Annotated in this window: 168 protein-coding genes and 6 pseudogenes (2 of these 174 only partly in view); 139 read left to right on the top strand and 35 right to left on the bottom strand. The window is 47.9% G+C overall.

Annotated features, from left to right (window positions below; translation table 11 throughout):
* From A3844_RS04245 to A3844_RS04230, 4 genes are all read left to right on the top strand, one after another.
* Positions 1-1,272, top strand: the 3' portion of a protein-coding gene (locus A3844_RS04245) for an alpha-L-fucosidase (protein ID WP_074103160.1). Its footprint begins 15 nt before the window's first position; the window shows 1,272 of its 1,287 coding nt (coding positions 16-1,287); its start codon lies off the left edge, out of view; the stop codon is at positions 1,270-1,272.
* Between the two features lie 103 nt (positions 1,273-1,375).
* On the top strand, positions 1,376-2,398 hold the full coding sequence (locus A3844_RS04240) for a carbohydrate-binding family 9-like protein (protein ID WP_074085611.1): 1,023 nt from the start codon (positions 1,376-1,378) through the stop codon (positions 2,396-2,398).
* 6 nt (positions 2,399-2,404) lie between these two features.
* Entirely contained in the window at positions 2,405-5,047 is a 2,643-nt protein-coding gene (locus tag A3844_RS04235) for a transglutaminase-like domain-containing protein (protein WP_074106713.1), read from the top strand.
* On the top strand, positions 5,044-6,087 hold the full coding sequence (locus A3844_RS04230) for a glycoside hydrolase family 18 protein (RefSeq protein ID WP_074085609.1): 1,044 nt from the start codon (positions 5,044-5,046) through the stop codon (positions 6,085-6,087). Before A3844_RS04235 ends, A3844_RS04230 begins: the two co-directional genes overlap by 4 nt.
* 710 nt (positions 6,088-6,797) lie before the next feature.
* Here the strand turns inward: A3844_RS04230 and A3844_RS04220 are convergent.
* On the bottom strand, positions 6,798-9,065 hold the full coding sequence (locus A3844_RS04220) for a helix-turn-helix domain-containing protein (RefSeq protein WP_074085607.1): 2,268 nt from the start codon (positions 9,063-9,065) through the stop codon (positions 6,798-6,800).
* Positions 9,066-9,287: 222 nt separating this feature from the next.
* Positions 9,288-10,020 (bottom strand): annotated as a pseudogene (locus A3844_RS33965) (IS110 family transposase); the annotation flags it as partial.
* Positions 10,021-10,072: 52 nt separating this feature from the next.
* On the opposite strand from A3844_RS33965, the gene A3844_RS04210 reads away from it, so the two are divergent.
* The 15 genes from A3844_RS04210 (at position 10,073) to A3844_RS04140 (ending at position 28,138) form a co-directional block, all read left to right on the top strand.
* On the top strand, positions 10,073-10,684 hold the full coding sequence (locus A3844_RS04210) for a DUF2239 family protein (protein WP_074106712.1): 612 nt from the start codon (positions 10,073-10,075) through the stop codon (positions 10,682-10,684).
* Positions 10,685-10,738: 54 nt separating this feature from the next.
* Positions 10,739-11,074 carry a hypothetical protein gene (locus A3844_RS04205; protein WP_074106711.1) on the top strand — a complete coding sequence of 112 codons (336 nt, stop codon included), beginning with the start codon at positions 10,739-10,741 and terminating at the stop codon, positions 11,072-11,074.
* Between the two features lie 17 nt (positions 11,075-11,091).
* Positions 11,092-11,982 carry an alpha/beta fold hydrolase gene (locus A3844_RS04200; protein WP_074106710.1) on the top strand — a complete coding sequence of 297 codons (891 nt, stop codon included), beginning with the start codon at positions 11,092-11,094 and terminating at the stop codon, positions 11,980-11,982.
* Positions 11,983-12,541: 559 nt separating this feature from the next.
* The gene (locus A3844_RS33345; protein ID WP_244169677.1) at positions 12,542-12,874 is read left to right on the top strand and encodes a DUF3502 domain-containing protein; all 333 of its coding nucleotides are present in this window, start codon (positions 12,542-12,544) and stop codon (positions 12,872-12,874) included.
* A 464-nt stretch (positions 12,875-13,338) separates the two neighbouring features.
* Positions 13,339-14,418 (top strand): LacI family DNA-binding transcriptional regulator, encoded by a 1,080-nt coding sequence (locus A3844_RS04190; RefSeq protein WP_074106708.1) that lies wholly within the window; start codon positions 13,339-13,341, stop codon positions 14,416-14,418.
* 442 nt (positions 14,419-14,860) lie between these two features.
* A complete protein-coding gene (locus tag A3844_RS04185) occupies positions 14,861-16,324 on the top strand; it encodes an L-fucose/L-arabinose isomerase family protein (protein ID WP_074106707.1) in 1,464 nt (487 codons plus the stop codon).
* Positions 16,325-16,370: 46 nt separating this feature from the next.
* Positions 16,371-17,222, top strand: coding sequence for a transketolase (locus tag A3844_RS04180; RefSeq protein WP_074103153.1), 852 nt, complete (start codon positions 16,371-16,373; stop codon positions 17,220-17,222).
* Positions 17,219-18,154 (top strand): transketolase family protein, encoded by a 936-nt coding sequence (locus tag A3844_RS04175; protein ID WP_074103152.1) that lies wholly within the window; start codon positions 17,219-17,221, stop codon positions 18,152-18,154. The genes A3844_RS04180 and A3844_RS04175 overlap by 4 nt, the downstream gene beginning before the upstream one ends.
* A 12-nt stretch (positions 18,155-18,166) precedes the next feature.
* Positions 18,167-19,714, top strand: a complete 1,548-nt coding sequence (gene glpK / locus A3844_RS04170; RefSeq protein WP_074106706.1) for a glycerol kinase GlpK — start codon at positions 18,167-18,169, stop codon at positions 19,712-19,714.
* A 247-nt stretch (positions 19,715-19,961) separates the two neighbouring features.
* Positions 19,962-21,704 carry a DUF5605 domain-containing protein gene (locus tag A3844_RS04165; protein ID WP_074106705.1) on the top strand — a complete coding sequence of 581 codons (1,743 nt, stop codon included), beginning with the start codon at positions 19,962-19,964 and terminating at the stop codon, positions 21,702-21,704.
* Between the two features lie 160 nt (positions 21,705-21,864).
* Positions 21,865-23,649: a cache domain-containing sensor histidine kinase gene (locus A3844_RS04160; RefSeq protein WP_074106704.1), complete on the top strand. Its 1,785-nt coding sequence runs from the start codon at positions 21,865-21,867 to the stop codon at positions 23,647-23,649.
* An 8-nt stretch (positions 23,650-23,657) separates the two neighbouring features.
* On the top strand, positions 23,658-24,851 hold the full coding sequence (locus A3844_RS04155; protein ID WP_074103148.1) for a response regulator: 1,194 nt from the start codon (positions 23,658-23,660) through the stop codon (positions 24,849-24,851).
* 194 nt (positions 24,852-25,045) lie between these two features.
* Complete coding sequence (locus A3844_RS04150) at positions 25,046-26,326, top strand: ABC transporter substrate-binding protein (protein ID WP_074106703.1); 1,281 nt, start codon at positions 25,046-25,048, stop codon at positions 26,324-26,326.
* A 78-nt stretch (positions 26,327-26,404) separates the two neighbouring features.
* A complete protein-coding gene (locus tag A3844_RS04145) occupies positions 26,405-27,280 on the top strand; it encodes a carbohydrate ABC transporter permease (protein WP_074106702.1) in 876 nt (291 codons plus the stop codon).
* Between the two features lie 27 nt (positions 27,281-27,307).
* Entirely contained in the window at positions 27,308-28,138 is an 831-nt protein-coding gene (locus tag A3844_RS04140; RefSeq protein WP_074106701.1) for a carbohydrate ABC transporter permease, read from the top strand.
* A 70-nt stretch (positions 28,139-28,208) separates the two neighbouring features.
* On the opposite strand, the gene A3844_RS04135 is transcribed toward A3844_RS04140, so the two are convergent.
* Positions 28,209-28,433, bottom strand: a complete 225-nt coding sequence (locus tag A3844_RS04135) for a ribbon-helix-helix domain-containing protein (RefSeq protein ID WP_074103144.1) — start codon at positions 28,431-28,433, stop codon at positions 28,209-28,211.
* A gap of 626 nt (positions 28,434-29,059) precedes the next feature.
* On the opposite strand from A3844_RS04135, the gene A3844_RS04125 reads away from it, so the two are divergent.
* The 17 genes and pseudogenes from A3844_RS04125 to A3844_RS04045 all read left to right on the top strand — a co-directional run bounded on the left by A3844_RS04125 (position 29,060) and on the right by A3844_RS04045 (position 44,783).
* Positions 29,060-29,755, top strand: coding sequence for a response regulator transcription factor (locus A3844_RS04125; protein WP_074103142.1), 696 nt, complete (start codon positions 29,060-29,062; stop codon positions 29,753-29,755).
* Positions 29,756-29,758: 3 nt separating this feature from the next.
* The gene (locus tag A3844_RS04120) at positions 29,759-31,018 is read left to right on the top strand and encodes a HAMP domain-containing sensor histidine kinase (protein WP_074106700.1); all 1,260 of its coding nucleotides are present in this window, start codon (positions 29,759-29,761) and stop codon (positions 31,016-31,018) included.
* Between the two features lie 87 nt (positions 31,019-31,105).
* The gene (locus A3844_RS04115; protein WP_074106699.1) at positions 31,106-31,792 is read left to right on the top strand and encodes an ABC transporter ATP-binding protein; all 687 of its coding nucleotides are present in this window, start codon (positions 31,106-31,108) and stop codon (positions 31,790-31,792) included.
* Positions 31,789-34,446: an ABC transporter permease gene (locus tag A3844_RS04110; RefSeq protein ID WP_074106698.1), complete on the top strand. Its 2,658-nt coding sequence runs from the start codon at positions 31,789-31,791 to the stop codon at positions 34,444-34,446. Before A3844_RS04115 ends, A3844_RS04110 begins: the two co-directional genes overlap by 4 nt.
* Before the next feature lie 112 nt (positions 34,447-34,558).
* A pseudogene (locus tag A3844_RS04105) lies at positions 34,559-34,738 on the top strand (IS110 family transposase); the annotation flags it as partial.
* 386 nt (positions 34,739-35,124) lie between these two features.
* The gene (locus A3844_RS04100) at positions 35,125-35,895 is read left to right on the top strand and encodes an SDR family NAD(P)-dependent oxidoreductase (protein ID WP_074100659.1); all 771 of its coding nucleotides are present in this window, start codon (positions 35,125-35,127) and stop codon (positions 35,893-35,895) included.
* A gap of 31 nt (positions 35,896-35,926) precedes the next feature.
* Positions 35,927-36,484, top strand: coding sequence for an OsmC family protein (locus tag A3844_RS04095; RefSeq protein WP_074106697.1), 558 nt, complete (start codon positions 35,927-35,929; stop codon positions 36,482-36,484).
* Positions 36,485-36,587: 103 nt separating this feature from the next.
* Positions 36,588-37,262 carry an SDR family NAD(P)-dependent oxidoreductase gene (locus tag A3844_RS04090; RefSeq protein WP_074106696.1) on the top strand — a complete coding sequence of 225 codons (675 nt, stop codon included), beginning with the start codon at positions 36,588-36,590 and terminating at the stop codon, positions 37,260-37,262.
* A 127-nt stretch (positions 37,263-37,389) separates the two neighbouring features.
* Complete coding sequence (trxA, locus tag A3844_RS04085) at positions 37,390-37,707, top strand: thioredoxin (protein WP_074100656.1); 318 nt, start codon at positions 37,390-37,392, stop codon at positions 37,705-37,707.
* A gap of 135 nt (positions 37,708-37,842) precedes the next feature.
* Positions 37,843-38,508, top strand: a complete 666-nt coding sequence (locus A3844_RS04080; protein WP_074106695.1) for an ArsR/SmtB family transcription factor — start codon at positions 37,843-37,845, stop codon at positions 38,506-38,508.
* Positions 38,509-38,589: 81 nt separating this feature from the next.
* The gene (locus A3844_RS33960) at positions 38,590-39,063 is read left to right on the top strand and encodes a rhodanese-like domain-containing protein (protein WP_074106694.1); all 474 of its coding nucleotides are present in this window, start codon (positions 38,590-38,592) and stop codon (positions 39,061-39,063) included.
* On the top strand, positions 39,008-39,334 hold the full coding sequence (locus A3844_RS04070; RefSeq protein WP_074106693.1) for a thioredoxin family protein: 327 nt from the start codon (positions 39,008-39,010) through the stop codon (positions 39,332-39,334). The genes A3844_RS33960 and A3844_RS04070 overlap by 56 nt, the downstream gene beginning before the upstream one ends.
* Before the next feature lie 55 nt (positions 39,335-39,389).
* Positions 39,390-40,493: a flavin monoamine oxidase family protein gene (locus A3844_RS04065; protein WP_074106692.1), complete on the top strand. Its 1,104-nt coding sequence runs from the start codon at positions 39,390-39,392 to the stop codon at positions 40,491-40,493.
* Positions 40,494-40,584: 91 nt separating this feature from the next.
* Positions 40,585-41,547 (top strand): zinc-binding dehydrogenase, encoded by a 963-nt coding sequence (locus A3844_RS04060; RefSeq protein WP_074100651.1) that lies wholly within the window; start codon positions 40,585-40,587, stop codon positions 41,545-41,547.
* A 159-nt stretch (positions 41,548-41,706) separates the two neighbouring features.
* Positions 41,707-43,149 carry an MFS transporter gene (locus A3844_RS04055; protein WP_074100650.1) on the top strand — a complete coding sequence of 481 codons (1,443 nt, stop codon included), beginning with the start codon at positions 41,707-41,709 and terminating at the stop codon, positions 43,147-43,149.
* 166 nt (positions 43,150-43,315) lie between these two features.
* On the top strand, positions 43,316-44,086 hold the full coding sequence (locus A3844_RS04050; protein ID WP_074101295.1) for an SDR family NAD(P)-dependent oxidoreductase: 771 nt from the start codon (positions 43,316-43,318) through the stop codon (positions 44,084-44,086).
* A gap of 109 nt (positions 44,087-44,195) precedes the next feature.
* Entirely contained in the window at positions 44,196-44,783 is a 588-nt protein-coding gene (locus A3844_RS04045) for a TetR/AcrR family transcriptional regulator (RefSeq protein WP_074106691.1), read from the top strand.
* 202 nt (positions 44,784-44,985) lie between these two features.
* On the opposite strand, the gene A3844_RS04040 is transcribed toward A3844_RS04045, so the two are convergent.
* A complete protein-coding gene (locus tag A3844_RS04040) occupies positions 44,986-45,654 on the bottom strand; it encodes an ArsR/SmtB family transcription factor (RefSeq protein ID WP_074106808.1) in 669 nt (222 codons plus the stop codon).
* 310 nt (positions 45,655-45,964) lie between these two features.
* On the opposite strand from A3844_RS04040, the gene A3844_RS04035 reads away from it, so the two are divergent.
* The 5 genes and pseudogenes from A3844_RS04035 to A3844_RS33340 all read left to right on the top strand — a co-directional run.
* Positions 45,965-46,252 carry a hypothetical protein gene (locus A3844_RS04035; RefSeq protein WP_074106690.1) on the top strand — a complete coding sequence of 96 codons (288 nt, stop codon included), beginning with the start codon at positions 45,965-45,967 and terminating at the stop codon, positions 46,250-46,252.
* 251 nt (positions 46,253-46,503) lie between these two features.
* Positions 46,504-47,445: a thioredoxin-disulfide reductase gene (gene trxB / locus A3844_RS04030; RefSeq protein ID WP_074106689.1), complete on the top strand. Its 942-nt coding sequence runs from the start codon at positions 46,504-46,506 to the stop codon at positions 47,443-47,445.
* 31 nt (positions 47,446-47,476) lie between these two features.
* On the top strand, positions 47,477-47,965 hold the full coding sequence (locus A3844_RS04025) for an OsmC family protein (protein ID WP_074106688.1): 489 nt from the start codon (positions 47,477-47,479) through the stop codon (positions 47,963-47,965).
* A 33-nt stretch (positions 47,966-47,998) separates the two neighbouring features.
* Positions 47,999-48,340, top strand: a complete 342-nt coding sequence (locus A3844_RS04020) for a thioredoxin family protein (RefSeq protein WP_074106687.1) — start codon at positions 47,999-48,001, stop codon at positions 48,338-48,340.
* Positions 48,341-48,919: 579 nt separating this feature from the next.
* Positions 48,920-49,309 (top strand): annotated as a pseudogene (locus A3844_RS33340) (MFS transporter); the annotation flags it as partial.
* Positions 49,310-49,463: 154 nt separating this feature from the next.
* On the opposite strand, the gene A3844_RS04015 reads toward A3844_RS33340, so the two are convergent.
* Positions 49,464-50,243 carry a PhzF family phenazine biosynthesis protein gene (locus A3844_RS04015; RefSeq protein WP_074106686.1) on the bottom strand — a complete coding sequence of 260 codons (780 nt, stop codon included), beginning with the start codon at positions 50,241-50,243 and terminating at the stop codon, positions 49,464-49,466.
* 92 nt (positions 50,244-50,335) lie between these two features.
* Between A3844_RS04015 and A3844_RS04010 the strand changes: the two genes are divergently transcribed.
* From A3844_RS04010 to A3844_RS03995, 4 genes are all read left to right on the top strand, one after another.
* A complete protein-coding gene (locus A3844_RS04010; RefSeq protein WP_244169674.1) occupies positions 50,336-51,739 on the top strand; it encodes an aminotransferase-like domain-containing protein in 1,404 nt (467 codons plus the stop codon).
* A gap of 112 nt (positions 51,740-51,851) precedes the next feature.
* The gene (locus A3844_RS04005) at positions 51,852-53,525 is read left to right on the top strand and encodes a spore germination protein (RefSeq protein WP_083606678.1); all 1,674 of its coding nucleotides are present in this window, start codon (positions 51,852-51,854) and stop codon (positions 53,523-53,525) included.
* A 23-nt stretch (positions 53,526-53,548) separates the two neighbouring features.
* Complete coding sequence (locus A3844_RS04000; protein ID WP_074102397.1) at positions 53,549-54,649, top strand: GerAB/ArcD/ProY family transporter; 1,101 nt, start codon at positions 53,549-53,551, stop codon at positions 54,647-54,649.
* On the top strand, positions 54,636-55,799 hold the full coding sequence (locus tag A3844_RS03995; protein WP_167374624.1) for a Ger(x)C family spore germination protein: 1,164 nt from the start codon (positions 54,636-54,638) through the stop codon (positions 55,797-55,799). Before A3844_RS04000 ends, A3844_RS03995 begins: the two co-directional genes overlap by 14 nt.
* 108 nt (positions 55,800-55,907) lie before the next feature.
* Here A3844_RS03995 and A3844_RS03990 read toward each other — a convergent pair whose 3' ends face one another.
* The 4 genes from A3844_RS03990 to A3844_RS03975 all read right to left on the bottom strand — a co-directional run bounded on the left by A3844_RS03990 (position 55,908) and on the right by A3844_RS03975 (position 61,256).
* Entirely contained in the window at positions 55,908-56,849 is a 942-nt protein-coding gene (locus A3844_RS03990; protein WP_083606677.1) for an alpha/beta hydrolase, read from the bottom strand.
* Positions 56,850-56,905: 56 nt separating this feature from the next.
* Positions 56,906-59,053, bottom strand: a complete 2,148-nt coding sequence (locus A3844_RS03985) for a serine hydrolase domain-containing protein (RefSeq protein ID WP_083606687.1) — start codon at positions 59,051-59,053, stop codon at positions 56,906-56,908.
* Positions 59,054-59,223: 170 nt separating this feature from the next.
* A complete protein-coding gene (locus tag A3844_RS03980) occupies positions 59,224-60,585 on the bottom strand; it encodes a sensor histidine kinase (protein ID WP_074102394.1) in 1,362 nt (453 codons plus the stop codon).
* Positions 60,582-61,256 (bottom strand): response regulator transcription factor, encoded by a 675-nt coding sequence (locus A3844_RS03975; RefSeq protein ID WP_074085744.1) that lies wholly within the window; start codon positions 61,254-61,256, stop codon positions 60,582-60,584. The genes A3844_RS03980 and A3844_RS03975 overlap by 4 nt, the downstream gene beginning before the upstream one ends.
* Before the next feature lie 446 nt (positions 61,257-61,702).
* Between A3844_RS03975 and A3844_RS03970 the strand changes: the two are divergent.
* A pseudogene (locus A3844_RS03970) lies at positions 61,703-61,930 on the top strand (transposase); the annotation flags it as partial.
* A gap of 323 nt (positions 61,931-62,253) precedes the next feature.
* On the opposite strand, the gene A3844_RS03965 reads toward A3844_RS03970, so the two are convergent.
* Entirely contained in the window at positions 62,254-63,156 is a 903-nt protein-coding gene (locus A3844_RS03965; protein ID WP_083606676.1) for an AraC family transcriptional regulator, read from the bottom strand.
* Positions 63,157-63,356: 200 nt separating this feature from the next.
* On the opposite strand from A3844_RS03965, the gene A3844_RS03960 reads away from it, so the two are divergent.
* The 36 genes from A3844_RS03960 to A3844_RS03770 all read left to right on the top strand — a co-directional run bounded on the left by A3844_RS03960 (position 63,357) and on the right by A3844_RS03770 (position 120,764).
* Positions 63,357-65,540 (top strand): alpha-galactosidase, encoded by a 2,184-nt coding sequence (locus tag A3844_RS03960; RefSeq protein ID WP_074085598.1) that lies wholly within the window; start codon positions 63,357-63,359, stop codon positions 65,538-65,540.
* A 113-nt stretch (positions 65,541-65,653) separates the two neighbouring features.
* Positions 65,654-67,438: a sensor histidine kinase gene (locus tag A3844_RS03955; protein WP_074085597.1), complete on the top strand. Its 1,785-nt coding sequence runs from the start codon at positions 65,654-65,656 to the stop codon at positions 67,436-67,438.
* Positions 67,431-68,978, top strand: a complete 1,548-nt coding sequence (locus tag A3844_RS03950) for a response regulator transcription factor (protein WP_074085596.1) — start codon at positions 67,431-67,433, stop codon at positions 68,976-68,978. Before A3844_RS03955 ends, A3844_RS03950 begins: the two co-directional genes overlap by 8 nt.
* A gap of 85 nt (positions 68,979-69,063) precedes the next feature.
* A complete protein-coding gene (locus A3844_RS03945) occupies positions 69,064-70,020 on the top strand; it encodes an ABC transporter permease (protein ID WP_074106681.1) in 957 nt (318 codons plus the stop codon).
* A gap of 14 nt (positions 70,021-70,034) precedes the next feature.
* Positions 70,035-70,973, top strand: coding sequence for a carbohydrate ABC transporter permease (locus A3844_RS03940; protein ID WP_074085594.1), 939 nt, complete (start codon positions 70,035-70,037; stop codon positions 70,971-70,973).
* An 82-nt stretch (positions 70,974-71,055) separates the two neighbouring features.
* The gene (locus A3844_RS03935; RefSeq protein WP_074102391.1) at positions 71,056-72,762 is read left to right on the top strand and encodes an ABC transporter substrate-binding protein; all 1,707 of its coding nucleotides are present in this window, start codon (positions 71,056-71,058) and stop codon (positions 72,760-72,762) included.
* Between the two features lie 183 nt (positions 72,763-72,945).
* Positions 72,946-75,396: a glycosyl hydrolase gene (locus A3844_RS03930; RefSeq protein WP_074106680.1), complete on the top strand. Its 2,451-nt coding sequence runs from the start codon at positions 72,946-72,948 to the stop codon at positions 75,394-75,396.
* 344 nt (positions 75,397-75,740) lie between these two features.
* Complete coding sequence (locus A3844_RS03925) at positions 75,741-76,709, top strand: LacI family DNA-binding transcriptional regulator (RefSeq protein ID WP_074102389.1); 969 nt, start codon at positions 75,741-75,743, stop codon at positions 76,707-76,709.
* A 142-nt stretch (positions 76,710-76,851) separates the two neighbouring features.
* On the top strand, positions 76,852-77,802 hold the full coding sequence (locus A3844_RS03920; RefSeq protein ID WP_371916009.1) for an ABC transporter permease: 951 nt from the start codon (positions 76,852-76,854) through the stop codon (positions 77,800-77,802).
* 13 nt (positions 77,803-77,815) lie between these two features.
* Positions 77,816-78,712, top strand: coding sequence for a carbohydrate ABC transporter permease (locus tag A3844_RS03915; protein ID WP_074085590.1), 897 nt, complete (start codon positions 77,816-77,818; stop codon positions 78,710-78,712).
* A 109-nt stretch (positions 78,713-78,821) separates the two neighbouring features.
* Entirely contained in the window at positions 78,822-80,447 is a 1,626-nt protein-coding gene (locus A3844_RS03910; RefSeq protein WP_074102387.1) for an ABC transporter substrate-binding protein, read from the top strand.
* Positions 80,448-80,471: 24 nt separating this feature from the next.
* On the top strand, positions 80,472-82,916 hold the full coding sequence (locus A3844_RS03905; protein WP_074106679.1) for a PfkB family carbohydrate kinase: 2,445 nt from the start codon (positions 80,472-80,474) through the stop codon (positions 82,914-82,916).
* Positions 82,917-82,936: 20 nt separating this feature from the next.
* Entirely contained in the window at positions 82,937-85,216 is a 2,280-nt protein-coding gene (locus A3844_RS03900) for a GH32 C-terminal domain-containing protein (protein WP_074106678.1), read from the top strand.
* 171 nt (positions 85,217-85,387) lie between these two features.
* Entirely contained in the window at positions 85,388-91,219 is a 5,832-nt protein-coding gene (locus A3844_RS33335) for an S-layer homology domain-containing protein (protein ID WP_083606674.1), read from the top strand.
* Positions 91,219-92,688 carry a glycoside hydrolase family 32 protein gene (locus A3844_RS03875; protein ID WP_074106677.1) on the top strand — a complete coding sequence of 490 codons (1,470 nt, stop codon included), beginning with the start codon at positions 91,219-91,221 and terminating at the stop codon, positions 92,686-92,688. Before A3844_RS33335 ends, A3844_RS03875 begins: the two co-directional genes overlap by 1 nt.
* Before the next feature lie 224 nt (positions 92,689-92,912).
* A complete protein-coding gene (locus A3844_RS03870; protein WP_074106676.1) occupies positions 92,913-93,902 on the top strand; it encodes a LacI family DNA-binding transcriptional regulator in 990 nt (329 codons plus the stop codon).
* Between the two features lie 119 nt (positions 93,903-94,021).
* Entirely contained in the window at positions 94,022-94,954 is a 933-nt protein-coding gene (locus tag A3844_RS03865; RefSeq protein WP_074106675.1) for an alpha/beta hydrolase, read from the top strand.
* A gap of 128 nt (positions 94,955-95,082) precedes the next feature.
* Positions 95,083-96,039: a carbohydrate kinase family protein gene (locus tag A3844_RS03860; protein ID WP_074106674.1), complete on the top strand. Its 957-nt coding sequence runs from the start codon at positions 95,083-95,085 to the stop codon at positions 96,037-96,039.
* A 10-nt stretch (positions 96,040-96,049) separates the two neighbouring features.
* Complete coding sequence (gene gtfA, locus A3844_RS03855; protein ID WP_074102381.1) at positions 96,050-97,519, top strand: sucrose phosphorylase; 1,470 nt, start codon at positions 96,050-96,052, stop codon at positions 97,517-97,519.
* A gap of 30 nt (positions 97,520-97,549) precedes the next feature.
* Positions 97,550-98,356, top strand: coding sequence for an alpha/beta hydrolase (locus A3844_RS03850; RefSeq protein ID WP_074106673.1), 807 nt, complete (start codon positions 97,550-97,552; stop codon positions 98,354-98,356).
* A 110-nt stretch (positions 98,357-98,466) separates the two neighbouring features.
* The gene (locus A3844_RS03845) at positions 98,467-100,170 is read left to right on the top strand and encodes a sensor histidine kinase (protein WP_074106672.1); all 1,704 of its coding nucleotides are present in this window, start codon (positions 98,467-98,469) and stop codon (positions 100,168-100,170) included.
* A 10-nt stretch (positions 100,171-100,180) separates the two neighbouring features.
* Complete coding sequence (locus A3844_RS03840; RefSeq protein WP_074085579.1) at positions 100,181-101,776, top strand: response regulator transcription factor; 1,596 nt, start codon at positions 100,181-100,183, stop codon at positions 101,774-101,776.
* Positions 101,777-101,917: 141 nt separating this feature from the next.
* On the top strand, positions 101,918-103,453 hold the full coding sequence (locus A3844_RS03835; protein ID WP_074106671.1) for an ABC transporter substrate-binding protein: 1,536 nt from the start codon (positions 101,918-101,920) through the stop codon (positions 103,451-103,453).
* A 73-nt stretch (positions 103,454-103,526) separates the two neighbouring features.
* Positions 103,527-104,450: an ABC transporter permease gene (locus A3844_RS03830; RefSeq protein WP_074085742.1), complete on the top strand. Its 924-nt coding sequence runs from the start codon at positions 103,527-103,529 to the stop codon at positions 104,448-104,450.
* Positions 104,451-104,462: 12 nt separating this feature from the next.
* Entirely contained in the window at positions 104,463-105,356 is an 894-nt protein-coding gene (locus A3844_RS03825) for a carbohydrate ABC transporter permease (RefSeq protein ID WP_074085577.1), read from the top strand.
* 27 nt (positions 105,357-105,383) lie between these two features.
* Positions 105,384-106,190, top strand: coding sequence for a Nif3-like dinuclear metal center hexameric protein (locus tag A3844_RS03820; protein WP_074106670.1), 807 nt, complete (start codon positions 105,384-105,386; stop codon positions 106,188-106,190).
* 390 nt (positions 106,191-106,580) lie between these two features.
* Positions 106,581-107,903: an ABC transporter substrate-binding protein gene (locus A3844_RS03815; RefSeq protein WP_074102375.1), complete on the top strand. Its 1,323-nt coding sequence runs from the start codon at positions 106,581-106,583 to the stop codon at positions 107,901-107,903.
* Between the two features lie 73 nt (positions 107,904-107,976).
* Entirely contained in the window at positions 107,977-110,049 is a 2,073-nt protein-coding gene (locus A3844_RS03810; protein ID WP_074106669.1) for an alpha-glucuronidase family glycosyl hydrolase, read from the top strand.
* Positions 110,050-110,196: 147 nt separating this feature from the next.
* On the top strand, positions 110,197-111,159 hold the full coding sequence (locus tag A3844_RS03805; RefSeq protein ID WP_074106668.1) for a carbohydrate ABC transporter permease: 963 nt from the start codon (positions 110,197-110,199) through the stop codon (positions 111,157-111,159).
* Positions 111,156-112,001: a carbohydrate ABC transporter permease gene (locus A3844_RS03800; RefSeq protein WP_074085572.1), complete on the top strand. Its 846-nt coding sequence runs from the start codon at positions 111,156-111,158 to the stop codon at positions 111,999-112,001. The genes A3844_RS03805 and A3844_RS03800 overlap by 4 nt, the downstream gene beginning before the upstream one ends.
* 102 nt (positions 112,002-112,103) lie before the next feature.
* Entirely contained in the window at positions 112,104-113,840 is a 1,737-nt protein-coding gene (locus tag A3844_RS03795) for a cache domain-containing sensor histidine kinase (RefSeq protein ID WP_074085571.1), read from the top strand.
* 70 nt (positions 113,841-113,910) lie between these two features.
* Complete coding sequence (locus tag A3844_RS03790) at positions 113,911-115,527, top strand: response regulator transcription factor (RefSeq protein ID WP_074106667.1); 1,617 nt, start codon at positions 113,911-113,913, stop codon at positions 115,525-115,527.
* A 223-nt stretch (positions 115,528-115,750) separates the two neighbouring features.
* Positions 115,751-116,437: a response regulator transcription factor gene (locus tag A3844_RS03785; protein WP_074085569.1), complete on the top strand. Its 687-nt coding sequence runs from the start codon at positions 115,751-115,753 to the stop codon at positions 116,435-116,437.
* Positions 116,424-117,413: a sensor histidine kinase gene (locus tag A3844_RS03780; RefSeq protein ID WP_074085568.1), complete on the top strand. Its 990-nt coding sequence runs from the start codon at positions 116,424-116,426 to the stop codon at positions 117,411-117,413. Before A3844_RS03785 ends, A3844_RS03780 begins: the two co-directional genes overlap by 14 nt.
* An 82-nt stretch (positions 117,414-117,495) precedes the next feature.
* Positions 117,496-118,179, top strand: a complete 684-nt coding sequence (locus A3844_RS03775; RefSeq protein ID WP_074085567.1) for an ABC transporter ATP-binding protein — start codon at positions 117,496-117,498, stop codon at positions 118,177-118,179.
* Positions 118,176-120,764, top strand: a complete 2,589-nt coding sequence (locus A3844_RS03770) for an ABC transporter permease (RefSeq protein WP_074106666.1) — start codon at positions 118,176-118,178, stop codon at positions 120,762-120,764. Before A3844_RS03775 ends, A3844_RS03770 begins: the two co-directional genes overlap by 4 nt.
* A gap of 38 nt (positions 120,765-120,802) precedes the next feature.
* On the opposite strand, the gene A3844_RS03765 is transcribed toward A3844_RS03770, so the two are convergent.
* Entirely contained in the window at positions 120,803-121,009 is a 207-nt protein-coding gene (locus A3844_RS03765; RefSeq protein WP_244169688.1) for a helix-turn-helix domain-containing protein, read from the bottom strand.
* Between A3844_RS03765 and A3844_RS32650 the strand changes: the two genes are divergently transcribed.
* The 6 genes from A3844_RS32650 (at position 120,962) to A3844_RS03740 (ending at position 127,397) form a co-directional block, all read left to right on the top strand.
* Positions 120,962-121,105, top strand: coding sequence for a hypothetical protein (locus tag A3844_RS32650; RefSeq protein WP_167374623.1), 144 nt, complete (start codon positions 120,962-120,964; stop codon positions 121,103-121,105). The two genes, A3844_RS03765 and A3844_RS32650, sit on opposite strands and share 48 nt — an antisense overlap.
* Before the next feature lie 139 nt (positions 121,106-121,244).
* Entirely contained in the window at positions 121,245-122,219 is a 975-nt protein-coding gene (locus A3844_RS03760; RefSeq protein ID WP_074085565.1) for an ABC transporter permease, read from the top strand.
* 17 nt (positions 122,220-122,236) lie between these two features.
* Positions 122,237-123,118: a carbohydrate ABC transporter permease gene (locus tag A3844_RS03755; RefSeq protein ID WP_074106664.1), complete on the top strand. Its 882-nt coding sequence runs from the start codon at positions 122,237-122,239 to the stop codon at positions 123,116-123,118.
* Positions 123,119-123,181: 63 nt separating this feature from the next.
* Positions 123,182-124,774, top strand: coding sequence for an extracellular solute-binding protein (locus A3844_RS03750; protein ID WP_074106663.1), 1,593 nt, complete (start codon positions 123,182-123,184; stop codon positions 124,772-124,774).
* 104 nt (positions 124,775-124,878) lie between these two features.
* Complete coding sequence (locus A3844_RS03745; protein ID WP_143191993.1) at positions 124,879-126,627, top strand: sensor histidine kinase; 1,749 nt, start codon at positions 124,879-124,881, stop codon at positions 126,625-126,627.
* Positions 126,624-127,397 (top strand): response regulator transcription factor, encoded by a 774-nt coding sequence (locus tag A3844_RS03740; protein ID WP_074085562.1) that lies wholly within the window; start codon positions 126,624-126,626, stop codon positions 127,395-127,397. Before A3844_RS03745 ends, A3844_RS03740 begins: the two co-directional genes overlap by 4 nt.
* 249 nt (positions 127,398-127,646) lie before the next feature.
* Here A3844_RS03740 and A3844_RS03735 read toward each other — a convergent pair whose 3' ends face one another.
* Entirely contained in the window at positions 127,647-128,792 is a 1,146-nt protein-coding gene (locus A3844_RS03735; RefSeq protein WP_074085561.1) for a family 8 glycosyl hydrolase, read from the bottom strand.
* A 244-nt stretch (positions 128,793-129,036) separates the two neighbouring features.
* On the opposite strand from A3844_RS03735, the gene A3844_RS03730 reads away from it, so the two are divergent.
* Positions 129,037-130,872: a family 43 glycosylhydrolase gene (locus A3844_RS03730; protein WP_074106662.1), complete on the top strand. Its 1,836-nt coding sequence runs from the start codon at positions 129,037-129,039 to the stop codon at positions 130,870-130,872.
* Positions 130,873-130,899: 27 nt separating this feature from the next.
* Positions 130,900-132,324 carry a family 43 glycosylhydrolase gene (locus tag A3844_RS03725; protein WP_074106805.1) on the top strand — a complete coding sequence of 475 codons (1,425 nt, stop codon included), beginning with the start codon at positions 130,900-130,902 and terminating at the stop codon, positions 132,322-132,324.
* A gap of 89 nt (positions 132,325-132,413) precedes the next feature.
* Here the strand turns inward: A3844_RS03725 and A3844_RS03720 are convergent, their stop codons facing one another.
* The gene (locus A3844_RS03720) at positions 132,414-133,307 is read right to left on the bottom strand and encodes an AraC family transcriptional regulator (protein ID WP_074106661.1); all 894 of its coding nucleotides are present in this window, start codon (positions 133,305-133,307) and stop codon (positions 132,414-132,416) included.
* Positions 133,308-133,426: 119 nt separating this feature from the next.
* On the opposite strand from A3844_RS03720, the gene A3844_RS03715 reads away from it, so the two are divergent.
* Positions 133,427-135,853 (top strand): glycoside hydrolase family 31 protein, encoded by a 2,427-nt coding sequence (locus A3844_RS03715; RefSeq protein WP_074106660.1) that lies wholly within the window; start codon positions 133,427-133,429, stop codon positions 135,851-135,853.
* A gap of 19 nt (positions 135,854-135,872) precedes the next feature.
* On the opposite strand, the gene A3844_RS03710 is transcribed toward A3844_RS03715, so the two are convergent.
* Complete coding sequence (locus A3844_RS03710; RefSeq protein WP_074085556.1) at positions 135,873-136,742, bottom strand: AraC family transcriptional regulator; 870 nt, start codon at positions 136,740-136,742, stop codon at positions 135,873-135,875.
* Between the two features lie 129 nt (positions 136,743-136,871).
* On the opposite strand from A3844_RS03710, the gene A3844_RS03705 reads away from it, so the two are divergent.
* From A3844_RS03705 to A3844_RS03645, 13 genes are all read left to right on the top strand, one after another.
* Entirely contained in the window at positions 136,872-137,705 is an 834-nt protein-coding gene (locus A3844_RS03705) for an amidohydrolase family protein (protein ID WP_074102362.1), read from the top strand.
* Positions 137,706-137,729: 24 nt separating this feature from the next.
* On the top strand, positions 137,730-138,689 hold the full coding sequence (locus A3844_RS03700) for an aldo/keto reductase (protein WP_074106659.1): 960 nt from the start codon (positions 137,730-137,732) through the stop codon (positions 138,687-138,689).
* Positions 138,689-139,708 carry a zinc-binding alcohol dehydrogenase family protein gene (locus A3844_RS03695; RefSeq protein WP_074106658.1) on the top strand — a complete coding sequence of 340 codons (1,020 nt, stop codon included), beginning with the start codon at positions 138,689-138,691 and terminating at the stop codon, positions 139,706-139,708. Before A3844_RS03700 ends, A3844_RS03695 begins: the two co-directional genes overlap by 1 nt.
* Before the next feature lie 56 nt (positions 139,709-139,764).
* Positions 139,765-142,011: a glycoside hydrolase family 95 protein gene (locus A3844_RS03690; RefSeq protein WP_074106657.1), complete on the top strand. Its 2,247-nt coding sequence runs from the start codon at positions 139,765-139,767 to the stop codon at positions 142,009-142,011.
* 329 nt (positions 142,012-142,340) lie between these two features.
* Positions 142,341-144,032 carry a type 2 periplasmic-binding domain-containing protein gene (locus A3844_RS03685; RefSeq protein ID WP_074106656.1) on the top strand — a complete coding sequence of 564 codons (1,692 nt, stop codon included), beginning with the start codon at positions 142,341-142,343 and terminating at the stop codon, positions 144,030-144,032.
* A 99-nt stretch (positions 144,033-144,131) separates the two neighbouring features.
* On the top strand, positions 144,132-145,118 hold the full coding sequence (locus A3844_RS03680) for an ABC transporter permease (RefSeq protein ID WP_074085550.1): 987 nt from the start codon (positions 144,132-144,134) through the stop codon (positions 145,116-145,118).
* Positions 145,119-145,132: 14 nt separating this feature from the next.
* Positions 145,133-146,044: a carbohydrate ABC transporter permease gene (locus A3844_RS03675; protein WP_074085549.1), complete on the top strand. Its 912-nt coding sequence runs from the start codon at positions 145,133-145,135 to the stop codon at positions 146,042-146,044.
* Positions 146,045-146,176: 132 nt separating this feature from the next.
* Complete coding sequence (locus A3844_RS03670; protein ID WP_074106655.1) at positions 146,177-147,703, top strand: response regulator transcription factor; 1,527 nt, start codon at positions 146,177-146,179, stop codon at positions 147,701-147,703.
* 27 nt (positions 147,704-147,730) lie between these two features.
* Complete coding sequence (locus A3844_RS03665) at positions 147,731-149,539, top strand: sensor histidine kinase (RefSeq protein WP_074085547.1); 1,809 nt, start codon at positions 147,731-147,733, stop codon at positions 149,537-149,539.
* On the top strand, positions 149,532-151,052 hold the full coding sequence (locus A3844_RS03660; protein ID WP_074106654.1) for a response regulator: 1,521 nt from the start codon (positions 149,532-149,534) through the stop codon (positions 151,050-151,052). Before A3844_RS03665 ends, A3844_RS03660 begins: the two co-directional genes overlap by 8 nt.
* Positions 151,053-151,147: 95 nt before the next feature.
* Positions 151,148-152,164: an endo-1,4-beta-xylanase gene (locus A3844_RS03655; protein ID WP_074106653.1), complete on the top strand. Its 1,017-nt coding sequence runs from the start codon at positions 151,148-151,150 to the stop codon at positions 152,162-152,164.
* Between the two features lie 46 nt (positions 152,165-152,210).
* On the top strand, positions 152,211-153,638 hold the full coding sequence (locus tag A3844_RS03650) for a glycoside hydrolase family 43 protein (protein ID WP_074106652.1): 1,428 nt from the start codon (positions 152,211-152,213) through the stop codon (positions 153,636-153,638).
* Positions 153,639-153,665: 27 nt separating this feature from the next.
* Positions 153,666-155,177 carry a glycoside hydrolase family 43 protein gene (locus A3844_RS03645; RefSeq protein WP_074106651.1) on the top strand — a complete coding sequence of 504 codons (1,512 nt, stop codon included), beginning with the start codon at positions 153,666-153,668 and terminating at the stop codon, positions 155,175-155,177.
* A gap of 28 nt (positions 155,178-155,205) precedes the next feature.
* Here the strand turns inward: A3844_RS03645 and A3844_RS03640 are convergent, their stop codons facing one another.
* The gene (locus tag A3844_RS03640; RefSeq protein WP_074106650.1) at positions 155,206-156,084 is read right to left on the bottom strand and encodes an AraC family transcriptional regulator; all 879 of its coding nucleotides are present in this window, start codon (positions 156,082-156,084) and stop codon (positions 155,206-155,208) included.
* Between the two features lie 129 nt (positions 156,085-156,213).
* Between A3844_RS03640 and A3844_RS03635 the strand changes: the two genes are divergently transcribed.
* Positions 156,214-158,196: a glycoside hydrolase family 31 protein gene (locus A3844_RS03635; protein WP_074106649.1), complete on the top strand. Its 1,983-nt coding sequence runs from the start codon at positions 156,214-156,216 to the stop codon at positions 158,194-158,196.
* 40 nt (positions 158,197-158,236) lie between these two features.
* Here the strand turns inward: A3844_RS03635 and A3844_RS03630 are convergent, their stop codons facing one another.
* Positions 158,237-159,028 (bottom strand): helix-turn-helix transcriptional regulator, encoded by a 792-nt coding sequence (locus A3844_RS03630; protein WP_074106648.1) that lies wholly within the window; start codon positions 159,026-159,028, stop codon positions 158,237-158,239.
* Positions 159,029-159,211: 183 nt separating this feature from the next.
* Here A3844_RS03630 and A3844_RS03625 point away from each other — a divergent pair, with 183 nt between their 5' ends.
* The 4 genes and pseudogenes from A3844_RS03625 to A3844_RS33955 form a co-directional block, all read left to right on the top strand.
* Positions 159,212-161,026, top strand: a complete 1,815-nt coding sequence (locus A3844_RS03625; protein ID WP_074106647.1) for a family 43 glycosylhydrolase — start codon at positions 159,212-159,214, stop codon at positions 161,024-161,026.
* 72 nt (positions 161,027-161,098) lie between these two features.
* Positions 161,099-162,631, top strand: a complete 1,533-nt coding sequence (locus A3844_RS03620) for a carboxylesterase/lipase family protein (RefSeq protein WP_074106646.1) — start codon at positions 161,099-161,101, stop codon at positions 162,629-162,631.
* Positions 162,632-162,648: 17 nt separating this feature from the next.
* On the top strand, positions 162,649-163,437 hold the full coding sequence (locus A3844_RS03615; RefSeq protein WP_083606671.1) for an alpha/beta hydrolase: 789 nt from the start codon (positions 162,649-162,651) through the stop codon (positions 163,435-163,437).
* A 441-nt stretch (positions 163,438-163,878) separates the two neighbouring features.
* A pseudogene (locus tag A3844_RS33955) lies at positions 163,879-164,435 on the top strand (transposase); the annotation flags it as partial.
* A 117-nt stretch (positions 164,436-164,552) separates the two neighbouring features.
* Here A3844_RS33955 and A3844_RS03605 read toward each other — a convergent pair.
* From A3844_RS03605 to A3844_RS03590, 4 genes are all read right to left on the bottom strand, one after another.
* Positions 164,553-166,343 carry a type 2 periplasmic-binding domain-containing protein gene (locus A3844_RS03605; protein WP_074106645.1) on the bottom strand — a complete coding sequence of 597 codons (1,791 nt, stop codon included), beginning with the start codon at positions 166,341-166,343 and terminating at the stop codon, positions 164,553-164,555.
* Positions 166,344-166,384: 41 nt separating this feature from the next.
* On the bottom strand, positions 166,385-167,347 hold the full coding sequence (locus A3844_RS03600) for a carbohydrate ABC transporter permease (protein WP_208619393.1): 963 nt from the start codon (positions 167,345-167,347) through the stop codon (positions 166,385-166,387).
* Positions 167,344-168,258, bottom strand: a complete 915-nt coding sequence (locus A3844_RS03595; RefSeq protein ID WP_074085534.1) for an ABC transporter permease subunit — start codon at positions 168,256-168,258, stop codon at positions 167,344-167,346. Before A3844_RS03595 ends, A3844_RS03600 begins: the two co-directional genes overlap by 4 nt.
* A gap of 391 nt (positions 168,259-168,649) precedes the next feature.
* The gene (locus A3844_RS03590) at positions 168,650-169,417 is read right to left on the bottom strand and encodes a helix-turn-helix transcriptional regulator (protein WP_074106803.1); all 768 of its coding nucleotides are present in this window, start codon (positions 169,415-169,417) and stop codon (positions 168,650-168,652) included.
* Positions 169,418-169,728: 311 nt separating this feature from the next.
* Here A3844_RS03590 and A3844_RS03585 point away from each other — a divergent pair, with 311 nt between their 5' ends.
* The 18 genes from A3844_RS03585 (at position 169,729) to A3844_RS03495 (ending at position 196,635) form a co-directional block, all read left to right on the top strand.
* Positions 169,729-171,120, top strand: coding sequence for an ABC transporter substrate-binding protein (locus A3844_RS03585; protein WP_074085533.1), 1,392 nt, complete (start codon positions 169,729-169,731; stop codon positions 171,118-171,120).
* Between the two features lie 101 nt (positions 171,121-171,221).
* Positions 171,222-174,116: an extracellular solute-binding protein gene (locus A3844_RS03580; protein ID WP_074106644.1), complete on the top strand. Its 2,895-nt coding sequence runs from the start codon at positions 171,222-171,224 to the stop codon at positions 174,114-174,116.
* A gap of 18 nt (positions 174,117-174,134) precedes the next feature.
* Positions 174,135-175,097, top strand: a complete 963-nt coding sequence (locus tag A3844_RS03575; RefSeq protein WP_074085531.1) for a carbohydrate ABC transporter permease — start codon at positions 174,135-174,137, stop codon at positions 175,095-175,097.
* Entirely contained in the window at positions 175,094-175,975 is an 882-nt protein-coding gene (locus A3844_RS03570; protein ID WP_074085530.1) for a carbohydrate ABC transporter permease, read from the top strand. Before A3844_RS03575 ends, A3844_RS03570 begins: the two co-directional genes overlap by 4 nt.
* Before the next feature lie 19 nt (positions 175,976-175,994).
* Positions 175,995-177,455, top strand: coding sequence for an NHL repeat-containing protein (locus A3844_RS03565; RefSeq protein WP_074106643.1), 1,461 nt, complete (start codon positions 175,995-175,997; stop codon positions 177,453-177,455).
* Complete coding sequence (locus A3844_RS32170; protein WP_074106642.1) at positions 177,452-178,078, top strand: YIP1 family protein; 627 nt, start codon at positions 177,452-177,454, stop codon at positions 178,076-178,078. Before A3844_RS03565 ends, A3844_RS32170 begins: the two co-directional genes overlap by 4 nt.
* A 14-nt stretch (positions 178,079-178,092) precedes the next feature.
* Complete coding sequence (locus A3844_RS03555; protein ID WP_074106641.1) at positions 178,093-180,648, top strand: DUF5696 domain-containing protein; 2,556 nt, start codon at positions 178,093-178,095, stop codon at positions 180,646-180,648.
* On the top strand, positions 180,645-181,550 hold the full coding sequence (locus A3844_RS03550; RefSeq protein WP_074085526.1) for a carbohydrate ABC transporter permease: 906 nt from the start codon (positions 180,645-180,647) through the stop codon (positions 181,548-181,550). Before A3844_RS03555 ends, A3844_RS03550 begins: the two co-directional genes overlap by 4 nt.
* Positions 181,551-181,566: 16 nt before the next feature.
* Positions 181,567-182,514 carry a carbohydrate ABC transporter permease gene (locus tag A3844_RS03545; RefSeq protein ID WP_074085525.1) on the top strand — a complete coding sequence of 316 codons (948 nt, stop codon included), beginning with the start codon at positions 181,567-181,569 and terminating at the stop codon, positions 182,512-182,514.
* Between the two features lie 16 nt (positions 182,515-182,530).
* Complete coding sequence (locus A3844_RS03540; protein ID WP_074106640.1) at positions 182,531-183,826, top strand: endo-1,4-beta-xylanase; 1,296 nt, start codon at positions 182,531-182,533, stop codon at positions 183,824-183,826.
* Between the two features lie 158 nt (positions 183,827-183,984).
* Positions 183,985-185,667 (top strand): extracellular solute-binding protein, encoded by a 1,683-nt coding sequence (locus A3844_RS03535; protein WP_074106802.1) that lies wholly within the window; start codon positions 183,985-183,987, stop codon positions 185,665-185,667.
* Positions 185,668-185,706: 39 nt separating this feature from the next.
* Positions 185,707-187,452 (top strand): sensor histidine kinase, encoded by a 1,746-nt coding sequence (locus tag A3844_RS03530; RefSeq protein ID WP_074085523.1) that lies wholly within the window; start codon positions 185,707-185,709, stop codon positions 187,450-187,452.
* Entirely contained in the window at positions 187,445-189,079 is a 1,635-nt protein-coding gene (locus tag A3844_RS03525; RefSeq protein ID WP_074085522.1) for a response regulator, read from the top strand. Before A3844_RS03530 ends, A3844_RS03525 begins: the two co-directional genes overlap by 8 nt.
* A 167-nt stretch (positions 189,080-189,246) precedes the next feature.
* Positions 189,247-190,953: an RICIN domain-containing protein gene (locus tag A3844_RS03520; protein WP_074106639.1), complete on the top strand. Its 1,707-nt coding sequence runs from the start codon at positions 189,247-189,249 to the stop codon at positions 190,951-190,953.
* Positions 190,954-191,280: 327 nt separating this feature from the next.
* Positions 191,281-192,270 carry a glycoside hydrolase family 43 protein gene (locus A3844_RS03515; RefSeq protein ID WP_074106638.1) on the top strand — a complete coding sequence of 330 codons (990 nt, stop codon included), beginning with the start codon at positions 191,281-191,283 and terminating at the stop codon, positions 192,268-192,270.
* 77 nt (positions 192,271-192,347) lie between these two features.
* Entirely contained in the window at positions 192,348-193,508 is a 1,161-nt protein-coding gene (locus A3844_RS03510; RefSeq protein WP_074085519.1) for a glycoside hydrolase family 27 protein, read from the top strand.
* A 246-nt stretch (positions 193,509-193,754) separates the two neighbouring features.
* Complete coding sequence (locus A3844_RS03500; RefSeq protein WP_074106636.1) at positions 193,755-195,326, top strand: glycoside hydrolase family 43 protein; 1,572 nt, start codon at positions 193,755-193,757, stop codon at positions 195,324-195,326.
* Positions 195,327-195,516: 190 nt separating this feature from the next.
* Positions 195,517-196,635 (top strand): GNAT family N-acetyltransferase, encoded by a 1,119-nt coding sequence (locus tag A3844_RS03495; protein ID WP_074106635.1) that lies wholly within the window; start codon positions 195,517-195,519, stop codon positions 196,633-196,635.
* A 112-nt stretch (positions 196,636-196,747) separates the two neighbouring features.
* Here A3844_RS03495 and A3844_RS03490 read toward each other — a convergent pair whose 3' ends face one another.
* Positions 196,748-197,605 carry an AraC family transcriptional regulator gene (locus A3844_RS03490; RefSeq protein ID WP_074106634.1) on the bottom strand — a complete coding sequence of 286 codons (858 nt, stop codon included), beginning with the start codon at positions 197,603-197,605 and terminating at the stop codon, positions 196,748-196,750.
* Between the two features lie 234 nt (positions 197,606-197,839).
* On the opposite strand from A3844_RS03490, the gene xynC reads away from it, so the two are divergent.
* Positions 197,840-199,531, top strand: a complete 1,692-nt coding sequence (gene xynC, locus A3844_RS03485) for a glucuronoarabinoxylan endo-1,4-beta-xylanase XynC (protein WP_074106633.1) — start codon at positions 197,840-197,842, stop codon at positions 199,529-199,531.
* Positions 199,532-199,710: 179 nt separating this feature from the next.
* Here the strand turns inward: xynC and A3844_RS03480 are convergent, their stop codons facing one another.
* From A3844_RS03480 to A3844_RS03455, 5 genes are all read right to left on the bottom strand, one after another.
* Positions 199,711-202,164 carry an MMPL family transporter gene (locus A3844_RS03480; RefSeq protein WP_074106632.1) on the bottom strand — a complete coding sequence of 818 codons (2,454 nt, stop codon included), beginning with the start codon at positions 202,162-202,164 and terminating at the stop codon, positions 199,711-199,713.
* A 28-nt stretch (positions 202,165-202,192) separates the two neighbouring features.
* Positions 202,193-202,810: a TetR/AcrR family transcriptional regulator gene (locus tag A3844_RS03475; protein ID WP_074106631.1), complete on the bottom strand. Its 618-nt coding sequence runs from the start codon at positions 202,808-202,810 to the stop codon at positions 202,193-202,195.
* Positions 202,811-203,071: 261 nt separating this feature from the next.
* Positions 203,072-203,743, bottom strand: coding sequence for a LutC/YkgG family protein (locus A3844_RS03465; RefSeq protein WP_074106629.1), 672 nt, complete (start codon positions 203,741-203,743; stop codon positions 203,072-203,074).
* Entirely contained in the window at positions 203,740-205,167 is a 1,428-nt protein-coding gene (locus A3844_RS03460) for a LutB/LldF family L-lactate oxidation iron-sulfur protein (RefSeq protein WP_074106628.1), read from the bottom strand. The genes A3844_RS03465 and A3844_RS03460 overlap by 4 nt, the downstream gene beginning before the upstream one ends.
* Positions 205,164-205,913 carry a (Fe-S)-binding protein gene (locus tag A3844_RS03455; RefSeq protein WP_074106627.1) on the bottom strand — a complete coding sequence of 250 codons (750 nt, stop codon included), beginning with the start codon at positions 205,911-205,913 and terminating at the stop codon, positions 205,164-205,166. Before A3844_RS03455 ends, A3844_RS03460 begins: the two co-directional genes overlap by 4 nt.
* A 166-nt stretch (positions 205,914-206,079) precedes the next feature.
* Between A3844_RS03455 and aldA the strand changes: the two genes are divergently transcribed.
* On the top strand, positions 206,080-207,525 hold the full coding sequence (gene aldA, locus A3844_RS03450; protein WP_279629236.1) for an aldehyde dehydrogenase: 1,446 nt from the start codon (positions 206,080-206,082) through the stop codon (positions 207,523-207,525).
* Positions 207,526-207,719: 194 nt separating this feature from the next.
* Here aldA and A3844_RS03445 read toward each other — a convergent pair whose 3' ends face one another.
* The 3 genes from A3844_RS03445 to A3844_RS03435 all read right to left on the bottom strand — a co-directional run bounded on the left by A3844_RS03445 (position 207,720) and on the right by A3844_RS03435 (position 210,962).
* Entirely contained in the window at positions 207,720-209,117 is a 1,398-nt protein-coding gene (locus A3844_RS03445; protein WP_083606670.1) for a helix-turn-helix domain-containing protein, read from the bottom strand.
* A 183-nt stretch (positions 209,118-209,300) separates the two neighbouring features.
* Complete coding sequence (locus A3844_RS03440) at positions 209,301-210,269, bottom strand: bile acid:sodium symporter family protein (RefSeq protein WP_074106626.1); 969 nt, start codon at positions 210,267-210,269, stop codon at positions 209,301-209,303.
* 33 nt (positions 210,270-210,302) lie between these two features.
* The gene (locus tag A3844_RS03435) at positions 210,303-210,962 is read right to left on the bottom strand and encodes a GntR family transcriptional regulator (RefSeq protein ID WP_074106625.1); all 660 of its coding nucleotides are present in this window, start codon (positions 210,960-210,962) and stop codon (positions 210,303-210,305) included.
* 187 nt (positions 210,963-211,149) lie between these two features.
* On the opposite strand from A3844_RS03435, the gene uxuA reads away from it, so the two are divergent.
* The 9 genes and pseudogenes from uxuA (at position 211,150) to A3844_RS03390 (ending at position 221,388) form a co-directional block, all read left to right on the top strand.
* Entirely contained in the window at positions 211,150-212,226 is a 1,077-nt protein-coding gene (gene uxuA, locus A3844_RS03430) for a mannonate dehydratase (RefSeq protein ID WP_074085506.1), read from the top strand.
* Positions 212,227-213,837 carry a mannitol dehydrogenase family protein gene (locus tag A3844_RS03425; protein WP_074106624.1) on the top strand — a complete coding sequence of 537 codons (1,611 nt, stop codon included), beginning with the start codon at positions 212,227-212,229 and terminating at the stop codon, positions 213,835-213,837.
* A gap of 18 nt (positions 213,838-213,855) precedes the next feature.
* Positions 213,856-215,268 carry a glucuronate isomerase gene (gene uxaC, locus A3844_RS03420; protein ID WP_074106623.1) on the top strand — a complete coding sequence of 471 codons (1,413 nt, stop codon included), beginning with the start codon at positions 213,856-213,858 and terminating at the stop codon, positions 215,266-215,268.
* Between the two features lie 144 nt (positions 215,269-215,412).
* Positions 215,413-215,580, top strand: a pseudogene (locus A3844_RS03415) (glycoside hydrolase family 32 protein); the annotation flags it as partial.
* 93 nt (positions 215,581-215,673) lie between these two features.
* Positions 215,674-216,642: an SIS domain-containing protein gene (locus A3844_RS03410; RefSeq protein ID WP_074085503.1), complete on the top strand. Its 969-nt coding sequence runs from the start codon at positions 215,674-215,676 to the stop codon at positions 216,640-216,642.
* 15 nt (positions 216,643-216,657) lie between these two features.
* On the top strand, positions 216,658-217,470 hold the full coding sequence (locus A3844_RS03405) for a fructoselysine 6-kinase (protein WP_074103225.1): 813 nt from the start codon (positions 216,658-216,660) through the stop codon (positions 217,468-217,470).
* 97 nt (positions 217,471-217,567) lie between these two features.
* Positions 217,568-218,281 (top strand): GntR family transcriptional regulator, encoded by a 714-nt coding sequence (locus A3844_RS03400; protein WP_074085501.1) that lies wholly within the window; start codon positions 217,568-217,570, stop codon positions 218,279-218,281.
* A gap of 90 nt (positions 218,282-218,371) precedes the next feature.
* Positions 218,372-219,955: an amidohydrolase gene (locus A3844_RS03395; RefSeq protein WP_074106622.1), complete on the top strand. Its 1,584-nt coding sequence runs from the start codon at positions 218,372-218,374 to the stop codon at positions 219,953-219,955.
* 2 nt (positions 219,956-219,957) lie between these two features.
* Positions 219,958-221,388, top strand: coding sequence for a YfcC family protein (locus A3844_RS03390; RefSeq protein WP_074085499.1), 1,431 nt, complete (start codon positions 219,958-219,960; stop codon positions 221,386-221,388).
* Positions 221,389-221,506: 118 nt separating this feature from the next.
* Here A3844_RS03390 and A3844_RS03385 read toward each other — a convergent pair whose 3' ends face one another.
* The 6 genes from A3844_RS03385 to A3844_RS03360 form a co-directional block, all read right to left on the bottom strand.
* Positions 221,507-223,258, bottom strand: a complete 1,752-nt coding sequence (locus tag A3844_RS03385; protein WP_074103223.1) for an ABC transporter substrate-binding protein — start codon at positions 223,256-223,258, stop codon at positions 221,507-221,509.
* 75 nt (positions 223,259-223,333) lie between these two features.
* Complete coding sequence (locus A3844_RS03380; protein WP_074103222.1) at positions 223,334-224,236, bottom strand: carbohydrate ABC transporter permease; 903 nt, start codon at positions 224,234-224,236, stop codon at positions 223,334-223,336.
* 9 nt (positions 224,237-224,245) lie between these two features.
* The gene (locus A3844_RS03375; protein WP_074085496.1) at positions 224,246-225,202 is read right to left on the bottom strand and encodes an ABC transporter permease; all 957 of its coding nucleotides are present in this window, start codon (positions 225,200-225,202) and stop codon (positions 224,246-224,248) included.
* Positions 225,203-225,326: 124 nt separating this feature from the next.
* Positions 225,327-226,886, bottom strand: coding sequence for a response regulator transcription factor (locus tag A3844_RS03370; protein ID WP_074106621.1), 1,560 nt, complete (start codon positions 226,884-226,886; stop codon positions 225,327-225,329).
* Positions 226,879-228,666, bottom strand: coding sequence for a sensor histidine kinase (locus A3844_RS03365; RefSeq protein ID WP_074103220.1), 1,788 nt, complete (start codon positions 228,664-228,666; stop codon positions 226,879-226,881). The genes A3844_RS03370 and A3844_RS03365 overlap by 8 nt, the downstream gene beginning before the upstream one ends.
* Positions 228,667-228,877: 211 nt before the next feature.
* Positions 228,878-230,299, bottom strand: a complete 1,422-nt coding sequence (locus A3844_RS03360; RefSeq protein WP_074106620.1) for a glycoside hydrolase family 1 protein — start codon at positions 230,297-230,299, stop codon at positions 228,878-228,880.
* 139 nt (positions 230,300-230,438) lie between these two features.
* Between A3844_RS03360 and A3844_RS03355 the strand changes: the two genes are divergently transcribed.
* Positions 230,439-230,686, top strand: the 5' end (the start) of a protein-coding gene (locus A3844_RS03355) for a LacI family DNA-binding transcriptional regulator (RefSeq protein ID WP_074106619.1). Its footprint extends 724 nt past the window's final position; only the first 248 of its 972 coding nucleotides appear in the window; the start codon lies at positions 230,439-230,441; the stop codon falls past the right edge of the window.

Genomic DNA, 230,686 nt, shown 5'->3' with positions numbered 1-230,686 from the left:
AAAGAAGCTAAACTCGGTATTTTTATTCACTATGGAATCTATGCAGTAAATGGAGTCTCGGAATCATGGTCTTTTTATAATGGGAGAATGTCTTACGAAGATTATATGAAGCAACTGGACGGATTCACGGCATCGAAGTTCGATGCCGACCAATGGGTTGAGTTGATCGAAAAGTCAGGTGCCAAATACGCGGTTCTTACGACGAAACACCATGACGGGGTCGCCTTGTGGGACACGCAATACAGTGACCTGAACGTTGTGAAAAAAACTCCAGCCCAGCAGGATCTTGTTCAAAAATATGCTGAAGCCGTGACAAAAAAAGGCATTCGTCTGGGCATGTATTATTCTCTGATCGACTGGTCGCACCCTGATTATCCAAGTGTATATGAAGACGGTAAAGTTCCTGAGGATTTGAGCAAAGTGAACAAATACTCAAGCCCTACAGACGGTATCCAGGATGAGGAGAAATGGAAGCGTTTTTTACAATTCAACAATAATCAGCTTAAGGAAATTTTAACGAACTATGGTAAGGTCGACCTGCTGTGGTTCGATGGAGATTGGGAACGAAGTGCCCAGCAATGGAACTTGCCCGAGTTCAAGCAATACCTTCAATCGTTCAACCCGGACATCATCATCAACTCCCGTCTGCAAGGACATGGGGATTACAAGACGCCGGAGCAAGGGATACCCATCACCCGGCCGGAGGGGCCATGGGAATTCTGCACGACGATCAACAGCTCTTGGGGATATGTGCCTACGGATAATCAGTACAAATCATTGAACCAGATCATCCGAATGTTCTGTGATTGCATCACTCTGGGGGGCAACATGCTGTTGGATATTGGGCCGATGGAGGACGGAACGATCGACAAGAGACAAGAAGATATTCTGCTGGGGCTTGGTGAATGGATTCGAACGCACGAAGAAGCTGTATTTGGAACAGATGAAGGGATTATGACCCGTTATTACTTAGGCGGCAGCACCATTTCAAAAGATAAAAAGACATTATACCTCTTTGTATATGACGATCCGAAAGAGAACCTATGTCTGAAGGGACTATGCAACCCTATCCAAAAAATCACCGTGCTTCATTCAGGAAAAGAGCTTACCCATGAAATTCACGGCGGGGTTCCCTGGTTCAACATTCCGGGAACAACGTGGATTCATATGACACCCCAAGATACACATGAGCAGGTTACGGTCTTGAAGCTGGAATTCAAAGAGGAGCTTGAAATGTATGGAGGATCCGGCGCTGTGGTTACACATAACTAAAATGCTTGAGTAGGTTGTCTAATTATTAAATGCATCAGATCTGGGATGAGATGAGTGCTCTCTATTTTAAGACATACACAATGAAACAATAGGAGGAGAAAAGATGAAGCTTAGCGGAGTACCAGAGCCGAATATTGAATTTGCTCCAAAGCATTATATTTGCAGGCGCGCTGCCGGGCCGCTCGTCCTGGATGGGCGCGTGGATAAACCATTCTGGGCAGCAGCTGATTGGACGGAGGATTTTGTCGATATCGAAGGGGATCTTCGTCCGCTGCCCGCGAAGCGGACCCGGGCCAAAATGCTGTGGGACGACGAATATTTCTATTTCGCAGCGGAACTAATGGAAGATCAGATCTGGGCGACGCTGACGGAGCGGGATTCGGTCATTTTTTATGATAATGATTTTGAGATATTTATTGATCCTGATGGGGATACACACCAATATTATGAGTTTGAGATCAATGCATTGAACACGGTATGGGACCTCTTCCTGGTGAAACCGTACCGCGACGGCGGACCCCCGGTCAACGGCTGGGATATTAACGGACTTCAGACCGCCGTGCATATTGACGGCGAGCTGAATCAGCCGGGCGCGGCGAATCGGAAATGGAGTGTTGAAGTGGCTATGCCGTGGACCAGCTTGCGTGAGTGCGCACCTGAAGGCCGTCCCCCGGTAAAAGGCGAGTTCTGGCGTGTTAATTTCTCCCGTGTAGAATGGCATATTGAGGTCAAAGACGGAGAATACCGCAAGGTGCTGAACCCGGACACAGGCAAGCCTTACCCTGAAGAGAATTGGGTCTGGTCTCCAATGGGCATTATCAATATGCACTATCCGGAGCTGTGGGGCTATGTCGTATTCGCAGACGAGGACGGCCCTGAATCGTTCCAGCTGCCACCCGATGAACGAATTAAGTGGGAGCTGCGCAAGCTGTACTACCGTGAACGCAATTTCTTCGAAACTTACGGTGAATTCACCTTAGATGAGAATATATTGATGAGAAACGAGCCGTGGAGCATCACACCGGCGATTGAGGCGACCCGCAGGCTGCTGCAGATTTCCGCACCGTCGTCGGACGGGAAGTCAAGCTACTGCATCAGGGAAGACGGAAAGTTATGGAAGGAGTGATTACCAATGACCCAACTGACGTCTGTGTTCTCATTGGATGAAGAAATGATGCAGCAGATTGAGCAGAAATATGATAAAAAAAGACAGATCGCCCAGCCTAGGGAACATGAGCTGTTCGATATCTTTCAGGAAGAATTGACCGAAGAAGAGACATGGGCGCTTAAGTACTTATTTGCGTATATGCCTCTGAATGATTTGGCTGATTATGAGGGTTCATTATTTCTAAGTCATGTGCGCCGAACGCTGGACATTCGCAATCAGGTTCCCTGGGGCAAGCGGGTTCCGGATCACCTGTTTCTGCATTACGTACTTCCGTACCGCGTAAATACCGAGAATATTGAGGATTCCCGCGGTATTCTGTATGACCAACTGGCGCCTCGAACGACGCAATTAAGCATGGCGGAAGCCATTTTGGAGACGAACTATTGGTGTCATGAAAAAGCGACATATATTGGAAGCGACATGCGGACGATCTCCCCGCTGACGATGATTCGCAATGCACGCGGCCGCTGCGGTGAAGAATCGACTCTGGCAGTTGCAGCACTGCGGAGCATTGGTATTCCTGCCCGCCAGGTCTACACGCCGCGCTGGGCTCATTCTGACGATAACCATGCCTGGGTGGAAGCCTGGGCTGACGGGCAGTGGTATTATATCGGCGCATGCGAGCCGGAAGCGCAGCTGAATCAGGGCTGGTTCAGTCCGCCAGCCCGGCGGGCAATGCTTATCAATACAAGGATTTTCGCCGATTACCCTGGGCCTGAGGACATCACACTGGCCGATGAGTGGTTCACGGAAATCAATCTGCTGGAGGGCTACGCGCGAACGCGGACCATCACCGTTCAAGTGAAGGATGAGCAGGATTGTCTGGTCAGCGGGGCCTATGTACATTTCCAATTATATAATATGGCTGAATTCTACCCGCTTGCTACACTGCCCACAGACGGAATGGGTGAGGCGTCATTCAAGACAGGGTTCGGTGATCTGATTATCCGCGTTGTAAAGGCAGGCCAGTGGGGAGAAAAGAGAGTCACGGTCTCGGATGGTGAAAACATCGAGATTGTGCTTGGACAGATATACCAGCCGGAAGGAACGGCAGACTTTGATATGATTCCTCCGCCGGAAAGGGAGGGTGATGTTTCGGAACCGGTCTCCCAGGAGAAGATGCAGCGGCATCAAGGCCGGCTCGAAGAAGGAACGATGATCCGTTCAAGCTATGAGGATACGTTTATGGATGAAATACAGGCATCAGAGTTGGCCCAAGCTGCCGGCCTCCCGCAGGACCGGGTATGGGATGTGCTGCGAAAGGCGCGCGGGAATAGCCGCGAGATTGCTGCCTTTCTGCGGGAGCGCTCTGCCGAATATGGAATATTGCCGCTGCGGCTGCTGGAGAGTCTGAATGAGAAGGACCAGATAGATACCGTATATTCTACGCTGGATGATCATTTGATAGGTGCTCTTGCACACCAAAGTAAACTTCCGGAAGAAGTATTTATTCAGTACGTTCTTTGTCCGCGCGTGATGTATGAAATGATTGCGCCCTATAAGCGTTTTTTTCAAACAGCGTTTACCGAAGCGGAATCCGAAAGGTTTAGAGCCGATCCTTCCGAACTTGTTCGCAGGATAGATGAGGGATGGGGCCTCTGGGAGGACCTGCCTAATTTGAAGGGCAAGGGAACGCCAGTAGGCACCTTCCAGATGAAGAAAGGGGACAGAGCATCCCTCGATATCCTCTTCGTGGCTATTTGCCGGAGCCTCGGTATTCCGGCGCGCCTGCATCCGAGTGAACATACACCGCAATATATGGCGGCAGGAAGCTGGGCAGATGCGGTATTCACGCCGGAATCTGTGCTGCCGGAGAAGAAGGGCACCGGAACGCTGCGATTCATTCAGGACAATGAAGCAGCAGCAGAAGCTCCGGCAGCCTCGTATTGGGAGAATTTTACGTTCGCGCGGTTGGAGAACGGTATTTATAAGACGCTGTTCTACCCGTATGGGAAATCGGATGTCTATGATGAACCTTTTGAAGTGGAGCAGGGCTCCTATCGAATGACTACGGGCATTCGTCTGAAGGATGGCAGTGTGCGGGTACGCTTTAATTATTTCAAGGTGCGTGCCGGGGAACAAATTGAAGTTCCGCTGACATTCCGGGAGGTGCCGCTGGACATTCCGGTCCTTGGCAAGTTTGACAGGGACAGAACATTCTCTTTGCCGGACGGAACTGGCAGGACTTTAGGAGAGTTGGTGGGCAAGAGAGGGGCCATAGTCACCTGGATAGAACCGGAACGGGAGCCTTCCAAGCATTTGATCCGCGAACTATGCGAGCTTACAGAGCCGCTTACTGAGCTTGGCGCCCCCGTTGTTCTTGTTGTCGGAGATGGTCACTGGACGTCTTCGTTCGATCCTTCCAGCTATACTAAGCTGCCGGAAGGCACCCTTTTTGTACGGGATACTGCCTATGACTCATTGCCGGACTTCATATCACAGCCTCCGGCGAGTGAGGCGGGCTTCCCGCATCTCTTCGTGCTGGACGGCCAGGACCAAATCCGGTATACGGCGTCAGGGTACAAAATAGGATCCGGCAAAGAGGCATTGCAGGTGCTCTCCGGGGTATGGCAACCATTGACGGATAGGGGGGAATCGAGTCGATGAAGGAGAAAGAGAAGTACATTGTAGCGGGTTATGTGCTTGATTCCAAGCTTTCGGAGATGACACAGGAAGACCTGAATAAACTGACTCATCTGAATGTGGCGTTTGGACATGTCCGGAACGATGAGATCCGCACGGATCATATGAAGCATATGGAGGTTTTGGATGAGATCAAACGCGATCATCCCGAGCTGAACCTGCTGTTGTCTGTCGGAGGATGGAGTGCAGGAGGGTTCTCGGAAGCTGCCGCTACGGAAGATGGAAGAAAACGAATGGCTAATTCCGCACTCCGTGTATTAACAGACTTTCCTTTCGACGGAATCGATCTGGATTGGGAATATCCTTGTTATGGAGAGGCCGGCATCCATTCAAGTCCTGAAGACAAGACGAATTTTACGCTGCTTCTGAAGACGATGCGGGAAGCACTGGATCGTAAAGAAGCACAGGATGCACGGCATTATTTGCTCACCATTGCTGCGGGAGCGGATCAGTATTACGTCGACGGTACCGAGATGGATCAGGTCCAGAATTATATCGATTTTGTTCAATTAATGACCTACGATATGCGTGGAGGATTTCAAGTTCTGACCGGACACCATACGAATTTATATACTCCCACCGGTGATTTATTCCGCATTAGTACAGATGCCTCCGTGCATATATTCGTCCAAGCAGGCGTGCCAAGGGACAAAATCGTGATTGGCGCAGCATTCTACTCCCGTATCTGGAATCAGGTTCCCGATCGTAATCACGGGCTTCTTCAAATGGCCGGAAGCACAGGCGGCTATGGGCCGGATTTCACGGCCCTTACCTCGGATTACATCAACAAAAACGGGTTTACCCGATATTGGGATGAGGAGGCTTGTGCGCCTTACCTTTTCAACGGTTCAAGCCTCATCTCTTATGATGATGAGGAGTCGCTGCGGCACAAATGCAAGTACGTGAAGAACAACAACCTGGCCGGCATGATGTTTTGGGAGTACAGTTGCGACAAGACACACCGGCTGCTGAATGCCATCCACTCAGGATTGAAGGCAGAGTAGAACTGCTAACTAAACAGAAAAATAAAAATACCAGCTAATTGTGTGTCATGTATACGGTTTTGGATACCCCTAAAGTTAGTTATACTGTTGAACACATAACGAATGAACCTCCATTAAATAGAAGTTTATGAAACTAAAGAGTGTAGGATTACCCTTTCTGAAGATAGCGTACACGTGATCGAGTAACTTGTTGGCGCAATCGATCAATGCTATTTTAGTGGGGCTTTCCTTCACTCTTTTTCTGTCGTAATACTCCCTGAGACGAGGGTTCAATTCTCCTCCTAATCCGCATGTTACCGCTTAAAATATCGACTGTCGTAGTTTTTTGGAGCCTAGTTTCGTGAACTTGTTCTGAGTGGCATGTGTGCCACCAGTTGTTTGGGAGGATGAAACTGCGATGCATCTCCAATGTCAGAAACTATGGCCTTGGCGAATCTTGATTCCGACCCCCTGGGATAGATTCCACTGAACTTCAGCCAGAGCCTCTTACTTTTCCAGAATTACTTTTTCGAGTGCTGCAAGTTGCTTTTGAAATTCCCAAACAGGAGTCAGCAGACTTCGAACCGCCATCTCCAGATACTTTTTAATGTACGTGTACATCTTTCTAAATGAGTTTGAAACCCTTACTTGATCTGCGTAAAGACATTACGATTTAGGTGGAATTATTCCTACCAAAGCTCTCGGTAGAATGGTGACTATCATAATGACCATCATAAGTCTGATAAGGTGCCCGTCTTCTCTTCTGGTATATGCAAACTACGGTACTGACCTGGGGTATACCCGGTCTCTTTCTTGAATTTACGAATGAAATTTGGTGTGTCGAGATAACCGACCTGGACAATAATGTCTTTAAGAGAATCATTCGTTGTAATCAGTTTGTGCATAACTTCATTCATTCTTTTTTGCCAAATATATTGGATAAAATTAATACCTACCTTTTCCTTAAAGGATCTGCTCAGGTGTGAAGGCGAGATACTGTATTCTTGAGAAATAGTTTCCAGGCTAAGTGTATGCTCCCTATAGTGACTGTCTATATATAATACAATTTGATCCATAAGTGTATGTTCTTCATTCTTTTGATCATGCTCAACCTGCGAACAAATCCGCGAAGCCAGGTTTACGAAAGCCTGCTTGAGTTCCTCCAGTGAATTGTAGGTGATCTTGGGCGGAACTTCATGCATCAGATTATGAATTCCAAGCTCAGAGGCAGTCTTTAGCATCGTATTCAGAATATCGTAAACGATGAAGCGCAGGAGTTGTGAAGAGAGCAGAGAAGTTGGCAGTTCGCTGATAGCAACCGAAATAGTTCTCTCTGCAACTTCAAAGCTTCCCTGCTTCAGGCTTTGGGAGAGTTTTAGTAGTACATGATTTGGGACCCAGAAATCTTGTTCAGATGTAGAGAACAGCTTCTCAAAGAACGTAATGCTTTCATGAGATGAAATGTTCGTCTCCAGAGCTGAACAAGCTTCAATATAGGATTGATTTAGAAGAGAAATGCTTGAATAACACGTTCCGACACCAATCACTGGATGGATATCGAACATTTCCAATAAATTATTACGAGTTGCTTCAACTATATGTCTAATGTGATCAAAATTCTGGAGCTTACCGTCCGAATCATAACCGATAATGAGTGCTAGCTGGTTTGGTTGAGGCAGTTCGACACTGTAGGCCCTTGCGGATAATTCAGGGAAGCTAACTTGTGTGAATAGATGGAATATAGCCTGACGATTCTGGCTTTCATCCTGTTTGTTGGAAAATTCATCGCATTCGATAATCACAACAAAATAATGAGAACTTTCAAATGTAAAATCAAAACTGCCTAGAAGATCAGAGGACACACCTTGAGTATTTCCATATTTCAGCAACATCATGAGAACATGATTGCGCGCATAGGGCTCTTGGAGATCCGCACGCACGCTGTGTTCCTGCAGCAATATGCGTATGCCTTCAAGCTCGTTACCGAATGGCCGTTTCGATCTAGATGTTGAATTTGCGAACTTTACCAGTTCGGATATTGGTACATACTGCATTCTGGCCAGCATAAGAGCAATAGCCCCACCAACGGCCACACTGATCAATAACAGCATGATTATAAAGCTGCGTACTTGCAGAACATTACTGAATATTTGAGCGCTGGGCATTAGGGTGACATAAGACCAGCCGTTTTCGGAGGACTTTACGGATATAATGGAGTGCGACTTTCCGTTTAATACCTCATTATGAATACCTGGTTCCAGAATAAATAAGGACTTCACCTCTTGCGTGGACAATGATCTTTCATTACCATTAGAGGTCAATATTTGGCCGTTATTATCAAAAATGTAGGTTAATCCGTGGTAACTGCCCAGCACAGAGTCAATCATCCTGTTGAGTTCAGATTCGGGTATGAAGTACATAATAGTCCCGTGAGGGTTAGGGTTGTTTGGTGTGATTGGAACAATGTAAGCCAGAATTGATTGTTGGAGAGATGGGGTTCGGTTGACTAGATCTGCTGGACGCATCGCCGGAAATTTAACTTTGTTCAAATCATGGAATAGTGTATTCTTGGTCCAATTGTGGAAGCTGTAGTTGCTTGCGAATACCTCCAAATTGGACATGCCCCGGGAAGAATAAATCCGGTCATCATTATAATAATATAGAAACAATTCTCCTATGATCGAACTGGTTGCTTTGTAATTGTTCAATGCACTGATTGCCTCTCTACTGAAATAGGGATCATGCACCCGATATGGTGTTAAGCGTTCGTCATAGGAAATTCGGGAAGCCATATCATTCAATTCCTTAATCCGTCCGTCAATAATCGTTTTGGCTTGGTTCAATTGATTGATGTGGGATAGTTCAATCTCTGATTGGAGGCTTCGGGTCGCATTCCGATAAATGAATGCGGTTACAATAATGAGCGGAACCACCAATATCAATAAGTAAGAAAAGATGTATCTTAGGAAAAGTTTAGATTTAAAGTAACTGCGATTCATTGTAGACTCCCCCTAATTTCATCAACGTTATTTACATTAATCATATCATACCAAAAACTCAGGACTTGCATAGTAGAAATACGGAAATTACAGAGACTGGTCCGTTGCCGTTTGTAGGGGGATAGGAACGTGCTAAATGAAAAGAGATTGTATAGGTAGGGGACTGGAGGGCTCTAACATCCGGATTGGTCATGACCATACACATCGTCATGAGATAGAGAAATTGATCAAGATCTTAAGATTAATCAAGTGGCTCGCATACATTGTTTGCTGAAATGGGTTTTGTTTTGCAGCATCGAGTAACCGTTGAACTCGTTCGTTAATCCACCTCTCTGATCGACCACGTTTTGAAGATAGGAGAGCACTGATTGTATTTTTAAGTGTCTCTTCACTGACCTGTAGAACAGAGGATGAAGTCGGAAACTCATGTAAGAACCGAAGGGATACTTTAGAATACATAGCCCCAAAAACACCTTTGTACGCCGGGAAAACCTGATCTAGAACGGCTTGGAATTGCAGTTTCGTCTGCACGCACATCTTAGAAAAGGATTCGTATTGTCGCGTTAGATAACGCATATTAAGCAGTTGCGCACCTCTTTTTTTGAATGGTTCGATCCTCCCTATAGTAAAGTTCACCCAGAAGATAGGCATCTGCAGCATCCGTTTTCACTTTGCGAAGATTGGTTTTTCGAAGCCGATTAAAAATGAGCGGATTGATAACGATGAATAAATAGTGATGCTCCTCAAGGAACTGAACAACGGGGCTTTGATAGTGCCCGGTTGCTTCCAGGATTATTGTAGGTCGACGTCCTGATGCTTGTTCGACGTCCTGAATGGTTTGAAGCAATATCTTGAGACCATCTCTTGTATGTTCAAAATGAAAGGTTCCTTTGTATGGTTTCCCTCGATCTAAGATAACGAACGAGAAAATATATTTTACCCGGGTAATATTGATTTTATATTTTTACCCGGGTATAATTAGTGAGGCAATCAGAGAGGAGGTCAGCATGAGTAATTCGCTAATGCCCTTTTACTGCACGGCATTTTTGGGTGTGGGAGTCGTCGCCAGTGGTTCGTTACAGCACGTTGTTACTACAGTGAAGAATGCTCTAGATGACAAAGAGCTCACACAGTTGCTTTTATTTGACGATTCCACGGGGAAGCCAATAGATGTTGATTTTCGTGGGAAGACAGATGATGTGCTTAAACGTTTAGGAGAACAGTTTGGTGACTCATCCAGTACAGAAGTGACTCACCAGACTACACGTCGGGTCGGTCGACCCAAGCTGGGTGTTGTATCCGGTGAGGTTACGTTATTGCCTCGACATTGGGAATGGCTCAAGAGTCAACCTGGAGGGGCGTCTGTAACATTACGAAAGCTCATTGATGAAGCTCGCCGTGCTGGAGAGCAACAGAGCACAATCCGAGAGTCACAAGAAGCAACATATAACTTTATGACAGCTATGGCCGGGGACTTCCATCAATACGAAGAAGCTCTACGGGCACTGTATGCTGGTGATTTGGATCGTTTTTACCACTTCATCGATGACTGGGCACCTGATATCAGAAACCATGTCAAGCGATTAGCCGCTAATGCATTCCCCGAAGAGAACTTATGACTGAAAGCATTTGAGGGCGTAAACAATTAACAATGAAATGCGAAAGGAGCCACTATGACTCGTGATGTTGCTGATTACACAGCCAATCCTGAACTAACACCAGAGGTCTCTATTAGCGGTGCCGAAGCTTTCAACCGCTATATTGAGTACACCCTCCCATATCTCCGTGAAAGCGGAGGCGAAATCGTGTTTCTTGGCGATGGCGGAGAGTTTCTTATCGGACCCGAAGAAGAGAAATGGAATCTTGTCATGCTGATCCGCCAGAGTAGCGCGCAGTTATTCCTAGCTTTCTCAAGTCATCAAGACTACCTGGCCGGTATCGGTCACCGGACTGCAGCGATCGAAGATTCACGCCTTCTGCCTATGGCAGGACTTCCGAAACCGAATTAATTGAGGAGAACATGACCATGAACATTCTAAAAGTTAACGGTGTTGAGTTGGCCTATGATAGTTTCGGTAACGAAAATGACGAGGCTATTATCCTAATCGCCGGGCTTGGAACCCAGATGATCCGCTGGACGGTTCCGTTTTGTGAACTATTGGCAGCGCGGGGCTTTCGGGTAATTCGCTTTGACAATCGCGACGTGGGCTGCTCGACACACTATAGTCATTATCGGGCGCTGAATTTTGACGCACTGGCGACTGCTCTCATGTCGGGACAGCGACCGGATATCCCTTACACTCTCGATAACATGGCAGGCGACGCTATCGGACTGCTCGACGCCCTTTCCATTGACCGGGCACATTTCGTTGGCAGGTCGATGGGCGGAATGATCGCTCAGATTGCAGCCAGTGAGTACCCTGAACGGGTTGTATCACTCACCTCCATTATGTCTAGTTCCGGTAATCCCACCCTTCCGCAAGCTTCCCCGGATGTCATGGCGATGATGACTAAACCGGCGCCGAACCCCTTTGAGGATCAAGCAGGATTTTTGGCGCACAGCCTCTCTTTTGCCAAACACATCGCCGGCACCGGCTATCCGTTTGAAGAGGACGCTTATCGGGCGCTCATTCTGGAGGAAGTCCAGCGAGCCTACGATCCAGGCAGTGTCGGACGACAAATTGCTGCGATCGCTGTCTCCGGTGACCGTCGTCCGCGGCTGGCGACCATAAAAGTACCAGCACTTGTCATTCATGGGGTGGACGATCCCCTGTTCGTCCCGGCGTGTGGCGAGGACACGGCTTCTGCCATCCCGGGCGCCGAGCTAATGTTGGTTGACGGCATGGGACACGACCTGCCGCACCAACTGTACAAAGAAACCGCTGATGGCATAGAGCGAACGGCTCGTCGCAATTGACAGACGCTTCCTGAATAGCAACCAGCCGGAGTCTCTCGCCATCCACTGGGATTGAGTAGGCCTAAAAGCCATTGCTGCTCAATTTGCATCCTTGGCGCATACGACGCGGGTGGAAGCGGCGGTGCTATTGGAATAAGCTAACATATACTCCGTTTTTATGTATATGTGTAATCGATCAAATAAGCGCCGCTTTCATGATACCATTGTGAGCCGGCGCATTTTCTGTGAGGATTTTTCAATTAGAAAAGCAGTGTGGAATAAAGCCATCTAGCTATATTTTATTTTCTGCTGACAATTTTAAGAGAATTAGTTGTGGGAATTTAATCAATTTTTAAGGCGCTTATTGTTCGATAGCAATCCTAAATTTGGTAATATATTGATCTGTATCTTGGACCGCAAAATCATCAATAACATTTTCTTCGTAAGCATCCCCCTTCAATTTTACAGCGTTCTCATAAACATAATCCATAATTTCTGTATACGCTTGAGGCAACGTTTCCCAACTGCCTTTCCAAAACATTTGCAGATAAGTGCCTTTCGGTTTTTCGAACAGAAGGGGTTGATCCAGCTTCGTAGGGACTTTAAGGAAACGCCGGATGGCGGCAGCAACTATGTGTTCAACCAGTGGGAAGTCGGAAATAACGCGCTTACTAAGGTATGGGAAGGAAATGCACCTGATATTTGGGAACAGACTAAGGAATGCAATAAATCGGCTACGTTCTCCAAAGCGCTTGGCTTCTCATTCGATACGTCTCCAGTGAAGACCGAAGTTGCGTCTGTCAGCATTCTTGATGAATTCTTGGGAAAGCTCAAGTCTGCCGGTCTGGGCACAATCATTGCCGAAAAGCAAAAGCAATTGAATGCGTGGGCAAAGGCTAATAATATCCAGTAATCCACTTAAGCTGTAACCGAAGAGAGTATCCCAAACTAACACGGCCTGACGGCCACCATAATGAATGAAAATGTCTTGGCTTGCGAATCCGTACCTTCCCTAATGGAAGTACAGTTCACAGGCCGAGGCTTTTTTGGTAGGACACACTCTAAGTCCTAAAGCGGCCGATTGTATCCCACGAGTACAACCAATTGTTACTGTGAGGAAGTGGTTGCTGACACGTTACCGACGAAAGCTGTTTCGGGACGCAATCGCGGCAACTTCTAGAAGCATTGGATTCTCCCGGATTCAGACAGAACAGGATTTGCAGGTCATTGCCAGCCAATTATGGCGGTCAAATTTTAGAACATAAACAAAAACTGAATTCAACTAAACTTAATGAATGAACAATGACTAAACATTGCATCTTGAGTATTTTCAATGTAAACTTCTATTATTAATATCTTAGGACAGGAGCTCTCGTTATGAAAATGGAGGATATTGCCAAATTGGCGAATGTATCTAAAGCAGCTGTATCTTTAGCATTTAGTGGGAAACCAGGTGTCGCCCCTGAAACACGAGAGCGCATTTTACAGGTTGCTCAAGAAGCTGGTTATATGCCGAAAGCAAGGTCAATAGTTTCTACTAAGATGGATAAATCCCTTCTATTTCTTGTATGTGTAAATTCCGGAATTGTCCTTGAGGAATATTACCAACAACCATTTTTTAAAGAATTAATTCACTTTATTGAAGTACGATGCAGGCAATTGGGATATTCTCTTATTTTCTCAACTATGGATTTGGAGTATATAGAGCGAGATATCCATGCGATTGCTGAGGAGAAGCGTAGCGAAGGTATGATTGTTCTTGGGACTAATCTGACTCGAAAGCATATCGAAGTGATTCATGCCAGATTACCGAACGTAATTGTTCTCGACACATGTTTTGAAACGTTGCCTGTACAGTTTGTAGAAATTAATAATGTTATGGGGGCTTATCAGGCAGGATCCTATTTATGTCAAATAGGTCATTCTTTCATTGGGTATATCGCTTCCAATATACGTATTCACAATTTTGAAGAGCGTTCTCGCGGTTTTCAATTGGCTCTCGAAGAATGGGGAGTACAGATTCCTGAATCGCACCGGCTGTCCGTAGCTCCCACCATATTGACATCCCAGGATTCACTTAAGCAGCAGCTCAATGAATATATCCAAAGTGGGAAAAGTCTACCAACCGCTTGGTTTTGTGAATGCGACTACATAGCTATTAGCGCAATGAAAACTATGGCAGAGCTTGGTATCCGTGTCCCCGAAGACACTTCAATCATCGGCTTCGACAACATTACTGAGTCGGTAATTATTACTCCGGAATTGACGACTGTACATGTAGAGAAAGAAAAAATGGCGACTTTGGCGGTGGATCTGTTGACTGGATCAATTGAGCATGGGAACCAAGGGAAAGTTAAAATGATGGTCGACACACAATTGGTAATTCGTAAATCGTGTGCACCACCAACTGATGCAGCTGTAGTTGGCAAGGGAACAACAAAGAGACAGCCCATATAGGGCCGGTCTGGACCAATCATTGCCGAAAATCAAAAGCAAATGAATGCCTGGGCAAAGGAAATAATATTAAGTAACCTGCTTAAGAGGTAACCGAAGAGAGTGTCCCAAACTAACATGGCCTGACGGCCGCTATAATGAATGAAAATGTCTTGGCTTGCGAATCCGCAGCTTCCCTAATGGAAGTGCAGTTCACAGTCCGAGGCTTTTTTGGTATGAGGGGCACCGCTATTTTTTTAATTTCTCAGGAAACTCACCCAAAAAGTTTAGTTAACTAGAGTTATTATTTAGTTTGTGTTCAGCTAATTAATCTGAATAGACTCGTTGACAACGCTTTATACGGGTGATACTATGATCGTGTAGATAACATTTAGCTAAATTTCATATAAACATTTTAGTTTTATTAAGTTTATTTAAGCAATTTATTTAATAAGGAGCAACGATTATGAAAAAGCTGAAACTGGGATATGCCCCAACACGCCGGTTTACATTTAGTGCCGAGGATGCTTTTAAGTACAAAGTGGAGATTCGCAAGCAGATTGAGAGTTTTGGCATGGACATTGATATTGTAGATTTGGAAGGGATAAATGAAGAGGGTTTGCTTTATGATGACCATATGAATGCGGATTTGATTGCTAAACGATTCAAGGAGGAGGAAGTTGACGCAGTTTTTTTCCCGCACTGCAATTTTGGTACAGAAGATACGGTAGCGCGGGTAGCGAAGCAACTCGGCAAGCCAACTCTTCTCTGGGGGCCTCGTGATGAAGCGCCGTTGGCAGACGGTATGCGCCTGCGGGACACTCAATGCGGCATTTTTGCTACAGGGAAGGTTCTGCGCAGATTTAACGTGCCCTTCACTTATGTAACGAATAGCTGGGTGACGGATCCGGTGTTTGAACGGGGCTTCACGAACTTTGTTGCAGCGGCAAATGTAGTCCGGCAGTTCAAGAGTCTGCGCATTCTGCAAATTGGCCCGCGTCCCGCCTCATTCTGGACGATGATGTGCAATGAAGGAGAGCTATTGGAACGGTTTGGGATTGAGATTCATCCGATCACTTTGGTCGATATCCAGCTCAGAACGAAGAAGATTGCCTCCGGCAACAGCGCCGAACTGCTGGACACGATCGATTACATTAAAGAGCGGCTTGATTACAGCGAAGTGACGGAAGATGATGTGAAGCGGATTGCAGCGCTGAAGGTTGCTATGAAGTCTTTTGCCCGTGAGACTGGAAGCAGTGCGATTGCCATTCAGTGCTGGTCTTCGCTGCAGGATGCGATGTCGATTATGCCTTGTCTGGCCAATGCCATCCTGACCGATGAGCAGATCCCGGTGACCTGTGAGACAGATATTCATGGTGCGATTACTTCCATTATGGTTCAGGCGGCAGCCATGAATGAACATCCGACCTTCTTCGCGGACATTACGGTGCGCCATCCCGAGAACGACAACGGTGAGTTGCTGTTTCACTGCGGAAACTTCCCGGTGTCGCTCTCTGTGGAACAGAAGCCGAAGCTGCGCAAGCATTTTCTATTCGACGATCACGCACCGGGAACCCATGAAGGGGAAATTAAGGGCGGCGGTATGACGATTGCCCGCTTTGACGGCGACCACGGTGAATATTCAATGTTCTTAGGCCGGGCACGCGGCATCGAAGGACCATACTCTCGTGGCTCCTACGTATGGGTAGAGGTCAATGATTGGCCGCTATGGGAAGAAAAGTTGGTTAAAGGTCCTTATGTCCATCACTCCGTAGGCATTCATGCCAATGTTATTCCGGCCATTTATGAGGCCTGCAATTATATTCCCGGTCTGACTCCAGACCCGGTGGATCCAACCGAACAGGAGATCCAGCGTTGGCTGAGAGGCTCGGATCTTGTGCGGAAGCAGCGTTCGGATATTTTGGTATAGGCAGTTTGGGCAGGTAGAATTTAAACATGTATACAAGGAGGATATTATGGAAACCCGACAATTGAAGATCAAGGCCGCACAAATCCGCATGGATTTATTGAGCATTATTCATCGGGCCAAAACAGGTCACACAGGTGGCTCTCTGAGCAATACAGACATTCTCACCGCACTTTATTATGAGATTATGAATATTGATCCTGCCCGTCCGAAATGGGAGAAGCGTGACCGCTTCATTGCAAGCAAAGGGCATTCGGTGGAATCGCTATGGTGCATTCTTGCAGACAAGGGTTTTTTCCCAAAAGAAGAGCTGGAAACCTATAGTCAGTTCGGAACCAGACTGATCGGCCATCCCAATAATAAGGTGCCCGGTATTGAGATGAACACTGGAGCGTTGGGCCATGGTCTCCCCATCTCCGTGGGAATGGCACTGGCAGCCAAACGTGACGCTCTTTCATACAGAGTCTTCTGCTTAATGGGGGACGGCGAACAAGCGGAAGGATCTAACTGGGAAGCGGCAATGGCCGGTGCGCACTACAAACTGGATAATTTGATCGGCATCATTGACCGCAACCGGCTGCAGATCAGCGGATCAACGGAGGAAGTGATGGGACTTGAGCCGCTGGAAGACAAATGGACCTCATTCGGCTGGAATGTCGTTCCTGTTAACGGCAACAACATGGAGGAACTGGTACAGGTCTTCCGTGCAGCACCCGAGGTTGCAGGTAAGCCAACTCTTGTGATGGCTAATACCACTAAAGGCAAGGGTGTTTCCTTTGCTGAAAATGTGCCGGCTTGGCATCACCATGTACCAAGCGACGAGCAGCTTGCCACGGCTCATGCCGAACTCAGATCCGTAATCGAAGAATTGCAGCAGGAAGGACAGGTGTCTCAGTCATGAACAAGATTCCGAACCGTCAGGTAATTTGCGATACACTTCTTGAGCAAGCCAAGGATGACCGGGATATTATTGTGCTGGCCAGCGACTCGCGCGGATCTGCCGCAATGGCTCCCTTTGCGAACGCTTATCCGGACCAATTCGTTGAGGTAGGAATCGCCGAGCAGAACATCGTCGGCATGTCTGCCGGGCTTGCCCATAGCGGTAAGAAGCCGTTTGTCACTTCGCCAGCCTGCTTCCTCAGCATGCGCAGCATTGAACAAATCAAGGTCGACGTCGCTTATTCCAGAACGAATGTGAAGTTGATCGGCATCAGCGGCGGTGTCAGCTACGGTGCACTTGGCATGTCACACCATTCGGTACAGGATATCGCTGTAGCCCGGGCCATTCCGGGGCTGGCGGTTGTGCTGCCCGCCGACCGTCATGAAACGAAGAAAATGACGGAAGCTCTGCTTAAGTATGAGGGTGGAGTATATGTGCGGATTGGCCGCAATGCGGTAGAGGATGTTTATGAATCTGCAGATTATGTGTTTGAAATCGGCAAAGCTGTGACGATGAAGCCAGGAACGGACATAACTATTATCGCCGTGGGAGAAACCGTGCGGATTGCCATGGATGCCGCAGAGCTGCTGGCCGCAGAGGATGTGTCCTGCCGGGTGATCAATATGCATACGATTAAACCGCTGGATGAAGAGGCTATTATTGCCGCCGCGAGAGAGACAGGAAGAATTATTACCGTCGAAGAGCACAGCATCTATGGTGGACTGGGAGCAGCAGTGGCAGAGGTGGTAGTGCAGTACTATCCGGTTCCTATGAAAGTGATCGGCATCCCCGATGAACCAGCGATTGCCGGCACAACCACCCAGGTCTTCCGGCACTATGGTATAACAAGCGATCATCTCAAGCAGGTTGCGCTTGAAATGACTGAGAAGTAGAGGGCGGGTGTGATGGAGCAAACGAAGAAGTTCATTCTGGTTATTGACCAGAGCACCTCCGGTACCAAGGCATTGCTTGTCGACCATGACGGCGTTGTGATCTCCCGTACCTCCATGGAGCATAAGCAGCATTATCCTCAGCCCGGCTGGGTTGAACATGACCCGCTGGAGATTTACGAGAATGTGATCCATACGGCCCGGTTTGTACTGGAGCAGGCAGGTACCACTTCATCGGAGATTGCCGTGCTAACCCTGACGAACCAGCGGGAAACCGCGCTGGTCTGGGACCGGACGACCGGCCTCCCTGTATATAATGCGGTGGTCTGGCAGTGCCAGCGGACGGCGGAATCCTGTTCCCGATTGAAGGCAGCCGGGTATGAGGGCACCGTCCGTGCCAAAACAGGCTTAATGATCGATCCTTATTTCTCGGCAACAAAATTCAGATGGATTCTGGATCATGCCGCTGGAGCAGGTGAGCTGCTCGAGGAAGGCAGGCTGCTGGCGGGAACCATCGACAGCTGGTTGATCTGGAAGCTGACCGGCGGCGTAAACCATGTCACCGATTACAGCAACGCCAGCCGTACCTCTCTCTTTAATATCCGGTCGCTGGAATGGGATGAGGAGCTTAGCGAATTATTCGGAGTTCCGATTTCACTGTTGCCAGAGGTTAAAGCCTCTGACATGGTGTTCGGTTATACAGAGGCAGGCGGGCTGTTCAGTGAAAGTCTGCCGATCTCAGGTGTGATCGGTGATTCACAAGGTGCGCTTTACGGCCATCAGTGCTTTGAGCCCGGCATGGCCAAAGCAACATACGGTACGGGCACTTCAGTGATGATGAATGTCGGGGAACATCCGGTTGATGGTGGCGAAGGACTGGTCACCGCCATTGCCTGGGGAGCCGGAGGAACGGTGACCTATGCGCTTGAAGCCGTCATTCGTACCACAGGTGACAGTATTAAATGGACGCGGGACAATCTGGGGTTATTCTCTACTTTTGAGGAGATGCAGGAGCTGGTGGAGGATACTGAGAGCAATGAGGGAGTGTATCTGGTGCCTGCGTTTGTCGGGTTAGGCGCACCATACTGGGACCCGTATGCCCGAGCAGCCATACTGGGCATGAACCGGGGGACCCGCAAAGGGCATGTGATCCGGGCTGCGCTGGAAAGCATCGCTTACCAGGTGCGCGATGCGGTGGAGTTTATGCAGCGGCAGTCGGGAATTACGCTGCGGGGTCTCCGCACCGACGGCGGCGGTTCCGCCAACGGCTGGCTGATGCATTTTCAGGCAGACATTCTCGGCAGCCGCGTTGTTCGCTCCACCTGTGCTGAGCTGTCCGCTATAGGTTCGGTCTACCTTGGAGGGCTCGGGGTCGGCTTCTGGTCCGATCCTGCAGAGCTCGCCGCCAAATTTAAGATGTACGAATCCTACGAGCCGCTAATGAATAACGACATCAGAGACCGCAATTATACTGGTTGGCAGACGGCGGTTCATTCCATTCTACAGCCGGCTGATCCATCCCCAGCGTTAAATCCTCTGCTAAATATAAGTACTACGCCATGAGGTCTAATCCCCTAATCACCCGGCGGTCCCGGTAGAAACTGGAGGAGCGGAGTTACCACTGCTCCTCCAGACATTCTATCCACTCATAGGCGAATTCTGATTATTAATTGAGATGAAGACCATGCATAAGTCATTTGGCAGAAACCGGGCGGCGTATCTCCCCGTAATCAAAGGGTCGAGGCCAAAGAGCCCCCGGATTATATCTGTATGAGCAGTGACAAGCGAAGTTAATAGGAGGCAAAAATGTATGACTTTTAGTGAGAATAGCAAAATTGGTGAGCTGTGGGATAATGCTGAGGCTCGAAGTATTTTACTAAAGTACATTCCGAGCTTAGCAGAGGCTCCGCATCTTCTATTTTTTCCGAAGATGCAGACACTGCCCATGTATGTGTTGTCCAACCAGCGTTCACTTGCTTGGCCGGAGGGCAAGCTGCAAAGTGTCTTGGCTGAGCTTTCAGTTATTCCTCAACAAGAAGTAGATCAGGTAGAGAACGATATACCATTAAAGCCTATAAGTGATTGTGTGGAGGATGGAAGTGTAGTTTTGACTGCGCCAGCAAGTGTTGAAAAGTGGGGCGTATTTGAAATTGAACTACAAACAATCAGCAGCGGAAATCCGTATCTGGAGGTTACATTAAGCGCCGAATTTGTAAAAGGTGACCGTAAGATTGCCCCTCTTGGTTTCTATGATGGAGATGGAGTATATCGTATTCGTTTCATGCCTCCTGAAGTGGGAATATGGACATTTCAAACCCTTAGTTCCAGCCATTCGCTGAACGGGATAGAAGGTCAAGTGGAATGTACACCCCCGCTCCCAAATAACCATGGTCCGGTGCGGGTGAAGAATACTTTTCATTTTGCCTACGAGGATGGATCACCTTATATTCCTGTGGGTACGACAAGCTATGCTTGGATACATCAAGGGAATCAGCTTGAAGAGCAGACACTTCACACATTATCAACTTCACCCTTCAATAAGCTTAGAATGTGTGTGTTCCCCAAGTCGTACCTGTACAACACCAATGAGCCTCAATATTATCCGTTTGAAGGATCACTAGATCAGGGCTGGGATTATACACGATTTAATCCGGAGTTCTTTAGACATCTGGAGCAGCGAATATGCGATCTGGGAGAACTGGGCATAGAAGCCGATCTGATTCTTTTTCACTCTTATGACAGATGGGGATTTGCGGAGATGAGCCAATCGGAAGATGACCGTTATTTGCGGTATATTGTCGCAAGACTGGCAGCATATCGTCACGTGTGGTGGTCACTTGCCAATGAATATGATTTCATGTGGGCCAAAAATCTGGACGATTGGGAACGATTTGCCGGGATTGTCACGGAGAATGACCCTTATCACCATTTAATTTCCAATCACAACGGCGTGTCTTTTTACGATTTCAACAAACCATGGGTTACACATTGCAGTATCCAACGGATAGATGTTTATAAGACAGTGGAAGCAACCAATCAATGGCGGGAACAGTGGCAGAAACCGGTTGTTATTGATGAATGCGCATACGAAGGCGATATTGATCAAGGGTGGGGCAATATTACGGGAGAAGAAATGGTTCGGCGGTTTTGGGAAGGCGCGATAAGAGGAGGTTACGTCGGCCATGGTGAGACTTACTTAAACCCGGAAGAGATTTTGTGGTGGGCCAAAGGAGGAGAACTGCACGGAAGCAGCCCGGCGAGAATTGCTTTTTTGCGCAGCGTTATGGAAGCGGGACCTGCTGAGGGGCTTAATCCGCTCCATTCAGATTGGGATCTTCCGTGTGCCGGAGTAGAAGATGAATATTATTTATTTTATTTTGGATTCAATCAGCCGAAATTCCGAATCTTTAACATGAAGCCTGGCATCTCCTATAAGGTCGAATTGCTCGATACCTGGAATATGACTATTCAGGAACTGGATGAAAGGTATGAAGGCAGCTTCAGGATTGATCTTCCCGCAAAACCATATATGGCGGTACGTATGACGAAATAGAAGATAAGATATCGTACGGAAAGTGAAATAGGTATAAAAGGCGGCTGTCGTCCATTAGGACAGCTGTCTTTTTTCTATAATCCAATATTCATCAGTTCTTTGCGGGAAGCTGCCTGTGATAAGATGAATTAGCTATAAGCTGTCCGGAAGGGGCAATATCATGCGGTGGAGAAAAATCACTTATAATCAAAAGCTTTTTATAACATTTCTGCTGATCAGTTGTCTGCCGGTGCTGCTGCTGGGAACTATTGCTTACAAAAAATCCGCTGACACTCTTAAATCTCAGACAGAACAGGATTTGCAGGTCATTGCCGGCCAATTAAACACTTCTATTGAGAAACAAATCAGCGATTTTGATCGTTTCAGCATCCTGCCATACTACATGCCCGAAGCCTTTAAAATTCTTAGTCAGCCCTATGTTCCCGAGGAACAGTGGAGTTCGGCTAAACTGAATGCACAGAAGCAGCTGATCCGCCTTATGAGTGCGTACCCCTCCATTAATACATCCATAAAGGGTATGGTCCTCTATGGGGATAAAGGAAGTATCAGCGGATACCGGTCGAACGACTCTTCATCCATTAACAGAGCTTACAATGCGTCCGGTGAAGCCTGGTATAAGGAAGCCCGATTAAAAAAGGGCGGTTTTGTCGTTTCCGGGGTGCATGAGATCAGGCAGTTTGAAGGAGAACCGTTTGCCGCCATAACAGGGGCAAGAATGCTGCTTGATGACCGGATGCGGCCGATTGCAGTCATTGCCTTGCATATTTCTCCCGATTTCATTGATAAAATTATCCGGTCTTCGCAACTGGGAGATACCGTGGTCACTGTCGTAGACAGGGATGGCCAGCTGGTATACACATCCAATCAACAGGTTGCCAGCCAACTGCTTAAGGAGAACTCATTGCATGAGCGGGTGGGGATATGGATGACCAGTGGTGAAGGCGAAGAGGGCAAGATTGCTTATAGAGGTGTTGTGAAAAAAAGCAAATACCTTGGGTGGAGTATTTATTTGGGTAAAAATCAAAATGATCTTTTGCGCGATAGCCGGATGATCCGCCGATACACATTAATTATTGCCATAACACTAATGATTGCAACTGCTGTAGTCTCCTGGCTGCTGGCCAGAAACCTGTCGCGCCCTATATTGCGTCTGATTCGCTCAATGAGAAATGTGGAGCAGGGGAAATTCGAGGTGCTGGAACTAACAGGCCGTCAAGATGAAATTGGACAGCTCCATCTAAGCTATTCAAGGATGGTTAAGCGCCTGGAGCGCATGGTCCAGTCGATCGCGGAGAAAGAACATCAGAAGCGCAAAGCGGAATTGTATGCGCTTCACTTGAGGATTCAGCCACATTTTCTGTACAATACTCTAAATTCTATCCGGATGATTGCGATTATGCAGCAATCTCAACAAATAGCAAAACTGATTCATTCACTCAATCGTCTTCTGCAATCGTACCTGAAGCTGGATGATGGACCCATGCCTTTATCTCAGGAAATTGCGCTGCTCAAGAATTATGGGCAGCTAATGGACCTTCGTTATACGAACACCTTTCTAATTGAATGGGATGTGCCAGAGGAACTGCTGTATTCAGAAATTCCTCCTATGCTGCTGCAGCCCGTGTTGGAGAACGCAATTTTCCATGGTTCCAAAGGCTTGAACCGCACGTTGAAGATTCAAGTTAAGGCCTCCCTGGTCAGAGAGAATTCGGATTTACAAATTGAGGTTTGTGACGATGGAATTGGAATATCTGAAGATCAAATTTCGCGGTTACTCGATGACCGGATGCTTACGGGGGCTTCCAGCATTGGACTCAACAACGTGAATGACAGAGTCCGCCTCCGTTTTGGAGAGGACTACGGTCTAACCGTTAAACGTCTGGAACAGGGGACTGCGATAACAATAACCTTACCTTATAAAGAAATACATGAAGGAGGGAGCTGAAAATAATCATGTGGAATCTGCTGGTAGTGGAAGACGAATCCATTGTAAGAATGGGCCTGCGTTATATGGTGAATTGGGAGAACTGCGGAGTTTGCTGGAAGGCTGAAGCGTCCAATGGAGAAGAAGCGCTGCAAATACTGGAGATGGAAGAAATTCATATCATCATGATTGATATTCGAATGCCCGGAATGGATGGACTTGAAGTGGTTCGGCACATTCGCAAGCGGGAATATCCGAATATGCAGATTATTTTTTTAAGCAGCTATGATAATTTTAATTATGTAAAAGAAGCGATTCGTCTGGGAGTTGTTGATTATTTGCACAAACCTACCATGGACGAATTAGAGGTCATGACCACATTGCGCAAGACGATTGCACTTCTGGAGAAAAGCGCAGTCAAACCAAACCTTCACTGGACCGAGAAGGAAAGGAATGAATGGCTGGTATCTTTGCTTGATGTTTACACGTATCCGCATGAGCGGATAGAGAAAGAATTGCTGAATGCTGATTTCTCCAAAGGATTATGGCTTTCCGCGTTTCGCATGCGTGATGATGCGGTCGACCAGATTGTGGACAATGGTGAGGCAGAACATATGAAATTCATCTCAATCCGCTACTTAGTTGATGAGTATGTAGCCAAGGATTGGGGTGGAGTGGTATTCCACCGCAGCCATCGCGAGATTATTTGGCTAGCACCTGCCTCTTCGAAAGAAGGAGAAGAGGATGCGGCTGCCAGAGAGCACTATTTGGATAGACTCCGCAACAAAATTTTTGAACTACTCAATGTTTCACTGATTTTTTCCAGTAGTTCCATTTACACAAAGCTGCAGGATGTTCCGCAGGCTTATCTGGAGGCTGAGCTTAAGTTCCCTGTTAATCAACAGAGCGACAGCTTGTACGTTCGGATGGCCAAAGAATTTGTGGACCGGCATCTATTGGAGGATGTCTCATTGCTTAAAGCGGCGGAGTCCATTCCGATCAGTTCTGGCTATCTGAGCCGGATTTTTCTTAAAGAAGTCGGTGAAAGCTTCAGTGAATACGTTATCCGTAACAAAATCAGTTATTCGCAGAAGCTGCTGCGGGAAACCAACAAAAAAGTATATGAGATTTCAGAAATGCTCAGCTATACCAATCCGCATTATTTCGGCAAGCTTTTTAAGGAACGCATGGGTATGACTCCATTGGAATACCGCAACCGTTAGAGCATAAAAACATACGAAATAACCTAAATAATATAGTCGTATAGATATCTGAAATTCACCCTCTGTAAAGCAGCATGAAAGTGTAGAAAATATCATATCAGTCTCGTTTTACGAAAAGGTGAAGCGCGGTAAACTGAATTCAAGCAAAACATACAGCGGTTGTTTGCTCAAAAATACACAGGGGGAATGAACGTATGGGAAAAAAACGTCTTATATTTTTGCTAGCGATTACAATGGTTCTAGTTGTTGTGCTATCCGCATGTAGCTCAAAAGAAGGCAGCGATAAAGCATCATCAGCCTCGGACACCGGGGAAACCACTATCTCGCTGTGGGTGCTGAATGATCAAGCGGCGTATCTGAAGCCCATTCTCGAATCCTTCCAAAAAGACAATCCGACAATACATGTGGAAGCTACTTATTATGGAACTGATCCTCTAAAAGAGTCCCTTAAAGTGGCCGCATCCTCCAAAACTTTGCCGACAATGTGGTTTACCTGGGGGGGATCTCTGGGTGCCTTCTACCCTGAAAACGGATTGACTATGGATTTGACGGAAACAGCAGCAAGTCACAAATGGTCAGATATTTATAATTCTGCAGCACTGGATATGGTGAAATATGATAATAAAACCTCCGGTATTCCGTTCCATGTGGCTTCCCTGGGCATGTTCTATCCTAAAGAACTGTACGCAAAATTGAATTTGAACCCTCCCACTTCATTTGCTGAGTTCGAACAACAGATGGGGAAGATTAAGGAAAGTGGCATTACCCCGCTTGCAGTTGGCGGAAAAGGCGGCTGGGACGTTATGCGTTTGACAGAACAGCTATTAGAGCATTTCGCCGGTCCCGAACTTCATGACAAACTAAATGCGCTGGAAGCCTCTTGGGCAGATCCTGCCGTTGAGAAATCATTCGAGAAGCTGAAGGAATGGTCTGACAAGAACTATTTTGAGAAAGGATTTATTACACTTGATCCCCTGGAAGCAGAGACACCTTTATATCAGAAGGAAAGAGCCTATGCATTGACAGGTCCGTGGATAGATACGAATATTTCCGGCGCAGGCAATGCCCCCGATAGTTTTGGAGTCTTTAAATTCCCGAATGATCAGCCAAAAGTGCGAATGTCAAGCTTTACTGAAATGTTCCAAATTAGCGGCAGTGCGGACGGGAAAGAACAGGAAGCCGCTGTGAAGCTTGGGGAGTATATCACTGGTCCTGATATTGTCAACAAATATATTGACCAATATGGCGCCCCTGCTCTAAAAGAATTTACTTTCTCGAAACAGTCGCCGCATACCTCCGAAATGGCCGGAATGATCGGTGACGGCAGCTTCCTGATCTCAGATCAAGCATTGCCGCAAGCTGTAGTGCAAAAGCTATTTGAAGCTCAGGATGCTGTTGTTCTTGGAGAATGGACTCCTGCGCAGGCTGGACAGGAAATTCAGAAGGCGGTTGAAACCTATAAAAGCGGAAATTAATACAAGAGCAGCCCGGCTAAAGGAGAGCGGCCATGAAGGCCGCTCTTCTTTAGTTCGGATAAGCAGGGGGGACTTTATATGAAAATTAAATATTGGAAGCCGTGGACATTTGTGCTCCCGGCGTTGGTGGCCTACCTTATAGTCATTGTAGCTCCATCACTATATACACTGCGTCTCAGCTTTTTCAGCTGGAATGGTATCGCTGCGGATAAGAAATTTGTTGGAATAAAAAATTACACTTATTTACTGACAGAAGACGCGGTATTTAGAGTTGCACTCCGAAACAATATTTTGTGGATGGCCGGTTCCTTAACGGTAATTATCGGCCTCGGTCTGATGTTTGCATTACTGCTTAACCGGAGGTTAAAAGGCAGATCGGTGTTTCGGAGTATCTTTTATTTCCCATATGTATTGTCGGGCATCATCGTGGCGTTGATGTGGACTTGGCTTTACCATCCGACTAAAGGATTCTTTAATGTTATTTTGCAGCAAATAGGTCTCAGTCAACTGACGCATCCTTGGCTGGCCGATCCAAAAACAGCATTGGCCGCAGTTTTTGTAGCAGCTGTCTGGCAGGGTGTCGGGCTGCCCATGGTCTTATTTCTTGCCGGACTCCAAAGTATTCCGCGAGATTGTTACGAAGCGGCTATTATTGACGGTGCGAAGCCCCGCCAATCCTTTCGGTATATTACCATACCGCTGCTCAGCGAAACCTTCGTTGTCGTTTTCGCAACGACATTGGTTAATGCTATGAAAGTGTATGACATTATTTACGGAATGACAGCGGGGGGGCCGGCACAAAGCACACAAGTGTTGTCTTCATGGATGTATTATCAAACCTTCAAATTCAACAATATCGGTGTCGGTTCGGCGATCTCCTGGGTGCTTGTTTTGATAACCATGATCATAATTATCCCATACGTATACTATACCAATAAAAAATCTCATCTCTAATTTTCTGAGAAGAAGGTGCGCATAACAATGGAAGAAACACGAAATTCTACTTTTTCTAAAGTTGTAAACTACATTCTGCTTATTGTTCTGGCAATCATTTTTCTGATTCCCATTCTATTTATTATAATGACTGCCCTGAAATCTAACGCGGATTTAGTGAAGAATCCGGTGTACGCTTTTCCGGAAATCGTGAAATGGGGCAACTTTTCTGAAGCCTGGGACAAAATGAGCATATATATCCGCAACAGCTTGTTTATTTCTGTGGTAAAGGTACCTATCGGCATCTTGATTGAGGCACTCGCAGCCTATGCGTTAACTCGAATGAACTTTAAATGGGCAAATGCGCTGTTCGCTTTTTTTCTGATCGGTATGATGATTCCTTTTCAGGCTACTTTGGTGCCGCTGAATATGATGTTAAACCACTTTGGGCTTGAAAATACGTATCCCGGCATTTTTATGGTATACATTGGCTTTGGAGTCCCTTTTGGCATCATGGTGCTGCGCGGTTTTCTGCGTTCCATCCCTAAGGAATTGGACGAATCGGCATTTATCGATGGCTGCGGCGAACTGGGAAAGTTTTTTCGCATCATATTGCCCATTGCCATGCCGGCCATTGCTACTCTGATCATTTTGGACTTTTTATCCACATGGAACGAGTTTCTGCTCGCGCAAATCTTTATTACTAAGAATTCAATGCTGCCGGTAACAGCTGGGTTGCTCACCTTTCAAGGCCAGCATTCGAATGATTATACTCTTTTGAGTGCGGGCGTACTTATATCCATTGTTCCGATACTTGTAGTTTACTTGTTTTTTCAGAGATATTTCGTAGCAGGAATGGCGGGGGCAGTCAAAGGTTGAATTTTTTCAACTGTAAACTGTTAAAAATCACCTTAAATAAAATTATTGTAAAGCATAGATTAAAGAAAGGCTAATTGGAAAAGTGGGAAAAACTAGACTTTCGTAGTAAAACAAGAATACGTATCAAAAAAACGAAATCAATCTCTTCGGTATAGGCATCAACGGACATTCCCTTTTGAATAAAGGCCCGTATGATATCTGCCCTACTGAGATGCTGGGTTGCTGCATCCTTTTTCAATGCTTCATATTGTTTCTTTGGGAGCTTGACGGTGATTTTTTTCTCAGCTTGTGGCATGGCATCTCCTTCCCATTGGGATATTTTTATGCGACATTCGTTTACCGGGTGATAATTACTAAAAATGTCGGTGGAAGCACCGCTTCCATGCTGATTCCTCGCAAAATGTCATTTTGCTATTTGAATTGGTGATTTCTCTTCAGTTGTGGGCTGTGTGGCGTCCGGATACTGGTCCGATATCCTAACTGATCATACTTATGGGCCAATTTAAAGGCAGCCTCTTGTCCCCAATTGGGAGCCGGGCTGCCATCTCTATAAGTGGCGTTATAGTCATTATCTAAGCAGAAAATGATTTCATGAATAGTGTGTTGGGATAGAATTTTTTGGTTAGCATAAATACTCCTCAATTTAAAAAGTTAGAAAATGCCTTGAACAACATAAATTTAAGGAATAAAAGCGACATTATAATGGATCACGATCAATTAGAGAACGGGGATCATGGGATTTATGAACACATGTCATTACAGGCAAGTATCGCACATCAAAACCATAAGTTCATTCCAATGGTGAAATACCAGAACCATTACAATTAACCACTAAACAGTCTTTCATGATACAGTTTAAAAGTGGTGTAGCTTTATGAGTAAGTATTTTAAAAACTTTCATGAATTAAACTGAGGTGCTCAATGAATCGAATTTTACTGGTTGAAGATGATGATAATTTGGTATTCGGTATTGAATATACTTTAACGAGTGAAGGATATACCGTTGTTCTTGCCAATAGCCTAGAACAAGCCAGAAAGGCATTCAAGACGGACGAAGTCGATTTAATTTTGCTGGATATAAATTTACCTGATGGTTCAGGATATGACCTGTGTAGGGAAATTCGTGCATTATCCCGGGTGCCCATCATTTTCTTGACAGCTTTGGATGAGGAGACAAATGTTGTTGCTGGTCTTGATTTGGGAGCAGATGATTATATGACCAAACCGCTGCGTACCAAAGAACTTCTCTCTAGGATGAAAGCCGTATTAAGGCGCAATCATAAGTCCGCGGATGAACCGAATAGATGGATATCCGACGATATTGAAGTTCGAGTTCTAGAAGGAATTGTTCTTAAATACAATCAGGAACTTTTATTGACGGGGCTGGAATACCGGTTGCTCTTGATGTTAATGACTCACCCCAAGCAAATTTGCAGCAGAAGCATCATTCTTAACAGTTTGTGGGATATGTCAGGAGAATTCATTGATAACAACACCCTTTCGGTTCACATCAGAAGGTTAAGAGAGAAGATCGAGGATGTTCCTGCTGTACCGAGATATATCATTACCGTTCGAGGAGTCGGATATAAATGGAATGCAGATGTTATAGGAAGATAAACCATGAATGAATTCGTCCGTAATCCAGAGTGGAAGTCTATTACTGTTAAAGCAATCGTATTACAAGTTATGTTAGCGGTGCTTATGTTCTTTTTTATGAATTATCAAGTCAGTCAGATCAATAAGGCCGTGGTTAATCAAAATGCTGCATTGATTGGTTATGTTTTGAAGCAAGCTCCTCAGCTGGAAAATGAAATTATCCACTTTATCACTCAGGGTGCACAAGAAGATGAAATCGTAGCGGGAAAACGCAGCCTGGCTCAATATGCATACACGGAAGATATGCCCGTAAACGATCAGCCTGTACTCTCGGATAACGCCTTACCCTTCAAAACAGCGGCTCAGGTTTTGCTTTTTAGTATTCCATTTCTGTTGTTATTGGGATGGGAATACCGCAAAATATTTGACAAGATTCGGGCCATAACCTTTGCAGCGGAGCAAGTTGTTGAACGTCAGTTTGATCAGCCGCTTCCGGAGAATGATGAAGGTGACTTTGGCACGTTAGGACGAAACTTTAACGCCATGGCCGAAAGGTTACATAACAGTCTTCGGCAACTCCAACAAGAGAAAACATTTCTACGCAACCTGCTTTCCGATATTTCGCATCAGCTCAAAACGCCGCTGGCAGCTCTCATCGTTTTTAATGAGAATTTGCTGAATGATCCTCATATGAAGGAAGAAATGAGGACGAAATTTCTGGATCGAAGCCGCCTACAACTAGAGCGAATGGAATGGCTGATTATCAGTTTACTGAAGCTGGCACGGGTCGAAGCCGGAGCAATAACGTTCCAGAAAGAACGTGTGAGAGTAAGAGAAATGATCGATCATGCTGTACATTCGTTGCGAATGTTATCCGAGCAAAAGAAGCAGCAAATTCACATTCATGGTGGAGAAGCTATGTATGTTTGGGCGGATGAAGAATGGCTAACAGAAGCCTTAATTAATTTGATTAAAAATGCACTGGAACACACGCCCCTAGAGGGCGCAATCGACGTTACTTTAGAAGAAAATTCGGTATTCCAGACTGTAATCATTCGAGATCGGGGAGAAGGCATTTCCTCAGAAGATTTGCCTCACATTTTTGAACGATTTTATAGCGGGAGAAGCACGGAAAAGCCGCAAAGTCTTGGTATCGGCTTGTCCTTATCCAAGTCCATTATTGAAGAGCAAGGCGGTATGATCACCGTTGTAAGTCAGTTAGGGATAGGAACAGAATTTAGGATTTCCTTTAATAAAGGGGAAAGAAGAGGAAGCTTACAATAACGTAAGCTTCCTCTTCACTTTATTGTAAGCTTCGATCTTTATAATAACAAACATACAAAGTGAAACATTAGCTCAGGAGGTAAATAAGTGGAAATACTAAAAACTGTTAATTTATGCAAGAACTATGGAAGTGCAGAGGCAAAGGTTGAAGCTTTAAAAAATGTAAATTTCTCCGTCCAGCAGGGAGAATTTGTTGCTATCGTAGGAGCCAGTGGATCAGGAAAAAGCACCTTAATGCATCTTCTAGGTGGAGTGGACCGCCCGTCAAGTGGACAAGTCATCATCGATGGTATTGATATTTATGCCAGAAGTGAAGAGGAGCTCGCTGTATTCCGGAGACGGAAAATAGGATTTATTTTCCAATCCTACAACCTGATCCCAGTCTTATCTACAGAGGAAAACATCAAATTACCCATGCTATTGGAGAACAAAAGGGGAGATGATAAGTATGTCCTGGAATTAATGGGGCTATTAGGTCTGACCGAGCGGAGACAACATCTTCCATCCGAATTGTCAGGCGGACAACAGCAAAGAACGGCGATTGGCCGTGCGTTAATTAATAAACCGTCGATTATTTTGGCGGATGAACCTACCGGAAATCTGGACAGTAAAAACAGAAAGGAAATTATGGATTTACTTACGTTTTCCGTTAAAAAATATAATCAGACGTTGATTATGATCACGCACGATATGAATATTGCTAAAGTTGCAGATCGGGTCGTAAGAATCGAAGACGGAGTCCTTCTACAGCCAAATGAGGTGAGTCCGTTTTGAAAAGCTACACAGATCTTACTGGAAAATATTTAAAAGGGCAGAAAAAAAGATCGCTGCTTACGATCTTCGGCATAATCCTGTCCGTTACGCTGCTTACGTCCATTGGTACAATCGGGATGAGCTATTGGGATAAGTCAGTCAGACAAACCCTGCGGGACTTTGGAGATTATCACGTCTCTCTCAATGGTATTTCAGGAGAAGCGGTTCCGAAAGTCAAAAACAACGCAACCGTAAAAAGTGCCGGCGTCATCAGTAGAGAAGGCTATGCTGTCATTAAGGAAGCAAATGAGAAGGAAAAGAAGGAAGATCCGTTTGCCGCACCCTACCGGTACCTGAATGTCAAGGAATATGATGCGAGTGCAATGAACATGCTTCATCCACAGCTAGACTCGGGCAGGTACCCGGAAAATCCGAATGAAATTATCATTCTCTCATCCAGTTTGAGTTATTTTTCTAAACAACCAAAGCTTGGCGAAACGATAACGCTAAACCTTGGAATCCGGAAGGTGGCGTCAACGGGTGAAGACAAAAAGATTAACGGACTTGGCGATTTTGGTTGGGACCTTGACGAGACTTTCCAGGCTCAATCCCAAAAAGAATATACTGTTGTAGGCTTTATGAAGCCGTCAAGCACAGGGAGCTGGTCTTCCAGATACATTTTTCCTGCAATTACTTTCAATGATAACAAAAGCATCGATAACAACAAAAATTACTTTATTTACGTCAAAATGAAATCATTGAATGACATCAAAAAGAAGACGGAAGATTTGATGTCCTCTTTACAGCTGAGTAATGTCGAACAAGGTTCCGCTATGCAACTGGATAGGGAGAGCTATATTGAAAATGTAAGAATTGAGTACAATAATGAACTGCTTAAATTGTATGGCAAAAGCACTTATGAAGGTGTAAATAACAGCTTGACCCTAGCATTCACTGCTGTCATTACGATTATAATGATTTGTACGATTGCCATGATTTATAATATTTTTCATATTTCTGTACTGGAGCGGATTTCACAATTCGGCATGTTAAGATGCATTGGAGCTACACCAGCCCAAATTCGCAAAATTGTACTGCAAGAAGCGGCCCTGCTGAGCTTGATCGGCATCCCCATCGGGATTCTTACGGGAACCCTTTTTATGAAGGTATTGTTTTACAATATCAGCTTATTAACGTTAGGTTTCTTAAATGATATTAGAATGGTCATTTCCGCGCCGGTTCTAATCACTGCCGGTTTATTGGGCTTGCTGAGCGTATTCCTTTCCGCTATTGGACCAGCTAAACAAGCAGCTCGCGTATCGCCTCTCGAAGCCCTGAAAAATGTGGGAAGCACGAAGGTTGAAAAGATCACAAAGATCAAAAAGTCTCTGCTCGTTAAAACGCTGTTTGGCATCGTAGGGCAATTTGCAAGCAGAAATTTACAACGGAACAAGAAACGTTTCCGGATTACAGCCTTTTCCATGATTATTAGTATTATTTTATTTATTGTCTTTAGTGGTTTGGTTGGTTTTATTCAGCAAACAACACAAATCTCGGGTATGCAGTATTCTTATTCGCTTTCCTATAATGGTCCTTCAGGACGAATAGATGATACTGTGTATAAGCATATTGCCAAGCTAAATGCTGTAGAGCAAGCCTATAAATTTTACAATAATCAAGTGATGGCCATTATCCCTAAAGATAAGATCAATCCCAAGTATTATGAATTTAACAAAAATAGGTATGTCGTTTCGGAAGGGGAGGGGTATCGAACCGATAATAACTATCTCACGTCTTACGGGGACAATGGCTTGGATGCTCTGAAATCCAAACTCATCACTGGTAAGATCGACAAAGAGAAAATGAACCAAGAGAACGGCGTTATCGTTCAACAAAAAATAACCATGACCACGGAAGAAGGCAAACAGCTGATTCTCGATCAAACTCGTTTTAAAGTTGGAGATCACATCAAAATTCGAACATTTGACAGAGGTCAAAAAGGATACCAAACCGTGACAGTGGTCGGAATTGTCGATCAGGATTTGTTGTCGAAAGAATATAACAGTAGTCATGTTGTTTCATTCATTACGACGCCGAAAGTATACTCTAATATTATGGGTAGCGATATTTATTCTAGAATATTTATCCTTGCTAAACCCGAGATATCGAACCATATGATAACAGACTATTTGAAATCATTACCTGAGAAAGACGCCGGATTTAATTACACTGATAAAGTGGAAGAGCTTGCCCAAGCTAAAAATGACGCAAAGACTTTTAGTATCTTCTTTTACGGTTTTATCGGTGTCATTGTTCTAATTGCTTTTTTGAACATTATCAATACAGTAAGTACGAATCTAATTCTTCGTACGAATGAATTTGCAACCCTCAAGGCCATCGGCATGACCCGGAAGGAAGTGAGGAAAATGATTATTTTAGAAGGCGTATTTTATGGATTGTTTTCCGCTGTAATTGGAATTATCCTGGGGACAGCGCTGGATTACGGAATACATCTTCTCTTCACGGGTGCTTTAGATGCAGATTGGGTGTTCCCGTGGTACAGTATCGGCATCGCTTTCGCGGGATCAATGATCACAACGATCCTTGCAACGATTGGGCCAATGTACAGGCTGAATAAAGTTAGTATTGCAGATGCTCTCCGGAGTGTGAATTAGGGTGGTGGGTTTAAAAAATTCCATTACAATAGAATCCTCTTGTTCGCAAATTAATCTATAAGGTAGCCATTCCTGTAGTGTATTAATTAGCGGTTTGAAACCAAAAAGCACCGCCATCGACTATCGGGGGATTGAACTTGGAATGGACTGTGTATTCTCAAATACGCGAGCTGGCCTGGAGCAACTGGTTCAGTGGATGATGGAGCTCCAGCAAAAGCATGCCAAGAGCGACGTCCTCTTCGGCATGGAGCCCGCCGGACACTACTGGTTTAACCTGGCCGAGTATTTGGGATAGCACGGCATTCCATTAGTCATTGTCATTGCCGATCTAGTATATAACAACAATATAAGTACAGATCAAAAGATCAGTCATGCGTCTAGCACGAGACATCACAACTCACGAATAAATAAAGCTTGACGGAATCTAAGAACTGCATTATATTCAATTTATCAATTGATTAATAACAAAACTCGATTTGTGGTACTATTTATTACACTTGTTATAAAAGGAGGTAATCGAAATACAAGGAAAACTTCCACAGAATTGTCCGCAGAGTCTGAAATCAGAATTTTATGCGGCTCATAAAATGTGTTAGTGTGATATTCAATTTTTCGGATTAATCTACCTATCAGTAGGTAAAATCGTACAATGTAATTAATAAAAAGGAGATGAACCAAATGAAATTTGAAAATAAAACAGTTATTGTTACCGGTGGAGGAACAGGAATAGGAAGGGCTGCTGCGCAAAGATTTTTTGAAGAAGGTGCGAATGTTATCATTAACGGCCGTCGTGAAGACGTTCTGAGAAAAACTGCTCTGGAAATTGATCCTACTGGCAAAAAGGTATTGGCAGTTGCGGGAGATATTAGTCGACTGGAGACATCCAAGAGACTGGTTCAAGTGGCTACGGATGCTTTTGGTGGCATAGATGTGCTGGTGAACAATACTGGTAAGTTTAACCCAACACCTTTCCTGGATCATTCGCCAGAAGATTTGCAATCTTATCTGGATACGATTGTAAAAGGAACGTTTTATCCTTCCCAGTCTGTCATTCCTGAAATGAAAAAAAGAGGGGGAGGCGCAATTGTTAATACAGGTTCAATGTGGGCAACCCAAGCAGTAGAATCAACACCGTCATCGGCATACTCAGCAGCGATGGCAGGTAGGCATGCCCTGACTCGAAACTTGGCGATTGAGTTTGCCGGAGATAATATTAGGGTGAATGCTGTAGCACCTGCTGTTGTTGAAACGCCTATCTATAACACCTTTATGAGTGAAGAAGAAGTGGCCAAAGTACTTCCAAGCTTTAACGCATTCCATCCCATTGGACGAAATGGGACTCCATTGGACGTTGCGGAAGCTATACTGTTTCTCGCCAGTGACTCTGCTGCATGGATTACTGGTGTAGTTATGCCATTAGATGGTGGGGTTACAGCTCGTTTGAGATAATTTTATTAGAAGAAAGATGAGGAGATATCAAATGAATAATAATCGCGGGCTTATTAACGGACTCGACGTAGATGCTCTGAAGCAGTTTGCAGGAGCGGTAGCGCAGAACTCAAAGGATGGAATAGCGCAATTTCAAGTGACAACAGAGTGGACTGGGGGAACCAATTCAGCCTCGTCCATTAAAGAAATGATGCTTGGTGAGCAAAAGCTTGAACGGGATTTTCAGATTCTAATCGATGAACCAGCCGAGTTATTGGGAGCGAATCTAGCTGCTAACCCACAGGAGTATCTAATGGCAGCACTTAACGCTTGTATGATTGTTGGTTATGTTGCGGCAGCTTCATTAGAGAATGTCCATCTGAAATCTTTGAAAATTCATACCAAAGGCCAATTGGATCTTCGCGGATTTCTTGGCCTAGACGAGAACATTAAACCTGGATATGAAGAACTGCAGTATAAAGTAGTTGTGTCGGGGGACGGGACGCAAGAGCAATGGAACCGAATTCATGAGACGGTCATACGCACATCCCCGAACCGCTGGAATATTGCTAATGCCATCCAACTCAATAGTGAATTTGTGATTGAATAATACTCCATAGAATAGGGGCATCTCTGATTGAATCGAAATAAAGAGCGCTTCTTTAGGTGCTCTTTATTTCTGGTCGGATCATTAGGTAGAGGAGAATGGACAAATGAAAACAATTGCTATCATTGGTGCTGGACCGGGTCTTGGTTTCTCATTGGCCAAGACTTTTGGAAGGCAAGGGTTCCGTATTGCTATGGTTTCAAGGACACAGGAGAAGCTGGATCAATATGCTGATCAGCTCAACAAAATGGGGATAGAAGCTCAGGGGTTTGCTGCCGATATTACAAACAAAATACAGCTAACAAGGGCATTTCAACATATTAAAGATACGTTCGGTTCAATAGATGTCATGGAGTATAGCCCGCATAATGGAAGTGTTTCTGTAACACCTGTTCTGGATACGACAGACGATAGCGTTCTTCAAATTTTTAACAATGTTGTCATTGGTGCCATCAACTCTGCAAGACAAGTTATTCCGGAAATGACAGTTCGAGGCGAAGGGGCGCTTCTTTTCACAAGTGATCTTTCAGCCATGAGCCCAAGCCACCTGTTCGGCAATACAGGTATAGCCATGTCAGGACTCCGAAACTATATCCTTAATTTACACGAACGTTTGCTTCCTCTCGGGGTATATGTCGGACATTTATCCATAAGTCCTTTGATTAAGAAGGGTACTGGCTTTGACCCGGATCTGGTAGCGGAGGCTTGGTACAATCTTTATGAGAAAAGAACAAAGGCAGAAGAAACGTTTCCTAAGAGTATCATGGAAATTTTAAATTGAATTTTATATACGATAAAATTCCTCTGACACGAACATGGACTTACGGGGTTGACGGGATTGTATTTCAGCGCTATAATTCAATTAATCGATTGAATAATTGATAATATAAATGAGGAGGGTTCTGTTCATGGGAGCAGTAACTTTAACAAAAAAAACTTTTGAATCTAATATTAACACCGGTGTAACGTTAGTCGATTTTTGGGCACCATGGTGCGGACCTTGTCAAGTGCAACTTCCCATCGTAAATGAGCTGGCTGACGAGTTAGCGGGACAGGCGACTCTTGGCAAAGTTAACGTTGATGAAGAAACCGAATTGGCTTCACAGTATGGAGTTAGAAGCATTCCTACACTGCTATTATTTAAAGATGGGAAATTGTCTGAGACAATGGTGGGGATCACTCCAAAGCAAGCTCTTAGAGAAAAAATCTTAGGGTTAGTGAAGTAATTAATTAAGAAGAAAACGGCGGTTTTGATGTATCAGACCCGTCGTTTTTCTGCAAATAATGATAACGTGCATAAAGTTTTGGATTGCTGTTTTTTAATTGGACATAATAATCTGCAACAAAAAGGGGGGGACAATATGGAAAAAAGATGCCCAGAATCAGATATTAAAGAACGTTTATATCAGCAATTTGCTCGAATTGGAAAATGTTTATCCAGTGACAAAAGACTAGAAATCATGGACCTTTTATCGAATGGACCAAAATCGGTTGAAGGTTTGGCTACACAGACTGGCATGAGTGTTGCGAACGTTTCCCGCCATCTACAGATTTTACTGGATGCGAAGTTGGTTAAGAGCTACAAGAAAGGTACGTACGTCATATATAGCATTAGTGATCCATCGGTTACACATTTCTTAACTTCATTGTGGAATTTGTGCGAGGATAGACTCGCTGACATAAAACAGATTAAAGATGAGCTGGAAAGACAATATGAAGGTGTTCATAGTATTTCGAAACACGACTTATTGGCCAAAATGAAGCAGGGAAAAGTAATTCTCTTAGATATTCGACCCGCTGAGGAATATGAATCATCTCATATTCCAGGTGCCATCTCTGTACCCTTTGAACATTTGGAAGAATACCTGAAAACAATAAATAAAGCTGATGTAGAGCTTGCAGCATACTGTCGTGGCCCATACTGCTCTATTACATCCCAAGCTGTTGATTATATACAAAAACAGGGCTTTAAAGCTTATCGTGTAGAAGAAGGAACCAGGGAGTGGAATGCTTGCGATGAAGAGTAGGGAATTTAAAGGATGGAGTAAATACAGGATGGAATTCTTAATTCCTAAATGCTTAAGTCGTGTTTCAGGGTGGGATGACAAATGATTATTACTATGCTATTAGCTTTTCTTATAATTTACAGGCTTATTCAACATTTCCGCTTCCTTTGTGGAGTGACCATCTTATCTTTGAAATCAAGCGAAATCCAGGTGCCTGATCCTATCAAATTACTTGACATTAGAGATGTATCCGACTTTGATAAAGGGCATGTACCGGAATCCATTAATATATCCCTGGGTCGATTGCCCTTTGTTTGGGAAAAGGATTTGTCTCCAAAGGACAGCGTAGTCATATTGACCGGCCAATATCTGAAAGGGAAAAAGGCGACCCGCATTTTACAAAAACGGGGATTCCAGGATCTGTACTTAGTAGTAGCTCCTGTTTCTCAATTAATGGATCGGGTTCATAAAAGTCATTCGGAAAAGACTATTGTATTTCCAGAAAGACGGGTGATTAACAATGAATGTCCAAGAAATTACTTCCGTGGGAGAAATCGATACTTTTATTCAAAATAACCGATTCAGCATGTTGTATGTATCCCAAGAGGATTGTAATGTATGTCATGCGATTTATCCCAAACTCAAAGAATTGCTCAGTAACTTTCCCGAAATAAAGCTTGCGCACGTAGATGCCCGTCGGGTAGGGGAGGTCGCAGGTAAATTTTTGATTTTTACAGTTCCTACGATCATGATGTTTCTTGACCAGAAAGAATATCTTCGTGAAGGAAGGTTTGTTCAGTTTGAACAATTAGAAAGAAAGTTACAACAACTGCACAATGTGATATGACTTCTAAAGCATGTCAACATGAATATTAAAATATTCAAAAGGATGGATAAAAAGAATGAAGAACCCGGTGATAATTATTGGTGCAGGTTTAAGCGGCCTGCGGGCAGCCACTTTACTTAAGGAGCAAGGTCTTGAATGTAGGATTTTGGAGGCTCGAAACAGGATTGGAGGCAGGGCTTTGAGTTCCCTGAGTCCCGATTATCCTGAATTGGGGAAATTCGATCTTGGACCCACCTGGTTCTGGCCGCGATATGAGCGTACAATCACCCGTCTCGTTCAAGAACTGCACCTGGAAACTTTCGAACAGCACACCGAAGGGGCCATGTTATTTGAGCGTTATAAAAACCAAGCACCTGAGCGCCATATCCTCCCGGTTCACTCCATGGAAAGATCATTGCGGTTTGCAGGAGGGGTGCAATCTTTAATTGACGCGTTGGCTAGCAAGCTGCCACCAGAGATCTTTGAATTAGAAACACGTGTCACGGCAATTGAATTGAATGATCCCGACTTCATCACGGTTCAAGCAGAACTTGCAGATGGGCATACCAAACAATTTACTGCAAGTGCTGTTATTCTGGCATTACCGCCTCGGCTTATTGCACGGCATATTCATTTTGTTCCTGAACTTCCTCCTGAACTGAAAGCAACCCTTATCAACAAACCGACATGGATGGCAGGACAAGCCAAAGCAATAGCTGTCTATGATTATCCTTTTTGGAGAGAAGACGGCCTTTCGGGTTTTGCATCGAGTTGGTTAGGACCTTTGCAAGAAATTCATGATACTTCGCCTAACACAGGCTCGGGTGCATTATTTGGTTTCTTTGGGATGTCCGCGAAAGACCGCCATATGCTAGGGGAAAAGCTGGTTTTAGAACAGGTCATGGAACAGTTGGTTAGGCTTTTCGGCCCTTCGGCCAAAAATGCAAGGACTGTTCTTTATAAAGATTGGTCTGAGGATTCTGAAACGGCAGTATCCGAAGACAGTATTCCACTACAAGATTTCCCGGTTTATGGAGAACCGCCTGTAGTTGGTATATGGGAAAACAAAATGGTGTTCGCTGGAACAGAAGCAAGTCCAGAGCATGGCGGTCATCTAGAAGGCGCACTCCAGTCAGCTGAACTTGCAGTCTTGAAGATTATTGCCCAAAAAACTAGTTAATATATTATTCAATTAAGTAATTGAATAATTGTTTTATTTATTCTATGCTAAGGAAGTCCAAACCTTAAAAAAACTATAGGAGGTCCTATTGGTGAAGATGATGAGAGCTATACAAGTGCCTGCCAAAGGTGAAAAAATGAAATTAGTTGAGGTTCCGGTTCCGCAGCCTGCAGAAGGACAAGTACTGCTCCGTGTTGAAGCTTGCGGGGTATGCAATGGAGACTCGATGGCTATTGGAGGTTTGGCCTCGGAATATCCCCGTATACCTGGACATGAAGTGATTGGAATCGTTGAAGAGCTTGGAGCGGGTGCAACGAAGTGGAAGATTGGTGAACGTGTCGGTATTGGATGGCATGGGGGACATAGCCATGTAACGGGATTAACGATTGACGGTGGTTATGCTGAATATATGGTTGCTTACCAGGATAGTTTGTCCAGTATTCCGCATGAAATTTCGGTGTTGGAAGCTGCTCCACTGATGTGTGCTGGTGAAACGACCTTCAGTGCCATCAGAAACAGTAAAGCTCGGCCTGGTGATCTGGTAGCTATTCAGGGTATCGGCGGGCTGGGGCACCTTGCGGTTCAATACGCAAACAAGGCAGGATATCGCACAGTGGCTATCTCTCGAGGAAGTGATAAAGAAAATCTTGTACGTCAACTTGGAGCGCATCATTATATTGATTCGGAAAAAGAAGATCCTGCAAAGGCACTACAAGCTTTAGGAGGAGCAAAGGTCATCCTTGCTACTGCACCAAACGCAAAAGCTATTTCATCTCTGATAAACGGGTTGGGTCAAGATAGCGAACTAATCATTGTGGCGGGTTCTGGTGAGCAATTGGAATTGTCGGCGATGGACTTTTTGAAAGGTCCTAACACTGTAAAAGGTTCGTTTACAGGCGGAGCGAAAGAAATTCAAGCAACGATTAATTTTAGTGTTCTTACCGATATTCGTCCCATGATTGAAACATTCCCATTAGATCGTGCTAGCGAAGCATACGATAAAATGATGTCAGCTTCGACTCGATTCCGTGCTGTTCTGAATATTTCCGAGTGAAAATCTTGTGAAATTTGAAGCATTATTAGCTGAAATAGCCAAACTCGATTCCGAATAAATCAAAAGAGATCATTACAAAATCGGCAATACTTGTGGCAGAGTATTGCCGATTTTGTAGATCAATTACTTTACCTATCCAATCTATAAAGGAGTGATATTGTGCTAGAACAAGGAGCAGTAGCAAAGAATAAGAACGAGAACCAAGAGAGGAAATGGAGCCTTGAAATTTGGGGACTTCTTCTGATCGTCTCAGGGGCGCTATTCCTTGATGGAGTCGATTTATCCATGGTTAACATTGCCTTACCTTCAATTGGTAACGAACTTCATCTTTCCACGGGATCGTTGCAATGGATTGTAAATGCCTACATTCTAGGGTACGGCGGATTTCTGCTCTTAGGGGGCCGTGTAGCCGACTTACTTGGCCGGCGTCAAGTATTTCTGACTGCAGTTGCTGTGTTTGGTTTGGCATCGATTGTCAGTTCTTTCATGAGTAATGAGATCGCACTTATCGGTTTGAGACTCCTTAAAGGGATTGCAGCGGGGTTCACGGTACCTGCGGGAATGTCCATTGTAAGCACCTCATTTGCAGCAGGACCTGACCGAATGCGTGCACTTAGTATTTACTCCATCATTGGGATGACCGGTTTTGCCTTAGGGCTTGTATTCGGAGGGCTTCTCACAGAAATTGGATGGCGCTTTACTTTGTTGGCTCCTGGTCCGGTCGCTCTTATTCTTTTACTTGCCGGCTTAAAACTGGTGCCACATGCTTCTAGAGAACGTGTGACCATGAAGCAGTTTGATCTCTGGGGTTCACTTACAATTACAGCTTCATTGTTAGTGTTGGTATACGCACTTGTAGAGGCTCCTGCTAAAGGGTGGACTTCTATTACGACGATTCTTCTGATCATTGCCAGCGTTGTGTTGTTGTTTGCCTTTATACTTGTAGAGAGACGACATCCTCAGCCTCTGGTGCGGCTTGGTATTTTCCGTTCAATGTCGCTAGTCAATGCAAATTTTGCCGCAATGATGCTGCTGGGAAGCTTTATGTCCTTCCAATTTATTGCAACTCTATATTTACAAGATTCACTAAGTTGGTCACCACTTTGGGTGGCTTTGGCATTTTTGCCTTCAAGTTTATTTCAGGTCGTTTTTGGCCCGCGTATTGACCGTGTGATGAAGCGAATAGGTACACCCATGGCAATTCTGATTGGCTTAGTGCTGGTTTCAATCGCATACCTTTTATTTTTCCGGGTCGACCCTGCGTTGCCGTACTGGAATTTCCTCCTGCCAACCATGATCTTAATTGGTATTGGCTTTGTGTTTGCTTTCCCAGGGGTAAATATCCAGGCGACTCATAATGTCATTCCTGTAGAACAAGGATTGGCTTCAGGACTTGTCAATACCAGCTTGCAGATTGGCGGCGCTATCTCTTTAGCTGTCATAACCGCTGTGCTCAATAGCTCGCATGAACCGATGGAGTCCAATCAACTTTTACCTAATATGTACGTGGCAATCGCCATTGTAGCAGGACTAGCTCTGGCAGGAGTTTTGTCATCGGTGATCTACCTTGTTCAGTTGCATCGGGCGAATAAAAAGGGTTAATTGTATTGAAAAGATATAATACGAACTTGACAATCTATCTACTAGTAGGTAAAATAAAATCAATCCAGTGAAATTCTCTTGGATATCAAAATGGTATACAGCCGATTGAATACATCGGCGTTTCTATGACAAGAATACAAAAAAATGAATAGAGGAGATGTAATAAATGAAATTCGAAAATAAAACAGTCATCGTCACAGGCGGCGGAACCGGTATTGGCAAGAAAACAGCACAACGTTTTTTTGAAGAAGGTGCAAACGTAATTATTAACGGCCGCCGGCAAGATGTATTATCACAGACAGCCTTGGAAATTGACCCTTCAGGTAAGCGGGTACTGGCTGTAACCGGCGATATCAGTCTGCCCGAAACCTCTAAGAAACTGGTTCAAGCCGCTGTTGATGCCTTTGGAGGAATTGATATTCTGGTGAATAATACTGGTAAATTTGTTCCAACGCCTGTGCTTGAGCACACACCCGAGGATTTGCAATCGTATCTGGATACGATCGTGAAGGGAACATTCTTTCCTTCACAAGCCGTGATCCCGGAAATGAAGAAAAGAGGAGGAGGAGCCATCGTAAACACGGGTTCGATGTGGGCACTCCAAGCCGTTGAATCCACTCCATCTGCTGCTTATTCCGCGGCGATGGCAGGCCGTCACGCATTAACTCGCAACTTGGCTGTTGAACTTGCCGGTGATCAGATTCGGGTGAATGCTGTAGCACCTGCTGTAGTCGAAACTCCAATCTACAACAGCTTTATGACCGAGAAAGAAGTTGCTGAAGTACTGCCAACCTTTAATGCGTTCCATCCTCTTGGACGTAACGGAACTCCTGCAGACGTTGCTGAAGCGATTCTGTTCCTTGCCAGTGATTCGGCTTCATGGATTACAGGCGTCGTCCTTCCTCTTGATGGCGGAGTTACAGCCCGCCTTAGATAAGTAATTCTGTTTCTTATGAGTCAATCACATCATGTGGTTGGCTTTTTATTAAACTGAAAAAGGAGGAAACCGTCTTGACAGTATATTTACCGAATGGTAGATTTCTTTTATGAATACAAATAAAAATACATTACAAAAAATTATGGATATAGGGCTTACATTAGTCCAGGAACGTGGATATAACGGTTTTAGCTATGCTGATATCGCGGAAGCTATAGGTATTCGCAAAGCAAGCATACATTATCACTTTCCTTCCAAACAAGATCTGGTACAAGCCGTCCTTCTCCGATATCGCAAAGAGTTTATGGATAAGCTACAGCATATCAGCGATCAGCCACATAGTTGTTTGCAAAATATTCAGCTTTTTTTTGGTCTATACCGTGATACGCTGGAGAATAACACCAAGCTTTGTCTATGCTCAATGATGGCAGCAGAGTTGAATTCATTCCCACCGGAAATCCGTGAGGAACTGAATATGTTTTTTGACGCAAACGCAGTCTGGCTGGAACATGTGTTAGATCAAGGGAAAAAATCAGGGGAATTCACTTTTTCTATGAGTGCAATGGAACAGGCAAAAACAATTGTAGCTTTTGTTCAAGGTGCGCAGTTATTATCTAGATCTTCTGGTGATATTGGGTATTACGACTCACTCGTTACTAATTATATGGCGATTCTAACCCCGGTTAATCTACTCTAAATGAATATTCAACCTGGTTACGCTGTTATTCCATGTTAGCGTATGTGTAATAGAGGTCAATAAAACCACTTGTTCAATATGAACAAGTGGTTTTTTATACTTACCAAAAAAGACTTCAGAGCCATGTAGCAGCAGCCCCGAAGTCTTATTTGTGGGTTTCGAATTGAAAAGACTAATCCTGCAACCCGTAAGTTTTCTTAGTTTAATGCAACTGAAAATGCTCCTGCCACTCATTTAGACCCTCATCCATGCGATATGCCTTGAACCCCTCAGAATGTAATTTTTGTGCTGCCAAGGCTGAGTATACACATAGCGGGCCTCTGCAATACGCGATAATCTCTGCGTCTTTGGGTAATTCCTGTATTAATCCCTCTAACTCTTCCATCGGCATCGAAATGGCTCCCGCAATATGCTCCATCTCATACTCTTCTTTGGGACGTAAATCCACCAGAAGTATGGAATCGTTATTTAGCTTCTGCATAACCTCATCCATCGTAAGGGTTTGAACATCATTAAGGTTATTCAAGAAGTCATCTTTCATCCTGCCGATGTCCGGGAGTTGTTTTTCGCTGATTCGCCATAAAGACGAAAGAAATTCTATGATTTCTGGATCGGCCAACGAATAGATCACGTAAGTCCCTTTTTTTGTGAACTTAACCAGTTTGGCATCAAGCAGAACTTGAAGATGGCGGGATACGTTCGCAATATTCATCTCTGTGCAAGCCGCTAATTTTTCTACTGTTTTAGAACCCTGTGATAGCACATTCAAGATCTCAAGACGCTTGTCACTGGACAAACATTTTCCGATTCTGGCTAATTGTTTATAGAGATCTTCCTTAAAAACCTTCGCAGAGTTTAGCATATCTTCCATCATTATCAACCTCGTTTCTCTTCGTATTGTATAGATGTTCTACTATTTATTTTTCCGAGCGTTTGGTCAATCAATTGAATATTAGAATTTTAACATGTAGCCGATTGTAGTCAAGTGAAAAAAATGTAATTTGACAAAGTTTATAGGAATACACCCATTTCGAAAGTGTGAACACAGTGATCTTGTTCTATAAAAGTATCTGATATCGACTTGACGAATAGAGAGCAATAAAATATAATTCAATTGTTCGATTGATTATTAGATTTTAATAATTAATCAAACCTACAAAAAAACTGGAGGTACGAGTCCTATGCAAAAAGCTTATCTTCAAATTACATTGAAAGTGAATGTACCAGAACGCGAGGCAGCAGCAAATGTTTATATGGCATATAAGGAGCCTTTCCTTTCAGGTATTACTGGTGCTGTGTCAAAGGAACTACTAGTACGTGACGAAGACGTTCAAGTTCTGCACGGCTTCCGTAGTGAAGCAGACGCCAAAGCCTACCTGGAAAGTGATTTGTTCAATAAGGATGTTGTAGCTGGACTTAATGATCTGCTGCAAGCTGACCCCGAAGTTCGGATTTATAGTACTCTCTAAGAAATATGAACTCGAACTAAAAATGGACGATCAAGAAAAGCCGACACTGCGATTTTGCTCTGTCGGTTTCTTTTAACGATCCAAAGAGTAACAATGGAGCAGTTCAATGTAGGTGTATGAGCAAGCTGTATCCCCCGTGTTGACGAATAAGAATTTAAATGCTATAATTCAATTAATCAATTGAATAGTAAATAAATTGACGGACACAGTTCATATAAACGACTGTTCCATCAACATTGGAGGGATAGAGCATGTACAAATCTGTAATTGTTGGCACAGGTCCAGCCGGACTGACCGCTGCGATCTACCTGGCCAGAGCGAATATGAGTCCACTCGTTATTGAGGGACCCGAACCTGGTGGACAGTTAACAACAACAACTGAAATTGAAAATTACCCTGGATTCCCAGAAGGCATCATGGGTCCTGAGCTAATGGATAACATGCGGAAACAAGCGGAGCGTTTTGGGGTAACATTTTTTACGGGTTGGGTTAATGAAGTGGATTTGAAAAACCGTCCGTTTAAACTCCAAGTGGAGGGCAAAGGTGCAATTGTTACTGAAACTCTGATCATTTCAACGGGTGCCAGCGCGAAATATTTAGGAATACCGGGTGAAGCAGAAAACGTAGGCCGGGGAGTTAGTACTTGTGCCACTTGTGACGGATTTTTCTTTCGGAATAAGGAACTCATTGTAGTGGGTGGAGGCGATACTGCATTGGAAGAAGCAAACTTTCTAACGCGATTTGCCTCCAAAGTAACTCTAGTGCATCGTCGAGAAGAACTAAGAGCCTCAAAAATTATACAAGATCGCGCTCGTTCAAACCCTAAAATTGAGTGGGCTTTAAACAAGACCCCTCTTGAAGTGGTTGCCGGACAAAGTGGAGTGACCGGATTGAAAGTCCTAAACAATGTCTCAGGTGATGAGGAAATTCTAGCTGCAAATGGTGTGTTTGTAGCTATCGGGCATCATCCTAATACCGGATTTTTGAATAAACAAATTGAAACGGATGAAAACGGCTATATAGTTACAGAACCCGGCACTTCCATGACAAATATCTCAGGTGTGTTTGCTTGTGGAGATGTACAGGATACCCGCTATCGTCAAGCGATTACTGCAGCTGGGAGTGGAGCCATGGCAGCCATGGACAGCGAGAAATTCATCGATTCTTTGGAACCACTATTAATAGTTAAATGAATAAATAAATTATTATAGGGAGTAGATTCGAATGGCAGATCAAAAAATTAATATGAATACAGTTTGGTACAAAGATGCAAAAGGCGATGGACGTATAAAAAGTGACAACTTGAAAACGCAAATTGCCATCCCTGTTCCTAAAGGAGGAAGTGGTGAAGGGGCTGAACCGCAACAACTCCTCATGTCCTCTGCCGTTGCTTGTTATACTATGACACTGGCGTACATGCTAGATCGCAAAAAAGTGCCCATTGCCGGATTCTTCATGGATACTGAGGGGAACATAGCCAAAGGGGATCAACTGAGTATCACACATCGCCCTCATGTTGTTTTGAACTCGGGAGCATCAAATGAGGATGTCACTATGGCAGAAGCCTTGATTCTACAAGCTGAAAAAGACTGCCATATTGGTCAACTGCTTGTAAAAGCAGGGGTTCCCGTAGGTACCGAGGGTAAGGTGTCGATTGATTCTGGAGATGATCTGACCACCAACTATATTGAAGAGCACCGATTGGTATGGTGAATTCGATCGGTTCATGCGAAAGGAGCTGCTAATATGAGAAAAGTTTCATCGAAGTCAGAATTTGATTCAGCGATTAACTCCCCAAAACTCACGGTTGCTGTGTTTAAAGCAGACTGGTGTGGGGACTGTAAGTTCATTGATCCATTCATGCCAGATGTTGAAGGGGAATTCGCAAAGGATCTGAATCTCATCGAGGTGGATGTAGACCATGTAGGCACAGTGAGTGAAGAACAAAACATCTTGGGTATTCCAAGCTTTGTTGCCTACGCTGACGGCAGTGAGCTTACCCGCTATGTCAACAAATTGCGTAAATCGCGGGAAGAGATTGAACAATTTCTGCAACGTGCAGTTGAGGAATATAACACACGGACCTGACGAATTGGCGGGAGTAATACCTTATTGTGCTTCAGGCTACATGACAGGTTCTAATTCCTAGATGACAGCGGCAGATATCTCAATAGAGATTCTGCCGCTTGTTTTTCGTAGACATTATGCAACAAATCTCTGTTTTTCAAAATAGGATTAAAGGGTGGAAAGGGTTATGTCGGGATCTAGCTCAAGCTCCAGAAATAGTAATCATATAAGTCGTTACAAATGGATTGCGCTCTTTTGGATTGCTCTGGCCGAATTGTTTGCTTTAAGCCTTTGGTTTAGTGCTTCAGCAGTACTTCCTCAATTGGAAAAGGAATGGGGGATGGATGCTGTCAGGCTCTTGGATGACCACATCTGTACAGATCGGATTTATTATCGGGGCAGTGGTCATAGCCTTGTCGGGTATTTCGGATCGTTTCGATCCAAGACACATCTTTGCAATTGCTTCTGTATTTGGGGCCATTGTAAATGGTTTGTTTTCACTCAGCTCAGGAACTACCACGGGATTGATTTTGCGTTTCTTTACTGGTATAGCGATGGCTAGTATTTATCCTATAGCCGTGAAGTTATGTCGGTTCTGTAGTTGGAGGATGGGTTTCTGAAAAAATAGGAAAAGAGCGGCTCTCCATACTCGCATTGCTGATTAGTTCACTTTGTTCCCTAACGATTGGCTTTACATTCAACGCTCCAATTTGGATAACCGTTAGCGTTGCCTCCATTTGGGGCATGGCGATTATTGCAGATTCTGCCCAATTTTCAGCTTTAGTCGCAGACTTTTCAAAACCAGAAAGCCTGGGAACAAGTTTAACGTTTCAAATGGCTATTGGGTTTGCAGTTACCATCATTTCGATATACTTCATTCCTGTCCTAGTGAACATAGTAGGGTGGAAATGGGCATTTTCAGCACTTTCCATCGGTCCCATTTTGGGAATATGGGCAATGATTTCCTTGATTCGCTATGAAAGAGGTTAACAAATGATTTGTTACTAAGGATGGATTCAAGGCTTTTTACATAGTGACCTAAAAAAAGAAAAAGATCGGCTTTCCATGCAAATGAATAGAGTTGCGGCAAACAGTAGGATAAGGCCTTTTTTTATATTGGATTGCTCATATATTCTCAAGAGGGTTAATCGATTTGCAGTTCAGCTATGGAGTAAAGAACAGCCGTTCCGCTGATTTTCACACGGTCTTTTTGCAGCTGGCAGTAAAGGGTACCCCCACGCTTGGACCGCTGTCTTGCTACCATACTCTGCTTGCCCAAACGTTCTGCCCAGTATGGGATAAGGTTACAGTGTGCTGAACCGCATACAGGATCTTCATTCACATTCAATTTTGGGAAAAAGCTCCTGGACGCAAAATCATATTGAGTGCTTTTAGCGGTTACCGTTGCTCCTAATCCATCTGGTAAATTTTTCAATTTGGAGAAGTCCGGTTTCAGGTTTCGAACCTGATCTTCAGTCTCCAATACGAACATCAGGTCTCTGCTCAGATAGGTCTCGAGAGGGGTTACACCAAGAGCCTCTACCATATCAGGAGTGAATGTGAACGGTTCCGGCATCCGGCTTGGGAAATCCATCTCATACAATTCATTCTTTTTAATGACCGTCAATTCCCCACCTAAACTGTGAAAAGTAAATTGTTCAACATCAGGTTCATAGTAGTTGGCGATAACAAAAGCGGTAGCCAGAGTGGCATGACCACAAAGTTCAATTTCTTCAGCAGGTGTAAACCATCTTAGACGATAGTGATCTTCTTCTTTGACGGCGAAAGCTGTTTCGGAAAGGTTATTTTCTGAAGCAATTTGCTGCATTAATTCATCGGATATCCATTGCTCCATAATGCATACACCGGCAGGATTCCCCTCAAAAACCTTCTCTGCAAATGCATCTACTACATAGCATTTCATCTGTATTCCCCCTGATCATAAGTTATTGATATGAATTACTGTACACTGTAAATTGTATGGCTTCAATGGTATTATTGTATGCAATACAATCTTTGGAGGATGTTATGCCGATAAATTCATTTGAAAATTACCCGATGAGCTGGACGCCGGAGCGTAAGAAGCTTGTGCCCCCTATTTACCGTTCGATTGCCACTCTGCTTGAGTATGACATTATCAATGGCTTTCTGGCACCGGATACCAAGCTGCCGCCTCAACGGGAACTAGCGGATTATCTGGATGTGAATCTGAGTACCATTACGCGTGCTTTTAAGATATGTGAAGTTAAAGGGCTGATTTATGCAGTGATAGGCAGAGGTACGTTTGTTACTCCCAATGTTCGTAACGCTATTTTTCTGGAAGAGCATTTAGAACATAACCAGTATATCGAAATGGGAATCATTAAACCGCTGGACAGCTCAAACACGATGGTTGCAGATACCATTAGAAGTATTGCCGGAAAAGACTACTTGCAGAACCTGCTGGATTACAGTCATCCGCTGGGTATGCCTTATCACAGAATGGCTGCTAGGAAATGGATACAGAATTTTTCGCTGGACGTTCATGTAGACAACATTGCCATCACATCTGGAGGTCAGAATGCACTGACGCTGATTTTGGCGTCTTTGTTTCATCCTGGAGATAAAATAGCCGTAGACAGGTATACTTATCCGAATTTTATCGAGCTGGCGAATATATTGAACATTCAGCTTGTTCCGATTGAAGGAGATGATTGGGGGATGCTGCCGGATCGCCTGGAAACGGCCTGTGGAATGAATACAATTCGTGGCATCTATCTAGTCCCATCATGCAACAACCCCACAGCCGTCATGATGGATACGAAGCGCAGACAAGAAATCGCAAATGTGATAAAAAGAAACAATCTTTTACTCATAGAAGATGACATCTATGCGTTCCTTGCCCCTCACTATTTGCCTGTTTCTCACTGGGTACCGGACAATTTTCTCTACATTTCAAGCATAGCCAAGTCGCTCAGCTCCGGGATACGTGTGGCTTTTCTAGCGTACGCTAACTCTTTTAAAGAGAAACTGACGTACGCGATTTTCAACATGAACATCAAAACGTCTGCCTTAAATGCTGAAGTTATCACTGAATTAATTCATACGGGAAACGCAGAAAGGATTGTTAAGGAGAAGATCGCTATCGCTAAGGAACGCAACAACCTATTTCAACAGTATTTCCAAATCTGCAATCCGCATGAAAATCCATTCAGCTTTTTTAGATGGCTTCCGTTATCCGGGCATCACGGGCAGCGGCAGTTTGAAGAGAGCGCATTGGCACATGGCATTCGGGTGTATCACTCCGACCGTTTCTCTACTAAAAAGGACGAGTCCAGTCAGTTCGTCCGAATTTCGCTGACTTCTCCCAACGATATCACTGAGTTGAATGAAGGACTTCGTTTGCTAAAGCGTTTATTAAATGAAGGAAAGAATGCTTAACAAATCGCGAGCTCTTAACGAATAAGCAACCGAATTAATATAGTAAGAATGGGTATGCTAATTTAGCAAGAATGGAATTTCTTGATTCCCATGAAAGGGTGAGACCATCATCATGCTGTATAAGGTCATGGCTTATCTTATTAAACCGGACATCTGGTTAGGCGCTTTTTTCTCCTTCGCTTTTCCATTTGGAGTATCAAGAGTATTTCATTGGTTGGAAAGAGGAAGTAGGGGGAATTCCCGCTGGTTGGGCATTAATCCAAAAGAGAAGGCCCAAAAAAGTTTCATAAAGCAAGAAATATCTCAACCATCATCCATTCCGTTTACAGCTGAACTGAATCATAATTTGCAGGCGATGAAAGAAATAATCGGGCATAACTCAGATGTTTTATTTCGTCAGTTTAAAGCTGGTCCATTAAAGTGGAATGCGGCTGTTGTTTATGTTGATGGTTTGGTGGATAAGATGGCTTTAGTTGAACAGGTAATTAAACCGTTGATGCAGGATCAAGGAATACTTAATCCACAAAACATCAATGTGAATGCATTGAACAACAGCATCATGGATTCTGTTGTTTGTTGTGCAGAAGTTAAGGAAGTTCTCAGCCTTGACGATTGCGTACATGAAGTATTATCTGGAAACGCCGCATTATTCATGGAGGGTACTGCTAATGTCTTTATCCTGGGTCTAACCGAAGGGAAAGAAAGAGCCATAGAAGAACCTCTTACCGAGGCAGTCGTACGCGGACCAAGGGATGGTTTTGTTGAGAACCTTCGTAGCAGTACAGTTCTGCTTCGTCGACGCATCAAGGACCCTGGCTTCACGATCATCAACTATACTGTCGGGCGCCGTTCAAGAACGAACCTGTCCCTAATGTATATAAGAGGATTAACCAACCCCGAATTAGTAAAGGAAGTACAGGAACGTGTCGAGAGAATCGATATTGATGTGATTCTGGAATCGGGAGAAATTGAACAGCTGATCGAAGATAATGTTCTTTCTCCATTTCCGCAGGCTCAAAATACGGAACGACCCGATCGGGTGGTAAGTGCTTTAATGCAGGGACGTGTTGTCTTGATGACAGATGGGACACCCTTTGCATTGATTGTTCCTGTCACATTTAACATATTGATGACTTCACCCGAAGATTACTATGAACGATGGCTTCCGGCTTCATTAATCCGCATTTTGCGAACTGGTGCCGCATTTATTGCCTTATTTCTGCCAGCGCTCTATATTGCACTAATTTCCTATAATCACGGGCTCATTCCTGCGAAACTAGTTATCTCCATCGCCGCTGGAAGAGAAGGAGTTCCTTTTCCCTCGATTATAGAAGCGTTAATTATGGAAGTTACGCTAGAACTCCTCCGAGAAGCAGGACTTCGCTTGCCAAAGCCTATTGGACAGGCCGTTGGTATCGTAGGAGGGTTAGTTATTGGTCAAGCTGCCGTACAGGCAGCCATCGTGAGTCCTATTATGGTTATTGTGGTTGCTTTGACTGCAATTTCTTCTTTTGCTTTTCCGCAGTATGGAGCTGGGATTGCGGTCCGGATCCTTCGATTTGCAATGATGATTTCGGCTGCAGTCTTGGGCTTGTATGGGATTATATTATTTTATATCCTTATTACGGTTCATCTTGTTAAACTAAAGAGCTTTGGAGTGTATTATATGTCTCCATTCACCCCCCTCCTTCCAAAGGATTGGAAAGATTCCTTCATAAGATTACCCACCAGAATCCTGAAACGGCGCCCGGAAATGAACAAAGCACAGGACCGCACTCGCCAATAGCGGAATAAGGGGATAGAATAGTTATGGATGCAGATCAAAAGGATCAAATAACGGCTTCACAAACCTTCATGATTGTATCCAAGAGTATGATCGGAACAGGAATTATCGTCTTACCACGAGGAATATCCCAGGAAGTTGGAACCCCCGACGGTTGGATCTCCGTGGTCTTAAGCGGCTTACTCGCGATGCTGGCCGGATATATGATTGTAAAATTAAGTCAGCGATTTCCCGGTCAAACTATTTACCAATATAGTCAAAGGGTCGCAGGAAAGCTACTGGGCAAAGCTCTCGCGATCTTCCTAAGCCTCTATTATATTATTGGATCAGGCTATTCCCTCCGTTTTATGGGAGAAGTGATCCACATGTATTTATTAGATAAGACCCCAATAGAGGTAATAATGATTGTTTTTTTGAGTTTGGGAACTTATCTCACAGTAGGGGGAATAAATCCAATTGCACGTCTAACCGAGCTATTTCTTCCATTGGTTATTATATTTTTACTGGTGTTAATAATATTCAGCCTGAAAGACGTCGAATTAGTCAACATTCGTCCGGTGCTAGGGGAAGGAATGACGCCTGTATTGAAAGGAATCAAACCTTCTATCTTTTCGTTCGCCGGTTTCGAAATTATGCTTATTTTCACCGCTTTGATGAAAGAACCGCGTAAAGCGATGAAAACGGTACTTGGTGGTATTGCGCTGGTTATTCCCTTGTATACTTTGGTCGTAGTGATTGCCATAGCTACATTAACCGTTGATGAAGTGAAAACTTTAACGTGGCCAACAATGTCTGTAGCGATGAACATTGAACTACCGGGTGGGTTCTTCGAAAGGTATGAATCTTTGTTCTCTGTTCTTTGGGTAATCTCGATGTATACGTCATTTGTCCTGTATCAGTATGCAGGGTCTCTCGGGCTGGGTCAGATTTTTCGTAAGAAGCATCGGGCATTCACATATGCCAGTTTACCGGTTATTTATCTCGTTGCGATGTTTCCTAGCGATTTAAATAGCGTATTTGCTGTTGGTGATTTTCTTGGGAAAACAGTTCTGTTCATTACCGCAATCATGGTGCCGTGCTTATGGGTTATCGCCAAGCTAAGGAGGATTGGCCTTGAGAACGGATAAGACCCTCTATATCTATACACTTCTCCTTTTACTGGTTTTCCTTACAGGTTGTTGGGATCGAAAGGAGATTGAAGAAGTCGGGATTGTGCTTGGCATCGGACTTGATCAATCGGATGAGAAGGAAAGCAATCATCAATCGATTTCCATGCTTCATCAGTTTGCCGTTCCGAAACAATTTGCCGCTAGCGATACTGGAACTTCGCAAAAGGATTACATCAATCTCGTTAGCGAAGGAGATACTGTTTTAAAAAACATTCGTGAAATGTCGACACGAGCTGACCGCCCTCCCTCTTATGAACATTTGAGGATCATTGTAATTAGCCAGGCGTTAGCAAGGGATATCGATTTAAAACGGATTACCAATTTTGTATTACGCAATACGGACACTAGACGCTCCATTCGTGTAGTAATAGATGAAGGGAATGCCAAGGATATATTTGAAAAGCGTGGGATCTCCACGAACCCTGCTTTGTTATTAAGAGCATTATCGGATAATTACAAAACCTCCTTGACCATGCCGAGCGAATCGAAATTAGGCGATATATCGGAAAAATTGACGGGAAAGACGAGCTTCATTGTTCCTGGTGTAGAAACTACAGACGCGGGCGTCAAATCTGCAGGGGGAGCTGTGATTAAAGGCAGCTTGGCTAAAATGATCGGATGGTTAGATGAAGAGGAAGTTGCAGGATTGAATATATTGAAAGGAGAAAAGAGGCAAAACGGAATCGTAAAGGGTACAGATCCGAAGAGTGGGGAAGCTATTGTCTATGAAATTCGAACTATAAAAAGCAAAATCAAACCTAAATTCAAAGGAAACCACATTTCTTTTGAAGTGAAGATACATACAGTAGGAAAGCTACGGGAAGATTGGGTGGATCCCGGAAATGCATTTAAATCAGAATTGATAAAGAGAGCAGAACAAGCAACAGAAGCATCCATAAGGGAATCGGTTGGGAAGACACTTTCCAAAATGCAAAAGAGCCTCAAAGTAGATGTAGCAGGTTTTGGAACAAAAGTCAGAATTGAAAATCCTAGGATATGGAATAAGCTGAAAGAAGATTGGGATGAAGAATTTAGCGAGATGCCGGTTGAAGTTAAGGTGAATGTAAAAATTCAAGAGTTCGGAACCAAAGGAGCGAAGAACGGTTGATAAGGAGTAAATTTAGGGATTATCGGCTTCGATAGTACGGACATAAAAAAGTACACCTCATCCAAATCCATGGACGACGTGTCTTTTTTTGGTACTCATTGATATCTTTTATTTTATTTCATTCATAAATCTCCTGAAATTTTCCGCGATTTCTTTGGATCGGGTATAGTGCAAATAGTGCTCTCCTTCAAATGTCATCACTTTTCCATGTACTGAGTTTTTTATTTGCTCGTCATGAAGAGGTATCCAATTTTCCGTTTCGGTATCATTCGCTTGTAAAAAGAAAATAACAGGAAGCTCTTTGGGGAAGGACAAGTTCTCAGCTGCTTTGAAATTAGGACCAAAATTTTCGCCTTCATTCAGGTTGTTCGGATTAAACGTATTTTTGAGTGAAAGCATTCTAATTTGTTCTCTGGTTTCATCATCAACGTCGGGTGCAAGCAGTTGGTCAGGGGCCAGTTTCATTAACAAGCGGTAGAACCCTGATTTTTTAAGCAGTTTATACGTTCCTGCCGGGAATGGATCGTCCGTACCGCCTTGTGTTGGAACGCTGCTTTCAATTCCGACAAACGCACTGACTTCGTTTGGATATTTGTTCACATAATCCAGTCCGTAAATCCCTGAAATGGAGTGAACCATGAGCGTGTACCGATGAATATTAAGTTGCTGTAAAGCTTCATGAATTTCACTAACCATATTTTCAGTGGTACGCTCTTTTTCAGTTAAGTCACTTAATCCATAACCGAAAGGCTCAATTACGACGACTTTGTATAAGGGAGATAGCTCATCAATTAACGGTTTAAAATCAAGGGCTGGAGCTGGTGTTCCATATCCGGGAAGCAATACCACCGTTTCTTCGCCTTTTCCTTGAATCAACACATTCATGTTTTTCCCGTCAACCGCTACAAACTGGCCATAGGGTTTTATTTTCCCTTCCTCCGATTTGTTACTAAATACATTAATAATAAAAACAGTGGCAATAAATAATACAGAAGCAATAACTATGGCTCCGAATATTTTGAGCAAAATGATTAATATTTTTTTCATCATGATGGTTCTCTCCTGTTGACTTTGTATGTTGTACAGCCGTTTGTAATCCATTCATTTTACTTTTTTAATAAAATTTCAAATTGGGAGCCAGCCTCACCTGCAAATACAATACGGCCGTTTTCTGGTAAGACAACTTCATTCTTACCGCTGACCACGCTGTGATTAATACAAATACCTGTCTGGTCATATACCGCAAATCCCCCATTTGCAGGCATCTTCACGGTCATGACTTTTCCTTTCACAGTAGCTGGTACCGAAAACCATTTGGCATATCCATCTGCTTGGATGGTTGTTGCGGATTGTTTACCCGAATAGATTGGTTTCACCATTTCCTCACTGGCGTATACATAACCTGAAAATGTAAGATACTCTCCTCCGTTCTTTTTGGAGAAATGAATGTCCATCGTATCCCGTCCGGCAGTACCAGGAATCTGCAATCGATTGGCTGCTTCGTTGGCTCCAATAATCTTATTATTGGACATATACCCTGGATTCTCTTTATTCATATGAATAGGCAGGATCGATGTAGCATTAAGATAGAGCATTGATGTGTATTTCTCATTCACCAGATAATATTTTTTACCATCGCGCTTTGCCCATGCAGCGTTAATCTCCTTGGATAATGTATTGGCTGTAAGCTTCTCCGCATTATATTCTGAGAAAGCCAGCTGTCCGAGTCCTGGAACGGATATATAGGATCGAGACCACAGGTAGGTACTCCCATTTTTCTCCACAACGAATTTTAACTTTTCTGTACCTTCGTCGTTAACAAAATTACCATCCGCAGTATATGTGTATTTTTGAACCGGATTACTCGGAGCTGTGAGTGAGGATATAGTCATTTGTCCGGCCGTATTTATATTGATCTTCGTAACCGAATTATTGCCACCATATATACCTGCATACTTGGAGATTTCCTTAGGCATATTTGCCTTCACTGGCACGCCAAATGATTTTTCCGGCTTCCGTTCTGTAATCATGCCCTTTTCTTCAAGTGCGCTGAGTAATAATTCATTCGCAATGAATTGATTGGTTATGCTTGACCCGCCTGAAGAGATAACCGCTGCAGCCATGTTATATCCTGGAAGCACCACTAATGAAGAATGATAAGATAACGTATCTCCTCCTTTTATAACGGCCTGAATACCGTATTCGTTGAATGGGAACAAGTTCACGCTATCCCACCCTAATCCGTAAGACATAAGCGAATCGCTATCCTTAGGCCACATGCCTCTTTTATACTCTTCTTGTGCCATGGCTTTTACCGACTTACTTGAAAGAATACCCTTAACTTCTCCCGTGAAGATTCGTGAAAATTTGACCAGATCTTCAGCGGTGGAATACAGACCTCCAGTACCGAGGACATTATAATTCTCTTTTGGAAGTTGTCCTTTATAAAAAGGGGAATAGATTCCCGCCATTTCTGCCGGATCAAGCATATCCTGTGGTGTTTTGGTATGGTTCATGTCCAAAGGCTCCGTAAAATAGTTGTGTATATATGCGGTATAGCTGATACCGCTAACTCTTTCAACCAGAATCTCGGCTAACGTAAAGCCATCGTTGCTGTAAACTGAGTATGCGCCGGGATCTGCCTTCAGGTGTTGAATCGCCAATTGCTCCAAAAACGTATCATGTGAATACGTGTCATTATCTCCGTACAGTGTGGCATTGCTGGTTGAGGTGCCCAGAAGACCAGAGGAATGATTCAGCAACATACGGGGTGTAATCTGTTTGTATCGGTTATCTTTCATTGTAAAGTCAGGCATATAGTTCACAACAGGCACATCCAAATCGATCTTACCTTCGTCAACGAGCTTCATTACAGCGGCTGTAAGCATCATTTTACTGGTTGAACCGATGCCATAGATCGTATTCGAAGTAAGCGGTACCTTGTCGTTGATATCATTCTTGCCCGTTTGACCGGAGACCACAATCTCTCCACCATCGATGAGCGCATATTGCAGACTTGTCGTCCCGTACGTCTCGGTCAGTAATTTGGCTTTTTCGATCACGTTGTTCTTCGTTGTCTCATACGTAAGATTGCTGTTGTTATTCATGGCAGTCGGTGCGGCCATTGCAGACATTGGAGCAAGTATCGTCAGCATGAGAGTCGCAGCAGCTATAGTAATTCTTTTTCTTGTTGTCCCCATACTCATCTTTGTTACCTCTCCTGGTTTCACTCTCGCATCTACTCCTGTCTTCATCATTATGTTAGGCCACCTTAACGGGGGCGCTAAAGACAGTATAACCAACCAAGATGTCCCCCTAATGACTACAACATGAACGTAGGATGAACAGGCCAAAAAAGTTTGCATCATCACATGCAAGAAGGTTTATACATGGTGTCGTAGCCTAGAGAAGGCATGAAATCCAATTACCCTGCAGGTGTTGTGATTGGCAAGATGACTATGAAGGTCGTTCCTCTTCCGTATTCGCTCTCCACCCGGATGTCCCCTTGATGAAGCGATACGATCTGCTTTACAATAGCCAGTCCCATACCGCTGCCTTCATATTTCTGGCTGTGGGAACGATCAGCTTTAAAGAATCGGTCAAATATACGCTTTTGGTCTTCCGGGAGAATACCAATACCCGAATCCGATATGCGGACGGTCACGTTCTTGATATTCTGTTTGATCCTGACGCTAATTCGGGCACCATCCTTGGAAAATTTGATGGCATTGCTGAGGATATTGGTCCACACCTGATTTAGCTGGTCATGATCGGCCGTGATTTTGGTGGGCTGCAAATCAAGATCGAACTGAATGTTGCGGGCTGACCATTGGGGTTGAATAGCGACGATTACTCGTCTGATCTGTTCATCCAGACTGAGTGTGGAGAGCCGCATTTGCAATGAATGAGATTCAAGCAAACTCAGCTTTAGCAGACTATCACTTATTTTGGACATTCGTGCAGTTTCAGTGATGATAATATCGAGATAACCGCTTCGTTCGTCATCCGGAAGGTCTACCTGCTTGAGCGCTATAGCAAAACCGGAAATGGAAGTGAGCGGAGACTGAACTTCATGGGACACGTTTGTCACGAATTCCCTGCGCATCTGCTCAAGCCGCTGTAGATCGTGCATCATTTCTTCGAAGCTACGAGCCAAAGTACCTATCTCACCCTTTTGTTTAATATTAAGCTTGATGTTGAAATCTCCAGCAGCTATAAGCCGGGTCGCTTCTGTCAGCTTTTTGATCGGTCTCACCAGAAACATCGCGGAAATTAGAATCAATAGGCTTCCTGCTATTAACGAACAAATCAAAAAAGTTACAACAAACTTGATGAAAAATGAGGTGGAAGAGGAAGTGAGGGGCTCTACAAACATGGCTTTGCTGCCCATTTCAGTTTTTATCGGCAATCCCAAGAAGATCGTATCAATCCCATTGACTTGGACCTTTCCCCCCTCCAGCACTTTCTTCACTTGTTCCGTAGTCACCGGGAAAGGATATTGTCCTTTAAGTTCTCCGAAGGATTGGAATTGATCCGTTGCTTTATAGATTCGAATGTGGTAGGAATTGAGTTGCTTCATTTCACTTATAAATATTTCTGCTTCAGGTAACGGCAATGTCTCGTAGATGCGGACGATATCCTGGCCAAAGTCAAGCAAGGTGAGTTGCAGGTTTTCGTTTAATTTATCTTGAAATATCCAGGTTGCAGCAAAAAAAGCAATGATTGTGCCCCCGATCACGGAGACCAGAAAGGTCAGGACTACGCGTGTATATAAGGAACTCATCACTCCTGCACCTCAAGCCGGTAGCCAAGTCCGCGCACCGTTTCGATACGAAAATCGGAGATAGCCGCGAAACGTTCGCGTAGGCGTTTAATATGCACGTCTATCGTTCGATCATCGCCAGTATAATTAATCCCCCAAACTTGATCGATTAATTGCTCCCGCGTATAGACTTGTCCCGGTAATCCAGCAAGTTTATACAATAATTCGAACTCCTTAAGCGGCAAGGTGAACGACTCTGTACCTCTCATGACTTTATAAGTCTGCCGGTTCAGAATGACGTTGCCTAACTGGATGGTCTGCGTTAAACCTATACGGTATCTTTTCAACAGTGCCTTGACGCGAGCCATCAACTCAAGCGGATCGAATGGCTTCGTCAAATAGTCATCTGTCCCGAGCTGGAATGCTTGTACTTTCTCCCAGGTTTCGCTTCTTGCCGTCAACATTAGTAACGGAAGATCAGGATTGGCTCTTCGAAGTTCCTCGCATAATGCCCAACCGTCCATGACCGGCATCATAATATCAAGAATGACCAAATCGACTGGCGTGGAGGTATAGATGGCCAGTGCTTCCTTTCCGTCTGCGGCGTTTATCGTTGCAAATCCGTCTTTGTGCAAAAATAAACAGATGAGTTTGCGAATGTTCGCATCGTCGTCAGCAACCAATATCGTAGGTATCGTTGCCACTCTCCTTAAAAAGAATAATTCTTCGGTTGTGCAAGAGCGAAGAATGTCTAAATTATGCTACCTCATTGGCTGGAATCATGCAACGAAATTGATGTGAGAAATGATTTAAGAGTTATAGACGAAAGGGGCTGTCCCAAAAGCCATGAAATGGCTACTTGGGACATCCCTTGTTTTTGGAGTCGGACAAACGTTGTGCTCCGTGAGGACGCTCCGCGAACGGACCGTTGTTCCAATCGCTCTTGTGTCCAGATTTTTTTAATTCCCCTTAGCGGTGAAAATCCGGACACAAAGGCGAACGCTATCGCTTTTCCACAATCATTCCGTCCTCTCCGCTGTTTAAGCGGGAAACATCCTACAATATTTATAAAAACGCAAAAAAGAAACCACTCTTTTGGTAAAATGGAAGTGCGACCAACCATTTCAAAGGAGGGTTTCTTTTGTACATTCAATATACCATGGACCCACTTTGCTTGCCAATGGATTTAGAAGAAGATATCCCACCAAATCACCTCGTTCGTGTCGTGAACGCAGCAGTGAATCGACTCGACGACGCCATCTTTGACGCGGCCTACCCTGGCGGCGGCCGTGACAGCTACCATCCTAAAATGCTCACCAAAGTTATTATCTACGCCTACACCCAGCGCATCTACTCCTCCCGGCAAATCCGTGTCCAAAACTGGGGTCAGATGCTACTCCAGCTCTCCGTTTTCTTTCGGGAACGGATCGGCCAGTGCTTACGCTAGTGTCGCGAATTCCCCCTCGGGGGAATTCCTTGCTAAAGAGTTTACACAAAATTATTGACAGACCCGTTTCCTCTTAAAAAATAATGATATTAACGTAGATTTGCATAAACATGTACCCGAAATATGTTATCCAAACGATATAACTGAAGTGGGAAATACCAATGAAATTGACCATTCAATACAGATAAGTCCAAATGTGCATGCACCGTTAAGACTAAGGCAAGTTGTTTCATTACTGGTGCGTGCTAATTTGAGCTTGGCATGTAACTATAAAATAAATGCTCCTCTTCAATCTGGATAATGGATTCTTGAGTGTCGTCCTGCATTTGAGCCTGGATCTCCGTCCGGTAATTTTTAGGGGAAGAGCCTTTTACCTTTTTGAACATTTTGGAGAAGAGCAGTGGATCATTATAGCCTACGGATCGGGAAATATCAGCGATCGAAAGTTCCGCATGCCCCATCATTTCACAGGCTTTGTTAATTCTATAATGAATTAAGTAGTTTTGAATGCTGACCGACATTCGCTCCTTAAATAATGAGCACAAATAGCTTCGGTTAAGTCCGATATATTGGGCAATGTCCTCAATAGTAATGCTCTGAGGATAATTCATTTCGATAAAATCTTTTACCTGTTCAACGTAGATTTCTGCCCGGGTCTCTTTAACTTCAGGGGATGCCACCGGGCCGTACTCCACCAGCTGCGATAACAATATATATAGTAACCCTGTCAGTCTGGTTTCCCGGGCTTTATGGAATACTCTTGATTCGTTCATCAACTGCAAGTACTGGTAAATCATATCATCTCTATCATAGTGAATGATTGGAGATGCTTTGGTTAGCCCGGCTTGCTTGAGGAGCAGCTCCGCCGAGGTTCCGTTAAAGCCAACCCAGCAATAAGTCCAGGGATCTGCTGTATCGGCTTGATAATAAGTAATAATATCCGGAAAAATTAAGAACCCCTGTCCCTTCTTTAAGGAATACCTCTTTCCCTCGACTTCAAAAATCCCTTGTCCGCTTAATACATAATGGAGTAGATAATGACTTCTCACCGCTGGCCCAAAAAAGTGACCCGGTATACATTCCTCAATACCGAATTGAGTAGTATGCAATTCTGTGTGTTGTTTACTACGTGGCAAATACTCGAGCACAGTAAGCCTCCTGGGTATAATAATCTAGCATTATTATATATTTAGTGAGTACCAAGCCATGTACTAGATGGCTTATTTTATATATTATTTCTATAGAACTGACTGCTATATTATATAAGCTTATCAAGTATTAAGCCATGTATTAATAGTTGGAAGCAATAAACTCTTAATAGCATGAACTAGAAAGAAGGGGATTTTCAATGGGCATATTCGTACAAGAGCAGGAAGGGCTGTTTCATCTGCAGTCGTCCGGCATGAGTTATATTTTTCAGATCGTTAACGGGTATCCAGTACATGTCTATTGGGGAAGCAGGCTGATACACCGGGAATCTATGACTGAACTGATGCTTCATACCCCGGTAAATGCCGGATTAGACCGGCTGCCGCAAGAATACCCGCAATATGGGAGCGGAGATTTCCGGAATCCGGTATACCAGGTTGAACTTGAGGATGGAACACGCATCACAGAGCTTAAATATATGGGGTACAAGCAAATAAAAGGCAAACCGTCCTTAACCGGACTGCCGGCTGTTTATACAGAGGATGAGACTGAAGCGGATACATTGGAAGTGGAACTAAAGGATGCTTATTCGGGTCTAATAGTTGTGCTGAGTTACTGTATCTACGCAGACCGTAACGTCATTGTCCGCTCGGCTCGTCTATCCAATAAGGGAGACAAGAAGTTACGGCTTCGACGTGCCTTGAGTGCCAGTGTCGATTTTCCGGGTAACCGCGATTTTGAGATCACTTATCTTTCAGGTGCATGGGCTCGGGAAGGTAATATCACCCGCAAAGGTCTTCATCAAGGGGAGACCCGAATCGATAGTAAAAGGGGCATGAGCAGCCACCAAATGAATCCATTTGCTGCGCTAGTCACTTCGGAAACGAACGAATACCAGGGGGAGGCTTTTGGTTTTAGCCTTGTCTATAGTGGTGGCTTTGAAGCAGTGGCGGAAGTGGATTCGTTCGGCTCTACCCGGTTTAGCATCGGTATAAATTCCTTTGACTTTACTTGGCTGTTAAGTCCCGGGGAGAGTTTCCAGACTCCGGAGACTGTTATGGTATACTCCGGACAAGGATTGGGAGAAATGTCACGGACGTATCACCGGTTGTACCGGACCCGCTTGTGCCGGGGGAGATACCGGGACGAAGAACGTCCGATATTGGTCAATAACTGGGAAGCTACCTATTTTGACTTCAATGCTGAGAAGCTGATATCAATAGCAGAAGAAGGCGCCAAGCTGGGGATCGAGCTTTTTGTGCTGGATGACGGCTGGTTCGGAAAACGGGATTCTGACAATTCGTCGCTTGGCGATTGGTACGAGGATCGTCGGAAGCTGCCAGGCGGTCTTGCCGATGTGGCGGAGCGCATCAACCAGTTGGGCCTTGAATTTGGGCTATGGGTTGAGCCAGAGATGATCTCGCCGGACAGCGAGCTGTACCGCAAACACCCGGACTGGTGCCTTCATGTTCCAGAGCGCAGACGCAGTGAAGCCAGATGGCAACTCGTTTTGGATTACACCCGCCAAGATGTACGTGATTATATTTATGACTCACTTTCCGCTATTTTCTCAAGTGTGCCTGTCGCTTATGTGAAATGGGATATGAATCGGTGTCTGACGGAAATTGGCTCGGCTGGCCTGCCGCCGGAACGTCAATCCGAGACTGCTCATCGTTATGTTCTAGGGTTATACGAGCTGTTAGAGCGTATTACTGCCTCATTTCCGCATATTCTGTTCGAAAGCTGCTCCAGTGGGGGCGGGAGGTTTGATCCTGGGATGTTATACTACATGCCGCAAACCTGGACCAGTGACAATACCGATGCGGTAGAACGGCTAAAGATTCAATATGGTACCAGCCTTGTGTATCCCGTAAGTGCAATTGGAGCGCATGTATCCGCTGTGCCTAATCATCAGGTTGGGAGAATAACCCCTCTTGATTTCCGGGGGGATGTCGCAATGTCTGGAAACTTTGGTTATGAGCTTGATTTGACGAAGTTCACTGAAGAGGACAAAGTGACGGTCAAGCGCCAAATCGTAACCTATAAGGAGATACGCGGATTGGTACAGAGTGGGGACTTGTACCGTCTAAAGAGCCCGTTCGAAGGCAACGAGTCAGCTTGGATGTTTGTTTCCGGCAATAAAGAAGAAGCACTGGTTTACTACTTTCAGGTGATGGCCGTGCCAAACGCGCCTCAGAGATTTTTGCGTCTTGCCGGCCTTCATCCGGAATTGGAATATGAGATTCGTCCGGGGCACAGTGATGAACAGTACAACTATGGCGGAGACAGGCTGATGCAGATTGGACTACCGATTGTTTATGAACAAAAGGATTATGAAAGCGGATGGTTCAGAGTTAGGGCATTAAAGCCAACTATTGCTTGATTTATAGGATTAGCCAATCGCAGAAAAAATATCTTCAACCAATCAATACCCCTTTCTGTATGAATAGGGGTATTTGGTATGTAGCGGTTAACATTGGCCTGGGAGGGTTAACCATGTATTTTATCCGCATGATGAATGATATGAGAATGAAGAAAAAACTAGCGTTTACCTTTATTTCAGCGGCTATACTTCCTTTGCTGTTATCCGGACTTTATTTAACCGGAAAGCTCAGGGAGATCGTAATTAATAATGCCTTTATGCAAGTATCGGATAATGTAGATCGCGTTCGCAAGCGTACGGAGGAACTGATTAAGGTACCGCTGGACATTTCCTACCGTCTATCCGTGGATAACCGGATGAAGAAGGTAGCCTCGCGGGAGTATGCCAATTACGGTGAAGTTATTCAGGCTTACCGTGAATATACGGATATTCGCGATTATATCCAGTTGTACAAGGAGATATCCGGCATCCGGGTATATGTCGAAAACCCGACTGCACTGAATAACTGGGAATTTATACAGCCGGGCAAAAGCATTATGGACCAAACATGGTATAAGGAAGCCATCGATCAGAAGGGACTGGCCGGTTGGAATCTCATTAAGAATGAACAGAGTGATACAGAATCTATCAGTCTCATTCGCTCTTTCCCCGTGGATGCCATAGGTAAAAAGGGAGTATTGGTCATTAATGTGGATCAGCAGCAATTAAGCTCGATTCTGGATCAGGAATCATTTACTACCTTGATTGTGGATAGCCGAAACCGGATTGTCGGATCTAATGAAGCGGAACTGACCGGGATGAATCTGTCGGACATCAAGGTTGATGAACAGATCCTTTTAAATCAGGAGGGAAGCTATAACACGGTCGTTAAAGGGAAAGACTCCAAGGTGGTTATAGCGGATCTGAATCCGCCGAACAGCTGGAACGGGCTGCGCGTGATCTCTATCATTACCGTTGCCGGGATTACCCGTGAAGCCGATCAGGTTATTCTGCTGGGTGCAGTTGTGATCATGGTCAGCCTGTTGTTTGCTGTCCTGCTTATCTATGCTTCTGCTACACTGTTGTCCCGGAGAATGCTTCGTTTAAGCAAGCATATGGCCAAAGTGGGTTCGGGATCTTGGGAAACGTATATCCATATTGACGGTAAAGATGAAGTCGGCCTGTTGTCCAAGCAATTCAATACGCTTCTTAGAAGCGTGCATGATCTGGTCCAGGAAGTTCAGGAAACAAATGCCCAGAAGAATCTTATCGAGCAGAGACAAAGCGAGATCAAGTTCAAAATGCTGGCCAGTCAGATTCATCCGCATTTTCTCTTTAACTCCCTGGAATCCATACGGATGGAAGCCCATATCCGCAGGCAGGACGATATCGCGGAGGCTGTTTGGCTGCTGAGTACCCTGCTGCGGAGCAGCCTGGAGGCTGGGAGCGGCAATATTCCCCTTCGGGAAGAAATCGAGCGCGTACGCTGTTATCTCGATATGCAGAAGTTCCGGTATGAAGACCGCTTGGAATATCACCTAACGGTTGATCCGGTCCTGCAGGAGCTGCCGGTTCCTCCGTTAATTATTCAGCCCCTGGTAGAGAATTCTATTCTACATGGCTTGGATAACCGTGAAGAAGGAGCTGTCATTACTGTTGAAGTGAAGAAAATACCGGACGGAGCTTTAATTAAAGTATTTGATAACGGTGCTGGCTTCCCGCCAGAACGGCTGGCCGGGATTCGGGCGGAGCTTGCAGAAGACGTTCATGAACAAGAGAGTGAGCGGATTGGTATGCGAAATGTAAACGACCGGCTCGTTCTGATGTATGGGGAATCCAGTGCTTTAAGTATCGAAAGTCAACCGGAAACCGGCACCACGATTACATTCTTTATTCCTGGAGGCGTAGATAATGATTAAGGTTGTTATTGTGGACGATGAACCGAAGCTGAGACAGGGACTCCAGACACTGATTGCATGGGAAAACCTTGGTTTCACTATCGCCGCCACCGCAGGCAATGGCAGAGATGCATTGAAGATCATCGAGGATGAAGAGCCTGAACTATTAATCGCAGACATTCGGATGCCCGTTATGGACGGCCTTCAGCTTATTCAGCACTTGCGGTCGGCGGATCATCAGATGCAGTGCATCATTCTTAGCGGATATGCCGACTTCGAATATGCCAAACAAGCGATCAAGTACGGTGTAGCGGGATATCTCGTTAAACCAGTCAATATCGCAGAAATGACAGCTACGCTCAAGCTCGTACGCGGGCAGATCGAGAAAGAACGTTTGCGGAGGGACTGGAATAGGACGCAGGTGAATAACCCGGAGCTGTGTCTGCAAAAGCTGCTCAACCCGGAGAAGAATGAAGATCCGGCCACGCTGCGAAGCATGATCAGACAAACGGGTTTATTATGGAGCCACTACGAGATCGTAGTCATATCTCCCCGTGTATCTGAAGCCGACCGTTCGGAATCCTTAAGCCAGCTGTCTGCAGGACTGAAGCAAGGGATGGAGGAGCGGAATATGGGGATCGTGACTGAAAGCTCCCCGTATATTATTCTCCTGCTCAACGCGCCCTTACACGGAAGGCAGCGGCGTGATCAGCTATACGATGAGATCCGGTGCATCGCTGGCGATACCCGGTTTATTGCTGCGACCGGAGGAACTGTTACTGAACCCGAGCATATTTACAACGCTTATGTGAATGCAAGGCAAGCGGTTAAACAAGCCTTTTTTAGCTTTAATGACCGGCTTCTGGAGCCAGGCCTTATTCTGTTGTCTTCTCCCGAGTATCCCTGTCTGAGCGGTGAAGCTGATGAAAAGGTGCTGGATAATTTAATATTCCGCTTGTATTACAGCTTGGATGCAGGTAATAAATCCATGGTGATGCTGCTTCTCAAGGAGGCTGCTGCTTTATTTTACAGACAGGAACAAGAGGAGAAGTCGGTCAGGCAATCCTTCTTCTTCCTGACAAACGCGATTATTCATAGGCTCGCAGCCTCCTCCCGGATAGAACCCAAAGAAATGGAGTCCGTTTCACGCTTCTTAAACGGGATTTATCAGTATGATTATCTACTGGATCTTCTGGAAGAGACCCATCATTTCCTGTTGGAGTTTATGGAGGACTCCGGGCCGAAAGGCAAAGAACAGGAGATTAAGCAAATGATCGACTTTATTCAAAGACATTATGCAGAAGACTTAAGGCTATCAACACTGGCGGGCCTGCTGAACTACAGCACACCGTATCTGGGGCAATTGTTCAGGAGTAAGACCGGAGAGTACTTTAATACCTACCTGGACAAAGTCCGGATCCAAAAAGCCAAAGAGCTGCTGGCCCAGGGAATGAAAGTCTATGAAGTGGCTGAGCTGATCGGATACGCGAGCGTGAATTACTTTTTCAGCAAATTCAAAAAATACGAGGGCCGTTCTCCGTCCGAATATAAAAATCCATAGTTTGTGTATGATTTTTCCCGAAATCCGTAGTATGGGATACACCTCTCCTCTGAATTATGATGATAAACAAGAGAGGGGAGGAACTATGAAAACGATAACACTAGGAACGGAAAACGCATACAAAAAAAGAAGGAAGAGTGCGTGGAAGCAACTGAAGAATCAGAAATACCTGTATTACATGTCTATACCCTTTGTGCTGTGGGTCTTTGTCTTTCAGTATTTACCCTTATGGGGCTGGACAATGGCCTTCCAGAAATATAAGCCGGGAATCGGTTTTTTTGATCAAAAGTGGGTAGGCTTTGAGCACTTCCGAACATTGTTCCGGGATGAGCACTTCTATCAAGTGCTGCGAAATACGCTGGCAATGAGCTTTATGGGACTGATCGCCGGGTTCATCGTACCGGTCATCTTTGCCCTGCTTCTTAATGAAGTACGTGTGCAGAGTATGAAACGGTTCGTGCAGACTGTATCCTATCTTCCGCATTTTGTCTCTTGGGTCGTGGCTGCAGGGATTGTCAGTAAGATGCTCTCTACGGATGGCGGAGTAATCAATGATATCCTCCTTGGCCTGAATATTGTGGATCAGCCGGTTCAATTCATGGCACAAGGCCACCTGTTCTGGGGGATTGTCACCGGGTTGGATATTTGGAAGGAAACAGGCTGGAATGCGATTATTTATCTCGCTGCCATATCCGGCATTGGCCCCGAATTATATGAAGCTGCAAGGGTAGACGGTGCGAGCCGTCTTAGACAAATGTGGCATATTACGCTGCCGGGGATCCGGCCGACGATTATAGTCCTGCTGATTATGTCCATCGGACATTTGCTCGGAACGGGATTTGAGAAACAGTTTTTGCTGGGGAATCACCTGGTCATCGATTACTCTGAAGTGCTTGATTTATATGCGCTTAATTATGGTCTGGCCATGGGAAGGTACTCCTTCGGAACAGCAATCAACATCTTCAATTCTGTGATTAGCCTGATGCTGTTATTTGCGGCCAACGGAGTATTCAAGCGCTTTACGAATGAAAGCATTATGTAGGGAGGAAGGGTGACATGGGGGTTGTCAACAGCAATACGCAGGTCGGCAGGTTAAAACAAAGCCGTCAGGCGAAATCAGCACATGACCGGTTTCTTGAAATCATTGTTTATGTATCCATGATTGTTGTAACTGTTCTGACGATTTATCCGTTCTTAAACGTGCTGGCCATCTCACTTAACGATTCGGTGGATACGGTCCGGGGAGGTATCACCGTTTGGCCGAGACAGTTTACGCTGGAGAATTTCAGTCTGATTTTTACTTATGGAAGTCTGATTACCGGTTTTAAAATATCAGTTTTGCGGACGGTTATTGGTACAATAGCAGGCCTAATCAGCGGCTCAATGCTGGCCTTTACGCTGGCGAGGAGCGATTTTCAGGCAAGAAGATTTGTCTCCATGTTTCTTGCTGTCACGATGTATGTCTCAGGCGGGCTGATTCCGGGATTTATTCTGATGAGAGATCTTCACATGATTGATACTTTCGCTGTTTATATTCTGCCTGGTCTTGTAAGCGCGTTTAATGTCTTCGTCATCCGCTCGTTCATCGACGGTTTGCCGTTTGCATTGCAGGAATCCGCTAAGCTGGACGGGGCTAACGATTTCACGATATATTGGCGCGTTATTCTGCCGCTGTGCAAGCCGGCATTGGCGACCGTGGCCCTGTTTCTTGCGGTAGGCCAGTGGAACTCATGGTTCGATACGTATCTGTTTAACGGCAGTAATGAGTCCTTGACCACGCTGCAATATGAATTGATGAAAATTCTACAGAGTACGACTACAAGTGCAACTAATTCCCAAGACACTGCTAACATGGCTGAGCGGATGTCACAGGTCTCACCGGAGTCGGTGAAAATGGCGATTACTATTGTGGTTACAGTTCCGATTTTGATTGTGTATCCGTTTTTACAAAAATACTTTGTCAAAGGTATGACGCTCGGTGCGGTAAAGAGTTAGTACCTCTCAGCTGTGGTGTGTCCAGGCTAAGGCCTGTCTCATACGAAGTATGATCGAATTCATAAAATTAGGGGGTTGCTTCATGAAGCCGGAAAAAAAGAAGTTTGTTGTCTCTTCCTTGGTGGCGCTGACTATAGCGTCGACACTTGCGGGATGCAGCGGGAATAATGGCTCTACTGCCGGAGAGGGCAGCAACGCGGAAGATTCTTCGTCCGGGACAGATGTAAAGCCAATCACGCTAACCTATTTTTCGGAGGACGGCAGCACGAATTGGAATAACATGAAGGATGAAGTCGGCAAGATTATTACGGAGAAGACGGGTGTAACCCTGGATGCAGAGTTTGCTGTCGGTGATCCGGTACAGAAGATCTCACTGATTGCCGCAACAGGCAACTATCCTGATCTGTTAGCTGCAAAGGCAGATGTCGGCAAGCTTGTAGACGCCGGTGCGGTCATCGATCTTACAGATTTAATCGACAAGTATGCTCCGAATATCAAAAAAATGTTAGGAGATAAGCTTGTACGGACCAAGTACAGCCTGGATGATGAGGCGATTTATGCCATACCAACCTGGTCAGCAGTGGATGAGAAGAAAATGAAAGCCGACGGCGGATTTGAACTCCAGCATCGTGTAGTTAAAGAGGCCGGTTATCCGGAAATAAAAACAGTGAAGGATTACGAAAAGGTTATTCAGGATTACATCGATAAACACCCGACGGACGAGAACGGAAATAAAAATATCGGGCTCTCACTAAACGGGGACGATTGGCATATGTATCAGGTTACCAACTCGGGATTCCAGACAACCGGGGGACCGGACGACGGCGAATATTACATCGATCAGGAAACGCACCAGGCAACTTATCATTTCCGCCGTCCGGAGGAAAAGGAATATTTCCGCTGGTTGAATCATATGAACGACATCGGTCTGCTGGATCCGGAAAGCTTCGTGCAGAAAACCGACCAGTTTAAAGCTAAAGTGGCTTCGGGCCGTGTTCTCGGGCTGGCGGATCCGGAATGGGATTACGGGGATGCACAGAATGCATTAAAGGCGGCAGGTAAGTTTGGTCAGACTTATGGTCATTATCCGGTTACCTTGAGTAAAGAGTACAAGGATACCAGCTTCTGGCCGGCCGGCTTCGACGGAGGGTATGGGATCTCGATTTCCAGCAAGTGTAAGGACCCGGTACGTGCCATTCAGTTCCTTGACTTTTTGGCCTCGGAAGAGGGTCAAATTCTCAATAACTGGGGAATCGAAGGGAAGCATTATACGATGGAAAACGGTAAACGTGAGGTTATTCCGGCAGTGCAGCAACGTATGGATAATGATAACGCCGCTTTCCAAAAAGAATCGGGTGTCGGACTTTACTGGAATATGATGGTTCATTACGGGGACGGGATTAAAGATTCAACCGGAAACTATTTCACCCGGAGTTTTCCGGAACAGCTGACGGCGAGCTATAGTGAACCGGAAAAGGAAGTACTGAAGGCATACGGTGTGGATCATTGGAAGGAACTCTTCCCGTCAGAAGAGGAATTCGAGCCAAGAGCGTATGGTGCGGCTTATACGATGTCACTTGCCAGCGACGATCCTGCTGTGATTCTTGGAGCCAAAATGAAGGATATTACCTGGAAACGAATTCCGGAAGCAGTGATGGCTAAGCCGGAGCAATTCGACAAGATCTGGGACGCCTACATGGAAGATCTGGATAAGGCCGGAGTGAAAGAGATGGAAGAAGCCTATACCAAGCATGTCCAGGACCGTATTAAATTGTGGTCTTCAAAGTAATCTAGTTGCTCATCCGGGCCCGTTTCCAACGTCTGTGCGAGGGAAACGGGCCCATTGCTATGATGAGTGATAGAGATAGACTGTTCCGCCAGCGGCAACGGCTAAATTTATTGCCATATATGTAAGCGCTTTAATGTGTGGTGGAATCCTATTGCTATCAAAGATATTCAAGGAGGTACGTTAATGAGGCTGGAGATTAAGAGATTACTATTAGGCTTATTATGTTTTAGTTTGGTCTTCTCTTTACTGGTATATTCAGGTGCGAATCGTTCGGAGGCCGCAGCTTCCGCTGCAGAGTCGGACAGCCAACCAGGCGTTATCAAACTTACTTATGCAGATGCAGTATTAGATGGCTATGGCATCGAGAAGCGCGGAAATGTCTTTGAAGATCAGGATCGGCTTTATAATGGCGAAGGGTACCTCTCATTCTTTTTCGCTGAAAATGCGTCCTCTACGGAGCAGGCCGGAAGTGCAACCTTTACTGTAGAGGTTACAGAGGCGGGATTGTACAAAATGAGTATAGGCTACTATATTCCTGAAGGCTATGGCGGGAAAGCGACGAGCATTCAAATTAATGGGGTTGGTACTGGTGAGTTAACGCTGGATGCACCTGCAGCAGGTATGGTTAGGGCTGAAAAAATGGTTAGCAAAGTGATGTTAAATGCCGGTAAGAATACCATCAAGGTCAACCGGGGCTGGGGGTATTATGGCCTTGAATATCTGAAGCTGGAAGCGGCCAGGGCATCTCAGGCAGGGGGCATGCTGGAAGCGGAGGAAGGTGTGATGAGCGGCGGCGTTTCAATAGAAACCCAAGGTAAAGGGTATTCCGGCCAAGGTTATGCGGCATTCCAGCAATCAGGTTCACTTAGCTTTACTTACAAGGCACCCTCGGCAGGAATGTATAACCTTCTAATAGGCTACAGTGCTCCAAACGGTGAGAAGAAAACCAGTATGATTGTGAACGGGCAAACTTCGGAAATTTCTCTGCCGGAGCAGACAGGTTTCAGCGAAATTTCCGCCGGAAAAGCATTGCTGAAGGAAGGCGATAACACGATCGAGTTCTCAGCGAACTGGGGCTGGTACAATATTGATTATGTCAAATTGACGGCTGCCGATAAAGCGGAAGGCAATGCCGTGACGGGCAAACTAATTAACCCGGAAGCGACCTCTGAAGCCAAGGCGCTGATGAATTATTTGGCAAGCCAGTATAGCCATAAAATCATATCGGGTCAGCAAACATTGGAGGATGCCGAATGGATCGGACAGCAGACCGGCAGATTTCCGGCGATAATGTCCACGGATTTAATGGATTACTCCACTTCCCGTGTCGACAATGGCGCCACTTCAACTGAGGTCGAAAAAATGATTGATTGGTACAAACGCGGCGGTATTGTAGCTCTGTGCTGGCATTGGAATGCCCCCAAGGGGATTGGTGGGAATGAGCCCGGCAATGAATGGTGGAGGGGCTTCTACACTGAGCATACAACCTTTGATGTGGAATATGCGCTCGATCACCCGGATTCTGAGGACTACAGCCTGCTTATCAGGGACATTGATAATATCGCACTCCAGCTGAAACGTCTGCAGGATGCAGGTGTTCCCGTGTTATGGCGGCCACTGCATGAGGCAGAGGGCGGATGGTTCTGGTGGGGAGCAAAGGGACCGGAGCCGGCGAAGCGGTTATGGAAGCTGATGGTTGACCGGCTAACCCATTATCACCATCTGAACAATCTGATCTGGGTATGGAATTCCGAGAAACCGGAATGGTATCCGGGAGACGATGTCGTGGATATTGCCAGTGTGGATACGTATAACCCGGCAGGTGATTACAACCCCAGCATTGCAAAGTATGAGGGACTAAGCTCTTTGGTGAATAATAAGAAGCTAATCGGATTGGCGGAAAACGGGCCGATACCCGATCCGGATATGCTGCAGGCTTATGGTGCGTACTGGAGCTTCTTCAGCACTTGGACAGGCGATTTCATCAAGGATGGCACTACAAACGCTGCTGAACACTTGAAGAAAGTATATCAGAGCGACTATGTTGTCACACTCGACGAACTTCCGGCTAACCTGTATACCTTTACGGAATTTTCCGATCTCAGCGGCCATTGGGCTAAGGAGGATATTGAATTATTAGCGGATAAATTGCTGGTCAAGGGTGATGGCGGCCGGCAGTTCGCCCCCGGCCGTTTAACGACACGTGCTGAATTTACAGTGATTATTACCAGAGCACTGGGTCTAAGCGCTTCAAGTACACCCGTCCAATTTACAGATGTTCCGGAAACAAAGTGGTATGCGGAGCCGATTAGAACCGCTGCTCAAGCTGGTTTGATTACAGGTTATTCGGACGGTACCTTCCAGCCGGACACACAGATTACGCGTGAGCAAATGGCAGTGCTGATCGTTCGCGCTGCGGCACTTGCTGGTCAGAAACCGGCAGCGGTAAAGAATGTTCTGAATCAGTTCGCGGACGCTTCATCTATTAGTACCTGGGCAATGGACAGTGTCAATGTAGCGGTTGCTTCAGGACTTATGAAGGGATTAACCCGCGACCATTTTGCGGCAAAGGATTCAGGAGATCGGGCACAGGCTGCAGTCATGATTAAACGTCTGATAGCATATGTGAACTAAATAATTAAATGCGGTTGTTGATGTGAAGACCATCTTGCAATATTTAAGCGAATGTCCGGGAGCTGGATTAAAGGTTCTATACTTAAAATACATTATTGATGCCTCCCGGGCATTGGCGGCAGGAACAGATTAGTATATGTTGCTGCTGGCTGACAAGGATCACATGGCAGCTTGTTTAAGCCTTTCTGGTAGATGCGGATTCCCGTACCTATGGCGTCCCTTCCACGAATCCGAAGGGGAAGTGCTGGTGAGAATTATAGTATTGAAACGTTTCCAAATTAACTATTGAAACGTTTCCACTTTGGTGATATTATAATTTCCATAAGAGAGTTCGGGGGTGTTCAATGACAAGCATTAAAGATGTAGCCAACTTAGCTGGTGTTGCTGTAGGAACCGTGTCCAGAGTCATTAACAACTCTGGCGCTGTGAAACCTAATACACGCAGAAAAGTAGAGGAAGCGATACAAGAACTGAATTATTTCCCTAATGAAGTCGCTCGAAACTTTAAGATGCAGAAATCCAAGATGGTTGCTTTGTTGCTTCCAAGTATCTGGAATCCGTTCTTTTCTGAATTGGCTTATTACATTGAGGATGAATTGGATCGGGAAGGCTTTAAGCTTATGCTGTGTAACAGCGGCGGAAAGCCCGAGAAGGAATTGTATTATCTGGATATGCTGCGGCAAAATAAAGTGGCTGGTATTGTGGGCATAACTTACAACGATATCGAGAATAATATTAGCAACGACATTCCGATTGTAAGTATCGACAGACACTTCAACAAGAAAATCACTTGCGTCACTTCGGATAATTACGAGGGAGGACGATTAGCTTTAAGGGAACTGGTGAATGCAGGGTCGCGGAAACCAGCTTTTATTGGAAGTGTTACTTCTGTTTTCAGTGAAACCATGAACCGGAAAAAAGGATTCATTCATGAGGCACAAGCCTTGGGAGTCGATTATGTGATCTATGAGAAGCCGGACCCCATTGTGGACGACAATGCCTATTTTAATGAGTTCTTAGATAAGCATTCTGATGTGGATGGTATTTTCGCTATTACTGATATGTTAGCCGCCAACTATATAGAAAGAGCACGCAGGCAGGGTATACGTGTTCCTGAAGATGTAAAGGTCATCGGTTACGACGGGATTCAGGATAATCCTTATTTTCATCCTATACTATCAACGATCAGACAGCCAGTGGAAGAAATGGCACGCATGACAATCAGATTACTCTTTAGCAAGATCGAAAATATTACCTTGGATCAGCAAGTGTATCGTATCCCCGTTATATTCAAGAAAGGTGAAACTACCTGATCTTCTTGGATCGGAAAAACATCAGCTCATCGATTTGGATGTACGATCTGACGTTTTTCTTTTCTAAATTGGAAACGTTTCAATACTATTTTGGAAACGTTTCAAAATGAATGATTACTTTTACATGAAAGGGAGTTTAAGGGTGAATTCAAGAACCAGCGGGACGGATCATTCTTTGATCAAACCAAATCGTAATCGATGGAGTCGAGTTAAACGCGACTATGAACTGTATCTGTTTTTGCTGCCGATCATTATTCTTTATCTCGTATTTAAGTATTATCCAATGTACGGTGTGCAGATTGCGTTTAAGGACTTTTCACCAAGCCAGGGGATCTGGGGGAGTGAATGGGTAGGATTCCAGCACTTTGTAGATTTTTTTAATTCCTATAACTTCTGGACGATCATCACGAACACGCTTACACTCAGTTTTCTGTCACTTTTGTTTGGCTTCCCGGCTCCTATCATCATCGCAATTATGCTGAACCAAATGCTGGGCAAGTCCTACAAAAAATTTGTGCAGACCGTGATCTATGCACCGCACTTTATCTCTACCGTTGTACTCGTCGGTATGCTCAATGTGTTTTTGTCTCCAAACAGCGGAATCGTGAATCACGTCATCACCTTGTTCGGAGGAGATCCCATTCTGTTTCTGGCTGATGCAGGTTGGTTCCGTCCTCTGTATATATTGTCAGGGATTTGGCAGGAGACAGGCTTTGCCACCATTATCTACCTTGCTGCTCTTGCGGGGGTCAATCCCGAACTGCATGAAGCTGCAATTATGGATGGAGCGAGTAAATGGAAACGTGTATGGTTTGTGGACATTCCAAGCATCTTGCCTACGATCGTTATCCTGCTGATTCTGGCACTCGGCAACATTATGAGCATCGGTTTTGAAAAAGCGTTCCTTATGCAGAGTGATTTAAATTATGCCACCTCCAATATTATTCCAACTTATGTGTATGAAATGGGGATTCAGAAGGCTCAGTACAGCTTTTCTACGGCAGTTGGCCTGTTTAATTCATTTATTAATATTATCCTGATTTTTACCGTAAACCGGATCGCCAAAAAGATGACAGAGACCAGTCTTTGGTAAGGAGGAGTTCATATTGAATCAATTATTGAAGAGAAAGAGCAGAGGAGACGCATGGTTTGACATCATCAACTATCTTTTGTTGACCGTAATTATGCTGCTCGTATTATTTCCGTTGTACTTTGTACTGATTGCATCATTCAGTGATCCTAATTATATCTACTCAGGTGAAGTTTGGTTGTTTCCTAAGGGCTTCACGCTGGATGGGTATGAGCGGATTTTCAGTGATTCGTCCATATGGATAGGTTATGCCAATTCAATTTTATATGCGACTCTGGGAACGTTAATTGGAGTTGCGGTGACTGTATTTGCGGCCTACCCGTTAGCTCGTAAAGATCTGGCAGGAAAATCTGTAATTATGTGGTTTCTGCTGATTACTATGTTTTTTAGTGGGGGGCTGATTCCAACCTATTTGCTGATTAAGGATCTTCATATGCTGAATACGATCTGGTCACTTGTGATTCCCGGAGCAGGCGGTGTATTCAATGTAATTATCGTGAGGACCTTTTTTCAGTCGTCCATACCGGATGAAATGTGGGAAGCGGCATCTATAGATGGATGTTCCAATACAAGATTCTTTTGGAGCATCGTCCTGCCTTTATCCAAGTCCATCCTGGCTGTAATGGTGCTGTATCATGTTGTTGGCTTCTGGAATGGTTTCTTCGACGCTCTGATCTATCTGAACGATGAAAGTAAATATCCGCTCCAACTGGTGCTTCGCAACATTCTTGTTCAGAATCAGGTCAACTCTGGCATGATGCTTGATGTAGAATCCTATGCAGCGAAGATGCGCGTTACCGAACTGATCAAATACGGTGTCATCATGGTATCCAGCCTGCCGCTGCTCATATTGTATCCTTTCCTTCAGAAGTACTTTGTTAAAGGCGTGATGATTGGCTCGATCAAGGGCTGATTTTGACATGGTGCTTGAAGGGGGGGATGTACAGCAGCATTCAGACAAATGCAAAGAAAGAGCAATGTGTAATTATCTTGTGGGATGAACTCAAGGGAGGTTATTTACAATGAAATCTTTATTCAAGGGTGCGGGGATTCTAGTGCTGGCCGGAGCATTTGCGTTAAGTGGATGTTCAGGAAACGGTAACGGCTCAAAGAATCAGGCTAAAAGTCCGGATCAAGAAGCGAAGTTCAACAAAACCGGTCTTCCGATTGTTAAAGAAGCAGTGTCGTTAAGAATGGTATCTCCGAAGGCTGCATTGGCACCGGAATATTCGGAAATGGAAATTTTCAAACGACTAGAAGCGCAAACAAACGTTAAGATCAATTGGGAGAACATCCCAGATACTGATTATACAGAAAAGAAAAACTTGTTACTCGCTAGTGGAGATTTGCCGGATGCTTTTTACGGAGCTGGATTTACCGATTACGAGCTAATTAATTATGGCAAAGACGGAACCATTATTCCTCTGGAAGATTTAATTAATCAATATGCGCCTAACTTGAAAGCGCTTCTCGACCGCCGGCCTGACATCAAATCATCAATTACAGCGCCAGATGGGCACATCTACGGACTGCCGTCATGGGAAGAGAACAACCTCGGAACCAATCCCTTCTTTCACGTTATCAATAAAGCCTGGTTAGATAAGCTGGGGCTGAAAGTACCGCAAACACTGGATGAATACACGGAAGCTCTACTTGCCTTTAAAACAAAGGATCCGAACGGTAATGGTAAGCAGGATGAAATCCCATTAAGCTTTATGCACATGCAGTGGTGTATGGATATTGCCGGGATCTTCGGGGCATTCGGACTTCCGGATAATCTGGAGCACCGTGTCGTCCGCGACGGGAAAGTTATTTTTACCGCAACTCAGCCTGAATATAAGGAAGCTCTTAATTATTTTCATGAAAAATGGTATAAACAGGGCTTGATTGATCCGGAATCCTTCACCCAGGATGCAGCACAGTATCTGGCAAAAGGTAAAACAACGGATGAGACGCTTGGATCTTATATCTGGTGGGAAATTGAAGAGGTTGTCGGAACCGAACGCAGTAAGGATTATGTTCTGCTGTCTCCGCTGAAGGGACCGAAGGGTGATCAAATCATTGGACGTGCTAATGGCGGTGGTCCGGGCCGCGGGGCTTTTGTGATTACAAAAGAAAACAGCAATCCGGAAATCACCATGCGTTGGATCGATCAGCAGTACGAACCTTACATGGCTGCCCAAATCCACTGGGGCCCGCTGGATGTTGTATTCAAGAAAGACGAAAACGGAAAATTGGTGAATCTGCCGCTTCCTGAGGGAGCCTCTGCAGGTGAATTCCGTCAAAAAGTTGCACCAGGCGCAGGTGGACCAGGCGTTATTACCATCCAGGATCTGGGGAAAGTTGTAGATCTGGAGCCACGGGCCCAGCAGCGTGCTAAAGATCTAGAGAAATATTACGATCCTTACATGGAAAAGGAAAATTATCCAAGTATTTTCTTTGAACCGGAGGAATTGGACAAAATCAATAAGATTGAGCCGGAACTGATTAAATATGTAAATACCCAAAGAGGTAGATTTATTGTTGATGGCGGTGCAGATGAAGGGTGGAACAACTATCTGAAGACTCTGGATAAGATGGGTCTGAACGAATTGATGAAGATCTATCAGACCGGACTGGATCGCTATAACGCAAATCTAAAAAAATAAATAGATGATAGGTGGGGAGAAGCTGTGCTTGATGTTATCGCTATCGGAGAAGTCTTAATAGACTTTACTCCAGCAGGTCGTACAGCAGGGGGGAACGAGCAATTTGAATGTAATCCAGGAGGGGCTCCGGCTAACGTGGCCGCTGCGCTATCCCGGTTAGGAGCCAAATCTGCACTCATTAGCAAGGTCGGGGAGGATCAATTCGGTTCCTTGCTGCACAATACCCTGCTAGACAGCGGTGTGGATGTGTCAGAAGTTTCTTTTACAAATGAAGCGAGTACAACGCTGGCCTTTGTCCATCTGGATGATACAGGAGACCGGTCATTCAGTTTCTTCAGAAAGCCAGGAGCAGATACCTTCTTACACTCGAAGGATGTCCCGCTTGACCGGATTGAAAGCTGCAGGGCTCTACATTTTGGCTCATTGTCCATGACCCATGAACCTGCCCGTACGGCAACAAAGACGGCAGTGCTTAAGGCTAAGGAAACAGGAATTTTGCTCTCATTCGATCCTAATCTCCGGTTTGCGTTATGGGACAGCAAGGAGGAAGCCAGACAGAATGTTATTTGGGGCATGAATTATGCCGATATCCTGAAAATATCGGAAGAAGAGCTTTCCTTTATAACCGGTACCAGCGATGTTGAACAAGGTTCACTAGAAATCCAGCAACAATATGGTATTACACTAATCGTCGTCACTTTGGCGGAAAAAGGCTGCTATTACCGTTTAGCTGGTCAGGATGGATATGTGCCGGGTTTTCAAGTCAAGACCATTGACACGACAGGGGCCGGCGATGCTTTTCTGGGCTGCCTGTTGTACAAAATTCTAGAAGCCGGAAGTGCGTTGCATGATCTGACCAACCAACAGATCCTAAGCATGCTGACATTTGCCAACGCAGGCGGAGCGTTAGTTACCACTCGAAAGGGGGCTCTTGGGTCCATGCCGACGACAGAGGAGATTAACCGGATGATAGAGTCCACTAAAAAGTATAATGATGAGCGCTTCAGACCGGGGTTTCATTTCTCACCACCCTCCAACTGGGCGAATGATCCCAACGGATTAGTCTATTATGAGGGAAGCTATCATCTCTTTTATCAATATCATCCTTATAGCAATAAATGGGGTCCGATGCACTGGGGCCATGCCATAAGTGAAGATCTGGTTCACTGGCAGCATGAGCCTATTGCCTTATTCCCGGATGAACATGGAGCTATTTTCTCCGGTTGCTGTGTAGTGGACTGGAATAATAGCAGCGGCTTGTTCGAAGATTCTCATGGATTGATAGCGATCTTTACCCATGCGGATACAAGTCCAGTTACTGGCCAGCCGCGCCAGCGGCAGAGCTTAGCCTACAGCAGCGATAAAGGTCAAACCTGGCAAAAATATGCGGGCAATCCTGTACTTGCTGAGGAGAATATAGTGGACTTCCGGGACCCGAAGGTGTTCTGGCATCCGCAAAGTAAACGGTGGGTTATGGTACTTGTTGCGGGAGACCGTGCTAAATTTTATGGATCTGAAAATCTGCGTGAATGGTCGCTGACAGGAGAATTCGGCAAGGAAGAAGGCTCGCATGACGGTGTTTGGGAATGCCCCGATCTGTTTGAATTGCCGATTGATGACACCGGTCTTTCCAAGTGGGTACTCCTCATAAGCATCGGAGATCATCCAAGCTGTCCCGAAGGATCACGTACGCAATATTTTATCGGGGAGTTCGACGGAAATACGTTCATTAATGACAATCCGGCCGATCATATCCTGTGGCTGGATTATGGTAGAGACAATTATGCGGGAGTTACCTGGTCGGATATCCCTGAGCAAGACGGACGCCGTGTGATTATCGGGTGGATGAGCAACTGGAAATATGCCAACGAGACACCTACCGGTTCCTGGAGAGGTGCCATGACTCTGCCTCGCGTCTTGTCACTGACGAAGCAAAGCGGGAATGTGTCTTTGTCCCAAATGCCTGTCCGGGAAATAGAGCAGCTACGCAAAGAATCAATGGGCTGGAAGGGAATCACAGTTACTTCAGCGTCCTCTTTTATACAGAAAATGAATGAAGATCTGCTGGAAATAGAAGCGGATATCGATATCAGTTCCGGTGCAGAGGTTCATATTAGGCTGAAGTCTTCTGGGCGGAGTGAGATTGTTATCGGATATGATCCAGTTCAGCAATGGCTATTCATCGACCGCTCGAACTCAGGTGTGACTGATTTCCATCCTTCATTCGCAAACAAGCACGGTGCCAGACGGGTATCTAAGAATGGGAAGATCAAGCTGCAGATCTGGCTGGACCGCAATGCGGTTGAAGTGTACGCAGATCATGGCTTGGTTACATTGACGGATCAGATTTTCCCTGATGCTCCAATTGAAAAGGTTGAAGTAAGCACGCAATCACGGCAAGTGGTATTGGATTCGCTTCAGATCCATATTCTTAAATCCATCCAAATTCCGGAGGGTGTCTCAGAATAGAACTAAGGGAGGAATGATGCATGAGCCGCATAAACGGTGATCAAGGATTGGTGATGCACTGGGCCTTTGATGAAGGTACCGGAGCAAGTACTCTGGAGAGCGTATCTGAGGTCCGGGATGACATTCAGTACGTATTTAATCAAGCGGAGTTTACTGAACAGTCCGGTCCGCAGTGGAGACCCGGAGTAGCGGGAAACGGACTCCTGTTCGACGGTTACTCCACTTCTATTGTCCATTCTGTCAATGAAGAAGATACACAACTTGATCAGGAATCCGCGTCAGCATTAAGTATCGGAGTATGGGTAGCGCCGCGCTTCTATGATTGGGGATATGAAGGTAAGTTGACTGCCATTGTGAACCGCCACCATATGGAGCGCAAGCAAGGTTATCTGCTAGGCATGTTCCGGCACGGGTCTTGGTCCTTCCAGGTTGGGCTGGAAGGAGGAGACTGGAGGGAACTCTGGTCACCAGACGGCTATGAATTGCCCAAGAACGAATGGTCATACGTGAATGCTGTATTTGATGGAACCTTTGGCACAATCAAACTGTATCTGAACGGCAGTGAAATCGCTTCGACGAATTTGCCGAGCGGTTCCCGTCTTGCTGAAGCATTTGGCACGGATCTGCTCATCGGCAAGAATAATCACAGCAGCCTGCTGGCTGGAGTCTTCAGCCTTCAGATGTTCAGCGGGATTATCGATGAGCTGAAGATTTATAACCGGGCCTTAAGTGCAGAGGAAGTGGCTGCTTCCTATCAGCATGTGCTGGACTCTGCACATGGAGGCGTCCATCCGCGCGTGCCATATGACGAGATCAAGCTGGACCGCACACCTCTGCTGACGGATCGGCACAGACCGCAGTACCATGTCAGCCCGCCTGCTCATTGGATGAACGAACCTCATGCGCCGATTTATTTTGACGGGCAATATCATTTGTTCTATCAGCATAATCCATTGGGGCCGTTCTTTTATCATATCCATTGGGGACATTGGGTAAGTAAAGATCTGGTACATTGGCGTGATCTTCCTGTAGCCCTGGCACCCGCTAAGGATCAGCTGGCACCGGACGGTATCTGGTCGGGGAGCGCGACTTATGATGCAGACGGCTTGCCTGTCTTGTTCTTTACGGCGGGAAATGACAGTGCTTCACCGAATCAGAGTGTTGCGCTTGCGCGGAGCACTTATGCTCAGGATGGAGACCCGGATCTGGTTCATTGGGTGAAACATCCTGAGCCGCTCATTGTACAGAAGCAGGGAATAGGCGCATTCGGAGATTTCCGTGATCCTTTTGTCTGGAAGGATGATGACGGCTGGTTTGCACTGGTCGGATCGGGGATCGAAGGCGAAGGTGGAGCAGCGCTTGGGTTTGCCTCACAGGATATGCTGAATTGGACGTACAAAGGACCATTTTATCAAGCAGATATTCAGAAGTACCCTTATCTTGGGCCTATCTGGGAACTTCCTGTGCTTCTTCCTCTGGGTACCGACAAACAGGGTCAACATAAACATCTTCTACTGGTCAGTCCCGTGGGAAAGGGAGCCGATGTCGAGGTATTCTATTGGATTGGACAGCTTGATACACACAATCTTTCATTTCTTCCAGATCAAGAAGAGCCGGAACTGATCGACGTCGGAGATTTCCATTTCACCGGACCGAGCGGCATGGTAGATCCGAAGACCGGCAGAAAAATCATATTTACCATAGCTCAAGGCGACCGGACGTCCGAGCTTGAATATCAATCGGGCTGGGCCCATAATGGCGGCTTGCCGTTAAGTGTCTATCTGAGGGAGGACGGACGGCTGGGAATCGAGCCTATTCAGGAGCTCCAGTCTCTGCGCGGTACTCAACGTCTATCGATTCGTGACAATTCCTTGGCTGAGGCTAATCTGTCGCTAAAAGATGTTCGAGGTGACATGCTTGAGATTCAAGTGGAACTGGAGCCCCGCCATACTACACAACTAGGAATCAAAGTCCGGTGTACACCGGATGGAGATGAAGAAACGCTGCTGTATTATGATTTTAACGAAGCTAAGCTCTGGGTAGACCGGACAAAAACGACACGGCATCCGGGTGAAAAGTGCAGTGGGGTTCAAGGCGGTAAGCTGGAGCTGCTGGGGGAAAATTTGAAGCTTCACATCTATTTGGACCGCTCCATGGTCGAAGCCTATGCCAACGGTTTGAAAAGTCTGACGACCCGGGTATATCCGAGCCGTAAGGATGCCTTGGGGCTGGAGATCTGGGGAGATGGAGAACCGCTTATTAAATCTATGGAAATATGGAATATGCAGTCCATTTGGTAGCAGAAGCGCTATGGCGCTTCTTGCCATCTGGCTCAGGGAATAAATGATCAAGAAGATTTACATTCCTTTGATTTGGAAGCGCTTTATTTGGTATCTCTCCTTTCATCATCTTAACTATTCGTCCTTGTATAAGGAGAGCATCTCGAAATTAGGTTTGAAGGAGGCTCTTGAATGAGAAAAGTTAAAGGCAGAAAACCTTGGATTTCCAGAATGGTTGCAGGGGCGATGGTTCTTCAGCTTGCAGCTTCCGGAATCCCGGCCGCAGCCGAAGCTGGAACCCTGGAAGCAACTATTCCAAAGGTAGAAATAGGCTCAACAGTTACGGATACAGTCTATCAAACGCCAAGGGATGGTTTGGAATTATCAGCTACAGATGCGGTCTATCAAATTCAGAATCCAGGATTTGAAACTGGGGATATGTTAGGCTGGACGGTTGTCAGAGGCCAAGCGTTCGGTCAAGATAGTGTATCGGACGAAACCACTTGGTGGGCAGAACAAATCCCGTACAATCAGGAAGGTGCTTATCATCTTAACGGCTGGAAGCATGACGAGGCTGCGACCGGCGTGCTTCGTTCCAGCACCTTCCAGCTGGGCGGCAGCGGCTGGATCAGCTTCAAGCTTGGCGGTGCGAAAAACCCTAACAAAGTATACGTGAATATCGTAGAAGCCCAGACGGGACAAGTCGTTGCCCGGTATGGCAATAGTGCTTTTGCCGACGTCGGCTTTCCGAACCCCGCTCAGGGTCTACGGCTTGCCAATATGGAGCAGTATAAGGCGGATCTCTCCGTCAATTTGGGCAAGAAGCTGTATGTGGAGATCGTCGATAATGCAACCTCCGATTGGGGATTGATTTTTGCGGACGCATTCTTGATGTACCATGAATCCGAGCCAGCCAAAGGCATTGTTGCCAAAGATATTAAGCCGGATTTCCAACGCTATCAAGTCCAGAATCCAAGCTTTGAAACCGGAGATTTGACAGGATGGACCGTTGTGGAAGGTGATGCGTTTGGTCCAGACAGTGTATCGGACGAAACCACCTGGTGGACAGAACAAATCCCGTACAACCAGGAAGGTACATTCCATTTAAACGGCTGGAAATACGCCGAAGCTGCAACAGGTGTGCTTCGATCCAGCACCTTCGAGCTGGGCGGCACAGGCTGGATGACCTTCAGACTGGGCGGAGGCAAGCATACGGAGCAGGCCTATGTAAGTGTTGTCGATGCAGATACCGGAGACTTGATAGCCAGGTACGGAAATACCGAATTTAACGAGTCCGGGTTTCCGGATCCGGCACAGGGCCTCAGACTCGCGAATATGGAGCAATATAAAACCGATCTCTCGAAGTATATCGGAAAGAAGCTGTATCTAGAAATCGTGGATCATGCAGCCTCGGATTGGGGACTGCTCTTTGCCGACGCCTTCAATACCTTCAATGAACTTGTACCCGAAGAAGGAGTTATGGCGGATAATATTGTGCCGACGGAAATCCAGAATCCTAGTTTTGAAACCGGAAATTTAGAGAGCTGGGCCGTTGAAGGTAATGCTTTTCAAGTCACTAATGAAGCAGGGACCGGCAAAGTGGGTAGCTTCTTTGCCAAGTCTACCTTGGAAGGTCAGGGTTCTATTACGTCTAATACCTTTAAGCTTCAGGGAACCGGAACGATCACCTTCACTGTTGTAGGCATCGATAATCCGCAGGAAGCCTACGTCGCATTATATGATGCCAGCACTAACACATTACTTGAGAAGACCGGGGATGTCAGTGCGAATGAGAAGATTTCCTGGGAAATGCAGGAGCATTACAATATGAGGCTCTATGTTAAGGTTGTCGATCAATCCAATCAAGCCAGTATTGCTGTTGATGCTTTTCAAGCTCATGGTACGGGTAACATTTTTTATATGAACTTTGATGAAGGCACAGGAAAGAAGGCACTGGAGGAAGTAAGTAATCTTGAACATGACGTGAACTATGTGTTTAATAACGCCAGATATATGGCCTCGAAGGATCCAAGATGGACCTCACGCGGAGTAAAAGGAGGTGCCTTGCTATTCGATGGATACTCGAATGATGTTGAGGTCAAAGCAAAGGATACCATTCCTGTAAGCGACGCGTTAACGCTTGAAGCATGGGTCGCTCCGCGCAGCTACGAATGGGGGGACGGAAAAAAGCTGTCTGGAATCGTGAGCCAGTCCGATCAGGACAAAGCAGAAGGATTCGCACTTGGCATGTACCGGCACGGAACATGGTCGATGCAGGTCGGGATTGGCGGCCAGTGGATTCAGGTATGGGTCAAAGATCATCCGCTCGAAAAATACAAGTGGAATTACGTAGCGGCAACGTTCGACAAAAAGGACGGAATCATTAAATTATATTTAAATGGTCAGGAAGTAGCTTCTGAGGCGACCCCTGTCAACGTTCCAATTACACCTTCTATGGAAAATCTGATGATCGGGAAAAACAATAGACCTGTAGAGTTTGCGGGCTTGTTCTCCTACAATATGTTCTGCGGACTCATCGATGAAGTGAAGCTGCAGAACAAAGCACTTACGGGTCAGGAGATCCTTGCTGAATATGAGAGTGTGAAGACACTTCATGGCGGTTCGGTTCCACAAATTCCAAATGGCGACATTGATGAGGATCCTAGTGTGTTTGATGGTGATCAGCATCGTCCCCAGTACCATGCGATGCCTCCTCAAAACTGGATGAATGAAGCACATGCACCCATTTATTATAAAGGCAAATACCATTTATTTTATCAGCATAACCCGCAAGGTCCATACTGGCATCAGATCCACTGGGGACATTGGGTGAGCGATGATATGGTACATTGGGAAAATGTGAGACCGGCTCTTGCCCCTGAAGCAGGCACGCTTGATCCGGACGGTACATGGTCAGGCAGCGCAGCCTATGATCGAAACGGCAATCCCGTTCTGTTCTACACTGCCGGCAATGACTCTTTGTCACCGAACCAAAGAACAGGTCTGGCGACTCCGTCTGATTTGTCGGACCCTAACTTAGAGCAATGGGATAAATATCCTGAACCAGTTACAGAGCAGAATGGAAACGGTATTCATAACGAGTTCAGGGACCCGTTTGTATGGTATGACAAAGAGACAGACAAGTGGTATCAGTTAGTCACTTCCGGTCTTCAAGACTTCAGCAGCGGCACAGCTTTGGTGTATGTTTCGGGCGATATGTACAACTGGGAGTATAAGGGGCCTTTATACGTAAGTGACAGAAGCCTGTATCCGGAGCTCGGTACCGTATGGGAACTGCCGGTATTACTGCCGTTAGGTAAGGATAGCACGGGCAAGCAAAAGTATATTTTTATGGTTAACCCCCATGAGAAACCGGAGCAAGTGCCTCCGGCGAACGATGTGCAAAGAGATGTTGAGGTTTTTTACTGGATTGGTACTTGGGACCGGGATCATTTCAAGTTTATTCCCGATCAGGATGCGCCTTCTAAAATGGATGTGGGCGACGGCTATTTAACCGCAGAGAGCGGTATGGTTACACCTGACGGTAGAACAGTCGTATACTCCATGGTGCAGAATGTAAGAACACCGCAAGCCGAATATCAAGCCGGTTGGGCTCATAATCTGGCACTGCCAGTTTCCCTAAGCTTGGATGAGCATGATCAATTGCGTATTGAACCGATTCAAGAATTGCAAAGTCTCAGGGGAGATAAGGTGGTTGATTTCTCGGACAAAAATTTGGCCGCCGCCAATCAGTTGATCCGGAGTGTCAAAGGCGACATGTTGGAGATCGTGATGGAAATTGATCCGGGTGAAGCCCAGAAATTCGGTCTTAAAGTGCGGCGCTCCGAGAACGGCCAGGAGGAAACGCTGATTTACTATGACAAAACAAATGGGACGTTCAATGTGGACCGGACCAAGAGCAGCATTGATCCGGATGTGCGCGTGGACGGTATTCAAGGCGGATACGTAGATCTGGACGGAGAGAACTTGAAGCTTCATATATTCCTGGACCGCTCGGTTGTTGAAGCTTTTGCCAATGATAAGAAAAAGCTAACAACACGCGTCTATGTAGGCCGATACGACTCCTTGGGCTTACAGGTCTGGGCCGACAAGGATATAACGGTCAAGTCGATGGAAGTATGGAATATGAATGCCTTGACGGGTGAGCCGGCGGCTCCAGTCGATGTGCCTGACAATTGGGATAACTCAGTGTATACCGATATTACAGATCTGCCCAATCATGATTTTGCCACAGGAGACTTAACCGGTTGGATTACAGAAGGAGATGCTTTCCAGGATATCCATGTGACCGATGCGCAGTTTTTCTGGGACACGATCTACTTCAATCCTTCGCATAAAATTCCAGGCGGCTATCATTTGTGGGGCTTCAACGAGGAAGCCGGCGGAGACAGCTTAACGGGAACAATGAAATCGCAGAATTTCGTCCTTGGCGGGAACGGCAAGATCAACTTCCTGGTCAGCGGCGGGCGTGATATCGATAAGCTGTATGTAGCGCTGGTCCGGGCATCGGACGGGAAAGAACTATTTAAAGAAACCGCCACCAACTATGAGGAGTATCAACGGAAGATTTGGGATGCATCACAGTATATCGGCCAGAAGCTTTACATTAAGATGGTTGACCAATCCACAGGCGATTTCGGACATATTAACGTTGATGATTTCAATGTGCCGGTTAAGGTACAGAATCCGACGAATCCGAATGAACCGACCGACCCAACTGATCCAACTAGCCCTGCCGGTCCAACTGACCCAACTAATCCAAGTGGTCCAACTGATCCAACCGATACAGCTGTCCCAACCAGTCCTCCGAATCAGCCTGTGATTCCGGCAAGCAAACCTGAGAGTCAAAACAGTTTGTCATTCGAGATGGCAAAGGGAGAGCGGCAAGTGATGTTTCCGGTGTCCATCGCGGCAAATGACGGCAAGAATGCCCTGAAAGTTAAAAATACAGATGTGGAGATCGAAGTTCCAGCAGAGTTATTGAAGGAATTACAGGCACGGGTCACGGGCAGCGAGCTTGAACAGGCGAAGATCTCTTTTGAAATGGGAACTTTATCTTCAGAGCAGAGCAAAGAATTACTTTCGTGGGCCGGACAGAAGAATCATGCAGATATCTCTGTAACCGGGGAGGTCTACGACTTCAAATTGTCAATCGTGAAGGCCGATGGAACGGCGCTTACGCTTGAGAAGTTCTCCAAACCCGTCACCATCAGATTGGGTGCACAGGAGAATTCCCGCCAAGATTTAACGGGCATTTATTACGTCGCAGATGACGGCCGACTGGAATATTTGGGTGGAACCTACGCGGACGGTACATGGACGGTCAAGGTGAATCATTTCAGCAAGTATGCCGTCCTCACTTATGATAAATCATTTGAAGATGTGAATGCCTCCTATTGGGCCCATGATGTTATAAAAAGGATGGCAGCAAAGCAAATGGTCTTGGGTGTGAGCGATACAATATTTGCTCCAAAACAAAAGGTAAGCAGAGCTGAGTTCGCTTCTTTGATTACTCGTGTACTCGGAATAACAGGGATGAACTTAACTACATTCAAGGATGTAGAACCCACGAAGTGGTACGCTTCTTCCATTGCCGCAGCATACGAAGCGGGAATTGTCACCGGAAGAAACAAGGATACCTTTGCGCCGGAGGACACCGTAAGTCGTGAAGAAATGGCGTCCATGATTTACAAAGCCTATCTGCACCACACAGGACAGAACGCTGCTGCTAGTCGCTTGAGTAATTTCAAAGATGCCGGTACGATCAGCGGCTGGGCTGCAAATGCGGTCGCTGCTGCACAGGAGCTTGGCTTCATCAGCGGTCGCGGGAACCAGTTATTCATGCCACATGAACTTGTAAACCGTGCAGAAAGTGCACATGTCATCTCACTATTGCTTGACAAGATCAATAAATTACTGCAAAAGGAAGGCCGGGGAAGCAAGGTGATGTCAAAGGGGAATCCAGTATTTACGAAAGAGTGTAGAACAGGAGGAATAAATTAATGAAGGAATTTTTTTATCGTCCGGAAAATGCATGGGTAGGGGACATTATTCCCTATTACGAAGATGGGGAGTTCAAGCTGTTCTATCTGCACGGGTGGAGAGGTAACTTCCGGGAAGGCCTCGATCATGGCTGGCATTTGCTTGGTACGAAAGATTTCGTGAATTACAGGGAAGATGGAGCTTGCAAGATCGAAGGCGGGACCGGCCATATTCTCAAAGTGGGCAATGTCTATCACATGTTCTATTGTATCTTTCCCGAAGGGAAACAATTGGCCTGCCACGCCATCAGCAAGGATCTGCAAACATGGGAACCGATTCCTGAAGACACTTTTGGTCCGGATGGTGAAATTTATGAGCTGGCAGACTGGCGTGATCCCTTTGTATTTTGGAATGAAGAAGAAAGCCAATATTGGATGCTGATTGCAGCCCTGGCAAAAGGACCAACGAACCGGAAAGGCTGCACCGGTCTCCTATCGTCCAAGGATCTCAAGCATTGGGAGTACCGTGAGCCGCTGTACGCACCGAACTTGCATGTAGGCGCACATGAATGCCCGGACTTGTTCCGCATGGGCGATTGGTGGTATCTGATTTATTCTTCGTATACGGGGCGTTTCGGGACCTTTTACCGGATGAGCCGGTCTTTAAAAGGGCCGTGGATGACTCCGCAGGAAGAGGCTTTTGATGGGCGTGCTTATTATGCGGCCAAATCGGTATCCGATGGGCAGAAACGGTATTTGTTCGGCTGGAATCCGACTAAGGATGACGATCTGTTCGGCTGGAATCCGCCAAAATCTCCAGGCAAGGATTATGATACCTGGGATTGGGGCGGTAATATGATTGTACATGAAATCATTCAACGTTCAGACGGAACGCTTGGTGTGAACGTGCCTGCAACGGTTGACTCTGCATTTGCCCAACAGGTACCCGCGAACTTTCAGAGAATCGCCGGAGATTGGGCGATCACAGACGATGGGCTGCTCTGTGAATCTCCTTATGCCTTTGCAGGTTGTATCACACAGGAGGAATTGCCTGATCAGTGCAAGATCTCTACAACGGTATGTTTCTCGGGATCAACCCAAGGTCTGGGATTCATGCTTCGGGCAGGCGAAACTCTTGATTTTGCCTACTATATCACGCTGGAGCCCCAGCGTAGCCGAATTACCTTCCGTGGGCCGATTATGCAATCTGAAGAAGGAGGTAAAACCTTCCCTTATGATGTGGAGCTCGAACGTCCGCTCAAGCTGCTGCCGGAACAGGAATATGAGCTGAAAGTGTTTATAGACGGCACGATTTGCGAAATTTATGTTAACGGAGATGTGGCGATGAGTGCCAGAATGTACGACATTCAGCAGGGGAAGCTTGCCATATTCGTAAGTCAGGGTGCAGCGGAATTTCACCGGGTGAAGATTGAAACGTTAGAAGCCGATCCGGCCCTGCAATTAGAACAGAATATAAATGCATCCGGTTAACTTCATACTTTTCAGGTTTAATATAAGAACAGCCATTTGATTAGAATGGTTGTTCTTTTTACTGGCCTTAGATCATTCGGCTTTTCCTTTATGATAACCGGTTGACATAAAAATGTTAACCGGTTATCATAAAGTGACAATAGAAATGAATGCGCATTCAAATGAACTGCTGAAATACGCGCAGAATTCAAATATAAATTGGATTTAAAAACAAGGTGGTACATATGCCGAATCTTAAAGACGTCGCGAAAAAAGCAGGGCTTTCTATTAATACCGTTTCTAGAGTACTTAATAATAGAGGTTATATCAGTGAAAAGACGAAGGAAAAGGTCTACCGGGTGATGAAGGAGATGAATTATCAGCCGAACGAAATGGCCCGGGCCTTGTTCAGAAAAAGATCGAATATGATCGGTCTGATCATACCGACGATCTCGCATCCTTTTTTTGCTGAACTTACTTACCATCTTGAATATTACGCGCATCATAAGGGTTACAAACTATTGTTATGTAATTCCAACCGCGATGTCTCCAAAGAAATGGAATACATTGAGATGCTGAAAAAGAATCAAGTGGATGCCATCATCATGGGCAGTGCAGTGCTGGATGTCCAGCATTATCTACATTTGAACCTGCCGATTGTTTCATTCGATCGCGTGATTTCGGAGGATATTCCTGTGGTCACCTCGAACAATTTAGCAGGTGGTAAACTCGCCGCGAGATTATTAATCGACAAGGGCTGCCTTCATCCTGTCTTCATTTATCGTGGAATAGACGGTCCCCAGCATCGTTCGTTGCTCGCTGCCCAGAGAAGGCAGGGATATGAAGCTGAGGTGGAGAGCGCAGGCTTAGAGCCGCTGCAATTGCAATTGGATGCTGAAGGGAGCAAGCTCACCCGGAACTCTGCTGCAATGATCGCTTACTTTCAAGAGCATCCGGAAATAGACGGAGTATTCGCCAGCAGTGACGTGATTGCAGCAGAGGTCATTCAAGCTTGTTACCTGATGAAGAAGGATATTCCTTCAGAGATCAAAATTGTAGGTTACGATGACGTTCAGATCGCTTCACTGATCTCACCGCGTCTTAGCACGGTCAGACAGCCGATTCAGGAGATGAGCGACTCTATCATTCAGTTGATTGTTCAGCAAATCGAAGGCAAAGAAATTTCTATGGTTAACACGTTCCCGGTGACTCTTATCGAACGTGATACGACATAAAACAAATCGGTAGGAGATGAATTATCAGCCGAATGAGTGGCACCACTGCAAGTTTTGAAGCAAATTCTGAAAAAGGAAAGACTGGATTCAACTAAAAAATCATAATGGAGGAAACGTAGATGGATTTTATGAACCGAGTGGCTCCAGAGTTAAAACAAGGGGTTGCAGAATTGCCGCCACTTCATTTGCCGGGTGATCTGGATTCTGCCAGAGGATATATTCAATACCCTGCGGAAAAGTCGGAACACGTTCGTATTACAGAACGATCTCTGTCCGTTGCCGGTTCATACCAAATGCTGGTTAGAATCTACGAACCGGCTCAGAGAAATGAAAATGCACTACCAGCTCTTCTTTGGACCCATGGCGGAGGATATGTGCTTGGCCATCCCAGTGGGGATGATGCGTTATGTGAAAGCTTTGTTATAGCAGCCAACTGTGTCGTCGTTTCGCCCGACTACCGTCTTGCACCTGAGCATCCGTTCCCGGCAGCCATTGAGGATAGTTACGCGGCGTTAGTGTGGCTGGCCGATATTAACAATGATCTCAATGTCGATTTGGCCCGAATTGCAGTCGGCGGAGCGAGTGCAGGAGGAGGACTGGCCGCAGCCCTGGCATTAATGGCGAGGGATAAAGGAGGTCCTGTCCTCTGCTTCCAAATGCCGCTGTATCCGATGATTGACGATCGCAATGATACGCTCTCCAGCCATGAGATTACACATTCTTCGGTTTGGAACCGGGCGAATAACCTGGCCGCATGGGAGATGTATCTTGGCGGACCTGCCGGCGGAGATACTTCTCCTTACGCTGCACCCAGCCGGGCGGATAATCTGTCTGATCTGCCTCCCGCTTATACCTGCGTCGGACAGCTTGATCCGTTTCGCGACGAAACGATCGAATATGTCACCCGATTGGCTCAGGCCGGCGTCGACGTGGAATTTCATCTCTATCCCGGCGGTTATCATGGCTTTGAGCACGCCGTTCCAACCGCCGGGATTAGCCGGCGTGCCAGAGAGGACTATATCAACGCTATGGCAAGAGCTCTGAATCCGTAAGCACTGGCTCTGTTCCAGTGATCTGTCTTTGAATTGAAAAAAAAGAACGTTTTTTTTGAAGTATTGCGTATGCAGAAGCAATAGAATGTATATGACGAAAGGATATTGGAGTTTTAGGGGGAGTACGTGTGTTTAATCTCGGTGAGGCAATACCCTTTGAAGATAAAGCAAATGATGTGTTAACGGTTGGAGAACTTCTGGTTGACATGATTTCTAATGACTATGGCGATGCTTTTGAATGCAACGGATATACGAGATTTTTTGGAGGGTCACCTTCCAATATTGCCATCAATGTGAATAAGCTTGGCATCCGGTCTCAAGTGGCTTCGGCGGTTGGCCGGGATGGTCTTGGAGCTTTTCTGGTAAAGGGATTGCAAAGGGCAGGAATAGATACCAGCGGAGTCCAGCGGGTGGATGAATCTACCAGCATGGTGGTGATCACGAAGAGTCAGGAAACGCCCATTCCGATCTTTTACCGCGGAGCGGATAGCGAATTGGTGTACAATGATGCTTTGGAACAAGCCTTGATCCATTCCAAAATTGTCCACTTTTCGTGCTGGCCGATCTCGAGAGTTCCATCGCGTTATACGGTTGAACGGGTTATCGGGATAGCAAAAAAACATAAGCTGCTGATTGGCTTCGATCCGAACTATCACCCCTTGATTTGGCAGAAGGGTGAAGATGGTGTCTCCTATGTCAAATCTATCATCCCCAAAGTTGATATTATCAAACCTTCGGAAGATGATGCAGAGCGTCTGTTTGGGCCAGGTACTCCGGCTGAACAGGTCGGGAGGTTCTTGGAGCTTGGCGCCAAGCTGGTGGTGATGACCTTGGGCAAAGAAGGGGCAATGGTATCGAACGGCATAGAAACGTTGACGTTCGATACCAAAGCTACCGAAATTGAAGATACGACGGGAGCAGGTGATGCCTTTTGGTCCGGATTTTATGCGGCTGTCGTCAAGGGGCATACCCTCAGAGAGGCACTGGAGCTCGGCTTTGCCGTCAGCGCGTACAAGCTAAAATTCATGGGTGCGGTAGTGAATCTGCCAACTCTGGAAGAAATCAAACAACAATTTAACCTGTAGGAGGTTTCAGATGACACTGAAGAATCAAGTACAGTTGATTACGTATCCCGATTCGCTGGGCGGGGACCTGAAGAAGCTTCATCAGGTGCTGCGCAAACAATTCACCGGCCTCTTCGAAGGCGGAATCCACATCCTCCCGCCATTTCCTTCCTCCGGGGACCGCGGATTTGCTCCTCTGACCTATCTGGAAATCGATCCGGGCTTCGGGTCATGGGAGGATATCCGGGAGATAGGGGAAGAATTCGATGTGCTGGTGGACTTGATGGTGAATCACATATCCAGGCAATCTCCTTATTTTCAGGATTTCCTGAAGAAAGGCCGCGCTTCTGAGTATGCTGATTTATTTATAACTCTGGACAAGATTTGGGAGAATGGTAAGCCTGTCCGGGAGGATATTGAGAAGATGTTTTTGCGCAGACCCCTGCCTTATTCAAGCTTTTCTATAAGCGGGAGCGGTGAGGAAGAGAAGGTCTGGACAACCTTTGGCAAAACAGATCCTTCCGAGCAAATTGATCTCGATGTCCATTCCCCGTTGACCCGGGAGCTGCTGCGGTTATTTTTTGAGAACTTCAAGCAACAAAATGTTAAAATAGTCAGGCTTGATGCGGTCGGGTACGTGATCAAGAAGCTGGGAACCAGTTGTTTTTTTGTGGAGCCGGAGATTTATGAATTTCTCGGCTGGATCAAATCAATGGCGGATTCGCTGGATATAGAGCTGCTGCCCGAGGTCCATGCGCACTACAGCATCCAAGCCAAGTTATCGGAATACGGGTGCTGGATATATGATTTCATCCTGCCTTACCGGGTGCTTGAGGCACTCACCGGCAGGTCCAATACGGAACTCTATTCCTATCTGAAGACCCGCCCGCATAAGCAGTTCACCATGCTCGACTGTCACGACGGTATTCCTGTTAAGCCGGATCTTGATGAGCTGATCGACACGAAGGAAGCGCGGGAGCTGGTTGATCTCTGTGTGGAGAGGGGAGCGAATCTGAGTCTGATTCTGTCGGAGGAGCATAAGGCGCAAGACGGATTCGATGTCCATCAGATACGCTGCACGTATTATAGCGCGCTGAATGAAGATGACGATGCTTATCTCGCTGCAAGAGCGATTCAATTCTTCACACCAGGTATTCCGCAGGTCTATTATGTGGGTCTGCTGGCCGGCAGCAATGATCTGGAGCAGGTAACCCTGACGGGTGAAGGACGCGAAATCAACCGCCATAATTATACCCTGGAGGAAATTGAGGAAGGGCTTGAACGGGATGTTGTGAAGCGGCTAATGAAGCTGATTCGCTTCCGCAATACTTACAGTGCCTTCGGAGGAACGTTCCAGGTGCTTGAGGCGGCAACGGATGAGGTCCGGTTGTTATGGGAACAAGGTGAGAAGTATTGTAAGTTGTTCATCAACCTGCAGACCTATCAAACCGTTGTTGAATATGTGGATGAGCAAGGCATTGCTGTTACTTATCTGGTATAATACGAATTCCGTATTTAAGGAGTGGTTATTTTGGCTACGCTACAACTAAGCTTTCAATCCAAATGTCTGAAAAGAGAAGTCACGTTCAATGCATTAATGCCGGTTGATGTGCCTGAAGGAATAGGACTGCCGGTATGGTCGGGAGAACCTTTGAGGGCGCTGTATCTGCTGCACGGCTTTTCCGGGAGCCATAACGATTGGATGAACTTCTCACGAATCCGGGAGCTGTCGGACAGATATCAGGTTGCGGTTTTTATGCCCGCAGGAGAAAATCACTTCTATCTGGACGATGAGAACAGGGGAGAATACTACGGGGAATATATCGGCAGGGAGCTGGTGGATTTCACACGCAAGCTGTTCCCGCTGTCTGCGGCGCGCGAGGATACATGGATAGGCGGTTTATCCATGGGCGGCTATGGGGCAATCCGCAACGGTCTGAAATATGCAGATCAATTCGGCCGTATTATAGCCTTGTCTTCGGCACTGGTGCCTTATAAAGTTGCTAATGTGTCCCCGGATTACAATGACGGTATCGCCAGTTATAGTTACTACACAAGCACCTTTGGTGATCTGAGCCAGCTGCTTGGCAGTGATAAAGACCCGGAAAGGCTTGTCCTGGACCTCAAGGCGAAAGGACTTGAGCTGCCCAAGCTGTATATGGCCTGCGGGACAGAGGATTTCCTGCTGGACGTGAACCGCCGGTTCCATGATTTTCTTGAAGGGGAACAGGCCGGACATGTGTATCATGAAAGTGAAGGCGATCATAACTGGAACTTCTGGGATAAGTACATTGAGGCGGCACTGCAGTGGGCTGGAGAAGACAGCAACTCTATATAAAAGCTTCAAGTCTTGATAACTGAAAGTCTAATACAAGTACGCCCCTGGGTCCGATTGAGAATATATCGGCTCAGGGGCTTGCTGAATTCCGGGGAGGAAGAAATGGTGATATGATTCGAACAAACAGTATCGTGTTCAAGTTTTCGTTGCAGATGACAGTTATTCTTGCGATCCTGTTGTCCATCCTTGTTCTGAGTAATATTTACTCCCTGGAAGTTGTACGAAGCAATGCACTAACAAGCTCGCGTAATACACTTGCCCTCTATCAGGCCAATATTCATAATAACTTCAACAATTTCTCCAAAGATTTAATTGAGGTATTTGATAATAACATTGATGCTGCTGTGAATGTAGCCAACCTGGATGAGAGCAGCCGGTACTTCAAAGTGCAGGAGCTCAAAAATAACCTGCTGGCAAAAATGGCGAACGATTATTCCAGTGATGGCATGTTTATCAGACTTTCCGGAGAGCTCGTGCTTGAACAATTCAGCAGCCGGATTCCATCTGCGGGTAAGCTGGCTCTGGTCGATTTCCTTAATACGCACAAGTTCAGCTCCAGTCCAGCGGATGAAAGTGATGAATGGAAGGTGTTCCAGATCCAGGGTGATTATTATTTGTTCAAATATATCACCTACTCACAAGTCAGCTTTGGAACGTTAGTCAAAGCGGACACCCTTTTATCGATGGTAGACAGGGGGAGCAATGATCATAACCGTTATGTATTGAGTAATACAGAGGGGAGCATTTTATCTGCAAATAATATCGTCTTGAAAAAGGCAGATACGACCTTGGGCAGCTTAACCAAAGAGTATCAGCGCAGCTTTCTGATTATTTCCGAACCGATTGAAGAGTTTGGCCAGATTACAAATATGGTTGCCAAGGGGGGCCCGTTCTCGGGATTGAAGCTTATTCAGTGGGGCATCGCCTTATTGGCGGTTCTTTCGGCTATCATTGTACCGCTCGTACTGAGGTTCTTAACAAGGGATGTGTTGAAGCCGATCCTCGAGTTGGTGAAGGCGGCCAAGGTGGTTGAGCAGGGGCAGCTGGAATACCAGGTTCCTCAGGGTGTACCGTACTCCCTGGAGTTTATGAAGCTGTTCCATGCGCTCGAATCCATGGTTAGTGAAATCAAGGATCTGAAGATTCAATCCTATGAAGAACAGATCGAAATCAGCCGCGCGGAAATCAAATATCTGCAGATGCAAATCAGGCCCCACTTTTTTCTGAATGCGATCTCGACAATAACCAGCTTGACGTATCACAATAAAAATGAAGAAATTCGGCGGATGATTCACTGCCTCTCGGAACATCTTAGATATATGTTTAAGGGAGGTCTTGTGGAAGTCTCGATGGAGGAAGAGATTAAGCACGCCGAAAATTATATAAGGATGCAAGAAATCCGGTATCCGGACCAAGTGTTTTTCATGATAGAGATGGATGAGAAAGCCCGCCAAGTGCCCATTCCGCAATTCATGATCCAGACTTTTGTTGAGAATACGTTCAAGCACGCGATGTTCTATAAAGAAATGCTATCGATCTTCATACGAGTGCGGTCAGAGACAAGAGACGGAAAACCATTTGTCAGTATTGTGATTGAGGATAACGGAGGAGGCTTCTCTTCAGAGTGGCTAAGCAAGGCGGAGATCGAGGAGGTAATGGAGGATGGGGGCAGGGTCGGCATTGCCAATATCCGCAAAACTCTGCAACTGCTCTACAAGCGTGACGACCTGCTCAAGCTCTCTAATGCAGAGACGTCTGGTGCAAGAGTAGAAATGTGGATACCCGTACCTGAATCCGGCCACCCAGAGTTGTAGGGGGGATAATATGCGTTGTATGTTGATTGATGATGATATACCTACAGTTGAAGCCCTGCTCGGTATTGTGAATTGGGATGAATTTGGAATTACCGAGGTGCAGACCGCTCATAATATACAGGATGCGAAACAATTATTCGAGAACGGCGAGCCTGATGTAATCATTTGCGATATCGAAATGCCGCGAGGCTCCGGTATTGATATGATCAAATGGGCTAGAGACCGCCAATATGAAGGAGGTTTTATATTTTTAACCTGTCATGAGAGCTTCAGCTTTGCTTCCAAGGCGATCTCGTACGACGCCGACTCTTATCTGGTCAAGCCGCTGGATAAGCAGGAACTGGAAGCGGCGCTGCGGAAGTCCATGGATACATTGAAGAAAAAGATGATGATGGGCGAATACAGTAAGATGGGGCTTGCATGGCTGAAGAACAAAGATGTGGTCGAAAGAGGATTCTGGAGTGATGTGCTGACAGCCACTCTGTCTCCCCGAATTCATCTTATTCAGAGTGAAGTACAGAAACGTGAGTTATCATTGTCTGTCCATACGGAATATATTCTATTTCTCGTAAGTGTTCCGCGTTCACAGATCGAGAGTGAGTGGGACGAGAGTATCTTCCAATATGCACTCTCTAACCTGATTTCTGAAATTCTCATCACTGAGGTCAGCTTAGGACGGATGATTGCCTACCAAGTCGATAAAGTGTTCTACAATGCAATCCTTATTGAGAGCCCACTCGATAAGAAGTGGCTGCAGGACAGCGCAGAGAATATTATTCTGATGTGCAGGCAATATTTGAAGTGTACGGCTACCTGTTATTTCAGTGAGAAAACAGCGGTCTCAGGACTCTCACAGGTCAAAACGGAGCTGGAGCAGCTGGATGAGTCGAATATCATTTTCAGAGGGAAAGTACATTTGCCGAATGAACCTTTTCATTATGATATTACGGACCGCTTTACCCTTGATATGGAGCTGTTCACCCTGTTGTTTGTCCAGAAGGAGAAGGTCCAGATTGTTAACCGGCTGAAGAAAGAGCTGGAATTGCTGACAAGCTTGAATAAGCTGGATTCAACAACTCTCCATTCGATCCGGGAGGACTTCCTGCAAGTGGTCTATTCCCTTCTCTCGCGGCAGCATATTCAGGCGCATCGGTTATTTGCCGACGATGTGACTCAAAGCTTGGCCCAGAAAGCCGACAGCAGTGTGTTTGACTTCATGAAGTGGGCTCAGGCGCTTACGGACAAAACGGTGGATTCTATCAAAGAAGTACTGCAGTCCGAAGGGGTTGTCGAGAGAGCGAAGCGATTTATCCAAGAAAACTACAGACAGGACCTCAGTCGTGAGGATGTCGCTGCAAGCGTATATCTGACAGCGGATTATCTGGCGAAGGTGTTCAAGAACGAGACCGGGCAGACAGTCAAGGAGTACTTGAACGACTTCCGCATAAGAGCCGCGAAGCAAATGCTCATTGAGAGCACGGCGAGCATAGGCGAGATTGCTATGGACGCCGGATTTGATACGATTTCTTATTTCTCGACGGTATTCAAAAAGCTGACAGGGGAAACACCGATAGCCTATCGTTCAAAGCACAAAACTGCTAGATAGCAGGAAGCTCCGCTTTTCCACAGAGAAGCGGAGCTTCTTGCTGCAGTACGGTTTTTCGAAAAAACAGCCCGTCTTTTTGAAAGCCTGCAATCCTCCAAAGAAGTACAATGAAAGTGAAATTACAGAACAGGAGGCATCATCATGAAAAATAAAAAGGGGTTAGGCTCACTGTTGTTGTCCATGGTAGTATGCGGTTCACTGCTCTCGGCCTGCGGTAGCAATTCGAATACATCGGCCAAGAATTCCGGGAATGACAATGCAAAAGTTGCTGAAATCGTATTTGCCCTGCCGTCCTTCAACCGGATTCCCGATGATTTGAGCAAGGTGACGAACGCAATCAATGCAATCACAACCAAAAAAATCGGAGTCAAAGTGGATTTCCGTCTATATGGTCCGGCGGATTATGCCCAGAAAGTCAACCTGGCGCTCCAGAGCGGAGAGAAAATGGATATCTTCACTACTCTCGGACAATTCTCCAACTATGTGTCCAAAAGTCAGGTGGCTCCGCTTGAAAAACTTCTTCCCCAGTATGGTAAAGAAATGACTGCAATTCTGGATAAGGATTTCGGACCGGATATTCTCAAAACCACAACGATGGATGGGCATATCTATGGGATTCCGGTAAATAAAGGGATGGCTTTGCCTACGAATATCATCTACAACGCCGATATGATGGCAGATGCAGGTGTTTCGGCTGACACTATTCAATCGGTGGAGGATCTGCCTGCCGTCTTCGCTGCCGTTAAGAAGAAGTCACCGGATGTGGTTCCGTTTGGCCCGATTAATGTGAATCCAACTGATACGGGACTTGTTAATCTGATGAAAGGTGCGAGCAAGGTAGATTACCTGACAGATACAACCGGAGTCGGTGTCGTAATCGGTGACAACGGAAAGGTCGTTAATTTCTATGAATCCGATGTTTTCAAAAACGGGGTTAAGATGATGAGAGACTGGTACAATGCGGGTTATTTACAGAAGGATACCGCAACAACTACCGTTAACGCCATGGAGATGGTATCTTCCGGACGCGGTTTCTCCTTCCTTGGCGGCTACAGCGGTATGGAGGTGGGCAAAACCCTGAGTGCGCAAGCCGGCAAAAAAATGGAGACCAAACGAATTGCCCCGTTCTATTTCGATACAAGTGCCGTTAATGCTGTAACTTGGATGGTATCCAGCACCTCTAAAGAAACGGAAGCCTCTGTTAAATTCCTGAACCTGCTGTATACCGACACAGATCTGATTAATACCATTCTCTATGGGGTTGAAGGGGAGGATTACCTGAAGGTTGATGAGCATCATGTGAAATTCCCGGAAGGCAAGGACGCTAATACGGTACCCTACACAGCGATGCTGAGTTCAGGAATCGTAGGTTCTGAGTCCCTTCAGTACCAGTTCGAGGGAATCAACTGGTCGGATATTGAACTGAAGCTTAAGGAAAACAAGGATACGGAACGATCACCTTATTTCGGATTTATCTTTGATCAAAGCCCAGTGAAAACGCAGATGAGTGCTGTGAACAACGTAGTAAGCCAATTTCTGCCTGCTCTTGTTAGCGGCTCGGTAGACCCGGAGACGATCATTCCAAAATTCAATAGTGCGCTGAAAGATGCGGGCGCTGGGGCGATCATTGACAGCAAGCAGGAACAGCTGGATAAATGGCTTGCAGCGCAAAAATAATTATTCCTATAAGCTTGTTGAAGGTAGAGCCGCCAATAGAAGCTCTGCCTTCAGCAATGGAGGTGAATCCAACATGACAGCCAAAGCTAAATCAAAGCCTCTCAAAAAAACACTTCCTTTATTGATTTTAGCTGCTCCAGGTTTGCTTTACTTTATCATTAACAGCTATTTTCCCATGTTCGGGGTGTTTATCGCATTCAAGGATGTCAATTACGCAAAAGGTATATTCGGCAGTGACTGGATTGGTTTGAAGAACTTTACCTTTCTGTTCCAGACTAGCGATGCCTGGATTATGACCAGAAATACCCTTCTCTATAACCTGGTCTTTATCGCGCTCGGGACGATTGTTTCGATTATCATTGCCATTCTCATGTCAGAGCTGCTGAATAAAATGTACTCGAAGTTTTTTATGACAGGCTTGATCCTTCCAAATCTGATTTCGATGATTGTCCTTTCATTGCTCGTCTTCGCTTTTCTGAATGCAGATAGCGGTTTTGTGAATCATTCTATTCTTCGTCCGCTCGGTCTTCCAGAGATCAACTGGTATTCAGAGCCGAAGTATTGGCCTTATCTGCTGGTTTTGATTCAGATCTGGAAAACGGCAGGCTACGGCTCCATTGTCTATTTCGCTTCCATTGCCGGAATTGACAAGAGCATCTATGAGTCTGCCAAAATTGATGGCGCCGGCAAGCTGAAGCAGATCCGTATGATTACTTTGCCGCTGCTGAAGCCGACAGTCATTGTACTGGTGCTGATGTCCATGGGACGGATTTTCAACTCTGATTTCGGACTGTTCTATCAGGTTCCTATGAACTCTGGAGCGCTGTTCAGCACCACACAAACGATTGATACGTATGTCTACCGCGCCTTGATGCAGCTGAATGATATCGGAATGTCGGCCGCAGCCGGCTTGTATCAATCACTGGTTGGCTTTGCGCTTGTTCTTACGGTCAATACCATCGTCAAGAAGGTTAATCCAGAAAACGCATTGTTCTAGGAGGAAATACGGATGATACAAACAAGAGGAGAGCGAACGTTTACTGTTTTTTCTGCGATCGTGATGATCTTGCTGACGGTTTTTGCTTTTTTACCATTCCTTCTGATTGTGATTGCATCGTTCACCGATGAAACGACTTTGATTCGAAACGGATACAGCTTTTTCCCTGAGCATATGAGTTTTGAAGCGTACCTGTATATCAAATCCTCAGCATATATTTTCATTAGGGCGTATGGGGTATCATTTTTCGTTACGATAATGGGAACTGTGATTGGACTTCTGATAACAAGCATGTTAGCTTATCCCATGTCCCGAAGAGATTTCAAATACCACAATGTGCTGGCGTTTATCGTGTTCTTCACCATGCTGTTCAGCGGAGGAATCGTTCCATCATATATTATGTGGACGCAATATTTCCATATTAAAAACACCCTGCTCGCGCTGATCCTTCCCAACCTGCTGTCCAACGGCTTCAATGTACTGCTGGTGCGGAATTATTTCAAAAACAATGTACCGCTGGAAATCATTGAAGCTGCCCAGATCGATGGCGCGTCAGAGCTGCGGACCTTTTTTCGGATCATGCTTCCCTTGTCTATGCCGGTTATGGCAACTGTCGGTATGTTTATGGGACTCGCTTATTGGAACGACTGGATCAACGCGCTGTATTTTGTATCCAAACCGCAGTTATATGGGATTCAGAATCTGCTGATGCAGCTGATGAACAATATTCAATTCCTCAACTCCGGTCAGGCCAGCAGTGTGCTCGGGGCGCAGGCAGCACAGCTGCCAAGCACAGCTGTGCGGATGGCAATGGCGGTTCTGGGCATTGTGCCGGTACTGTTCGTACTGCCCTTTATGCAGAAATACTTGACCCGTGGTGTTGTGATTGGTGCAGTCAAAGGCTGAGGAGAGAAATGAAAGGAGAACGAGCTTATGAAAGTGCAGGAAGTTATTGACCGGATTTTGCTTGATTGCTGCGGCGGCCGCAAGCTGGAGCAGACGTGTGATGTGCTCGCGAGCGGCCATGAGGACATGGAAGTAACAGGAATCGTTACTACGTTTATGGCGACCGTTGATGTCATCCGGGAAGCTATTGCCATCAACGCGAATTTGATTATCACCCATGAGCCCACCTATTATACCGGAATGGACACCTTGGACTGGCTTCAGTCGGACCCTGTGTATCTGGCCAAACGGAAATGGATTGAAGATAACGGGATTGTGATCTGGAGATTTCATGACCACATGCATTTAGCGGATACGGACAGAATTTATGACGGTCTTCTCAAGGAGCTGGAATGGGAGGACAAGAAACTTGACGGGAACGATTCCTGGGGGTATCAGATCGAAGAGACCACGGTTGGAGCGCTGGCAGGCTTCCTGAAACAGAGACTGGGAATGAAGGTCATTCAGATCGTAGGGAATCCGGAGGCTGCTTGCGCCCGCATAGGGATATTGGTTGGAGGCGGAAGCCTCGGGCTGGGCAGGGAACAAATGCCAATGGAGCTTATGCAGGAAAAGGATCTGGATGTGATGATTTGCGGTGATATCACGGAGTGGACGTTATGCGCTTACGTGAATGATGCCTCTATGCTCGGCATGAACAAAGCAATGATTGTGATTGGCCATGAAAGGTCCGAGGAATGGGGGATGAAGTATATGGCGGAATGGCTGAAACCACTGGTCGGCAGCCTCCCGGTTACCTTTGTAGATGCGAAGGAGCCATTCATATATTTGTAATTTTTGTAACAGGGCTGTCCCAAAAGTGGGTTTTCTATTACGGGAGACCGTTCTCATCTTTCTTAAAACTACAATAAGTGAGCAAGGCAGCGATTCTCCCGTTATTGGAGGATCGCTGCTTTGCGTTAAATTTCCCGCTGGAACAACGGTCCGTTCGCGGAGCGTCCTCACCAAGCATAACCGTCTATCCACTACCAAAAGAGGGAATGTCCCAGCCATTTCTGATGGCTTATGGGACAACCCTGTTTCTGTCTCCTTCGAAATTCTTGCAAATCTTATTTCCGTGAGATTTTAAAATAAATCGTGCATCGCTCTTATATGAACTTCAATTCATAATTGTTACTATAACGGTGTAGCAAGACAATACAGACTTCAATTGGAGGGTTAAAGATGTTGAAATGGAAGCGTTCTCTTACAGTCTTGGCCATGACAGCCTTGCTGGGGACGATGACAGCATGCGGCGGGACAAAAAACAATGCGGAATCTACCGCTGAGCCTGCCGGTACTAATACTGCTGCAACGGCTGCGCCAAGCAATGAACCTGTCAAGCTGCGTATTATGTGGTGGGGATCCCAGCCGCGCCATGAGGCTACTCTGGCAGCACTGGACTTGTATACAAAGAATAACCCGAATGTTACGTTTGAACCGGAGTATTCCGGTATGGATGGATACTTGGACAAATTATCTACTCAAGCTGCAGCGAATAATGCACCGGATATCATTCAGCTCGATCCGGGCTGGATGCCGGACTGGATGTCACGCAAGCAATTAGCTGAGCTGGCTCCAGAGGTTGATGTAAGTAAGTTTGATGCAAAATTACTGGCTGGTGGCCAGCTTGACGGCAAGCAATATGCTGTTCCTCTGGGTTCGGTAGCGTTCGGTATGGTGTATGACAAAGCCGCTATGGATAAGCTGGGGATTGCGAATCCGGCTAATGGATGGACATGGGATGATTTCTTCGCTTTAGCCAAGGAATCCAAATCCAAACTGCCAAGAGGACAATATTTTACCTTGGACTATGCAGGCAACTATTTTATGTATTCGGCCTACCAATATGCCAAAGGTAAAGGTCAGGTTATCACGGATGAGGGTCACTTTAACGTAGATCAGGCTACCTTCTTGGACTGGACCAAGAAGTTTGAAGAGCTGCGCAAGGATGGACTGGTGCCTCCGGCGGACGTAAACGCATCCGACAAGGAAAATGATCCGCAAATGGACTTGATGGCAGCAGGCAAAGTATTATTCCGGTACAGCTTCTCCAATAACCTGGGGACTTGGGACAGTATTAAACCAGGCGCTTACGCGCTTGTAACCATGCCGCGTGCTGAACAAGCAGGCGGATGGCTGAAACCATCGATGTATCTGTCCGTTTCCAAAAACTCCAAGCATGCTGAAGAAGCTAAAAAATTCATCAATTGGTTCGTGAATGCCCAGGAGGCAGGGAACATTCTGCAAACATTCCGCGGCCTGCCGGCTAACAAGGAAATCTCTGCCGCCCTTGAAGCAAGTATGAGCGATCTGGATAAGGTTGGGTTAGAACTCCTCCGTGCTACTGAAAAGGATGGCCAGACCTGGTCGGCTGGAGCAGGCGGCTGGACAAACTTTATTGACAAAGACTGGGTGCTTGTCCGGGATCAGCTCAGCTTTGGAAAAGTCACGCCGGAGAAAGCCTTTGAGCAGTTGAAAGAAGCATCGCAATCTTACGAAAAATAATTCAGCAAGCAAGGCCCGGAACAACCTTGTTCCGGGCCTTGCATGATATCGGTAGGGATAGGGAGGATTATAGATGAGTAATTCTAAGTTGAATCACCCGGGAGACGGATATCTGGCCTGGCTACAGTACCGCCGGGTCACACCGGAGGCAAATGTCAATCCATATGCGGGATATGAACATATTGTTGTGGCTGAGGGAGATGATGTCGTTATTCGTTCCGCAGTGAACGAGTTGACTCAAGGCCTGGAGGGAATCACAGGAGGAAAAGTGTCTGTCTCGGGGAAAACTATGAAAACTCGTAGTGTCATAATAGGAACCTTCGGGACTGGGTCAGGGATAGATGAAGCATTCAGTGAAGAAGTAAGCAGTGCGATTCAACCGGAGGGCTACGCGATTCATACGGACAGTCTTACTGGTAACATTACCATCGGAGCCGCTACATCCCAGGGGATATTATATGGAGTATTTCATCTGCTGCGGATCATGGGTACAGGGGGCTCTGTCCACAATTTGAATATTCTTGAGAACCCTGTAAATCAGCTGCGTATGATCAACCAGTGGGACAATATGGACGGGAGTGTGGAGCGGGGGTATGCCGGGGAATCGATATTTTATGAGAATAACCGGATTACGGGTAATCTTCAGCGTATCCAGGATTATGCCCGCCTGCTGGCCTCCAGCGGAATCAATGCCATCGCGATTAATAATGTAAATGTTCACCGGGTGGAGAGCCGCCTGTTAACGGAATTCCTGCCGGATGTGGTGAAGCTGGCCGCGGTCCTTCGCGCTTATGCCATCAAGCTGTTCCTGAGTATTAATTATGCCAGCCCGATTGAGCTTGGCGGCCTGTCATCGGCAGATCCGCTGGATGCCGGCGTGCGTGAATGGTGGACCGCTGCGGCCTCGGAAGTATATGCAGCCATTCCTGATTTCGGAGGATTTCTGGTCAAAGCCGATTCGGAGAACCGTCCGGGACCGTTCACCTACGGAAGAGATCACGCCGACGGCGCCAATATGCTGGCAGAAGCGCTGAAGCCGCATGGCGGCATCGTCATCTGGCGCTGCTTCGTGTATAACTGCAAGCAGGACTGGCGCGACCGTACAACAGATCGAGCGCGGGCTGCTTATGATCATTTCCAGCCGCTGGATGGCCGCTTCATGGACAATGTCATTCTCCAGGTGAAGAATGGGCCCATTGACTTTCAGGTCAGAGAGCCTGTCTCTCCGTTGCTGGGGGCCATGCCGCATACGAATCAAGTGATCGAATTTCAGATTGCCCAGGAGTATACCGGACAGCAACGCCATGTGTGCTATCTGGTGCCGCAGTGGAAAGAGATTCTGAACTTTGATACGCATCTTCGTGGAGAAGGAACTACGGTCAAGCGCATTGTAGATGGAAGTGTTCACGGCAATGCCTACAGTGGCTTTGCCGCCGTCTCCAATATTGGAAATGACACCAATTGGACAGGCCATCTGCTGGCACAGGCAAATCTGTTCGGTTATGGCCGTCTGGCCTGGAATCCGGAGCTGTCTGCCGAGAAAATGGCTGTGGAATGGATTACACTCACCTTTGGCACCAATGAGCTGCTGGTTCAGACCTTACTAGATATCCTTATGAACTCCTGGGAGATTTATGAATCGTATACAGCCCCGCTGGGCGTCGGGTTTATGGTCAATCCTGACCATCACTATGGCCCGAATGTGGATGGATATGAATATTCAATGTGGGGTACGTATCACTTTGCAGACTGTTATGGTATTGGTGTTGACCGCACCTCAGCAACCGGGACCGGGTATACCTCCCAATATGCCCGTATGAACATGGAATGCTACGAGTCGCTTGAGAGTTGTCCGGATGAGCTACTGTTGTTCTTTCACCATGTCCCTTATACTCATGTGCTTCATTCCGGCAAAACGGTGATTCAGCATATTTATGATACACATTTTGAAGGTGCGGAACGGGCAGACGGGCTGGCGGCTGCATGGAAACTTATGAAGGAACATGTGGATGAACAGGCGTATAGGCAAGTAGCAGACCGCCTGGCGGAGCAGGTTGATCATGCCAAAGAGTGGCGGGACCGAATCAATACGTACTTTCTCCGGAAAAGCGGAATTGCCGATCAATGGGGAAGAACCATCTATTAAAGATCATTGTAGTGTAGAAGCGGTGGATACCGCTTCTTCTTTTTTGTCGTTATATTTTGAAAGAATTCGAGCATTCCCCTCCTTTAGCAGGCGATGAGCGGATTATATACTTAAAGTATAAAAATTGACCACAAGAGGTGACCACAGATGAACCATTCCACAGCCACTGTAGCCCAACCTGCTGTCAAGACGAAAAAAAGCTCGTATTTTCGAAGCAGATGGAACGCTCCGCTTGCAGGCTATATGTTTATTTCGCCCTGGCTGATCGGGTTTCTGGCGCTTACGGCGTATCCGTTATTCTTATCCCTGTACTATTCGTTCACCGACTACACTTTAATGCAGCCGATGAAGTGGATCGGGACCCGCAATTATGAGCGCATCTTTACAGCGGACCCCAAATTCATTCAATCCGCTAAGGTAACCTTCACTTATGTGCTGGCTTCCGTGCCTCTAAAGCTTATAGCGGCGCTCTTTGTTGCGATGATCCTGAGTAAGGCGGTCAAAGGAATCAGCTTCTACCGCACGGCGATTTATTTTCCTTCACTTATCGGAGGGAGTATAGGGGTATCGCTGCTCTGGCGCAACATTTTTGGTGTTGACGGAGTTTTTAACAAACTGATTGGCATCTTTGGCTTTGAAGGGAAGGGCTGGATTACAAGCCCCGATACAGCGCTTGGTACGCTGATTCTGCTGACAGTCTGGCAATTCGGGTCCACCATGGTTATATTTCTGGCAGGCCTGAAGCAGATTCCAAACGATCTGTACGAGGCGTCTTCTGTGGATGGGGCTAACAAGGTAACCCAATTCTTCAAAATCACCCTGCCAATGCTGTCGCCCATTCTCTATTTCAACCTGATTATGGCCGTCATCGGCGCCTTCCAAATGTTCACTTCCGCATTTGTAATTACGAACGGCGGTCCGATGAACTCCACTTATGTATATGCAATGTACTTGTACGAACGGGCGTTCAGCCGTTACGAGCTGGGTTATGCTTCCGCTCTGGCATGGATTATGCTGGTTGGAATTATTGCGGCAACGGTTCTGATCTCGTATACCTCGAAGTATTGGGTATTCTATGAAACAGACACTGGAGGGAAAAAACGTAAATGACAACCCTACAATTCAAGCCGGCTCTCCGTCATCTGTTCATGATTCTCTTCAGCCTTATTATGGTCTATCCGGTTCTTTGGTGGGTAGGTGCTTCTCTGAAAAACAGCACAGAGCTTGGCTCGGCGTCTATTTTCCCGGCTGCCCCGCAATGGAGCAATTTCACCAAAGGCTGGAATTCGGTTCCCGGACATACGTTTACGGATTTCTATCTCAATACCTTTGGACTTGAATTTGCTGTAATCATAGCAACGCTGCTATCCTGCACATTGGTTGCCTTCGGTTTTGCCAGATTGGATTTTCCGCTCAAGAACTTCTGGTTCTCCATCCTGATGCTGACTTTAATGATGCCTGGACAAGTACTGATAATCCCTCAATACGCACTGTTTTACCAATTGGGCTGGGTGAATACGTATCTCCCGTTTATCATTCCCCATCTGCTCGCTGGGGGGGCAGGCGGCAGCTTCTTCGTCTTCCTGCTGATTCAATTTATTCGCGGTGTTCCGAGAGAATTAGACGAATCGGCTAAAATTGACGGGTGCTCCTGGTTCGGTATCTTTTGGAGAATCGTAATGCCGCTGGCCTTTCCGGCTATCGTTACCGTGACGATTTTCTGCTTCCTGTGGAATTGGGACGATTTCCTGGGGCATCTCCTGTACATCAATACCGTAGACAAGTATACTGTCGGGCTGGCGCTTCGGATGATTAATGACTCTCAATCCGCTCAGGAGTGGGGGCAACTGCTTGCCATGTCACTGGTATCTATTGTTCCGGCAACCATCGTCTTCATGTTCCTTCAGAAGTATTTCGTTGAAGGGATTGCGACAACAGGAATTAAAGGATAAGATGTAAAAAAACATCCGTCCGTTAACGGTAAAGCGTCGAATGCCCTTCGCAGCTTTACCGTTTGCTGTGTCTGAACAGGAGCCCGAAGGAAGGTAGAGCAGGTGACCAACCCTTTTAAAAAATATAGAATCGACCGTCTGTTTTTTCATAGCTTTGCCATCGTCCTTATTGCGGTTATCGTTATTACTGCATGGACGAGCTACAGCAATTCCTCCAAGGCGCTCGTACAGACTACCTCCCATTACCAGCAGCAGCTGCTGGATGAGCTGAATAATGAAATTACGACCCGGCTGGTTATGATTGAGCAGATTTCACTATCCAGCTCCCGCGACGGCGAGCTGATTAATTTTCTCTTGAACAGGCAGGATGAATTTGAGAGATACCGCAGCCGTGCAGGTGTAGAAAGTGCGCTCGCCAATTTGACCTATGCGATTCCGCTGATTCAAGGGATTGACCTGTATATGGATAATCCTATTCAAAGTGAACGGCAAAGCTACATCCAGTTCCGGAACCTTGCGGATCTGAACAAGCAGGTAGGGGCCGGTTGTCTGGCGAAAAGCGATTTTTGCTGGTCCAAAGAGTATAATTTCCCCAGCGCGCAAGGTGAGGTTCCGGTGCTCAGCTTTTCCAGAAAAATAATAGATGAGAATGACTATCTAGGTGTCCTTGTCGTCCACATCAAGGCCAATGAGATCCGGAAGCTGCTAACCGGCAATTCAGACGGCTCTAACCGGATCATGGCGGATAGTGAAGGACAGCAAATTATGAAAATAGGCGATACGCTGGACCCGAATAACTGGTCCCGGTGGATTGATCTAAAAAGCAATAAATCGGGTTATGTCCATATCCCGGCAACCGGTGGGTCCCGCGACACACTGCTCGTCTATTCCAGAATGGATAATTCCATCTGGACCCTTATCGAATTCACGTCCTGGAAACAGATCACGGCAAGCAGCCTGAAGCTGGCGGAGTGGATTGGTCTGATCGGTATCGCTGCAGTGCTGCTGGTATTGCTCCTAACCCATTTTTTAAGCAAGCAGTTTACAAAGCCGATCAAGAATCTGGTCACTGCGATGCGTATGTATTCCGTAGGAGGCGATAATGTCGAACTTCCGGTGGATTATGAGAATGAATTCGGTTATTTATTCTCCGGCTACCGCAAGCAGAACGAACGGATTGAAGAACTGTATCTCTCACTTGAACGCCGTTACGAACAGCAGCGGAAAGCCGAAATTGAGGCGCTTCAGGCCAATATCAATCCCCATTTTCTGTATAATATGTTGGATCAACTCAACTGGATGGCCATTGAGGCCGGACAAAATGAACTTAGCCGCATACTGGAGCTGATGGGCCGTATGTTTCGAATCGGTTTGTCCAACGGCAACAGCTTTATCAAGATAGCAGATGAACTGCACCATATAGAGTGTTACCTCGAAATTCAGCAGCTGCGCTGGGGGGATGGATTGGATTACCGGATTATGGCGGTGCCCGAGCTGCAGGAATTATACATCCCGAAGCTAACGCTGCAGCCGTTCGTGGAGAATTCCATCGTTCATGGATTCAACAAGCAACGCAGCGGCTATGTATCTATCGAAATGGAGAGAACCGGAGATGCTCTGCACATTGTCATTGAGGATAACGGGGCCGGACTGAAGCAGACCGATCACAGCCCTCATAAACGTCATACAGGCGGTTACGGTATACGCAATGTGAGAGAGAGGGTCGCCGGGTATTTCGGAGAAAGTTATGGTATAACGCTTAGTGAACGTGAAGAAGGGGGAACAAGGGTGGAAATGTTGCTGCCGCTGCTGATAGAACCTCCTAGCAAGAACGATTAATTCTGAAAATTCCGTTTAGAGCAAATATCGTCATGCTTCGGTACTTACCGAGTTTAAGGAGGTAGCGGTAATGTGGAAAATTGCAATCATTGATGATGAGCGCCAAGTTCTGAGGGGGATGAGACGGGCGATTCCCTGGGATGACCTGGGAGCTGAATGGGCTGGGGAGGCTTTGAACGGGGAGGACGGGCTGGAAATGATCCGCAATGCCTGTCCGGATATTGTGATCACTGATCTTTATATGCCCGTAATGAGCGGCCTGGATATGATGGAGCAGCTAAGGCAGGAAGGTTTTCAGGGGAAAATCATTATCTTTAGCGGTTATTCAGACTTTGAGCATGCCAGACAGGCGCTACGGTTTCAGGTGAGCGACTACGTCTCTAAGCCGATCAGTCTGCCAACGCTTAAGTCGATCTTAACCAAAGTCATCCAGGAGCTTGAAGTGGAAGAGGAGAAGCGGGCCAGGCAGTGGGAGCTTGAGTGTAAAATGACGCTGTATGAGCCTTTTGTTGAAAAGGAGTGGGTTCGTTCAGCAGCTGTCGGAACCCTGGACCATGCCTACAAAGACAGCACGCGTCTTCCGCCGTCATACCTGTATTGGCAGGAACGCAAGCATGTCACGGTCGGTATCGACTTGATCCGTGATGAACGGGCCAGATGTTTATCCGTCTCCGACTGGAACTTGTTCCGGTTTGCAGTAAGCAATATTGCCTGTGAAGTAGCACGTAAGGTGTTCCCGGAGCTGGAATACACAGAACTGCATAGTACCCGATCATTATTGATTATTCATCCGGGTCCAGAGCATCCCGAAGAGTTAGAGAATAAACTGGAGGAACTGGGGATCAGGCTGAATGACAGTATCGGCGGTTATCTTAAGCTGGTGACACGGATAGGGATCGGGGGAGTGAAGGATACATGGATGAAGCTCTCCGACTCGACGGAGGAAGCCTTCCGCGCGATGGATCAAAGAGTATTACGGGTCGTTTCCGCACATGAAGTGTATAGATACCGGGAGAACAGCAGTGAACCGGGAAGTGTCGCTCTCTTTCCGGTCAAGTTCTCCTATAAACTGGCAACAGCAATGAAGACATCGCAGGAAGCGGAGGCCCATCAGCTTGTACTGGAATATATAACGGAAATGAAAAAACAAGAGGGGATGTCACAGGGATACGTACAGATGCTTGGAAGTGAGCTGTGGGGAATTATAACCTACTCGTTATATGAATCCGGGTTTGTACTGGATGACCTATTCACCAATGACCAGATTGCCAAGGAGATCAGCAGCCTGATCGTACCGGATCAGCTGGCTAACTGGCTGATGGACAAAATCACCAGGATCTGCAGCAGCAGGCAATGGAAAGGGAGTAGCAAGCATAGACAGGTTGTCGACTTTATGACCAGTTACATTCATGAACACTATGCGGAAGAACTGACACTCGCCGAGCTTTCGGATAAGGTATTCATTTCGCGGAACCATTTATCCATTATTTTCAAAAATATTACCGGTGAGACCTTCAATAACTATTTGACCCGGGTTCGTATCGAGAAAGCACGGGAGTTGCTTATAGAGCGGAAAATGCTGGTCTATGAAGTGGCGGAACGGGTCGGCTATAAGAACATTCCTTACTTTAGCACACTGTTCAAGAAAATAACCGGCATGAACCCTACAGAGCTTATTAAAAGCTGATGCCTGGAAGCACAGCCTTCTCATTATGCGCATCCTCATTTTCTGTAACGCAAGTCTTCTGCTCTAAGAAGGCTTGCGTTTTTTGTATAAGAAAACCTTCAGTTCGGCTGGAGGTTCCGGGAGCCTATAAGCCACAATTGCCCTGCGTGCTCTTTAGTATTGACAACCTTTTAATACAGATGTAATATGCATTCGGTCTAACACACAAACGGAGGTCTCACTAATGCCACGGATATTTTTAGTTGAGGACGATAAGGCAATCGCCAAAAACCTTGTACTGCTGCTTCGCTCGGAGGGATTTACAGTTACTCACGCCCCTACGCGGAGTGAAGCCCTTGCCGCGCTTTCCGGGAATAAATTTGATTTGGCGTTGATTGATATTTCTTTGCCTGACGGAAATGGCTTTACGGTTTGTACGGAAATCAAAGAAACAGGGGATATTCCCGTTATCTTTCTGACGGCTTCCGGTGATGAAGCGAGTGTGGTTACCGGTCTGAACATGGGAGCGGACGACTATATCACCAAGCCCTTTCGTCCGCGTGAATTGATTGCGCGAATTGGAACCGCCTTGCGAAAAAGCGGGCGTTCCGGGTCGGATTTTGAAATTCGCGGGCTTCACGTCGACATGGCAAGCGGCATTGTGAAAAAAAACGGCAACGAGGTTTTTCTGTCAGCATTAGAATACCGCTTGTTGCTGGTGTTTATTAGCAACCCTAAAAGTATTATCACGAGGGGCAGGCTGCTTGACGAATTGTGGGACGCGGCGGGCGAGTTTGTTAATGACAATACCTTGACCGTGTACATCAAACGCTTGCGGGAGAAGATAGAGGACGACCCGGCCAGCCCGCAAATCATTCTGACCGTTCGCGGGACGGGGTATAGATTGGGTGGCGAATATGCTTCGAAATAAAGAGTTCGGGCAGTTTGTCATTTGGTTCTCCTTGCTGGCTGCCGCCGCTGTAATAGTGGGATTTACAATCAATACAGCGGCGGGAATCCTGTCCATTGCTTCTGCCGCTGCCTTTGGTACAGTGTTTTTCGTGTTTACCCAAGCCCGATACATAAGCATTGCAAGAATTTCAAATCAAATCGACCGTGTCCTTCATAATGCTGACCACCTGTATATTGGTGAATCGGATGAGGGTGAACTGTCTATTCTGCACAGCGAAATAACAAAAATGACGTTGCGAATCCGGGAGCAGAACGACGCGCTGACAAAAGAAAAAGAACATCTTGCCGATTCGCTGGCCGACATCGCCCACCAACTCCGAACGCCGCTCACATCCGTGAACCTCATTCTGTCGTTGTTAGCGAATACCCCTGATGATAACGAGCGGAAAGCATTTGTACGGGAAACAGAGGAATTGCTTGTGCGGATGGATTGGCTGATTACTTCCCTATTGAAATTATCCCGCTTGGACGCGGGCATTGTGGTGTTCCAAAGCGAGCCGATAGATATAAATAACTTGATCTGCACCGCGCTTCGCCCGCTCCTAATCCCAATGGAACTGCACGGTATGGATGTACAAATAGATGCACCGCAAGGGATGACAATTCAGGGCGATTCAGGTTGGATTGCGGAAGCGATTCAAAATATCCTCAAAAATTGTATGGAAAGCGCAGGAGAGAACGGGAAGATTGAGATTGTCTGCACGGACACCCCATTGTATACCGAGATTGGCATTCACGACAGCGGTGCGGGCTTTGAAAAAGAAGATTTACCTTGCCTGTTTGACAGGTTTTATCGTGGAAAAAGCTCAAACGCTACAGGATACGGGATTGGACTTTCTCTCTGCAAGATGATCATAACACGGCAGGGAGGGACGATTACCGCAAAAAACCACCCGCAGGGCGGCGCGATATTTGCCATTCGTTTCCCAAAGTGACGAATCTCTCACCTGAAAGTCACAGAGATGTAAGTTGAAGGTTCTATTATATGAGTAAAGCATGAGAAGGGAGACTCACATAATGGAGTTTTTAAAAATTGAGAATTTATGCAAAACCTACGGCAAGAGCGAAAATCAGGTTACCGCACTTGACCATGTTTCGCTTACCATCGAAAAGGGGGAGTTTACCGCAATCATCGGCTCCTCCGGTTCCGGCAAATCGACATTGCTTCATATCATCGGGGGCGTGGACGTGCCGACAAGCGGAAAAGTGTATCTGAACGGACAAGATGTATATGCCCAAAACAATGAAAAACTCGCCATTTTCCGCAGACGGCAGGTCGGGCTGATCTACCAGTTTCACAACCTTATTCCCACTCTGAATGTGGTGGAAAACATCACCTTGCCGATCCTGATGGACAAGCGGAAGGTTAACGGGGAACGGCTGAATGACTTGCTCGAACTGCTTGGGCTAAAAGACCGGGAAACGCATTTACCCAATCAGCTATCGGGCGGTCAGCAACAGCGCGTTTCCATAGGACGTGCTTTGATGAACGCCCCGGCGGTCATGCTTGCCGACGAACCCACAGGCAGTTTGGACAGCCGGAATGGACATGAAATCGTCAAACTGCTGAAGGAAAGCAATAAAAAATATGGGCAGACCCTGCTCCTCGTCACCCATGACGAAAATATCGCCCTGCAAGCAGACCGTATAATCGGCATTTCGGATGGTAAAGTAGTGCGAGACGAGAGGGTACGACCATGAATATTTTCAACAAAGTGACCCTGCAAAGCATGAAAAAAAGCCGTACCCGGACGATTGTCACGATCATCGGAGTTATTCTGTCCGCCGCCATGATCACGGGCGTAGCCACCTTCGGCGTTTCCCTGCTGAACTATATGGCAGACGGCGCGGCCCAGAAGTACGGCGGCTGGCACGTCGAATTTGAGGATGTAGATTCTTCTTTCGTAGCGAAACAGGCAAGTAACGACAAAGTTGCAGACACCGCAACCTTTGAAAATATCGGCTACGCAACACTTGACGGCGGGAAAAACCCCAACAGGCCGTATCTTTTTATCGCCGGATACAACGAGGAAGCCTTTGATACCTTGCCCATCACGCTGCTTTCCGGCAGGCTGCCGAAAAACAGCGGGGAGATTCTTATTTCGGGGAGCGTCATGACAAAGGGCGGCGTTCAATATGCGGTGGGCGATACGCTTTCCCTTGCTGTGGGAAGCCGCATGAATGGAAAGGAAAAGCTCGGCCAGAGCGATCCGTACACATCCGGGGGTGAAACTCTTGTGCCGCAGGGCGAGAGGACTTACACGGTGGTCGGCATCAGCCAAACGCCCCGCTTTGAGGAAGATTCCGCGCCGGGATACACCGTAATCACAACCACAGATGCTGCAGACACGGCGGACGATCTCAGCTTATTTGTCACGCTGAAAAACCCGCGTGAAGTTCATGCTTACGCAAAAAGTACAGCTGGAAGCCATGCTTACATCTTGAATAATACTGTGCTGCGCTTCATGGGTCTTTCGGACGATTCGGGCGATAAGGTGTTGAACGCGCTTCTGTACTCAGCCGGGGGTATTGTAGTCCTCATCATCATGCTTGGTTCGATTTTTCTGATTTACAATTCCTTCAACATCTCCTTGAACGAGCGCACACACCAGTTCGGGATTCTCTCGTCGGTGGGAGCCACCGCAAAGCAACTGCGTCATTCGGTGCTGTTTGAAGGGTTTTGTATCGGCGCCATTGGCATCCCGATTGGTGTTCTCGTCGGCATAGCCAGCATCAGACTTGTGATTGGCGTCGTCGCCAAGAACTTCGCAAACGTTCTCTACAACAGTGTTCCTTTGACCTTGACGTTGTCCGCTCCCGCAATCCTCGCGGCGGTGGCAGTCAGCACGATCACAATCCTGATTTCGGCCTATATCCCGGCCAGGAAGGCCGCAAGCACTCCCGTAATGGAGTGTATTCGCCAGACGAACGAGGTCAAAGTGGAAGCCAACGCAGTCAAAACCTCAAAACTGGCACAGCGCATCTACGGTCTGGAAGGTACGCTTGCGCTGAGAAACTTCAAAAGAAACAAAAAGCGCTACCGCAGCATTGTGCTGTCACTTGTTTTAAGCGTAGTGCTATTTATATCGACCAGTGCCTTTGTAACAAATTTGAAGCAGGCGTCGGCGGGTGCAACAGAGGTTACTACTTATGATATCGGTTTTGGCACACGTGATATGGACGACAGCGAAATGTTGCGGCTTTACGACAAACTAAAAACCGCCGATGGCGTTTACGAAAGCTCGTATCAAGTTATTATGAAGTATTTCTGCGCTGCCAAAGGCAGCGACCTTTCAGACGCTTACCGGGAATCCGCGGGGACACATTCGCCGGACGAAACGGTGAATCTGCCAATGACAATCCAGTTTTTAGATAACAGCACCTATCTGAAGATTGTCCAAGGCTTGGGCTTGCCCGCGGAGGAGTATACCGGGCAAAACGTGAAATTGATCGGCGTCGCCAAAGTGGAAGGCCGCGGCAATCAGGAGGAGGCCGACCAGATTCCCGATGTGTTCACGAGTTCTTCCCTGAATCTTACCATCGAGCCCGAAACAAATGGCGAACCAAAGCCGGAACAGGGGAAAAACGTAAGCATTACGTTTGTCAACGCCGCGCTGCCGGATACGCCTCCCATCTTAGGGAGCTTCAATCAGACGCCAAGTGTGCTTCAGGTGATTGCCCCCTATTCGCTCAAAGAAAAGTTTGAAAACCCCGACACCACTGTAGATATTCAGGGTAAAGGCTTGACCTTTCAGTCAAAGAATCCTTCGCAGTCGATGGCTAAAATGGAAGCGATGATCAAAGGTTCGGGAATTACAGCCTCGTACAGCATTTTAGATATGACGAAAATATTTGATGAGAACCGTAATATGATATTCATTGCCAACGTGTTCGCTTATACTTTTATCATTATGATCTCGTTGATTGCGGTTGCCAATGTATTCAACACGATTTCCACGAATATCAAGCTGCGCCGGCGGGAGCTTGCCATGCTCCGCTCTGTGGGGATGTCTGAACGTGGTTTCCAAAAGATGATGAATTTCGAGTGTGCCTTTTATGGTATGAGGGCGCTAATCTTCGGGCTTCCCATAGCGGTAATCTCTTCTTGGCTGATTTACAAAGGGATGGGCGGCGGGGCGGACAATATCGATTTTGTGTTCCCGTGGCGCAGTATTGGAATCAGCGTGTTCGGCGTGTTCTTTGTAGTGTTCATTACAATGCTGTACGCCATTAGCAAGATAAAAAAAGAAAATATTATTGACGCGCTTCGGGATGACATGACTTGATCAGGGCAGGTACTGACTGATATACAATCAGCCGGGGGTTATGACTTGGCGAACCTGCCGGGTGATATCCCCACGGTCTTGGTAAAACTGCGGATAAAATTCGCATAGTCACTGAAACCGGATTGATAACAGGCTTCGGTAATGCTGAGCCCCCCGGAGAGACAGGATTTAGCGAGTGCGATACGGCGGTCTAGGACATGGCTGCTATGGCATACTACATCTGGCTCACCGGGGACAGAACGCATCTGGAGGGCCTGAAGCTCAGTGAGGCGCATTACTATGAAACCTATGTGAAACGAATGGAATGCTACGGTGCGAAAAAAGCAGAGATTTTCCGTTAAGCGGAGATTCTCTGCTTTTTGGATTGAACGCGTTGTCCCGTAGCATGCGTATATTCAAAAATGACAACGCTTTCTTAAGAATGTTGGCTTATGCCGTCGTTGTTCGGGAGGTACACTACATATAGAAGGAGGGTCGCATATGCAACTGGAGACGCAGCTTACTAGCCCGCAGACCGACAGCGGCAGATTATGGAAGCGATTCAAAAGACAAAAGATGCTTCATTTATTTGTCGGACTCGGTATGCTGTTCTTGGTGGTTTTTTCGTACACACCAATGTTCGGGATCTTGATGGCGTTTAAAGACTACAGTATTTCAAGCGGCATTAAGGGGATTTTTACAAGTGATTGGGTGGGACTGAAGTATTTCGATGAATTTATACACGACTATCAGTTCGGCAAGATTGTCCGTAATACACTGGTACTGAGCTTTCTGAAAGTCATCTTCGCTTTTCCGGCGCCGATTCTGCTCGCCATTATGCTTAATGAAGTGAAGAACATGGCCTTCAAGCGGTTCGTTCAGACGGTCAGCTATCTACCGCATTTTATCTCATGGGTCGTGGTGGTCGGTGTTTCCTATGCCTTTCTGTCCGCAGACGTAGGTATAGTCAACAAAGCTTTGATGAGCCTCGGCTTCATCCACGAGCCGCTCAATATTTTGACAAGCCCGAACTATTTCTGGGGACTTGCAGTTGGAAGCGCTGTCTGGAAGGAAATGGGTTGGTGGACGATCATTTTCCTGGCAGCCATTACCGGAATCAATCCGGCACTGTACGAAGCGGCCGAGATCGACGGGGCAGGAAGACTTGCCCGCATCCGTCATATCACGCTGCCGGGGATGAAGGGAACCATCGTGGTGGTGCTGGTGCTCACGATCGGCAGTATTCTTGGAGGAGGACTGGTGGGCTCCAATTTCGAGCAGGCGTACCTGTTCGGCAACAGCATCAATAATCCGACTTCGGAGATTGTGCAGACCTATGCGTTCAAGGTGGGGCTGAAGGACGGCCGGTTCTCTTACGCAGCGGCTATTGATTTAATACAGTCGGTTATCTCGGTTGTATTAATATTTTCCAGTAACTCTATCGCAAAACGGATGTCAGGCTCAAGTTTATTCTAGGGAAAGGAGGAAGAGTCGTGCTCAAGAGTCAAAGACAAAAGGATCTGCTTTTTGAAGGCTTTATTTATAGCGTCCTTTTCATTATCACGCTCGTCATGCTGTACCCGTTCTATTATGTTCTGATCGCCTCATTCAACAAAGGATCGGATTCTCTTCTGGGGGGCGTCTATCTCTGGCCGCGAAGCTTTACTCTGGAAAATTATAAAATGTTTTTGGACGACCCTAAGTGGTACCGTGCCTTCATGGTCACGGTTGTCCGAACGGTTTCGGGTACAGCATTAGGGCTGCTGCTGACAAGTCTGGTAGCTTACGGACTTTCGCACCGCGATCTGATGTTCAGCAAATTTTATTTTGCAATCATCATTTTTGCGATGTATTTCTCCGGCGGCCTGATCCCTTACTACGTAGTGCTGCGCTCGATCGGTCTGCTTAATTCGTTTGGTGTCTATATCATACCGTCGATGCTTAGCACGTTCTTCCTGCTCATTGCCATCTCGTTCTTCCGGGAAATTCCCGGTGAGCTGAAGGAATCCGCACACATTGACGGCGCGGGCGAATTCGTTATTTTCTTCCGGATTATCCTGCCGGTCTCGATGCCGCTTCTTGCCACAATGGCACTGTTCATGGGTGTAGGCCAATGGAATTCCTGGCTGGACTCTGCCTATTTCGTTCAGTCGGAGAACCTGCGGACGCTTGCCTTCCGCATGATGGAGGTCATTAACAAGAGCAATGCTCCTATGGATGCGATTGCCGCTGCTAACAGTGCTTCGGCAGGCGTTACCAGCTTCTCATTGCAGGTAACAGCGATGGTAGTCTCGATAGTGCCAATTATCTGTGTGTATCCATTCCTGCAGAAGTATTTCGTGCATGGCATTATGCTTGGTTCTGTAAAGGGCTGAAACAGCAGTTTCAATATTAAAGCGCTTGCTTTAATATATTAATTAACAAATGGGGGAGTTAGCTTGAAAAAAATCAGAAGCTACAAAATGCTTACGGCCTTATTGGCGGCCATCATGATGATTTCGCTCTTATCCGCTTGCGGCAACGGCGGCGGGAACGAAGGCCAGGGCAGCAAAACGAACAATGCAGCTCAGGGGGACAAAGCCGGCACGAGCAATTCGGGCAGTGGCGAAGTGAAGGAATTATCGCTGTTCATCGACGCTCCCTGGTATCCGGTGAAAGAATGGAAAGGACCCGTTGCAGATAAAATCACGGAGAAAACAGGTGTGAAGCTGAAGGTTACCGTCGCTACGGATGACAAGCAGCTTCCGCTGATGATCGCTTCCGGCGACCTCCCGGACCTTGTTTTCACCTATTCGAACATAGACCGGCTGTCGGATTCGAAGCTGTCCTATCCATGGAATGAGCTGATCGAGAAATATGCGCCGGATTTCAAGATCGACAAGACGAGAATTGCGATCCATACTATGGACGACGGCAACTTCTACACGATTCGAAATTCCTTCGCCACTCAGGAAGAAATGGCGAAGAACAAATTTTCGATCGGCAGCGACGGCCATCCGGGGATTGCTGTGCGGGAAGATATCCTGAAAGAGCTGGGCAATCCGCCGATCAACTCGCTGGATGATTTTGTGAAAGTGCTGGGTATGGTCAAGAAGAAATACCCGGATATGGTGCCGCTCATCATGGACAAAGACTGGCTGGAGCAATATTTCCTTGAGCAGTTCGGCACAGGCGTCCTCCTGGATGGCTGGTATGAAGAGAATGGAAAAGTCGACTATTCCATTAGACAGCCCAAAATGCTGGAGTTCTTCAAGTTTATGAACAGTCTGTACCGCAACGGATACATTCTGGCAGAAAATTTCGCGCTGGCGAACGATCAGATTGATGACCAGTATGCGACCAACGGAAAAGCGTTTGCCCACAGCCATACGGTTGCCACAGCGGATACGGATAACATAAAGATCAAAAGCAGCGGAAGCGGCTCATTCACGTTCAAAATGCTGCCTAGCGCCTTGTCGAAAGATGCAAAGGTTGTAAGTTCGGGGCTTGGGTTTGCGGGAACGTTCATCACCAAGAAAAATAAAGACCCGGAAGCCTCGATCAAATTTCTTCAATATCTGGCAAGTGATGAGGGCAAGAAGTTGACAATGTTCGGCGTCGAAGGGGAGCATTGGACCTGGAACAATGAAGGGCATCCGGATCTGAAATATAACCCTTCTGATGCGGATTTCGTTAACAGCAACGGCATCAAGTGGTGGTACCTGTACAACGACGGGGTTACGGAAGGCATGCTGTCCTATGTTCCCGGCTTACAGAAGACAAAGGCCTTGATGGAAACAAAAGCCATCACTGTTTATAAGCCGCAAATCGGCTTAATCCAGGCACAGCCCGATTCTGAAGAGAAGACGATTAAGACCAAGATTGACGAGATGGTCAAAAACGAGAAGGTGAAAATTTACCTTGCGAACTCTGAAGAGGAAGCAGTGGCGAATTACAACAGTATGGTTAAGAACGCAGAGGATATGGGGCTGCAGAAGCTGGTAGATTGGGCCAACACAGTCTATGAGAAAAAGAAGGATTTGTTCAAGTAAGCAAACCAAGGACAACCGGTAGAGGTGCCATGCCTCTACCGGATTTTGCTTGTTCATGGTACGTTTAGAAGTAATCAATCCGGGATTCAGGAGGATTCGTCACCTTGAGCATCGTTCGTAAGATCACTTTGGGATATGTCATCCTGATTTTTATTCCAGTTGTCATATTCGGTTACTACTATTATTCACAAATCTACGGCAACTTGACCAATCAATTCGTCCAAAGCCGTCAGAAAATACTGGAGCAGGCACATGCCAATATGAAGATGGATCTGACCCGAATCGACTCTATCCAGCGTATGCTGCAATATAACCCGTATGTCACGGATTATCTGGACGGAGTGTATGAATCCGATTCGTACAGCATTTACACCTATAACCGTTATATCAGTCCGGTTATCACTCAATCGCTGTTTATTAATCCGGAAATTGAAAGCTTTCGGATCTATAAAACCAAACAGCGGGTGCTTCCGATTACTGACCGGTTTCTGGATATCTCAGCTTTGGATTCGCGGGGCAAGGAGGTCGCGCGTACGCTGAAGCCCGGTCAAGGAATATGGAAGATGGCCGATCCGGGGGCGGCTGTGCCTTCGCTTATGTTCTATCAGAACATTTACAACTCTAACTTTACCGAGAAAATTGGACTTCTTGAGCTGCGCATCGGCAGCGGTTTAATCCGGAAATTGTACGAGGCGGCTGGGGGGAGAGACAATTGGCAAGCCTTCCTGCTTCCCGAGCAGGGGGTGCCTGCGTCTGCGGAAGGCGCCGCCGCAGGCATTGACAAGGCAACCTGGAAGCTGCTTGGTTCAAATGATACCCGGCCCTATTTCATCAACAATAAAACCATTGTGAATCAGTTGTATATTGAGGAACTGGACGTCCGGGTCGTCGTGACCGGTAAGGTTGACGATGTGTTTCGCACAATTAAGCGCAAGGAGATCATCCTGGTCTTTACCATCATTGCGCTTCTGGCGGCTTTGTCATTTGTTTATTATGCGCTCGCATCGACGATTACTAAACGCATTCTGCTCCTTGCAAGGCACATGCGCAATCTGGACGATGACAATATGAAGCAGTTTATCAGCAAGCACGATAAGCCTAACCGCCAGGATGAAATCGGATTTTTGACCTCGACCTACAATTCGATGATCAAGCGCATGGATGAGTTGATCAACAACGTCCACCGGTCCGAGCTTCGGAATAAAGAAGCGGCGTATAAAGTGCTTCAGGCCCAGATCAAGCCGCACTTTCTCTATAACACTCTTGAGACGATCCGGATGCTGGCTGAGTCCAATAATGACAAGGAGGTAGCGGATATTTCGTTCTGGTTCGGCAAGCTGATGCGTTATAGCCTGTCCTCGGAAGGGGACCGGACCGTTCTGGCCAGCGAAATCGAAACGGTTATCTTCTATTTGAATATTCACAAGATGCGGCTCCAGGACAGACTGACCTACGAGGTCGACGTCTCCATGGATGCGAAACAGCTTGTCTGTCCAAGATTCATGCTCCAGCCTCTGGTCGAGAACAGCATCGTTCATGGAGCATCCGCCATCCTTCGGCCCGTCCATATTAAGCTCCAAGTCCGGGAAACCGGAGACGAAATCTTCATCTCCATTACAGACAACGGAACAGGCATTCAGGAGGACAAGCTGGCGGCAATACGCTCCCGGTTGGCAAGGGGGGGCGGCGGCAGAGACGTCGCGGAGAACATGGGAGGCGTGGGTCTGTTCAATGTCAGCGAACGAATCAAATCGTTCTACGGCGGTTCCTCGCAACTGGTCATTGACAGCGGGCCGGACCGTGGAACATGCCTGACTATCATCATCGCAACAGGAGGGACAGGTCGGATATGAGAGTATTGATTGTAGACGATGAGCCGCTGATCCTTAACGGACTGGTCAAGATTATCGGTGAAGCGGCTCCGCTCGGGGCAGAGGTATTCAAGGCGAACAACGCTTTTGAGGCACTGGATCTCATGAAAGACTACATGCCGGATGTGACGGTTACGGATCTTCATATGCCGGAGAAAAATGGATTCGAGCTGATCAAGGAGGCCAGAGACAGCGGGCTGTGCGACCGTTTTATTATCCTTACAGGTTACGATGAATTCGAATATGTACGGAAAGCGCTCCGCACAGGAGTCGTGGATTATCTGTTGAAGCCGATTGACAAGAATGAGATTGCCGCTCTGCTGGCGCATGTTGAACAGGAGCTTCCCTCCGAAGCCGATCCGGAGTGCTCAGGGCATGCCAAACGCATTCTGGCTTATACCAAAACCCATTATATGAACGATCTGTCCCTGGACCATCTTGCCGAATTGATGAAACTTCATCCGAACTACATCAGCAGCCTGTTCAAGAAAGTAACGGGCGACACGTTTGTCAGTTATTTGAACGCATTCCGCATCAAGGAAGCACAGAAGCTGCTCAGGTCGCAGCGCCAGCTATCCGTGAACGCCATCGGAAAGAAGGTCGGTTTCGAAAATAAGCATTATTTTGCCAAGGTGTTCAAAAAGTATACTGGCATTACGCCGGGCTCTTACCGAGATGAGGATGAAGTGGAGGGGAATGCCGATGATGACGGCGCACCCGGCGGGCCGGACTTGCCGGAGATGCGTGAATGAAGCGTAGTCCCCATTCTTGTCAATACGGGAGAAGTGAAGTAAAAATGTGAGCGTTGTCAATACATATGGGCTCCCTCATAATGAAAGCGTAACCAAAAATACGAATACATTTGAATTGGGGTCAATCCCTCCTATTTGTCCCGTCTGTTCGCTTGCTGCTTCCGAAGAGAATACAAAAAAGAAATCGCTCCTTTGGGGATGGAAAGCGGTGCTTCCATTATATCCAAAGGGCGATTTCTTTTTAGGTATTTAAGAATAGATACGGAAGGTTCCGCTTAGGGCCAGCAAGCTGAAGAAGTATAAGCAGTTGTCGTAATACCGGCGGTCACCGGTGCGCAGTGGCGTATTCCAGAGCAGCTTGACGTAATGTCCGGCATCCGGTCCATCGGCAGCGAGCGAGGCCATGGCCAGCGTTGCCAGAAGGCCGATCGGATGCAGGGATAGCTCCTCAAACGGCTGGCCGTCAATGGTGTAGCGCCGGTAATCGGTTACTTCAATGTCCCGGAAAAAGGCCTGAATCCGGTTGGACTGCCCCACCTGCCAAGGGTCGCTGCGGAACCATTCATAATCAAGCCCGATGTTGGCCGCCACCCGGTATGCATCACTGAAGAAGTGGCGGAAGTCTCCATGCGGCTGGGGTTCAGCCGGAGTTCCGTCATAGTTCGCATATTCGGGGGAGAGGCCGGTTTCCGGATGGCAAGCCTTGTGCAGATAGGCTCTGCTTTGGGCTGCGGCTTCTTTCCAAAAAGCTCTATCCTGTTCATCCGCCTGCAGGGCAAATAATTCATAGAAATGCGGCAGATGGTAGGAGGGATCGCTGAAAGGGGTTTCAGGAACGAATTTGATCAGCTTGGTCGCCGGGTCCCACATTGGATCGCCTTCTCCGTCTTCCCCTTTATGAACACAAGCGCGGAGAATAATTCTGGCCTGCTCGGAATAATTGAACGGTTCGGCCCCGTCACCCCAGCGCTTGGAGGCAAAGAACAGCGCCATGGCAAAAAACTCTTCTCCGTCCGGCGCCGGACCGGGTGACAGCCGCGTTCCGTCCAGCTTGCAGTGCCAAGCAAAATAATCCTTGTAACGGCCCTCTGTATGCTGCATATAGACCTTGGCGAACTTCCACAGCCGGTCGAACTCTTCCTTCTTGTTCATCTGAACAGCCATCATCATCCCGTAGGACATGCCCTCTGTCCGCACATCTGTATTGCCGGTGTCCACGATATATCCCTTATCGTCACCCATAGGATGGTAGATTCGGACATCGGGCGCGCCGTAGAACAATTCGTTCCAGGTGTCGTCAAGTCTTTGATGGATGGCCTCTTCCGACAATCCGTTCTCTTTGAACAGGTTTCTGTATTCTCCCGTATAAAAGGAGCCTTCTTTGAAGCTATTCATAATAATCCTCCAATGGATAGGGTTTTGCCCAAAGTATAACATAACCGGAACTATAGAAATTAAAGCGTTTTCCTTAAAATTTATAGACGATTCGGGCCTGGTTCTACGCTCCGCAAATCATTTTAGGAACATCTAAGAATAGATCAATGTTAAGTGGCTATATGTCATGGACTTCGGTCAAGGCGCTTCACTATACTGTAAGGGATAAACCGCGAAGCCAAAAAATTGTAAGGGTGATGCTGTTATGAGCATAGTGCAAAATCATATGAAGCTTACAGTCTATACACGCAAACCTAACCAGGACTACACTGAGTCTCTCAGCAACAGCGTACATTTTGCCTGCTCGGATGAGAATAACGAATTTCAACCGTTGAACCGGAACTATGGCATACTGTTCGCTATGGCAACCGTCGATGAGAACAGCGTGATTCATGAAAAAGGACTCAAAAACCCGTATTTGTTCCGTACGGCTGACAGCTCTTTCGGCATTGTCGCGGTAAGAGTTGATGCACTCGGAAATGATGACGAAGAAAGCAGAGGGCATATTCTTCTGTGGACATCCCCAGATCTGGTTACCTTTCATCATCATGGTTTGGTGCAGCTGCACAGTGAGCTGTTCGTCAAAGAAGCCGTTTGTGGGCTTAGCGGATCGGGTGAAGAATATGAAATTCGCTGGCAGGACAATGGAGGGAACTTTTATTTGAGCCGGTTGTCCGACCTGATGAAACCGGACCTTATTTCGCCGCCGGAGCAGGCGGAAGCCTTTTCGGTAGAACGGCCCGACAAGCCGCTGCCCGGAACGAATCCGGGAAATGCAATCTCGGTAGACAGCCGCATCGGCCGCTCGGTGCAGGCTTCCTGGACGCCGGTATACAATACTGAAATTCGCGTGCCGGACACTGTAAGCGTTACATCCGCAGATCAATTGAAAGCGGTTAAAGCCACGGCTGTCTATTCGGACGGCTCCACTGCAGACAAGCAGGTGGCGTGGGACGATGAAGACATTGATTACACAGCAGCCGGAACGTATACCGTACAAGGCAAAGTGGTCACTCATGAGTTTCCGTTCCCCTTGGTAAGCGGCTATGCCGACCCGGTCATTCTGCCATGGCACAACAAGTATTATTTCCTGGCGACCAATGACAATGTAAATGATATCGGCATCTATGTCCGCGAGGCGGATACTATGTCCGGATTATTCGCTACCGGACATAAAGAAACTGTCATTCTTGCTCTGAACGAGGAGAAGAACTTCATTCAGACCTTTTGGGCTCCCGAATTTCACATTATCGGCGGGGAATTGTACATACTGTTTGCCGTAGGCGGCACAGTATGGGGTCCGCAGTGCCACATGATGAAGCTGAACAAGGGCGGTGACATCCTGAAGGCAGCGGATTGGAGTACACCGGTCCGTGTGAAGCGGGCGGACGGCGCTTATTTGGCGGAAGAGGGCATTACGCTGGATATGACTTACTTCAAGGCAGACGGTACTTCATGTCTGGTCTGGTCCTACCGCAAGGGCATCGGAACGCCGCTTGACACCGGCTCCAAGCTCTATATTGCGACAATCAATGAAGATAACCCCACGGTATTGACCAGCGAGCCGGTGCTCCTCTCGCGTCCGTTGTTCGGCTGGGAGAATATTCAGGGGACTATCAACAATGAGGGTCCGTACCCGCTTATTACGAAGGACATGGTGTATATCGCCTACTCCGGCGGGGCCGCGACGGGTTACACCTATACCGTGGGGCTTTTAAGCATTCCGCGGGGAAGCAATTATTTGGACATCAACGCCTGGACCAAGGCGAGCACGCCTGCATTGTCCTATTATTCGACCGAAGGCATATACGGGCCGGGCCACAATTCTTTTTTCAGAGATTATGATGGCAATGTACTGATGCTATACCACGGAGAAGAACAACTGGTGAAGCATGGCACGAGATGCTCCGCTATGCACAGAGTCCATTTTAACCGCCAGGGCGTACCGGTATTGGATGTGGCGAAAGAAAGAGATGTGCACCCGGATTATGCCAGTTGCTCCATGCAAGTGATTGTGCTTCCACAGAACAGAAAAAATTAATAAATGACAAGGATGAAAATTTCGATGGTGAAAAAACAAGGATTCAATCCATATCTCCCGTCTTCAGAATATATCCCCGACGGCGAGCCGTATGTTTTTGAAGGCAGAGTATATGTGTATGGCTCGCATGACCGATTTAACGGACACGCTTTTTGCTTGAACGACTATGCCTGCTGGTCGGCACCGGAGGACAATCTGGCCGATTGGCGGTATGAGGGTGTAACCTACCGGACTACGGATGACCCGCTTAATCCTGAAGGCAGCATGTGCCTGTATGCTCCCGATGTCACCGTGGGGCCGGACGGGCGGTACTATCTCTACTATGTTCTGGACAAAGTTCCCGTTGTTTCGGTGGCTGTCTGCGACAAGCCGGGCGGCAAGTATGAGTTCTACGGTTATGTCAGATACGCCGACGGAACACGCCTTGGAGAGCGGGAAGGCGACGAGCCGCAGTTTGACCCTGCTGTGCTGACCGAAGGGGGGGAAACCTACCTGTACACCGGATTCTGCGGGTATGGAGACCGTTCCAGACATGGCGCAATGGCAACGGTGCTTGGCCCGGATATGCTCACGATTGTTGAAGAGCCTGTATTTGTTGTGCCGAGCCAGCCATATAGCAAGGGGAGCGGATTCGAAGGTTACGAGTTCTTTGAAGCGCCTTCCATCCGCAAAAGGGGAGATATCTACTACCTCATCTATTCCTCGATCTCCATGCATGAGCTGTGCTATGCGACCAGCAAGCATCCGACCAAGGACTTCAAGTACCAGGGAGTCATTGTAAGCAATTGTGATCTTCATATCGATACGTACAAGCCGGCGAGTATGCCGATGTATTACGGCGGCAATAACCACGGCAGCATTGCCCAAATTAAAGGTGAATGGTACATTTTTTATCACCGGCATACCAATGGGACCGCATTCTGCCGGCAGGGCTGTATTGAGCGGATTGAATTCCGCGGGGACGGCACTATTCCTCAGGTGGAAATTACATCCTGCGGCCCGAACGGAGGGCCGCTTGAAGGCCGGGGAGAATATCCGGCATATCTGGCCTGTCATTTGTTCTGCAAAGAGCAGGAAATGTATACCGGCGGCTTCGGCCCTATGGGTGCGTGGATGGACAGCCGGTTTCCGAAGATTACCCAGGATGGCAGAGATGGCGACGAGGAAATCGGCTATATTGCCAATATGACGGATTCGGCTACCGCCGGATTTAAATATTTCGCGTGCAAGGGAGTCAACCGGGTCAAAATCATGGTGCGCGGGTATTGCCAGGGCGAGTTCGAAGTGAAGACGTCATGGGACGGACCGGCACTGGGGCGGATACCGGTAGGTTTTACGAATGTCTGGAAGGAATACGCAACGGAAGTGGCCATTCCCGACGGTGTACACGCACTGTATTTGACGTATACCGGTAATGGCGGCGCTAGTCTGGCTTCATTTACTTTAGAATAACCGGAAGCGAAATCTGAATATGCCTTGGAAAAGAAAGCAGCACTCGGAGATCCTCTGGTGCTGCTTTCTGTATGGCCCATATGCCATGGCTAAAGACCGGTAGAATAACGGGTCTTGTATTCCGAAGGCGTCATATTCATATAAAATTTGAAGCATTTAGAAAAGTAGCTGACATGCTGATAGCCTGACTCCAGCGCGGCTTCCAATACATTGTACGATCCGCTGCGGAGTAGACTGGCCGCTTTGTTGATGCGGATATAGTTCAAATATTCCATCGGCCGCATTCCAGTCAGCGTTTTGAAAAAAGTACAGAAATGGGAGCGGCTAAGCGATACAACGGATGCAAGCTGATCCAGCTCCAGCTTCTCGCTTGAATGTGTCTCCATATAAGACAGTACTTGCTTGATCTGCCGGTTGTATTCTCGTCCGTGAAGGCTTCCTGACTCATTGCTGCTCTCTATCAGGCCGTACTGGTAAATATCTGCAATGAACTGCAGAAGGAGGCCCTTCAAGCTCATTTCGTAAGCGGTGGATTGGCGCTCATAGCGGCTCAGAACCTCCCGTACGCTAACGAGCAACTTAGAGTGGATTTCGTCTGCAGCAGATAACAGGGCGGGCAGCTTGGCAGTTCCCTGCAGGATGGGTTCAAAGAATAATTCCTGAACCCGGTCCGATTGCGGGGAAGACAGCCAAGATAATTTGAACACGATAGAATAATAGCAAGTGCCGTCAGAGGCAGAGCCAATCCCCGAATGGAGTTCTCCGGGATGAACGATCAGGCACTCTCCCTTCTGAATGGCAAACTCCCGGTTTTCGATATGAAAGGTAGCCGTACCTTTTGCCAAATAGATTAATTCTATCTCATTATGCCAATGCACAGGAAGGATGGAATGAACGCTGGCCGGATGCTCCACTTGGTAGATATGAATCGGAAATTCGGGCTGGCCGTGCAGCTTGATCTCCCGGTAACGGTGCTCGTACATAATGCCTCCCCAAATCGCAATATTGTATCAATGATTCGCAATTATATGTTAGATATTCGGTTATCAACAATAATATCATTATACTATAGCAAAATCATGAGGAAGGGTAGGGATAAACTGTGAAACTGAAGCATGTAGATTCCGGTTCGGATGGCGTCAGGTTGGAGACTACAGAAGGAATCATGCATATCTCCTTTGGTACTCCGGGCATTGCCAGAATTCGGTATACCCTGGATTCGGAATTAAGCGGGAAACAGAGTCTCGTAGTATTGAGCCGCCCAGAGGCGGAGGGCGTTCTCTGGACGGTTGCGGACCATCCTGGCTATCTGGAAATTTCGACTGCTCTCCTCACTATTCGGGTGGACAAATGGACCTGTGCATTCAGTTATTGGGATGCGAATGGGAGATTGTTGACGAGAGAACCATCCAGAGGCGGGAAAACGCTTGAAAGAACGGATGTATACCGTACACTCTTTGATGCTTCGGCCGATAAGGTTGAAACCGATCAAGGGGCGGATGGCCTGCGTGCAAGAGCGGAAGGGATAAACCGCAGGCTCGACAGACAAGCCTATCATACGAAGCTGGAATTCGAATGGCAGGAGGGCGAGGCCCTGTATGGACTTGGCTCACATGAAGAGGGAATGATGAATCTTCGGGGCCAGCACCAGTATTTATATCAGCAAAATATGAAAGCGGTTGTTCCGGTCCTTGTGTCCACGCGCGGTTACGGAATTCTGGTAGACTCTAATTCGTACATGACATTTCATGATGATGCATTCGGTTCATATCTCTGGACGGATGTGGATGAGGAGATGGATTATTATGTGATTTACGGCCCGGAGTTCGATCAGATCATTGGCGGAATCCGGCATTTGACGGGGGAAGCGCCGATGCTTCCGAAATGGTCTTTCGGCTATGTGCAATCCAAGGAACGCTACGTTTCCCAGGAAGAATTGATTGCTACAGTTCAAGAATATCGTGACCGCTCGCTTCCCCTGGATTGCATCGTACTGGATTGGCAGTCATGGACGGGCAATTTGTGGGGACAAAAAACACTTGATCCGGAGCGTTTTCCAACCCCCTCCGAAATGATGGATAGCTTACACGCTCTGAACGCCAAGCTAATGGTATCTATATGGCCGATCATGGGGGCCGGCGGCGATAATCACCAGGAAATGAATGAACACGGCTTCCTGCTCGGCAATCAGGCTACATATGACGCTTTCCGGGAGGAAGCGCGGGAGTTGTACTGGAAGCAAGCCAATACCGGACTGTTCTCCCATGGGATTGACGCCTGGTGGTGCGACTGTACCGAGCCGTTCGAGGCCGACTGGAAAGGCGCGGTGAAGCCGGAACCCGAGCAGCGCATGCTGATTAACACGGCAGAATCCAAGCGTTATCTCGATCCTGGGGTTATCAATGCCTATTCGCTGCTGCATTCCAAGGGCATCTATGAAGGCCAGCGTGCGGCGGACACAGGCAAACGGGTCGTGAATCTGACGCGTTCCGCTTATGCCGGGCAGCATCGTTACGGTACGATTACTTGGTCGGGAGATATAGCGGCCAATTGGCAAACGCTTCGAAAGCAGATTGCAGACGGCCTTAATTTTTGCGTGACAGGTTCCCCTTACTGGACACTGGATATCGGCGCATTCTTCGTTCATAACCACCAAGATCAATGGTTCTGGAACGGGGATTATGACGAAGGCGTTGCAGATCTGGGGTATCGTGAGCTGTATGTACGCTGGTTCCAACTAGGGGCCTTTCTGCCTATGTTCCGTTCCCATGGAACAGATACGCCAAGGGAGTTGTGGCGATTCGGCGAAGAGGGCGAGCAGATGTACGACACGCTGGTGAAATATCTGAAGCTCCGCTACAGGCTGATGCCCTATATCTATTCTATGGCAGGGGCCGTCGCACATCGCAAATATACGATGTTTCGTGCGCTGGCTTTCGATTACCGGGAAGATGTGCGGGTCCATGATATTGCTGATCAGTTCATGTTCGGCCCGGCCTTTCTGGTTGCACCCGTCACAACTGCGATGTATTATGGTCCCGGCTCCCGCGAGCTTCAGGGGGTAGGCAAGCAGCGCAGTGTCTACCTGCCGGACGGAGAATGGTACGATTACTGGAGTGATGAACGGATCAAGGGCGGCTTGATATTTGAAGCTACAGCCGATTTGGAGACGCTCCCTCTCTTTGTCCGCGCTGGCTCCATTATTCCGGTTGGCCCGGATGTCCAATATGCGGATGAACAGCCCGAAGCATTGATTGGCCTGAAGGTATATTCTGGCCTGGATGCTTCATTCACACTGTATGAAGATGAAGGGGATAACTATAATTATGAGAATGGTTCGTACGCCACGATTGAGATGAAGTGGAGCGAAGCGGACCGTATCCTTACGATCGGGAAGCGCAGTGGAAGCTATGCCGGTATGCCGGCGGTCAGACCATTTGCGGTAGAATTCACCGGGAATGCCGGAAGGTGCATCGTTACTTATCAAGGTGAACCTATAGCTGTCAGTGAAGTAGATTTGAAGCGGTGAATAAAGAACAAGGAGTGCTTCAGTGTGGCCTGCTGCCTTTCCGGTAAGCGGCGGGAGTCATGCCCGTATATTTTTTAAACGTGCGGTAAAAATGGGGCATGCTCTCAAAGCCGCAGGTCATGGCAATGTGCTCAATTTTGTCCTTGGACTGGAGCAAGCCATCCTTGACCGCAAAAATCCGTTTGGTCGAAATATAATCAGTCGCATTCATGCCCAGCCGCTGCTTGAAGACACGGCTGAAATGGGCCGGAGATACGGCCGCCCGTTTTGCCAGCGCGCTAAGCTCCAGCGGCCCGTTCAGATGGTCATTGATATAGGCAAGCGCTTCGCGAAACCAGTCCGGCACCAACGCGTTAGGGGCGTCCAGCCCGGCGGACTGCGGCAGGCAGTACCGGTTTAAGTGAAGCAGCATGAGATGGAGCTGCAGCGTCATAGCCTGGCCGCCGTCCGGATATTTCTGTTCCCATTCGCCGTGGATGGCATCAATATCGTTTTGCAATATTTTGGCGTGTTCAGGAGACAGATTGTATTTGTACTGCTTGTTCTTCTTGGCTGTATCAAACAGCTTCAGATAGGTGTATACCTCACTGAATGCGTGATTATGAACAAGATCCGGGCTGAAAAAAACGGCGGAGGACGTCACAGGCTCCTCTTTGTCGGGAAATCCCCGGTGCACTGTATTTCCGGGAACGACGATGACATCACCCTGGCGCATCTCGTAAAACGTCTGATCGATAAAAAACGTCCCTTTTCCCCGGTAGACGTAGACGATCTCGTACCAGTGATGCTGATGGTCGGGTAGCTCGCGCTGCTGGCTTTTCGTTTCCTTGTAGTCCAAAAGCAGAGACAACGGCAACTCGTTGTCAAAAACCTTACGGATCGGTTTCATTGAACTGCCTCCTTGTTTGAACTATAGATTCTTACAGTCATTATATCAAAATAAGGTATAAATTTGCTTGTTTAGGCTATTTTTATTCTTTTATCGGATGTTAGAATGAGATGAAAAGGAGGTGGGGTGATGCATATTGATGCTCATCAGCATTTTTGGAAGATAGACAGAAACGATTACGGATGGATTACACCCGAAATTCCGGTGCTTTTCCGGGACTATCTACCCTCCGATCTTGAGCCGCATTTGCAAAAACACGGGATCAGCCACACGATTGTGGTACAGGCTGCGCCTACGGTGGAGGAAACCGAATTCATTCTTGAATTAAGTGAGAAAACCGATTCCATAGCTGGCGTGATTGGTTGGCTGGACCTTGAGAACCCGTCATTCAAAGCGCAATACCGGAGGTTCTGCGAGCATCCGAAATTCACCGGAATTCGCGTGATGATACAGGAGATGGACGATCCCGGCATTCTTTTATCTACCCCTTATGTAGAAGCGCTTTCATACTTTGCAGAAGAGGATCTTCCCGTCGACCTGCTTGTTCTGGCGGATCAGCTTCCGCAGCTTATAGAGCTGCTGGAACGGGTACCCGGACTCAGAGGCGTGATTGACCACTTGGCGAAGCCGCCGATTGCTTCGGGCAGTATAGAACCATGGAGAAGCTATATGGCAGAAATTGCGCAGCATCCTGGTATTTACTGCAAGCTTTCCGGGATGGTGACGGAGGCTGATCCTCAGGGCTGGACGCAAAAGGATTTCACTGCCTATGTTCATGGAGTACTGGATCTGTTTGGACCCGAAAGGCTGATGTTCGGCAGCGATTGGCCCGTGTGTCTCATGGCTGCAACTTATGATGAGGTAATTGAGGGATTGCGGCAGGTTCTCCGGGAGCGGCTGTCGCCGCAAGAGATGGAGCCAATCTTCGGAGCGAATGCTGCAAGATTCTACAAAATAAAATGATAGTAACCATGGAGGTTCAATGCGATGAAATACAGAAAGCTGGGAAACACCGGGCTGGACGTTTCTGTGCTAAGTTACGGGGCGTCTTCGCTTGGAAGCGTATTCCGGGAAGTTCCGAAGGAAGAGGGAATCCGTACGGTTCATACCGCTATCGACATGGGGATTAATCTCATTGATGTATCTCCGTATTACGGGTTGACCAAAGCGGAGACGGTGCTGGGAGAGGCGCTGCAGACTGTTCCGCGGGACCGGTACATGATTAGCACGAAGGCCGGACGTTACGGTCAGGATGAATTTGATTTCTCCAAGGAAAGGGTAATCCGCAGCGCGGAAGAAAGCATGCGCCGGCTGGGAACGGACTATCTGGATATTTTGCTGCTGCACGACATCGAATTCGGTTCAATGGAGCAGGTGATGGAAGAAGGAATTCCGGCTCTGGAGGAATTGAAGCAATCCGGGAAGATCCGCTTCTTCGGCGTGACTGGCCTGCCTTTGAATATCTTCGAAATGGTGTTGTCCCGTACAACGCTGGATGTGATCCTGTCGTATTGCCATTATTCCCTGAACGATACCACGCTGCTCCGCCTCCTTCCAATACTGGAGCGGCAGGGAACCGGACTGATGAATGCATCGCCTATTTCCATGGGCCTGCTGAGTACCCGCCAGGTGCCTGACTGGCACCCGGCGAGTGGTGACATCCAGGCTGCTTGTAAACGCGCTGCCGAATATTGCCGGGGCAAGGGAGAGGACATTGCGAAGCTGGCTGTCCAATTCTCTACAGCGAATGAACAGATTCCGACAACATTGGTAAGCACGGCGACCCCGGCAAATATCCGCAACAATATTTTGTGGACAGAAGAGCCGATGAACGAACAATTGCTGGAGGAAGTGCTGGAAATTCTGAAGCCGGTTGCTGGGGCAACATGGCCGAGCGGCCGGCCGGAGTGGAACGAAGGACCAGATCAGAACGGGGAGCGATTATAATGAAGGGAATTATCTGCGAGGAAATCGGAAAATTCGTGTATAGGGAGGATCTGCCGGAGCCGCAGCTTCAGGCCGGCGAAGCGATTGTAAGGATTCGCCGAATCGGCATTTGCGGAACCGATCTGCATGCATATCGGGGCAATCAGCCTTATTTCACTTACCCGCGCGTGCTTGGGCATGAGCTGTCTGGAACGATTGAGCAAATCGGCGACAACCCGGAAGGGCTGCGGGTAGGCGATCAGGTCAGTGTCATTCCCTATCTTCATTGCGGCGAATGCCGGGCCTGCCTGAGCGGCAAAACCAACTGCTGTCAGAAAATGAGGGTGTTCGGCGTTCATTTGGACGGAGGAATGCGGGAGCGGGTAGCCTTGCCTGTACAGAACCTATTGAAAACGGAAGGGCTGACGCTGGACCAGGCGGCGATGCTGGAGCCGCTGGCGATTGGCGCGCATGCAGTACGGCGCTCCGGACTTGGCGCTGGTGATCAAGTGCTGGTGATCGGAGCCGGACCGATTGGGCTTGGAGTGATGGCGATGGCCAGATACGCCGGTGCGAAGGTAATAGGTATGGATGTAAACGACGAACGGTTGGACTTTTGCAGGGAATGGGCGCAGGTTGAGCATACGGTGAGCGCTCTACGGGAGCCGAAGGAGCAGTTGTCCAAGCTTACTGACGGCAACTTCCTGCCTTATGTCATCGATTCTACCGGCAACATCTCTTCCATGGAAGGTGCTTTTGGGCTTGTCGGCCATGGAGGAACGCTAACCTATGTCGGATTGGTGAAAGGCACGATTACCTTCAGTGACCCCGATTTTCATGCCCGCGAAATGACGGTGCAGGGCAGCAGAAATGCCACCCGGGAGGACTTTGAGCGCGTGCTTGATGCTATCCGGGACGGATACATTGATGTCGGCAGCTACATTACCCACCGCAGCGGGTTCAAGGACATGATCGGCCAGTTCGAGAACTGGCTGAAGCCTGAATCCGAGGTAATCAAGGCACTAGTAGAGCTGGACTAAGCACAGTACCGATATCGGTAAGTTCATATTATGCGGATTGAAGGAGCGTAACAATCATGACAAGCATGGAACATAAGCAGCAGTTATGGTACAGGCAACCGGCGCTGGAATGGAATGAGGCCTTGCCGATTGGAAACGGGCGGCTCGGTGCCATGATTTTTGGCGGTACAGCCGAGGAGAAGCTGCAGCTCAATGAGGATTCTGTATGGTACGGCGGTCCGAGAGACCGCAACAACGAAGATGCCCTGCCTCATTTGCCCGAAGTTCGCAGGCTGATTCTGGAGGGAAGGCTGCGGGAGGCTGAAGAATTGGCTGCCATGTCGATGGCAGGTCTTCCCGAAGCGCAGCGGCATTATTTGCCGCTGGGAGAGCTGCTGCTGTCATTCGGCAGGCATGGACAGCCTGCCGAAGACTACAGAAGAGAGCTTGATTTGGAAAACGGCATATCCCGGATCAGTTACCGGATCGGTGAGGCTAGGTATACCCGTGAGATGTTTGCCAGCTACCCGGACCAGGTGATTGCCATCCGAATTACTACCGACTGTAAGGACGGAATTTCCTTAAAGGCGAGGTTTAACCGCCACGACTGGAGATATCTGGAGAAAATAGAGAAATGGCAGAACAGCGGACTCGCGATGCGCGGAGATTGCGGCGGTGAGGGAGGCAGCTCCTTTGCTGCTGCCTTGAAGGCAGTCACAGAAGACGGTATCTGCCGGACCATTGGTGAGTATTTGCTTGTGGAGGGGGCAAGCTCGGTCACGCTGCTGCTTGCCGCAGGAACCACGTTCCGCTATCCCGATCCTGAGCTCTACGCCAAGAGACGGCTGGACGAGCTGATCCTGGTTCCTTATGAAGAGCTGAAGGCACGGCATATCGGAGATTACCGCGGACTGTATGGAAGGGTTGCACTGACGCTGCCGGAGAACCCGCATCAGAACGTACTGCCGACTGACGAGCGGCTGAAGCGGTTTCAGAAGGGAGAAGAGGATAAGGGTCTGATAGCGACCTATTTCCAGTACGGCCGTTATTTGCTTATTTCCTCCAGCCGTCAAGGCTCTTTGCCCGCGAATTTGCAGGGAATCTGGAATGACAGCTTCACTCCGGCCTGGGACAGCAAATTCACGATCAATATCAATGCGCAAATGAATTATTGGCCTGCGGAGATCTGCAATCTGGCTGAATGTCATGAGCCGCTGTTTGATCTGATTGAGCGGATGCGGGAGCCAGGGAGAGTCACGGCCAGGGTCATGTACGGCTGCCAGGGGTTCACGGCGCATCACAATACGGATATCTGGGCAGACACAGCTCCGCAGGATACCTACCTTCCCGCTTCGTTCTGGCCGCTTGGTGCAGCGTGGCTGTGCCTGCATCTGTGGGAGCATTACAGATTCAGCGAGGATCGTTATTTTCTGGTGCAGGCGTATGAGACGATGAAGGAGGCGGCCCAATTTCTGCTCGATTATTTGATGGAGGACGCCGAAGGCCGGCTGATTACCTGCCCGTCAGTATCCCCTGAGAATACCTATAAGCTGCCTAGCGGTGAGTCAGGAGTGCTCTGTGCCGGGGCGTCGATGGATTTTCAGATTATAGATGCACTGTTTGGGGCCTGTATCCGAAGTGCGGAGATTATCGGCAGGGACGAGGCATTCCGGGAAGAACTCGCCGCCGCTCTGGGGCGTCTTCCCAAACCGCAAATCGGAAAATATGGCCAGATTCAGGAGTGGATGGAGGATTATGAAGAGGTCGAGCCGGGGCATCGCCACATCTCCCATCTGTTTGCATTATATCCTGGGGATACCTTCACTGTGGAGCATACGCCAGAGCTAGCCGAGGCCGCCCGGACGACGCTGGAGCGCAGGCTGGCCAGCGGCGGCGGCCACACCGGCTGGAGCCGGGCCTGGATCATCAACTTCTGGGCCAGACTGCAGGACGGGGGCAAGGCCTATGCGAACCTGCGCGCTCTCTTGGAGCATTCCACGCTGCCCAACCTGTTCGACAACCATCCGCCGTTCCAGATTGACGGCAATTTTGGAGGAGCGGCGGGGATAGCCGAGATGCTGCTGCAAAGCCATACCGGGAAAATCAAGCTGCTGCCGGCATTACCGCTAAGCTGGAGCGAAGGGAGCGTCAAGGGCCTGCGGGCGAGGGGCGGTTATACCCTCGATTTTACCTGGACGGAGGGCCTTATTACGGAAACCGTTGTGACTTGCACGGTATCCGGCCCTTGCTGCCTGGAAGCCCCCGGTTTGGACTACATTTCGTTCACCGGAGAAGCTGGAAGCTCCTATACATTCACCCGGTAAGTAAACAAGCCAATCACCCGTGGGGTGATTCTATCTGTATAATAGTACTGTGCTGGCAGGGGTTGGCGTATTAACGCCAGCCCTATTCTGCTTGGAAGGGGCTTCACCTAAGAAAAATTATTTTTTGTAATTCAGCAGGGACAAGCCGTGTATTTTAGCAAGACTAAGGTGCATACCAATAGCAAGCGTTTTCATTTTATCGTATTTTTAGGGGGGAAGAACTATAGTTTATGAATTGGAAGCGCATTCTTGAAAGGTATAATTAAGTTGTCACCAGGTGATTGACAGTAAACAAAAAGCAACTAGCCAAAAAGGGGAGGCATAACAAAATGCATAAAACGGCAAAACGTTCCGCCCGGGCATTAGCAGCTGGTACATTCGCGCTTGCGCTGGCACTGACAGGCTGCAGCTCGAACAACGCGAACAACAGTGCAGCCAATGTTAACAGCAACACGGCCAAGGGGGGAACAACAGCAAGCCCAGCGGCAAATGGAGACGACAATGCTCCGGCAACATTCTCAGTATTTTTGGCCAGTCCCGGGCAGACGCCTACGGAGGACAACAAGATTCTCAAACTGATTAAAGAAAAAACCGGCGTCAGCTTCAAAACGGAGCTTCTGGTGGGCGACCTGCAGCAGAAGCTGGGGGTTATGATTGCCGGAGGCGACTACCCGGACATAATGTCGGGCGATGACAAATTACTCAATGCCAAGGCGTACATTCCGCTTGAAGATTTGATTGAGAAGTACGCTCCCAACCTGAAAAAGCATTATGCCGCGGTCTGGAATCAGATCAAGGATGAGACCGACGGACATATTTACGTTTTGCCAAGCTATGGTGTATATCAAGGTAAAATTACCGAACCGACTTACCAGGGACCAGGCTTCTGGCTTCAAAAGTCTGTGCTTGAGGAGATGGGATATCCGACTCCCAAGACTCTGGATGAGTACTTCGATATCATTGCCAAATATAAAGAAAAGCACCCGGATATGATCGGATTTGAATCGCTCAACTTCGACTGGCGTGTATTCCCGCTTCAGAACGCTCCTGAGCACTTGGCGGGCCATCCGAATGACGGGGGCGTTATTGTAGACAACAACAAAGCGCAGATTTTTGCCGATAAGGACATTTCCAAGACCTATTATAAGAAGCTTAATGAAATTAACGCTCAAGGTTTGATGGATAAAGAAGCCTTCGTACAAAACTACGACCAGTACCTGGCCAAAATCGCAAGCGGCAAGGTCATCGGTATGTTTGACCAGCACTGGAACTTCCAGGATGGAGAAACCTCTTTGATCTCTCAAGGCAAAAGAGAAAATACGTATATCGGCTTCCCTCTGCTCTATCCGGGCGCTGAGGAATGGTATCGTGACCGCGGAGCGGTCGGCACCAACCGCGGATTAGGTATTTCGATCAATGCCAAGGACCCTGTCCGGATTATCAAATTCTTGGATCAGATGATTACAGAAGATTGGCAGAAAACTCTCCAATGGGGAATCAAAGGCGAAGACTATGAAGTGAAGGAAGACGGCACGTTCTACCGGACGCCGGAAGAGCGGACGAACGCAGATCAAACAAGCTGGCAGTTGGCTAACAAAATCACGACTATGTTTGGTTATATGCCGAAAATTCAAGGTACCTACAGCGACGGGAATGCAGCTGATGCCGGAACTCAGCCGCAGGAATTCTTCGACAGTCTGAAACCTTCTGATCAGAAAATCCTGAAGGCGTATAACAAGAAAACATGGTCCGAATTCTTCAAGGAACCAAAAGAAAATAATATCTACTTCCCTGCTTACTCCATCGTTCTTAAGGACGGTTCGGCAGCCAAGCTTGCGCAGTCCAAACTGAATGACCTTCAAATTAAATATTTGCCGAAGGCTATTATGGCCAGTCCGGCTGAATTTGATGGGGTCTGGCAAGATTATGTCGACCACATTCATAAGCTGGACATCAAGGCTTATGAAGACCGCATAAATGAAGGAATCCAGTCGCGTATTAAAAACTGGAGTGTGAAGTAGTCGATTTCAAGACAAAGAATAGAGCGGGAAATCGTATTTCCCGCTCTTCATTAATCCGGATAGTATGGAGAGAATGATCTTACAGGAGGGGAACACTACATGTCTGATACCGTACTGGACAAACCGGTCAAAACCCAGAAGACCAGACAACGCAGAGTCGATCCGGAAATCGGTGTGAGTCTTAGCTGGAAGACGCTAAAAACGCAGAAGCAGCTTATTTTCATGTCCGTGCCGATTGCCATTTATTTAATTATCTTTAACTATGCTCCCATTTGGGGCTGGGTAATGGCCTTTCAGAACTACCGCCCGGCGCTATCCTTCGGCAAGCAAGAGTGGGTAGGTTTGCAGCAGTTCAACTTTCTATTTTCAGATGAGACCTTTATGATGGTGCTGCGCAACACGGTCGCCATGAGCTTTATTAACCTTGTGCTTGGCACTGTTACGGCAATCGGCTTGGCTTTGCTGCTAAATGAGATCAAAGTCAAGTTTTTCAAGCGTATCATTCAGTCTATTTCGTATTTGCCGCACTTCTTGTCCTGGGTTATCGCAGCGGGCATCGTTGCCACTTCGCTGTCGATTGATGACGGAATTGTCAATATCATCTTAATGAAGCTTCACTTCATTAAAGAACCGATTATGTGGCTCAGTGAAGGAAAATATTTCTGGGGCATTGTCGGGGCTTCGAACGTGTGGAAAGAGGTGGGCTGGGGGACCATCATTTATCTGGCAGCCATTACCTCGATCGATCCTTCTCTGTATGAGGCAGCGTCCATAGACGGCGCCAAGCGTTTTCAGAAGATGCGCTATGTCACTCTTCCTGGGATTAAAGCCACATTCGTTATCTTGCTCATTATGAACATCGGACATATTCTGGATGCCGGCTTTGAACTCCAATATTTGCTTGGTAACGGGCTTACTGTGGACTGGTCGCAAACCATTGATATCTTTGTAGTGAAGTATGGTATCTCTATGGGGAATTATTCTCTGGCTACGGCGGCAGGGATCTTCAAAACCATCGTCAGTGTCATTCTCGTATTCATCGCAAATTATATCGCAAAACGCCTCGGCGAAGAGCGATTAGTATAGAGGAGGAAGCCCATATGAAAGCTGTGACGAAAAGTTCAGGACGCATTGAGCCGATTGTCTTTCATACAATCAACACGATATTTATGCTCTTTGTGGTTGCCATCACGCTCTATCCATTCCTCCACACGCTGGCGGTTTCTTTAAATGACGGCAGTGACACTCTTGCCGGGGGAGTATATTTCTGGCCCCGTGCCTGGACCTTAGAGAACTACAGAGCCGTCTTTATCACAGGGACGATCTATCATGCCGCTTTTATCTCCGTGTCCCGCACGCTGCTCTCGACAGTATTAGGCGTTTTTCTGACTACGATGCTAGCGTATACACTGGCGCAGAAGCAATACATTTTCCGTAAAAAAATAAGTATGCTGTTCATCCTGACCATGTATTTCAATGCCGGACTGATTCCGAATTACTTCCTTATTAAAGAGTTAGGCCTGCTTCATAGCTTTATGGTCTATATTCTTCCAAGCATGGTCAGCGCGTTCAACCTGATTATCCTCCGGACGTATATCCGGTCCCTTCCAGGCAGCCTCACAGAGTCGGCGAAAATCGACGGGGCGGGAGAATTCAGAATCTTCTGGAAAATCATCTTCCCGCTGTGTACTCCCGTGCTGGCAACCGTAGCTCTATTCATCGCCGTAGGCGCATGGAACTCATGGTTTGACACGTTCCTGTACGCTTCATCGGATATCAAACTGAGTACACTGCAATATGAAATGATGAAGCTGCTCGGTTCCACCATGAGCACGAACAACGATCCTTCTGCGCTGGCAGGCAATCAGCACAATCAGATGCAGGCCCTGGTGACACCGGCTTCCATCCGTGCAGCCATCACAATTGTTACGGCAGTGCCGATTTTGTTCGTTTACCCTTTTTTGCAGAAGTACTTCGTGGTAGGATTAAATTTGGGTAGTGTTAAAGAATAAATGGATAATAATTATTTAAATGGTTAATATAAGGGATTATACCGTTTCGGCAGCAGCCGAAGCGGTTTCTCCTGTTCCACAAGGCTTAGCTTTCTGTAATCAAAAAAATTAGAAATAAAGAGGGTGATGCCAATGCTTAAGGTGCTGTTTGTCGACGATGAGCCGCTGATGCTTGAAGGATTGCGACTACTGGTCGACTGGGAGGAACTGGACTTTGAAGTGTGCGGCGAGGCCCTGGATGGCGAAGATGCGCTGCAGCTTATTCATAGCACACGGCCTGATTTGGTCATAACCGATGTACGTATGCCTGTGATCGATGGCCTTGAACTCATTAAGATATTTGCTGAAAGCGATTTCCAACCGAAGTTCATCATCTTTAGCGGTTATGCTGACTTTGAGTATGCCAAGGAAGCCCTTAGATACGGTGTATCCAATTATTTGACCAAACCTTTAGATGAAAGAGAATTGACAGAGGCACTGCAGACTGTAGCCGAACAAATACGCGCGGAGCGCAAGCTTGCTTCACGGCAGGAATTAGTTTCCGCTTTTATACAGGCGGAGACCGTATCCCGTCTTCTCACGCGGGAGAATGCTGAAGAAGAAGCGGAAGAGGCACTTCAGGTGCTGGGTATACACCCCGGCTCCCGGATATGCTGTGTATTGGCCCAGGGGGATTCGCTCGACAGCTCACACTTGCGAAGCCAAGTCTATTCCATGAGTGTCAAGGAGATGTTCCGTAATCTATCCGTATATCTTTTTATGGCCGGAAGCCATAAGCATGGCTATTTGCTGGTTTCTCCGCCGGAAGGCCCGGAGCTTGACCCAACGATGCTGGAATACTGGTTCAATGAAATGCAGACTCAATATAGCGGTCCGGTTTTTTTCTCGGCAAGTCTTGAGCATCGCGGTACCGCATTTCTGAATGTGGCCTATCATGAAGCGCTCGCGGCTGAATTATGCCGATCAGATTTGAATAACTGCGAGACTGGTTTCTTCCAGGAGCAGGACAAGGATCAAATGGCGCTGCTTCCGGCGGGGCTGAAGAAATCGCTGCTCCAATCGGTTACCGAAGGGCAGCTTGACCCATTAAGCTCCCAACTGAGCGATGTCTTTAAAATTTTCTCGGCGGATAGTACTTCAAGTGCATGGATCGATGCCTTCTTGAGCAACATCAAAGCTGAACTGCTCCGTGAAATAGATGTAAGGGGAGGAGACTCGGCAAGTTGGGCGGATAAATGGTTTCCACCCCGGGTAACCGCTTGCTGTTTGCCGCTGCTTGAGCAGCAGACGAAGGAGGATCTGTACGAGGTTGCCGAATGGTTCGCCTCAGTGGACAACCATCAGGAGGACCTGCTCGTTACAGCGGCGATCGACTATGTCCGGGAGCACTATCAGAAGAAGCTGAAGCTGCAGGATATTGCGAAGCATTTACATGTGAATTCTGCCTATCTGGGACAACGAATCAAGAAACGTTATGGCATCTCTTTTAACGAATTTCTTCATGAATACCGAATTGAAAAAGCCAAGAAACTGCTGCGCCGGACGGATATGTGCATTTCGGATATCTCGGAGCGTGTGGGATATTCGGATGCGGATTTGTTCGCTGCCAAGTTTAAAGCGCTGAATGGCGTCTCGCCTTCGGTGTACAAGAAGGGCTAATTCAAGGGAGAGGAGGAGGGGAACAGCATGAAGGGCAAAAGGAAACCCTCAGCCATCGTCAATGATATCCCGCTCAAATACAAATTTCTGTTTATCTATTTGCTATGCGTTCTTGTCCCTATACTCAGTATTAACGCCCTCTTCTATGTCCAGATCAGCCGTAATGTGGATGCCCGTGAAAGAGAGAACCTTGAGATTTCCGTAGACCGGGTGGTCTATGATTTTATGCAAATTGTGAATGAATGTGTGGCGATAAGCAACACGGTTGCAGCAGACCGTGCCTACAATGAAATCATGGATTATACCTATCCCGATAACGAGGCTTATTATGATGCCTACAACAGTGTTCTGAGGGATAAGATGTGGCAATATAATAACCTGCATTCCTATATTTATTGGATGGGCGTCTATACTACCAATCCGACGATTCAGAACGGCGGCAGTTACTTTATTCTGTCAGACAACGATAAGAAGAGTGAATGGTACCGTAAAATAACCAGTGGCTCGGACAAGGTGCTATTAACCTCTTATCAGGGGACTAACCCGCTCAATCCGCCTCAGCAGGAAGTGTTTGTCAGCCTTATCCGCAAGTTGGATAACTTTACCGGACAGCCCTACCGTAAGTATTTGCGAATCGATCTGAGGTTGAACAATGTGCAAGAGCTGTTCAAGAAGGAACACGACTATTTGCAGTTCAAGCTCCTGGATGAGAAGAACCGTGTGGTGCTGGAATCGGATCATTCCTATTATTCCATGGATAAAAACGTTTTATTAAACATGGACACGGATGACAGTCAATCGTCCAAGCAGATTGTCCGTACTTTGGGCAATGCGGGATATACGAAAGGCTGGAGGCTGATCGGAACTCCGGAAGGCAGAGTGGTCAATCATGAGATGAGCCGTGCGCTACGGCTATCGCTGATTTTTGCTGTGCTGACCGTAATTATTCCAACTCTGCTGATCATTGTGATTATACGATCCTATAATCTGAGGGTGAGATTGCTCTACAGACATATGAAGCTTGTCAAATATGAACAGTTCGAGAGCATTGATATGTATGAGGGAAAGGACGAAATCGGCGGTCTCATCCGTAGCTTCAATCTGATGACGGAGAAAATCCGCAATCTGATTAATGATGTGTACAAGCTGGAAATTCAGAAAAAGGACCTCGAGCTGGAGCAGGTAAGAGCTGAGTTGAACTATCTGGAAAGTCAGGTGGACCCGCATTTCCTTTTTAATACGCTGAACGCCATACTGGTCATTTGTAAGAAATACAAGTATGAAGAGGTCACCGATGTGATCCGGAATCTGGCCCTTATTATGCGCAGGCTGCTGAGCTGGAAGGACGATCTGATTACCGTCGGGGAAGAAATATCTTTTATTGAAATGTATCTGCAGATTGAAAAATTCCGCTTTCAGAGCCGGTTCACGTACGACATTGATATCGACCCTTCTGTACTGAATTGCCGGATTCCCAAAATGAGCGTCCAGGCACTGGTGGAGAATTCCTGCAAGCATGGTCTGCAATCGGTCAAAGGTGCAAGGAAGATTCACGTGTCTGCTTCCATGAACGACGCATCTTTAATCATTGTTGTGACTGACAACGGAAAGGGAATCGGCAACGAGAAGCTGGAATGGATCAAGTCCCACCTGCAATCAGACCAGGACTCCGGACAAAATGTCGGGCTCCGAAATGTCTATAGACGCCTGATGATGTATTATGACAGCCGCGCCGGCTTTACCATTGAGAGTACCGAGTATGAACAGACGTCGATCACAATTCAAATCCCCATAGACTTGGCATTAGACCCAAAAGTGGAGGAATCCCATGTTTAAAGTGGTTTTAGCGGATGATGAAACGATTGCATTAGAGGGATTAAGAACGTTGACCGATTGGGAGGAGCTGGGCTTTGAAATCTGCGGCGCATGTGAGAACGGGGAAGAAGCGTTAAGCATGGTGGAGGAGTGTTCGCCAGATCTTGTGATTACAGATATCCGCATGCCCGGCATCGATGGATTAGAGCTAATCAAGCAAGTACGCGATTTGGACATAGAGCAGCCCATTTTTATCGTCCTCAGCGGTTACGGCGAGTTCGAATACGCACGGACAGCACTCCGTTATGGGGTAAGACACTATTTGCTGAAGCCTGTCATTGATGCGGAATGGGAGAAGGCGCTTGCTGACATTACGGATGAGCTGGAAATGCGTGCCAAGCACAAGATGCAGCAGGACATGCTGGCGAGCCGGCTTCTTCCCGTTGCGATCGCCCGTATGCTCGAAGGGCAGTGGACGGAGCCGGAAGAGGAGATTGCCGAACTCATGGATCGTCTGGACGAGGCGGTTTCGGGTTGGACTTATATACATGTGAATGGCCCCAAATGCAATATCACGGAAATCTGCCGGAAGTTCGCTGGGGTGGTGGGTGCCTTGTTCATTGATTTGCCCGGCGATCAGGCGGGGCTTGTTGTGGAGAGCTCGGCGCGGGCAGCGGAGCTGGCTAGGCGGGTATATACCGAATTGTCTAGGAACAGTGTAAAGGGATATGTGAGCATCGGGCCGAATGTGCAGTCACTACGGGAGCTGCCCGTAGCCTATATGCTGGCTGCTGGGGCTGCCGCCCGCCATCTTTTCTATTCGGAAGCCAGCGGCCCCATTGATGCAACTTTGGATGCCCGGAGCCAGCTTAGCTATCGTCTGCCTTCCGCAGATCTGACAGAGGAACTGATGGGCGCAGTTGAACGATTGCAGGAGCAGAAGGCTTGGGACCAATTGAAGGAAATGTTCAGTATGTTTGAACGGAATAGAACTGCGCCTGAGGTTGTACAGATGACCAGCATCGATATCATGCTGAAAAGTATGGAGCTGGTGAAGGAGTTCGGCGGGAAGGCTGAGCAATGGAGTGATTCTTTTGAGTTTTTTAGAACCAAGCCCAAGTCGCTCGCAGTGCTGGAAGACATCCTTAGGCAATTGTTGAATTCATGTATGGAATATATCAAGCAGCATAAGGAGCGCGGATCCGAACATCCGCTGATACAGGTGGAATACTTTTTGAAGGACAATTATTCCAAACCATTGACTGTAAAAGAGATCGCAGAGCACTTTTATATCAATCCGGTATACCTGGGCCAGGCGTTTATTAAAAAGAATAATATCAGCATCCTTGAATATATTCATAATTTGCGCATCGAACAAGCCAAGAAGCGGCTAATTGAAACGGGCGAGACCGTCAGGAAGATTGCAGAGAATGTGGGTTATGTTCATTACCATCATTTTTTAAGAGAGTTTGAAAAGCGGACCGCACTGAAACCAGTCGCTTACCGCAACCAGGCTGAAGCTGAAAAAGGATGAGTATGCTTCTTTAATTTGGTAATGGTAAACGCATACAAAAGCGATATTATAGACTTAACTGTCTGTTCTACATTCTAATTAGGAGGTTATACAAGATGACACAGGCAAATAGCGGGTTACCCGCATTGCATGAAGTGTTCCGGGACGCCTTCAAAATGGGCGCTGCGGTCAGCATGGACGTTTTATCTGCTCAAGCGCCTTTCATTGCTAAGCATTTCAACAGCATTACAGCTGAAAATGTGATGAAGCCTCAGGAAGTCCAGCCGCAAGAAGGGATCTTTACCTTTGATGCAGCCGACCGGATTTTTGAGTTCGCTAAGGCCCATCAAATCGCAGTCCGGGGCCATACACTTCTCTGGCATAACCAGACAGGAGATTGGATGTTCCGCAATTCAGAGGGGGAGCCGTGCACCAGAGAGCAGCTGCTCGGCCGTCTGCAAACCCATATCAACGCTGTTGTGGGCCGGTACCGCGGGCAGGCTTATGCCTGGGATGTAGTAAATGAAGCCATTGAGGATAAATCGGACCAATACTTGAGGGATACGAAATGGCTCGAAATCCTTGGAGAGGACTATCTCCGTGAGGCTTTTGAAATGGCCCATCAGGCAGACCCGGGCGCCTTGTTGTTCTACAACGACTATAATGAGACCGATCCTGTCAAACGCGACAAGATCTTCAAGCTGGTCCGCAGTTTGCTCGACCAGAATACACCTATTCACGGGATAGGCATGCAGGCACACTGGAACATCTATGGCCCAACCATTGACGAAATCCGCAGTGCGCTTGAGTTATATGCTTCTCTTGGCCTTAGAATCCACATTACCGAGCTTGATCTCTCCATGTTCCGGTTCGAAGATCAACGGGCTGATTTGAAAGCGCCAACAGTTGAGATGCTGAAGCTTCAGGAAGAACGTTATGCGGAGATTTTTGCCGTTCTGCTGGAATACAGAAAGGTCATTGATTCCGTTACGTTCTGGGGTGTAGCTGATGACTATACCTGGCTGGATGGTTTCCCGGTTCGCGGGCGTAAAAACTGGCCATTTCTGTTTGACGTACAACAGCAGCCCAAAGCCTCGTTCGGGCGGCTTGCCGATCTGGCTGCCTCGATATGATAATACTTGATGAAGTTCGGGAAATTCAAAAAATGGAGGACTTAGAATGGTATTTCAATTGAATCAAGCCATAGGAAAGGTTCCGCCTAACGGGAATCCGGTGGTTGCGAACCGATATGGGGCCGATCCGTATGCCCTGGTATTTGGAGACCGGGTCTATTTGTACATGACCCACGATGCACTGGAGTATGACGGGAACGGTACGATCAAAGAAAATACTTATAGCAGTATCCGTAAGATTGCGGTAATCTCCTCCAGTGATCTAGTCAACTGGACTGATCATGGCGAAATTGCAGTAGCAGGGCCGGACGGAGCGGCCAAGTGGGCTACCCAGTCCTGGGCGCCTGCGGCGGTCCACAAGGTGATCGGAGGCAAGGATAAATTCTTCCTGTACTTCGCCAACAATGCCAGCGGTATCGGCGTTCTGACAAGTGACAGTCCGGTGGGACCGTGGGTTGACCCTATTGGAGAGGCACTTATTTTGCGGTCCACTCCAGGAGTTGAGGATGTAACCTGGCTGTTTGATCCGGCGGTCCTGGTGGATGATGACGGCAAGGGCTACATCTATTTCGGAGGCGGAGTGCCGGAAGGACAGTTCGCCGAGCCTGGCACAGCACGGGTCATGATGCTGGGGGAGGATATGACCAGCGTAGTAGGTACTGCTGAGGTTATTCCCGCCCCGTTCATGTTCGAGGATGCCGGGATACATAAGCGGAACGGAGTCTACTACTATACCTACTGCTCGAATTTCTATGACGGGGAACGTCCGGAAGGCAGTCCTCCTGCGGGTGAGATTGCCTATATGACGAGTGACAACCCAATGGGTCCCTGGACATACCGTGAGACGATATTAAAGAACCCGGGGCATTTTTTCGGAGTGTCAGGTAATAACCATCATGCGATATTCCAATTTCATGATGAATGGTACATCGCCTATCACGCGCAAACCTTGTCCAAAGCACAGGGCATTGCGAACGGCTACCGTTCAACGCATCTGGGCCGCCTTTTCCATAATGGGGATGGTTCCATTCAGCATGTGGAAGCAGACTATACAGGTGTACAGCAAATCAAGTCTTTGAGTCCGTATCAACGTGTTCAGGCGGTGACGATAGGATGGAGTGCGGGCGTAATGACGGAATTCGAGGCGGCAGTGGGAGACCGGATTGTAACGGATATTGGCAATGGCGACTGGATCGGGTTATCCGGGGTCGATTTCGGAAGTAAAGGTGCCGGAGCATTCAGTGCTTCTGTCATAAGCCTAGAGGGCGGCGGTATGATTGAGCTGCATCTGGATGACCCGGCAGGTCTATTCGTTGGGGAACTGCCTGTTCCCGCTACGGATGGAACGGAGAATCAGATAGAGTTAAAGACGGAGGTTAACAGAGCGGAAGGAATCCACGATCTGTATCTGGTGTTCACCGGAAAAACTGGGGTTCCATTATTTAAGCTTGTATCATGGCAGTTCGTGGAGTAGAGGAGTTCATACAGGGAGGGCTGTACAGTGAATACCGCTATTATAACCAATCCTATCATGTGGGCAGATGTTCCCGATGTTGACGTCATCCGAGTTGGTTCTATATTCTATATGGTCAGCACGAGTATGCATTCCATGCCGGGCTGTCCGATTATGAAATCAGTTAACCTAGTGAATTGGGAAATTGTAAATTATGTATTTGATACCTTTGAGGATAATGATGCCCACCGGCTGCTGGACGGGAAAGGTATTTACGGAAAAGGCTCCTGGGCGGCATCGCTCCGTCACAAAGACGGGGTATTCTATGTTTGTTTTTCATCCAATGACATGGACCAATTCTATATCTACCGCACGGAGGATATTGAACATGGAATATGGGAGCGTTCGGTGATACCGGGGCTTCACCATGACCCGGGCCTGCTGCTGGATGACGATAGCCGCAATTATGTGATCTATGGTAATGGGGATATCCGGATTAAGGAGCTGACAGAATATCTTACGGCTGTAAAGCCGGGGGGAACCGATCAATTGCTGCTCGAAGGCGACCGGACTGACATCGGTCTGCGGATTGAAGGCTGTCATGCGTACAAGTTGAACGGTTATTACTATTTGTTCTTTATTGAATGGCCGAGAACCGGAAATATGCGCAGACGTCAAATATGCTACCGTTCACGGGAACTTCTGGGTCCCTATGAACGGGAAATTATTCTGGATGATGACCTCGGCTACCATAATAATGGTGTGGCTCAAGGCGGTATTGTTGATACCCCGGATCATGATTGGTATGCTGTGCTGTTCCAGGATCATGATGCTGTCGGGCGGATTCCCTGCGTGCTTCCTGTGAGCTGGGAGAACGATTGGCCGATCATCAGGAATAATGGCTCAGTACCTCAAGGTATTGAGACAAAGCTTCCTGTGGCGGAACCGAAGCCTCTGGTCATCAGCGATGAGTTCGATTATGAGAGCAACCGGCTGGCCCTGAACTGGCAGTGGAACCATAATCCTGACCATGGGCTGTGGTCTGTGACAGAGCGGCCGGGCTATCTGCGGCTCCGCACCGGTCCATTCACAGACAGTATCCTATTTGCCCGCAATACGCTGACGCAACGTACGGAAGGTCCGGCCTGCAGCGCGGAGACAGTGCTGGAGATCTCGGGAATGAAGCCCGGTGACCGGGCAGGAATGGTAGCGCTGCAGAACGGGTTTGGTACGGTAAGGGTCGCAGCCGGGGAGCCAGGACAGTTCAGTATTGATATGTGTGTTAACGGCGGCGACGGCAGCGAGGTGGCGGTGGAGAGCATCGTGTTCACCGGTGAACGGGTGTATCTCAGAATTGACTTCAATTTTGAGGATAGCCTCGACCAGGCGCAGTTCTTCTATTCGGAAGACGGGACAGTGTGGAAGCCAATCGGCCGGACGCTGCATATGAAATTCACGCTGGATCATTTTATGGGGTATAGAATTGGACTCTTCCATTACGCGACCCATCAGTCCGGCGGGTATACCGATTTCGATTATTTTCATTTTATTAAGCCCTAAAGATTGAAAAGGAAACAGCCCGCTATGGTCAGATAAAATGCGTTATGTAGACGCTCGGAGTCATAGCGGTGATCCTTTTGAACATCCGTCCAAAGTACGTCAGGTTAGAAAAGCCGACTTTATAGGCAACTTCCTGGATAGAGTGCCGGTTAAGCTGAAGCAGTCTGCAGGCTTCATGTATCCGAAGCATATTTACATATTCGATTAACGTTTTTCCAGTGGTTTTTTTGAATAAATGACAGAAATAATTGGGTGTTACACAGCATATCCGGGCAGCTTCCTCTACCGTCAGCGGTTCATGAAAATGGTTGCTAAGATGGATCAACACAGGCTGAATCCCTGTCTCCCCGTGCGCTGCCTTTGAGTTTGGAGAGGTGAATTCCGCCAGTGGATAAGCGAGGCCCAGGGAGGAGAAAAGATCGCCTTTTATGCATAGTTCATAGCCAAAGGTTTTGTTCTGATAGCTGAGAATAATGCGTTCCATACATTCCCTGATAGACTTGGTAACCGGTTCATGAATGAGGTAGAAGGCGGGCAGCAGAATCTCACCGGCCAGAAGCGGACGGATGTACTGGATTTCAGTATAATCCCTCATTCCATTTAGCAAGGCTTCGTTAAAGACGATTGCATACAACTCACTGCCATCCTCTGTTGGATAAGCGGCATGGATCTGGGGCTGGCCGACAAAGGCGACCTCTCCCCTCACTAATTCACTGGAATTTGGGCCGACTTGGACCCGGAAGCTGCCTTTGGTAATCAGAATCCATTCGAGATGGTTATGCCAATGGGGCGGAATAATGCTCCGGTCCGGAAAGTAGATATGAAAAACGTTGATCGGAAACAGATTCTCCGGAATGTCAGTGTGCTCTTTTTTCCACGGATAGGGCTGGTCTTCGAAAGATTCCACGATTATATACTCCTCCAATAAAACGTAATATCGTATGATAGATGCGTACTTTTATGTGTAGTATGGCGGTTCTGCACTCTTTATAATGTGGTTGCAACCTTATTATAGAACTGTTGGAGGTATCGTGCTATGTTTCGTGAAGAGAATGGAAGACTGATTAGAGAATATGACCATGAAAGAGTCTGGATCGAACCTTGGGGTGAACATGCGCTGCGTGTCCGGGCTTCCTATTCGGAGATCACCGATGATGATTGGGCGCTCTTGCCTGCACCGGCGATTAAATGTGAGGTAACCATCGATAAGGGGAAAGCGACGATTGTTAACGGAAATATCAAGGCGGAGATCACTGACAAGGGGCAGATTTTCTATTATAACCAGCATGGCAAACTATTGCTTAACGAAACGGAAGATACCTATCAATTAAAATATGGAGGAAGAGAACTCCGGGCCATTCCCGGCGGCAGTGATTATTCCGTGAAGCTCCGGCTGGAAGCGGATCCTTCGGAGAAGCTGTATGGCATGGGGCAATACCAGCATCAATTCTTGAATTTAAAGGGCTGCTCCTTGGAGCTGACCCACCGCAACAGCCAGATCAGTGTTCCGTTTGTACTCTCCAGTGCCGGTTATGGCTTTTTGTGGCACAATCCGGCAATCGGGCAGGCGCATTTCAGTCTGAATGTTACGGAATGGACGGCCCCCTCGGCTAAACAACTGGATTATTGGATCACAGCCGGTGATACTCCTGCCGAAATCGAGGAAGCCTATGCCAAGGCTACCGGAACGGTACCGATGATGCCGGACTACGGCATGGGTTTCTGGCAATGCAAGCTTAGGTACCGTACCCAGGAAGAATTGCTGGAGGTGGCCAGGGAGTATAAACGCCGGAATCTGCCTATCGATGTTATCGTGGTAGACTTTTTTCACTGGACGAATCAAGGGGACTGGAGATTTGACCCCGATTACTGGCCTGATCCTGAGGGGATGGTGCAAGAACTGCAGGAGCTGGGGATAGAGTTAATGGTCTCCGTATGGCCGACTGTACAAACAGAGAGCGAAAACTATCAGGAGATGCTGGAAAAGGGATATCTGCTCCGCTCCGACCGCGGTGTCCGCACCCAATTCCAGTTTCTTGGACAAAACTCCATATTTGATGCAACCAACCCTGAAGCCCGCCAGTTTCTATGGGGACTGATTAAGCAGAACTATTATGACAAAGGCATACGGGTATTCTGGCTCGATGAGGCAGAGCCTGAACTGACTGTCTACGACCACGATATTTACCGTTACCATATCGGCTCCAGCAAGCAAATTGGAAATATTTATCCGGTGAAGTTCAGCCAGACCTTTTACGACGGAATGTCCGCCGAGGGACAATCGGGCATCATCAATCTGGTGCGCTCCGCTTGGGCGGGAAGCCAGCGATATGGTGCTCTCGTATGGTCCGGAGATATACACTCCAGCTTCAGAGTTCTGGGCATTCAGGTGAGAGCTGGCCTAAGTATGGCTATGGCGGGCATTCCTTGGTGGACAACGGATATCGGCGGCTTTCACGGCGGCAATCTGGAAGACGCTTCGTTCCGTGAGCTGATGGTGCGCTGGTTCCAATACGGTGCGTTCTCTCCGGTTTTTCGGCTTCATGGCGACCGCCAGCCTTTTGTTCCGCCTACCGGGACGAAGGGGGGCGGCGTATGCGGCAGCGGCTCGGATAATGAGGTATGGAGCTACGGGGAAGAGGCATACGACATATTCAAGGAATTCTTGCAGGTCAGAGAACGGCTGAAGCCCTATATCTCTGGTTTGATGAAGGCTGCTCATGAGAAGGGGACACCACCGATGCGTCCTTTGTTCTATGATTTCCCTCAGGACCCGGAAGCCTGGGAAGTGGAAGACCAGTATATGTTCGGTCCCGATCTCCTAGTCGCCCCAGTGCTGTTCGAAGGTGTAAGGGAGCGCAAGGTATATTTGCCGGCAGGATCCCATTGGACCCATGCCTATACCCGTGAAAAATTTGCAGGCGGTCAGGTCATCCTGTCGGATGCGCCGCTACATCAGATTCCCCTGTTCTTACGTGATGATTCGGCGCTGCCTGTCCTTGGTGAACCCGGAAAATAGAGAGGGGCTGCCCAAGCTGAACCTGGGAGCCGCTCTCAAATCATTTGTCAGCCGGTTCCTTTGGTTCCTTGGAGACGAGAGTCTCCCGGTAAGCCTTGGGGGAGTAACCCGTAAGCTGCCGAAACTGTCTGCAGAAATGCTCCACATTGGCATACCCGCAAAGCGTTGCGACCTCGGCAATTTTATGTGGACCAAAGCCAAGCTTTTCTTTGGCCAGCCGAATCCGGCAATGAATGACATCCTCCATGCAGGAGATCCCGAAGGTGGATTTATATATCGTCTGCAGATAGCCTGCACTGATATGCAGATACTCTGCCATTAAGGAAACGGTCCAAGGATGGCCGGGGTTATTGTAAAGCGTCTTACGCAAGCTTAGAAGATTATAATATTGCGGGTTCAGCTTGTCTTGGGACGCTTCACACAGCTTATTGAAGATAATTCGAAACAGGTAGTCGATGGACAGTTCCCTGTAATCATTCTGAAAAGTATGCTCAAAGGTCAGCAGTTGAAACAGCTGATGGCAATAGCTGGGGTCCGGCAGCGAGAATGGGACACCAACAGGCAAAGTGGTTTCAGTGATGTAGGATTCGTCCGCATCGAAACGGACCCAGTCGTTAACGTACTTATTGGAACAAGCACGATAATAGATAGTGTGCTTAGGAGGATAAAGAATAACAGAGTGGGCCGGATACTCTTTCAATTCCCCGTTCACTTCAAACAACGCCGGAGTTTGTGTGAGCACCAGAAGCCAGGCATCATGGCCATCGGGAATACTGAAGACAAAATCGTCAGGATGAGTAGCGTCAAATTCGACATAATGAATCTTGGGCATTGGCTTCTCCTTTCTTCGGATACATCAATTAATGAGCAGGATATATCATTGTTTGGGATTCAGTATTTTTCTATAATTTATATTGTGTATTAAGGGCGTTTGGGGAAACATTCTGAATTTCAATGCTCAAATGGTAGTTAATGGTCATTAGGATTTATCAATAATGGAGGGGGGCATTTGTTAATGATACCACAACAACACGAAGATCGGAATTATATCCTTTGCTATACCCGGATACCTCAGGAGGATATGGTATATGCTCCGAAGCTGGCGCACAGCATGCATTTGGCTTATTGCAACGACGGGCTTCTTTTTCAGGAATTAAACCATAATTCAGGGGTCTTATTCGCTAAGGCGACAGAGAATGAGGATGGTACACTCCGGGCCAAGAGCTTGAAGAATCCGTATCTGTTCCACACCTCCGAGGGGAATTTCGGGGTCATCGCAGTCCGTACGGAGGCAGAAGGCGAAGCCGATGCAGAGAGTAAGGGGAAAGTGCTGGTGTTCTCCTCCGGTGACTTGCTGCAATACAACGAAGTTGGACTGCTGGAGCTTAAGGCGGATACTTATGTAAGCGATGTCTCCTGCGAGTACGATGCCGGTCGGAAAGGCTACCTGATCCGCTGGATCGATGATCGGGGGAACGGTTATCAGAATTTTATAGCCGATATCATGAGTCTGAAGGAAATCTCAGCACCGGAAGCGGCGCAGCCTTTTACCCTGGAGGCAGTGCTTGCCGATATTGAGGGGGTCCTGCCGCGTAATTACATCCCGGTATCGAAAGAAATAGCCCGCAGGCTCTACTGCAAGCTTACGGTTCCAACCAACATTGCCATTAAAGTTCCAGACCGCGTGACAGCCGCATCGGAAGAGGATTTGGATGAGATCCGGGCAACGGCTCTCTACAGTGACGGCACCCAAGCGCTGAAAAGAGTGGATTGGAATACGGAAGAAATCCATTGGGACAAGGCTGGAACCTATAGAATTTCCGGTGAAGTCCATCAGGATCATTACCCGTTTCCGGTTGCATTCGACCGTGCAGATCCCTGCATAGCGAAATGGAAAGGGAAGTATTATTTCATTGCTACCAACGATGCGGACCAAAATCACACGCTATATATGCGGGAAGCGGATACCATCCCCGGGCTGGCAGATGCCGAGGAAGTATTGATTCTGGATTCGAACACCTATGAACAGATCGGCGGACTGCTGTGGGCACCGGAATTTCACAGCATTGAGGATGAGCTATATCTCTTTCATGCGGCAACACCGGGGGAGTTCCTGCATGAAGAGTCGCATGTCATGAAGTTACGTGCAGAAGGAAATCCGATGTGTGCTGCTGACTGGTCCATGCCTAAGCGTGTAGTGAAGAAAGATGGTACATATTTATGCGAAGCAGGCAAAACCATTTCCCTCGATATGACTGTCATTCAATGGAACGGGGAGCATTACGCCGCATGGTCGGAGCGCCAGTTCGTGCCTGCCGATCTTGGAGCCTGGATCTATATCGCCACCATTGACCCGCAGGAGCCGTGGAAGCTGACCAGTGATCCGGTACTTCTGACCAGACCCGATTACGGGTGGGCCAATAATCATACTTTTGTAGATGAGGGGCCGTTTGCCCTCTACACCGAAGACAAATTATTTTTGACCTTTGCCAGCGCGGCAGTGGATGCAACCTATGTTGTGGGTCTCTTGACTGCCGATAAGGATGCAGATTTGCTGGACACCCGCAGCTGGACCAAAGGGAATTATCCGCTGCTGACCTCCAGAAGTGTTCCCGGAGAATATGGGCCGGGCCACAACTCCTATGTGACAGATGATGATGGGGTCATTTGGAATGCTTATCATGCAAGACCGGGGATTGACGGACCGAGAAGTTCAGGCTTGCGCCGCGTGCATTTTGATATTGACGGTGTTCCGGTTTTGGATCTGACAGAAGATAAAGATCTGAACCGGGAGCTAAAGAAGGTATTTATGGAAGTAGCCGTGAGGTAAATGCGGGTTGCTTAAACAGAACAAGCTGATTCCTGTGTGCTTAAGCGCTGATATCCAGAGAGGAGTAATGGCATGTTAAGAGCGGTGTGTGTTGAAAATGGTATCGTTCAGGGGTTGCCGGCAGCTGATCCACGTATTACCAGCTTCAAAGGAATTCCGTTTGCGGCCCCGCCTGTAGGGAAGAACCGCTGGCGTGCCCCCCAGCTTGTGCGGAACTGGGAAGGGCAATTGAAGGCATATGATTTTGCCCCTATTTCGATGCAGGCCCCGACAGTCATAGATGTGAATAATATTTATACCCGCGAATGGTCGGTCGACCCGGATCTTCCGATGGATGAGGACTGTCTGTACCTGAATGTCTGGACACCGGCGGTTAGCGCCGATGAGAAGCTTCCTGTCTTTGTATGGTATTTTGGCGGAGGACTACAGGTTGGCCATACTGCTGAAATGGAGTTTGACGGCGAACGCATTGCCCGCAGGGGGATTGTCGTTGTGACTGTGAATTACCGTCTGAACGCATTTGGCTTTCTGAGCCATCCTGAGATTACTGCAGAATCCCCCGATGCTCCCGCGAATTTTGGACATCTGGATCAGCAGGCTGGCACACAGTGGGTGAAACGCAATGTCGCTGCTTTTGGCGGAGACCCGGACCAAATCACAATCGGCGGACAATCAGCCGGCGGCGGAAGTGTGCTGAGCCAACTGACCTCGCCGCAGAATGAAGGGTTGTTTCAGCGGGCCGTGATTATGAGCGGGATCTTTACTCCGCTGTACCCGGACAACCCGGTGCCTCCGCAGCACCGGACCTTGAAAGATGCTGAAGAGGAGGGCGCAGCGTTCTTTGAATTTATGGGAGTGTCGACGCTGGAAGAGGCCCGCAAGCTGGATGCCGTCTATATCCGCGATAAAATGCTGGAGTACGGCAGCTTCTGGGGCACGGTCATGGACCAGTTATACTGTCCGGGCGACCCGTATGACCTTTTTCTAAAGGGGCAGCACCATAAAGTGCCGGTCATGCTGGGAAATACCTCATCCGAATTTTTTGCTGTTCCAGGTGCCGGCAGCGTGGATGAATTCAGAGCCATGGCGGTTGAAATGTTCGGCGGCGAAGCGGAAGAGTACCTTAAGTTATGCGGCGTTGATTCAGGAAAGCTGGAAGAAATGATCCAGAAGGCTTCCGTAAGCAATATTGAATATGCGGTCCGTGTTGCCGTTAAGGCCAATAGCGATTCCGGCAGCGGCGTTCCGATGTATTATTACACGTTTGATGCCGACATTCCCGGATGGGATGATCCGGGAACCTTCCATTCGGTGGATCTGTGGTTCCACTTCGAAACGCTGGCCAAATGCTGGCGGCCTTTTGTGGGCAAACATTATGACCTTGCCCGCCAGATGTGCAATTATCTTGCGTATTTCATTGGCACGGGTGATCCTAACGGCAAGGATTCCACCGGTGAGGAGTTGCCTCTCTGGAGACCGTGTACGCCGGAAACGCCTTACGGCATGGCTTTTGGTGACAAGGCAGAATTTGAGGAGAAACCTCCAGGTGAGGTTATGCAATTTCTGGTCGGGCAATATTTCAAACGGCAATCCATTCATATCTAAGAGAGGAATGAACGGCAATGAACGACAGTATTCCAGATTATACGATGCAAACGGCACCAGCCGGATATGACAAGGAGAGGGAAGGCATTGCCCGGGGAATAATCCATACCGTAGAATATCCCTCTAGAGCGGTAGGCAACACCCGGAAGGCAATGGTCTATACACCTCCCGGCTATTCCGCTGAGCAAAAATATAGCGTTTTGTATCTGCTGCACGGGATTGGCGGAGATGAGACAGAGTGGTACAATCACGGCAAGCCTCAGATCATTCTGGACAATTTGTATGCGGATCAAATGCTGAAGCCCATGATTGTGGTACTTCCGAACGGCCGGGCGATGTTGAATGACCGGGCAGAAGGAGATCATTTTGCTCCAGACAAGGTACAGGCGTTTGAAACCTTCGAATCGGATTTGCTCCATGATCTAATCCCCTATATCGAAGCGAATTATCCGGTTCGGACAGACCGGATGCACCGTGCCATTGCCGGATTATCCATGGGCGGAGGTCAATCCCTGAATATCGGTCTGAACCATCTGGACCGTTTCGCCTGGATCGGGGCGTTCTCTCCGGCTCCCAATACGAAGCTGCCTGAGCTGTTGCTTCCGGAACCGCAGAAGGCCGCCGAGCTGCTCAGTCTGCTCTGGTTATCGTGTGGGGATCTGGACAGTCTCAAGAATGTCAGCGACCGGACGCATGCTTATTTGTCGCAGCATTCCGTGCCGCATATCTGGGTAGAGGAGAACGGCGACCATGATTGGCCGGTCTGGAAGAACGGCTTGTATCAGTTCTCCAAGCTCATTTTTTAGCGGACCGGTTCAAGGATTAAGTAGAATATTCTAGTTATGGGACCGTTCTTGGGTCTAAAAACCGAAAACGATAGCCCCCTGTTTTTAAGTAGGATCAACGTGAGCACTTGGGTGGACGCTGCGCGAACGGACCGTTGTTCCAATCGCTGTGCTCTCCAGATTTTTTTCATTCCCCTTAGCGGTGAAAATCCGGAGACCAAGGCGACCGCTGCCGCTTTTCCACAATCAGTCCGTCCTCTCCGCTGTTTAAGCGGGATACGAATTTTCACTCTTCAATAACACGAAAAAGAAATCGTTCTTTTGGTAAAATGGAGGTACCACCCAACCATTCCAAAGGAGCGATTTCATTGTACATTCAATATAGCATGGACCAACTTTGCTTGCCAATGGTTCTGGAAGATGACATTCCTTCTTACCACCTCGTTCGTGTCGTGAATGTCCAAAGATAAGCCCCTGAAAAAAGCCGTTTGGCAGCTCCGCAAGGATCTGCTGCCCAGACTGCTGAAATATGAGCAATACCAAACCCTGCTGGGGGACCGAAACAGCTTCAGCAAGAAGGACCCGGATGCAACCTTCATGCGGATGAAGGCTACGGCAGTGAAGAGAACTTGACGTATTTGGAAAACGAACACGTGTAGGCCGTGGTCCAATACGGCAGCTACCATAAAGAAAAGAGCAAAGCCTGGAAAGAGAATATCGGAAAGATTGAGAACTGGACGTACGACGAAGCCGGGGATACATGAGCATGTCCAGCCAGACAAACGCTGCATTTCCGCAAAGAAAGCAAGGAAACGTTGGAGAGTGTGTTTGGACAACTGAAGAACAACCGGGGCTTCCGGCGATTTCTGCTTCGAGGGATGGGAAAAGTGACCCTCGAAGTCGGGTGGCTTTTGCTTGCCCATAATCTGCTAAAGCAAGCCACAGTGGACCAAAAACACAAAGCAGCGCTTCTCCAAATACGGGAGAAGCGCTACTTTGCTCACTTTTTGTGGTTTTAAGAATGAAGAGAACGATCCCCCTCCATAGAAAATCTACTTTTGAGACAGCCCCTTGCGTTTTAGCCCCTTTCCACTTAGTTAGAACAGAAGAGATGCATGCGCTTGAGCAATAATAATCTATTTGTTGGCGATTGCATCGGCACGCATTTTTACGATTTTTTGTGCTCTTTCTGTATCTACGGCAAGAACGTCATTCCAACCGAGACCCACTACATCGGACTGCAGCTTAGTCCAGAGCTTATCGAATTCTGCCTGATCCTTGGCGAATATCATTTTCCAGGAAGTGTTCTTCACATCATCCGAAATCTGACTGCGTTTATTCTTGATGTCTGAGGAGTCCGACCCGAGACTGGTATTAATGTTCGGCACGATATCGATCATATTGTTTTTCTGATAGTACTCTGTCGGAGTGGTTGCATTGTAAGCCTTCTGCCATTCCGTAGTCAAAACCGTCTTGTTTGCCTCAATCGTTGAGCTCCAATAGGTACTGTTGTAGAATTCCTTCGTATCGGGATCTACTACAAAGTCACTCATAATCATAGTATTGAGCTTACTCTGGCCGTCTTGATATCCTCCGCCGCCGTATTGATCTGGAACAGGGGTATTATCTTGGAAGGCCGTTTGTCCTACTTTAGTCAGCTTAAACTTGCCATCAGCTGTTTTTTCATAGTTGAAGCCTTCAAATCCATTGGTATAGTAGCGCAGGCCTTCCGGTGAGGACAGCCAATCCATGAATTCAATGATTCTTTCCGGATTCTTTGCTTTTGAACCAATGGCAAATACTCTTCCGTTCCCGAAGTAGGCATCACTATTCTGGATAATATGGGTATCCGCGATCGGAATGGCCACATTGCCGTCACCTTTATTGCCTCTTTCAATGGTATTGTAGAAGCCTCTTTGCCATGAATACCATAAGAGCAGGACCTGTTTGTTAGTCAGCTTTTCAGAGACTTTATTCCAATCCTGGGACGGTGAGTCAGGGTCAACGAGACCCATCTGATTAGCGTCATAATAGAACTGGAGGATCTTCTTGTACATACTGTTGTCGTCAACGAGAGGAACGATATCGCCTTTTGCGTTTAACTGTAAGGTTGAGGTTCCGTCGGGCTGTTCATAACCGTACCAGTTACTCAGCCAACGAACATTTTCCATACTTCCGTTATCCCAGTCCTTCCACAAGGTAATTGGAACGATCGGTTTGCCGTCAGGTGTTTTGGGATACTTCGCCTGCATCTGCTTCAGGGCATTCAGAAGATCGGTCAGATTGTTCAGCTTGGGAGCCCCGATTCCCTTGTAATAATCCCAAGGCATAAGCGGACTTGAGTAAGGGAGTTCTTCCGAGAAAGTGGTCGGGGAAGTGTCCGATGTAAAGGTCGGCAGCGCATAAATTTTGCCGTCTGGATTAATGCTTTCGAATGCAGTATTGAAGGGCTTGAAGTGATTGTCCACATATTTGGACAGGTACTCCGTATTCTTGATCTTATCCGTGATATCCATAATCATACCCGCCGGAATTAATTCCTCGAGCTGACTGTTATCAATAATCAGGAGGTCTCCCAGATCTCCCGATGCCGACCTTGTCTTGTATAGCTGATCGCCGGCAACCTGCGGAGATAGAATATTTAGAGTGATATTGAACTTGTCCTTAATCAGTTTTCCGTACCATCCGGTCTGCTCACCCTGGTAATTTGCGGCATTGTCAAATACGTTAATGGTCAAAGGCTTGCTGTGATCAATTCCTGTACCCGGATTGGATGATTCGGTGGCTGTACCCGCAGTAGGTGATCCCGTTGCTGTACCCGCATTATTAGCGTTGCTGCTGCATCCGCTCAATATCGTTGTTACCAGAAGCAGGGTGGTGCCGAACAGCATTGATGATGTTCTTGCCAGCTTATTGTGTTTACTCATTTACAGCCCCCCAAATGATTAATTTATCATAATGGTGCAATTTAACCTTTGACTGCACCAATGATAATTCCTTTTACAAAGAATCTTTGGAAAATTGGATAAATCAGCAAAATAGGAGCGACAACGATAATGGTAACAGTCATCCGAATAGATGTAGTGGTTTGCTTGGTGGACAGACTGGCCATGGCGGTAGATCCGGCATTCTGCAGATTGACCATGGTGGATAAGGAACTGGCCTGATTGATGTAGTTATACAGAATAAACTGCAAGCTGTATAATTTACTGTCGGTAACCAGCAACAGCGTATCCTGAAAGGAGTTCCACTGGTTGACTGCCGAGAATATGGCGACTGTCGCCAATATCGGTTTGCTTATGGGCAAGATAATTTTGTAAAAGATCGTCATAATCCCGGCACCGTCAATGCTGGCCGCCTGCTGCAATTCCTTCGGCGTGGATTCTACGAACGTTTTTACAAGTATGATGAAGAACGGGGCTACGATGGACGGCAGGATGTATGCCAGGAAATTGTTGGTCAGATGCAGCGATCGCATGGTCAGATACCAGGGGATAATGCCGGCACTAAAGAACATCGTAATAATGGTAAAGCGGTACCAGAATTTTTTCCCCCACATATCCTCCTGGGCAAACATGAACCCCAAAAAGGCAGAGGCCCCGACAGTCAAAAGTGTACCTATTACCGTTCTCCCCAAAGAAATGACAAATGCATTCCACAGTCCCGGTATTTTGAACACATCAACATAGTTCTGGAAATGGATCTGCCTTGGCCAAAACACAATTTCACCTTTGGCACTGAGATCGTTGGCGCTTATGGTATTGATAATGATGGAGTAAAACGGATAGACACACATAAATGCAAAGAGAGAAAACAGCACGTAGATCACGACAGAAATCAGTTTGTCGGTTGCACTGACCTGCATTTTAATTTTGGGGGAGATGTTATTTTCTTTGGCATTCGGCGTCAAACCGGTCTGGTTGTCACTCATACGATGCCCTCCCCTCTTAACAATTTGGACAGCCCGTTTACGGAAAAGAGAAGCACAACACTAATGAGGCTTTTCAGCATACTGATCGCGACGGAAACGGAATAGCTGCCGCCTCCCATAGCCAGGTTGTATACATATAGATCCAATACCTGGATGGTGTCTTTGTTGAAGGCATTCTGGAAAACAAAATATTGCTCCAGCCCATTGTTCAGGAAGCTGGCAATCTGGAGCATCAACAGCACAAAATAAGTCGGCAGCATACTTGGCAGAACAACATGCCGGATGACCTGCATTCTTGTTGCACCATCTACATAAGCCGCTTCGTACAGGGACTCATCAATACTCATAATCGCCGCAATATACAAAATGGCCGACCAGCCCAGTGACTTCCAGGTGGCCCATATCCACATCGTAATCCAGACATGGTCCGAGTTCTGAAGAAAGAGTATAGGAGAGTCGCTCAGCCCCATCTGGCTCAAAAAACCATTGACGACTCCTTCACTTGAGAACATGGAAAATGCCAGGGAATAGACCAGTACCCAGCTGATAAAGTTCGGAAGGGTGGTTACGGTCTGGATAAATTTGCGGAAACGGACGGCTTTGATCTCTGTCAGGAAAATGGCAAAGATCATGGGGAGCCAAGAGAAAAGTATGCTCAGCCCGCTGATGCCGAAGGTGTTTTTGATGACCTGAAGCAGCTGATCGACCTTTACCTGGTTCTCTACCAGGGAATGAAACCATTTCAACCCGACAAAAGGCGATTGTGACAGCGGAATCGGCGGCATATAGTCAAAGAATGCATATACCCAGCCATAGAGCGGATAGTATGCAAAGACAGCAAGTAAAACCATAAAGGGCGAAATATAAAGAAATTTACGAATAGAATTGCTTCTCATGCTGTGACTACGCATCGGTTCACTCCCCCTTTGTATAATTGGAGCCTTTCACAGGACTGCTATACCCTAAGCCTACTGGCCGACAGGCACTCCTCCTTCCATGAACCATTTGCGGCTTGGCCGTGGGTTAATCCTAATGCTATTTACCCTAACCCCCTTTTACATGTTAGCGCTTACATAACCATGCAACTATAATAAATTATCGTTTTCGTTCAAACAATGACCGATCCTCACGACTTATTGATCTATTATTAGATAAAACTAATTTGGGATAACAGTTAAACTTTAAATATTAAAAAAATTAGTATAAATGGAAAATATTTATGAATAAAAGCTGCGTTGTCCACTAAAGGACGAGCAGCCGTTTGATTATTTTCCGTCTAAAAAATTGCATAAGCCATCCAGCTCAGGCCGTGATGAAGCATTGCTTTCGGTATTCGTTTGCACTCGTCCCCGTATATTCTCGGAACTTTTTGTAGAACCAGTCCATTTCCGTATACCCGACAGCGTCCGCAATCTCGTAGATTTTCATTTCGGTGGTTTCCAGCAGCAGCTTCGCCTTCTCCATGCGCTGCCTCAGCAGGTATTCGTTGAAAGACATGTTCTCGTGCTGCTTGAATTTTTGTCCGAGATAAGCGCAGTTGAAATTCAGGGAATCGGATATCCGTTTCAGGGTAATATTCTGGTGCAGCTGCTCATCCACGTATTGTTTTATCGTATTAATGATCGAACAGGAGGCGGCGGAGTCTCTTTCCCCGGCTGCCTCTCCAACGGCTTGAGACGGAGTGTTGGATCTGCTCAGGGGTCCAAGTTTCCGTTTGACCGCTTCCAGGCTTCTAGCCAGCTCTTCAGGGTTAACGGGGTCGGTCAAGTAATCGCTTACATCAAACATCAGCGCTTTGCGCGCCAGATCAAAATCACTGCTGCCTCCCAAAAGAATGATTGGAACCGGACTTTCCCTGCGAATTTGCTCACAGAGTCCCATTCCCGTCAAATGGTCGTTCCTAATATTAAGAAGTATGAGCGAAATGTCTTCTCTCCGGATTAACGGAAGGATAGCGGACGAATAATCGGCATGCAGGTGTATGCTGAAATCCGTAATCAAGCCACCCGCCATATACGAAGCGATCTCTCTCAATTGGCTGTTTCGCTCGATACATAAGATTCTATACAATATGAAGACCCCGCTTTCCAGAGGAATTGAATGGATTAACAATCAAGTGACTGGCTTCCAGGAATGATGACCAGGCTCATAAAATAGTGCTTATCATCCATTATGTGCAACAGACGAAAAGGCTACAATGTGCATTTCTTGAGGCAGGTACCATTTGTTTACCAGATAAATGAAGTCCTTGAACAAGTGTACAGGGCTTGTGACCGGACCTATAATCTGTCGGGTGAACTGCTGAAGTTAGGCAGGTTGTTGCATGGAAATGTAAGCGCTAAACTTTCGAGGTAAGTCATTCATACTTGGGGGGGCACATAATGCGAGCAAAGAAAGTAATGTCAGTATTCACTAGTTTGATGTTGGTTGCTGCGATGACTGCATGCAGCGGGGGCTCCGGTAAGAGCACCAATGCCGGCGGCGAGGCGTCAGCCAAACCTACAACTGCGGCGAATACGCCGGGGACAGAGGTCAGCCCGGAAGCATCGGCTAGCGCAGAACCGACAAACGCCACACCGGAAATGGATTTTGATATGGGGGGCAAAACGATCAAGATTGTCTCCTGGTGGGATATGACGATTCCAGAGGACAACCCGGATAATATCCAGCGCCAGAAAAACCTGAAGGAGCTGGAAAAGAAGCATAATTTCAAGGTGAAGTACGTTGCGCTCGACTTCGGTGAATACCAGAAGAAGGTTGTAGCTTCACTGGTAGCCGGCGAGCCTCTTGGAGATATTGTCAGAATGGGCAAGGCCTACATGATCCCGGCATTGACCAAGCAGGACTTGTTCTGGCCGGTTGACGAGTATACCAAGAATGAGAATGCTTTCAACCAGGAGATGACCAGTGATTTCTCCCAATACAACGGCAAGGGGTATGGCTTTTCAGAGAACACTGGCAATCTGATTAGCGGTATTTTTTATAACCGGACCCTGATGAAGAAGCTGGGAATGAAGCCACTCCAGGAATATGTAGATGAAGATAACTGGAACTGGGATACCTTCTCTCAAGTAGCGAAAGAGGCCAATAAAGATACCGATAACAACGGAAAACTTGATGTTTGGGGATTGGCCTCCTCCGGTTTCCTGGATATGGCGCTTGCCTCGAATGAAACCGATCTTACCGTGGATGACAAGCAAAATCTGGATGATCCCAAAACCCTTGAGGTCTTCAAGTTCATCTCCAAGCTGGGAGCGGAGAAGGTGGCAAGACCGACAGAGGGCGGTGACTGGAAAGAACCGGCTCAATTCTTCCGGCAGGGCAACACACTGATGTATGCCGGAGCGGACTATGAAGCCAGCGGGTTCAAAACGGATATGAAGGATTATGATATCGGCTTTGTTCCTTTTCCCAAAGGGCCAAGCGCTTCCACCTATCACAGCGTGGAATCCAGTGTCCAGTTCCTGACCATTCCTAAGAAATCGGAGCACCCGGAATGGCTGCTCTATATCTGGGAGAAGATCAACGACATCGAATCGATCTACGAATATCCGAAACAGGCATCACTGGAAAGCACCTATGACAATGAGGAAGATATCAACAATGCGAAGCTGGTAGAGAGCGGCATGAGGCTTACGAACCATAACACATTCTCGACGATGCCTTACTACGACTTGCTGGGCGAGCTTAATAAAGGAACGTCAGCGTCCACTGTCATCCAGAAATACAAAGCGAAGGTTCAGGCTTCTGTGGATGCTGTCTACAAAAAATAAACAGATAGCCTTATAAATTAACAGTCCCCGGTTGGCTGCAAACACCAGCCTGGCGGACTGTTAATCCCAATGATGATCCATCGCTTAAGGGGAGGAGAACGTTGAATATTCGAAATAGGAGCACAGCGATTATATTAGTTGTTGCACTGCTGGCCGGGGCGTTCTGGATGTTTAATTCCTCGCAGCCTCCCGTTCATTCCGATTCGCCACAGGAAGGCAAGTTTGCTGCGGTCTCGAATGATCTGGCTGAAGGCGGCTATGAGGCTTACCTGAAGCAATATAAGAATGCTGAAAGGCCGGATCAGGATATCCGGATCGAGGGAGAAGCTTTCTCCCTGACCCAGGGTGAGCCATTTGAAGTCAAAGAGCAGTTTGAGGGGCTGAGCGGTGCCGCAGTCATTACTCCCGAATCGGGAACGATCAGCTGGGATGTGCCGATTACCGAAACCGGCTTGTACAACATACGCATTCATTATTACCCGATAGAAGGAAAAAGCTCATCGATTGAACGCTCCTTCGCCATTAATCAGAAGACGCCGTTCAAGGGCGCAGACTCTTTATTGTTCGACCGGGTCTGGGGCAACCGGGAGGCCGAAGTCAAAAGGGATGACCGCGGCAACGACCTCCGCCCCAGACAGGTGGAGAAGCCGGTATGGCAATCCTCTGTGTTCGCAGACAGCGAAGGTTTCTATGAGGAGCCGTATTCCTTCTATTTGGAGAAGGGGAACCAGAATCTGTCGCTTACCGCACTCCGTGAGCCTATGGCAATTGATTATATTGAGCTGTTTCAGGATCAGAAGGTCAAATCCTATTCAGAAGTCAAACAGGATTATGAGGTCAAGGGGTTGCAGCCTGTAACTGAACCCTATATGGAGGTTCAGGCGGAAGCAGCGTCTGCCAAATCCTCACCGACCTTATACCCGTTGTCAGACCATTCCAGTCCGACAGTTGTTCCTTACCATGTCTCCAGTATAAGGATTAATACGATCGGGGGTGTGAACTGGAAGCTGCCCGGTCAATGGATAGAATGGCAGGTCAATGCGCCTGAAGACGGGCTGTACCAGATTGCACTCAAGGAGAAGCAGGATCAGCTTCGGGGCGTCTACGCCAACCGCAGTCTGACGATTGATGGTGAATATCCGTTCAAGGAAATGAAGCAGATCCGCTTCAATTACAGCCCCAGCTGGAAAATGAACGTGCTCGGCGGGGAGGAGCCTTATCTGTTTCATCTCACGAAAGGGACGCACACGCTAAGGCTGACGGTCACACTAGGCGATATCGCGCCTCTGGTCCGTACGATCCAGTCCAGTGTACTGACCCTGAATGAAATGTACCGCAACATTCTGGCAATTACCTCCAACAATCCTGACAAGTTCCGCGACTATCAGTTGGAGAAACGGATTCCGGATATGACCAAAGTGTTCCGGGAACAGGCGGATATCATTCGAAGTGTCGGCAATTATCTGGAGCAGGCCACCGGGGAACGCAGCGACAAGGTGTCGATTCTATACTCTATGGTGACCCAACTGGAGGATATGGTGAAGAATCCGGGCACGGTTGCCAAGCGGCTGACTTCGTTCAAAACCAATGTAGGCGGACTCGGAACATGGATACTTACCGTGCTGGAGCAGCCGCTGACCCTGGATTCCTTAATCGTCTCGGCTCCAGGCAAGAAGCTTCCCCGTGCACAGGCCACCTTCTTCCAAAAGCTGAAGCATGAACTGGGTGCGTTTACTGCTTCGTATACCGCGGATTATGACAGCATCGGGAACGTGGCGAAGAAGCAGAAGTCGATCACGGTCTGGATTTCAACCGGCCGGGATCAGGCCCAAGTGATGAAGAGCATGATTGACGATACCTTCACACCGGATACGAACATCTCTGTTTCTCTAAGACTGGTGCCGCCCAATATTCTGCTGCCTGCGACGCTGGCGGGTGAAGGGCCGGACGTAGCCATGCAGATTGGAGAGGATCTTCCCGTCAACTATGCAATGAGAAAAGCAGCGGCGGATTTATCCGGGTTTGCTGATTTCAAAGAGGTCGCTTCCAGATTCCGTGACAGCGCTCTGACGCCATACAAGTACAACGGAAACGTCTACGGGCTTCCCGAGCAGCAGATATTCCCTATGCTGTTCTACCGGAAGGATATTCTGCAGGAGCTTGGTCTGGAGCCGCCCAAAACCTGGCAGGATGTATACAATGTGGTGTCCGTTCTGCAAAGGCATAATCTGGAGTTCTATCTTCCGCTCGAAGATACGCTGAACAATGCCACGCTGGTGCCGAATGCGGCCTTCACCATGCTGCTCTATCAGAATGGGGGACATTTGTATACGGACGACCAGAAGCAAAGCGCCTTGGACTCAGAGATCTCCATGGCAGAATTCAACAAATGGACCCAGTTCTATACCAATTACAAGTTCCCGGTCAAGGCGGACTTTCCGAACCGCTTCCGTACAGGGGAAATGCCGATTGGGATTGCCGATTACACGATCTATAACAGCCTTACCGTTATGGCTCCCGAAATCCGCAATCTATGGGAATTCACCCTCGTTCCAGGTACGCCTCAGGCGGACGGTACGGTTGACCACAGCGTGGCCAGCCATACGACCGGAGTCATGCTGCTGGAGAACGCCAAGGACAAGAATTCCTCCTGGGAGTTCATGAAATGGTGGACAGACAAGGCAACCCAGGTCCAGTACGGACGTGAAATGGAAGGTCTGATGGGCGCGGCAGCCCGCTACCCGACTGCCAATATCGAGGCGCTTGAGGAATTACCATGGCCGGTGAAGGATTATATCAATCTGGAGAGCCAGTGGCAATGGGTGAAAGGCAACCCGCAGGTTCCCGGCGGCTACTTCACAGGCAGACATCTGGACAATGCGTTCCGCAAGGTTGTGAACGGGAACGTGAATCCGCGCGAAGCTTTATCGGATTATCTGATCTATATTAACGATGAAATTCAGATCAAGCGGAAGGAATTTAAACTCCCGTATTAGTTTGGAGGCTGTAAGCCGATGGTACACATACAAAATGCCACTGAACCAGCCTTACATGGGCTGGCCAGTCCCGTCAAGAAGTCCCGCTTGGCGCTATTATGGAAAGAAATGAAGAAGAGCAAGCATTATTATCTCATGATGAGCCCCTATATGATTATCTTCTTCTTGTTCACAGTCATTCCGGTGGTCGTCTCCTTGGGGTTAAGCTTCTTCTACTTCAATATGCTGGAGACGCCCCGCTTCGTAGGCTGGGAGAATTATTCAAGGCTGTTTCTGGGCGACGATGTTTTTATGATTGCGCTCAAAAACACCTTTCTGTTCGCCGTCATCACAGGCCCGTTAAGCTATATCGCCTGCTTCCTGTTCGCTTGGCTGATCAATGAATTGTCGCCCTTTGTCAGAGCGCTTATGACCCTGGTATTCTATGCGCCTTCCATTTCGGGCAATGTGTTCTTTATCTGGCTGATCGTCTTCTCGGGCGACAGCTACGGCTATCTCAACGGTTTCCTGATGAAAATCGGCGTGCTGCTTGAACCGGTTCAATGGCTGCAGAATGAGAAATATGTTCTTGCTATTGTGATTATCGTTCAGCTCTGGCTCAGCCTGGGCACAAGCTTTCTGGCCTTTATCGCCGGGCTGCAGACCGTTGACCCATCACTGTTCGAGGCAGCAGCAATGGACGGGATCAAGAACCGCTGGCAGGAGTTATGGTTCGTCACGCTGCCATCCATGCGGCCGCAACTGATGTTCGGTGCCGTCATGCAGATCACCGCCTCCTTCGCGGTGGCTGATGTATCTATAGCACTTGCGGGGTTCCCGAGCGTCAACTACGCGGCGCATACGGTCGTAACCCATCTGATGGATTACGGGACGCTCCGTTTTGAGATGGGTTATGCCTCCGCAATTGCGACCATACTCTTCGGCATCATGCTTGGAACCAATATGCTGACCCAGAAACTGCTGAGAAAGGTGGGTGAATGACCCTGTATGCAAGAGTTATAGGGGCTTTTCGCCCTCAAAAAAGGCTGAACCGATCTTTTATTGTCAGCTTTATGCTATTTGGGCTGCTGCTGATGTTCGGCTCGTTCATGGTCCTTCCTTTGGTCTATGCCGTAAACAATGCATTCAAACCGCTTGACGAGCTGTTTATCTTCCCGCCGCGTTTCCTGGTGAGAAACCCGACGATGGAGAATTTCACGGATCTTGTATTAATTATGGGGAATTCTTGGGTGCCTTTCTCCAGATATGTGGCGAATACACTGCTGATTACGCTGGTGGGGACCGCAGGGCATATCCTGCTGGCATCAGCCGCGGCCTATCCCCTAGCCAAGTTCAGATTTCCAGGCTCCGGTATGCTATTCAAGATTGTGGTGCTGTCACTGATGTTCTCGCCGCATGTTACGGCCATTCCCAACTATCTGGTGATGTCCCAGCTGGGGTGGATCAATACACAAGCGGCGATCATCGTACCTTCACTGGCGTTCTCCCTGGGATTGTTTCTGATGAAGCAGTTTATGGAGCAGATTCCGGACGCACTGATTGAAGCTGCCAAAATTGACGGGGCGAATGAATACCGGGTGTTCTGGCAAATCGTGATGCCTAATGTCAAACCGGCATGGCTGACGCTTATGATCTTGCAATTTCCGGCGCTGTGGGGCACGGATGGAGGCAATTTCATCTACAGTGAGAACCTGAAGACCCTTCATTATGCGTTAAGCCAGATTATTCAGGGAGGAATTGCGCGTGCCGGGGTAGGGGCGGCGGTGGCTCTGCTGCTGATGACAGTGCCGATTCTATTGTTCATTATTTCACAGAGCAGTGTTATCCAGACGATGGCCACTTCCGGTATGAAGGAGTAGAAAGGAGGAACGGTAACCAATGGTCGCAAGCATGAAGAAACGAAAAGCCGGTCTGCTGGCCTTGTGCTGCCTGGTCAGCCTGGGGCTTGGAGGAGAACTTGTCCAGGCGGAGAGCGCGGCCCCTTCCTACAATTATTCATACTGGGGGGATAATGTGGCGGCTCCGTCCGCCTATGAGGCAACCACGCTAATAACGGGCATAAGCTCCGGTGCAGGCGATTTCAAGAATCCGCAGGATATTCAGGTTACGTCCGACAAGCAGATTTATTTGCTGGATACAGGCAATAACCGGTTTGTTGTACTGGATCAGAACTACAAATCCGTCAGAACCCTGGACTCATTTCTGCTCAAAGGGAAGGCGGATCATTTTAACAATCCGCAGGGGATTTTTGTGACAGACCAGAAGGAGATTTATGTCGCAGATACGGGGAATAAACGTATCGTTCATTTTGACAGCCGGTTCAATGCGGTAGGTGTCATCGAATCGCCGAAATCCGAATTGCTGCAGGCGAACTTTGATTTTCAGCCTGTCCGCGTAGCCGTGGATAAGGCTAACCGAATCTATGTCATGTCTGCTGGTGTTTTCGACGGATTTATGGAGTTCGGTGCGGACGGCGCTTTTAAATCGTTCATGGGCGCGAACCGGGTGCATGTGGATCCCGTGGATTACTTCTGGAAATCCATATCGACCCAGGCACAGCGCGAGCAAATGGTCATGTACACACCAACCGAATTTACCAATCTGGATATGAATGATGAAGGCTTCCTGTATGCAACTAATGGTGACGAATACGGTGACCCGATCAAGAAGCTGAACGCGCAGGGTGCGGATATCCTGAGAAGAGAGGGCTACTATAAGCCCAGCGGCGATATCATGTATTCGACGCTCTCGGGCGGCGCTCCCCGTCTTGTGGATATTGATGTGGGCGACAGCGAGATGTATTCGGTGCTTGACGCTAAACGGGGCCGGGTCTTTACCTACAATGGCGATGGATACCTGATGTTTATTTTGGGCGGACTCGGCAACCGTCTGGGTGAATTCAATACCCCTGCTGCCATAGAGCATAACGGCGATGACATCCTTGTGCTGGACCAGACGCTTGGGGAAATCACGGTATTTCAGACCACCGATTACGGGAGGACGCTGAACGACGCCGTTAGAAGTTATTACAGAGGCGATGAAGAACAGGCCTACCAGCTTTTCAGCAAGGTTGTGAACATGAACGCGAATATGGAGTATGCCTATGCCGGCATAGGCAAGGCTCATCTCCGGAAAGGCGAATACAAGGAGGCGGTTCAGTATTTCAAGCGAAGTATGGACCGGACTAACTATTCCAAAGCGTTCCTGCTCTACCGTAAAGAAGTGCTACGCGAACATTTCTCCACCATAATGACCGTTGTCATCGCCCTGGTGATTATATGGCAGATCTGGAGAATGTACCGGAAAATGAGGGCAAGAAAGAAGGTTGTACTCCATTGAACAGAGAAGCGTTGCACACTCCGCTGTATGTCATTGTTCATCCGTTCAACGGATACTGGGATCTCAAATATGAATGCAGTCAAAAAAAGAGCCTGATCCTGTCCTTCGGTATATTGTTTATGCTTATTTTGACCAATATACTGGGCAGCCAGTACAGCGGATTTCTGGTGAATCTGAACAATCCCAAGGATCTGAACAGCCTGCTGGAAACAGCCTATGTGCTGGTTCCCGTTCTCTTCTGGTGTGTGGCGAACTGGTCGCTGACCACGCTGATGGACGGGGAAGGGAAGTTCGTGGAAATTTTTATCACCACTTGCTTTGCCCTGATTCCGATCGTGCTTATCAACTTTCCGTGGATTTGGGTCAGCAATATCATTACTGCGCAGGAAAGCTCTTTTTATTATTTTTTCAAAAACTTTGCCGTGATATGGTCGGGCCTGCTGCTGTTTGTCGGAATTATGACGGTTCATCAGTTTTCTCCGTCCAAGACGATCGGAACGATTCTGTTAACAGTAGTGGCTATGGCTTTTATGGCCTTCCTGGCCTTGCTTTTTTTCAGTCTGATTCAGCAGATTGTTGAATTTATCTCAACCATAACCCAAGAAATTGTCTTGAGAGGATAGGAGGAGGACCGGGAATGAGGAAGCCGTTAATCATACTGCTCTCGATTCTCTTAAGCATGAGTATGCTGGCAGGTTGTACATCGTCCGGTTCAAGCAGCCAGACGAGCGGGCATGAACCGGATCTTGAAGTGTCCTTTGATAAAGGGGACCGTCTGAAATCCGCCTTTGACGATACGCGTGTGGACGGCATGAAAGGTGTTCTGGAGAATGAGCACCTCCGGCTGTTTATGGATGAAGCCACGGGCGGCATAGCCGTCAAGAAGCAATCGGACGGAACGGTCTGGTACAGCAATCCGCTCAAACGGGAAGCAGATGCATTGGCAAGCGGAGACAATAAAGACCTGTTGTCCGCGCAGATCAAGCTGGATTTTTATAACTATCTGGGACAGGTCAGCTCTGTCAATTCGTATACGGACAGCGTTGCCAATAAGCAAATGAAAATGGAACAGACGCCAGAAGGCGTCAAGGTCTTCTACCAGTTCGGAACTACCGCCAAAACGGCCGAAGATCTGCCGATGAAGATGAGCAAGGCGCGGTTCGAGGAGAAGATCATGAGCAAGATGGATAAAACCGGGCTGCGTACCATGAAAATCGCCTACACTCTCGATGAGGAGAAAGGCGTGTATACCCGCAACGATGAAGCGCTGAAGGGGCTTCAATTGGACCGGACACTGAAGGGCTTTGAAAAAGCGGGGTATACGGAGGAAGATTTGCAGCAGGATATTGCCGAGAACCACTTGAGCCAAACCAAGCCGGTGCCCCGTATCTTCCAGCTGTCGATTGAATATTCGCTTGACGGGGATCAACTGGTGGTGAAGGTTCCGACGGCGGATATCCGCTATCCCGCGGATTATCCGGTCAATGATATCTCGGTCCTGAGCTTCTTTGGAGCGGGCGGCCGTAATGAACAAGGTTCACTGTTTGTACCGGATGGCTCCGGGGCGCTGATTCATTTCAACAATGGCAAAACCAAATATCCAGCCTACAAGCAGGCCGTTTACGGGAAGGATGGAGCAACGGAAACAACGGACGCCTACGCGCAGCAGCAGGAAGTCAAGCTGCCGGTGTTCGGCCTGATCCGGAAGGAAGGCGCGTTGCTGGGCATTATTGAACAGGGAGCGCCGTTTGCCACCATTAATGCCGATACCAGCGGAAGAGTGAACAGCTATAACTATGTGTATCCGAGCTTTACGCTAATTGCCAAGGGAGATGTCACCTTGACCGCGTCAGACCAGAACCGCACATTGCCGAGATTTCAGCAGGAAATGCCCAAGACGGATTATGTAATCCGCTATGCGTTCTTAAGCGGTGCGGATGCATCCTACCAGGGCATGGCACGTTATTACCAGAATTATCTGACAGACCATGGCGGACTGCCCAAAGCGCAAACGGCGGAAGCTCTGGTGAACACGCCCTTTTACCTTGAACTGGTGGGCGGCATTACCAAGACGAAGCATGTGCTCGGCATCCCTTATCAATCGCTGGAGCCGCTGACCACATTTGAGGATGCCCAGTCTGTGCTGGAGCAGATGAAGCAGCGCGGCATTGAAAATATCATGCTTAAATATGCAGGCTGGTTCAATCGGGGACTGGATCATAAAGTGCCCGATCAGCTGTCTGTTGACAAGGCGCTCGGCGGCAGCAAGGGTCTAAACCGCCTGGCGGCATTCGCCAGGGAACAAGGGGTTCAGCTATTCCCTGATGTTGCGCTCCTGAAGGCAGGCCAGACCTCGGGCTTCAAGATTAACCAGAAAGCTTCCAGAATGCTTAGTGAAATCCCGGCAGCCGTATATCCTTACAATATGGCACTGAACAGGCGGGACCGTACCCGCACCCCTTCCTACATTATCTCACCAGATAGGGTCGGCGGTTATGTGGATGCCACGCTGAAGGGAATGAAACCGTTTGATACCGGTGGCATCGTATTAAGGGATATGGCCGATGAATTGAATAGCGATTTCCGCAGAGATCACGAAATCGACCGGGGGGAGTCCGAGCAAATATCCATTCAGTCCCTGGACCGGATCTCCAAGCAGTCCTTGCACATTATGGCCGACGGAGGAAATGCCTATGCGCTTCCTTACTTGTCCGACATCACGGATGCGCCGATGTCCAGCAGCCGGTTCAAGCTGGAGGATGAGGAAATTCCGTTCTATCCAATGGTCGTCCGGGGATATGTGAACTACACGGGCAAGCCTTACAATCTGTCCACATATACCAACTCGAAGCAATATATCCTGAAGAGCCTGGAATATGGCTCCGGCGTCTATTATGAATGGATTTATGAGCAGAACCACAAGGTGAAGGACACGGAATTCGATGACCTGTATGCGGTCAACTATGAACAATGGATCAACCAGGCCGCCGAAATGTACCTGGAAGTGAACGGGGTTTTGAAGAACGTTCAGAATCAGAGGCTGACCGGACACGAGAAGCTGGCAGACGGCGTTTATAAAAGCACCTACGAAAACGGCGTATATGTTGTTGTTAATTATAATCGTACCGCAGTGCTTGCCGAAGGCCGGACGATTGAGGCCGAAAGCTATATTACGGGTGGTGAGCAATTTTGAAATCCATACTGAGACTGAATCGCAGAACCTACAACGAACAAAAAGCGCTATTGGGCTTTTTCTATGTGCTGCCCTGGCTGCTCGGATTCATTTTCTTCTTCCTGATTCCGCTTTTATCTTCCCTGCGCTACAGCCTAAGCTCGGTGCAGGCCAATTCCGACGGCTTGATTGTTCATTTCAGCGGCTTTAAAAATTATTTGGAAGCTTTGACGGTGAATACCGAGTTCAACCGCTCCCTGGCGGATTCGATTCTGAACATGATCATCAATGTGCCTCTCATTGTGATCTTCAGTCTGTTTCTGGCAGTGCTGCTGAATCAGAAGTTTATCGGGAGATCACTGGCCAGATCCATTTTCTTTCTGCCGGTTATCCTGGCTTCCGGCGTGATTCTGAACCTGGAGAGTACCAGCCTAATTCAAGCCGTCAACGAACAGAATGCCGGGGCTGGAGCCATCCACGGAATGGGCACCTTTCAGTTGGAAAGCCTGATGCTGGACGCGGGGCTGAGCGAATGGGTTGTCGACTATTTGAGCAACGCGGTAAGTCGCATTTACGACATTGTCAGCCAGTCCGGTGTGCAAATCCTGATTTTCCTGGCCGGTATCCAGACCATCTCACCGCAGCTGTATGAAGCCTCCAAGATGGAGGGGGCGACCGGGTATGAGGCTTTTTGGAAAATAACCTTTCCCATGGTCAGCCCGCTCATTCTGGTGAATGTCATCTACACCATTATCGATTCCTTTTCGAATAACAAAATGACGGATCTGATTCGGGAAACGGGCTTCACCCAGTTCAATTTCGGTCTTAGCTCCGCGATGGCCTGGCTATATTTTGCTGCCGTGACGCTGATTCTGGTCATCAGCAGCTTCCTGATTTCCAGAAAGGTCTTCTACTATGATTAAAAGGGGGATGGGCCTAATGTTTGCGACCCGGCTGCTGTCGCTGGAACGCTGGAAGAAATGGATCTGGTCCTTAGTGCGGCTGACCCTCCTTGCGGGCTTGTCGTTCGTTATCCTCTACCCGATTCTCCAGAAGATATCCACGGCCATCAAAGATAAAGGCGATCTGTATTCGCCGATCGTCATCTGGCTTCCCGAGCATTACACGCTCGATAACTTTATCAAAGCGATCGATATCATGGATTACTGGCAAGCGTTGCTCAATACGTTTACCCTTTCAACGCTGACCACGCTGCTGACAGCCATTTCCTGCGCGCTTGCGGGATACGGGTTTGCCCGGCTCAAGTTCAAGGGAAGGTCGGTTCTGTTCGCTGGGGTTATTCTTACCATTCTAGTACCGCCCATCACGATTCTGATTCCAGTCTACCTGAATTTAAAAGATTTCAGCCTGCTTGGACTGGTTCCGCTTCTGACCGGCAAGACGGTCAATTTGCTGAACACGTACTGGCCGTTTATCTTAACGTCAGCCACTGCCAACTCGCTGAAGGCAGGGCTGTACATCTTTATTTTCAGGCAATTTTTCAGGGGAATCCCGAAAGAGGTCGAGGAAGCGGCTTATATCGACGGAGCAGGCGTGGGCAAAACCTTCTACAGAATTATGCTGCCCAATGCCATACCTTCCATTGTCACGGTACTGCTCTTTTCGTTTGTATGGCAGTGGAACGACAGCTTCTTCACGACAACCTATCTGACTTCAAGCAAGGTGATGGCAACCCAACTAGGCTCATTGCCTTATAATCTGGCGATTATGCTGGAGGACGGAGCCAATTCCAAGGCCGATCCGTTCTACTTGAGCATGGTCCAGGATACAGGGATACTGCTTGCGATTCTGCCGCTGATTATCATTTACCTGTTCGTGCAGCGCTACTTTGTTGAAAGTATAGAGCGCACCGGCATTGTCGGCTAAAAGGAGGGCATAAGCTATGAATAGTAACCGCAGGCGCGGGCTTCTCGCCATGCTCGCCCTAATTCTTGTACTTGCCGCAGCGTTCCTGTTGCCGGCCCGCCCGCCCGTCCCGGCGGAAGGCAACACTCCGGCTTCTCTTGTGCCGGGACCGCCGGGAGATCAAGCATTCTCCCTAACCCCGGAGCCGGCTACGTTGCCGGAAGCTGTATCGGAGCAGCCCTCCGGTGAAGCGAAGCAGACGGTTGGAGCCGTATCCGCAGAAGATTCGTCTGAACCTCCGGTTCAGACGGGTCTTCTGTCGCTGTCTGCAGTCTATGCTGATTACTTCCGCATGGGAGCAGCAATTGAACCTGAACAGACGGAAGGACGGACAGCGGAGCTGCTGAAGCAGCAGGTCAATTGGATTGTTGCCGAAAATGCAATGAAGCCGGATGCGATTGAGCCAGCAGAAGGCAGCTTCACCTGGGAACGGGCCGACAGGATCGTTGCCTTCGCCAAGGCGAACGGCATGGGGCTGCGTTTCCATACCTTGGTCTGGCACAGTCAGACGCCGGAGTGGTTCTTCAGGGATGAAGCAGGCCAAGCTATGGCCGATGAGACCGACGCGAAGAAACGCGAAACGAACAAGAAGCTGCTGCTTCAGCGGCTCGACACCTATATCAGCACCGTTGTCGGACGATACAAGCATGACATTTCCTCCTGGGACGTCGTGAATGAAGTGATTGAGCCGGGAGACCCGGAAGGAATGCGGGCCAGCAACTGGTACAAGATTACCGGTACCGGCTTTATCGAGACGGCTTTCCGGGCTGCCCGCAAGGCTGGAGGACCGGACATCAAGCTGTATATCAATGATTACGGAACAGACAATCCGGTTAAACGGGACAGATTGTACGATCTGGTGAAGGTAATGCTGGAGAAGGGTGTACCGATCGACGGGGTCGGGCACCAGACCCATATTAATCTGGAGTACCCTTCCACCCAGAGTATTATAGAATCCATGCAAAAGTTCCACGATTTGGGGCTCGATAACCAGATTACCGAGCTGGATATGAGTCTGTATGTCTATAAAGACCTAAGCGATGTAGGCGCGGATGTTCCCGGGGATATTCTGCAGCAGCAGGCGGAACGGTACGGAGAATTGTTCGACGCGCTAAGAACCCGCAAGGAGCTGCTAAGCGGGGTCATGTTCTGGGGGATCTCGGACGACCATACCTGGCTGAGTACATTTCCCGTCGTGCGCACCGAGGCTCCGTTGCTGTTCGACAAGCAGCTCCAGGCCAAACCCGCATTCCAGGCGGTCACAGGGTTCTAGATAGGCTTCAAACCGGCGATAGTGAAAAAGTGGTAAAGAACAGGTAAGCTAATCAAGAAATGCACCTTACATTTCCCTTCGACTTGCTTGGATAATATAATATTCCGGTAGATTTATATTCTTGCAAAGTGAGGGTGCAACTGGTGCCGAAAACAATCATGAACCGAGTCCATTGGACTGTCACAGCATGTATCGCCGTTCAACTGTTGACCGCTTGCGAGGGAAGCGGTAACCTTCCTTCCGAGCATCCAGTCTCAGATGGAATAGAGGAGAAATCGTCTTTGTACCAGGAGCCTGGACTAAGCAAATACGAGCAGCCCATTCAGCTTTCTTTCGTGCGTGAAAATAACGATGCGCTTGAAGAAATGCTGAGTCAACTGCCGGGGGAGACGCTGGAGGATAACCGCTGGACACAGCTTTACGAAGATGTGCTGGGTATCCGGATTAAGTATGACTGGACCGCCTGGAGCTCCATCTATTCCCGAAAGCTCGGCGCTTCCCTGGCCTCCGGCGATATCCCGGATATTGTCCGGGTGAACGCTTCACAGCTCAGAGTGCTCAGCAATGCGGGATTGATTCAGGATCTTACCCAGGTCTACAACGATTATGCAACTCCGCTGACCCGAAAAGTGCTGAGCCAGGAGGGCAGCGGCCCATTCGACACCGCAACTATTAACGGCAGGCTGATGGCGATACCGGAGACCACTTCGTCTATTGAAGGGGCCATGTTTATATGGATTCGCACGGACTGGCTGGACCTTCTAGGGCTAAAGCCGCCGCAATCGATGGATGATGTTTTGGCAATATCGAAAGCGTTTACAGAGAGGGATCCTGACGGGAACGGTCGGAGGGACACGTACGGCCTCGCTTTAACCAAATATTTGTGGGACCCGGTAATGGGGCTTACCGGGTTTATGGCAGGGTATAACGCCTATCCCGGTATTTGGATCAAGGACAAGAGTGGAAAGCTTGTCTATGGAGGGATTCAGCCGGAGGTTAAGACCGCCTTACAGGAACTCCAGGAGATGTACCGCACGGGACAGCTGGACAGAGAGTTTGGTTTCAAAGACGGTGTGAAGGCCAGTAAACAGATTGAGAATGAACAAATCGGCATGCTGTACGGAGAGCAGTGGAGTTCGTTTCTGGTTCAAACCAGTCGTGAACACAATTGGCAGGCGGAGTGGAAAGCTTTTCCGCTTGTTTCCGGGTCTGGATCAGCTCCTAAAGTTCCGCTTCCGTTCAGCACCAACCAATTTCTGGCTGTCCGCAAGGGGTATGAGCATCCTGAAGCACTCGTCAAGCTGTTCAACCTGCATCTCGAAAAAAACTGGGGAGTGACCGGTGATTATGAGACGTACTATAATGCCCCTCAGGCGGTATGGAAGCTGTCGCCCGTGACTCCATATCCGGTCTTGAAGAATCTCGAGGCCTTCCGCCAGCTTGAAGAATTCCGGCTCACCGGGAATGCCGCCGTGCTCAAGGATGAAGCGAAGACGATTCAGAAAAGAATCGCCGCCTACGAAGCCGGCGGCAAGGAAAGCGAGACGGGCTGGGGATGGAATTTGACTTATGGAGCTTCGGGGGCATTCTCCATCCTTGACCAGTATGAGAAAAATAATCAGCTTCTGTACGAGAGCTTTGTCGGAGCCCCTACGGAAACGATGATCGAGAAGCAGAATATTTTATACAACCTCCAGATCAATGCTTTTCTGGATATCATTCAGGGACGACCGATCGGCCAATTTGATGAATTCGCCGCACAGTGGAACAAGCTCGGCGGTGAACAAATAACGGCTGAGGTCAATCAGTGGTATGCGGAGAAAGGCGGGGCTGGAAAATGAACAGGAACCTGAACCCGGAAGGCAACGGAGGCGGATGGCTTGCTTAAATTCCCTGCCGAGTCCATGCGCCATACCATTTTTATCCGGATGGTTGTTACTTATCTCGTTATTATTCTTCCGATTCTGCTGCTGGGTCTCTATCTATACAATTGGAGCTATAAAAATGCAAGCCAGGATTTATCAAGAGCCACTTTGTCGCAATTAACTTATTATTTGGAGGCCCTGAACCGTGAGATTGAATGGATGGAAATCCAGCAATATGATCTTGCCCAGGACACCGAGCTGAACAAGATTGCTGTGACATGGGAATTCATGGACGATGTCCAAAAGAGAGAGAGCCTGAATTACATTACCCAGCGGGTCACTTCCCTAAAGAACAGCAGTGCCTACATCAGCGATGTATATGTCCATATTCGTACGATTGATAAAACGATTTCGGCTATGAATGCCATCGATGATTTGGACAGCGGGAAATATAATTTCTTCCAGTCCGTTGATCTGAAAAAAGAAGGCCGGCTCATCAACTGGAACAACTTCCTGGAGCTCAGCGTCGCCGAGTCCAGCGGCAGAATGGGGGAGCCTCCGCTCTTTATCATTCAGATTGAACTCGATAACGAGAAGCTGAAGGACTCCTTGAAGCAGATCAACGCCTACGCTGAGAGCGGATCGCTGCTGGTTTCGATGCAGTCGGGTTATGCGCTTGGGACTGGAAGCAACGCTCAGGAGATGCTTCAGAGCTATAACCAGGCCATGCATGAAGGGAAGCTTGAGAAAACCAGGGTACTGGACGGTATGAGATACCATGTCGACAGCTTCTCTTCAGGCAAGCTGGGAATGGCGGTAGTTACCTACTTGCCGGAAACGGCTGTCAAACGGCCGTTAACCAAATTTGTACTCTGGGCCTGGCTGTTCGCCGCAGCATCTTTTCTGGCAGTTCTTATGTATTCCTATGCTACTTACAAGCTCGTTCAAAAGCCATTGCTTGTGCTGGTACGAAGCTTCAAGAAGATGGAAAGCGGTTCGCTGGATATTCAGATTGTCCATGCCCGCAAAGATGAATTTGGATATTTGTATCTTCGTTTTAATCAAATGCTCAGCAGGCTCAGAATGCTTATTGATCAGGATTACACACAGAAGCTCATGATGCAGCGTGCAGAACTTAAGCAGCTTCAGTCACAAATTAATCCCCATTTTCTATACAACAGCTTCTTTATCCTGAACTCGCTGGCCAAGCAAGGGGATATTACGCGGATTGAGGCGTTCTCCAATATGCTGGGCGAATATTTCAGATTTATCACCCGAAACGGAGAAGATAATGTCCGGCTGGCAGAGGAGACCCGTCATTCACAAATGTATACGGAGATCCAGAAAATGAGGTTCTCCAGGCGCATTCATGTCCAGTTTGACGAACTGCCCGAAGAGTTGGAGAACATCCGGGTCCCTCGTCTTATTCTTCAACCCATTATCGAGAATGCCTATGAGCACTGCCTGGAGAAGCAGGCGGATGAGGGAGAGCTTCGTGTTTCTTTTGAGAAGGAGGAAACGGAAGTCAGAATTATTGTGGAGGACAACGGCAGCGGGATCACCGATGACGGAATCGAAACTTTGCGAAAACGGCTGGATCAAAAAAACGAATCGTATGAGATCACCGGTATGATTAATATCCACCGGCGCATCCAATTGATCTACGGGGAAGGCAGCGGCTTGTTTGTGGATAGAAGCGGGCTGAACGGCCTCAAAGTCGTGATTAGAATCAGGCTGACAGGAGGCGAAGAGCTTGTATAGACTCTTGATCGTTGACGATGAAGAAATAATAACGGACGGCTTATACGAAGTGTTTAACCGGCTCCTTCCGGACAAGCTGGATGTATATAAAGTATATTCCGCGAAATCGGCACTGGAATGGCTCTCACGTACACGAATAGATATTGTGCTTACGGATATCCGGATGCCAGGGATGAGCGGGCTCGAAATGTCTGAGCACATCCGCAAATATTGGCCGCGCTCCAAGATCATTTTTCTGACCGGTTACAGCGAGTTCGATTACGCCTACAGTGCCTTACAAATTCCTAATGCCCGTTACTTATTGAAGACAGAAGGCTTCGACAAGATTGTCGAGACAGTTCAGGAGGTGCTGCTGGAAATCGAACAAGGCAACAAGCTGAATGAGCTTCTGGAGAAGTCACAGGAACAACGTCATGCGATGGAAGTTATTGCGCAAGGCAACTACCTTCATCACCTGCTACAGGACAGCCATACCTTATGCGCGGATACAGAAGTGCTGAAGAATGATTTCCGCAAGCTCAAAATAAGTCTGGATGCGGAATCCCCGGTTATGCTGATTCTCGGACGTCTGACGTATCCCGGGGGGATCTCTTATCTGGATCGAAGCGAGATTGTAACTTCTTCCAGAGTCATCTGGAATTCATTTCTGGCGGAGATGGCAAGGCATACCGGGATTCTCGACAGACACGGGGATGTCTTATGGCTGCTTCAACCCTTCGATCATGCGGCAGCCGCATTCAATGGCCATTTTTCGCGGTATCTTGAAGGGACGCTGGAGCTTATCCAGGATTCCTGCCGGCAGACGCTCGGGTTGACCATCGCTTTTGCCGTTAGTGGCTCAGCCTGTGAATGGAGGGGAATCAGCCGGCAATATGACAGGCTCCACCGGCTTCAGCAAGTGAAAATTGGAGACGGCATCTCTATGGTGCTGATTGATCGGACGGGCCGGCTGGAGCCTGATGGGGTGAAAGAGGAGGCAGGCGTCCGGCTCAATCAGCGGGTGGAGAATCTGGCAGCGCATCTTGATGCCGGGAGGCAGGAACGATTCCTGGAGACGTTGGGTGAAATCAAGGAAGGTCTTCATAGGGCGGTTAGTGTAGAAGCAGCTACGGAGATGTACTATACGGTCGCCCTTGTACTTCTATCCTATATGAACCGTTGGAATATCCACGGCCTCGTCAATGATTATGGCAAGCTGATGCGGCTTGACGAGCATTTGTCCTTGAATGAAGGCATGAATGAACTGGAGAAGCTTGCCGCCGATATCTTCCGGCTTAGGAGTTCTGCTGAAAAGGAACGGTCTTCGGAGGTGATCGAACGGATATGCGATTATATACGCAGCAATTTGAGCGAGGACTTGTCATTGGTTCGGCTGGCAGAGCTGCATTATTTTAACCCTACGTATCTGTCCAGGTTTTTCAAACAGGAACAGGGGATCAACTTATCCGAGTACATCGACAACTGCAGGTCTGTTAAAGCGAAGGAACTGTTAGGCAATGAAACGCTGAAAATACGCGATGTAGCGATGTGTGTAGGCTATGAGGCCCCCCACTCCTTCACCCGTTTCTTCAAGAAGACAACGGGCATGACCCCCCAGGAATACCGGGAGTCTCTGCTTAAAATATAAGAATTGACGGTGAATCCGTTTCTGCATGCCAATCTATAATTTGACAGTCGAACAGCTATAGTTACACAGGTTGTTAACCCGTTTCCAGAGAGAGTACAATTTATTTGTATACGTTTACAATAATTACAATTAAGTGCTACTCTACAAAATTAAGGAGATGGGTATCTATGAAAAAGAGGAAAATGAATGGGGCGATCAAGCTGCTGCTAATGCTGGCGCTTATTCTGTCGCCTATGCTCTCCAGCGGCAAAACCGCACAGGCATGGGAGGGCATGCCTGTGTCCAAGCTCCATGTGAGCGGTAATCAACTGGTGAACAGCAGCGGACAGCCGGTTTTGCTCAGCGGCTGGCATCAGCCCAGCGGTGCTTACTGGACCTATCAGAACAGCAGCTATTATTTGGACCGCAACGGAGGGAACCGGCACGCGGCAACCCTTGCGTATTTGAAGGACATCACTGACACCTTCACCAGCACCTCGGCCAAGTACGGCAACAGCCATGGCTGGTACATGAATCAGGTTCGCCTGTTCATTGACCGCGAAGACATGGGCGATGTAGCGGCGGGTACGTATAATTTTGCCGGTCTGCAGTCGGTTACCCAGGATGTTATCATCCCTTATATCAATTATGCCAAGACAAAAGGTCTGTATGTCACACTGGGCCTCGACTTCACGCTTAAGGACAACAAGGCAACAACTCAGGGCAATCTGGACAAATTCAATCAAATCTGGGGTTATCTCGCTTCCCAGCCGGCCATAAAAAGTGCGGACAATGTGATGTTCGAGCTCATTAATGAACCGGTTCTGAGCGATGTGAACGGCGAATGGGGAGGGAATCCCTCTCAGCCTAATTTCCCGGCCTTTTGGAACTCCCTTAAAAACTTCCAGAACTCCCTGATCTCCACTATACGGAGCAAAGGGGCAGATAACGTGATTTGGGCTTCGGGCCTTGGATGGGATCAGCATTATCAGTTGACCGCATCCGATCCGCTTACGGACCCTCTGAACAATTATGGTTACGCCGTGCACTGGTATCCGGGTTACGGCGCCTATGACAATTACACGCCGCTGCAGGAAATTTGGGACACTAGTATCAAGCCTTGTGCCGATAAATACCCGATTAATATCACAGAGACGACCTGGTTCAAGAAACAGCCGGGGGATTCTTCTTATTGGGATCTCTTCAACGGATCGAATGCAGGATTTGGCAAGAATACAAAAGCCATATTTACCGCAGCGGGAAATGTCAGCATTGCCGTCCATATGAACGGATTCCTGCTGGAGCCCGGCACAAGAAGCTCCTTCGCTGACCCGACAGCCGGGCTGCTCTATGACGGAAATGCCGCCCGGGACGGAATGGCCCGGTTTATATTCGAATGGTACTATGAGCGGGCGCAGTTTAATCCCTGGAACGGGATCTGGAATGGAGTGACCAGCGGGGCGACATACAAAATCGTCAACCGGGCATCGGGCAAAGTGATTGATGTCCCCGGCGGACAGAATACCAATGCGCTTCAGCTCCAGCAATGGACGGACAATAATGTGCCAGCACAGCAATGGATTGCCACGGATCTGGGCACTTCCAACAATTATTACCGTCTGCGAAGCGTCAATTCTTCCGACAACAAGGTAATGGATGTCCGCAACGGATCGAAGAATAACGGGGAAGCGATTCAGCTTATGCAGGATTTAGGCAATACCGCCCAGCAGTTCAGATTGATCAGACTAAGCAATGGCTATTGGAGCATCCTCAACATGAACAGCAACAAGGCTGTTGAGGTCACGGGAGCCTCCAGTGCTGACGGCGCGAAGCTGCAGCAGAACCTGTACCGCGGCGATTTGAATCAGCAATGGCAGTTAGTTAAGGTGAATTAGCCGGAAGCGGCCAGGAAAGCCTGCAGTGAGATGAGATTATTTGGAACGGGGGAAGGTCGTATGGCGTTCATGTAATTATGCGCCATACGATCTTTTGTGTTGTCCGATACCATGTTGATATCTGCAATCTGCCGGTAGTCCTGCAATAAACGTGTAAGATTTATAGGGAGAATTCTTTACTTTTGGTATGGGTGACGGCTGGAAGAGTACAGTACAATATGTATTGTAAGCGGTTGCTGAAAAGGCTTCTATTCTTCCTGCTGTCTTAGTTTCAGTACGAAGAGATGTTCTTTCAAGCCAATATACTCAAGAAGAGGAGATTTATACATGAATCAGTTGCCCAAACCCAACGAGCCACTCGTAACCCACATCTACACAGCGGACCCGTCCGCCCACGTATTTGAAGGCAAAATTTATATTTATCCTTCCCATGACCTGGATCATAATGGACCGGACAATGACAACGGTGACCAGTATGCAATGGAAGACTATCATGTCCTATCCATAGAGAATTTTGAATCCCCTGTGATAGATCACGGGCAAGTGCTTCATCTGAGCGAGATTCCCTGGGCGTCGCAACAACTATGGGCGCCTGATGCCGCCTATAAGAACAATACTTACTATTTATTTTTCCCGGCCCGCGACCGGGAGGGGGTGTTCCGTCTGGGTGTGGCGACGGCTTCATCTCCGGCAGGTCCGTTCACGCCGCAGCCGGACTATATTCCCGGCAGCTTCAGTATCGATCCTGCTGTTTTTGTGGATGAAGACGACCGGGCGTATATTTACTTTGGCGGCCTCTGGGGAGGCCAGCTTGAACAATGGCAGACCGGCACCTTCCGCCCGGGGGCGGAAGGGCCTGCCCTTGACCAGCCTGCACTAGGGCCGCGTGTGGCGCTGTTAAGCGAAGATATGCTGTCTTTACAGGAGGTGCCGCAAGAAATTTCCATTGTGGATGAAGAAGGAAATCCGATTCTTGCTGGTGATGAGGACCGGAGATATTTTGAAGGGCCATGGGTTCATAAATATAATGGCTACTACTATTTGTCTTATTCGACAGGCACAAAGCATACCTTGGTCTATGCGGTCAGCAAGCATCCGGCAGGTCCTTTTACCTTCAAGGGTGAGATTCTGTCACCGGTTATCGGCTGGACTACGCACCACTCCATCGTTCAGTTTGAAGAGAAGTGGTATCTGTTCTACCATGACAGCTCCCTGTCTGAGGGTGTCAATCATAAGCGCTGCGTCAAATATACGGAGCTGCACTATAATCCGGACGGCACCATTCAGAAGATTCATCCATACCCTTCTGGGGAATAGGGATCTGCAATCCACAACAGCTATGCTGTCCAGTAAAGGACGGTGTAGCTGGATTACACGAAAGGATGAATACTTTGATGAACAAACAACAACTCGGCTTGACACCGCCCATGGGATGGAATTCATGGAACACCTTTACATGGGACATTAATGAGCAGCTTATCCGGGAAGCCGCCGATACACTTGTTGCAGAGGGGTTCAAGGATGCGGGATATGAGTACATTGTTATTGATGATTGCTGGAGCCTGAAAGAAAGGGACAACGATGGCAAGCTGGTTGCTGATCCGGTCAAATTCCCGAACGGAATGAAGGCGCTTGCAGATTACATTCATGCCAAGGGATTAAAGTTTGGGATGTACTCATGTGTAGGAACACATACATGCGCAGGATATCCGGGGAGCTTTGAACATGAATTTCAGGATGCGGAATTGCTGGCAGAATGGGGCGTGGATTTTTTGAAGTATGATTACTGCTTCAAGCCCAGACATATATCGGGGGAACTGCTGTACAAACGAATGAGCCTGGCGCTCAAAAACTGCGGAAGAGACATCCTGTTCTCAGCATGCAATTGGGGTGAGGACAATGTATACCATTGGATTCGTGAATCCGGCGCTCATATGTACCGGTCCACAGGGGATATTCAGGATAGCTGGGATTCCATCAAGAGTTTAGCTTTGTCACAGCTTGATAAGGCCTGCTACACAGGAGCATATTGTCATAATGATATGGATATGCTGGTTGTCGGCATGTATGGAGGCAGCAACAGCGACTTTATCGGAAGCCAAATCGGCGGTTGTAGTGATGTGGAGTACAAGACCCATTTTTCTATATGGAGCATGATGGGATCTCCGCTGATGATTGGCAGTGACATCCGGAAAACCAACCAGGCCACCAGAGATATTCTGATGAACGGGGATTTGATTGCCATTAATCAGGATGTGGAGGGCCGCGGTGCTTATCGCATCAAGCCGGAACCGCAATGGTTTCATGCAGATGATGTATTTATGCTGGTAAAAGTGTTAACTGACGGAGACGTGGCGATAGGTTTCTTCAATTTAAGTGATGGTCAAAGGGAAATGTCGTTGCAGTTCTGGGATATCGGACTCCCCTATGCTTCCGGAAAATCGCTGTCGCTGTATGACTGCTGGGAGCATAAAGAAATCGGCGTATTCAGAGAAAGATATGCTCCTGTAGTTCCGGCTCATGATTGTCTGATTGTGCGGGCGAAATTGGTATAAAGGATCACATGAACATGAATAGGAATAGGACATGCAGAACATGCGGAGTTCCCTTAACGACGGATGATGTGGCGATTTACCTGAAGCTTGTTACGCGTAACGCCCAAGACTTCCTGTGTATAGACTGTCTCGGCGAGCAACTGAAATGCGGGCGCAGTCCCATTGAGAAATTGATCAAATATTTCCGGGAATCCGGGAATTGTGTGCTGTTTCGATAAGCTGGACTAGGACTGGAGGAGTAAAAGAATGACAACTGCGATTGAACACAATTCCGTTACTTATAATAACCCGATTATGCCAGGGTTTTATCCGGACCCTTCAGTATGCCGGGTGGGGGAAGACTATTATTTGGTGACATCGACATTTGCTTATTTTCCTGGGGTGCCGATTTTCCATAGCCGTGATCTTGTCCATTGGAAGCAGATTGGCAACGTGCTTAACCGCCCCTCACAATTGAACTTACAGGGGGCCAGGCACTCAGGGGGGATTTTTGCCCCAACCCTACGCTACCATGAGGGCATGTTCTATATGATTACGACCAATGTAACCCACGGCGGAAATTTCGTTGTTACAGCAACCCATCCTGCCGGGCCATGGTTGGAGCCCTATTTTATTCAAGGAGCGGTGGGGATTGATCCCACGATTTTCTTTGATGATGACGGAAGAACCTATTATTTGGGTACAAGGCCTAACTCAACTGGAGTGCGTTATGACGGCAACTGGGAAGTATGGATTCAGGAACTGAACTTGGAGACCATGGAGCTTGCGGGGGAGAGCTATGTCCTTTGGAGAGGTGCTATGACAGATGTGATCTGGCCGGAAGGGCCACATCTGTACAAGAAAGATGACTTCTATTATTTAATGATTGCCGAGGGAGGAACGGGGCCGAATCACGCGGTGACCGTCGCACGCAGCCAGAAGCTGACAGAAGGCTATACCGGGAATCCCAACAACCCGATCATTACGCATCGTCATCTGGGCAAGCATTATCCGGTTATCAATGTGGGGCATGCTGATTTAGTTCAGGCTGAAGACGGTCAATGGTATATGGTGATGCTCGCTTCACGTCCTTATGGAGGTAGCTATAGTAATTTGGGGCGGGAGACGTTTCTTGCTTCAGTGATTTGGGAGGATGGATGGCCAGTAGTCAATGAGGGCCGGGGAATTCTGCAGGAGCAGGGGGTCATAGGATTGATGCCGGTTCCGGTGGAGCCGCAATTGCGCTGCGACCATTTTGACAGTGATAATCTGGCACTTCAATGGATGTTCTTAAGGAATCCGCAAGCGGATTTATATTCTTTGACAGAACGTAAAGGATATTTGCGGCTAAAGCTAAAACCTCAAACGTTCAAGGATCAGGACAATCTCAGCTTTGTCTGTTTGCGGCAACAGCATTTTGACTATATGGCTGCAGCGGTGATGGAGTTTGCGGCGCGGAGCATCCATGAATCGGCAGGTTTGGCCGTCATTCAAAATGAAATGTATCATATCCGGTTTGAGCGCGTGTTGCAGGATGACAGACAAGCCTTACGTGTTGTGACCTGTATCAATGGGCTGGAGACGAATGTTGCACAGGTAGAGGTAGATGCTCGGCGGTTGTATTTAAAGATAGCTGCAAGAGGCCAGGAGTTAAGCTTCTATTACAGCACGGATGGAGAGCAATATCATTTGGTTGCAGAACATATAGATACGAGTAGTTTGAGTACCGAAGTGGCAGGCGGATTTGTGGGCTGCTGCATAGGAATGTATTGTACGAGTAACGGTACGGCCTCTGACAATGCGGCAGATTTTGACTGTTTTGAATATGGCGCGTATTAAAGCATATGATTGATGTGGCCGCGGCCAGGCGGCGGGAATCGGAATGACATGCGGCAGGTTAATGGATAGAAATCGCGCAACTGGTTTGAGTAGGTGCTTAGCTGCGTTGCCCGGCAGGATATTGCATATGCATCTAGAATCATAGTTATAGGATGGGAGTTAAATACTTACACTGAAAGGGTAGGGCAAAATGGTTAAATACAGAACGGCAACTCCGAATGAGCGTGAGGAATGCATAGATTTGGCCAACTATGCTTTTCGCTTGGATTTTGAAACCCTGATGCCCAAAGCCTATAACAAGAACGTGGATTCTTCAGCTATGCATAAGGTTGCTGTGGATGAGAAAGGCAGGCTGCGCGCACAGGTAGCCGTTTTTCCAGAGCCTCTGACGGTATGTGATTATACGCTGCGAACCGGCTATTTGGGTACCGTATCGGTTCATCCGCGTGCGCGTGGCGAAGGGCATATGAAGGCGCTCATGGACATGTGGCTAGAAGAACTGCGCAATACGTGTGATATGGTTGTGTTATATGGTCAGCGACAGAGATATGAGTATTTCGGCTTCACGCTTGGCGGTGTAAAGTTCAAGTATTTCGTGGGAGAGGCCAATGTGCGCCATGGCTTAAGACATGTGAACGACACTGGAATATCCTTCAGCCCGTTATTCGAGATTGAAGGAGCAGAAGCCTTTGCGCATAGCATGAACACCTCGAGGCTGGCTTATATTGAACGTAACTTACAGCAATTGCCGCTTATTTTCAACAGCCTCCATCAAAAGGCCCTGGGTGTCCTGGATAAAGGCAAGCTGATCGGGTATCTGATTGTAAACGAAGCAGGCGATGAAATATCTGAATTCGCAGTGGCAAATGCGGACGATATTGCACGGACGATCAAGGCTTACAGGGGATATAGCAGAGCAGAGCGAATCACTATTGTTACGCCGGAATATGACATTTCTCTAAATACAGCTCTTGGCAGCATTGCTGACGACTATGTTATCGAGAACTCTGATATGTATCATATTCTGGATTTCGCCAATGTATTAGAGGCTTATCTGACGCTTAAGCTTAAGACGACAGGGATTGTCCAGGGGGAGTTCTCCGCAGTCATGGACGGTCAGCCGGTTACTGCACGGGTGGATGCGGATGGCGTGACTGTTGAGCGGTCTGCTAAGCCGGATGCAGTAGTCCTTAATAAGCAGCAGGCTCAGGCGCTTCTTCTTACACAGCACAGTCGCTATATGGCAGTGGATGTGCCTACAGGGTGGTTCCCGCTGCCCTTATTCTGGTACAAGATTGATAAATACTGATTAATCTACTACTCACAATAACCCCGAATTAGACAAAAAAAGCCAAAGGCGAACTTAAGTTGCCTCTGGCTTTTTTTCTTTTTGGTCCTGTGTAAAGAGTTGAAAGAGCCTCTCAAGCCTGTTTAACCGCTTTATATTTTCCCGGGGGCATGCCGGCTATTTTTTTGAAGCTCCTTATAAAATTAGCATAGTCGCTGAACCCGGACAGCTCACAGGCTTCGGCAACGGTCTTGCCTGCGGCCAGATGGCTCATAGCCAGTGAGATGCGCTTGTCCACAATGTAGGAGCGTATCGTAAGTCCGGTATGCTCTTTGAACAGCTGGCTAATATATTTGCCGCTGTAATGAAACTCCTGCTCCAGCTGCTCAGATGAAATAGATTCGACCAGGTGCTCCTTGATATAGGTCATGGTCTTGCTGACCAGCTCCGGCATGAGATTGTTCGATTGGTATGTGGCAGACGGATACAGGGTATTGATGAACACAAGCAGTTGGGTTGCGTAGGATTCCGCCAGAAGATCCTGTCCATATGCCTCCGAGCTGAGGCAGGAGATCAATTTCTCTGCAAGCCCGCAATACATCACAATTTGGTCCTGGGAGATCCGGATTAGATTGTTTTGTCCGAAGGGATGGGATTCGAAACAGGATAATAGATTCGAGCGATGACTTGAAAGCTTCTCCAAGGCAGATTTCTTGATATTCAGCCCTATTCGTTCATACATTTGATTGTCGATACAGATACAACGGTGCATTTCGCTGGGGCTGATGATGATTAAATCGCCAGGGGCCAGTTTGTAGCAGGACTGCTCAAGATACATGTAAGCATTGCCTCTTAGGAACAAATATATTTCGTAAGCATCGTGGCGGTGATAAGGCAAGGCGGGGTTGATCAGCTCCGTATCTGTTGTTTTATGAAAGCAAATTAGTTCTTTTTTAATAGGTGCGAAAATATAGTTTGTCTCCTGATCCATAGCATTCAATCCTTTTATTGTAACTTTTGGGATTATAGGTATCCGCGCAATATAGTAGCGTTTATTTGCAAGGATTATACAGCAGATACTTATTATAATACAGGAAAAGGAAGCGCTTGCAAGTACTGTAAGAAGTATGGACAAGCTTAGGTGAGGTACGGCTGCCGCTTCGATCAGACAGGAGGTGACAAGAGCAGGGTTTGGCGGAAATTACACGATGAGGAGATGAGAAAAATGATTTCAGGGGTAAAAAAATCACTGTGTACATTATTGGCATGTATAACTGTGCTGTCGGTAATGATGGTACCTACGCCTCCTAAAGTTTCAGCAGCAAGCGATGTGACCGTTAATTTATCAGCAGAGAAACAAGTGATCCGCGGGTTTGGAGGCATTAACCTCCCGGCTTGGGCTGGAGATTTGACCGCAGCGCAAAGAGAAACGGCTTTTGGCAATGGACCGAACCAGTTAGGGTTTTCTGTCCTGCGAATCTATGTGGATGACAATAAAAATAACTGGTACAAAGAAGTGGAAACTGCAAAATCTGCAGTCGCACACGGAGCCATAGTTTTTGCTTCGCCCTGGAATCCTCCCGGTGATATGACGGAGACCTTCAATCACAACGGCGATACGTCCGCCAAACGGCTCAGGTACGATAAGTACGCCGCGTATGCGCAGCATCTGAACGATTTCGTTACGTATATGAAGAATAACGGTGTGGATCTTTATGCGATTTCTGTTCAAAATGAACCGGATTATGCACATACCTGGACCTGGTGGACTCCAGCAGAAATGCTTACTTTTATGAAAAATAATGCGGGGTCGATTAACTGCCGGGTTATAGCACCTGAGTCGTTCTCTTATTTGAAGAATATGTCGGACCCTATCCTGAATGATTCACAGGCACTTGCCAATATGGATATTCTGGGTACGCACACATATGGCACTTCGTTTAGTGACTTTCCTTATCCGCTTTTCAAACAAAAAGGAGCAGGGAAAGAGCTCTGGATGACGGAAGTGTATTATCCCAACAGTGACAATAACTCTGCGAACCGCTGGCCTGAGGCACTGGAAGTTGCTTATCATATGCACAATGCTATGGTAGAGGCTGACTTCCAGGCATATGTATGGTGGTACATCCGTAGACAGTACGGTCCGATGAATGAGGATGGTACGATCAGTAAGCGCGGGGATAGCATGGCTCAGTTCTCCAAATTCATCCGTCCTGGATATGTAAGAGTTGACGCCACAAAGAATCCAAATACGAACGTCTACATTTCAGCATACAAAGGCGACAACAAAGCTGTCATTGTTGCCATTAACAAAAGCACTTCAGCTGTAAGCCAAAACTTTGTGCTGCAGAATGGTACGGTATCGAGCGTATCCACATGGATCACGGACGCCAGCCGAAAAGTTACCTCCGGAGCATCCGTGAATGTGTCGAACCGTTCCTTTACAGCCCAGCTCCCCGCCCAAAGTGTGACCACCTTTGTAGCTGTACTCGGAAACGACAGTGGTACAGACACTGGCACCACTTATGAAGCTGAAACAGGCACAACATTAACGAATGCCGCGGCAGAAACTACCAATTCGGGCTATACCGGTACCGGGTACGTTAACTTCAATGCCTCAACCGATGCCTCCATTCAGTGGAGCAGCGTCTACTGTGCTATTGCAGGGAACAAAAATGTAAAATTTCGCTATGCACTGGAAACAGGCACAAGAAACCTGGATGTGTATGTGAACGGAAGCAAGGTCATTAGCAATACCGCCTTTGCAGCAACCGGCAGTTGGTCAACCTGGGGAGGAAAAACCATTCAGGTTCCCATGAATACCGGAACCAATACGGTTAAAGTGGTGACTACCGGTACGGAAGGACCGAATGTGGACAGTATTAATGTGTCGGCCCAGGAATTCACGAATGAGTAGCTAACCTGACTCTGGTACTACAGACCTTCCTGACTGAGTCTTGATCATATCAGTGATTGGAACAACGTTTCGTTCGGGAGCGTCTTCACCTATCCGACTCCAAAAAAAACACGGGGTGCAGTTCAAAGCCATTACACGGCTTATGAACTGCACCCCGTTGCTTGAGCATTTTTATATAATCAAGAGGATCTGTCGCTCTCGGCATGGAGCTTGGCGATCAGCTTATCCCCTTCGACGTCGAGGTTCGGAAGCAGACGGTCCAGCCATTGTGGAAGCCACCAGGCCTTGTCGCCGAAGACCGCCATAACGGCCGGAACGAGTGTCATACGAATGATGAAGGCATCGATCAGGATGCCGAAGGCCAGCGCGAAGCCGATCTGTTTGATCATCGCGTCAGGTGCAAAGATGAAGCCGGCAAAGACGGAAACCATGATTACACCTGCGGCCAGCACAACGCGGCTGGCGAGATCGTAGCCGTGAACTACGCTATCGTTGCCATGGCGTCCGTGGACGTAAGCCTCGCGCATGGAGCTGACCAGGAATACCTGATAATCCATCGCCAGCCCGTACAGAATACCGGTGACCAGAATCGGCATAAAGCTGAGCAGCGGTCCTCCCGTGTCAAAACCAAACAGGGAGTGCAGCCATCCCCACTGGTAGACCGCTGTAGTCAGGCCGAAGGTAGCGAGGACGCTGAGAATAAAGCCGACCGTTGCTTTGACCGGAACAATGACCGACCGGAAAACGAGCAGCAGGATGATCAGGGACAGGATCACAATGATGCCGATATACAGAGGGAAGGCGTCGGAAAGCTTGGAAGACATATCGATGTTGATGGCGGTGAAGCCGGTCACACCAAGCGTTATATTATTCCCGGAGGCGAGAGTGGAAGCTGGATCGCGCAGATCCTGCACCAGATTCCTTGTCTCCGTATCCGTAGGGCCGGTTTTCGGGATCAGACTGATAATGGCGATATTTCCGGTCGCGTTGACGCCCATTGGGGACACCAGCGTAACGTTATCATGCATTTGCAGCTCCTGAACCAGCTTGCCCAGCGTCTGCATTGAAATTTTATCGGACGGGTTCTTCGGTTCAGCCACTAGGAGCAGCGGTCCGTTGAAGCCCTCGCCGAAGCCTTTGGAGATGATGTCATAGCTTTGGCGAGCTGGAGTGTCCAGGTTGGCTGAAGCGCCGGACGGAATGCCCAGCTCCATTTTCGTTACCGGAATTGCCGCTGTTCCAAGAACCAGAATCACCAGAATAATGATGACCCAGCGGTATTTCACTGTAGTGTTTGCCCAGCGGTGGGAGAATTTGTGGCTGGCTTTATTTCCGGAAGCCGTGCTTTTTGCGCGGGCTTTGGCGGTGCAGATCTTTTCACCGACCAGACCGAGCAGCGCAGGCAGCAGGGTTAGCGCCAGCAGGACGTTGATCAGAACACTGGCAGCAGCAACGAGAGCCATGGTCGACAAGAAACCGATACCGATGACCAGCATGCCGCACAGGGCGATAATAACAGTCAGGCCGGCGAAGAATACGGCGCTGCCGGCGGTGCCGAGTGCGCGGCTTGCCGCTTCACCCGCGCTTAACTTCTCATCAAGAATGAGCCGCCGCTGCCGGTTAACGATGAAGAGCGAGTAGTCAATACCGACCGCCAGACCGATCATAATAGCGAGTACCGGTGTAATGTCATTCATCTGGATTACACTGGAGAGGGCAAAAGCACCGCCGACACTGATACCGACGCCGAGGAGTGCGGTAATCAGCGGCAGACCGGCGGCAACGACAGAGCCCAGCGTCATGAAGAGTATAACCGCAGCGACGACTACGCCGACTGCTTCGGTCGAGCCGATAGCCGGTATACTCTTCAGTGAATCGCTCGGAATGGCTGTGATGCCGGAGCCTGCCTGTTCGACTTCAGTCACGGTCTTGATGATGTTATCCGGTACGGAAGATGGCAGTGACGTCTGTTGAACGGTGAACTGGAACTGGAACAGGGCGATGCTGCCGTCAGCGGACAGCATTACTCCGGGAACCGGAACGCCGTCAGCCATCAGCGGGCCGTAAGGAGCGGCCTGGGCAGCCGCGGCAGATTGCCCCGCCGCACCCGTCTGTCCGGCAGCAGCAGATGGGTCCGCCGCGGCAGATTGCCCCGCCGCACCCGTCTGTCCGGCAGCAGCAGATGGGTCCGCTGCGGCTGCTTGCCCCGCCGCGCCCGTCTGTCCGGCAGCAGCTGTTTGGCCTGCTGCCGCTGACGGGTCTGTACCCCCAGCTTGAGCAGCCGCAGCAGCTTGGGCGGCCAGTTCTACGGGGTTAATGATATAGTCCATACTGTAGACATCATGGATAGCTTTCTGGAGTAACGCTACCCGCTGGGGTGTGTCCAGACGTTCTCCGTCCGGTACGGTAAAAGCGACGCTCGCCTGGCCGCCGGCAGCGGCGGGAAGCTCTTTAGCCAGCATATCCAGCACTTTTTGCGATTCGGTACCTTCAATTTTCATTTCGGAGCTGGACTGTATGCCATTAACGCCTAACAAAGTGCCAACAACACCGAGAACGACGATCCAGGCTGCGAGGAAATACCACGGCTTGGAATAAGCCGATTTACCCAACCGATATAGAAAAGTAGACATGTGATGGTTTCTCCTTTTTATCTCTGTTTTAAAAGCCGTTGCGTAAATAAGCAAACATGGAATTCAAATACTGATCGAACGGCATGGCACCGGAGCGTTCATCCCCTGCTTCTCCCGGCAGCAGCACGTTCATCCGTCCGTCCAGTATGGGCACGAACGCTCCGTAGACTGCACCGGCAAGAAGATGGGTGTATCCGTCGGCATACCGCCCACGGGAGAAACGCTCTAGGACCTCCTGTGCAGCGATCTGCAAGCGGCGGAATACGCTGAGGATATATGGCTCCAGGGACGGATACTGATTGGCGAGCGATACGAATTGCCGTAATTTATGCAGGAACTCAGAGGTGAATTGCAGCTTAAGCAACTTGTACAAGGCATCCAGCGGAGTTGCGTCCGGAGGCAAGCCCGCGAACAGCATATTCTGATCCTCTTTCGAAGCGCTGCCCATAAAATACTCCGCTACCGCTTCCTCTTTGCACGAGAAGTAATTGGCAAACGTTCGCCGGGAGTAGCCGGCTTGCTGAACAATATCGTCGACGATAAAACCATCCATGCCTTGCTTCAGCGCCAGCTCAAAGGCCGCTTCAGCCAAGGCGTAGGCGGTGGCTTCCTTTTTTTTATCACGAAGTGTCGGGTTGGGGTTCAAGTTCCATGCGGCCTCCTTTCTTGAGACAGAACAGTCTGCGCTCTATGGTCTAAAATACATTATTGCACAATGGGCAAAATTGCACAATGAGCAACGAAAAAAGAACTTGAAAATAGATAGGGGTCATCATGGCGAAACCGCCTTGATTCACAAGACATTCCGCAATGATGAGCTAACATTCTCAAATTCACGTTACATAGTTTATAAGGATGGAGCCTGGCGGTTGGGACTTGGTACACAGCGGGAATTCAACTGGACCCACTAAATAAGCACATAGGTTGCTCTCAAGGGGCCGTGTACCCCGACAACGAGCTGCATTTCAATATCAGCGGAATTTGAAGGACCGGAGATGAAATTGATAGATGAACCCAGCGGCTCACCCGCCTCTATCCTACGGTTCAGATCTGCTGCAGCCTGGGTGGAGCGGAGCACGAGCCGCTTTTTTTCAATCACCGCAATATAGTGGGCGGGCAGAAAATGGAGGGAGCGCCCCTGATCCGGGCGGCTCTCCACAACAATCGTTCCTGACTCGGCTAGTGCGTAGTCAGCGAAGATAATTGCCGTATTGGCCGATTCGGAGCGCATAATATTCTGCTCTCTTCCAGCCGCTTCTTCCCAGACGAGTCCAGCCGCGAATTTCAACCCATACTCGGCAAACCGGGTATCCCCGGAAGTGATTACAGCCCCTCCGCCGTTGGTGTCGATCAGATCATTTAATGTTCTCTGTAAGATCTCCGGAGTCGATTCAATGAACTGCGTATGGATGAAGAAGCATTGCTCCTTAAGGATGTCTACCAATTCACCGGTTGTTAAACTGCTGGAATTGCCCGGCATCAGGTCCTGCATATCAGGACGCTGAACGTCATAGATTCTTTCCCGTCCCAGCTTGGACGCAATTGTATTCAGAAAAGAGTCCCTGTTCGATGCTGTCATTGATCCGAGCCTCCTTTGCGTTGTTCAAGCCAGACCCGGAAGCTGTCCCGCTGCCTGACCGGCTGGCTTAGATCACGGGTATTGATCCAGCCGCGGATGAGTCCCGGTCCTCTCACAATGCGGCCATGTCTGCTGATCAATCGGCTTGCGGGGTTCGCAAACCGCAGCGCTTTGCCGAATAAAGCCTGGGAAGACAGCAGCCTTCCTGCCGTCTTCATCTGGAGTCTTTCCGCGGCACCGGTGCGATGCTCCTTCACGATTTTTTGACGGTGCAGGATCAACTGCTCATGCAGCGGAATTTTGACCGGACAGACATCCGTACAAGCACCACACAGACTGGAGGCAAAAGGCAGCTCTTTATAGTCATCGTATCCGCCCAGCAGCGGAGTGATTACCGCTCCGATCGGACCCGGATAAATGGACCCGTAGGCATGCCCGCCAATATGACGGTAGACAGGGCATACATTAAGACAGGCACCGCAGCGGATACATTGCAGGGCTTCACCAAACTCGCTTCCGAGAATATCGGACCGTCCGTTGTCCACTACAACTAAATGGAACTCTTCCGGGCCATCAGTCTCCCCCGCTGCCGAGGGTCCCATCACCGTGATATAGCTGGTCAATTTTTGCCCTACCGCGCTCCGACAGAGCAGATTATCCAGAACCTCCATCTCTTCAAGCGTCGGCACAATTCGTTCCATGCCCATTACCGCGATATGTGTTTTCGGTATGGCGGCTGTGAGATCACCGTTGCCTTCATTGGTCACCAGATTAATGGCTCCCAGGTTAGCGATAGCAAAGTTGCAGCCTGTGATCCCGACATCCGCCTCCAGAAACTTCTGCCGCAGGACCGTCCGGGCAAAACGGGCGAGGTTCTCGGGAGTATCATCGCCGGTATATCCAAGTTTCTCTGTGAACACTCTGCTAATCTGTGTCCGGTCTTTATGCAGCGCAGGGGCTACAATATGCGAAGGCGGGTCCCAATCATCCATTTGGAGGATGTATTCACCCAGATCGGTCTCGATCAGCTCACAGCCGGCCTCCATCAGAACACGGTTCATTTCAATTTCCTCGGTGACCATCGATTTGGATTTGACGATTTTTTTAGCTTTTTTTTGTACGATGATGTCCCGGATATAGCTGCTTGCTTCCTCTTTGGTTTTGGCAAAATAGACATGCCCGCCCTTATCCTCAACGTTAATGGCCAATTGCTCCAGGTAATAATCCAGATGCTTCAGCGTATGCTGGCGGATTTGCTGGCCGAGGGTACGCCATTGTTCCCAATCCCCGAGAGCGGTGGCGGCGGACAGGCGCCTGGTCTTCAAGCTATCCTGCGCTGAACCTACTGCGCTCCTCATGAATAGGTCATCAAGGCCATCTGAAGTGCGTGTGTTGAAATCCCGTTTATCCGTTTGCAGGCTCAAGTCTGGTTTCCTCCTCTGGCAACAGCAGCATGGCTATGGTTCAGCACTTCTGCAATATGCATGATCTTTACGGGTTCGCCCTTGCGGGATAGGCGTCCGCCGATGTTGAGCAGGCAGCCCATATCTGAACTGATCAGAATATCCGCTCCGGTTTCCACCACACAGCCGCATTTTTCATCGACCATTTGCCCGGAGATTTCCGGCATTTTCACTGAAAAGGTTCCGCCAAAGCCACAGCAATTATCGCTGTTCTTGAGCGGTTCCAGCTGGAGTCCCTTTACTTGTTCAAGTAACAGGAAGGGGGTTTCCCGTTCGCACAGCAGTCTTGTCATATGGCAGGAACGGTGGTAGGTGGCAGTTCCGTCCAGCCTTGCACCCACATCAGTGATGCCAAGCACCCGTACGATGAACTGCGTAAACTCATAAGCTTTCTCTTTTATAGCAACCGCTTTCAATTCCCACTGTGGATCACCTTTGAAAATTTTCGGGTACTCATGGAACATAGCGATACAAGAGCCGGACGGACCTACGACATAATCCGAGTGTTCAAAGGCAAGCATCATGTTCTTCATGGCAAGCTTGGAATCCTCCAGATAACCGCTGTTATAAGTGGGTTGACCGCAGCACACCTGCGAGGCCGGAAAATCAATTTCACAGCCCAGCCTTTCGAGAACTTCAACCATAGCCATTCCGACATTCGGGGTAATGAGGTCTACTAAACAAGTGGAAAATATACTGACTTTCATTCCTGCCCCTCCAATCATAACCTTCGTGATAATAGCTTAACTCAAAAAGTCAATGAAAAACAACACAAAAACAAATAATAAATGTGAATGTTGTTGACAAAAAATAATGATAACGTTTACACTATGGTAGGGCAAATGGAACAATCTACCTTAAGGGGGAGAAACAGTGGAAAAGCATTTGATGTACATCAACGGCCAATTTACCGAATCTGAAAGCAAAGAGTGGATGGATGTAACTAATCCGGCAACAGATGAAGTCATTTCACAGGTTCCCAAAGCTACAGGGAATGATGTCGTGCGTGCTATCCTTGCAGCGGATGAGGCCCAGACTGCCTGGGAAGAAACCCCTGCGGTGGAGAGAGGGAAGTATCTTCATGCCATTGCCGAGGGGATTCGGGCGGAAGCGGATACCCTTGCCAGACTGATCTCCGAGGAGGTAGGCAAGACACTGGAATTGTCCACGGTAGAGGTTAACTTCACAGCGGACTATATGGATTATATGGCAGAATGGGCACGCCGCTATGAAGGGGAAATTGTTCAGAGTGACCGTGATAATGAGAATATTTTTGTGTTCAAACGGGCGATTGGGGTAACTACCGGCATTCTGCCCTGGAATTTTCCATTCTTTTTGATTGCCAGAAAAATGGCCCCTGCGCTCATTACCGGCAACACGATTGTAGTCAAGCCCAGCGCCGAATCTCCGAACAATGCGGTGGCCTTTGCCAAAATTGTCGACAAATCCGGTCTTCCCCAAGGGGTATTCAACCTTGTCACGGGCAGAGGCGCAGAGGTCGGTAATGAATTGGCCAGCAACCCTAAAGTCGGGATGGTCAGTCTTACCGGCAGCGTGCCGGCCGGACAAAAGGTGATGCAGGCGGCTGCCGAGAATATCATCAAGGTCAGTCTGGAGCTGGGCGGCAAGGCCCCTGCCATTGTTATGGACGATGCCGACCTGGATTTGGCCATCCGGGCGATTGTGGCTTCCCGGGTGATCAATACCGGGCAGGTCTGCAACTGTGCGGAGCGGGTCTACGTGCATGAGAAGATCAAAGACGAATTCACCACCCGTCTGGTTGAAGCCATGAAAGCGGTGAAGTATGGCGATCCGCTGAAAGACAAGGATATTCAAATGGGCCCGTTGATTAACAAGGCGGCGCAGGAATCCGTACAGCAAAAGGTAGACCGCGCCGTAGAAGAGGGGGCTGAAATCGCCCTTGGCGGTAAAAAAATTGAGGGTGCAGGCAGCTTTTTTGAGCCAACGGTCATTACCGGTGCCACCAATGAAATGGAGATCGTGCAAGAGGAAATCTTCGGCCCGGTCATTCCGGTCATTTCATTCTCGAACCTGGATGAAGCGATCGCGCTTGCCAATGACAGTGAGTTCGGTTTGACCTCTTCTCTGTATACCCGGAATCTGAACGTTGCCATGAAAGTCATCAAGCGTCTCAAATACGGGGAAACCTATATTAACCGGGAGAACTTTGAAGCCATGCAAGGCTTCCATGCAGGCTGGAGAAAATCCGGCATCGGCGGCGCAGACGGCAAACATGGCCTGAACGAATATCTGCAAACGCATGTTGTCTATCTTCAGTACGATAAGTCGGTGAATTAAAACGGGCTTCAACATAAAGACCGCAAGTCTATCTTAAGCAGATAGGGCTTGCGGTCTTTGTGTGATGCGAGGCGTTCAGGAGGGAGAATCAGTCGCCACCTGCACCGTGTCCCATAATTTCAATTAACATTTGAGTATTATTGTTTACTGCTGGGTCAATGGTAAACACAGGTACAATAATTGCGACAGCCAGGCTACACGAAGCTAGAAGTACGATAAGTTTTCTTTTCATTTAAGACCTGCACCTTTCTAATTAGAAGTTTGTACTGCTCTTTTTCTTCTTCATCTGTTTGATGCCGGTGTTGTTCAAATAGATCAACACATTTGATGACATTACTATCGTTATTGATTCTAGCAGATGATTCCAAACTTTGAAGGATCAAGGAAATCCCTTTCTTACGCTTGTTATGTAAATGATAGACTGCTAATTCAATGAGAAATCGAGCGTATTGATCCTCCATAACCTGCTGATTGTATTCGCCGAATTCTGTTAGGTTTGTCCGGTAAGGAATATAGGCGGCAAACCGTTCAAGAATATGATCGACATTCCAATCATAGCGGTTAGCCGATATGATGATATTATATAAAGCAAGAAAAATTTCATTTTTTTGAGGAGCAATATATTCCACATATTCTGGCAGTATTTCATGCTGCCCTGACATTAATCCATAGAGCATGGTATTCGCGGTGCCCCACTCCTGATACTGGGCTACAGTCCTCTTGGCATCTTCATCGTCTTCTTGTACCCAGCTTCCATCCATATAGCGAGCTACGAATTGAAGTGCCGACTTGTAGTCCCTGTTCTCCTCGTAGACAGTTGCACGCATCAGATGCGAGTAGAGGATGTAGCGATAGAGTGGTTTAACAGGTTTTTTCTCGTTACTCTGTTTGCGGTTAGAGTGCTGCTGAAGGTGATAACGAAGAGTGGCTAACCGGAGCATTTCCTGCGAGAGTTCATCCACTTTTTGCCACTTGTGAAGAGAATAATAAACATTGATCAAGTGGTTCAACCCATCCAATTGATCCGCTTCATCCAGCCGGTCCACATAACATTCAAAGAGTAGAGCCGCCTGCAGATTAAGAGTCTGATCGTCTCCCAAGGCAATCCGAAACAAGCGGAACTGACATACCGCGAGCCGCTCGGAATTCTGATATTTCTCACTTACACTCACATTCTTATACAACAAACCAGCAGCTTGCCACTGCCCCTGCTCGAACAGCCCTTCTGCTACTTCAAACAGCATGGGCGCATAGGTCAGATTCTCAAGCAGATGATGAACTACCTGTTCAATACAGTCAAGGCGGTCCAATGCCGCTGAACGCAAAATAAATGGCCGCAACCGCCGCCAGGTCGGTGGTGAATGATAGAAGCATTCGTCCACATACAGGCTGAAGAAATGGTCCTCCGGTAATTGCATTCCTTTGGTGATACGCTCCAGGTGATTCATGGCAATCGGCTGTTGACTGTTAAGCACCCGGCTGAGCGTTCCTGAATTAATGCCGGATTGACTCGCAAATTGATTAATGGACATTGCCTGCTTCGACAGATACACCGTTAAATGATCGCGAATCGTGGATGTAGTAGGGACCAAGGAAGCACCACCTGACTGAATTCCAGTAATTTGAATTTATTTATAGGTGTAATAATATGTGACAATATTCCAATGGTCAATAGTGCAGATTAGGAGAAACAGTGAACATGAGAATGGGAATATAAGGTGCCTCTGTGCCTGATTATAGATGTTAATGGGGAGAATTAACAACTGAGCCAAAACCTATGCAGCAGTGGTCTGATCAGCAGAATTCCTGACCTTGGTGCGGTGACTGAGCAGAAACCCTGCGAGTGAAGCCAGCAGCTGCTGGAACACCATGCCGAGCACGACGGGGACAGCCACCGGAGCGGGGAAATAGGACACTGCCAGCACAGCGCCGGCGCTGATATTGCGCATGCCTCCATTGAAGATAAGGGCGACCTCGTCTGCTTCATTCCAGCGCAAAACCCTCGCCGTGAGAAAGCACAGCATGTAACCGGTGGAAGCCATAAGCACAATGACGAAGGCCAGGCCAACCAGATGCAGATTGATGTCCGCCAAGTAAGGGGAAATCACAGACCCGTTAATGATGATAACCACTGCCATGAAGAGCTTGGAGACTGGATTCAGCCGCGGACTCCACACGGGCGCAATAGTGCCCTTGGTCCATTCATTAAGCACCATGCCCGCCAGTGAAGGGACAACAATCATCCAGAACAGACTGCTCATCATTGCGCCCGCGTCAAGTTCTACGCTAGTTCCAATCAGCAATGACAATACGCCCGGTACGATAAAAGGAGACAGCATAGTGTCGATCAGAATGATGGACAGAGTGAGTGCAGTATTTCCTTTGTAAATGCTAACCCAGATGAAGCTGCTTACCCCCGTTGGAATGACTGCGGCAAGTACAAGGCCTGTGATTGTAAATTCATCCGTGTGATACAGCACATTCCCGATCCCTGCGGCAAACAGCGGCATGGCAATGTGCAGAATGAATAAACAGGCGAACAGGGGCAGCGGTTTTTTGAGTACGTTCACGAAATCTTTGAATCCGAGACTGATGCTTCCGGCAAACGTCATAAAAGCGAACAGCCAGGGAGCCAGATAGGTATAAGAGGAAAGTGAGCTTCCACAGAGTACTCCGGTCAAGACACTGAGCGGAGTGATTAGCGGCATCATTCGGTTAAGCGTCCGGTTCACAGCAAGAAGCATCGTATGACATCCTTTTAAAATAAGTTGTTACTATTATACACCCTTTGATAAATATTCTGAGAAGTTCTCCTGGAAGTCCAGCGAATGGATATCTTCCCGGAGATGATGGTGGATCAGCGGGCCGATCTTCTCTGTCTCCTTGTGTACCAGAAGCTCAAGAAGGGTCTGGTGCTCCTTCCAGATTCCCTCCAGCTTCTCGGTCTTCAGCATATGCAGCCTGCGGTAGCGGAGGTAGTGCACATTGGACTGCTGAATCAAATTCCATAGAAACTCACGTCCGGCAAGCCGGTACATCGCCCGGTGGAACGCATCATCCAGATTCAGAAAGGAATCGATGTCGTTTTCTTTTCCAATGACCTCTTTTTGCCTCTCCAGAATTTCTTTAAGCTCATGCAGTCCTGTCAGCAAAAGCTGTGAAGAGAGATCCTTAAGAATTTCTTTCTCCAGTGTGCTGCGCAGATAAGTGATCTGTTCAACGGATTCAAGATCTATGTAGGACACCATATTCCCCTTTTTGGGATAAATATCGGTATAGGATTCCAGTGCAAGCTGTTTCAGTACATCACGCAGCGGCGTCCGCGAAATCTGAAAACGTTCGGAAAGGGCGGTTTCACTCAGAATGGTGCCCGGCTTCAGGGAAAGGGTAAGAATCTCGTGCTTCAGTGTATTCATGATTTCAGCTTTGATCGACATATCTCTTCCTGCTTTCAATAGTTAATGAAGGATAACACTAGTATACATGATGTTCGGAAATAATAAACGTTAATGTGCTTATATACTCTTGATTATATTGTGTTGACAACAGATGGTTCTTATCTTATGATCAAGAAAATCTTGTATACAAGATTAGTGAGAATGACAACCATAGGAGGGTATATCAATGAACATGACGTGGAGATGGTATGGTGAGGGCAATGACAATATCACGCTTGACCATATCCGGCAGATTCCGGGGGTTATGGGTATCGTCTGGTCTTTGCATGAGAAAGTAGCCGGTGAAGTGTGGGAAATGCAGCGGATTCAGGAAGTCGCCGATCAAATCACCAGCAAGGGCTTCAGCACGGCTGTGGTGGAGAGTGTCAACGTTCATGATGATATCAAAATCGGCTTGCCGAGCCGTGATAAATATATCGATATTTATATCGACACCATCCGCAAGCTGTCCAAAGTCGGCGTAAAGGTAATCTGCTATAATTTCATGCCGGTATTTGACTGGACCCGTACGGAGCTTTACAAGGAATTGCCTGACGGCTCTAATGCCCTCTTTTATGAAAAGGCTGCCATTACCGATAACCCGCGTGAGATGGTCGACCGGATTCTTAAAGGAGCCGGGAAGTTCACCATGCCGGGCTGGGAGCCTGAGCGTCTGGCGAAGCTGGATGAGCTGTTCGCAGCCTATGCGGATGTGACCGAAGATAAGCTGTTCGAGAACCTCAAGTATTTCCTGGAACGCATTATTCCGGTGTGTGAAGAAGTGGATATTAAAATGGCCATTCACCCTGATGATCCGGCCTGGCCGATCTTTGGGCTGCCGCGCATTATCCGCAACCGGGAGATGATCCGCCGCTTCTTGAAATTGGTGGACAGCCCGTACAATGGTCTGACCTTCTGCACAGGATCACTTGGCACGAATCCGGAGAACGATCTGCCGGCGATGATCCGCGAGTTCCATGACCGTATTCATTTTGCCCATATCCGCAATGTGAAGGTGTATGAGAATGGCGATTTCATTGAGGTGTCGCATCGCGGGCGTGACGGAAGCGTCGATGTGGCGGAGGTTGTCAAGGCTTACCATGAGAATGGTTATACCGGCTATGTCCGTCCGGACCACGGGCGTCATCTCTGGGGCGAAGAGAAAAACTGTCGTCCAGGCTATGGGCTCTACGATAGAGCGCTGGGTATCATGTATTTACTTGGCGTCTGGGACAGCCTGGACAACGTCAAGGGGGCGAAATAAATGCTGCGCCTGAACAGAAGCAGTATCCAAAGGGAAGAGGCGGCCTGGACCGCTGCGGGAGTAGAGCTGCCGCTGTTCGACTATGAGCAGGTGGCGAGGAATACGGCGCAGAAGCCAGAGTGGATTCATTTCGGTGCAGGCAATATCTTCCGGGGATTTGTAGCCAATGCCCACCAGAAGCTGCTGGATAGCGGTAAGGCGGATACAGGTATCATCGCGGCGGAAACCTTTGATTTTGAAATGATCGATAAGGTTTACAAGCCATTTGACAATCTGACTCTGCTGGTGCTGATGAATGCACGCGGCGGTTTTCAGAAAAGAATCGTCAGCAGCATTGTAGAGGGAATTGCAGCGGACAAGAGCCGTGAAGCAGATTCCCGCCGGCTCACGGAAGTGTTCGAGAACCCCAGCCTGCAAATGGCCAGCTTCACCATCACGGAGAAGGGCTACTCGCTCACGGGTCCAAACGGAAAGTATCTGGGTATCGTGGACAAGGACATCGAGGGCGGACCGGAGCAGCCGGTTCATGCCATGAGCATTGTGGCCTCTCTTGCATACAAGCGTTATTTGAAGGGTGCTTATCCGTTGACCTTTGTCAGCATGGACAACTGCTCCCATAACGGCGACAAGCTGAAGAACGGTGTGGTGACGATTGCCAGGGAATGGGCGGCTAAGGGTCTGGTTGAGGCAGGTTTCGTGGCTTATCTGGAGAACGAGCAACTGATTGCTTTCCCGCTGTCGATGATCGACAAAATCACACCGCGCCCTTCGGAATCGGTGCAGGCGGCGCTGCTGGAGCAGGGAATCGGCGGTATGGATGTAATCATTACCTCCAAGAATACCTATACTGCCCCCTTCGTCAACGCGGAGATCAGTGAATATCTGGTGATTGAAGACAAGTTCACGAACGGCCGCCCTCCACTTGAGGAAGCGGGTATTATTTTCACCGACCGGGATACGGTCAATAATGTGGAGACGATGAAGGTCACTACCTGCCTCAACCCGCTGCATACTGCGCTTGCTGTATCCGGCTGTCTGCTTGGTTATACCCTGATCGCGGATGAGATGAAGGATGATACCCTGCGGAAGTTCGTGGAGATTATCGGGTATAAGGAAGGTCTGCCGGTTGTTGTAGACCCGGGCATTCTCAGTCCGAAGCAGTTCCTGGACGAAGTGCTGACCGAGCGTTTCGCCAATCCGTTCATCCCCGATACGCCGCAGCGAATTGCGACCGATACCTCGCAGAAGGTGGGTATCCGGTTCGGAGAAACAATTAAATCATATATCCGCCGGGAGGATCTGGACCCCGCGCAGCTGACAGCCATTCCGCTGGCCATTGCGCTCTGGTGCCGTTATCTGCTTGGAGTGAATGATGAAGGCGAAGCCTTCACACTGAGTCCTGATCCGCTGCTGGAAACACTGCAGGGACATCTTCAAGGGGTTACCCTCGGAGACCGGGCCGCAAATGTGCGCCCGATTCTTGAAGATGAGCAGCTCTTTGGTGTCCCGCTCTATGCGATTGGCCTCGGAAGCAAGATTGAGGGCATGTTCCTGGAGATGCTTGCGGGTCCTGGAGCCGTGCGGGATACTTTGGAGAAGTATTTGAGATAAGGGGAGGGGAGCCTGACGATGAAGGCTTTTATTCATGAGGATTTTCTGCTGCAGTCAGAAGAAGCCCGGGTACTCTACCATGAGTATGCCGAAGCTTTGCCCATTATCGATTATCATTGCCACCTCGACCCGGGGGCAATCGCTGAGAATAAGCGGTTTGGCAGTATAACTGAAGTATGGCTGGGCGGAGATCATTACAAATGGCGGGCGCTCAGAACGTTCGGAGTTGAAGAGAAATATATTACAGGCAATGCTTCAGAAGAAGAGAAGTTTGCCAAGTGGAGCGAGGTGCTGCCTTATACCGTAGGCAACCCGTTGTATCACTGGTCGGCGCTGGAGCTGAAAGCTTACTTTGGCGTGGAGGAGCAGCTGAATCCGCAGAATTGGCGGCGGATTTATGACCACTGCAATCACTTGATTGCCCAGGACGGCTTCACGGCGCAAGGGCTGATTACCCGTTCCCGTGTGAAATGGATCTGTACAACGGATGATCCGGCTGACGATCTGCACTACCATGGGCAAATCGCCGGACAAAAGGAATTCCAGACCGGAGTCACACCGACCTTCAGGCCGGATAAAGCGCTGCAGATAGATTCGGATGCTTTTCCGGATTATGTGCGCAGTCTGGAGCAAGCTGTAGGCTATGCTATCACTTCTTATGCACTTATGGAACGCGCTTTGCTGGAGAGGATTGAATACTTCGACAAGCAGGGCTGCAAGGTCTCCGACCATGGATTCTCGCATCTTCCCTTTGCGGAGGCAGCGCCATCCGTTCTGGAAGCCATCTTCAGTAAACGCCTGAGCGGAGGAGCCTTAAGCCACCTGGAGTCGGATCAGTATGCAACAGCTTTGTTCCTGGCAATGGGGCGCAAATACGCTGCCTGCGGATGGGCGATGCAGCTGCATATCGGAGCGATCCGCAACCCGAATTCGCGCAGGTTTCGAGAGCTGGGGCCGGACACGGGCTTCGATACCATCGGGGATGGCAGCTACGCGGACAGCTTGTACAAGCTGCTCGACGGACTGGAACGGACCGGAGAGCTTCCGCGGACGATTCTATACAATCTGAATGCGGTACAGAATGATGTGCTGGCTGCTATGGCGGGTTCTTTTCAGGGGGACGGAATCAAGGGGAAGATCCAATTCGGCTCGGGCTGGTGGTATAACGACCAAAAGGACGGCATGCTTAAGCAATTGACATCGTTGTCGAATCTGGGTCTACTGAGCTGTTTTGTAGGGATGCTTACGGATTCCAGGTCCTTCCTGTCCTATACGCGGCATGAGTATTTCCGGCGGATTCTCTGCAATCTGGTCGGGGGCTGGGTCAAGAGCGGGGAAGCCCCAAGGGATCTGGTATTCCTCGGAGGTATCATTCAGGACATTTGCTATAATAACGCCGAGCGGTATTTCGGGTTTCCTCTGGCCAAGTAACATAAATTTCATCATTACTAAGGGGCTGGCAGTCTTTCCAAAGACCGCCAGCCCCTTATCTTGTTCCTACGCTTCGATTCCGTGTAGCGGCGTGAACAACAAAATCTCGGACTTCCTGTAGTGTTGGCAAGGCCGCAATTGCTTGTGCTCCTGGTCAGCATTGGCGACAATGACCAATTGAATCACGGATCACGGACGCAGTATTTCATCGGTTCCTTTGACGGATCGGTCTTTATGCCGGAGCACACTGATATCCGTTGGCTGGATTACGGCAAAGACAATTATGCGGGGGTCAGCTTCTCGGATATTCCAGGGGAATAAAGACTTGACAGCATTTTTGAAAGCGGTTATATTTATCTCGTAAACAATACGTTATATAACGTTATATAAAAAGGAGAGAGTTAAATGAACGTAAATCAAGTTGTTCAAAGTATCCGTGAAAAAGTGGCTGAAGGAATTTCAGAGATCTATTTTGTAGCTTGCGGGGGTTCACTGGTTGATATGTACCCAGCCAAGTATTTTCTTGATAGTGAAGCAAAAAAGCTGGTAGCAGGACTATACACGGCGAATGAGTTTGTTCATGCGTTGCCTAAACGTCTGGGTGCGCAATCCGTAGTCATCGTTTGTTCTCATGGCGGAAATACGCCGGAATCGGTAGCTGCGGCGCAATCGGCCAAAGAGCATGGCTCCCACACCATTGGCTTAACCCACAACAAGGAAGCCGCGTTGCTGAATTACTCCGATTATTCCTTCCTGTATGAATGGGGAGATGACAGCAACGTCATCAACAATCCGATGGCAATCATTTTGGATCTCGCCGCTCAATTGCTGCATGTGGTCGAGGGCTATGCGCATGTTGAGGCTTTTCAAAAAGGCCTGGAAACAATCAACGGCATCATTAACCAGGGGAAAAAGCAGGTTGCTCCACGTGCCCGTGTTTTTGCCGATAAGTACCGCAATGAGGAGCTTTACTATATCTTGACGAGTGGAGCTTCGTACGGACATGCTTATGGCTTTGCCATCTGCTCTTTGATGGAGATGCAGTGGGTTCATGCTGCTGCTATTCACTCCGGTGAATTCTTCCATGGTCCTTTTGAAGTGACGGATAAAGAAACACCTTTTATCCTGATGATCAATGAGGGCCGCACCCGTGAGCTGGATGAACGAGCCCGGACATTCCTGAACCAGTATGCGGCGAAAGTCGAAGTGATTGATGCCAAAGAGCTTGGAATTGGTACGATTGCTGATGAAGTTGTAGAATTCTTTAATCCGGTATTATTCTACAGTATTATTTGTGTCTATCGCGAGGCTCTTGCCGATGTGAGAAATCATCCGCTGGAAACCCGACGCTATATGGGAAAAGTAGCCTACTAAACGGGAGGTACAACCATGAAAGTCTTAGGGATTGGCGATAATGTAGTAGACAAGTATGTTCATCAACGTACAATGTATCCCGGCGGCAATGCGCTCAATTTCAGTGTTTTTGCCAAAGGGGAAGGTGTAGAGGCGGCTTTTCTCGGGGTCTTTGGCGATGATGACGAAGCACAGCTTGTGGAGCATACACTGCAGCAGCTTGCGATCGATATCTCACATTGCAGGCATTTCAGCGGAGAGAACGGTTGTGCACGTGTAACGCTGGAGAATGGGGAACGGATATTCCTGGGCAGCAACGAAGGCGGAGTGACCAGACTTAATCCTATTCTACTGAGCGAAGCCGACAAAGAATATATCTGCGGGTTTGACATTATGCATACAGGGCTGTACAGCCACACCGGACATCTGCTTGCGGAGCTGAATGAACTGGGGGTTCCCCTCTCTTTTGATTTCTCCGATGACTTTGAGGATGAGCAGGTAGAACGGTATATCGGGAATGCGGATTTTGCTTTCTTTTCCTGCAGCCATATGACAGACGAAGAGACGCGGAATTATATTGAAGCCAAACGCAGAAGAGACGGCCAGATATTGGTGGCAACACGCGGCGGCGACAGATCCATTGCCTATGATGGGGCATCCTTTTATTATCAGACCCCGGAGCTTATTGAGGCCGTGGATACGATGGGAGCAGGAGATTCTTATATTACAGCCTTTTTAATCAGTATGATCAAGGATGGGAATATTCAAGCGGCCATGCAGGAGGGCTCCCGATTAGCGGCCAAGAGCTGTATGGTAGAAGGTTCCTTTGGATTCGGGGCCCGTTACTAATAACGGCAGCGTTCTGATCTTTGCTTGTGAATAAGAGAATCGTTTGTTATTCTAACCATAGAGTAATATAACGTTATATAACAAGTGAGGGTAAAGGATGTTAAATTCAGAAAAGGTAGAGCCCCTATATATACAATTGAAAAAAGCAGTCCAATCTGCCATTGCGAACGGAACCTTTAATCCCGGAGATAAAATCCCTACTGAAATTGAGCTTAGCGCGACTTACAATGTCAGCCGAATAACAGTAAGGAAAGCTATCGAGGAATTAGTGAGTGAAGGCTATTTGACGAAACGCCAGGGTAAGGGCACCTTTGTCAATGCGCTCAAGATTGGCCGCAAGATTGAGCATATTATCAGTTTCACGGCAGCCTGCAGTGCCAATGGAGTCTCTTCGCACAGCATCATTACCGAGAGGAAGAAGATTAGGGCCGACCAAGAAACCGCGGAGCGGCTGCAAATTCAGCAGGGTGAGCCGGTGCTCTATATTCAACGCAAAAGATATGCCGGTGAAAGACCGCTAATGCTGGAAAATAACTATTATCCGTTTGACAGGTTCTCATTTTTAATGGAAGAAAATCTGGAAGGCTCGGTGTATAATCTGCTGCGGGACCGTTATCAGATTGATCCCAACCAGCCGGGAGAGACGGTATTGCAAATTACCTTGGCCGATGAGCAGCAGGCTCAATTACTGGAGATTCCGATTGGCCAGCCATTGTTCTATATGAATACCATTATTTATGATCAGCACAGTCAGCCTGTTCATGTGGGCAAGCAGTATATCATCGGCGACCGTTATCAATTCACATTGTAATTCATTCTGCTTCTTGCGGTAAGTGAGGAGCAGAAGGTTCTATATAACGTTATAAGTCGTATTATTATTCGGCAGAAAGGCGTTGAAATCATGGATGCAGCTGCACATGGTTTAGCAGATAGAGTCCTGTTGTCTAATGCAGTATTTACAGGAAAAGAGAATAGCGCTTCACCGGCATTTATTGCCCTGAAAGGTGACTGTATCGTAGCGGTTGGCCATCCGGAAGAAGCAGAAAACTGGATTGGGCCTGCAACATTTGTTCACCATCTGAAGGATGCTTTCATTATGCCTGGCGTGCATGATAACCATGTGTTTTTTACCGGTTACATGTCTATGCACCGTGGTGTCGATCTGACAAATGCGGCTACGGTTGACGAAGCCTTGCAACTGCTTAAGCAAGAAGCAGAAAAAAGTCCTTCAGGTCAAAATGTATACGCTTACGGATGGAGCGGAGAGGATTGGGGACAGTCTCCGGAGCAAAGCTTATTGGACGAAGCCTTTCCTGAAAGGGTTGTAATCGCCATTAACCGGACAAAAAGTTATTGTTGGATGAATAAAACCGCCCAGCAGAAATATCAGTTTGCGCCGGATCAATGCAGTGCAGAATCACGTGCCCGTCTGCTGAATGACATGATGCAGGACAGGGCATTAGTCAGACAAGAGTTTTTGGACTTCGCCCGGATGCTTGCCAAGCGGGGCGTCACTTCTATAAAAGATATAGGCTTTGACAGGCACAGCGGTTTGCTGCCGGTCCTTGAAGAGCTGGAAGCAGCAGGGGAGCTGCCGCTGCGGGTTCATTTTGCGCTTGAACCTGTATTGCAGCCGATTGATATTCCTGCAGGGTTGCAGTACAAAGAGCGGTATCAAGGGGAGTTTCTTCGTTTTCAGGGATATAAGCTGATGATGGATGGTGTAGTAGCCGATCACACGGGAGATATGCTGGAGCCTTATGCTGATATGCCAGGTGTCACAACCTTGCGGCCCGTTGACTACGAAGCCATTGAAGCGGCTGTTCAAGCAGCGGACAGTCATGGAATAAAATGCTGTCTTACGGCTGAAGGGGATGCAGCGATCCGCAAGGCAGTAGACCTGATCGAAGGCTGTAACCGCAAGCGGGGAGAGCAGCGGATAAGACATTCAATCAGCGATTTGGAATATCCTCATCCTGATGATATTAAGCGAATGGGGGAGAATGGGATATTTGCCGAGGTATATGCTCAGATCCTGCTCTTAAATCCTTCCTACGAGGATGCTTACATGGCGGCCGTAGCCGGAAAAGAAAATGAAAGCCGGTTTTATAATTATATGTCCATGCTTGAAGCCAATGTTCCGATTACGATTGGTACGGATTTACCACTTTTCCTTACTAGTGTTCCTGATTCGCTATATGCGGCTTCTTATCGGTTGTTTCCTGATGGATCGCCGCCAGGAGGGTGGAATCCCGGGCAGGGAATGCCGGCATCTGAAGTCTTGAAGGCCTGGACTGTTAACGGTGCCAGACATTGCGGCATGGAAGAGTGTACAGGAACTCTGGAAGTCGGAAAAGCAGCTGATATAGCAGTATTTGACCGTAATCTACTGGATACAACAGCAACCGGGATTAGAGACACACATGTGATTTTGACAATTAGCGCGGGTAGAATCACCTATGATGCTTCCAGGAACGAGGGATAGAAATGGAAACGGCTAAACGTAAATTTAAATGGTCCCTTCCTCATAGTTATACATTGATTTTTCTGATTATAGTGGCAATTGCCGGTTTAACCTGGATTGTCCCGAGCGGCCAATTCGACCGGCAGGAGGTTATGGTGGACGGGTCTTCCCGGACAGCCATTATCCCGGGAACCTATCATACCGTTCCCAAAATCAGTGAGCAAGGGGATTTGAGGCAAGGATTTGCCCAAATTGCCAGTGCGCCGATGGAAGGCATTATCAATGCTGCCGATGTTGTTGCCTTCGTCCTGATCGTAGGCGGAGCCTTTGGAATCATTCTGCAGACTGGGGCGATTGACCGAGCGCTCATGGCTTTAGCCGGCAGGCTCAAAACTAAAGGAATATTGTTGATTCCGATCGCCATGGTGATTTTCAGCCTGGGGGGTTCCACCTTTGGGATGAGTGAAGAGATCATTCCGCTGTACGCTATTTTTATCCCGCTGATGTTTGCCCTGGGCTTTGACTCCATGACGGCGATCCTCATCCTTTTCCTCGGAACACAGATCGGCTATGTCGGATCAACCGTCAATCCGTTCTCTGTATTGATTGCACAAGGTGTAGCAGGCGTGCAGGGTAATCCGCAGTTATGGCTGAGATTTATTGAATGGGTTGTTTTTACGGCGATCTCAATCGGTTTTACCATGTGGTATGCACATCGGGTGAAGAAGAACCCGGAGAGATCGGTAGTCTTCCAGAACGATATTCTTAACCGTCAGCATTTTATCAAGGATACCGATGGGATAGTCGTTAGTTTCTCGAACCGGGATAAACTCATTATTGGGGGCTTTATCGTCACCCTGGGGCTTATTGTATGGGGGATATTGAACAAAGGCTGGTATATGACTGAGATTGGCGCACTTTTCTTTGCACTTGGCATTTTTTCGGGTATTGTCACCCGGATGAACCAGAAGGAAATCGCCGAGAATTTTGTCAAAGGCTGTGGAGAATTTATCTACGCTGCTGTAATCATTGGCCTGGCCCGGGGAATTCTCGTCGTTGCAGAGAACGGGATGATTATCGATACTATTCTAAACGGGCTTGCAACCATGCTTGAGGGGTTGCCGAATTACCTATTCACCACCATCATGCTGATTGTTCATAATATTATAACGTTCCTGGTCCCTTCTTCATCGGGGGAAGCAGCTTTAACGATGCCTGTGCTTGCACCTTTAGGCGATCTTGTAGGCGTTAACCGCGAAGCGGTAGTAACCGCATATCAGTTCGGAAACGGATTGACGAATCTGATCTCTCCAACGGGCGGGGTATTGCTGGCAGGTCTGGCCATCGGTCGTATCAATTTTGGACAATGGCTGAAGGTGATTCTCAAGCTGTTTCCGATTCTCTGGCTGGTGGCGGCGGTTTTTGCTGCAATTTCCTCAGCTGTGGGCATGTAGTGAATAATATGAAGCAGGGGTGCCCCAAAGCATGAAATGACTTTGGGGCACCCCATGTTATTTTGAGCAGGATGGGCTTAAAGCGATGGACGCCGCCCTTTGCTGGTGTACTCTGCTCTTATTTACCGCTCCACAATGCAACACGGTCCTGCACAAATTTGGTATAGCCCTGTTCCATTTTTTTCACTCCGGCTTTGTCTAGATCTGCCATGTAGGCATCCCAGATTTTATCGAAGTCAGCCGGTTTGGCAAGAATGGCCTGAGGGATGCGCTTCCACGTAATGTCTCTCATTTTGTTGCCCAGAATGGAGACCTCATCCTCGCCCGGAATGGCGATGTTCCATGCGGCTCCATATGCTTTTTCCTTGAATTCTTCTTCTTTCGGGAAGAGATCCTTCCAGGTGGTGGCTTTGTAGGCCGTTAAGGTTTCCTTTTCAACGTCACTGTAGCCGAGCACCAGCTGTTCAGGGAAGTTCTTGGTGTAATAGTTGCCGGTCGAATCCTTGGCTCCGTCTCCATAGTGGACCATCATATTCCAATAGAAGCCGATGCCTGATTCCTTGGTGAATGCTGTATTGTCATTATTGATCCGGTCCTGAACATCGGCAGGAACCACCCGTTTGCCGTTCTCGACCTTATAATGCTTGCCTTCAATGCCCCAGTTATTCAGAATTTGTCCTTCGTCGGATGCAAGGTAGTCCAGGAACTTGATGGTGCGGACCGGATCAGGGTTGGTGCTGGAAATCGAGATCCCGTAACCGCCCATGAAGCCGGTAGGCCAGAAGCTGGTTTCTTTATATTCTTTCTTTAGCGTTACCGGATAGTGACCGTAGGTCTGCTCAAATTTGCCTGCTGTCTTCAGTGCCTGCTGGGCGTCATTGAAGTCCCAGTCCTGGTCAATCAGGCCAAGTACACGTCCGGTGGCGACTTTGGCTTTGTACTGGTCATACTTCTGCACAAAGCTTTCCTTGTCGAGCAGGCCGATGTCATTCATGTGGTTCAGCCAGCGGAAATATTCTTTCTCTTCCGGACGGCGGAAGTGGTAGATCGCTTCATGTGTTTCCTGATCAACATAGTATTCCCCGTCATCCGAGCCGCCCGTTGTGGACACGGCAGGGTTGGTTACAGAAATGTACATATGCCAGTCATCCGCGTTCAGGGAGACCCCAATGTTTTTGTTGCCGTTCTCATCGGTCGGATGCTTCTTCAGGTAGGCTTTGATCACATTTTCATAATCCGTAACCGTCTTCATCTCCGGATATCCGGCTTCCTTCACCACCCGGTGCTGCAGCTCGAATCCGCCGCCGGCCACGAATTTCTTCTCATCTACCGCTGCCCAGGTCGGAATGGCATAGATGGACTGGTCTTCATTGGTATACTTCGCCCGGGCGAGGTTGTCGCCGAGCACACGCTTGATGTTGGGCGCATATTTATCGATAAGTTCCGTCAGATCGATCACCGCTCCGGCATCGACCAGTTTGCCGATATCGGCTTTGGCGGAGATGATGTCGGGATATTCGCCGCCTGCTGCGATCAGGGCGATTTTTTGCTGCGGGTCGCCCACAGCAAATTCCGCATCGAGAGTAACGCCAGTTTTTTCCGTGATCTGTTTACTGACATCGTCCTTCATATTATTCCAGTTCGGATTCGGATCTTCTGCGAAGAAGGAGAGTGTGAGAGGGCTTAAATCTTCGGCTTTCGCCGTAGCCTCTGCAGTTGGACTGGCATTGCCTCCATTAGCAGCCTTAGTAGCCTCGGCGTTGTCTGCCGTATTCTTCTTATTGCCCGAACCACTGCAGCCTGCCAGCACACTGAGGAGCAAGGTCAAGACCATCAGCAGCACGTACGGTTTCACTTTCTTTCTTGTCATGAATAGAAACCCTCCCTTTTTCTCGTCAAAAATGTATTGTATACACAGGCAAAGCCTGATGATACCGCAAGCGGACTAGCTTTTTACTGAACCCAGCGTCATGCCCTTGACGAAGTAGCGCTGCAGAAACGGATAGATGACCAGGATAGGAACGGTAACCACGATCGTGATCGCCATTTTGACGGATTCAGGGGAAATTTGCGCCATCACCTCGGTCATATTGCGGCCGCGGAAATTATCCGCATTGGTGGTCGTGCTCTGGATGACCTTCATCAGCTCAAACTGCAGGGTAGTCAGCCCGTCCTTGGAACCGTTGTAGAGATAGGTGTCGAACCAGGCATTCCACTGGCCGACGGCCAGGAACAGGGCGATGGTCGCCAGCGCCGGTTTGGTCAGCGGAAGAATGACACGCCAGTAAATGGTGAAGTCATTGGCCCCGTCCAGCTTGGCGGATTCCTGCAAGGCGTAAGGCAGGCCATCGATAAAGGAACGGATGACGAATACATTGAATGCGCTGACAAGACCGGGGAGGACATATACGCCGAAGGTCCCCATCATATGCAGATTCTTGATCAGAATGTAGAAGGGAATCAGACCGCCCGAGACATACATTGTCAGTGCCAGAAAAGTAGAGACGAGCTTGCGTGCCTGAAAGTCCACACGGCTCAGGGTGAAAGCCAGCATAGAGGCGCTGACCAGTCCGAGGATCGTGCCGATGACTGTACGCAGAACGGAAATCTTGAGACCGGTCATCAGCCCGGAATAGGCAAAGATCGTCTCATAGTTCTTGAACGTAAACACGCGGGGAAAAACGGTAATCCCGCCTTTGATGCTGTCCGTAGAGTCGTTAAAAGAAATCGCCAGCACATTCAGAAAAGGATATAACGTGGCGATGGTCACCACGGTAATCGCAACATAGACTACCAAATCGAAGATGCGGTCCGACCAGGACGCGGTGGCCAGTTTATTATTCAGCATAAGGGCCTCCTAAATGATGCTTTCCTTGGTTATTTTTTTGAAAATACCGTTCGCGACGAACAGCAGAATCACACTCACCACAGAGTTGAAGATGTTGATGGCTGTACCGAAGGAGAAGCGTCCCATGCCGAGCCCGTAGTTCAGTGCGTACAAGTCCAGTGTCTGGGAATAGTCACGCACCAGATTGTTGCCCAGCAGGAACTGCTTCTCGAACCCGATACTGATTAAGTGGCCGATGGAAATGATCAGCAGGATTACAATCGTCGTCCGGATACCCGGTAAGGTAATGTTCCGCACCTGCTGCAGCCGGCTGGCACCATCTACTCTTGCTGCTTCATACAGCTCCGGGCCGATGCCCGAGATGGCCGCGAGATAGATGATCGTGTTCCAGCCGGTTTCCTTCCAGACATCGGAAGCGGTGACGATGCCCCAGAACATGTTGCCCTTGGCCATGAATTGGATAGGTTCGCTAATCAGATGCAGACTCATCAGCAGGTCGTTAACCGCACCATTGTCGGTAGAGAGCATTTTGGTAATAATCCCGGCAGCAACCACCCAGGACACGAAGTGGGGCAGATAGGAGACCGTCTGTACAAAACGTTTCAGAAACATCAGCCGCAACTCGTTCAGGAGGACGGCGAAGATAATGGGAATAATGAATCCGGCCAGCAGGCCCATGATACTCATTGCCAGTGTGTTCCGGAGGGCGTTGAAGAACTGCTCATCCTGGAACAGCTCCTTGAAGTACTTCAGCCCGACCCATTTCTGCTCGAAAAAGGATTTACCCGGCTTATATTTCTGAAACGCCATCGTCCATCCCCACAAAGGCAGGTAGTTGAATACAAATGCCCAAAGCACAAACGGAACAGACATCATATAGAGATATTTCTGCTCCAGGAACTTTGGCCAAAAGCGTGAGGCAGGCTTCTTAGGCACCGGCTCGACTTTAGCGGTAATCGCTTTCATTTATGTCCCTCCTTCGATATGGCCTTATCATAATCCACGGGCAATCCGGGAAACACCCGAACATTTGATTTAAAAAACCGGGAGGAATCCGCTTTTTTCGTAAGCGTTTTCTGAAAAAAAGAGTTCATACAGAGCTTTTTCTGCGATAGTCGGAGGGGGAAACGCCTTCAACCTTCTTGAACTTTTCCCGGAAATAATCCACATCGCTGAAGCCGACTTCGCTTGCGGCCTGATGGATTTTACAGCCCTGGTCCAGCAGTTCCTTGGCTCTTTCGATGCGGACTTTGTCCAGATAGCTGTTGAAGGAAAGGCCCGTGCTGCTCTTGAAAAGCTTGCCCAGATAGGCGCTGCTGTAAGTGAACACTTCGGCCAGTGTATCCAGCTTCAGATTCTCATGGGAATGGCGGTGGATGAGGTCCAGCATCCGTTTCATTAAGACCTCCATATCGTCATGGGCTATTCCGCCTGCATATTGCTCCAGAAGATGTATGACATGCGCTTGCAGCCTGGACAGGGAGGTGTGCTTGTAGATTTGCTCAATTTGCTCATCCATTCCGCTATGCAGCTGGTCCAGCTCCCTGTAATGGAGTGAGAGCTTGTTGATCAGATAGGTGACCAGGCGTACATAACGCGATTTTATCGCCATTTCAGAATAACAGGCGGCGATCATCAGCTCTCCGGCTTCCCCGATCAGAGAGGATAGGACCTCACGGCTCCCGATATCCATGGCAAAAAACAGCCGTTCCATCACAGACGTGAGGCCGGATTCCACTTCCTCGCTGTTTACAGGCAGCCCTTGCTTCAGCTTGAGGGAGTCCGGTCCGATCATCCCCGGCTCATCGTAGAAAAAATGCTCCTTCATCCGGGCCAGCGCCGATTGGTGGGAGCGGGGGACTTCCTGCAGCGTGTCCACCATATCGCCCGCGGCTATGATACAGTCGAGCCCTTGGGCGGTTACAGCTTCCTGAATATTCTGGACCATCAGTTTGCGTACAAGCTCCTTCTGAAACGAAGGCTGCAGCAAAACGCCTAAATAAGAGTCCAGTGAGAAGACAATGCCCCACTCCTGTTCTTCGAAGCTGGCCGCAAGCCTCGTCTTGACAGCCGTTGAAGGGCCGTTGTCCGCGTGGTCCTGAAGCAGCAGCCGGATCAGGACGACCTGATAGGAATCCCAGAGCAGGCCGGATTCCAGCACCGATGCATCCATGGAGGGCGATGCCTGCGGATTGTTCTCCATCAGCAGGGACTGGACCAGCATTTCCCGGCTCCATATTTTGACGGCGGCATGCTTCTTCCGGTGGACGACCCGTGCGGCAAGCTCTGCGGACAGAGTGGACAGATAACGATGCAGTTCATCCTCGTCCACCGGCTTCAGCAGATAATTGTCGATCCCAAAAGTCATCGCACGCTTGGCATAGCTGAAATCCGCATACCCGCTGAGGATGATGATGTGCATCTCCGGGTCATCTTCCCGCAGCTCCTGAATAAGCTCCAGACCGTCTCTGCCGGGCATCCGGATATCGACAATCATCAGATCCGGGGAATAGAGCTCATATTTTTGCTTCGCTTCTATGGCGTTCGCTGCAGTATCAACGACCTGATAGCCCAGGCTCTCCCAATCCAGCAGTGCCGCAAGTCCCTCACGGATCGCCAGCTCATCATCCACAATCAGTACACTATACATAAGAATCTCTCCTCAGGGGAATCGCAAAGCTGATCTGCGTGCCGAAGCCGTTCTGGCTTGCCAGGGTCAGCCCGTATTCCGGGCCGTATGTCAGCTTGAGCCGCAAATGAATATTGCGCATCCCGATATTATTGGTTTCATAGTCATCCTTGTCCTTAAGCATCTCCCGGATTTCTTGCATCCGCTCTTTGGAAATGCCGGTTCCATTGTCTGAGACCTGGACTTTGAGCTGCTCGTCTTCAATACGGATATCCACCCGGACCATGCCGCCGTCGATCTGATCTTCCAGCCCGTGGACCACGCAGTTCTCCACCAGCGGCTGAATAATGAGCGGGGGAATCTGCACAAGGTTTGCGTTGGGATCTACGTGAAGCTCATAAGCGAGCCTGTCATCATAGCGGAATTTCTGGATAACCAGATAGCAGCCCACGGTTTCCAGCTCGCTTTGCAGGCTGATCATCCCGTTGCCGACCTCCAGGTTCTTGCGCATCATCTTCCCTAGCAGCCGCACAACCTGCGAAATATCAGCCTGTCCCCTGACATGGGCCTTCATCCGGATGGATTCCAGGGCATTGAACAGAAAATGGGGATTGATCTGGCTGGCCATCATTTTGAATTTGATCTCATTCTGCTTCAGCAGGGTGGCATTTCTTTGCCGGTTGGATTCCTGGACCTCACGCATCAGGTCGTTAATGTTCCGCACCATATGATTGAATTGTCTGGCCAGCTGGCCGATTTCATCTTTACCGTCAATCACAAGGGTGGCCTCCAGATTGCCGGACCCGACTTTGGAAATATGCTTGCTTAGGTGCAGCATCCGTCCCGTGAGCAGCCGCGAGAAATAGTAGATCAGCAGAACGGCCATAATTAATGCGGAGATAATCACTGAAGAAGCCAGCGAAATAATCCGGTTGGGCTCCCCGACAATACTTTCCACGGAGAAGATCGAGATGATGCGCAGGCTGTTCAGGCTTCCTCCCGGCTGCCAGTCATCAATCAGCATTTTGAAAGGCTTGCCGTCAATCGATACGTCATAGGGCCCTTGTCCGGCAGCGGATACGGCCTTGAAGTCAATATCATTCAGTGTTTTGCCGAGGGTATCCGTGCGGTTGGAGGCCACAATGTGATCGTTCTCGTCCACAATGAGGGTTTCAAAGGATTCCTGGTTCAGGATGCTGTTAAGTTTGTCCGTATTTACGTTCACAACCAGAACCCCGGAGGTCCGCTGCTTAAAAAAATCAACCTTGCGGATCAGGCTGAGATAATTTTGGCCATCACGGGTATCGAGAATATAATTCCAGCAGACGAGCCCCTTCTGGGCCATCGCGATTTGGTACCAGGGCTCCTGTGTGACCTGCTCATCCGCCTGTAGAAACTCCCAGTTGTCCAGAACCGTCGGGTTATCGATATACAGGCGGATACTGGAGATTTCACGGTACAGCCGGACGAATTCACGAAAATCGGGGTAGTTCCAGTAGGCTTGCACCACATCGTATACTGACACGTACCGGTGGTTGGCGGCCTCCTCCAAGCGGCTGTCATTGGACAGACGGTAAGCGATGTCGAGGGGGACATTCAGCATTTCGCCGGTCCGTTTCTTCACCCGGTCTACATTGGCTGTAATCTGTTTCAGGGCATTGCCCATCGCCATATTCCGCAGCTCACTCGTCAGGAACACCCCCACAATCAATACCGGAACCAGCGCGACACAGCCAAAGGACAAGAATAGCTTGGTTCTGAGCCGCAAATTGTTCATCAGGGTAATGATACGGGCATACAAGAAAATAACACCTCCATCTTTATGGTTGATAACGCTTACACGAAAGTATAACGTGAAATGCAATCCCAATATATGTAACCATTTATGCATTTATTGTCCTTAGTTATGATCTTTATGTAAAAAAACAGGACAACGGGTCTCATTTCCCGTTGTCCTGTTTCTAGCTGTGTTGCAGAACGCTTTCCAACTGTACAAATTTTCTGAATATGGCTTAGTTGCTGCGCTGCAGGCTTTGACCATTCGTGGCGATGACATCTTTATACCAGTGGAAGGATTTCTTGCGGTATCGCTCCAAGGTGCCTGAGCCATCATCGTGACGGTCAACAAATATGAACCCGTATCGCTTGCTCATCTGGGCTGTAGAGGCGCTGACCAGGTCAATGCAGCCCCACGATGTATATCCCATGACTTCAATGCCATCTTCAATGGCTTCACCTACCTGAACCAGGTGATCGTTCAAATATTGAATCCGGTAATCATCCTCGACCGTCGGTAGGCCATCTTCACCCGTAACCAGCTTGTCCACGGCGCCCAGTCCATTCTCTACAACAAACAACGGCTTCTGATACCGGTCATGGAACATATTCATGACATAGCGCAGGCCCTGCGGATCAATCTGCCAGCCCCATTCACTGGCCTTCAGATATGGATTGGCCACACCGCTGAACAGATTGCCTTCCAATTCCGCACGTTTGCTGCTATCCGCTGTTTCACAGAGGCTCACATAATAGCTGAAGGAGATGAAATCCACCGTGTGCTTCAGAATATCAGCATCTCCCGGCTCCATATGAATCTCAATGCCATTCTCTCTGAAGAAACGTTTCATGTAGCCTGGATAGATGCCTCGTGCATGTACATCGGCAAAGAAATAGTTCTTGTGCTCGGCTTCCATGACTGCAATCACATCATCCGGATTCGGTGTAAGCGGATAGGTCGGCATACTCAGCACCATACAGCCGATTTTGGCCTCGGGATTAATCTCATGACCCATCTTTACCGCCAGGGCGCTGGCAACGAATTCGTGATGTATAGCCTGGTAGAGGTCCTGCTTGCTAAGCTCCTTCTTCGGAGTATAGATCCCGCCGCTCATGAACGGCTCTTCCAGAATCGAGTTGATTTCGTTGAAGGTCAGCCAATACTTCACTTTATCCTTGTAACGGGTGAACACTGTTCTTGCATAACGCTCATAAAATCCCACCAGCTTGCGGTTGACCCAGCCGTCATATTGCTTAGACAAATGCAGAGGTGTTTCATAATGGGAGAGGGTGACCAGTGGTTCAATGCCGTATTTATGGAGTTCGTCGAACAGGTCGTCATAGAACTGCAGCCCCTGTTCATTCGGCTCGGTTTCATCGCCATTCGGAAAGATCCGTGACCAGGCAATGGAGGTGCGGAACACCTTGAAGCCCATTTCGGCAAAGAGCCGGATGTCTTCCTTATACCGGTGGTAGAAATCTATGCCGGTGAGCTTCAGATTATCTTCGGTAGGCACCTCGGTAACCGGGCCTTTGATGCCTTGCGGAGCCACATCCTGGGTGGACCAGCCTTTGCCGTCTTCTTGATAAGCACCTTCACACTGGTTCGCGGCTACGGAGCCGCCCCACAGAAATCCGTCCGGAAATTGTACACTCATTTGAGATCCCGCCTTTGATAGGGTATTGGATGATTTATGGTAAGCTAATATTGTTTCCTTCAGGTTGAATGCTAACCGTTGTAACGCGTTACATGTCAAGTGTTATTTTGAAAAGATTATGGGTGTAAGGAGATAGATCATGTCGAATCTGGATCAAATTGCGAAGCTGGCAGGCTTCTCCAAAGCAACAGTCTCCAGGGTTCTGAATAACTCCCCTCATGTCAGTCCGGAGACAAGGGATACCATTCTGGCCATTATGAAGCAGCTGGATTACGTTCCAAACGGCAATGCCGTCTCCTTGTCGAAAGGGCGAACCCTGCAGATCGGCATGTGTGCGGAGGGGATCAACGAAGCGATGCTGCCTTTTCTGAACAGCTTTGTGGAGAC

The organism is Paenibacillus helianthi, assembly GCF_001909055.1.
Lineage (GTDB): Bacteria > Bacillota > Bacilli > Paenibacillales > Paenibacillaceae > Paenibacillus_AQ > Paenibacillus_AQ helianthi.
This window is presented reverse-complemented; position numbering and strand designations above follow the sequence as displayed.

What these genes read in the sequence shown, in the direction of transcription:
- A3844_RS04240 (WP_074085611.1), top strand. Translation starts at nt 1,376, where the DNA reads ATGAAGCTTAGCGGAGTACCAGAGCCGAATATTGAATTTGCTCCAAAG.
- A3844_RS04235 (WP_074106713.1), top strand. Translation starts at nt 2,405, where the DNA reads ATGACCCAACTGACGTCTGTGTTCTCATTGGATGAAGAAATGATGCAG.
- A3844_RS04230 (WP_074085609.1), top strand. Translation starts at nt 5,044, where the DNA reads ATGAAGGAGAAAGAGAAGTACATTGTAGCGGGTTATGTGCTTGATTCC.
- A3844_RS04220 (WP_074085607.1), bottom strand. Translation starts at nt 9,065, where the DNA reads ATGAATCGCAGTTACTTTAAATCTAAACTTTTCCTAAGATACATCTTT.
- A3844_RS04210 (WP_074106712.1), top strand. Translation starts at nt 10,073, where the DNA reads ATGAGTAATTCGCTAATGCCCTTTTACTGCACGGCATTTTTGGGTGTG.
- A3844_RS04205 (WP_074106711.1), top strand. Translation starts at nt 10,739, where the DNA reads ATGACTCGTGATGTTGCTGATTACACAGCCAATCCTGAACTAACACCA.
- A3844_RS04200 (WP_074106710.1), top strand. Translation starts at nt 11,092, where the DNA reads ATGAACATTCTAAAAGTTAACGGTGTTGAGTTGGCCTATGATAGTTTC.
- A3844_RS04190 (WP_074106708.1), top strand. Translation starts at nt 13,339, where the DNA reads ATGAAAATGGAGGATATTGCCAAATTGGCGAATGTATCTAAAGCAGCT.
- A3844_RS04185 (WP_074106707.1), top strand. Translation starts at nt 14,861, where the DNA reads ATGAAAAAGCTGAAACTGGGATATGCCCCAACACGCCGGTTTACATTT.
- A3844_RS04180 (WP_074103153.1), top strand. Translation starts at nt 16,371, where the DNA reads ATGGAAACCCGACAATTGAAGATCAAGGCCGCACAAATCCGCATGGAT.
- A3844_RS04175 (WP_074103152.1), top strand. Translation starts at nt 17,219, where the DNA reads ATGAACAAGATTCCGAACCGTCAGGTAATTTGCGATACACTTCTTGAG.
- glpK (WP_074106706.1), top strand. Translation starts at nt 18,167, where the DNA reads ATGGAGCAAACGAAGAAGTTCATTCTGGTTATTGACCAGAGCACCTCC.
- A3844_RS04165 (WP_074106705.1), top strand. Translation starts at nt 19,962, where the DNA reads ATGACTTTTAGTGAGAATAGCAAAATTGGTGAGCTGTGGGATAATGCT.
- A3844_RS04160 (WP_074106704.1), top strand. Translation starts at nt 21,865, where the DNA reads ATGCGGTGGAGAAAAATCACTTATAATCAAAAGCTTTTTATAACATTT.
- A3844_RS04155 (WP_074103148.1), top strand. Translation starts at nt 23,658, where the DNA reads ATGTGGAATCTGCTGGTAGTGGAAGACGAATCCATTGTAAGAATGGGC.
- A3844_RS04150 (WP_074106703.1), top strand. Translation starts at nt 25,046, where the DNA reads ATGGGAAAAAAACGTCTTATATTTTTGCTAGCGATTACAATGGTTCTA.
- A3844_RS04145 (WP_074106702.1), top strand. Translation starts at nt 26,405, where the DNA reads ATGAAAATTAAATATTGGAAGCCGTGGACATTTGTGCTCCCGGCGTTG.
- A3844_RS04140 (WP_074106701.1), top strand. Translation starts at nt 27,308, where the DNA reads ATGGAAGAAACACGAAATTCTACTTTTTCTAAAGTTGTAAACTACATT.
- A3844_RS04135 (WP_074103144.1), bottom strand. Translation starts at nt 28,433, where the DNA reads ATGCCACAAGCTGAGAAAAAAATCACCGTCAAGCTCCCAAAGAAACAA.
- A3844_RS04125 (WP_074103142.1), top strand. Translation starts at nt 29,060, where the DNA reads ATGAATCGAATTTTACTGGTTGAAGATGATGATAATTTGGTATTCGGT.
- A3844_RS04120 (WP_074106700.1), top strand. Translation starts at nt 29,759, where the DNA reads ATGAATGAATTCGTCCGTAATCCAGAGTGGAAGTCTATTACTGTTAAA.
- A3844_RS04100 (WP_074100659.1), top strand. Translation starts at nt 35,125, where the DNA reads ATGAAATTTGAAAATAAAACAGTTATTGTTACCGGTGGAGGAACAGGA.
- A3844_RS04095 (WP_074106697.1), top strand. Translation starts at nt 35,927, where the DNA reads ATGAATAATAATCGCGGGCTTATTAACGGACTCGACGTAGATGCTCTG.
- A3844_RS04090 (WP_074106696.1), top strand. Translation starts at nt 36,588, where the DNA reads ATGAAAACAATTGCTATCATTGGTGCTGGACCGGGTCTTGGTTTCTCA.
- trxA (WP_074100656.1), top strand. Translation starts at nt 37,390, where the DNA reads ATGGGAGCAGTAACTTTAACAAAAAAAACTTTTGAATCTAATATTAAC.
- A3844_RS04080 (WP_074106695.1), top strand. Translation starts at nt 37,843, where the DNA reads ATGGAAAAAAGATGCCCAGAATCAGATATTAAAGAACGTTTATATCAG.
- A3844_RS33960 (WP_074106694.1), top strand. Translation starts at nt 38,590, where the DNA reads ATGATTATTACTATGCTATTAGCTTTTCTTATAATTTACAGGCTTATT.
- A3844_RS04070 (WP_074106693.1), top strand. Translation starts at nt 39,008, where the DNA reads ATGAATGTCCAAGAAATTACTTCCGTGGGAGAAATCGATACTTTTATT.
- A3844_RS04065 (WP_074106692.1), top strand. Translation starts at nt 39,390, where the DNA reads ATGAAGAACCCGGTGATAATTATTGGTGCAGGTTTAAGCGGCCTGCGG.
- A3844_RS04050 (WP_074101295.1), top strand. Translation starts at nt 43,316, where the DNA reads ATGAAATTCGAAAATAAAACAGTCATCGTCACAGGCGGCGGAACCGGT.
- A3844_RS04045 (WP_074106691.1), top strand. Translation starts at nt 44,196, where the DNA reads ATGAATACAAATAAAAATACATTACAAAAAATTATGGATATAGGGCTT.
- A3844_RS04040 (WP_074106808.1), bottom strand. Translation starts at nt 45,654, where the DNA reads ATGGAAGATATGCTAAACTCTGCGAAGGTTTTTAAGGAAGATCTCTAT.
- A3844_RS04035 (WP_074106690.1), top strand. Translation starts at nt 45,965, where the DNA reads ATGCAAAAAGCTTATCTTCAAATTACATTGAAAGTGAATGTACCAGAA.
- trxB (WP_074106689.1), top strand. Translation starts at nt 46,504, where the DNA reads ATGTACAAATCTGTAATTGTTGGCACAGGTCCAGCCGGACTGACCGCT.
- A3844_RS04025 (WP_074106688.1), top strand. Translation starts at nt 47,477, where the DNA reads ATGGCAGATCAAAAAATTAATATGAATACAGTTTGGTACAAAGATGCA.
- A3844_RS04020 (WP_074106687.1), top strand. Translation starts at nt 47,999, where the DNA reads ATGAGAAAAGTTTCATCGAAGTCAGAATTTGATTCAGCGATTAACTCC.
- A3844_RS04015 (WP_074106686.1), bottom strand. Translation starts at nt 50,243, where the DNA reads ATGAAATGCTATGTAGTAGATGCATTTGCAGAGAAGGTTTTTGAGGGG.
- A3844_RS04005 (WP_083606678.1), top strand. Translation starts at nt 51,852, where the DNA reads ATGCTGTATAAGGTCATGGCTTATCTTATTAAACCGGACATCTGGTTA.
- A3844_RS04000 (WP_074102397.1), top strand. Translation starts at nt 53,549, where the DNA reads ATGGATGCAGATCAAAAGGATCAAATAACGGCTTCACAAACCTTCATG.
- A3844_RS03990 (WP_083606677.1), bottom strand. Translation starts at nt 56,849, where the DNA reads ATGATGAAAAAAATATTAATCATTTTGCTCAAAATATTCGGAGCCATA.
- A3844_RS03985 (WP_083606687.1), bottom strand. Translation starts at nt 59,053, where the DNA reads ATGAAGACAGGAGTAGATGCGAGAGTGAAACCAGGAGAGGTAACAAAG.
- A3844_RS03960 (WP_074085598.1), top strand. Translation starts at nt 63,357, where the DNA reads ATGGGCATATTCGTACAAGAGCAGGAAGGGCTGTTTCATCTGCAGTCG.
- A3844_RS03955 (WP_074085597.1), top strand. Translation starts at nt 65,654, where the DNA reads ATGTATTTTATCCGCATGATGAATGATATGAGAATGAAGAAAAAACTA.
- A3844_RS03950 (WP_074085596.1), top strand. Translation starts at nt 67,431, where the DNA reads ATGATTAAGGTTGTTATTGTGGACGATGAACCGAAGCTGAGACAGGGA.
- A3844_RS03945 (WP_074106681.1), top strand. Translation starts at nt 69,064, where the DNA reads ATGAAAACGATAACACTAGGAACGGAAAACGCATACAAAAAAAGAAGG.
- A3844_RS03940 (WP_074085594.1), top strand. Translation starts at nt 70,035, where the DNA reads ATGGGGGTTGTCAACAGCAATACGCAGGTCGGCAGGTTAAAACAAAGC.
- A3844_RS03935 (WP_074102391.1), top strand. Translation starts at nt 71,056, where the DNA reads ATGAAGCCGGAAAAAAAGAAGTTTGTTGTCTCTTCCTTGGTGGCGCTG.
- A3844_RS03930 (WP_074106680.1), top strand. Translation starts at nt 72,946, where the DNA reads ATGAGGCTGGAGATTAAGAGATTACTATTAGGCTTATTATGTTTTAGT.
- A3844_RS03925 (WP_074102389.1), top strand. Translation starts at nt 75,741, where the DNA reads ATGACAAGCATTAAAGATGTAGCCAACTTAGCTGGTGTTGCTGTAGGA.
- A3844_RS03910 (WP_074102387.1), top strand. Translation starts at nt 78,822, where the DNA reads ATGAAATCTTTATTCAAGGGTGCGGGGATTCTAGTGCTGGCCGGAGCA.
- A3844_RS03900 (WP_074106678.1), top strand. Translation starts at nt 82,937, where the DNA reads ATGAGCCGCATAAACGGTGATCAAGGATTGGTGATGCACTGGGCCTTT.
- A3844_RS33335 (WP_083606674.1), top strand. Translation starts at nt 85,388, where the DNA reads ATGAGAAAAGTTAAAGGCAGAAAACCTTGGATTTCCAGAATGGTTGCA.
- A3844_RS03875 (WP_074106677.1), top strand. Translation starts at nt 91,219, where the DNA reads ATGAAGGAATTTTTTTATCGTCCGGAAAATGCATGGGTAGGGGACATT.
- A3844_RS03870 (WP_074106676.1), top strand. Translation starts at nt 92,913, where the DNA reads ATGCCGAATCTTAAAGACGTCGCGAAAAAAGCAGGGCTTTCTATTAAT.
- A3844_RS03865 (WP_074106675.1), top strand. Translation starts at nt 94,022, where the DNA reads ATGGATTTTATGAACCGAGTGGCTCCAGAGTTAAAACAAGGGGTTGCA.
- gtfA (WP_074102381.1), top strand. Translation starts at nt 96,050, where the DNA reads ATGACACTGAAGAATCAAGTACAGTTGATTACGTATCCCGATTCGCTG.
- A3844_RS03845 (WP_074106672.1), top strand. Translation starts at nt 98,467, where the DNA reads ATGATTCGAACAAACAGTATCGTGTTCAAGTTTTCGTTGCAGATGACA.
- A3844_RS03840 (WP_074085579.1), top strand. Translation starts at nt 100,181, where the DNA reads ATGCGTTGTATGTTGATTGATGATGATATACCTACAGTTGAAGCCCTG.
- A3844_RS03835 (WP_074106671.1), top strand. Translation starts at nt 101,918, where the DNA reads ATGAAAAATAAAAAGGGGTTAGGCTCACTGTTGTTGTCCATGGTAGTA.
- A3844_RS03830 (WP_074085742.1), top strand. Translation starts at nt 103,527, where the DNA reads ATGACAGCCAAAGCTAAATCAAAGCCTCTCAAAAAAACACTTCCTTTA.
- A3844_RS03825 (WP_074085577.1), top strand. Translation starts at nt 104,463, where the DNA reads ATGATACAAACAAGAGGAGAGCGAACGTTTACTGTTTTTTCTGCGATC.
- A3844_RS03820 (WP_074106670.1), top strand. Translation starts at nt 105,384, where the DNA reads ATGAAAGTGCAGGAAGTTATTGACCGGATTTTGCTTGATTGCTGCGGC.
- A3844_RS03815 (WP_074102375.1), top strand. Translation starts at nt 106,581, where the DNA reads ATGTTGAAATGGAAGCGTTCTCTTACAGTCTTGGCCATGACAGCCTTG.
- A3844_RS03810 (WP_074106669.1), top strand. Translation starts at nt 107,977, where the DNA reads ATGAGTAATTCTAAGTTGAATCACCCGGGAGACGGATATCTGGCCTGG.
- A3844_RS03805 (WP_074106668.1), top strand. Translation starts at nt 110,197, where the DNA reads ATGAACCATTCCACAGCCACTGTAGCCCAACCTGCTGTCAAGACGAAA.
- A3844_RS03800 (WP_074085572.1), top strand. Translation starts at nt 111,156, where the DNA reads ATGACAACCCTACAATTCAAGCCGGCTCTCCGTCATCTGTTCATGATT.
- A3844_RS03790 (WP_074106667.1), top strand. Translation starts at nt 113,911, where the DNA reads ATGTGGAAAATTGCAATCATTGATGATGAGCGCCAAGTTCTGAGGGGG.
- A3844_RS03785 (WP_074085569.1), top strand. Translation starts at nt 115,751, where the DNA reads ATGCCACGGATATTTTTAGTTGAGGACGATAAGGCAATCGCCAAAAAC.
- A3844_RS03780 (WP_074085568.1), top strand. Translation starts at nt 116,424, where the DNA reads ATGCTTCGAAATAAAGAGTTCGGGCAGTTTGTCATTTGGTTCTCCTTG.
- A3844_RS03775 (WP_074085567.1), top strand. Translation starts at nt 117,496, where the DNA reads ATGGAGTTTTTAAAAATTGAGAATTTATGCAAAACCTACGGCAAGAGC.
- A3844_RS03770 (WP_074106666.1), top strand. Translation starts at nt 118,176, where the DNA reads ATGAATATTTTCAACAAAGTGACCCTGCAAAGCATGAAAAAAAGCCGT.
- A3844_RS32650 (WP_167374623.1), top strand. Translation starts at nt 120,962, where the DNA reads ATGGCTGCTATGGCATACTACATCTGGCTCACCGGGGACAGAACGCAT.
- A3844_RS03765 (WP_244169688.1), bottom strand. Translation starts at nt 121,009, where the DNA reads ATGCGTTCTGTCCCCGGTGAGCCAGATGTAGTATGCCATAGCAGCCAT.
- A3844_RS03760 (WP_074085565.1), top strand. Translation starts at nt 121,245, where the DNA reads ATGCAACTGGAGACGCAGCTTACTAGCCCGCAGACCGACAGCGGCAGA.
- A3844_RS03740 (WP_074085562.1), top strand. Translation starts at nt 126,624, where the DNA reads ATGAGAGTATTGATTGTAGACGATGAGCCGCTGATCCTTAACGGACTG.
- A3844_RS03735 (WP_074085561.1), bottom strand. Translation starts at nt 128,792, where the DNA reads ATGAATAGCTTCAAAGAAGGCTCCTTTTATACGGGAGAATACAGAAAC.
- A3844_RS03730 (WP_074106662.1), top strand. Translation starts at nt 129,037, where the DNA reads ATGAGCATAGTGCAAAATCATATGAAGCTTACAGTCTATACACGCAAA.
- A3844_RS03720 (WP_074106661.1), bottom strand. Translation starts at nt 133,307, where the DNA reads ATGTACGAGCACCGTTACCGGGAGATCAAGCTGCACGGCCAGCCCGAA.
- A3844_RS03710 (WP_074085556.1), bottom strand. Translation starts at nt 136,742, where the DNA reads ATGAAACCGATCCGTAAGGTTTTTGACAACGAGTTGCCGTTGTCTCTG.
- A3844_RS03705 (WP_074102362.1), top strand. Translation starts at nt 136,872, where the DNA reads ATGCATATTGATGCTCATCAGCATTTTTGGAAGATAGACAGAAACGAT.
- A3844_RS03700 (WP_074106659.1), top strand. Translation starts at nt 137,730, where the DNA reads ATGAAATACAGAAAGCTGGGAAACACCGGGCTGGACGTTTCTGTGCTA.
- A3844_RS03695 (WP_074106658.1), top strand. Translation starts at nt 138,689, where the DNA reads ATGAAGGGAATTATCTGCGAGGAAATCGGAAAATTCGTGTATAGGGAG.
- A3844_RS03690 (WP_074106657.1), top strand. Translation starts at nt 139,765, where the DNA reads ATGACAAGCATGGAACATAAGCAGCAGTTATGGTACAGGCAACCGGCG.
- A3844_RS03685 (WP_074106656.1), top strand. Translation starts at nt 142,341, where the DNA reads ATGCATAAAACGGCAAAACGTTCCGCCCGGGCATTAGCAGCTGGTACA.
- A3844_RS03680 (WP_074085550.1), top strand. Translation starts at nt 144,132, where the DNA reads ATGTCTGATACCGTACTGGACAAACCGGTCAAAACCCAGAAGACCAGA.
- A3844_RS03675 (WP_074085549.1), top strand. Translation starts at nt 145,133, where the DNA reads ATGAAAGCTGTGACGAAAAGTTCAGGACGCATTGAGCCGATTGTCTTT.
- A3844_RS03670 (WP_074106655.1), top strand. Translation starts at nt 146,177, where the DNA reads ATGCTTAAGGTGCTGTTTGTCGACGATGAGCCGCTGATGCTTGAAGGA.
- A3844_RS03665 (WP_074085547.1), top strand. Translation starts at nt 147,731, where the DNA reads ATGAAGGGCAAAAGGAAACCCTCAGCCATCGTCAATGATATCCCGCTC.
- A3844_RS03660 (WP_074106654.1), top strand. Translation starts at nt 149,532, where the DNA reads ATGTTTAAAGTGGTTTTAGCGGATGATGAAACGATTGCATTAGAGGGA.
- A3844_RS03655 (WP_074106653.1), top strand. Translation starts at nt 151,148, where the DNA reads ATGACACAGGCAAATAGCGGGTTACCCGCATTGCATGAAGTGTTCCGG.
- A3844_RS03650 (WP_074106652.1), top strand. Translation starts at nt 152,211, where the DNA reads ATGGTATTTCAATTGAATCAAGCCATAGGAAAGGTTCCGCCTAACGGG.
- A3844_RS03635 (WP_074106649.1), top strand. Translation starts at nt 156,214, where the DNA reads ATGTTTCGTGAAGAGAATGGAAGACTGATTAGAGAATATGACCATGAA.
- A3844_RS03630 (WP_074106648.1), bottom strand. Translation starts at nt 159,028, where the DNA reads ATGCCCAAGATTCATTATGTCGAATTTGACGCTACTCATCCTGACGAT.
- A3844_RS03625 (WP_074106647.1), top strand. Translation starts at nt 159,212, where the DNA reads ATGATACCACAACAACACGAAGATCGGAATTATATCCTTTGCTATACC.
- A3844_RS03620 (WP_074106646.1), top strand. Translation starts at nt 161,099, where the DNA reads ATGTTAAGAGCGGTGTGTGTTGAAAATGGTATCGTTCAGGGGTTGCCG.
- A3844_RS03615 (WP_083606671.1), top strand. Translation starts at nt 162,649, where the DNA reads ATGAACGACAGTATTCCAGATTATACGATGCAAACGGCACCAGCCGGA.
- A3844_RS03605 (WP_074106645.1), bottom strand. Translation starts at nt 166,343, where the DNA reads ATGAGTAAACACAATAAGCTGGCAAGAACATCATCAATGCTGTTCGGC.
- A3844_RS03600 (WP_208619393.1), bottom strand. Translation starts at nt 167,347, where the DNA reads ATGAGTGACAACCAGACCGGTTTGACGCCGAATGCCAAAGAAAATAAC.
- A3844_RS03595 (WP_074085534.1), bottom strand. Translation starts at nt 168,258, where the DNA reads ATGCGTAGTCACAGCATGAGAAGCAATTCTATTCGTAAATTTCTTTAT.
- A3844_RS03585 (WP_074085533.1), top strand. Translation starts at nt 169,729, where the DNA reads ATGCGAGCAAAGAAAGTAATGTCAGTATTCACTAGTTTGATGTTGGTT.
- A3844_RS03575 (WP_074085531.1), top strand. Translation starts at nt 174,135, where the DNA reads ATGGTACACATACAAAATGCCACTGAACCAGCCTTACATGGGCTGGCC.
- A3844_RS03570 (WP_074085530.1), top strand. Translation starts at nt 175,094, where the DNA reads ATGACCCTGTATGCAAGAGTTATAGGGGCTTTTCGCCCTCAAAAAAGG.
- A3844_RS03565 (WP_074106643.1), top strand. Translation starts at nt 175,995, where the DNA reads ATGGTCGCAAGCATGAAGAAACGAAAAGCCGGTCTGCTGGCCTTGTGC.
- A3844_RS03555 (WP_074106641.1), top strand. Translation starts at nt 178,093, where the DNA reads ATGAGGAAGCCGTTAATCATACTGCTCTCGATTCTCTTAAGCATGAGT.
- A3844_RS03545 (WP_074085525.1), top strand. Translation starts at nt 181,567, where the DNA reads ATGTTTGCGACCCGGCTGCTGTCGCTGGAACGCTGGAAGAAATGGATC.
- A3844_RS03540 (WP_074106640.1), top strand. Translation starts at nt 182,531, where the DNA reads ATGAATAGTAACCGCAGGCGCGGGCTTCTCGCCATGCTCGCCCTAATT.
- A3844_RS03535 (WP_074106802.1), top strand. Translation starts at nt 183,985, where the DNA reads ATGAACCGAGTCCATTGGACTGTCACAGCATGTATCGCCGTTCAACTG.
- A3844_RS03520 (WP_074106639.1), top strand. Translation starts at nt 189,247, where the DNA reads ATGAAAAAGAGGAAAATGAATGGGGCGATCAAGCTGCTGCTAATGCTG.
- A3844_RS03515 (WP_074106638.1), top strand. Translation starts at nt 191,281, where the DNA reads ATGAATCAGTTGCCCAAACCCAACGAGCCACTCGTAACCCACATCTAC.
- A3844_RS03510 (WP_074085519.1), top strand. Translation starts at nt 192,348, where the DNA reads ATGAACAAACAACAACTCGGCTTGACACCGCCCATGGGATGGAATTCA.
- A3844_RS03500 (WP_074106636.1), top strand. Translation starts at nt 193,755, where the DNA reads ATGACAACTGCGATTGAACACAATTCCGTTACTTATAATAACCCGATT.
- A3844_RS03495 (WP_074106635.1), top strand. Translation starts at nt 195,517, where the DNA reads ATGGTTAAATACAGAACGGCAACTCCGAATGAGCGTGAGGAATGCATA.
- A3844_RS03490 (WP_074106634.1), bottom strand. Translation starts at nt 197,605, where the DNA reads ATGGATCAGGAGACAAACTATATTTTCGCACCTATTAAAAAAGAACTA.
- xynC (WP_074106633.1), top strand. Translation starts at nt 197,840, where the DNA reads ATGATTTCAGGGGTAAAAAAATCACTGTGTACATTATTGGCATGTATA.
- A3844_RS03480 (WP_074106632.1), bottom strand. Translation starts at nt 202,164, where the DNA reads ATGTCTACTTTTCTATATCGGTTGGGTAAATCGGCTTATTCCAAGCCG.
- A3844_RS03465 (WP_074106629.1), bottom strand. Translation starts at nt 203,743, where the DNA reads ATGACAGCATCGAACAGGGACTCTTTTCTGAATACAATTGCGTCCAAG.
- A3844_RS03455 (WP_074106627.1), bottom strand. Translation starts at nt 205,913, where the DNA reads ATGAAAGTCAGTATATTTTCCACTTGTTTAGTAGACCTCATTACCCCG.
- A3844_RS03440 (WP_074106626.1), bottom strand. Translation starts at nt 210,269, where the DNA reads ATGCTTCTTGCTGTGAACCGGACGCTTAACCGAATGATGCCGCTAATC.
- A3844_RS03435 (WP_074106625.1), bottom strand. Translation starts at nt 210,962, where the DNA reads ATGTCGATCAAAGCTGAAATCATGAATACACTGAAGCACGAGATTCTT.
- uxuA (WP_074085506.1), top strand. Translation starts at nt 211,150, where the DNA reads ATGAACATGACGTGGAGATGGTATGGTGAGGGCAATGACAATATCACG.
- A3844_RS03425 (WP_074106624.1), top strand. Translation starts at nt 212,227, where the DNA reads ATGCTGCGCCTGAACAGAAGCAGTATCCAAAGGGAAGAGGCGGCCTGG.
- uxaC (WP_074106623.1), top strand. Translation starts at nt 213,856, where the DNA reads ATGAAGGCTTTTATTCATGAGGATTTTCTGCTGCAGTCAGAAGAAGCC.
- A3844_RS03410 (WP_074085503.1), top strand. Translation starts at nt 215,674, where the DNA reads ATGAACGTAAATCAAGTTGTTCAAAGTATCCGTGAAAAAGTGGCTGAA.
- A3844_RS03405 (WP_074103225.1), top strand. Translation starts at nt 216,658, where the DNA reads ATGAAAGTCTTAGGGATTGGCGATAATGTAGTAGACAAGTATGTTCAT.
- A3844_RS03400 (WP_074085501.1), top strand. Translation starts at nt 217,568, where the DNA reads ATGTTAAATTCAGAAAAGGTAGAGCCCCTATATATACAATTGAAAAAA.
- A3844_RS03395 (WP_074106622.1), top strand. Translation starts at nt 218,372, where the DNA reads ATGGATGCAGCTGCACATGGTTTAGCAGATAGAGTCCTGTTGTCTAAT.
- A3844_RS03390 (WP_074085499.1), top strand. Translation starts at nt 219,958, where the DNA reads ATGGAAACGGCTAAACGTAAATTTAAATGGTCCCTTCCTCATAGTTAT.
- A3844_RS03385 (WP_074103223.1), bottom strand. Translation starts at nt 223,258, where the DNA reads ATGACAAGAAAGAAAGTGAAACCGTACGTGCTGCTGATGGTCTTGACC.
- A3844_RS03380 (WP_074103222.1), bottom strand. Translation starts at nt 224,236, where the DNA reads ATGCTGAATAATAAACTGGCCACCGCGTCCTGGTCGGACCGCATCTTC.
- A3844_RS03375 (WP_074085496.1), bottom strand. Translation starts at nt 225,202, where the DNA reads ATGAAAGCGATTACCGCTAAAGTCGAGCCGGTGCCTAAGAAGCCTGCC.
- A3844_RS03370 (WP_074106621.1), bottom strand. Translation starts at nt 226,886, where the DNA reads ATGTATAGTGTACTGATTGTGGATGATGAGCTGGCGATCCGTGAGGGA.
- A3844_RS03360 (WP_074106620.1), bottom strand. Translation starts at nt 230,299, where the DNA reads ATGAGTGTACAATTTCCGGACGGATTTCTGTGGGGCGGCTCCGTAGCC.